At 56.3% G+C, this 229,027-nt stretch carries 216 protein-coding genes, 3 tRNA genes and 6 pseudogenes (2 of these 225 only partly in view); 92 read left to right on the top strand and 133 right to left on the bottom strand.

The genetic code is table 11. The features are described 5' to 3' along the window. The 3 genes in view from AO242_RS11880 to AO242_RS11870 are tightly spaced (at most 45 nt apart) and all read left to right on the top strand, a layout consistent with a single transcriptional unit that may run on beyond the window. Positions 1-1,411, top strand: the 3' portion of a protein-coding gene (locus tag AO242_RS11880) for a mannitol dehydrogenase family protein (RefSeq protein WP_099268815.1). It extends 74 nt beyond the left edge of the window; the window shows 1,411 of its 1,485 coding nt (coding positions 75-1,485); the start codon falls outside the window, past its left edge; the stop codon is at positions 1,409-1,411. Between the two features lie 7 nt (positions 1,412-1,418). Continuing rightward, on the top strand, positions 1,419-2,900 hold the full coding sequence (gene xylB / locus AO242_RS11875) for a xylulokinase (protein ID WP_099268814.1): 1,482 nt from the start codon (positions 1,419-1,421) through the stop codon (positions 2,898-2,900). Between the two features lie 45 nt (positions 2,901-2,945). Next, complete coding sequence (locus tag AO242_RS11870) at positions 2,946-3,884, top strand: carbohydrate kinase family protein (protein WP_099268813.1); 939 nt, start codon at positions 2,946-2,948, stop codon at positions 3,882-3,884. 219 nt (positions 3,885-4,103) lie between these two features. Here the strand turns inward: AO242_RS11870 and AO242_RS11865 are convergent, their stop codons facing one another. Both AO242_RS11865 and AO242_RS11860 read right to left on the bottom strand, forming a co-directional pair. Further along, positions 4,104-4,664 carry a hypothetical protein gene (locus AO242_RS11865; protein ID WP_099268812.1) on the bottom strand — a complete coding sequence of 187 codons (561 nt, stop codon included), beginning with the start codon at positions 4,662-4,664 and terminating at the stop codon, positions 4,104-4,106. A gap of 170 nt (positions 4,665-4,834) precedes the next feature. Continuing rightward, positions 4,835-7,720 carry a sensor domain-containing phosphodiesterase gene (locus AO242_RS11860; protein WP_176560610.1) on the bottom strand — a complete coding sequence of 962 codons (2,886 nt, stop codon included), beginning with the start codon at positions 7,718-7,720 and terminating at the stop codon, positions 4,835-4,837. On the opposite strand from AO242_RS11860, the gene AO242_RS29405 reads away from it, so the two are divergent. After that, positions 7,719-7,862 carry a hypothetical protein gene (locus tag AO242_RS29405; RefSeq protein ID WP_161628566.1) on the top strand — a complete coding sequence of 48 codons (144 nt, stop codon included), beginning with the start codon at positions 7,719-7,721 and terminating at the stop codon, positions 7,860-7,862. The genes AO242_RS11860 and AO242_RS29405 overlap by 2 nt on opposite strands. A 71-nt stretch (positions 7,863-7,933) precedes the next feature. Here the strand turns inward: AO242_RS29405 and AO242_RS11855 are convergent, their stop codons facing one another. Both AO242_RS11855 and AO242_RS11850 read right to left on the bottom strand, forming a co-directional pair. Beyond that, positions 7,934-8,170 carry a hypothetical protein gene (locus tag AO242_RS11855; protein WP_099268811.1) on the bottom strand — a complete coding sequence of 79 codons (237 nt, stop codon included), beginning with the start codon at positions 8,168-8,170 and terminating at the stop codon, positions 7,934-7,936. Between the two features lie 15 nt (positions 8,171-8,185). Next, entirely contained in the window at positions 8,186-8,392 is a 207-nt protein-coding gene (locus AO242_RS11850) for a hypothetical protein (protein ID WP_099268810.1), read from the bottom strand. Positions 8,393-8,919: 527 nt separating this feature from the next. Between AO242_RS11850 and AO242_RS11845 the strand changes: the two genes are divergently transcribed. Further along, positions 8,920-9,285 carry an NUDIX hydrolase gene (locus AO242_RS11845; protein WP_099268963.1) on the top strand — a complete coding sequence of 122 codons (366 nt, stop codon included), beginning with the start codon at positions 8,920-8,922 and terminating at the stop codon, positions 9,283-9,285. Positions 9,286-9,398: 113 nt separating this feature from the next. Here AO242_RS11845 and gvpU read toward each other — a convergent pair whose 3' ends face one another. Continuing rightward, the gene (gene gvpU / locus AO242_RS11840; protein WP_099268809.1) at positions 9,399-9,866 is read right to left on the bottom strand and encodes a gas vesicle accessory protein GvpU; all 468 of its coding nucleotides are present in this window, start codon (positions 9,864-9,866) and stop codon (positions 9,399-9,401) included. A 165-nt stretch (positions 9,867-10,031) separates the two neighbouring features. Between gvpU and AO242_RS11835 the strand changes: the two genes are divergently transcribed. From AO242_RS11835 to AO242_RS30135, 6 genes and pseudogenes are all read left to right on the top strand, one after another. Further along, on the top strand, positions 10,032-10,511 hold the full coding sequence (locus tag AO242_RS11835) for a hypothetical protein (RefSeq protein WP_141562211.1): 480 nt from the start codon (positions 10,032-10,034) through the stop codon (positions 10,509-10,511). Positions 10,512-10,614: 103 nt separating this feature from the next. Further along, complete coding sequence (locus tag AO242_RS11830) at positions 10,615-10,863, top strand: PLD nuclease N-terminal domain-containing protein (protein ID WP_231674661.1); 249 nt, start codon at positions 10,615-10,617, stop codon at positions 10,861-10,863. A gap of 256 nt (positions 10,864-11,119) precedes the next feature. Beyond that, positions 11,120-11,317 carry a hypothetical protein gene (locus AO242_RS11825; protein WP_099268807.1) on the top strand — a complete coding sequence of 66 codons (198 nt, stop codon included), beginning with the start codon at positions 11,120-11,122 and terminating at the stop codon, positions 11,315-11,317. Between the two features lie 117 nt (positions 11,318-11,434). Continuing rightward, positions 11,435-11,674 carry a hypothetical protein gene (locus AO242_RS11820; RefSeq protein WP_099268806.1) on the top strand — a complete coding sequence of 80 codons (240 nt, stop codon included), beginning with the start codon at positions 11,435-11,437 and terminating at the stop codon, positions 11,672-11,674. Positions 11,675-12,225: 551 nt separating this feature from the next. Further along, a pseudogene (locus tag AO242_RS30140) lies at positions 12,226-13,167 on the top strand (methyl-accepting chemotaxis protein); the annotation flags it as partial. Beyond that, positions 13,162-13,866 carry a methyl-accepting chemotaxis protein gene (locus AO242_RS30135; RefSeq protein WP_373562217.1) on the top strand — a complete coding sequence of 235 codons (705 nt, stop codon included), beginning with the start codon at positions 13,162-13,164 and terminating at the stop codon, positions 13,864-13,866. The pseudogene AO242_RS30140 and the gene AO242_RS30135, both read left to right, overlap by 6 nt. Before the next feature lie 248 nt (positions 13,867-14,114). Here AO242_RS30135 and AO242_RS11810 read toward each other — a convergent pair whose 3' ends face one another. Then, positions 14,115-14,354 carry a hypothetical protein gene (locus AO242_RS11810; protein WP_099268804.1) on the bottom strand — a complete coding sequence of 80 codons (240 nt, stop codon included), beginning with the start codon at positions 14,352-14,354 and terminating at the stop codon, positions 14,115-14,117. 193 nt (positions 14,355-14,547) lie between these two features. Here AO242_RS11810 and AO242_RS11805 point away from each other — a divergent pair, with 193 nt between their 5' ends. After that, the gene (locus AO242_RS11805; RefSeq protein WP_141562210.1) at positions 14,548-16,083 is read left to right on the top strand and encodes a hypothetical protein; all 1,536 of its coding nucleotides are present in this window, start codon (positions 14,548-14,550) and stop codon (positions 16,081-16,083) included. A gap of 215 nt (positions 16,084-16,298) precedes the next feature. Here AO242_RS11805 and AO242_RS11800 read toward each other — a convergent pair whose 3' ends face one another. Both AO242_RS11800 and AO242_RS29400 read right to left on the bottom strand, forming a co-directional pair. After that, positions 16,299-16,517, bottom strand: coding sequence for a hypothetical protein (locus tag AO242_RS11800; RefSeq protein WP_027899079.1), 219 nt, complete (start codon positions 16,515-16,517; stop codon positions 16,299-16,301). A gap of 11 nt (positions 16,518-16,528) precedes the next feature. Next, positions 16,529-16,987, bottom strand: a complete 459-nt coding sequence (locus AO242_RS29400) for a hypothetical protein (RefSeq protein ID WP_176560609.1) — start codon at positions 16,985-16,987, stop codon at positions 16,529-16,531. Positions 16,988-17,043: 56 nt separating this feature from the next. Between AO242_RS29400 and AO242_RS29685 the strand changes: the two are divergent. Next, positions 17,044-17,258 (top strand): annotated as a pseudogene (locus AO242_RS29685) (sel1 repeat family protein); the annotation flags it as partial. Between the two features lie 68 nt (positions 17,259-17,326). On the opposite strand, the gene AO242_RS11785 reads toward AO242_RS29685, so the two are convergent. Continuing rightward, entirely contained in the window at positions 17,327-18,379 is a 1,053-nt protein-coding gene (locus AO242_RS11785; RefSeq protein ID WP_141562209.1) for a hypothetical protein, read from the bottom strand. Between the two features lie 313 nt (positions 18,380-18,692). Here AO242_RS11785 and AO242_RS11780 point away from each other — a divergent pair, with 313 nt between their 5' ends. From AO242_RS11780 to AO242_RS11765, 3 genes and pseudogenes are all read left to right on the top strand, one after another. Further along, complete coding sequence (locus AO242_RS11780; protein WP_099268800.1) at positions 18,693-18,980, top strand: helix-turn-helix domain-containing protein; 288 nt, start codon at positions 18,693-18,695, stop codon at positions 18,978-18,980. 334 nt (positions 18,981-19,314) lie between these two features. After that, positions 19,315-19,443 (top strand): annotated as a pseudogene (locus AO242_RS11775) (transposase domain-containing protein); the annotation flags it as partial. A 295-nt stretch (positions 19,444-19,738) separates the two neighbouring features. Further along, positions 19,739-20,095: a tyrosine-type recombinase/integrase gene (locus tag AO242_RS11765; RefSeq protein ID WP_257153418.1), complete on the top strand. Its 357-nt coding sequence runs from the start codon at positions 19,739-19,741 to the stop codon at positions 20,093-20,095. 118 nt (positions 20,096-20,213) lie between these two features. Here AO242_RS11765 and AO242_RS11760 read toward each other — a convergent pair. Continuing rightward, positions 20,214-20,290: transfer RNA gene (locus AO242_RS11760), tRNA-Val, on the bottom strand. Positions 20,291-20,477: 187 nt separating this feature from the next. Here AO242_RS11760 and AO242_RS11755 point away from each other — a divergent pair. Next, positions 20,478-21,761, top strand: coding sequence for an NAD(P)/FAD-dependent oxidoreductase (locus tag AO242_RS11755; protein WP_099268799.1), 1,284 nt, complete (start codon positions 20,478-20,480; stop codon positions 21,759-21,761). Between the two features lie 39 nt (positions 21,762-21,800). On the opposite strand, the gene AO242_RS11750 is transcribed toward AO242_RS11755, so the two are convergent. Continuing rightward, the gene (locus AO242_RS11750) at positions 21,801-22,487 is read right to left on the bottom strand and encodes a peptidase C39 family protein (protein WP_099268798.1); all 687 of its coding nucleotides are present in this window, start codon (positions 22,485-22,487) and stop codon (positions 21,801-21,803) included. Between the two features lie 221 nt (positions 22,488-22,708). Between AO242_RS11750 and AO242_RS11745 the strand changes: the two genes are divergently transcribed. Next, entirely contained in the window at positions 22,709-22,891 is a 183-nt protein-coding gene (locus AO242_RS11745; RefSeq protein ID WP_099268797.1) for a hypothetical protein, read from the top strand. A gap of 80 nt (positions 22,892-22,971) precedes the next feature. Here the strand turns inward: AO242_RS11745 and AO242_RS11740 are convergent, their stop codons facing one another. Both AO242_RS11740 and AO242_RS11735 read right to left on the bottom strand, forming a co-directional pair. Next, entirely contained in the window at positions 22,972-23,733 is a 762-nt protein-coding gene (locus AO242_RS11740; RefSeq protein WP_027899075.1) for a TerC family protein, read from the bottom strand. A gap of 32 nt (positions 23,734-23,765) precedes the next feature. Further along, positions 23,766-24,002 carry a hypothetical protein gene (locus AO242_RS11735; RefSeq protein ID WP_027899074.1) on the bottom strand — a complete coding sequence of 79 codons (237 nt, stop codon included), beginning with the start codon at positions 24,000-24,002 and terminating at the stop codon, positions 23,766-23,768. A 130-nt stretch (positions 24,003-24,132) separates the two neighbouring features. On the opposite strand from AO242_RS11735, the gene nhaR reads away from it, so the two are divergent. Further along, on the top strand, positions 24,133-25,035 hold the full coding sequence (gene nhaR / locus AO242_RS11730) for a transcriptional activator NhaR (protein WP_099268796.1): 903 nt from the start codon (positions 24,133-24,135) through the stop codon (positions 25,033-25,035). Positions 25,036-25,046: 11 nt separating this feature from the next. On the opposite strand, the gene AO242_RS11725 is transcribed toward nhaR, so the two are convergent. Beyond that, the gene (locus tag AO242_RS11725) at positions 25,047-25,556 is read right to left on the bottom strand and encodes a DUF1993 domain-containing protein (protein ID WP_099268795.1); all 510 of its coding nucleotides are present in this window, start codon (positions 25,554-25,556) and stop codon (positions 25,047-25,049) included. Between the two features lie 154 nt (positions 25,557-25,710). Here AO242_RS11725 and AO242_RS11720 point away from each other — a divergent pair, with 154 nt between their 5' ends. Continuing rightward, positions 25,711-26,376: a YceH family protein gene (locus tag AO242_RS11720; protein ID WP_099268794.1), complete on the top strand. Its 666-nt coding sequence runs from the start codon at positions 25,711-25,713 to the stop codon at positions 26,374-26,376. A gap of 39 nt (positions 26,377-26,415) precedes the next feature. On the opposite strand, the pseudogene AO242_RS11715 reads toward AO242_RS11720, so the two are convergent. Further along, positions 26,416-27,230 (bottom strand): annotated as a pseudogene (locus AO242_RS11715) (shikimate 5-dehydrogenase). Positions 27,231-27,457: 227 nt separating this feature from the next. Here AO242_RS11715 and AO242_RS11710 point away from each other — a divergent pair. The 3 genes from AO242_RS11710 to AO242_RS11700 all read left to right on the top strand — a co-directional run bounded on the left by AO242_RS11710 (position 27,458) and on the right by AO242_RS11700 (position 28,512). Next, a complete protein-coding gene (locus AO242_RS11710) occupies positions 27,458-27,823 on the top strand; it encodes a hypothetical protein (protein ID WP_027899069.1) in 366 nt (121 codons plus the stop codon). 193 nt (positions 27,824-28,016) lie between these two features. Then, complete coding sequence (locus AO242_RS11705; RefSeq protein WP_099268793.1) at positions 28,017-28,211, top strand: hypothetical protein; 195 nt, start codon at positions 28,017-28,019, stop codon at positions 28,209-28,211. 118 nt (positions 28,212-28,329) lie between these two features. After that, entirely contained in the window at positions 28,330-28,512 is a 183-nt protein-coding gene (locus tag AO242_RS11700; RefSeq protein ID WP_027899067.1) for a hypothetical protein, read from the top strand. Positions 28,513-28,659: 147 nt separating this feature from the next. Here AO242_RS11700 and AO242_RS11695 read toward each other — a convergent pair whose 3' ends face one another. Further along, entirely contained in the window at positions 28,660-29,220 is a 561-nt protein-coding gene (locus AO242_RS11695) for a hypothetical protein (protein WP_027899066.1), read from the bottom strand. Between the two features lie 248 nt (positions 29,221-29,468). On the opposite strand from AO242_RS11695, the gene pbpG reads away from it, so the two are divergent. Continuing rightward, on the top strand, positions 29,469-30,404 hold the full coding sequence (gene pbpG, locus AO242_RS11690) for a D-alanyl-D-alanine endopeptidase (protein ID WP_099268792.1): 936 nt from the start codon (positions 29,469-29,471) through the stop codon (positions 30,402-30,404). 73 nt (positions 30,405-30,477) lie between these two features. Here the strand turns inward: pbpG and AO242_RS11685 are convergent, their stop codons facing one another. The 5 genes from AO242_RS11685 to AO242_RS11665 all read right to left on the bottom strand — a co-directional run bounded on the left by AO242_RS11685 (position 30,478) and on the right by AO242_RS11665 (position 38,186). Continuing rightward, positions 30,478-31,911, bottom strand: a complete 1,434-nt coding sequence (locus tag AO242_RS11685; protein WP_099268791.1) for an NAD-dependent succinate-semialdehyde dehydrogenase — start codon at positions 31,909-31,911, stop codon at positions 30,478-30,480. Between the two features lie 127 nt (positions 31,912-32,038). After that, positions 32,039-32,923, bottom strand: a complete 885-nt coding sequence (locus AO242_RS11680; protein ID WP_027899063.1) for a DMT family transporter — start codon at positions 32,921-32,923, stop codon at positions 32,039-32,041. Positions 32,924-33,094: 171 nt separating this feature from the next. Next, positions 33,095-33,637, bottom strand: coding sequence for a cupin domain-containing protein (locus AO242_RS11675; protein WP_373562213.1), 543 nt, complete (start codon positions 33,635-33,637; stop codon positions 33,095-33,097). Between the two features lie 33 nt (positions 33,638-33,670). Then, entirely contained in the window at positions 33,671-35,929 is a 2,259-nt protein-coding gene (locus AO242_RS11670) for an ATP-binding protein (protein WP_099268790.1), read from the bottom strand. A gap of 631 nt (positions 35,930-36,560) precedes the next feature. After that, a complete protein-coding gene (locus AO242_RS11665; protein WP_099268961.1) occupies positions 36,561-38,186 on the bottom strand; it encodes an NADP-dependent glyceraldehyde-3-phosphate dehydrogenase in 1,626 nt (541 codons plus the stop codon). 159 nt (positions 38,187-38,345) lie between these two features. Here AO242_RS11665 and AO242_RS11660 point away from each other — a divergent pair. From AO242_RS11660 to AO242_RS11645, 3 genes are all read left to right on the top strand, one after another. Beyond that, positions 38,346-38,421 (top strand) — tRNA-Asn (locus tag AO242_RS11660). Between the two features lie 441 nt (positions 38,422-38,862). Further along, a complete protein-coding gene (locus tag AO242_RS11655; protein WP_099268789.1) occupies positions 38,863-39,270 on the top strand; it encodes an antitoxin Xre/MbcA/ParS toxin-binding domain-containing protein in 408 nt (135 codons plus the stop codon). Between the two features lie 90 nt (positions 39,271-39,360). Further along, on the top strand, positions 39,361-39,852 hold the full coding sequence (locus AO242_RS11645; RefSeq protein ID WP_099268788.1) for a hypothetical protein: 492 nt from the start codon (positions 39,361-39,363) through the stop codon (positions 39,850-39,852). Positions 39,853-40,013: 161 nt separating this feature from the next. On the opposite strand, the gene AO242_RS11640 is transcribed toward AO242_RS11645, so the two are convergent. Both AO242_RS11640 and AO242_RS11635 read right to left on the bottom strand, forming a co-directional pair. Beyond that, the gene (locus AO242_RS11640; RefSeq protein ID WP_099268787.1) at positions 40,014-40,412 is read right to left on the bottom strand and encodes a hypothetical protein; all 399 of its coding nucleotides are present in this window, start codon (positions 40,410-40,412) and stop codon (positions 40,014-40,016) included. A gap of 42 nt (positions 40,413-40,454) precedes the next feature. Further along, the gene (locus AO242_RS11635; RefSeq protein WP_027899002.1) at positions 40,455-40,886 is read right to left on the bottom strand and encodes a LexA family protein; all 432 of its coding nucleotides are present in this window, start codon (positions 40,884-40,886) and stop codon (positions 40,455-40,457) included. A gap of 351 nt (positions 40,887-41,237) precedes the next feature. Between AO242_RS11635 and AO242_RS11630 the strand changes: the two genes are divergently transcribed. Then, positions 41,238-41,816 carry a hypothetical protein gene (locus AO242_RS11630; RefSeq protein ID WP_099268786.1) on the top strand — a complete coding sequence of 193 codons (579 nt, stop codon included), beginning with the start codon at positions 41,238-41,240 and terminating at the stop codon, positions 41,814-41,816. A gap of 766 nt (positions 41,817-42,582) precedes the next feature. Then, positions 42,583-43,056, top strand: coding sequence for a T6SS immunity protein Tdi1 domain-containing protein (locus tag AO242_RS11620; RefSeq protein WP_218927833.1), 474 nt, complete (start codon positions 42,583-42,585; stop codon positions 43,054-43,056). A 154-nt stretch (positions 43,057-43,210) separates the two neighbouring features. Here AO242_RS11620 and AO242_RS11615 read toward each other — a convergent pair whose 3' ends face one another. The 6 genes from AO242_RS11615 to AO242_RS11590 form a co-directional block, all read right to left on the bottom strand. Further along, positions 43,211-44,140 (bottom strand): DUF3829 domain-containing protein, encoded by a 930-nt coding sequence (locus AO242_RS11615; protein ID WP_099268785.1) that lies wholly within the window; start codon positions 44,138-44,140, stop codon positions 43,211-43,213. Between the two features lie 204 nt (positions 44,141-44,344). Further along, positions 44,345-44,875: a hypothetical protein gene (locus AO242_RS11610; protein WP_099268784.1), complete on the bottom strand. Its 531-nt coding sequence runs from the start codon at positions 44,873-44,875 to the stop codon at positions 44,345-44,347. A gap of 110 nt (positions 44,876-44,985) precedes the next feature. Further along, positions 44,986-45,960, bottom strand: a complete 975-nt coding sequence (locus tag AO242_RS11605; protein ID WP_099268783.1) for a hypothetical protein — start codon at positions 45,958-45,960, stop codon at positions 44,986-44,988. Positions 45,961-46,105: 145 nt separating this feature from the next. Further along, complete coding sequence (locus AO242_RS11600; protein ID WP_027898995.1) at positions 46,106-46,408, bottom strand: hypothetical protein; 303 nt, start codon at positions 46,406-46,408, stop codon at positions 46,106-46,108. 182 nt (positions 46,409-46,590) lie between these two features. Beyond that, the gene (locus AO242_RS11595; protein ID WP_099268782.1) at positions 46,591-46,893 is read right to left on the bottom strand and encodes a hypothetical protein; all 303 of its coding nucleotides are present in this window, start codon (positions 46,891-46,893) and stop codon (positions 46,591-46,593) included. A 395-nt stretch (positions 46,894-47,288) separates the two neighbouring features. Then, positions 47,289-48,281, bottom strand: coding sequence for a hypothetical protein (locus tag AO242_RS11590; protein ID WP_099268781.1), 993 nt, complete (start codon positions 48,279-48,281; stop codon positions 47,289-47,291). A gap of 232 nt (positions 48,282-48,513) precedes the next feature. Here AO242_RS11590 and AO242_RS11585 point away from each other — a divergent pair, with 232 nt between their 5' ends. From AO242_RS11585 to AO242_RS11560, 6 genes are all read left to right on the top strand, one after another. Then, a complete protein-coding gene (locus AO242_RS11585) occupies positions 48,514-50,466 on the top strand; it encodes a WD40 repeat domain-containing protein (protein ID WP_099268780.1) in 1,953 nt (650 codons plus the stop codon). A gap of 209 nt (positions 50,467-50,675) precedes the next feature. Then, positions 50,676-51,863, top strand: coding sequence for an MFS transporter (locus AO242_RS11580; RefSeq protein ID WP_099268779.1), 1,188 nt, complete (start codon positions 50,676-50,678; stop codon positions 51,861-51,863). A 33-nt stretch (positions 51,864-51,896) separates the two neighbouring features. Then, positions 51,897-52,460 (top strand): nucleotidyltransferase family protein, encoded by a 564-nt coding sequence (locus AO242_RS11575; protein WP_099268778.1) that lies wholly within the window; start codon positions 51,897-51,899, stop codon positions 52,458-52,460. A 228-nt stretch (positions 52,461-52,688) separates the two neighbouring features. Beyond that, on the top strand, positions 52,689-54,965 hold the full coding sequence (locus AO242_RS11570) for an ATP-binding protein (protein WP_099268777.1): 2,277 nt from the start codon (positions 52,689-52,691) through the stop codon (positions 54,963-54,965). Beyond that, positions 54,965-55,426, top strand: a complete 462-nt coding sequence (locus AO242_RS11565) for a response regulator (RefSeq protein WP_027898985.1) — start codon at positions 54,965-54,967, stop codon at positions 55,424-55,426. Before AO242_RS11570 ends, AO242_RS11565 begins: the two co-directional genes overlap by 1 nt. A gap of 30 nt (positions 55,427-55,456) precedes the next feature. Further along, entirely contained in the window at positions 55,457-57,838 is a 2,382-nt protein-coding gene (locus AO242_RS11560; RefSeq protein WP_099268776.1) for a hybrid sensor histidine kinase/response regulator, read from the top strand. Positions 57,839-57,858: 20 nt separating this feature from the next. Here the strand turns inward: AO242_RS11560 and AO242_RS11555 are convergent, their stop codons facing one another. Further along, positions 57,859-58,176 (bottom strand): hypothetical protein, encoded by a 318-nt coding sequence (locus tag AO242_RS11555; RefSeq protein ID WP_099268959.1) that lies wholly within the window; start codon positions 58,174-58,176, stop codon positions 57,859-57,861. Between the two features lie 609 nt (positions 58,177-58,785). On the opposite strand from AO242_RS11555, the gene AO242_RS11550 reads away from it, so the two are divergent. Then, positions 58,786-59,025: a hypothetical protein gene (locus AO242_RS11550; RefSeq protein ID WP_099268775.1), complete on the top strand. Its 240-nt coding sequence runs from the start codon at positions 58,786-58,788 to the stop codon at positions 59,023-59,025. Next, complete coding sequence (locus AO242_RS11545; protein WP_176560608.1) at positions 59,022-61,766, top strand: beta-glucosidase; 2,745 nt, start codon at positions 59,022-59,024, stop codon at positions 61,764-61,766. Before AO242_RS11550 ends, AO242_RS11545 begins: the two co-directional genes overlap by 4 nt. Before the next feature lie 16 nt (positions 61,767-61,782). Here the strand turns inward: AO242_RS11545 and AO242_RS11540 are convergent, their stop codons facing one another. The 3 genes from AO242_RS11540 to AO242_RS11530 all read right to left on the bottom strand — a co-directional run bounded on the left by AO242_RS11540 (position 61,783) and on the right by AO242_RS11530 (position 65,120). After that, positions 61,783-62,433, bottom strand: coding sequence for a TetR/AcrR family transcriptional regulator (locus AO242_RS11540; RefSeq protein WP_099268774.1), 651 nt, complete (start codon positions 62,431-62,433; stop codon positions 61,783-61,785). Positions 62,434-62,455: 22 nt separating this feature from the next. Beyond that, entirely contained in the window at positions 62,456-63,817 is a 1,362-nt protein-coding gene (locus AO242_RS11535; protein WP_099268773.1) for an MATE family efflux transporter, read from the bottom strand. Positions 63,818-63,962: 145 nt separating this feature from the next. Beyond that, a complete protein-coding gene (locus AO242_RS11530) occupies positions 63,963-65,120 on the bottom strand; it encodes an MFS transporter (protein WP_099268772.1) in 1,158 nt (385 codons plus the stop codon). 583 nt (positions 65,121-65,703) lie between these two features. Between AO242_RS11530 and AO242_RS11525 the strand changes: the two genes are divergently transcribed. Continuing rightward, entirely contained in the window at positions 65,704-66,594 is an 891-nt protein-coding gene (locus AO242_RS11525; RefSeq protein WP_099268771.1) for a DMT family transporter, read from the top strand. On the opposite strand, the gene AO242_RS11520 is transcribed toward AO242_RS11525, so the two are convergent. Then, a complete protein-coding gene (locus AO242_RS11520) occupies positions 66,595-67,845 on the bottom strand; it encodes an acyl-CoA thioesterase/bile acid-CoA:amino acid N-acyltransferase family protein (RefSeq protein ID WP_099268770.1) in 1,251 nt (416 codons plus the stop codon). A 289-nt stretch (positions 67,846-68,134) separates the two neighbouring features. Here AO242_RS11520 and AO242_RS11515 point away from each other — a divergent pair, with 289 nt between their 5' ends. From AO242_RS11515 to AO242_RS11485, 6 genes are all read left to right on the top strand, one after another. After that, entirely contained in the window at positions 68,135-68,773 is a 639-nt protein-coding gene (locus AO242_RS11515) for a hypothetical protein (RefSeq protein WP_027898975.1), read from the top strand. Positions 68,774-68,946: 173 nt separating this feature from the next. Further along, on the top strand, positions 68,947-69,885 hold the full coding sequence (locus AO242_RS11510) for a fatty acid desaturase (protein ID WP_099268957.1): 939 nt from the start codon (positions 68,947-68,949) through the stop codon (positions 69,883-69,885). Between the two features lie 289 nt (positions 69,886-70,174). Next, positions 70,175-70,798, top strand: coding sequence for a helix-turn-helix transcriptional regulator (locus AO242_RS11500; RefSeq protein ID WP_099268769.1), 624 nt, complete (start codon positions 70,175-70,177; stop codon positions 70,796-70,798). A 44-nt stretch (positions 70,799-70,842) separates the two neighbouring features. Beyond that, positions 70,843-71,232, top strand: coding sequence for a RidA family protein (locus AO242_RS11495; protein WP_099268768.1), 390 nt, complete (start codon positions 70,843-70,845; stop codon positions 71,230-71,232). Between the two features lie 44 nt (positions 71,233-71,276). Further along, positions 71,277-72,236, top strand: a complete 960-nt coding sequence (locus AO242_RS11490; RefSeq protein WP_218927835.1) for a threo-3-hydroxy-L-aspartate ammonia-lyase — start codon at positions 71,277-71,279, stop codon at positions 72,234-72,236. Between the two features lie 358 nt (positions 72,237-72,594). Next, a complete protein-coding gene (locus AO242_RS11485) occupies positions 72,595-72,882 on the top strand; it encodes a hypothetical protein (RefSeq protein ID WP_099268766.1) in 288 nt (95 codons plus the stop codon). 9 nt (positions 72,883-72,891) lie between these two features. Here AO242_RS11485 and AO242_RS11480 read toward each other — a convergent pair whose 3' ends face one another. Further along, positions 72,892-73,656 carry an SDR family oxidoreductase gene (locus AO242_RS11480; RefSeq protein WP_099268765.1) on the bottom strand — a complete coding sequence of 255 codons (765 nt, stop codon included), beginning with the start codon at positions 73,654-73,656 and terminating at the stop codon, positions 72,892-72,894. Between the two features lie 320 nt (positions 73,657-73,976). Here AO242_RS11480 and AO242_RS11475 point away from each other — a divergent pair, with 320 nt between their 5' ends. After that, positions 73,977-74,318 (top strand): FKBP-type peptidyl-prolyl cis-trans isomerase, encoded by a 342-nt coding sequence (locus tag AO242_RS11475; protein WP_027898968.1) that lies wholly within the window; start codon positions 73,977-73,979, stop codon positions 74,316-74,318. Positions 74,319-74,395: 77 nt separating this feature from the next. Here the strand turns inward: AO242_RS11475 and AO242_RS11470 are convergent, their stop codons facing one another. From AO242_RS11470 to tssI, 5 genes are read right to left on the bottom strand one after another with little or no spacing between them, the layout of a single operon-like run. Further along, on the bottom strand, positions 74,396-75,472 hold the full coding sequence (locus AO242_RS11470) for a hypothetical protein (RefSeq protein ID WP_257153417.1): 1,077 nt from the start codon (positions 75,470-75,472) through the stop codon (positions 74,396-74,398). 5 nt (positions 75,473-75,477) lie between these two features. Continuing rightward, on the bottom strand, positions 75,478-76,548 hold the full coding sequence (locus AO242_RS11465) for a hypothetical protein (protein WP_235664588.1): 1,071 nt from the start codon (positions 76,546-76,548) through the stop codon (positions 75,478-75,480). Beyond that, complete coding sequence (locus tag AO242_RS11460; protein ID WP_176560607.1) at positions 76,545-80,318, bottom strand: hypothetical protein; 3,774 nt, start codon at positions 80,316-80,318, stop codon at positions 76,545-76,547. The genes AO242_RS11465 and AO242_RS11460 overlap by 4 nt, the downstream gene beginning before the upstream one ends. Further along, on the bottom strand, positions 80,266-81,048 hold the full coding sequence (locus AO242_RS11455) for a DUF4123 domain-containing protein (protein WP_099268763.1): 783 nt from the start codon (positions 81,046-81,048) through the stop codon (positions 80,266-80,268). The genes AO242_RS11460 and AO242_RS11455 overlap by 53 nt, the downstream gene beginning before the upstream one ends. Next, positions 81,048-83,129, bottom strand: coding sequence for a type VI secretion system tip protein TssI/VgrG (tssI, locus tag AO242_RS11450; RefSeq protein WP_099268762.1), 2,082 nt, complete (start codon positions 83,127-83,129; stop codon positions 81,048-81,050). The genes AO242_RS11455 and tssI overlap by 1 nt, the downstream gene beginning before the upstream one ends. Before the next feature lie 240 nt (positions 83,130-83,369). Here tssI and AO242_RS11445 point away from each other — a divergent pair, with 240 nt between their 5' ends. The 3 genes from AO242_RS11445 to ppk2 all read left to right on the top strand — a co-directional run bounded on the left by AO242_RS11445 (position 83,370) and on the right by ppk2 (position 85,347). Beyond that, on the top strand, positions 83,370-83,597 hold the full coding sequence (locus AO242_RS11445; RefSeq protein ID WP_027900182.1) for a hypothetical protein: 228 nt from the start codon (positions 83,370-83,372) through the stop codon (positions 83,595-83,597). 52 nt (positions 83,598-83,649) lie between these two features. Next, positions 83,650-84,354, top strand: coding sequence for a YoaK family protein (locus tag AO242_RS11440; protein ID WP_099268761.1), 705 nt, complete (start codon positions 83,650-83,652; stop codon positions 84,352-84,354). A gap of 75 nt (positions 84,355-84,429) precedes the next feature. Beyond that, positions 84,430-85,347, top strand: a complete 918-nt coding sequence (gene ppk2 / locus AO242_RS11435; RefSeq protein ID WP_027900184.1) for a polyphosphate kinase 2 — start codon at positions 84,430-84,432, stop codon at positions 85,345-85,347. Positions 85,348-85,394: 47 nt separating this feature from the next. On the opposite strand, the gene AO242_RS11430 is transcribed toward ppk2, so the two are convergent. Continuing rightward, a complete protein-coding gene (locus tag AO242_RS11430) occupies positions 85,395-87,251 on the bottom strand; it encodes a pyruvate kinase (RefSeq protein WP_099268760.1) in 1,857 nt (618 codons plus the stop codon). A gap of 219 nt (positions 87,252-87,470) precedes the next feature. On the opposite strand from AO242_RS11430, the gene AO242_RS11425 reads away from it, so the two are divergent. The 4 genes from AO242_RS11425 (at position 87,471) to AO242_RS11410 (ending at position 92,637) form a co-directional block, all read left to right on the top strand. Then, positions 87,471-88,406 carry an AEC family transporter gene (locus AO242_RS11425; RefSeq protein WP_099268759.1) on the top strand — a complete coding sequence of 312 codons (936 nt, stop codon included), beginning with the start codon at positions 87,471-87,473 and terminating at the stop codon, positions 88,404-88,406. Positions 88,407-88,471: 65 nt separating this feature from the next. Then, positions 88,472-89,428, top strand: coding sequence for a class I SAM-dependent methyltransferase (locus tag AO242_RS11420; RefSeq protein WP_099268758.1), 957 nt, complete (start codon positions 88,472-88,474; stop codon positions 89,426-89,428). Between the two features lie 175 nt (positions 89,429-89,603). Next, entirely contained in the window at positions 89,604-91,328 is a 1,725-nt protein-coding gene (locus tag AO242_RS30390; protein WP_441343360.1) for a methyl-accepting chemotaxis protein, read from the top strand. Between the two features lie 76 nt (positions 91,329-91,404). Continuing rightward, positions 91,405-92,637: an HD-GYP domain-containing protein gene (locus AO242_RS11410; protein ID WP_099268756.1), complete on the top strand. Its 1,233-nt coding sequence runs from the start codon at positions 91,405-91,407 to the stop codon at positions 92,635-92,637. 178 nt (positions 92,638-92,815) lie between these two features. Here the strand turns inward: AO242_RS11410 and AO242_RS11400 are convergent, their stop codons facing one another. The 3 genes from AO242_RS11400 to AO242_RS11390 all read right to left on the bottom strand — a co-directional run bounded on the left by AO242_RS11400 (position 92,816) and on the right by AO242_RS11390 (position 96,330). Further along, positions 92,816-93,250 (bottom strand): nuclear transport factor 2 family protein, encoded by a 435-nt coding sequence (locus AO242_RS11400; RefSeq protein ID WP_049826922.1) that lies wholly within the window; start codon positions 93,248-93,250, stop codon positions 92,816-92,818. A gap of 297 nt (positions 93,251-93,547) precedes the next feature. Next, positions 93,548-95,200, bottom strand: a complete 1,653-nt coding sequence (gene mqo / locus AO242_RS11395; RefSeq protein WP_027900191.1) for a malate dehydrogenase (quinone) — start codon at positions 95,198-95,200, stop codon at positions 93,548-93,550. A 425-nt stretch (positions 95,201-95,625) separates the two neighbouring features. Continuing rightward, the gene (locus AO242_RS11390) at positions 95,626-96,330 is read right to left on the bottom strand and encodes a GNAT family N-acetyltransferase (RefSeq protein ID WP_099268755.1); all 705 of its coding nucleotides are present in this window, start codon (positions 96,328-96,330) and stop codon (positions 95,626-95,628) included. Positions 96,331-96,481: 151 nt separating this feature from the next. Here AO242_RS11390 and yghX point away from each other — a divergent pair, with 151 nt between their 5' ends. From yghX to AO242_RS11370, 4 genes are all read left to right on the top strand, one after another. Further along, positions 96,482-97,369, top strand: coding sequence for a YghX family hydrolase (gene yghX, locus AO242_RS11385; RefSeq protein WP_027900193.1), 888 nt, complete (start codon positions 96,482-96,484; stop codon positions 97,367-97,369). A gap of 301 nt (positions 97,370-97,670) precedes the next feature. Then, positions 97,671-98,444 (top strand): serine O-acetyltransferase EpsC, encoded by a 774-nt coding sequence (gene epsC / locus AO242_RS11380; RefSeq protein ID WP_099268754.1) that lies wholly within the window; start codon positions 97,671-97,673, stop codon positions 98,442-98,444. A 5-nt stretch (positions 98,445-98,449) separates the two neighbouring features. Beyond that, positions 98,450-99,340 (top strand): VOC family protein, encoded by an 891-nt coding sequence (locus AO242_RS11375; protein ID WP_099268954.1) that lies wholly within the window; start codon positions 98,450-98,452, stop codon positions 99,338-99,340. Positions 99,341-99,806: 466 nt separating this feature from the next. Beyond that, positions 99,807-100,469, top strand: coding sequence for a polysaccharide lyase family 7 protein (locus AO242_RS11370; protein WP_099268753.1), 663 nt, complete (start codon positions 99,807-99,809; stop codon positions 100,467-100,469). Between the two features lie 68 nt (positions 100,470-100,537). Here the strand turns inward: AO242_RS11370 and AO242_RS11365 are convergent, their stop codons facing one another. From AO242_RS11365 to AO242_RS11355, 3 genes and pseudogenes are all read right to left on the bottom strand, one after another. Then, positions 100,538-101,119, bottom strand: coding sequence for a flavin reductase family protein (locus tag AO242_RS11365; protein ID WP_099268752.1), 582 nt, complete (start codon positions 101,117-101,119; stop codon positions 100,538-100,540). A 23-nt stretch (positions 101,120-101,142) separates the two neighbouring features. Next, positions 101,143-102,309, bottom strand: a pseudogene (locus AO242_RS11360) (pyridoxal phosphate-dependent aminotransferase); the annotation flags it as partial. 212 nt (positions 102,310-102,521) lie between these two features. Continuing rightward, entirely contained in the window at positions 102,522-102,920 is a 399-nt protein-coding gene (locus AO242_RS11355) for a nuclear transport factor 2 family protein (protein ID WP_099268750.1), read from the bottom strand. Positions 102,921-103,106: 186 nt separating this feature from the next. Here AO242_RS11355 and AO242_RS11350 point away from each other — a divergent pair, with 186 nt between their 5' ends. The 4 genes from AO242_RS11350 (at position 103,107) to AO242_RS11335 (ending at position 108,921) form a co-directional block, all read left to right on the top strand. Further along, positions 103,107-104,294, top strand: coding sequence for an ABC transporter substrate-binding protein (locus AO242_RS11350; protein ID WP_099268749.1), 1,188 nt, complete (start codon positions 103,107-103,109; stop codon positions 104,292-104,294). Positions 104,295-104,303: 9 nt separating this feature from the next. Next, a complete protein-coding gene (locus tag AO242_RS11345; protein ID WP_027900977.1) occupies positions 104,304-105,173 on the top strand; it encodes a branched-chain amino acid ABC transporter permease in 870 nt (289 codons plus the stop codon). A gap of 62 nt (positions 105,174-105,235) precedes the next feature. Then, the gene (locus AO242_RS11340; protein WP_373562215.1) at positions 105,236-107,695 is read left to right on the top strand and encodes a branched-chain amino acid ABC transporter ATP-binding protein/permease; all 2,460 of its coding nucleotides are present in this window, start codon (positions 105,236-105,238) and stop codon (positions 107,693-107,695) included. Next, positions 107,692-108,921, top strand: coding sequence for an amidohydrolase family protein (locus AO242_RS11335; protein ID WP_099268747.1), 1,230 nt, complete (start codon positions 107,692-107,694; stop codon positions 108,919-108,921). The genes AO242_RS11340 and AO242_RS11335 overlap by 4 nt, the downstream gene beginning before the upstream one ends. Positions 108,922-109,207: 286 nt before the next feature. Here AO242_RS11335 and AO242_RS11325 read toward each other — a convergent pair whose 3' ends face one another. The 22 genes from AO242_RS11325 to AO242_RS11210 all read right to left on the bottom strand — a co-directional run bounded on the left by AO242_RS11325 (position 109,208) and on the right by AO242_RS11210 (position 131,971). Continuing rightward, the gene (locus tag AO242_RS11325; protein ID WP_099268746.1) at positions 109,208-109,900 is read right to left on the bottom strand and encodes a GntR family transcriptional regulator; all 693 of its coding nucleotides are present in this window, start codon (positions 109,898-109,900) and stop codon (positions 109,208-109,210) included. A gap of 122 nt (positions 109,901-110,022) precedes the next feature. Beyond that, the gene (locus AO242_RS11320; RefSeq protein WP_099268953.1) at positions 110,023-111,594 is read right to left on the bottom strand and encodes a gamma-glutamyltransferase family protein; all 1,572 of its coding nucleotides are present in this window, start codon (positions 111,592-111,594) and stop codon (positions 110,023-110,025) included. 216 nt (positions 111,595-111,810) lie between these two features. Beyond that, complete coding sequence (locus tag AO242_RS11310; RefSeq protein ID WP_099268745.1) at positions 111,811-112,998, bottom strand: MFS transporter; 1,188 nt, start codon at positions 112,996-112,998, stop codon at positions 111,811-111,813. Positions 112,999-113,447: 449 nt separating this feature from the next. Next, the gene (locus AO242_RS11305) at positions 113,448-113,969 is read right to left on the bottom strand and encodes a DUF3833 domain-containing protein (protein ID WP_027900971.1); all 522 of its coding nucleotides are present in this window, start codon (positions 113,967-113,969) and stop codon (positions 113,448-113,450) included. 26 nt (positions 113,970-113,995) lie between these two features. Further along, the gene (locus tag AO242_RS11300; protein WP_099268744.1) at positions 113,996-114,523 is read right to left on the bottom strand and encodes a chalcone isomerase family protein; all 528 of its coding nucleotides are present in this window, start codon (positions 114,521-114,523) and stop codon (positions 113,996-113,998) included. A gap of 186 nt (positions 114,524-114,709) precedes the next feature. Beyond that, positions 114,710-115,297: a peroxidase-related enzyme gene (locus AO242_RS11295; protein ID WP_099268743.1), complete on the bottom strand. Its 588-nt coding sequence runs from the start codon at positions 115,295-115,297 to the stop codon at positions 114,710-114,712. Then, positions 115,297-115,818, bottom strand: coding sequence for a CMD domain-containing protein (locus AO242_RS11290; RefSeq protein WP_373562212.1), 522 nt, complete (start codon positions 115,816-115,818; stop codon positions 115,297-115,299). Before AO242_RS11290 ends, AO242_RS11295 begins: the two co-directional genes overlap by 1 nt. A 67-nt stretch (positions 115,819-115,885) precedes the next feature. Beyond that, complete coding sequence (locus tag AO242_RS11285) at positions 115,886-117,451, bottom strand: ABC transporter substrate-binding protein (protein ID WP_099268741.1); 1,566 nt, start codon at positions 117,449-117,451, stop codon at positions 115,886-115,888. Between the two features lie 55 nt (positions 117,452-117,506). Continuing rightward, on the bottom strand, positions 117,507-118,520 hold the full coding sequence (locus tag AO242_RS11280) for an ABC transporter ATP-binding protein (RefSeq protein ID WP_027900966.1): 1,014 nt from the start codon (positions 118,518-118,520) through the stop codon (positions 117,507-117,509). Continuing rightward, positions 118,510-119,523 carry an ABC transporter ATP-binding protein gene (locus AO242_RS11275; RefSeq protein WP_099268740.1) on the bottom strand — a complete coding sequence of 338 codons (1,014 nt, stop codon included), beginning with the start codon at positions 119,521-119,523 and terminating at the stop codon, positions 118,510-118,512. Before AO242_RS11275 ends, AO242_RS11280 begins: the two co-directional genes overlap by 11 nt. After that, positions 119,520-120,425, bottom strand: coding sequence for an ABC transporter permease (locus AO242_RS11270; RefSeq protein WP_099268739.1), 906 nt, complete (start codon positions 120,423-120,425; stop codon positions 119,520-119,522). The genes AO242_RS11275 and AO242_RS11270 overlap by 4 nt, the downstream gene beginning before the upstream one ends. Beyond that, on the bottom strand, positions 120,422-121,396 hold the full coding sequence (locus tag AO242_RS11265; protein ID WP_027900963.1) for an ABC transporter permease: 975 nt from the start codon (positions 121,394-121,396) through the stop codon (positions 120,422-120,424). The genes AO242_RS11270 and AO242_RS11265 overlap by 4 nt, the downstream gene beginning before the upstream one ends. Then, entirely contained in the window at positions 121,393-122,853 is a 1,461-nt protein-coding gene (locus AO242_RS11260) for a SidA/IucD/PvdA family monooxygenase (RefSeq protein WP_099268738.1), read from the bottom strand. Before AO242_RS11260 ends, AO242_RS11265 begins: the two co-directional genes overlap by 4 nt. 306 nt (positions 122,854-123,159) lie before the next feature. Then, positions 123,160-124,110, bottom strand: a complete 951-nt coding sequence (locus tag AO242_RS11255; RefSeq protein WP_099268737.1) for a LysR family transcriptional regulator — start codon at positions 124,108-124,110, stop codon at positions 123,160-123,162. Positions 124,111-124,580: 470 nt separating this feature from the next. Further along, positions 124,581-124,898 carry a hypothetical protein gene (locus tag AO242_RS11250; protein ID WP_099268736.1) on the bottom strand — a complete coding sequence of 106 codons (318 nt, stop codon included), beginning with the start codon at positions 124,896-124,898 and terminating at the stop codon, positions 124,581-124,583. A 515-nt stretch (positions 124,899-125,413) separates the two neighbouring features. Next, positions 125,414-127,369 (bottom strand): response regulator, encoded by a 1,956-nt coding sequence (locus AO242_RS11240; RefSeq protein WP_099268735.1) that lies wholly within the window; start codon positions 127,367-127,369, stop codon positions 125,414-125,416. Next, positions 127,359-128,225, bottom strand: coding sequence for a sensor histidine kinase (locus tag AO242_RS11235; RefSeq protein ID WP_027900454.1), 867 nt, complete (start codon positions 128,223-128,225; stop codon positions 127,359-127,361). The genes AO242_RS11240 and AO242_RS11235 overlap by 11 nt, the downstream gene beginning before the upstream one ends. Then, the gene (locus tag AO242_RS11230) at positions 128,218-129,234 is read right to left on the bottom strand and encodes an ATP-binding protein (RefSeq protein WP_176560606.1); all 1,017 of its coding nucleotides are present in this window, start codon (positions 129,232-129,234) and stop codon (positions 128,218-128,220) included. The genes AO242_RS11235 and AO242_RS11230 overlap by 8 nt, the downstream gene beginning before the upstream one ends. Beyond that, positions 129,225-129,629 (bottom strand): anti-sigma regulatory factor, encoded by a 405-nt coding sequence (locus AO242_RS11225; RefSeq protein WP_099268734.1) that lies wholly within the window; start codon positions 129,627-129,629, stop codon positions 129,225-129,227. Before AO242_RS11225 ends, AO242_RS11230 begins: the two co-directional genes overlap by 10 nt. Continuing rightward, positions 129,626-129,988 (bottom strand): STAS domain-containing protein, encoded by a 363-nt coding sequence (locus AO242_RS11220; RefSeq protein ID WP_027900457.1) that lies wholly within the window; start codon positions 129,986-129,988, stop codon positions 129,626-129,628. Before AO242_RS11220 ends, AO242_RS11225 begins: the two co-directional genes overlap by 4 nt. Positions 129,989-129,992: 4 nt before the next feature. Beyond that, positions 129,993-130,844 (bottom strand): STAS domain-containing protein, encoded by an 852-nt coding sequence (locus AO242_RS11215; RefSeq protein WP_099268733.1) that lies wholly within the window; start codon positions 130,842-130,844, stop codon positions 129,993-129,995. A 254-nt stretch (positions 130,845-131,098) separates the two neighbouring features. Further along, a complete protein-coding gene (locus AO242_RS11210; protein ID WP_099268732.1) occupies positions 131,099-131,971 on the bottom strand; it encodes a LysR family transcriptional regulator in 873 nt (290 codons plus the stop codon). Positions 131,972-132,118: 147 nt separating this feature from the next. On the opposite strand from AO242_RS11210, the gene AO242_RS11205 reads away from it, so the two are divergent. After that, complete coding sequence (locus AO242_RS11205) at positions 132,119-133,327, top strand: YbfB/YjiJ family MFS transporter (protein ID WP_099268731.1); 1,209 nt, start codon at positions 132,119-132,121, stop codon at positions 133,325-133,327. Positions 133,328-133,460: 133 nt separating this feature from the next. Here AO242_RS11205 and AO242_RS11200 read toward each other — a convergent pair whose 3' ends face one another. The 6 genes from AO242_RS11200 to AO242_RS11175 all read right to left on the bottom strand — a co-directional run bounded on the left by AO242_RS11200 (position 133,461) and on the right by AO242_RS11175 (position 140,855). Next, on the bottom strand, positions 133,461-134,303 hold the full coding sequence (locus AO242_RS11200) for a fumarylacetoacetate hydrolase family protein (protein ID WP_099268730.1): 843 nt from the start codon (positions 134,301-134,303) through the stop codon (positions 133,461-133,463). Positions 134,304-135,659: 1,356 nt separating this feature from the next. Further along, on the bottom strand, positions 135,660-136,289 hold the full coding sequence (ycaC, locus tag AO242_RS11195) for an isochorismate family cysteine hydrolase YcaC (protein WP_027900462.1): 630 nt from the start codon (positions 136,287-136,289) through the stop codon (positions 135,660-135,662). 53 nt (positions 136,290-136,342) lie between these two features. Further along, on the bottom strand, positions 136,343-138,181 hold the full coding sequence (locus AO242_RS11190) for an amidohydrolase (protein WP_099268951.1): 1,839 nt from the start codon (positions 138,179-138,181) through the stop codon (positions 136,343-136,345). Between the two features lie 151 nt (positions 138,182-138,332). Continuing rightward, positions 138,333-138,962: an antibiotic biosynthesis monooxygenase gene (locus AO242_RS11185; protein WP_099268729.1), complete on the bottom strand. Its 630-nt coding sequence runs from the start codon at positions 138,960-138,962 to the stop codon at positions 138,333-138,335. Continuing rightward, positions 138,955-139,386, bottom strand: coding sequence for a DoxX family protein (locus tag AO242_RS11180; RefSeq protein WP_099268728.1), 432 nt, complete (start codon positions 139,384-139,386; stop codon positions 138,955-138,957). Before AO242_RS11180 ends, AO242_RS11185 begins: the two co-directional genes overlap by 8 nt. 551 nt (positions 139,387-139,937) lie before the next feature. Continuing rightward, positions 139,938-140,855 carry a LysR family transcriptional regulator gene (locus AO242_RS11175; protein ID WP_099268727.1) on the bottom strand — a complete coding sequence of 306 codons (918 nt, stop codon included), beginning with the start codon at positions 140,853-140,855 and terminating at the stop codon, positions 139,938-139,940. A 260-nt stretch (positions 140,856-141,115) separates the two neighbouring features. Here AO242_RS11175 and AO242_RS11170 point away from each other — a divergent pair, with 260 nt between their 5' ends. Continuing rightward, the gene (locus tag AO242_RS11170) at positions 141,116-142,435 is read left to right on the top strand and encodes an OprD family porin (RefSeq protein WP_099268726.1); all 1,320 of its coding nucleotides are present in this window, start codon (positions 141,116-141,118) and stop codon (positions 142,433-142,435) included. Here the strand turns inward: AO242_RS11170 and AO242_RS29675 are convergent, their stop codons facing one another. The 5 genes from AO242_RS29675 to AO242_RS11145 form a co-directional block, all read right to left on the bottom strand. Next, positions 142,436-143,125, bottom strand: coding sequence for a helix-turn-helix domain-containing protein (locus AO242_RS29675; RefSeq protein WP_257153416.1), 690 nt, complete (start codon positions 143,123-143,125; stop codon positions 142,436-142,438). A gap of 336 nt (positions 143,126-143,461) precedes the next feature. Next, positions 143,462-146,293: an ATP-binding protein gene (locus AO242_RS11160; RefSeq protein ID WP_099268725.1), complete on the bottom strand. Its 2,832-nt coding sequence runs from the start codon at positions 146,291-146,293 to the stop codon at positions 143,462-143,464. Between the two features lie 9 nt (positions 146,294-146,302). Then, entirely contained in the window at positions 146,303-146,665 is a 363-nt protein-coding gene (locus tag AO242_RS11155; protein ID WP_099268724.1) for a response regulator transcription factor, read from the bottom strand. A gap of 97 nt (positions 146,666-146,762) precedes the next feature. Further along, positions 146,763-147,353, bottom strand: a complete 591-nt coding sequence (locus tag AO242_RS11150; RefSeq protein WP_257153415.1) for a response regulator transcription factor — start codon at positions 147,351-147,353, stop codon at positions 146,763-146,765. Positions 147,354-147,401: 48 nt separating this feature from the next. After that, positions 147,402-148,967: an ATP-binding protein gene (locus tag AO242_RS11145; protein WP_099268722.1), complete on the bottom strand. Its 1,566-nt coding sequence runs from the start codon at positions 148,965-148,967 to the stop codon at positions 147,402-147,404. A 404-nt stretch (positions 148,968-149,371) separates the two neighbouring features. Between AO242_RS11145 and AO242_RS11140 the strand changes: the two genes are divergently transcribed. Then, positions 149,372-150,574: an MFS transporter gene (locus AO242_RS11140; protein ID WP_099268721.1), complete on the top strand. Its 1,203-nt coding sequence runs from the start codon at positions 149,372-149,374 to the stop codon at positions 150,572-150,574. A gap of 687 nt (positions 150,575-151,261) precedes the next feature. On the opposite strand, the gene AO242_RS11130 is transcribed toward AO242_RS11140, so the two are convergent. From AO242_RS11130 to AO242_RS11100, 7 genes are all read right to left on the bottom strand, one after another. Next, positions 151,262-152,590 carry an LLM class flavin-dependent oxidoreductase gene (locus AO242_RS11130; RefSeq protein ID WP_099268719.1) on the bottom strand — a complete coding sequence of 443 codons (1,329 nt, stop codon included), beginning with the start codon at positions 152,588-152,590 and terminating at the stop codon, positions 151,262-151,264. Between the two features lie 33 nt (positions 152,591-152,623). Continuing rightward, entirely contained in the window at positions 152,624-153,565 is a 942-nt protein-coding gene (locus tag AO242_RS11125) for an aliphatic sulfonate ABC transporter substrate-binding protein (protein WP_099268718.1), read from the bottom strand. Positions 153,566-153,725: 160 nt separating this feature from the next. Next, positions 153,726-155,024 (bottom strand): NAD(P)/FAD-dependent oxidoreductase, encoded by a 1,299-nt coding sequence (locus AO242_RS11120; protein ID WP_218927832.1) that lies wholly within the window; start codon positions 155,022-155,024, stop codon positions 153,726-153,728. Continuing rightward, the gene (locus AO242_RS11115) at positions 155,021-156,148 is read right to left on the bottom strand and encodes an enolase C-terminal domain-like protein (protein WP_027898704.1); all 1,128 of its coding nucleotides are present in this window, start codon (positions 156,146-156,148) and stop codon (positions 155,021-155,023) included. Before AO242_RS11115 ends, AO242_RS11120 begins: the two co-directional genes overlap by 4 nt. An 85-nt stretch (positions 156,149-156,233) precedes the next feature. Further along, the gene (locus AO242_RS11110) at positions 156,234-157,010 is read right to left on the bottom strand and encodes an amino acid ABC transporter ATP-binding protein (RefSeq protein ID WP_099268717.1); all 777 of its coding nucleotides are present in this window, start codon (positions 157,008-157,010) and stop codon (positions 156,234-156,236) included. Then, entirely contained in the window at positions 157,010-157,672 is a 663-nt protein-coding gene (locus AO242_RS11105) for an amino acid ABC transporter permease (protein ID WP_099268716.1), read from the bottom strand. The genes AO242_RS11110 and AO242_RS11105 overlap by 1 nt, the downstream gene beginning before the upstream one ends. Positions 157,673-157,727: 55 nt before the next feature. Further along, entirely contained in the window at positions 157,728-158,561 is an 834-nt protein-coding gene (locus AO242_RS11100; protein ID WP_027898701.1) for a transporter substrate-binding domain-containing protein, read from the bottom strand. 366 nt (positions 158,562-158,927) lie between these two features. Between AO242_RS11100 and AO242_RS11095 the strand changes: the two genes are divergently transcribed. Next, positions 158,928-159,824 carry a LysR substrate-binding domain-containing protein gene (locus AO242_RS11095; RefSeq protein ID WP_099268715.1) on the top strand — a complete coding sequence of 299 codons (897 nt, stop codon included), beginning with the start codon at positions 158,928-158,930 and terminating at the stop codon, positions 159,822-159,824. 9 nt (positions 159,825-159,833) lie between these two features. Here the strand turns inward: AO242_RS11095 and AO242_RS11090 are convergent, their stop codons facing one another. The 7 genes and pseudogenes from AO242_RS11090 to AO242_RS11055 form a co-directional block, all read right to left on the bottom strand. After that, a complete protein-coding gene (locus tag AO242_RS11090) occupies positions 159,834-160,913 on the bottom strand; it encodes a polyamine ABC transporter substrate-binding protein (protein ID WP_099268949.1) in 1,080 nt (359 codons plus the stop codon). A 537-nt stretch (positions 160,914-161,450) separates the two neighbouring features. Beyond that, a complete protein-coding gene (locus AO242_RS11080) occupies positions 161,451-162,701 on the bottom strand; it encodes a PrpF domain-containing protein (RefSeq protein ID WP_099268948.1) in 1,251 nt (416 codons plus the stop codon). A gap of 104 nt (positions 162,702-162,805) precedes the next feature. After that, on the bottom strand, positions 162,806-163,852 hold the full coding sequence (locus AO242_RS11075) for a GlxA family transcriptional regulator (RefSeq protein ID WP_099268713.1): 1,047 nt from the start codon (positions 163,850-163,852) through the stop codon (positions 162,806-162,808). Between the two features lie 25 nt (positions 163,853-163,877). Then, positions 163,878-165,233 carry an MmgE/PrpD family protein gene (locus AO242_RS11070; RefSeq protein ID WP_099268712.1) on the bottom strand — a complete coding sequence of 452 codons (1,356 nt, stop codon included), beginning with the start codon at positions 165,231-165,233 and terminating at the stop codon, positions 163,878-163,880. Positions 165,234-165,308: 75 nt separating this feature from the next. Further along, complete coding sequence (gene proX, locus AO242_RS11065) at positions 165,309-166,286, bottom strand: glycine betaine/L-proline ABC transporter substrate-binding protein ProX (RefSeq protein ID WP_099268711.1); 978 nt, start codon at positions 166,284-166,286, stop codon at positions 165,309-165,311. A 106-nt stretch (positions 166,287-166,392) separates the two neighbouring features. Beyond that, positions 166,393-167,361: pseudogene (gene proW, locus AO242_RS11060) on the bottom strand (glycine betaine/L-proline ABC transporter permease ProW); the annotation flags it as partial. A 45-nt stretch (positions 167,362-167,406) separates the two neighbouring features. Beyond that, positions 167,407-168,444 carry a quaternary amine ABC transporter ATP-binding protein gene (locus AO242_RS11055; protein ID WP_099268709.1) on the bottom strand — a complete coding sequence of 346 codons (1,038 nt, stop codon included), beginning with the start codon at positions 168,442-168,444 and terminating at the stop codon, positions 167,407-167,409. A gap of 431 nt (positions 168,445-168,875) precedes the next feature. On the opposite strand from AO242_RS11055, the gene AO242_RS11050 reads away from it, so the two are divergent. From AO242_RS11050 to AO242_RS11025, 5 genes are all read left to right on the top strand, one after another. Continuing rightward, positions 168,876-169,829: a LysR family transcriptional regulator gene (locus AO242_RS11050; RefSeq protein ID WP_099268708.1), complete on the top strand. Its 954-nt coding sequence runs from the start codon at positions 168,876-168,878 to the stop codon at positions 169,827-169,829. A 383-nt stretch (positions 169,830-170,212) separates the two neighbouring features. Next, a complete protein-coding gene (locus AO242_RS11040) occupies positions 170,213-171,463 on the top strand; it encodes an aromatic ring-hydroxylating oxygenase subunit alpha (protein ID WP_099268706.1) in 1,251 nt (416 codons plus the stop codon). Between the two features lie 213 nt (positions 171,464-171,676). Then, on the top strand, positions 171,677-172,588 hold the full coding sequence (locus tag AO242_RS11035; protein WP_099268705.1) for a dihydrodipicolinate synthase family protein: 912 nt from the start codon (positions 171,677-171,679) through the stop codon (positions 172,586-172,588). After that, positions 172,581-174,098, top strand: a complete 1,518-nt coding sequence (locus AO242_RS11030) for an aldehyde dehydrogenase (protein ID WP_099268704.1) — start codon at positions 172,581-172,583, stop codon at positions 174,096-174,098. Before AO242_RS11035 ends, AO242_RS11030 begins: the two co-directional genes overlap by 8 nt. Beyond that, the gene (locus AO242_RS11025) at positions 174,095-175,441 is read left to right on the top strand and encodes an NAD(P)/FAD-dependent oxidoreductase (protein ID WP_099268703.1); all 1,347 of its coding nucleotides are present in this window, start codon (positions 174,095-174,097) and stop codon (positions 175,439-175,441) included. The genes AO242_RS11030 and AO242_RS11025 overlap by 4 nt, the downstream gene beginning before the upstream one ends. A gap of 41 nt (positions 175,442-175,482) precedes the next feature. Here AO242_RS11025 and AO242_RS11020 read toward each other — a convergent pair whose 3' ends face one another. Beyond that, positions 175,483-175,704, bottom strand: a complete 222-nt coding sequence (locus tag AO242_RS11020; RefSeq protein WP_027898694.1) for a hypothetical protein — start codon at positions 175,702-175,704, stop codon at positions 175,483-175,485. A 652-nt stretch (positions 175,705-176,356) separates the two neighbouring features. Here AO242_RS11020 and AO242_RS11015 point away from each other — a divergent pair. Continuing rightward, complete coding sequence (locus AO242_RS11015) at positions 176,357-176,653, top strand: DUF2388 domain-containing protein (RefSeq protein WP_099268702.1); 297 nt, start codon at positions 176,357-176,359, stop codon at positions 176,651-176,653. Between the two features lie 176 nt (positions 176,654-176,829). Here the strand turns inward: AO242_RS11015 and AO242_RS11010 are convergent, their stop codons facing one another. The 12 genes from AO242_RS11010 to thrS all read right to left on the bottom strand — a co-directional run bounded on the left by AO242_RS11010 (position 176,830) and on the right by thrS (position 186,811). Next, positions 176,830-177,513 (bottom strand): SMI1/KNR4 family protein, encoded by a 684-nt coding sequence (locus AO242_RS11010; RefSeq protein WP_099268701.1) that lies wholly within the window; start codon positions 177,511-177,513, stop codon positions 176,830-176,832. Positions 177,514-178,057: 544 nt separating this feature from the next. Next, a complete protein-coding gene (locus AO242_RS11005; RefSeq protein WP_122704604.1) occupies positions 178,058-178,447 on the bottom strand; it encodes a hypothetical protein in 390 nt (129 codons plus the stop codon). 96 nt (positions 178,448-178,543) lie between these two features. Beyond that, positions 178,544-179,104 carry a GNAT family N-acetyltransferase gene (locus AO242_RS11000; RefSeq protein WP_099268699.1) on the bottom strand — a complete coding sequence of 187 codons (561 nt, stop codon included), beginning with the start codon at positions 179,102-179,104 and terminating at the stop codon, positions 178,544-178,546. A gap of 207 nt (positions 179,105-179,311) precedes the next feature. Further along, a tRNA-Pro gene (locus tag AO242_RS10995) sits at positions 179,312-179,388 on the bottom strand. An 86-nt stretch (positions 179,389-179,474) separates the two neighbouring features. Beyond that, the gene (locus AO242_RS10990; protein WP_027898690.1) at positions 179,475-179,831 is read right to left on the bottom strand and encodes a MerR family transcriptional regulator; all 357 of its coding nucleotides are present in this window, start codon (positions 179,829-179,831) and stop codon (positions 179,475-179,477) included. After that, positions 179,812-180,114 carry an integration host factor subunit alpha gene (ihfA, locus tag AO242_RS10985; protein WP_002553164.1) on the bottom strand — a complete coding sequence of 101 codons (303 nt, stop codon included), beginning with the start codon at positions 180,112-180,114 and terminating at the stop codon, positions 179,812-179,814. The genes AO242_RS10990 and ihfA overlap by 20 nt, the downstream gene beginning before the upstream one ends. A 3-nt stretch (positions 180,115-180,117) precedes the next feature. Then, positions 180,118-182,496: a phenylalanine--tRNA ligase subunit beta gene (gene pheT / locus AO242_RS10980; RefSeq protein WP_099268698.1), complete on the bottom strand. Its 2,379-nt coding sequence runs from the start codon at positions 182,494-182,496 to the stop codon at positions 180,118-180,120. Between the two features lie 78 nt (positions 182,497-182,574). After that, the gene (gene pheS / locus AO242_RS10975; RefSeq protein WP_027898688.1) at positions 182,575-183,591 is read right to left on the bottom strand and encodes a phenylalanine--tRNA ligase subunit alpha; all 1,017 of its coding nucleotides are present in this window, start codon (positions 183,589-183,591) and stop codon (positions 182,575-182,577) included. Between the two features lie 106 nt (positions 183,592-183,697). Continuing rightward, positions 183,698-184,054, bottom strand: coding sequence for a 50S ribosomal protein L20 (gene rplT, locus AO242_RS10970; RefSeq protein ID WP_007905879.1), 357 nt, complete (start codon positions 184,052-184,054; stop codon positions 183,698-183,700). Positions 184,055-184,082: 28 nt separating this feature from the next. Then, positions 184,083-184,277 (bottom strand): 50S ribosomal protein L35, encoded by a 195-nt coding sequence (rpmI, locus tag AO242_RS10965; RefSeq protein ID WP_002553160.1) that lies wholly within the window; start codon positions 184,275-184,277, stop codon positions 184,083-184,085. 60 nt (positions 184,278-184,337) lie between these two features. Continuing rightward, complete coding sequence (gene infC / locus AO242_RS10960) at positions 184,338-184,889, bottom strand: translation initiation factor IF-3 (RefSeq protein WP_176469887.1); 552 nt, start codon at positions 184,887-184,889, stop codon at positions 184,338-184,340. Continuing rightward, positions 184,889-186,811 carry a threonine--tRNA ligase gene (gene thrS, locus AO242_RS10955; protein WP_099268697.1) on the bottom strand — a complete coding sequence of 641 codons (1,923 nt, stop codon included), beginning with the start codon at positions 186,809-186,811 and terminating at the stop codon, positions 184,889-184,891. Before thrS ends, infC begins: the two co-directional genes overlap by 1 nt. 365 nt (positions 186,812-187,176) lie before the next feature. Between thrS and AO242_RS10950 the strand changes: the two genes are divergently transcribed. After that, positions 187,177-187,482 (top strand): hypothetical protein, encoded by a 306-nt coding sequence (locus AO242_RS10950; RefSeq protein WP_099268696.1) that lies wholly within the window; start codon positions 187,177-187,179, stop codon positions 187,480-187,482. Between the two features lie 295 nt (positions 187,483-187,777). Further along, the gene (locus tag AO242_RS10945; protein WP_007905882.1) at positions 187,778-187,990 is read left to right on the top strand and encodes a cold-shock protein; all 213 of its coding nucleotides are present in this window, start codon (positions 187,778-187,780) and stop codon (positions 187,988-187,990) included. A 65-nt stretch (positions 187,991-188,055) separates the two neighbouring features. On the opposite strand, the gene AO242_RS10940 is transcribed toward AO242_RS10945, so the two are convergent. After that, positions 188,056-188,370, bottom strand: coding sequence for an I78 family peptidase inhibitor (locus AO242_RS10940; protein ID WP_027898684.1), 315 nt, complete (start codon positions 188,368-188,370; stop codon positions 188,056-188,058). Positions 188,371-188,681: 311 nt separating this feature from the next. Here AO242_RS10940 and AO242_RS10935 point away from each other — a divergent pair, with 311 nt between their 5' ends. Continuing rightward, the gene (locus tag AO242_RS10935; protein WP_027898683.1) at positions 188,682-188,876 is read left to right on the top strand and encodes a hypothetical protein; all 195 of its coding nucleotides are present in this window, start codon (positions 188,682-188,684) and stop codon (positions 188,874-188,876) included. Between the two features lie 29 nt (positions 188,877-188,905). Here the strand turns inward: AO242_RS10935 and AO242_RS10930 are convergent, their stop codons facing one another. The 8 genes from AO242_RS10930 to AO242_RS10895 form a co-directional block, all read right to left on the bottom strand. Further along, the gene (locus AO242_RS10930; RefSeq protein WP_027898682.1) at positions 188,906-189,931 is read right to left on the bottom strand and encodes a nucleoside hydrolase; all 1,026 of its coding nucleotides are present in this window, start codon (positions 189,929-189,931) and stop codon (positions 188,906-188,908) included. A gap of 39 nt (positions 189,932-189,970) precedes the next feature. After that, positions 189,971-190,375: a D-ribose pyranase gene (gene rbsD / locus AO242_RS10925; RefSeq protein ID WP_027898681.1), complete on the bottom strand. Its 405-nt coding sequence runs from the start codon at positions 190,373-190,375 to the stop codon at positions 189,971-189,973. Beyond that, on the bottom strand, positions 190,372-191,319 hold the full coding sequence (gene rbsK, locus AO242_RS10920) for a ribokinase (protein ID WP_257153412.1): 948 nt from the start codon (positions 191,317-191,319) through the stop codon (positions 190,372-190,374). Before rbsK ends, rbsD begins: the two co-directional genes overlap by 4 nt. 34 nt (positions 191,320-191,353) lie before the next feature. Further along, positions 191,354-192,358, bottom strand: coding sequence for a LacI family DNA-binding transcriptional regulator (locus AO242_RS10915; protein ID WP_099268695.1), 1,005 nt, complete (start codon positions 192,356-192,358; stop codon positions 191,354-191,356). Position 192,359: 1 nt separating this feature from the next. Continuing rightward, positions 192,360-193,355: an ABC transporter permease gene (locus tag AO242_RS10910; protein WP_027898678.1), complete on the bottom strand. Its 996-nt coding sequence runs from the start codon at positions 193,353-193,355 to the stop codon at positions 192,360-192,362. Beyond that, a complete protein-coding gene (locus tag AO242_RS10905) occupies positions 193,355-194,905 on the bottom strand; it encodes a sugar ABC transporter ATP-binding protein (protein WP_099268694.1) in 1,551 nt (516 codons plus the stop codon). Before AO242_RS10905 ends, AO242_RS10910 begins: the two co-directional genes overlap by 1 nt. 55 nt (positions 194,906-194,960) lie before the next feature. Continuing rightward, positions 194,961-195,923: a sugar ABC transporter substrate-binding protein gene (locus AO242_RS10900; protein WP_027898676.1), complete on the bottom strand. Its 963-nt coding sequence runs from the start codon at positions 195,921-195,923 to the stop codon at positions 194,961-194,963. A gap of 157 nt (positions 195,924-196,080) precedes the next feature. Continuing rightward, the gene (locus tag AO242_RS10895; RefSeq protein WP_099268693.1) at positions 196,081-196,467 is read right to left on the bottom strand and encodes a hypothetical protein; all 387 of its coding nucleotides are present in this window, start codon (positions 196,465-196,467) and stop codon (positions 196,081-196,083) included. Positions 196,468-196,645: 178 nt separating this feature from the next. On the opposite strand from AO242_RS10895, the gene AO242_RS10890 reads away from it, so the two are divergent. From AO242_RS10890 to AO242_RS10875, 4 genes are all read left to right on the top strand, one after another. After that, on the top strand, positions 196,646-196,897 hold the full coding sequence (locus tag AO242_RS10890) for a DUF1654 domain-containing protein (protein ID WP_027898675.1): 252 nt from the start codon (positions 196,646-196,648) through the stop codon (positions 196,895-196,897). 4 nt (positions 196,898-196,901) lie between these two features. Next, positions 196,902-197,624, top strand: coding sequence for an endonuclease (locus tag AO242_RS10885; protein ID WP_099268692.1), 723 nt, complete (start codon positions 196,902-196,904; stop codon positions 197,622-197,624). A gap of 355 nt (positions 197,625-197,979) precedes the next feature. Then, the gene (locus AO242_RS29665) at positions 197,980-198,222 is read left to right on the top strand and encodes a DUF6555 family protein (protein WP_099268946.1); all 243 of its coding nucleotides are present in this window, start codon (positions 197,980-197,982) and stop codon (positions 198,220-198,222) included. A 66-nt stretch (positions 198,223-198,288) separates the two neighbouring features. Then, positions 198,289-198,549 (top strand): hypothetical protein, encoded by a 261-nt coding sequence (locus tag AO242_RS10875; protein ID WP_099268691.1) that lies wholly within the window; start codon positions 198,289-198,291, stop codon positions 198,547-198,549. 42 nt (positions 198,550-198,591) lie between these two features. Here the strand turns inward: AO242_RS10875 and map are convergent, their stop codons facing one another. From map to AO242_RS10850, 5 genes are all read right to left on the bottom strand, one after another. Continuing rightward, on the bottom strand, positions 198,592-199,383 hold the full coding sequence (map, locus tag AO242_RS10870; protein ID WP_099268690.1) for a type I methionyl aminopeptidase: 792 nt from the start codon (positions 199,381-199,383) through the stop codon (positions 198,592-198,594). Then, the gene (locus AO242_RS10865) at positions 199,380-199,634 is read right to left on the bottom strand and encodes a ParD-like family protein (RefSeq protein ID WP_027898671.1); all 255 of its coding nucleotides are present in this window, start codon (positions 199,632-199,634) and stop codon (positions 199,380-199,382) included. Before AO242_RS10865 ends, map begins: the two co-directional genes overlap by 4 nt. A 290-nt stretch (positions 199,635-199,924) precedes the next feature. Next, positions 199,925-200,122 (bottom strand): hypothetical protein, encoded by a 198-nt coding sequence (locus AO242_RS10860; RefSeq protein WP_027898670.1) that lies wholly within the window; start codon positions 200,120-200,122, stop codon positions 199,925-199,927. 88 nt (positions 200,123-200,210) lie between these two features. Continuing rightward, a complete protein-coding gene (locus AO242_RS10855) occupies positions 200,211-201,248 on the bottom strand; it encodes an Ldh family oxidoreductase (RefSeq protein ID WP_099268689.1) in 1,038 nt (345 codons plus the stop codon). Positions 201,249-201,330: 82 nt separating this feature from the next. Then, complete coding sequence (locus tag AO242_RS10850) at positions 201,331-201,774, bottom strand: GNAT family N-acetyltransferase (protein ID WP_099268688.1); 444 nt, start codon at positions 201,772-201,774, stop codon at positions 201,331-201,333. Positions 201,775-201,969: 195 nt separating this feature from the next. Between AO242_RS10850 and AO242_RS10845 the strand changes: the two genes are divergently transcribed. After that, entirely contained in the window at positions 201,970-203,004 is a 1,035-nt protein-coding gene (locus AO242_RS10845) for a FecR family protein (protein ID WP_099268687.1), read from the top strand. A gap of 178 nt (positions 203,005-203,182) precedes the next feature. Here AO242_RS10845 and pvdQ read toward each other — a convergent pair whose 3' ends face one another. After that, positions 203,183-205,525 carry a bifunctional acylase PvdQ gene (gene pvdQ / locus AO242_RS10840; protein WP_099268686.1) on the bottom strand — a complete coding sequence of 781 codons (2,343 nt, stop codon included), beginning with the start codon at positions 205,523-205,525 and terminating at the stop codon, positions 203,183-203,185. 223 nt (positions 205,526-205,748) lie between these two features. Here pvdQ and AO242_RS10835 point away from each other — a divergent pair, with 223 nt between their 5' ends. Then, on the top strand, positions 205,749-206,135 hold the full coding sequence (locus AO242_RS10835) for a Fe2+/Zn2+ uptake regulation protein (protein WP_099268685.1): 387 nt from the start codon (positions 205,749-205,751) through the stop codon (positions 206,133-206,135). 38 nt (positions 206,136-206,173) lie between these two features. On the opposite strand, the gene AO242_RS10830 is transcribed toward AO242_RS10835, so the two are convergent. Further along, on the bottom strand, positions 206,174-206,362 hold the full coding sequence (locus tag AO242_RS10830; protein WP_027898664.1) for a hypothetical protein: 189 nt from the start codon (positions 206,360-206,362) through the stop codon (positions 206,174-206,176). 244 nt (positions 206,363-206,606) lie between these two features. Here AO242_RS10830 and AO242_RS10825 point away from each other — a divergent pair, with 244 nt between their 5' ends. Next, positions 206,607-208,415 (top strand): monovalent cation:proton antiporter-2 (CPA2) family protein, encoded by a 1,809-nt coding sequence (locus AO242_RS10825; RefSeq protein ID WP_099268684.1) that lies wholly within the window; start codon positions 206,607-206,609, stop codon positions 208,413-208,415. 198 nt (positions 208,416-208,613) lie between these two features. Here the strand turns inward: AO242_RS10825 and AO242_RS10820 are convergent, their stop codons facing one another. The 3 genes from AO242_RS10820 to moaB all read right to left on the bottom strand — a co-directional run bounded on the left by AO242_RS10820 (position 208,614) and on the right by moaB (position 211,390). Beyond that, complete coding sequence (locus tag AO242_RS10820) at positions 208,614-209,540, bottom strand: glycosyltransferase (protein ID WP_027898185.1); 927 nt, start codon at positions 209,538-209,540, stop codon at positions 208,614-208,616. A 100-nt stretch (positions 209,541-209,640) separates the two neighbouring features. After that, positions 209,641-210,843, bottom strand: a complete 1,203-nt coding sequence (locus AO242_RS10815) for a molybdopterin molybdotransferase MoeA (RefSeq protein ID WP_099268945.1) — start codon at positions 210,841-210,843, stop codon at positions 209,641-209,643. A gap of 7 nt (positions 210,844-210,850) precedes the next feature. Further along, a complete protein-coding gene (gene moaB, locus AO242_RS10810; protein WP_027898187.1) occupies positions 210,851-211,390 on the bottom strand; it encodes a molybdenum cofactor biosynthesis protein B in 540 nt (179 codons plus the stop codon). Positions 211,391-211,467: 77 nt separating this feature from the next. On the opposite strand from moaB, the gene mobA reads away from it, so the two are divergent. Both mobA and AO242_RS10800 read left to right on the top strand, forming a co-directional pair. Next, positions 211,468-212,061 carry a molybdenum cofactor guanylyltransferase MobA gene (gene mobA / locus AO242_RS10805; protein ID WP_099268683.1) on the top strand — a complete coding sequence of 198 codons (594 nt, stop codon included), beginning with the start codon at positions 211,468-211,470 and terminating at the stop codon, positions 212,059-212,061. A 95-nt stretch (positions 212,062-212,156) separates the two neighbouring features. Further along, a complete protein-coding gene (locus AO242_RS10800; RefSeq protein ID WP_027898189.1) occupies positions 212,157-212,381 on the top strand; it encodes a YgdI/YgdR family lipoprotein in 225 nt (74 codons plus the stop codon). 73 nt (positions 212,382-212,454) lie between these two features. Here the strand turns inward: AO242_RS10800 and AO242_RS10795 are convergent, their stop codons facing one another. The 5 genes from AO242_RS10795 to AO242_RS10770 all read right to left on the bottom strand — a co-directional run bounded on the left by AO242_RS10795 (position 212,455) and on the right by AO242_RS10770 (position 216,824). Then, entirely contained in the window at positions 212,455-213,345 is an 891-nt protein-coding gene (locus AO242_RS10795; RefSeq protein ID WP_099268682.1) for a pseudouridine synthase, read from the bottom strand. Between the two features lie 82 nt (positions 213,346-213,427). Continuing rightward, on the bottom strand, positions 213,428-213,949 hold the full coding sequence (sodC, locus tag AO242_RS10790) for a superoxide dismutase family protein (protein WP_027898191.1): 522 nt from the start codon (positions 213,947-213,949) through the stop codon (positions 213,428-213,430). Positions 213,950-214,756: 807 nt separating this feature from the next. Continuing rightward, complete coding sequence (locus AO242_RS10780; protein WP_027898737.1) at positions 214,757-214,993, bottom strand: glutaredoxin family protein; 237 nt, start codon at positions 214,991-214,993, stop codon at positions 214,757-214,759. Between the two features lie 79 nt (positions 214,994-215,072). Beyond that, positions 215,073-215,699 (bottom strand): hypothetical protein, encoded by a 627-nt coding sequence (locus tag AO242_RS10775; RefSeq protein WP_306475049.1) that lies wholly within the window; start codon positions 215,697-215,699, stop codon positions 215,073-215,075. A gap of 33 nt (positions 215,700-215,732) precedes the next feature. Further along, entirely contained in the window at positions 215,733-216,824 is a 1,092-nt protein-coding gene (locus AO242_RS10770) for an acyltransferase family protein (RefSeq protein WP_099268680.1), read from the bottom strand. 461 nt (positions 216,825-217,285) lie between these two features. On the opposite strand from AO242_RS10770, the gene AO242_RS10765 reads away from it, so the two are divergent. The 8 genes from AO242_RS10765 to AO242_RS10730 all read left to right on the top strand — a co-directional run bounded on the left by AO242_RS10765 (position 217,286) and on the right by AO242_RS10730 (position 226,406). After that, the gene (locus AO242_RS10765) at positions 217,286-217,600 is read left to right on the top strand and encodes a DUF883 family protein (RefSeq protein ID WP_027898740.1); all 315 of its coding nucleotides are present in this window, start codon (positions 217,286-217,288) and stop codon (positions 217,598-217,600) included. A gap of 5 nt (positions 217,601-217,605) precedes the next feature. Next, a complete protein-coding gene (locus tag AO242_RS10760; protein WP_027898741.1) occupies positions 217,606-217,998 on the top strand; it encodes a phage holin family protein in 393 nt (130 codons plus the stop codon). Next, positions 217,995-218,333, top strand: coding sequence for a hypothetical protein (locus tag AO242_RS10755; protein WP_099268679.1), 339 nt, complete (start codon positions 217,995-217,997; stop codon positions 218,331-218,333). The genes AO242_RS10760 and AO242_RS10755 overlap by 4 nt, the downstream gene beginning before the upstream one ends. A 176-nt stretch (positions 218,334-218,509) precedes the next feature. Continuing rightward, the gene (locus AO242_RS10750) at positions 218,510-219,667 is read left to right on the top strand and encodes an EAL domain-containing protein (RefSeq protein ID WP_099268678.1); all 1,158 of its coding nucleotides are present in this window, start codon (positions 218,510-218,512) and stop codon (positions 219,665-219,667) included. Between the two features lie 62 nt (positions 219,668-219,729). Beyond that, positions 219,730-221,061: a deoxyguanosinetriphosphate triphosphohydrolase gene (locus AO242_RS10745; RefSeq protein ID WP_027898744.1), complete on the top strand. Its 1,332-nt coding sequence runs from the start codon at positions 219,730-219,732 to the stop codon at positions 221,059-221,061. Between the two features lie 324 nt (positions 221,062-221,385). Continuing rightward, positions 221,386-221,784: a response regulator gene (locus tag AO242_RS10740; protein WP_099268677.1), complete on the top strand. Its 399-nt coding sequence runs from the start codon at positions 221,386-221,388 to the stop codon at positions 221,782-221,784. A gap of 336 nt (positions 221,785-222,120) precedes the next feature. Then, entirely contained in the window at positions 222,121-222,747 is a 627-nt protein-coding gene (locus tag AO242_RS10735) for a response regulator transcription factor (protein ID WP_027898746.1), read from the top strand. An 8-nt stretch (positions 222,748-222,755) separates the two neighbouring features. Then, on the top strand, positions 222,756-226,406 hold the full coding sequence (locus tag AO242_RS10730) for a transporter substrate-binding domain-containing protein (RefSeq protein ID WP_099268676.1): 3,651 nt from the start codon (positions 222,756-222,758) through the stop codon (positions 226,404-226,406). Between the two features lie 43 nt (positions 226,407-226,449). Here the strand turns inward: AO242_RS10730 and AO242_RS10725 are convergent, their stop codons facing one another. After that, positions 226,450-226,794: a YggL family protein gene (locus AO242_RS10725; RefSeq protein ID WP_027898748.1), complete on the bottom strand. Its 345-nt coding sequence runs from the start codon at positions 226,792-226,794 to the stop codon at positions 226,450-226,452. Here AO242_RS10725 and AO242_RS29295 point away from each other — a divergent pair. Both AO242_RS29295 and dacB read left to right on the top strand, forming a co-directional pair. Then, the gene (locus tag AO242_RS29295; protein WP_141562206.1) at positions 226,787-227,026 is read left to right on the top strand and encodes a hypothetical protein; all 240 of its coding nucleotides are present in this window, start codon (positions 226,787-226,789) and stop codon (positions 227,024-227,026) included. The two genes, AO242_RS10725 and AO242_RS29295, sit on opposite strands and share 8 nt — an antisense overlap. Positions 227,027-227,114: 88 nt before the next feature. Further along, the gene (gene dacB, locus AO242_RS10720) at positions 227,115-228,581 is read left to right on the top strand and encodes a D-alanyl-D-alanine carboxypeptidase/D-alanyl-D-alanine endopeptidase (RefSeq protein WP_099268675.1); all 1,467 of its coding nucleotides are present in this window, start codon (positions 227,115-227,117) and stop codon (positions 228,579-228,581) included. Between the two features lie 169 nt (positions 228,582-228,750). On the opposite strand, the gene AO242_RS10715 is transcribed toward dacB, so the two are convergent. Beyond that, on the bottom strand, positions 228,751-229,027 hold the end of the coding sequence (locus AO242_RS10715; RefSeq protein ID WP_099268943.1) for a sensor domain-containing diguanylate cyclase. Its footprint extends 2,135 nt past the window's final position; the window shows 277 of its 2,412 coding nt (coding positions 2,136-2,412); its start codon lies off the right edge, out of view; the stop codon is at positions 228,751-228,753.

Below are 229,027 nucleotides of genomic sequence, written 5' to 3'. Positions count from 1 at the left end.
TACACAAGGTATTGCTCACATTGGCGTGGGTGGCTTCCATCGTGCGCATCAGGCGTTTTACACCGACGCGCTGATGAGCAGCGGCGAGGGCCTGGACTGGAGCATTTGCGGTATCGGTTTGCGCCCGGAGGACCGTGGCGTGCGTGATGCCCTCGCGGGTCAGGATTACCTCTACACCCTCTATGAACTGGGCGATACACCCGACACCGAAACCCGGATCATCGCGTCCATCAGCGGCATGCTGCTGGCAGAAGACGATATCCAGACCGTCATAGACAAGCTGGCCAGCCCGCAGATTCGCATTGTTTCGCTGACCATTACCGAGGGCGGTTACTGCATTGATGACAGCAACGGCCAGTTCATGACTCACCTGCCGCAGATCCAGCATGATCTGGCGTATCCAGACGCACCACGCACTGTCTTCGGATTGCTATGCGCAGCTTTGGCAAAACGTCGCGCCGCTGGCACGCCGGCTTTTACCGTGATGTCCTGCGATAACCTGCCGCACAACGGCGCCGTCGCGCGTAAAGCGCTGCTGGCGTTCGCTGCCCAGGGCAACCCGGATCTGCATGACTGGATCGCCGAACAGGTCAGCTTTCCCAACGCCATGGTCGACCGCATCACGCCGATGACCAGCACATCCCATCGCCTGAAGCTTGCCGACGAAAAAGGCATTGATGATGCCTGGCCGGTAGTCTGCGAGCCTTTTGTGCAATGGGTGCTGGAGGACAAATTTGTCGATGGTCGTCCGGCCTGGGAAAAAGTCGGCGTGCAATTCACCGACGACGTCACGCCCTACGAAGAGATGAAGATCAAGCTGCTCAATGGCAGCCACCTGGCGCTGACCTATCTGGGCGCACTCAGGGGCTATCGCTTCGTTCACGAGACCATGAATGATCCATTGTTCGTTGCCTATATCCGCGCGTACATGGATCTGGATGTCACACCGCAACTGGCTTCTGTGCCGGGCATCGATCTGGAAGGCTACAAGGACACGCTGATCGAGCGGTTTTCCAATCAGGCGATTGCGGATCAGCTGGAGCGCGTGTGCTCGGACGGGTCGTCGAAGTTTCCCAAATTCACCGTCCCCACCATCAATCAGTTAATTCTTGATCATGGCAACCTGGAGCGCGCCTCGTTAGTGGTGGCGGCCTGGGCGTTGTACCTGCAAGGCAGCGAAGGCGAAAACGGCGTGGCCTACAAGATCGTCGACCCTCGTGCGGATTTCTGTAAGGCGCTGGTGGCCGACGATGTCCTGATCGTGCAACGGTTGCTGGACGTCGAGGAGATATTCGGCACCGCCATTCCACAGTCAGCTGAATTTGTCGCTGCCTTTGAAAAGAACCTGAACAGCCTCAAGCAATTGGGCGTCAGCAAAACTCTGGAAAACCTGTTGGCCAAAACAGCCTGAGGTGCCTATGTTTCTCGGAATCGATTGCGGCACCCAAGGCACCAAGGCCATCGTACTCGACGCCCGCACCGGTCAGGTGCTGGGCCAGGGGTCTGCGCCGCACAGCATGATCAGTGGCCATAACGGTCGCCGTGAACAGGATGTGCAGCAATGGCTGACGGCCTTCGAAAAGGCGACTGCCGGAGCGCTGCTTGAAGCGGGCATTTCCGGACAGCAGATACTCGGCATCGGCGTCTCGGGCCAGCAACACGGCCTTGTACTCCTGGATGCCAACGGCCAGGTGCTACGCCCGGCCAAGCTGTGGTGCGACACCGAAAGCACCCCGCAAAATGACCAGTTGCTGGAGTATCTCGGTGGCGAAAAGGGCTCGCTGCAGCGTCTTGGCATTGCCATTGCGCCGGGCTACACCGTATCCAAACTGCTCTGGACCAAGGAGCAGCACCCCGAACTCTTTGCCCGTATCGACAAGATTCTGCTGCCCCATGATTACCTCAATTACTGGCTGACCGGTCGTTGTGCCAGCGAGTATGGCGATGCATCGGGCACCGGGTATTTCAATGTGCGCACCCGGCAGTGGGATATGGCGATCCTTGAGCACATAGATCCCAGCGGCAACCTGAGCCGGGCACTGCCCGAACTGCTGGAAGCGCACGAGCCGGTTGGCACTGTCTTGCCGGAGATTGCCCAACGTCTGGGCATCAACCCCGCCGCGGTGATTTCCAGTGGCGGCGGCGACAACATGATGGGGGCCATCGGCACAGGCAATATTCATTCCGGTGCAATCACCATGAGCCTCGGTTCGTCGGGCACCGTCTATGCCTTTGCCGATCAGGCACGCGTGAGTGAACAGGCTTCGGTGGCGACGTTCTGCTCATCCTCCGGCGGCTGGCTGCCCTTGATCTGCACCATGAACCTGACCAATGCCACAGGCGTTATTCGTGAGCTGCTGGGGCTGGATATCGCAGCCTTCAACAACGCCGTCGGTCAGGCCCCGATTGGTGCCGAGGGCGTGTCGATGCTGCCGTTTCTCAATGGCGAACGCGTGCCTGCCCTGCCCCATGCCACAGGCAGCATTCTGGGTCTGGATGCTACCAATCTGACCCAGGCCAACCTGTGTCGGGCGGTAGTAGAGGGCACCACGTTCGGTTTGCGTTACGGCCTGGATCTGTTGCGCGCCAGCGGCATCAAAAGCGCTAACATTCGGCTGATCGGCGGCGGTGCCAAGAGCGCCATCTGGCGGCAGATAGTCGCCGATATCATGGATACGCCGGTGATCTGCACCGAGCAGGCCGAAGCGGCGGCGCTGGGCGCTGCCATTCAAGCCGCCTGGTGTCACGCCAATCGGCAAGAGACAGGCGAAACGCTGGATATTCTATGTGCCCGCTGCGTGAGCCTTGATAACAGCAGTGAAACCCGTCCCGTCCCGCAGAACGTCGCCGACTATCAGCAGGTCTATGAGCGGTATCGCAATCAGTTGCAGGCGCTGTGAGCTCGCGTTCCTCGCCCGACTGACGTATTTATTTCAGGAGCACCTATGTTTCTCGTTTGTGGCGAAGCACTGTTCGACTTTTTCAGCCAGCCCGACAACAGCGGGCAGCTCAACAAACTGGGCTTTCAGGCAATTGCGGGCGGTTCACCTTTCAACGTAGCCGTGGGCCTTCGCCGCCTTGGCATCGATGCGGGACTGTTTGCCGGGCTGTCCAGTGACTATCTGGGTCAGCGCTTGCGCAGCGTGCTGGATAAAGAAGGCGTCAGGCCCGACTACCTGATCGACTTCGACGCCCCGACGACCCTTGCCATGGTGGCAGTCGGGGCAGACGGTTCACCGCACTACAGCTTTCGTGGCGAAGGCTGCGCGGATCGACAACTGCGCCTTGAACACCTGCCGGAGCTGGATGAACAGGTACGCGGGATTCATGTCGGCTCGTTCTCACTGGTGGTCCAGCCCATCGCCGACACGCTGCTGGCTTTGGTGGCGAGAGAAAGCGGCAAACGGCTGATCACCCTGGATCCGAATGTACGCCTCAACCCGGCACCGGATATCAACCGCTGGCGCGAGCAGATCAGCGCCTTTGCCGAGCACGCGCACATTATCAAGGTCAGCGACGAAGACTTGAGCCTGCTCTACCCGGACAAAGACCCACAGGTCGTCGCCCAGAGCTGGCTGAGCAAGCGTTGTCAGTTGGTTGTGTTGACTCAGGGTACTGAGGGAGCAACGGTCTTTACTCGCCAGCACGGAAGCTGGTCAGTTGCTGCGCAAAAGGTCGTGACTGCCGACACGGTTGGCGCAGGCGACACTTTCCAGGCCGCGTTGATTACCTTCCTGACCGAGCGCCATCTGGATGACCCGCTCAGCTTGCCAACCCTGCGCAAGGAAACGGTGGATGAAATGCTCGGGTTCGCCGTAAAGGCAGCAGCGCTGACCTGCACCAAGGTCGGACCGGATTTGCCGTATCGGAATCAGTTGGGGTGAAGGCTATCTAAAGCCCAGCCCTTTTGAAGGGAAACGCGGAACTGTGTGGGAGCTGAGCTTGCTCGCGATAAGGCTAGACGCATTCACTTTTGAACGCTTCCAGCTTTATCGCGAGCAAGCCCGGCTCCCACAGGTTCGATATCGCATCAGCTTACTGGCAAATCCGGGCCTGACTCCGGCCCCTTGAAATCAGACTATACGGTCTAGCAAAGTTCAGCCTTAAACCAGCGCCAACCGGGCCGCCAGGATTTTGCTGTTTACATCAGCGGTAGTCTGTTGCTGCTGCTCTTTCAGGGCTGCCTGAAGTTTAGTGTCGACGTCCAGCTTCTGTTCAGGCGACATGGAATCGTATTCCTCCTTGCTGACACCAGTCAGTTGCTCGCGCATCTTCTCCGCTGGCGTCAAGTTCATGTAATCCGAGAACTCCTGCTGAGCAGAGGTGAACTTCGATGCCGCGTCGGCCACATCAGCTTCGCTGGTTACCGCAGAATCGCGGGCTGCAATGCTGTTGTCACTGGCGGCAGATACAAATGAAGGTGCAGCCTCATTGTCAGTATTTTGCGTAGCCGTCTTCAGGCTGAGGAGCATTTTGGCAAACGCTTCGTCATAGGCCTCATTCTGCTGACTGCCACTGTTTTGCGCGACGGGATCCACGGCCGGGACCGGGCTGGTAGCACCGGTTGGGACGGAGAACGCATCGGTTGCCACATCGTCTTGAGTCTTGCGAGCCACCGCCTGAGAAACCAGGTGATGGAGCGCACTGATACTAGCGGTAATCATGCTTACCTCCTGCTGCCTATTGTGATGCACAACCTGAGTAGCAAGACTGATGCCATTTGACTCGTTGCTCTGGAGCGCTCGGAACGCCTGATGTCCAGACGTGCACCTCGAAGGTCGCGAGAAGAGGTACGGCAATCGGCGGCCAATTGTGGCCGAGGATTGCCGGTCAACTACCTGTCACTCAACAGCAGTTTGTCCTCGGGCAGCGGCACAGCAAAGAAGTAGCCCTGGGCCTGACCCGCACCGATCTCCCGTAACAGGTCAAGGGTGGCCTGATCTTCTACGCCCTCCGCTACAACGGTCAGATCAAGAGACTCGGCCATCCTTACAATTGCACGCACGATCGCCCGGCTGCGGGCGCTGGTGGTCAGTTCAAGGGTGAACGACTTGTCGATCTTCAGACCGCTGAAGTGATATTGATGGACGTAGCTGAGGGACGAGAAACCCGCGCCAAAATCATCCAGCACCACTGACATGCCATGGTCAGCGAGCTGCTTCATCGATTGCCGGGCCAATTCCGGCTCCGCAACCAATGCGCCTTCAGTAAGCTCCAGACAAATTCGTGAAGGCGCCATTTCGTAATTTGCCAGCAGTGTCAGCACTTCACCGGCAAACTCAGGGCGGGTAATGCTGTAGCTGGAGCAGTTCACATGCACCGTAGGCCAATGCTCGTTGCCCGGCCGTGCAAGTATCTCCACGACACGCCGCAACATGTACAAGTCCAGCCGCCCTATCAGACGCAAGCCTTCCAGCGCGGGCAGGAACTGACCGGGAGCCAGAATCCTGCCATCGGGTTGGCGCCAGCGGATCAACGCCTCCAAAGCCAACAGCTTGCCGCTGTTCACATCGATGATCGGCTGAAAATACGGAATCAGCTCGTCCTTGCGCTTGAGGGCATTACGCAATGCCCCCTCGCGCTCAACCTGGTCCGACACCTCGCGGCGCAACTCTTGGTTGAACACCGCATAACTGTCCCGGCCACCGTTCTTGACCCTATACATGGCCATATCAGCATCACGCAGCAAATCAGCAGGCATCTCATGAAACTGACTGTCAGCCCCGACTACGCCAATGCTGCAGGACGAAAACACCGCATGGCCGTCAATGAAGAACGGCAGATCAAAGGCTGCGAGTATGCGTTCGGCAATCCCGATGGCCATATCCAGCGAAGCGCCAGCGGCCAGTACAGCAAACTCATCGCCACCCAGTCGTGCCAGTAGATCAGAATCGCGCATGCAGCCACGCAAGCGATCAGCAGCCTGAGTCAGCAACTGATCACCAAAATGATGACCCAGACTGTCGTTGACCAGCTTGAAGCGATCCAGGTCGATGAACATCACACCCAGATCACGACCGGTGGTGCGAAACTCGAGCCATTCCGCATGCAGGCGCTGCTGCAAATGGCTGCGGTTTGGCAAGCCGGTGAGCGAGTCATGCGAGTTCTCGTGCTGAAGTTTGGCGTTGGCGTAATCCAGCTCTCGGGTCCGGTCCTGAACACGCGCTTCGAGCCGCAGGTTGGCGGTGTGTACCGCTTCGGCAGCGCTGCGCCGGGACAGCGCGGTGTCGATGTGCCTGGAGACGAAGGTCAGCAACTCCTGGTCGCGTAACGAGTAACGCACCAGCGGCGAGTAACTCTGGACGGCAAGCACACCCCGCACATCATTGCCGTCGAACAGCGGAATCCCCAGCCATGACGAGGAACGGATCCCCTCCCTCACCACATCAATCTCGCCGCTGGCTTCAAGCCTGAGGGTTTCATCCTGGTCGATAAGGCAGGCACGACGCTGACGAATCACATACTCGGTCAGGCCACGCTGACCACGCCTGGCCTGCGGACGAGTAGCCTGGCGCTCATCGACGTAGTAAGGAAAGGTCACTTCTCCCGTGGAATTGTCAAACAGTGCAATGTAGAAGTTCAGGGCGACCAGCAACTCACCTACGATCAGATGCAGGCTGTGAAACAGCTCAGCCATGTCACCAGGCTGACTGGACAATTCGGCTATCTGAAACAGCGCACTTTGCAGATGCTCGGCACGCTCACGTTCGGCCACTTCCTGACGCAGGGCGTTATTGAGGGCCGAGAGCTCCTGGGTGCGCAACATGACGGTTCGTTCGAGATCGGCGCGATGCAGGATACGATCCAGTGCCATAGCCACATGGCGAACCACAACCAGAAACAAGGCTCGGTCCTCGGCACTGTAAACCCGGGAAACGTCGTATACCTGCATGGCCAGCATGCCGAATACTTCGTCCGAAGCATTCTTCAGCGGTGCGCCCATCCAGAACTCCGGGCGATGACCTACGCAATAGAACCGCTTTTGCAGCTGAGCCCGTTCGATACCTGCCGCGTCGACAAACAGCGGTTGTGCGCTATTCAAGACATAGCCGGTCATCGACAGCCGTGAGCGATCCAGATATTCGGACGCGTCCGACTCCAGCGCGTCGAGATCTGTGATGTCGACGTAATACGGGTAGGTAATCTTGTCGGTGTCAGAATCGTAAAGCGCGAGATACAGGTTCTCCGCATCAATCAGCGAGGCAAGCTGATGATGCACCCCCTCCAGAAAAGCGCCACGATCCCGGGTAGAACTGGCCAGATAGGTGATTTCATACAGCACCCGCTGGGTAATCTGGGCCCGAGCCAGGGCATCGGTCTGCAAGCGGTGACCCAGACGTAATGCCAGCCCGGGTAGATCTGTATCGCAGGCCTCGTTTTGCGGCGCGACCAGCCACGCCAGCACGCCCTCGCCTTTACCGGCAGCCCAACGCTGTAACCTGTATTCGCGACAGAAATCATCAAAACGGTCGTTGGCAACGCTCACAGACCAGCGCATCGGGCTTTCGCCATGCCCCAACAGATGCATAGGGTCACCGACGGCATACACCGCCCACGGCACATCCCCCATCCGATCCTTGATCGCGGCAAGTACCACTTCGATGGGTTCACCCCCGAAGTTCGCTACAGCACCCGGCGCTGCGTCGGCCAGGTATCTGCTGGCAGGATCATCGGCAACACTTGATTGAGCTCGGTCAGAGGCCAAGGGAGGAACACTCATGAAAGCTCCAAAACCAGAGACAGCAGGCGCTTATATTCGGGGCGCGTGCAAAACCGTGCAAGTGGCATATTCATATCAGGCGCAAGAAAGCCGCCAGAAGTATCGGCATGCGAATTCCAGCCTTGAATACAAACAGGTTTGAATCTCGGGAAAACTCTTTGGACGCGGCAGGATAATGTTAATCAAGCAGCCAGAAAGGTGATTGGGTAACGTTCAGGTAATAAGACGGGAGGTCACATCGGTAATACCTAGCAGCTGAGCCTGATCCAGCACCGATGCAGGGGGTGCATCGGCCGTGGGCATGATCAGGCTGTTCTCTGCATCGCCGAAGTGCAACTGCAGCAAATGCAGAGCGGCGATGTGAGCAGGCAGCGACGATTGCTCAAGCTCAAGCAAATGTTCGCGCATTTGCTCTTTGAACCGGTAGGAAATGCAGTAACGATAAGTCATGCCCATTTGCCTGTGTCAGCTCAACGCATGGCCGTACATTTCGGATTTCTTGATGAAGGCGCTCCAACGACCAAAAGACAGACTTTGACGCGCAGTGGCAGCGACCCACACAGGACCTGTGGTCTGGTGTGTACCAACCATTCCCATCATGGCTGTGGTTGCGTCGTTCAATTCAAACATCAGTACGTTTGCTTGAGTGCTGAAATCGATGTGCATAGTCATGGGTTAAGCCTTTTTAGCGATGGAGGCGTTTGGACAAACACCTCCTTGCACGTCATAGGACACTGCATACGCGTATATAGCGGTGAGCTTCCGATGAGCGGTCCTTAATAAACGTTTTCTATTTTACGGGTCGCAGCCGATGTTCGAGTGCAGACCCGGCCTGCAATGCTGCTTGCACCTTTTGAGGGCGCCAGACCGTCATTCAGCCAAAGCATATATATGTACCGACCTGACGATGGAAAAGGCCTGCAAACTGCTCCCCTCGTGGACAGCAATACTTTACTGGCCGAGGCCATGAATCGCCTTATCCAGCCCGAAACCAGGATTCGACCCTCAAGTTTTTTGCAGCTCATACCGAAACAAGTAAGCAAGGGATGCCAGAAATGGCATCAATCCTGCTTAAGTCATATTTATGAAGGTTTTGTGACATTATGATTACCGCATCAGACATCTTAATCACCTTCGCAATTTTGAAGTAATGCGTCCGCCTGCTGTTTTGCGGCGATTACATACGAGGTGAGTACATGATGAAAGAACGGGCAACAGTGATTTGCAAACGCGACGGCAGGATACTGTACGTGCGCAAGCCAAAGTCAAAATGGGCTCTGCCGGGCGGCAAAATTGAAGTCGGTGAGACGCCAGAGCAGGCAGCAGTTCGTGAGCTGAACGAAGAAACAGGACTGGAAAATCTCGATCTGGTCTATCTGGCTGAGTACGAGAAAGATAACGTCACGCACTACATCTTCATGGCTGTACTTTCATCATCGGCCAAACCCGCGCCGCAGAATGAGATTGCCGAGTGCAAATGGTCGCACGTCAAAAACGTCAGCGACCTTAATGCCAGTGCGGCAACCAAATCCATCGTTAAATCGTTTGCCAAACAAGCGGTTTAACCCCCGCCCCTATTTGCCAGCGTTGGCACGGTTGTGTGAAGCGTTATCAGGTCAGTGGATTACAGAGCTAAAAAACCCCGGCAAGTGCCAGGGCCTGATCAAGCATGGACGCTTCAGGTTCTGACCAGCAGTCCCATGGTGAAACCGTCCACCGAGGCAATCTTGCCACGCCACAGCACGCCCTCTGAGCAAATAGGGCTCTGGTCGCTCGAATAGGTTTTGCAGTCTTTCAAATGGATGAAATGAAATGCAGTGGTTTCGTCCGCTGACTCACCAGGAGTGAAGGACAAAATAATCTGCTTCATGGACTCGTCAACGCCACCATCGAATTGAGCCAGTGGAGCTGCCATGTCCTCGGCAAGCTGCTTGAAGTATGTGTCGTGCGAAATCAACTGACCCGAGACCAGATTGCCGCCGACAGAAAGGGTTATGCCGATTTCTACCGGTGTGGTGACGACAAACTTGACCAGAAACTGCAATAACCAGTCGATTTGCTTGCCTTGATCCTTCAGATGCGCGATCAGCTCATCATATTTCACGTCTTGGGACGTGGCTTTGAGGCTCTGCTCTACTTCCGACATCGACTGCTCCTTGCCTTACAAGATAATGAGCTTTAGCTATAGCCCAGATTTGTGAAAAACGAAACCTGAGTGTGAGCCAGCATGTCGGATGTGGCTTCCCGCAACTCGCGATCCTTCCTGAAAATTGGGTTCCAGCGCTGACATAACCATCCAAACGAATAGCAGGTGCCTGTTTCCACCTACATTCCTCAATTAATGAGCTGTTTATTAACAACCTTGGAAGCTGGCACTATAACAGCACACCAGCTGGAGTTATTTGAGTGGGGGATTATGAACAGAAGGAAATACATCATCGTTCCCGCCCCACTGCTTGAAAGCCTGACCGCGAGAACCACCCCTCATGCAGACGGGAGTCTCTTTGCAATACTTGAACTTCAAGAGCTGCTCGCCAGGCCGACAGAGCTTTCGTTGACAGCTGATCTGCGCTTTATCCTGAGCAGACCAAGCTTCGGCTGCCAATCTACCGCACAGGTGCTCAGAAGAATGGGCCACACAATTGCGGAGAGGGCCGAGGACGAACAGGCAGCAACCATCCACTGGCTGCTGAATCATTACCTGCGAGATCCTCACAACTGGCGCAACAACTCGCTGGCAGAGTTCAACGCCGCCGCAGCGATGCTCAACAATGCAGATGGCTATCTCTAGCCAAGCCTTAGGCGGACCTGAATCGCGGCCTCGAAAATCAGAGCAATTGAACCCTTGCATCGTCGTCGTGACTAAACAGTAACGACCAAGGGAGTGTATGACGATGGGTAACTCAGAGAGTTGGAACGTATTAGCATCAATCATGAATATGCCGGTGCTGTGGATCGTATTCGCAACCATTCTGGTGGTGATCGAATTCCTGGTAGTGATGCGAATCGTCAAAAGCGAAGGCAGCCGCGAGAGCAAATGCCTTTGGATTCTGGCACTGGTGTTCGTTCCTGTTTTGGGACTGATCGCCTGGGTGGTCGCAGGACCCAAGACCAAGACAGCCCGCTCGGAATCTCGTGGTTAAGCAAGCCAGAGCGGTCAAGGACTTACCTGCTTGTCGCCTCACAACCGCTTGCCAGATTCATTTGATTGCTACCGCACCGTTATCCGATGGACGGATGCATTTATAGCCCCCATGACGGCACAGGAGACCGCTGACTGGCGTAGCGTTTGCTACAGACGCTAGTAGCGGCACTGAAAAGACTTAATGTTGACGCGACAAACCATTCACTCAAGCTCAAGGACGCAGCGATGCGCCGGATATAACCAGGAGACGTACCGTGTCAACTCTCAGTGAAATCGCAGCGAACCATGCGAAAGCAATTAAAACACTGGATGCAGAGTCGGCCATGTTGAAGGCACTGTGCTCCCCGACGCAACCCGCTGGCGAAGCGGCGACTGATAAAGCGCAGCAAGTGCCGCCTCATACCATTTCGGCAATAAATAACAGCATCTCAGCGCATGCGATGAGTATTTGAGCGGATGGAGGCGCACGACTGCAGTCGGTGACCTTAGGGCGTCGAACGGGACGCTTCGGCTGATCGTGTTGCATACTTGCTGTATGCAGCACGTATTAACCTATATCTGGACCTCACATGACACCCAATGCAGAACTCTATAACCCCTCCACCGAATACGCCGACAAGTTGATTTCACGCATCGGACAAACCCCGTCCTGGATCGCAAAACGCATTGGTGTAACGGACAAGCGGATTCGCTACATTCTTGAGGGTGAAAGAACCGTCAAGGGAGAAACCACGCCAATTCAGATGACGTACACGGAACAGTTTGCTCTTGAGTGCCTTGCCGCAGAAGCGAGCGCAAAAAGACAATAGTTTTCGCGGCGTGGCGCTTAGGGCCTGACGCGCGCAGCGCGTCAGGCCCCCATCAAATCCCCCTTACCCAAAAACTCAATCATGGCCGCCTGCATTATGTGACAGGTTTAGCGATTCGCAGAAGCTTGCGCGGGGGCATGAGCTCGCAGCACACGTTGCGGCAGATATTCTGGTTTACGCCTGGACGGGCCGCGATGTAAGGCAATCGGTAAGAGCAAAGCGGTCACCCGCTGGACCGGCCAGCGCTAAAATCAAAGGTATCACCACGATCGTCGCGTCCGGCGAAGGCTGCCTATCCCTATCGCAAAGCTTGAACGAGGCAGCTCCAGGAATGTGCCAAGGGCAAGCGCTAATGCGAGCAGTACCTGACCGAGTCAGGTGATTAGCTTGACAGCCCTATAAAGACAACAGCGCTGAACCACTTTGCGACCTGGGTTGGTATCAGCCTACACCGCTTGTCGCCACCTACTGCGGGAACGACAGTCCCTGGCCGATAAAGAGCGCATTACCCTTCTGGTTCGGATAGGGAAAACAAGGAAGGCCACAATACGATGAATCTTTTACGCGGTACCCTGCTCTCAACACGTCTGATTTCTGCGTTTGTAGCATGCGCAGTTATCACCCTAGGTGTTGGCTTGGTTGGCTACACAGGAATCACGGGGCTGAAGAACAGCGTAGATGGAATCGTAAGCAACAATCTTGTCTCTGTGTACAACACGAGTAACGCCCGCTCAAATGCGATAGCACATTATCGCGACTTACACCGTGCACTGCTGTTTAAATTTGCAAAGGCAGACCAGGCCAAATATGACGATGTTTTGAAGTCCTTGGCAGACAACCAAAGAGAGGTAGAGCAACTTTTTAATAAATATCGGCAAACGCCTCTGGAAGATGATGAAAGAGTCGCAGGGGACCAATTTGAAAAATCCTGGCCAGCGTATATCAATGCCTCCTCTCACGTGATCGAGTTAGCGGAGAAAGGAGACCTTGAAGGCGCGACGAGGCTATTCGAACAAGAAGTGGATCCTGAATACAAAAAAGCAAACGATGAGCTCAAGATAATGGTCGCTTCCAATAAGCGCCAGAGTGAAGACGTGGCGGTAGACGCCGCGAAAACTTCAAGCGCCGCCTACTGGTCATTAGCGGTAGGCGTGGTTGTCGCATTTATTGCCGCAATCATTTTGGGACTGTTGGTAACACGCTCCATAACGCGGCCGCTTTCGACAGCGCTACGGACCGCAAAACAGGTGGCTGAGGGCGACCTTTCTCAAAAAATCGATGTAACCGGAAGGGACGAGATTAGCACCCTTCAAACTGCGCTCAGCACGATGCAAATCAATCTGAGAGGTACGATCAAAGAAATCGCGAATGCGGCTGATCAGCTTGCCTCTGCGTCCGAAGAGTTAAATGCAGTTACGGAAGAAAGCTCTAGAGCACTGATACGCCAAAACGACGAAATCCAGCAAGCCGCTACGGCGGTCAACGAGATGACGGCAGCGGTAGAGGAAGTCGCGCGCAATGCGTCAGGGGCGTCTGAGTCCTCTGAAGAAACCAGCCGCAGTGCGATTCAAGGGCGTGACCAGGTAAAGAGTGCCGTTGGGTCGGTTAATACAATGGCAGAGCAGATTTCGCAATCGACCGAAAAGGTTACGGTACTCGCCTCTAGAGTCAACGAGATAACCGGGGTTCTCGCGGTCATTCAGTCCATCGCTCAGCAAACCAACCTCTTGGCATTGAATGCCGCAATTGAAGCAGCCAGAGCTGGCGAGCAGGGTCGTGGCTTCGCGGTGGTCGCCGATGAAGTACGTGCACTTGCGCACCGAACTCAGGCATCGACTGCAGATATCGAAGCCATGATGGCTCAAGTGCGCGTAGGTGCGGACGAGGCCGTGATCGCTATGAATAACAGTAGAAGCCTTGCGGGAGAAACCCGGGATCAAGCCATTGAAGCAGGCCACGCGTTAGACAGAATCACCGAAGGTGTTTCTATAATTAACGAGAAGAATCTCGTCATCGCCAGTGCTGCTGAAGAACAAGCTCATGTAGCTCGTGAAGTTGACCGAAACTTGATTAACATTCAAGACATCTCCACGCAAACGGCAACGGGCGCACATCAAACTAATGCTTCAAGTGCCGAGCTGTCTCGACTGGCCGCCTCATTTGGCGTGCTGGTTAACAAATTTAAAACCTGAAGAATAGCTGATCAGAATGCGCGTAGATCTTATACGCGCTTCTGAATAGATCATGCTGTGTGCATGATCGCTATCAACGCTTATATGTCAGGCAATTCGAGGATTAGTTTCGATCTGGGCACCCCAACGGCCAGTCTGTTGTGGGCGCGAAGAGTGAAGAAGCCATCACCTCATCCAGAGAGCGCCCACCCTGCCCTGCGCAACAATGGCAGTCATCCTGGCAGGCAGGAGATGCCGTCAGTAGCCTGTTAGCCCTTGGATGCCTGTCCTGCATCAAGCAGCAATGTTTTTGATCTGCTCTGAAATACAGGATCTTTTCTGATGTAGAGGAGCCAGTTTGCAAATGCAGATTGCTGGCGGCGATGCGCTGTTTGCCACTGCTCGCCCCCAAACACAGCACTGCTCATCGACATCAGTTCCTCTGTAGCCTGGTTAAGCTCATTCAACAGGTACTCGCTGTCTTCTGAGTCCATCTCTGAGGCAAGCATATTTTTGCTCGTTACTAAGGGATAGATGTGACCCCGTCATTGCTGCTTTATTCCAATTCGCCATAAAGGCCTGACCAGCGGTAACCATTCGTCGCCCTTAAGCGACCGATCCAGCACCCATCTATTGAGAGGCCTGCAAGGCCTGAAGCCTGCCCTCATGCTAGATTACGGTCCTACCGACATGAGGTGAACTTTGAAAGGACAGTCTGTGGCGCCAGGCATTGGAGATATCTATAGCGTTTATTCGCCAAAACTGCGGCAGTATGTTGCCTGTCAGGTGACGGAGCTCAAGGAGAACAGCGAGCGCAAGGGCCAGCAGATGGCGGCTGTGCTTGAGCTAGACTGGAGTGGCGACGCCTTGCCGCAGACGAGCGAAATCGAGGCCATGCGCCCGCTAGTGGCCGATTTCTTTTTCCGGCGTGACAAGCATGAACACGTTTATGTCAGCGCAGAGGTGCCCGCCGCTTACACCCTGGTGGGCAATATCGCGCCGCTGGTGCTTGACGACACCACCACATATGGCCACTGGAATACCGGCGAAACCTTGTACCACCAGCAGCAATGGGAGCAAATCGATGTCGCCCGGCGCCAGCGTTTCAAGGCTGCTTCGGGCGACGTCGAGGTGACGATTGGCGGTCATGTGCTGCGCCAGGATACCAATCGCATCGAAGACAACGTCTTGCGGTCAGTCACTGATCTTGCTGAACTCGATCAACTGCCATGCCTGACCAAAATTCACACTGAGCATGGTTCACAGGCCCTGCTCAACTATGTGAATCAGCATCCCTTTATCACTGAGCTGCTGTGGCGTTCGCCGCAGGTGACAGAGCTTGATCTGCGCGACAGCCGCCTGAGACGCCTGAGCATTGATGTGACCGGCGTGAGCAAGGTGCACCTTAATGACGATTTGATGCATCTGATACTGCGTGGCGAGCCATCGCCACAGTTGCAACTGCACTGCAGCGACGAAGGACGCGCGTTGTATCTGACCTGTAAGGGCGACGTGAAACCCTTCGGTGGCCTCGATCATCTGGGCGGCCTCACGCTCTATGCGGCCAAAGAGATCGACCTGGAGACGGTGGTAGCGCGTTTCCCTGATCTGTGGTTTCTGGATCTGAGAGGCAAGCCGGGCATAGTGTCAAACCTGTCTGCCATCGCTGCGCTGGCGCAGTTGCAAATGCTGAGTTTGCACGACCTGTTTGGCTACACGGCAGAACAGTTTCCGGCGCCGCAGCAACTGCCTCGCCTGTCGACCTTGTGGCTCAGCAGTGTGCCGTTTGACGTGGCGCAGACCGTCAAGAAGGGCTATAAACAAGCCGCTGCGCTGGGCCTGGACCTTTCGGTGACCCAGCCGCGCAAGAGCGAATGGCTGGCCGAAAACCTGGACAACCCGTTTCGTGACTGGGATGGCCGCGAGGAGATTACTCCCGCCAAGGCAAAAAAGGCGACCACCGCCTACAAAGCGTTGCTGTCCACCACGCGCAGCGTCAACGCCAGCATGACAGCCGATGCCATGCAGCTCGCCTTGTCCGACATGGTCACCGCCTATGTAGCGACCTTCAACCAGATCGACCAGCGCGGCAGCGTCATAGGCACGATCGAATGCGAAGAGATCCATGAAGCACTGGCAGGGTGCCTGAACGCACTGGTGGTGCAAATGGGCGAGCATGGGGCGCTGGTCGACATGGACGGCCTACTGGACTTGTTTGACGAGTTGCGTGATTTTTGAGGCTCTAGCTCAGATGGGGATGTGCCGGCCATATGGCGGGTTCAGACGAAGGTAAGTCTGTAAAAAGTCTGCAGCCAAAGCTTTCGAGGAATTGTGGGATTCGATAAAGAGCGTCGATGCCTGGAATTCCAGTCCATGGTTCTGGGTCGTCGAGCTCAAACCGATGATGCCATGTCAGCCTGGCGAGCACTATGACAGTGCGTCCATCAACGACCTCAGCCTATGCTAAGCAACCGCGCTGGCGGCTTCTCTTCAGCCTTCCGGTAGAGATATTCACGCCATACCCGAAAAGCGCTCTGCTGACGCGAGCATGCATCCCTCCACTGCTCACCACCAACCTGCCCGACGTGCAGCGCCATCATTATTTCAGTGGCTTTGTCGAGCTCGCACACCAGATCATGTGCATTGGTTGTGTCGAAATAATTGGCGTTCATAAAAATCCCTTTTAATTATTGGCATTCAATCGACTAGCCATCTCCTTGATAGTGCTCGGGTTCTGACGAACGGTAAAAATATAAAATCCGGCTCGAAATGTTAAGCACCTCCACTGCCCCACCAATTTATTCACAGCCTGTCGGCGATCGGCGAGTGAGGATTCGTTATGCCTACGAAAAAAAGACGCCCAACTGCTATTGAGCAACTGAGAAAATGACTGCGCGCTATCTTGAAGAGCTGGATACATCAGTCCTACATGCTTTGTGGTCAGATCGCCGAAGTCCAGCGCATGCTTGATCTCAGCAGAGAGCACGTCGCAACACTTGTTGAGATGCACGCCGAGGTTTCCCGCGAACGAGATACGTTGCGGGTACAGTTGAACGCAGCGAATACGCGAATATCCGATTGCCTCCGCCAGGCGGGAGAGGATTGGGCAAAGATCAACACCCTTCAGCGCATTTCCGCCCAAAACGACTATCTCAGGCAGGAATGCGACGAGCTCCGCCGTCAGATTTCAGAATAACCAACATCAACCTACAGAACGGTGCCATGCGTGGTCAGTTCAAGCTGAGTGGTGACCAGCGATTGCGCCTCAGCCAGCAACTTATCGATGCAAAGGTGGCGGCGGGTTGCTAAATCATCGCAGCCTACCTTGAACACGGTGCGGCTGGTCTGCAGCAGGATGAAAGCATGTCTCAGCGTACTTCCGCAAAGCAGCGAATGAAGGCAGTGCAGACGCCCATGTTGTGACAACCGTTGGATGTGCGTCTACTAGATCAAGCGCTTTGAAAACCATCGTCAAGGCGTGTTAGCGCTCGCCAACGAGCCCTGCTTCCACCTGCAATAACAATAGCAACTCAGCGTCGCTCGGATAAAAAATCAGATCACCTGAAGGACGCAGCCTCGACTCGGGAAGCTCCGTTACTTGATATAGAAAATTATCTGAATAGAATTTTTTTAGTTGCTCAAGTTCTGGAATTTGCATCTGAATATCCTGAAAATTCAGATACTGCAATTCCTCTCTATACTTTTCAGCACTGGACGGATCCGCCAACTGTAATTTTTCAAGCAACTGCCTCTTAGCCTCTAGCTTCGCAGGAGTATTGGCGCGTGCTAGCTTGATCATTTCCATTTTCGCAATACATTTTTCGCATCCTTCATTGACGCCTTTTGCCCATAAACGATAAGCATCCAGTCGGCGGCCCTCCATATCCGCCAGCGTCCCAAGCCCATCATAAGCTTCTGTATGCCCTTGGCTGGCAGCACACTCCAGCATAGCCTTTGCGAGCGGACGCAACTCATTGGAGCGAACGAGAATGTTACCGCTCACGTAGGTCATTGCATGAGGACTGCCCCGGTCAATCGCCGCATCCATAAGGTAGTACATGTCGCTGTTCTGGTAAGGCCAGAGAGACTTACCGTATCGATACATGGCCATGGGTACCGTGGCTGCCAAATGGCGCACCCGTTCGGAGAGTTCCGCAAGCACTTCAGGCTTTCTTTCAAACTTTGATGACCAAAGGGCATCGACATAGTCACCCCGCCAACTACCCGCCTTGACAGCGGCTTCGAGCAACTTTACCCGGAGCTGACGATGAGCAATCTCTGACCAGAAATTCTCGTCCTTCTCCCCGATCAGGGAGTACGTCATGAATTCATCAAAGGCACGAGCAGCCATCTCGTTTTCTTGCGGAGTATGATCTTCGACCTTAGTACAGATGAACTTTTTGCCTGTGAAGCGACTGGTCAAATCAGGATCATCACTATGGATGGTCTGGTTCCAGGGTGGCATATGATTGAAGTCCTCCAGCGAGCTCGACAAGTCCATTGCTGAAAGCTCACCTGAAAAAACCACAAGCATTAATACCGTCCACACTCTCATATAAAACACTCTCTCGCGTGAAGGATAAATTCACATTCCTTAACGGAAATATAGGCGATTGCAAGAGCAGAGTTTAGCACGCACTGAGGTATGGAAAGAGTTTATGATGCATTGAGCGTAACCATCCGGCCAAGTCATCTACTCAGCCCCGCAAAGCCAAGACATGGTGTGCAGTTAAATTGATCTGCCCCCAAATGTTGGACATCAACATAAGGGGGTATGAGAATACACAGAGCAGGCGAAGCTCGCGGCAGTATATGACTGTTGCTCCGGCAACGGGGGGCTGAGAGATGTGGCGCGTCGTCATATCGTAAATTTTTCATCGCTTCGCCAATGGGTTTTGGGTTACCAGACGCCAGGTATCACGTGCATCACGGCTAAGAAGAAGATCCATAACAGCGCTGCGTTCAAGTTGAGTGTTTTGCAACGCATGCGCGAAGACAAACTGTCCTATCGCCAAGCCGCTGCCCTGTTTAATATCCCGAGATTCGATATTCTTGGCCAGTGCAAACGTCGGTATGATGAAGGCGGTTTGGAGGCCTTGTCCCGGCAGCCAGGAAGCGGACTTCATAAAAAATGACTAAACCCGTGCCATCCATTCCGCTTGAATCTTCGGGTGACGAAGCCGTATGCGAGATGATTTGCTGAGTGATTTAAACGAGTTTCGGATGGAGATAGCTTATTTAAAAAAGCTCGATGCCGTGGTTCAAGCGAAGTAACGTGCAGCGCAGCGAAGAAAGCATAAATCGTGATCGAACTGAAGCGGGAGCACCCTCTGGAACGCCTTCTGAAAGTGGCGGGCCTGGCCCGAAGCACGTTTTACTATCAACAAAAAGTGCAGCAATCCATTGATAAGTACGCGGTACTGAAGACCAGAATTTGCTCAATCTTCGACCAGCACAAAGGCCGATATGGCTAAAGCCAACGGCCATGAGCCCTATGCATGGCTGCTCCACGCATTAGAACGGCTGCCACTGGCGACGTCGGTTGAAGATCACGAAGCCTTGCTGTCGTGGAACTGCACGCCTCAATTGTATTCGTAAACGCGCCACCCATCTTTGGCTAGGTGGGGTTCATGGAGCGCTTACAGAATAACCACCTGAAGTCTCTGTCATAGCTGTTCGGCTGTCACTTCGTGTGTATTCCGAAATAATCGCCCTTGCCCGTCGATTGTAAGCGCTACATGAACCCCACATTCAAAGCCGCCCTCTGATCCCTGATGCTGTGCTCCCTATTTCCTCAGGAGCCAGCTCGCCATGATGCGACCCGATGCCAAAGTCGAAAAAGTGTATTTGTACCCCAAGCCCGCTGACTTCCGAAAGTCCATTCGGGGAGTGTTTGCGGTCGCCGATAGCCTCGCCATACCTGATCCACTACAAGCCACGGTCCCGCAGGCGCGAGCAGATTGAAGCAAAGGACCACTGGACATCGGTAACGCCTGACTACCTGACCAAGGAATTCAGCAAGGCCAGCGACGCTGCGCACGCTTACGACCATGTCGCGGCTGGTGAGCGCCCCACTTTTCACGAGATCCGCGCTTTGGGTGCCTGGCTATACGAGCAGCAGAAATTCCCGCAAGAGTACATTCAGGCACTGCTGGGGCATGCAGACGAGAAGATGACGCGACATTATCAGGAGGGGCATGACGAGAAGAAAATCGAGTACGTCGAGGTGGGTGCCGAATTGGCATTCTGAGTGGGGGTTTTGCAAAAGTTTTGCAAAAGTTTTGCAAATCGATTTTTGAAACGGGCAACAAAAAAGGGCCCACCTCTCGGTGGACCCTTCTGTACCGGCAGCAGGACCGGATTTTGTTTGGTAGGCGCGACTGGACTCGAACCAGCGACCCCCACCATGTCAAGGTGGTGCTCTAACCAACTGAGCTACGCGCCTGCTGTGGGTCGGCATTCTACGGATATTCAAATGTGTGTCAACACCTTTTTTCGCGCTAACTCCATGAATATGCAAATTTTTTTGCCTTCCCTGTTTTCCCTTCTTTGTTTGGCCGCTGGCTGGTGGAGATATTTGATCTCGGGTAGGATCGGGCCATTCGTAAAAAATATTAAACGGAGGTTGTAGGATGGCGAACACTCCTTATCCGCAGTCCTATTACGCGGCTTCGGCGAATCCAGTTCCGGAACGCCCGCAGTTGCAGGGTGATGTGGAAACTGACGTTTGTATCATTGGTGCAGGCTATACAGGCCTGTCCAGCGCCATGTTTCTGCTTGAGCACGGCTTCAAGGTGACAGTGCTGGAAGCCGCAAAAGTCGGCTTTGGGGCTTCAGGGCGTAATGGCGGGCAGATCGTCAACAGCTATAGCCGCGATATTGATGTCATCGAACGCACTGTCGACCCTCGGCAGGCCCAGTTGCTTGGGCAAATGGCGTTCGAGGGCGGTGCCATTATCCGCGAGCGTATCGCTAAATATCAGATCCAGTGCGACCTGAAGGACGGCGGAGTATTTGCCGCCATCACCGACAAGCAGATGGGTCATCTGGAAGCCCAGAAACGTCTATGGGAACGCTATGGTCACACCCAGCTTGAGTTGCTGGACAAGCGTCGTATGGGCGAAGTGGTTGCTTCTGATCAGTACATTGGCGGCATGCTCGACATGAGCGGCGGCCATATCCACCCGCTTAATCTGGCATTGGGCGAAGCGGCTGCCGTGGAATCGCTGGGTGGCGTTATCTATGAACAGTCTGCTGCCGTACGGATTGATCGTGGGGCCAATCCGGTTGTTCATACTGAATCAGGCAGGGTCAAAGCACGCTTTGTGATCGTCGCCGGGAATGCCTATCTGGGCAACCTGGTGCCGGAGCTGGCCGCCAAGTCGATGCCTTGCGGCACTCAGGTGATTACCACCGAGCCGCTGAATGAAGAGCTGGCCAGAACGCTGCTACCTCAGGATTACTGCGTCGAAGACTGTAACTACTTGCTGGACTACTACCGACTGTCTGCGGACAAACGCCTGATCTTCGGCGGCGGCGTGGTATATGGCGCCCGCGATCCGGCGAACATCGAAGCAATCATTCGTCCGAAAATGCTCAAGGCGTTCCCGCAACTCAAGAACGTGAAGATTGATTACGCATGGACAGGCAATTTTCTGCTGACCCTGTCGCGACTGCCGCAGGTCGGACGCTTGGGTGACAACATCTATTACTCCCAAGGCTGCAGCGGCCACGGTGTGACGTACACCCATCTCGCGGGCAAAGTGCTCGCTGAGGCTTTACGTGGACAAGCCGAGCGTTTTGACGCTTTTGCCGGACTGCCGCACTACCCCTTCCCCGGCGGACAACTGCTACGCACGCCGCTCACCGCGTTGGGTGCCTGGTACTACAGCCTCAGAGACAAATTCGGCTTTTGATTGCAAGGGCGGCGCCAGACGAGGCGCCGCTCTGCAGACTCAACGGGCTTTGAGTGTCTTCAGCGCTTCACCAGCCGCTTGCTCCTGCCCCGCCTGAGCCAGATCATTGGCTGCCTTCGACCAGCGTTGCTCATCCAGATTGGCGGGCAATTGACGCGGACTTTGAATCAGCACAGCCCAACTCCCCGCCTTTTCCCAGGCCGACGTAAAACTGCTGAAACTCATCAGTAAGTGTCGATTCATGCCCGCGTGAAGCAGGACTGTTTGCTTGATTCGGTTGTAGCCCACCAGCACGCCGTAACGGGGCTCGGTAAACACCGCGCCTTCTGCGAAACGCACCATGACCGGGTAGCCTGCTGACACCTGAGTCAGTAGCGACGCAAGACCCGAGTCCAGCGGGTAAACCAGAAAGCCGTACTGTCGCGCGGCTTGCTGCATGTTCTGCTCAAGTCGGGCTTCGCCACCGGGCAACCGCAACGATTTATCCAGTAAGCCAGGGGTTATCTGCACGCGTTGGTAGGACAGCATGCTCGCCAGTGCACCGGGCCCACTTTGATAGGCATTACCGCGGAAGAACGGCACATTATTGAGTTCTACGCGGTCCGGCAGGCGTTTGATTTCAGGCGCTAGAGCCGAGGCACAACCGCCAAGAGTCAATACAACGGCAACGAGTATTCCGAGACGCTTAAGGCCAGCTGTACGAAAAAAAAGAGAAACCGGCGACATTTTCACTCACTTCAACAAGCGCCGGACAACCCACGGTCCGGCTCGGACCAGATAATAGGACGCGCCGGGGTCGGGGTATAGCCTCAATGCACAATGCAAAGACGTGCATAGATCAAATTAGTCATGAAGTTCGACCACTGGTCAACTAACGGAAACATGCCACGGACTAGACTGTCGATTATCAGGACCGTAGATGAAAAAGCAGGGTCCGTGGAGGACGTATGAGCCTGGAAATGACAATCGTGATGCTGATCTCCGCATGGCTGGCCGTGGCCACTGCCATGCTGTGGGGTGTGATGCGGATTGCCCGTCGTCACCATCAACGCAGCGCACCGAACGCACCAGCCGTGTTAACAAAACCGCTGAAGTCGATCAAGGGCCGCCCACACGCACCGGCCCACTGAGCATGCAAAAAAAACGGCCGGTATGAATAGTCTTCATACCGGCCGTTTGCTTTTCAGCTATCAGGTGTCGCCAACGGCTATCAGGCTTTTGATGCCTGAGCGGCCGCCTCTTTCTTGAGCTTCGACTTGCGGGACATCATGTTCAGGATTTCGATGAAGGCAGAGAACGCCATTGCCGCGTAGATGTAACCTTTAGGCACATGAGCACCGAAGCCTTCTGCGATCAACGTCATACCGATCATGATCAGGAAGCCCAGCGCCAGCATCACGACGCTCGGGTTGTCGTTGATGAACTTGGCCAAAGGCTCAGCGGCCACCAACATCACGATCACGGCAGATACCACAGCGATGATCATGATCGGCAAGTGTTCGGTCATGCCGACAGCGGTGATGATACTGTCGATGGAGAACACCAGGTCCAGGATCAGAATCTGACTGATCGCGGCACCCATACTGAGGGTAATAGTGGTGTCCAGCTTCTTCTCTTCTTCAGTCTTGATATCGACACTATGGTGAATCTCGGTCGTGGCTTTCCAGACCAGAAACAGACCACCTGCAATCAGGATCATGTCTTTCCAGGAGAACACCTGCCCCAGAATTTCAATCACCGGCTCGGTGAGCTGCACAATCCACGCGACGGTGCTGAGCAAGCCCAGACGCAGGAACAGCGCCATACCGATACCCAGGCGACGCGCCTTCAGCTGCTGGTGAGCGGGAAGCTTGTTGGTCAGAATGGAGATGAAAATCAGGTTATCGATGCCCAGTACGACTTCCATGACAACCAGAGTGGCCAAGGCAATCCATGCAGCGGGGCTTGAAGCGAGTTCTAACAGGTATTCCATATGTATTGCCCTGATTCAGTCAGTGATAAAGGTCAGATTTCTTTCTTGCTTTCTTCGTCTTTCTGCTCTGCCTTGGGCTCAGCCATGGACAAGTCCTGCTTGGCATCATCCAGAGCTTTTGTTGCGGCTTTGTGAGTATCGTCGATGGCCTGTTTGGCTGAATCAGTTGCAGTGTTCAGCAGTTGTTTACTGGAACTTTCAATCTGGTCACAGCCCGCCAACACTAACAACGGTACAGCCAGTAATGCAGCATAGAGAGGTTTAATCATCTGAAGCCTCGAAAATTTAACCGGTTTTTACTGCTCCGGCGATAGGCCAGCATTCTAGAGAGATCGAACCATCAGGAAAATTCGTATTTTTAAGCGGTATACTTCGGCAATACCGAACTGAGAAATTTCAATGCTCAACTACCGACAGCTGCATTATTTCTGGGTGGTCGCTAAAACCGGCAGCATCGTGCGCGCCTGCGACCAGTTAAACCTCACGGCCCAAACTATCAGCGGTCAGATCAGCCTGTTGGAGCAGTCCTTGGGCGTTGACCTGTTTCAGCGTGTAGGTCGACAGCTGGAGCTCACCGAAGCCGGTCGTCTCACCCTGCCCTATGCCGAACAGATGTTTCAGCTTGGTAACGAGCTGGAGTCTATCTTGCGAGCGCAGCCGGATGAGCCGCAGATATTGTTCCGTGTTGGCGTCGCCGACGTTGTACCCAAGTCCATTGTCTACAGGCTGATCGCACCGACCATGGAGCTGAGCGAACCGATGCGCATCACCTGCCGGGAAGACAAACTAGAGCGGTTGTTGGCAGACCTGGCGATTCAACGACTGGACCTGGTGATCTCCGACAGTCCGATGCCTCCTCATCTGGACATCAAAGGCTACAGCCAGAAGCTGGGTGAATGCGGGATCAGCTTCTTCGCCACTGCAGAGCTTTTTGAGCGCTATGGACAAGACTTCCCCTTCGGCATGCAGGGTGCACCGCTGCTGATTCCCGGGCAGGAAACCGTAGTGCGCAGTCGACTCATGCGTTGGTTTGCAGAGTTGAAGGTTCAGCCGAGAATAGTTGGAGAGTTCGACGACAGCGCACTGATGAAAGCCTTCGGCAAATCCGGCAGCGGGATATTCGTCGCCCCGAGCGTCATTGCCGATGAAGTGCAGGCGCAGTATGGCGTGCAGCTACTCGGCCAGACAGATGCCGTGACCGAGTCGTTTTATGCCATTTCGGTGGAGCGAAAGGTCAAGCACCCCGGCATCGTTGCGATTACCGAGGGCGCCCGACAGAAGCTGTTCACCGACGCGGTCTAGGACGTAAAGACTTAAACAGTGCCCATGAAATCGCGCTTGCCGATTTCAATGCCATTGTGGCGCAGCAGGTCGTAGGCGGTGGTCACGTGGAAGAAGAACTGCGGCAGGCTGTAGCTCAACAGGTAAGTCTGGCCGGTAAAGCGCTTCTCTTTAGGGGTGCCCGGGCGAAGAACGATTTCAATTTCTTCGTTACCGTCGATCTGCTCTGGCTTGATGCTGCCGATGAAGTCCAGAGTCTTCGCCAGTAGCGCCTGAAGCTCAGCGAAGCTGGTTTCAGTGTCGTCGTACTTGGGCATTTCGACCTGAGCCAGACGTGCCGATGCGCCTTTGGCGAAATCCACAGCGATCTGAATCTGACGAGTGAAGTTCAGCATGTCTGGATACAGACGTGCCTGCAGCAGCGCTTCAGGCTGGATATTTTTCTGCGTGGCGTGCGCTTCGGCTTTAGTCAGGATCTGGCTCAAAGCGTTAAGCATCTGCTGGAAAACCGGGACAGAAGCGGAGTACAGAGAAATAGTCATGACAGTTCCTTATAAGAAAGTGCCTGATTATAGGCATGTGTGGCCAAGCGCGCTGTGGCTGTTTTCAACTGACATCCGCCGACTGATCGTTGCGCTGGAAATAATCCCCCGCACACCCTAGGCTGTCTTCCCGCCATCGCCTACGGAAAGAGCCATGTCCACAGAACAGTCCTCGAACAGTCCTGCCGAACAACCCGATGCGCTAAATCTGAGCAGCACCGAGGTGCGCATTCTGGGCTGTCTGATCGAAAAGCAGGCTACCAGCCCGGAGACCTATCCGCTTACCCTCAACGCGCTGGTCACTGCCTGCAACCAGAAAACCAGCCGCGATCCTGTAATGAACCTTAACCCCGGCCCGGTTGGCCAAAGCCTGCGCGCACTGGAAGGCCGCGGCCTGGTTCGGCTGGTCATGGGCAGTCGTGCCGATCGCTGGGAACAGCGCGTCGATAAAACCCTGGAGTTGGTCCCCGCCCAAGTGATTCTGACCGGGCTTTTGCTGTTGCGCGGCCCACAGACGGTCAACGAACTGCTGACCCGTAGCAACCGGATGCATGACTTCGAAGACAGCGAGCAAGTCGTCCATCAATTGGAACGACTGATTGCCAGAGGGCTGGCGATTCTGCTGCCACGCCAGTCAGGACAGCGCGAAGACCGTTACATGCATACGCTGGGCAATGCTGATGATCTGCAGGAAATCCTCGCAGCCCGGCAAAGCCAGCCAGAACGCGCCTCTTCAGCTAGCAACGCTAGCACCGAGCGCCTGGATGAACTTGAGGCGCGCGTTGCGGCACTCGAAGAGCGTCTGGCTAAGCTCGAATAACCCCTCCCCGCCAGGCCCCACCCGGGCAGGATATTACCCTCATCCCGCCCGGGCGAACGCGGCAGCTTGCTGAAACAACTCGTCACCTGGACGCACCCCGGTGTACAGCACAAATTGCTCCAGCGCCTGAATCGCCGCCACTTCATCGCCGCTGATGACTCGCTTTTTTCTGGCGCGCGCAGCTTCGACTAGCGGTGTATTCACCGGGTTGGCCACGACGTCGAACACCGTATCTGCCGCGTCGATGGCGTCAAGGCTGAACGCAAGCTCATCGGCCTGAGCACCGATCATGCCTAACGGCGTGACATTGACCAGTAATGGCGGCCGCTCATCCCCCAGAGCTGCCTGCCAACGCAGGCCGCAGGATTGCGCCAACGCCCGACCGGCTTCTTCGTTGCGGGCAATAATGACGCCATCAGTAAGCCCGATTCACGCATGGCGAACGCTACAGCTTTGGCCATCCCGCCACTGCCACGCAAGGCGAACGCAGCGCGTGGGACGGCTCGGCTGTCCATCAATTGAGCAACGGCAATATAGTCAGTGTTGTAGGCCTTCAAATGGCCCGCGGTATTAACAATGGTATTGACCGATGCAATGGCAGCCGCAGAGGGATCCATTTCGTCAATCAACGGGATGCTTGCTTCCTTGAACGGCATAGAGACAGCGCAGCCGCGAATTCCCAGTGAGCGCATTCCTGCGATTGCGGCCGGCAGGTCCGAAGGGCTGAAAGCCTTGTAATAGAAATTCAGACCCAACTGCTGATAAAGGTAGTTATGAAAACGAACGCCGAAGTTGCCTGGTCTTGCGGCGAGGGACATACACAGAACAGTTTCCTTGTCAGGGATGACAGGCATGCTTTTCTCCTGAACGGTATTAGTAAAAGCCTCGCGGGAAGGCGTAATATCTGCACCGTAACGCGACGCGATGAAAGTCGCCCGGTTCTTTATACAAAAGTACCTTACACAAAATTTACTCAGCGGCTTCGCAGTTTTTCCGCAAAGCGCTGTCTTAAGAGTTATCCCGTGGCAGTGCTTGAGAGTGACGCAGGCTCGCGACAACGGGTTGAAAGTGAGGAACAGTCATGATTCGTCAAATCCCCAAGGTTGCCTTGTTGTTAGCTGCTCTGGCCATGGCCGGCCAGGCGAATGCCCATGGCGGCGGCCGTGGCTGGGCGGGCCCGGCAGTTGTGGGTGCAATCGTAGGTGGCGTGGTCGGCGCTGCGGTATCGTCCGGTCGCGACAGAACGGTCTATGTCGAGCAGCAGCCGGTCTATGTTCAACAACCCGTGTATGTTCAGGCTCCGCCGCAGCCAGTCTATTATCAGCCGGCCTATCAGGTTGTAGCGCCACCACCAGTGCGCGTATATGGTCCACCGCCTGGCTATTACGGCCCTCCACCCGTTTATTACGGCCCACCGCGCGGCTATTACGACCGCGGCCGCTGGTAATCATTGATAAACAGCCCCGCCCTCACCCGGCGGGGCTTTTTTTCGCCAGTGGAAAGGTAACGACTTCAGTAAAACTCAAGTTTGGTTGATCAAAGACGATAGCCTGCTAACAGTCCATTCTCTAACCACGAGCCAGCGTATAACTCTTCACCGACCTCACCGCTCAGTTCGTCATAACAATAAGGAATTCAATATGCCGACACAGAACCCACACCGAACATTCGGACTCTGTACGTCGAACAAGGTCTACAGCGCTTTGACTGAACTCAAGAGCCTGGAAGGCCACCGCACCGCGAAGTTTGTTGCGCTGATGGCGCAGAATCTGGTTGAAAAAGGCATGCTGTCTGAAGAAGAAGTGATCGCCATGCTGGATCAGGTCGTCGACTGAACCGTATTGGCAAACATTGCGTCGGCCTTCTGTTCATCAATGTCCACTATCGAGAGCGTTGATTTCTGCTGTGTCCAGTGACCCCGTAGAGTAGCGCCATAGATTGTTGGAGGCACTTATGAGCACACTCAAAATCATGTCCGTGGTAGGCAGCGCAGTTCCCCAGGCGCTTAGAGCCCAAGGTCTGCTGGCCTGTTGGTATCTGGTGCACAACGGTGAGCCCGTCAGCGGCCCGTTTGCATCGTTGAATGCTGCTCAGGCACGCTCTGAACTGTTCGAAGACCGCCAGCTAAACAGCTAACAGACATCCTCATCACAGCCCGGCCCGGCGCCAGGCTGGTAGTTCGACCGGCTGAAACTCTCTGAATTGTGCGTTGCTCCGCACACCCTCTTGCCCGCATTGGTCCCCTGATGCGGGCTTTTTTTACGTCTCTATATCCTGCCGATATCAGAGACGCTCAGCCATTGCAGCATTGACCTGACAACGGTGGGCCAGTTTCTGCAGGCGCTTTTCCATACTCATGAACACCACCCGATCCGAACGACCACTTTCCAGCTCGTCGATAAGGTCACTCGCGACCTGACGCAACTCGTAGGCAATCACCACGCGGTCGTCATTGAGGTCATGCTTGTGGGACTCGAACAGGCGGTGCAGATAGTTCTCCAGAACATACTTCATGCGATGCCGGTCGGTAGCACGCAGGTGATTCAGGCTCAGATTGATTTTGCCCAGCAACTCGCTGAGCTCTCCACACAGATACTGCATGCGTCTGGCGTACCCAATCTGCCCGTCGCGCATGGCTTTGCGCTGCACTGCAGCTTCCTGACTACGCTGGATGCCAGGAACGGCAACGGCGACCATCATGCCAATAATCAAGCCTGTTGCCTGGACCCAGCCCACCCAGTCTGCGGGCCGCGAGAAGAAACCTGCACCCATCAACAGAACCGCTATTGCACCGGCAACTATCACTAAAACAACGTAATCCTTGCTGATAAACCCTTTGGGCATTACGCGACTCCTTCGGCCTGTATTGGCAGCTATCGATGGCATGGAATGCTAATCGGTGCGGGCGCTGGATACCATGACTATTGTTACCGAGGACGATTTTTCAACCGCTGGGGCAAAACTTAAATCTTACATTTATTAGTGAAACTCCCTACAACAACCATCGACAGTGGTCAGGCCTACTCATAAAATGCCGAGCAGTTTCTCTACCCCGTGTGAATGCCACACTCCACTCTTAGTGAGCCTCGCTCTTGAAAATTCGTCTTCATATTTTGGGCCTTTTATTTGCACTTGCAGGCCCGGCACTTTCTACCAGTGTCTCCGCGAACGACCCTGCCCCACTTAATCGTGATCCTTCTCTACTTCATCTGGCATCCGGCAGCGCAATGCTCGTTGACCTGCAGACCGATAAAGTTTTGTATTCCAGCAATCCAGACGTCATCGTACCCATCGCCTCTGTGACCAAGCTCATGACGGCAATGGTTGTACTGGACGCCAAACAGTCCATGGATGAAGTCATCCCGGTCAATATCTCGCAAACGCCAGAAATGAAAGGCGTGTTCTCGCGAGTCAAACTGGGCAGCGAACTACCCCGCCGTGAAATGCTACTGATCACCTTGATGTCTTCCGAGAACCGCGCGGCTGCAAGTCTGGCCCATAGTTATCCGGGCGGCTATGCAGCGTTTATTCTGGCAATGAATGCCAAAGCCAAGGCACTGGGGATGAAACATACGGTGTATGTCGAGCCGACCGGTCTCTCGATCTACAACGTTTCTACTGCGCGCGACCTGACCAAACTGCTGCTCGCTTCGCGTAAATATCCGGCCCTCAGCGAGCTGAGCACCACGCCGGAAAAAACCGTCACGTTCCGCAAGCCAACCTACAGCCTGGGCTTCAGTAACACTGACCACCTGGTTCGTAAATCCAACTGGGATATCAAGCTGACCAAGACCGGCTTTACCAATCAGGCTGGGCACTGCCTGGTCCTGCTGACCAGCATGGCCAATCGTCCTGTCGCGATGGTGATCCTTGATGCATTCGGCAAATACACTCACTTTGCAGATGCAAGTCGCATACGCCAATGGATGGAGACAGGCAAAAGCAATCCGCCGCCCGCCGTCGCGTTGCAGTACAAGAAAGAAAAGAATCTGGTGATGAAGCAGCAAGGGCTACAAGCTACCGAGTGACCCGTCGAAATCACACGTAAAAAGGCCGCCAGCTCCTCATGGAACTGGCGGCCTTTTTGTTGTAGCCAAGCGCTTAGAGGTTGAACTGAGTCACCAGCTTGGTGTTCAGGTAAGCCTCGATTGCCTCGGTACCACCCTCAGAGCCGTAGCCTGAATCCTTGATGCCACCGAACGGGACTTCCGGCAAGCCGATGCCCTGATGGTTGATTGAAAGCATGCCCGCTTCAATGCCAGTGCTCAGCGCGTGAGCAGTCTTCATCGATGTGGTAAAGGCATACGAAGCCAGACCAAATGGCACTCGATTGGATTCGGCAATCGCCTCCTCCACGGTATCGAACGGCACCACCAGGGCAACAGGACCAAACGGCTCTTCGTTCATGATGCGCATTTCAGGGGTCAGACCACTGAGCACAGTCGGTTCGAAGAAGTAGCCAGGCCCCTCGATAGCTTTCCCGCCTGCGTTAAGCGTTGCACCTGAAGCTTTAGCGTCATCGACCAATGCAACCAGCGCCGGAATACGACGATCATTGGCGACCGGCCCCATGGTTACCGTCGAATCGAGGCCGTTACCGACCTTGATTTCCCGGGTCAGCCCAACGAATTTCTCGATAAACGCTTCGTATACACCGCGCTGAACCAGAATCCGGGTCGGCGACACACAGACCTGACCGGCGTTGCGGAACTTGGCAGTTGCCAGCACGCGCGCGGCGAGGTCGACATCCGCATCGTCAAAAACCAGCGCCGGTGCATGACCGCCCAACTCCATCGTTGCGCGCTTCATGTGCTGCCCGGCAAGCGCGGCGAGCTGCTTGCCAACCGGAGTCGAGCCGGTGAATGTCACTTTGCGAATGACCGGGTGAGCAATCAGGTATGAGGAAATTTCTGCGGGGTTTCCGTACACCAGACCAATGACACCGGCTGGCACGCCGGCATCTGCGAAAGCGCGGATCAATTCAGCAGGTGATGCCGGGGTTTCTTCCGGAGCCTTGATGATGATCGAGCAGCCTGCCGCCAGCGCGGAAGACAATTTGCGCACGATCTGGTTGATCGGGAAATTCCACGGCGTGAACGCCGCGACTGGTCCTACAGGTTCTTTGACGACTTTCTGCTCGACGTCTGCGCCGCGGGAAGGAACCAGACGGCCATAACTGCGACGCCCCTCCTCGGCCAGCCACTCGATTACGTCCGCACCCGACAGTACTTCAGCGCGGGCTTCGGCCAACGGTTTACCCTGCTCCTGCGTCATGATCCGGGCAATGGAATCTGCGCGCTCACGCAATAAATGCGCGGCTTTTTGCATCGTTTTGTAGCGATCGTAGGCGGAGGTCTTGCGCCATGTCGCGAAACCACGCTCGGTGGCCGCCAGTGCTTCATCGAGGTCAGCAATGCTGGCGTGTGCAACAGTGCCCAGTTGCTGGCCGGTAGCGGGATCAATGACTGGCTGGGTGCGACCATCCTGGCCTGCACGCCATTGACCGTCGATAAAGAGCTGAACATCAGGATACATAGCGATTCTCCAGTTGCATTCGCAAGACAAGAAATGTGCTTTTCAAAAGCGCTACGAGTTCAATGGGGGCGCGATGGTGTATATCAAGGCATTTCACCCCATCGCTTTTCGGAAGAGTCCGAATCCATCAAGCCCTGGTTCGTTGCTGCCAGGCCGCAGCAAGCCCACTCAGGCAGATGACGGCGATGCCCAGTTGCGCAGTCAGCGAGGGCGCATGACCAAACACCAGGTAACCCAACAAACCTGCAAACACGATCTGGCAGTAGCTGAACGGCGCCAGCATCGCGGGCGCGGCATAACGAAAAGCCTGAGTCAGCAGCAAGTGAGCAACCATCCCGCACGCTCCCAGCGCCAGCATGAACGGCAGATGCTTGAGTTCCGGCGCAGTCCAGAAAAACGGCAGGAGTGCGGTCATGACCAGGCTGTTGAACAACCCTGCAAAGAAATTGCTGGTGGTCGGGCTGTCATGCGCGCTGACCATTCGGGTGAGCAGTTGATAGGAAGCAAATAACGTCGCAGATCCCAGAGGTAGCAGGCTGGCTGGAGTAAACAGCTCTCCGCCGGGGTGCACAATGATCAGCACGCCAACAAAGCCCACGAGCACTGCTGCCCATTGTTTACGCGTGACATGCTCTCCCAGCAGCGGCACTGACAGGGCGGTAATCAACAGTGGTGCAAGAAAGTTGACGGCGGTTGCCTCAGCCAGCGGGATGTACATCAATCCGGTGGTGAACAACAAACTGGTGCCCAACAGGCACAGCGCACGCATTATTTGCAGCTTCAAGCGCTTGGTACGCAGCACCCGCAGGCCTGCCGAAGGCATGAAAATCCCGGCCATCAGTAGCGTATGCACTACATAGCGGACCCAAACGACCATGAAGATCGGATAAAACCCGGACAGGTATTTGGAAATGGTGTCGTGACTTGAAAACAGAAATGTGGCCAGAACAATGAGCGCGATGCCCTTGAGTGGCTGGTTGACGCCGGATAGTGGCGTGCTGACGGTACTCATCTAGTTTCCTTGGCATGGCAGAAAACAGTCGCCTATTCAGATGCCGAACGACAGCGCATCCGATATCCCTGAATAGCGTATGAAGGAAAGAATATAGAAGCCGCCCCGGTAATCCAAACAATGCCGCGGCTAATAACGAAATTAACTGACTGGCCGGTCCGATCGGGACACTCAAGTCCAGATCCGTAACAAGGCGCCTCTCGCTCCGGAAAGCGGATCGGCCGCAGGCAAAGGAACCTCGGAAATACGCTGCCGGGATGCACTCAATGCAGCGTGGTCGGCGCGCTGGATGTCGTACTGGCTCTGATTGGACGGGTAGCCGCCCACTACCAGAAAATCGTCACTTCGCTCTAGGCAACAGTGACCGGTGCCAGCAGGCAATACCAGAACATCTCCTGACGCTATCGTGACTTCCTGCCCGCGCTTGCCACCAAGCATCACCCGCGCCGCGCCGCTGGCAACCCCGAGGACTTCATGGGCTGTGGAATGATAGTGGTGATAATCAAAAATCACGTCACGCCATAACGCTGGCCAATGATTATGGGTAAAGAGACGTTCGAACCCGGCAGCCGTGTCGGGGCTTTCAAACGATATTCCCCGGTACACCAACACCGGCAATCGACTGTTAGGGACCTCTCGGTCCTCTTCAAAAAACAGCTGCTCGGGTGCGCGTGAAACCATGATGGCTACTCCTTGCCGGATGGGATAATCCATGTCGACTCCTGCCGATCACCGATATTGCCAGAGTCAGACAAGCGGACATGTTTGAGAGGCAACCAATGGCACCGTGAAGCTGAACTCGCTTCCCTGGCCCAACTGGCTGCTAACCCATAGATCGCCACCATGGGCCTTGATGATGCCCATCGAGATGTACAGCCCCAAGCCAGTACCACTCGGATTGCCTTGCCTGGTTCGCCAATAACGCTCAAAGACATGAGGCAGGTGCTCCTGAGCAATACCCGCCCCCGTATCAGCGACGCAGAACCTGACGTACCCCCCCTCTTTTACGGCGCTGACCCCGACGCGGCCTTCCCTTGGGGTGAACTTGATGGCATTGCCAACCAGATTGGACAACACCTGAAATAACCGTTCCGGATCGGCAGAAATCTGCAGGTCTGGCTCAGAGACAAAGCTCAGCTCGATAAACTTGTTCAGCGCCAACGGCGCGAGAAGTGAATATCCCTCTTCGAGTATCTGGCTGACATCCATCGGCTGAGACGCGATGGAGTAGCGACCCGCTTCGATCTTCGACGTATCCAGCAAGTCCTCCAACAAATTCGTCATCCGCGTCGTCGCCCGCTGCATGGTATCGATAGCAGAGTTGACACGCTTTGATGAGGGGCCACTATCGGCGCCTATCAATCGCTGCATCATGCCGCACTGCATGACAATGACCGTCATTGGGCTGCGCAGGTCATGAGAGACCACCGCAACCAGCTCGTCCCGCGCGCGAACCGCGTCCTGCTCTCGCAACACTTGACGAGCCAGGTCCGTTTCCAGCGCTGAGCGCCGCAAATCGGCTGCGGCGAACAGGTCGCCAGCGCTCCATCGATGCGCCTTGCCATTGACCTGTTCTTTCCAGATTTCAAACGACTTGCGCGGCTGGAGTCGGTTGCCGCCTTCGGTTTGCGAAAGCTCCATAGGCTTGCTGGGGTCACCGCTCCAGTTGACACTTTCCTTGACCTCGGGACGAAACCAAAGCACCGCATTGTCCACCGGCTTGGGTAAAGTGAAACTCAGCAACCCACTCGCGACATCCTGATATTCATGCGCATCGGGAAAGTCTGCACTCAGGCTGGCTGACTCATAAATGCCGACAGGCTGCTGTTTAACCCAAGCGTAAAGCGTCTGGATTTGTTCATCGCCCGGGCACGCCCCCCAGGTATGCAAGCGATCTTCAACCAGTACCGCAATGCCTGATGCGCCGGTCAGCGCCATCAACCGCTCAGGATTTTGCGCCAACGCCTCCAACACATCCTGCTGCGGTGCCAGGCGCATGGTTTGTACAAGCTCAGCGAGCATGACCTCTTTCTTCTGCCGCTGCTGGGCAATTCCGGCTTCCTCAAGCGCGCTGATCTGCATCGACAGTACCTGACCAATACTCTGGCAAGCTGCACGCAGGCCGTGCGGCACCAGCAGGGGCGTACGATTTCCGCAACTGATCAAGCCCCACAGGCGATCGTCCTTGAGCAGCGAAATACTCATTGAGGACTGCACGCCCATGTTCTTCATGTATTGGCAATGAATCGGCGAAACACTGCGCAGCAACGAATGAGTCATGTCCAGTGGCAGTAATGTGTCCGGGCGCAGTAACGGGACCAGTGGCACGGGCATATATTGAGCGTCAGGAATGATGCGTAGCCAGTTGAGACGGTATAACTCCCGGGCCTGGCTCGGAATGTCGGACGCCGGAAAAAACAGACCGTTGTAGGTGTCCATTCCCGGACTTGAAGCTTCGGCAATGACCTGACCGTGCCCTTCCTCCTCGAAACGATAAATCAGCACCCGCTCATAGCCGGTCATCGCCTGAATCTCGCGGACACTTATTTCGTAAAGTTCTGCGAGAGACTTTGCGCCTTGCAAACGACGCAAGGTCCTGCCCAGGCCGCGATCCAGATGTTGCATGCTGGCCGAGGTGAGTTCGCCGGGATTTTCAATCTCCAGCATCAACACCCCATCGTGACGATGCATGGTGCAATCCACCCACTTTCCGCCATAGGCCAGAGAGAGTGGGTTCACCTCATCCAGCGAGCTGGCAGCCGCTGCACTGCGTATTTCCTGCGCCTGCTCATTGCCCAATACGACGTCGAGTTCCTGACCGGCCAGTTCCGATGCGGCACGACCGAAAAGCACATCAGCATTTGCACTGATTTGCTGCACAATCCAGGTGCTCTCATTGACAGCCAGCAACACACCGTGAGGCTGAATAGCCCCCGGAATCTGGATAGGCTCATGATCACAGTTGGCCAGCAACCGATCAAAGACATCACCGTCGTCAACAATCATCACAAAATCTCCGCCCGCCTCACACGCAAGCAACATGAACAAAGGTAGCAAATACGGCGTTATCGGCCCGCCTGATCTTAATATGAACGTCGTGTAGAAATTAGCTTTTCGCTCTTGATGCCGACCGGTAATTAATCAGACCCGACAAGCCACACCTGCCAACATTCATCACTGGATCCACTTTTCATGCTCGATGAATGTTTTTCCACTGACGTGTAATTACTGCAATACGGACGGCTGTAATTTTTACAGAGCCTCGATGACATGTTCAAAAACCTTAGCGTTGGAGTGGACGCTAATGTGGACCGCCCCTGCGCTGAGCCAGAAAAGTCTGCGAAATGCCCGCACATGAGGGTGTTGATTGCCGTATGGAGAGATTTTCTTCGAACAAAAATCAGCGCTCGTCACCATGGCACACGAACGAGTTCGACGCACCGTTATATTTCCCGGTGCCGGACAAGCATGTTCGCTCTATCAAAACGCCGGACACTTTACAGCATCGAACTGACGCAGCGAATCATATCAAGTCAATTTTTTGGTGTAGCGATTAAAGCTGCACTTAATTAGTCACTCACCATGAGCTCGTCAGGCCGTTACGTTTATCGCTCCCGACGAGCTCACTAACAACCCGTCAGAAAATATAGTCAGTGGTGAGAAAACTGGACTCGCGATTGCGGATGATGTCGCTGATCAGCGCTTTGTTCGTGTCCTGAAATTTGGTCGCGACCAGCGTGCGGATCGAGAAAACACGAAGTGCGTCGTGAACCGACAAGGTACCTTCAGCCGAATTTTTGCGACCATTGAAAGGGAATTGATCCGGTCCGCGCTGACACTGTGCGTTGATGTTGATGCGCCCTACCTGATTGGCAAAAGCATCGACCAGCCGCCCAACCTGAGCAGAGTCATTCCCAAAGATGCTCAGTTGCTGACCGAAATCCGAGTCCAGTACGTAATCAATGACCGACTCAATATCCCGATACGGCACAACAGGAACCACCGGACCGAACTGTTCTTCGTGGTAAACCCGCATTGCCGACGTCACGGGATACAGCACTGCCGGATAGAAGAACGTTTCATTGACCTCCCCGCCACCCTCATTGACGACGCGAGCGCCCTTGCTTACCGCATCGTCAAGCAAACCTTTCAAGTAATCGGTCTTGCCCGGCTCAGGTAATGGAGTCAGCGATACACCTGGCTCCCATGGCATACCAGCTTTCAGTTGAGCAAGTTTCTGCTGGAACTTCTCCAGGAAGCTATCGACCAGGCTCTCATGCACAAACAGAATCTTCAGCGCCGTGCAGCGCTGCCCGTTGAAGGAAAGCGATCCGGTGATCGACTCATTTACAGCGTTATCCAGATCCACATCCGGCAACACGATGCCCGGATTCTTCGCATCCAGACCCAGCGCAGCACGCAAGCGATGTGGCTTGGGGTGCAGCTTCTTGAGATCACTGGCTGCCTTATTGGTCCCGATAAACGCAAACACATCTATCTTGCCACTGGCCATCAAGGCGCTGACCGTTTCTCGACCGCTGCCGTAGATCACATTGATGACGCCCGGCGGGAAACTGTCCCGGAACGCCTCCAGCAATGGCCGAATCAGCAACACACCAAACTTGGCGGGTTTGAAGACGACGGTGTTACCCATGATCAGAGCCGGGATGAGCGTGGTGAAGGTTTCGTTCAGCGGATAATTGTAAGGTCCCATGCACAGCGTTACGCCTAAAGGCACGCGTCGAATCTGACCGAGTGTGTCCTGCTCCAGCTCAAAACGACTGGAGCGACGATCCAGTTCCTTGAGGGCATTGATGGTGTCGACGATGTAATCGCAGGTACGGTCAAACTCTTTCTCGGAATCCTTGAGGTTCTTGCCAATCTCCCACATCAGCAAATTGACCACCGCCTCACGCTGCTCTCGCATGCGCTTGAGAAATGCCTCGACGTGCTGAATGCGCTCGGCCACCCGCATCGTCGGCCATGCACCCTGCCCTCGGTCATAAGCCTGAACAGCCGCCTCCAGTGCAGTCATCGCGGTTGCCGAGTCGAGCAACGGCGTACTGCCAAGAATCACCGACTGGATACCATCAGCAGCGCTGAGACACACCGGACTGCGCACCGGCGCGAGCGGCCCCTGCCAGAGCTGCAGCGTACCGTTGACCAGATACTCCCGCTGCTCGATGGCCTTCTCGGGACGATACTGCTCAGGGATTTGCTCAAGGGTGGGAAACAATGTTTCAAGGCGTTTGCTGGCAGTCACTTCTTTCACCTCACTGGAAGTCAGTCATAAGGAGCATGCCAACTACACTACGCCAAAGCCCCCCACCTTTGGAAACCCACCTCTCCAAGCTACTGAATAGTAAAAATATTTTCGGCACACGCTTGACTAATCCAATTGAAACAGTAACATAGCGCTCATTCCGCGATAGCTCAGTTGGTAGAGCAAGTGACTGTTAATCACTGGGTCCCTGGTTCGAGTCCAGGTCGTGGAGCCATATAGATACAAGCAATTGGGCGTTTTTTGTAGGGTTTTGTGAATTCAATGATTTAGTCATTGAAGTGCAGGACTCTGGAAAAACCGCCCTTTTTCTTGCCTGCTGAACTTTGAAGCGCAGCCTTTATAGCTCGTTGCGCAGTCTAAGTGCTGCCTCTAGAGTCAAGCATGATGAAAATTCCCTCCTCCGTTCAGCCCAAGGGCGGCCTTCGCGAGACTGCAGCAATCACAGATTTCTGATCATTGCCCAGTGCCCTCTCCCCCTATATCGACATCTATCTTCGCATTCCTGTTTTTGTCGCCTGACGGCATTCAACGTCGAACTGGCTCGGTAGCTCGCAATAACGGAACGACAGCATGATTCCAGTGGAATCATCCATTTCCCCACGCCCGACATCTTGCCCTATCATCACAGCCAAATCGCCGAATAGTGGAGACAGGCATGATCACCCATCTGGACTTTCAGGTACTGGAGCTCATGGCGGGCATTCCCGGGCAACCGATGGATTTGCTCATTCGCAGCGGCGTATCGCTGGAAGCAATCGACAATCTGTCGCAACATGGTGTCAACGCAGTGAGCGTCGGTATCATCGACGCACGCACCCTCCTTCACCGTCGAACCAAGGGCGAACGACTCTCCCCCGAAGAAGGCGATCGCCTGTATCGCGTGAGCAAACTGGTGGTACTTGCCGAGCAAGTGTTCGGCGACAAGGACAAGGCAACCCACTGGCTGAACAAAGCTCAAAATGCATTCGGAGGCCTGACCGCGCTGGAGGCGGCCGGCACAACACCTGGTTATGTGGCTACTGAAGAAACACTGGACCGCATTAACCACGGACTTTTTGCATGACCGAACGTGCTCTATAGCGCATATCGAATTACAAAAACTTGAGCGGAGTTGGCGGCACCAAAGTATCGGGCCGCTGGCGAGAGATGTTTGATGAATAAATTCTTTTTAATGAGTTGTGCGGCCCTGCTCGCTGGCTGCGTTGGTCACTACCCGCAACCGGCGCTGACAGCACCTCACGCCACCCTTGATGCCAAGTGGGGCAACAACAACCTTATGTCCGGTGGCTTCCAGGCATACTGGGCTTATCACGACGGCCATTGCCAGGACACAAAAAATACCGGTGTGTTGGGCCGTGTTTCACAGTCAGAGAGCGAAAAGAATCAATTTTTGGTAGAGCCTGACAGGCGTATCTACCTCAACGCTCTCAGTAGCGGTACCAAGCAGCGCGAAGCTACCGACCCGTCGCTTATTCAAAGGAGTTGCATGAACATCAGTAGCTTCATCCCTGAAGCTGGAGCGACCTATCAGATTACCCACTCGGCGCCCAAGTCTGGATGCTATTTGGAAGTGGTAGACATCAAGACCGGAAAGGCGCCTGCTTCTCTCGTCATAGAGCCTGTTACCAAGGAGTGCGGGCTGTAAGGAATCGAGTTAGTAACCGGCCTCACATCCTTCGTCGGGTAAGGCAACTCAAACAGCGCGGCCACGCCCAAGAATGCCCAATAGTGAACTGCAGTGGCTGGCCGATGGATATTCGCCTAAGCAAAAAAGGTAGGTCGTACACCAAGTGATTTGAAGGCAGCCTATTTGAGGCTCACTGCAAAATAGCGATTTATTAGCAGAACATCTTCTTCCGTCCATCCAAGGTCAGGATTGGTCGCGGCTCGATGCAGGCGATCCTCAAAGTTCCGGCGAACCGTACTGGCTCGCAGAGACGCGGGCTTTACTTCCATAAAATATAACGCAGCAGAACGGATAGTTGATGTCAGTGCGTCACAGAGGCTGATCAACAGAACCGCATCGGCGCTGCCTTCTAACGCCTCAACAATCGAATCGCCTAGTCGTCCCAGGCCCGAGACAACATACAAATCCTGACGATCCCCAGCCACGATTATTTGAGTTACATCAATAGAATCAGGCCAGTGAGAGAGCACGCGGTCGAGCAATACGTCAAATTTCAGATCAGACTCTGCTTCACTCATTTTCTAATCCTTCCGTGAGCATTCGATCAGCGAAACACAGGCTCACAATTTGCCATGAACGCGCACGCTGTGCTTCACCACCCCCCAGATCACCAGGTCGTCGCATTCCATCACGTGCCGTGGTGGATATTTGCTGTTTTCCGAGGTGAGCATGCATGTGTTCTCACGCATGTGCAGCCGCTTGCACACGGGTTCAGCATTGAGGGCTGCGATCACGATGTCGCCATGTTCCGCGTAAAGACTGCGATCTACGATCAGAAGATCTCCGGAGAAAATCCCCACCCCCTGCATGCTGTCCTCCTCAATTTTCACCATGTACAGATCGGGTGTCGGGATGTCGAACAATTCATCCAGCGAGATGTGCTTTTCGATGTGATCGGCAGCCAGCGACGGCAAGCCTGCAGATGCCTGAAAGGAATAAAGCGGGAGCTTTTCGCCCCCGGCTGATATCGGACCAAGGATAGTAATACTCATGAGACTGACCCTGCGAAGAATGACTGTACATGCATACAGTTAACGATCTTGGCGACGTGCAGTCAATCTCATGTGCAGGAAATTGCGACGGGTGACACCATGAGTGGAGGCTACTCGGTCTGCGACTCCCTGGATCATTACCTCAGGAAGCCTGCACCACAGCAGGTTATGATCAATGAATGCGATCTCCGGGTGATTGCGCCCAACCACGCCCCCACCACAACCAGGCTCCAAATCATCTGACCGGTGGACTCAGCGTAGAAAAGGTTAGATGAGGGCAATGAGAGAAACGGACTCGCCAATACCTGGCAAATTTTTCATTTCGCGCTGTGACGTTAAGGATACCTGCACATGCAATATATGTTTTCCGAAGTTCTCAATGACCTGATTGACTACTTCCTGCTGAGTGACTTGCAACTGCTCAAACGTTTCAAGCAAGAGCATCAACTTCCCGATGACCTGGCCAGCGAGTTTGTTTCCAATGAAAGCGGCGACAAGGCCGTTCTTGAAGGCGTCCTCATCCCGCTCATCGGAGTGGAAAACCATCCTTATACGATTGTCTTCACGCTGGCAGGTACCGAACCAGAAATGCCCCGGTACGAAGACCGCATCCAGCATCGGCGCCGCGGTTATTCATTGCGTGTGGAGCACGGCCGCATCCATCTGTATACGTGGCGCATTCTGCAGGCGTTCACGGAGGACAACCTCCATGAGTTGCTCGAGCGTTATCAGCAACCCAACAGACCGACGATTGAAGTCGAGAATGGCTGGTATGAAGTGGAGATACTGGCGGGTGAAATCCTGCGCGATGGATACTTCGAGCCAGCCTTCGAGTTTGTGCTGACCAAGACCGAGCTGCCGGTAGATGCCAGTAAGGTGGATGTCAACTATCGCTTTGAGGTGGAATGGCGCCAGGGCACGGCTGAATAATTGTCTTAAACTGCCGGAGCACCGCACGTGGCTGTACTAGTCAGAGAGACAGGTCTGCACGATTTGCATGGGGCTGCTACCCCATGCTGGCGGAGGGAGTGCGGGATAGTTTCAGGAGGATGGAAAGGGACTGCAAATCCGCCTATCTATCAGGCGGGCATACCGATCACCAATAAACACCAACCACAACCGCAAGCAATACAACAGTCATTGCGGCTTCTTTCCTGGAACAGCTCACATAAATCAAAAACTGAGTGAATAAGGCAATTGCCACCGCTAGAAATCTTATAGGCCCCCTGTCATTCGAATTATCCTCTATAACGTAATCGGGCCCCATCCAGTCATACTCTGACCCTTGCATAAACGTATAGGTGAGTAGGCAAAAGACAAAAATTCCATACAGAAAAACTCGTATCAACACCCTGACTGCCTTCATGCACACCTCATCAGCCTACTGAAAGAACTCCACCCTCTCATCATTGGGTAGGGGCCGCGACCGTATTCAACACGTCACCACACATTGATTCCACTGCCCTACACACTATGGTAACTTCGTCTGGCATATACTTGGTATAGGCGGTCAGCATATTAAGGACTGTCTTTTATCATTGAACGGTTCCGGCTCCGACTGGAACGGTGTGAAAGTCATCACGCGAGACATGAGATCTGAAGTAATCCGCTAAATCGAGTGTGGCTCTCAATAGTGACGACCACAAAAATTCACAGGCGCGTTCTTGAGATGATCCGCCCGACTTGAGGTTTCCACTTGGGACTTTTCTCTAAAATATTCGGAAAGCCATCCGAACCAGTTCTCTACACACTCTTTTCGGCTCGCCCCTCAAGCGATCTGAGTGCATGGGCACCCAGCTTCCCGGACCACACTGAGGTTGTCGGTTACTCAAGCCTCGGTCATTTCTTCCTTCGCAGCCCGGACGACCAGGACTATATCGTCCTGCACCCTTTCAAGCGCGCAGCAAAGTCGTATGGAAGTTTTGAGTCAGTCGAAGAGTTTGAAACCGAGATACTGAAAGAACCGGGGTTCGATCTGCACGTCCTGAGGTCGGATCACGTCGCCGAATTATTTCAGCATCTGGGCCCCCTTGCTGAAGATCAGGTCTACATCCCGAAGCCCTACCCGTTTCTCGGCGGCAGCGAAGCGCTGGAGACCTACGAAAAAGGAGATGCCTGGGTCTTTATGCAGGTGGTTGCCCATATGCATGGCCTCGACGGCAGCGCTTGAAGCGCACGAACTGGCTGAGCGCGCTGAAGAGACTCTTCAGCGCAGTTCTACTATGAGAATACCGCCGCTGAGTTGAGCGTACTCCGCCCGGCGACTCTCCCAGAAGAGACACGCCAAACATCAAAGCGCGCGCTTCTGCTGCCGTGGACTGGAACTATCGCAGATTGTTTGCTGCACCCACTGCTGCGTTGTAGGAGTCCATCATCGCTTTGATAGAAGAGTCATGTTTAAGCTCTTTGTATTGCCGCATGAAACCGATGGAGTTGGTCAACGCACTTTGCACAATGCTCATACTGCTCTTGGCCACAGGATCCTTGTAGTCGATCAGCGACTTGCGCAATTCTTCCAGTGAAGCCTCCAGGTTCGGCACGATGGTGTCGGCCTTCGCCACGTCCTTCTGGCTCATGGCATTTACCATATCGGTCCCGAGCATCAGGCTATTGAGCGTATAGTAAGCCGGCATGTTGCCTTCTTTGCGAAGAACTTCAGCCTCTTCTGCCTGGACTCGCCGTTGATGAGTCGACAGTGCTTGATCCATCTGCCCCAGGCTGTCCATGGCGTCCTGGAACGCTGCTCGAGTCGCCGGGTCCTGGGCTCTGCCCTTCGCCAGCTTATCCTCTCGATAGGCGCCACCGTTAAAGTAAGGCGCGATCTCATCGATGCGTGTAACGACAACAGGCAAGGTTTTCAGTAAAGCATCAGCGGCCGCGTCCGCATCTTCCGAGCCTGCGGCAGATAGCGCACGGCCCTGCTTCAGCGCATTGATGGCATCCGTGTAATGGCTGTTGGACGTCGGAGCATGGAACATGTCAGTCGGTTTGGCTCGATCAAGTTCCATCTCGCCGTATAACCTGATGGTTCCAAGCAGCCCAAAAGTGTCGTCCAGCAAGCGGTTGTAAGCCTTCACATACAAGTTGAATTTTTGCTGCTCTACGGCTTGAGCGGATTCCGCCTCAGTGGTGGCAGGAGCCTGGGAGTTGCCGGACGAATTAGAATTATCACAACCTGGTAACGCCATTATTGTGCCAAGCAGAACACATACAGCTGCAAGTTTATTGAGGCGATCAAAAGCTGAGAAAGGCATAACGGTGGTCGTCCTTGAAGTCGGAGAATTACGAATCACGCATACAGACTGGAATATATCGGCCAGGTTCAACCGGGGAATTACAAAAAGCCATCACTGCTAGCTGATCACCGAGCGGCATCCACTTTCGCACCATGTTGGCATGATGCGATGAATGAAGACGATACTCCAGATGGTCATTCCCCGTAGGCAGATGGAGTTGCATCAATAATAATCATCCCAGCCCCTAAGCGGCGGCGTGGTTGTGGAGCAAGGTAGAGAGCCTACGTAGTATCCCTTTGCAGGATCCCAATCACCGTCCATGATGAATACTCGCTGCGTTGAAAGGTCACTCCATTTGATATGCCGGGTGAAGTACCTGCGATTTCCTTTGGGGTCGGAGCAAGGAAGGGCCACCTGGACGGTCAGACTGGTCGCGTACTTTATTGGAAAGGTCTCCTCACCATCAGGGCCGACCTCCCCTTTGAAAACGTGCATGTTCCAGAACGTCGCGCAGCTTCCACCATAAAAGTTAATACAGAACAGTTTCTCTCCCACGTTGAGGGGCTGTATGGCGAGTGCGACCGTATCGGGAATGGGCTGACCATTTTCATCGAGTACCCGAATGGTGATCTGCAACGGAAGATCGAGCGCCTGCTGCCTGGCACTGATGAGCTCTGACACGCAGCCTGAAAGAAGCGCTGCAACAGCAGCGAACACGGCAAAACGGCACACTGATTTAAATATGATTGTCATAGTCTGTATTACGCCAATTTAGACATCAGTAAGGTTGGGCTGGGGTTATTTGCAGCGCATTGATTCCGGTGCAGACAGCATGTTTCTGCACCCGACAATGGGTAATCAGTTCACTGCTGAGCACGTTGCTCTAATTCCAGCAACTTAAGGAGTTCTTTGTCATCCAGATGAAAGGCGAGTTCTTTAGGAAGCGGGCGCTCGAAGTCACTGAGCCCACTCAGTTCGTAGAAGAGATTGTGCTCGTAGAATGCGTTAATTACTGCGAGCTCCGGAACCAAATCCAGCATCGGCGTTGCATACGTATAGCCCGGTCGCACCCGTCCAATGTACTCAAGTCTCTCGCTGCAATCCGCACATCCTTCATTAACGCCCTTTTCCCACAAGCGGTAGGCATCCAGACGACGCCCTTCCATCCAGGCCAACTGCCCCAGACTCGCGTAGGCCGGGGCATAACCCTGTTTTACCGCGCACTCAAGCATCTGTTTGCCAACAGGATGAAGCTCTTTCGCCTGCGGGACGATATTTCCCCCGACCGATGCCATCGCCTGCGGGCTGCCGCGATCAACGGCGTCAGAAAGCAGCTTGTACATGGCGTCGTAGTCCCGGCCATAAAGGGAGGCTCCATAGGCAGAGACTACAATTGGTACACCCTGTTGAACAAATTCGTTGATTGTATCTGACGCTGCGGCAGCTTTTTCGGGGCTGGCCGGATAACGCAGCGACCAGACACTGTCGAGATATTTGGCTTTCCAACTCCCCTCCTTTATGGCGACAGCGAGCAAATCCTCACGCTTTTTTTTATGCTCTTTGTCCCTCCAGAAGTTTTCGGTTTGGTCCCCTTGCGAGGCGTACTCCACGAGTTGCCTGAAAGCCTGCGCAGCTGCGGTGGACTCTTTCGGCAAAAAATCCGTCTCACTACGGCAAACAAAATTCTTATCTTTAAACTCCGCCAGTAACTGTTTATTAACTGACAACTGGTCTGAACTGCCATACAAGGCAGGAAGGTGGTTAAAGTCTTCTAATTTTTTGTCACAGCCTGAAAGGATCGCCACCATAACCAGCGTAAAAACCGATAAAAATTTCATATTTTCTCTGATGACTTTCTGATTATCGTGAAGCGTATTCTTTAGCGACGTGATCCCTGGATCAGAAATTTTTCATCAATATCTATCCCCGTCGCACGACGCTGTGTTTCTTGACTGCTAATCGCCCGAGCCGGAGTGAAACCGGTCAGCCGAATAAATAATTCGGATACCTCAGTGCAAGAAACCCGGCTACCGTTAGCCCTGCTTGAATCAGCAGCGTCACCGAGAGCCCTTTCGGCCCTCGGCGGACAAACCAGTAAATAGCGTTCATCGCCATTGAAATCAGGTTGGTGAGCCACATGACGGCGAACGAGAAGAGAGACGACGGGACGAAGGCAGAGCTAGGCAATTGCAGTACATAGAGTGCGAATATCGTACCCAGAATCACAGTAGTGATCGAGAGGCAGGCAATCCAGCGGGTAAAACGTAAAACGCCGTGGGATATCATACCGATGTATATCCTTTCCAATTAGCTTTGCCCAAACAACGAATCATCGCTGCGGCGTGGCTCACGCCACTAAAGTCAATTGCCGCAAGAGATAAAGCTTTCACTTGCAGCAACCTGGATGTTCATAGCCTTTGCGTTCATGGCAGTGTGACTGCTACTTACCCGTTCCGGATTGCAACCGCTCAGCCGAAGAAATACCCCCCGAAGAGGGATACAACAAAAGTGGCTAAACACATCCCTGCTTGAATCAGCAGCGTGACCGAAAGCCATTTCGGCCCTCGGCGGACAGACCAGTAAATAACGTTCAGCATCATTGAAACCAGGTTGGTAAACCACATCACGGCGAACGAGAGCAAATACGATGGGACGAAGGAGGAGCTAGGCTTTTGCAGCAAATAGAGTGCAAATATCGAACCCAGAATCACAGTAGTGATCGAGAGGCAGGGCATCCAGCGGGTAACACGTAAAGCTTGGTCGGGCATCATACTGGTGGACTTCCTTTCAGCACTTTGCCCGAATGGGTGAGCTATCGCTGATCGCAATGGCTTGCTTGAGTAGGTGATAGATCCTTATTGGATCCAAAAACGCAATCTTACTGAATTCGCCTGAAAAGCCAAGCGCCAATGTTTTTTGGCGCCAGCCACTCTCAGTCTGGTTGACCTCGCCCGGAAGCTTTAACCGATGTTCCTTCCCGCCAGTCCCGACAATTGATTGTTTTAAAACACCCTGCCGCCATCAAGGCACAGCCCGGTATCCATAAGCCGGGATTTCCAGTGCCCAAACCTACTGCGAATAGCACATTCCTGTCGCGAACATTATGCGTTTTCCATAACCGATCCGAACTTGATAGAACCTTCGACGGCCATGCCCCCCCCCTGAATCAAGGAACCACAATCTCATCATAAAACCACACACCCACTTCGCCATTCGGGCGCACATCCAGAACCTTCCCATCAGCACTCTGCATAACAGAATGATCAGACTCGATGGGCTTTCCCGTGCGCCGATCCAGGGCCTGCGCCTCAGGTGGCGGGCTGAAGAGCAGGTAGCCTTGAAAACTGCTGACTTGAGCGCCTACAGGATAGTGAACAGGGCCGAAATCGGCTGCACTGTTCAATTCACCGCTCCACTTGAGCACCTCACCGTCAGGCTTGTTCAGGAGCATGCTCAGCCATCTCAGTTCCAGTCCCAGCAGGCGCGTCGGCGTGTCCGTCCTCAGCTCCCAGCTATCGCCCGAGTCGGAAGAGACCGTCAACGATCCCGGCCAGACAATGCCTCCCTGCTTGCTGCCTGGCGCCAGCGTGCAGCGGTTCAAACGCCATTCGGAGAACTTGAAATGAGCGCCGGATGGGAAGCGGAACTCGACCTTGCCCGGCTCACACCTCCAGCCTTGCAAGTCGGTAGCCGCCAATATTTCCACCGTCGCCGAACCATGGTCCTGCCACAGCTCGAGCCAATGCACAGGTATGCCCATGATGTTACCGGGCTTGCGTTCGAAGTCGGCGTGCTTGAGGCTCTGCATGCCGTAAGGCCGCGGAGTACCGCTCAGGTCGTTAAAGGGTTTGACGTCTTCCAGTTGGACCTGCGTGCCAGTCGGCAGCACCAGATCGCCCAGCACCTCTTCACGCTCCAGACGCGGGTTATGTGCGCGCCAGTCAAGCCATTGGGTAACCCCGATATTGACGTAGGGCACGCTGGCGGCCGCCAGCACTACGAACGTCAAGCCGAACAGCCAGGGCCGCGCCAGCATGGAGCGTCTGTAACGAGGGATAAGAAAAGCCAGCAGGCCGGCTATTAGCAGCCAGAGAAAAACCTGGGAAAAGATGAAGATCATGGAACCGATCATCATGGCCAGCGGATTAATCGGGATCATGGACGTCCTTGTAAACTCATTTCAAATCGCGAAGGATAATCCAGACTGCGGCACTTTCCCACGTACCGACAAACTAAGTCCTGGCCAATCAAGGAAGTCACTCTGCATGATGCCTGACAGCGCTTGCCGTATTGACTGCCGATTTTTCTGCTCACGAACCCGAATATATTTTTAACTGAATAGCAGTGTCCGAAGCTGGCAACAACGCCGGAATACCAGGGAAGTACAACACATGAAATGCGCAGGATTCTGGAAGTATGCGTTATGGGCTGCGGCGATCGGTTATAGCGGTATGAATAATGCCGCAGCGTTACCCCATGGCTGGCAAATCCAGCCAAGCGCTGCCGAGGACGTCGACAAAGGGCTTCCATCGGCGTTGCAATCGTCGGAGCTGGCGAAAGATGGGCGCAGGCTTGCTGAGGTGCACATCGTCGTTGCCCTGCCCTTCAACCAGGTACTGCCGCAAGTCATCTCTGCGTTGCGACCCCTGGGGCGCCTGGACGAGCGGTCCGGTGTCGAGCCGTTGTCCAAACTGGAGGATGAATGGGGCAATGTGCTGTTGACGCGCCGTCCTGATCTTGTACGGGAACTGGTCCGACAGTTCGATCTACCCAAGCTGCAACAAGACGTACGCGACGGCGCTCTGGCTGAATCAGAGATACCCGAGCGTATTGCCCTTATTGAACGGACTATACGCTTTCAATCAGGCAGCAAGCGCATGGCCCCGCTGACCGAACAGTATAAATCCTGGGTCGGCAGCGCTGAGCATAAGTATGGAGCAACAGGCCGCAGCAGCGGTCGTGTCATTGCCCGCGTGATGCAGCTTGACCCTGTTTTGGGTCGCCCCGCAACCGTGGTCTATTTGACGCGAAATGATGAGTATCCGAATCCCGACGCCGGGTTCTTCGGCCGGATGCGCGAGCTGGCCGAGCTCGACATTTTTCACCCCTCCGCGCCCAAAACCCTGCATCGCAGCATCGTGCCAGGTGAGGTGTTCAGCCCGGTATTCGATGCGTTGAGCAAGCTGCCCAACGCTAACGTGGAACTGGGTGCAAGCCCGGACCAATGGCGCGCGCCCTCCAGGCCAATCTCTTTTGTAACCGAGCCGAAGCTCACCCTGCCGGACACCAAAGCGAAGGTACTCGAGGCGAAAGCGGTCATGTCCATTAAGTCCCCGGACAACTTCATCGTCTTGGGCGATGGCAGTGTTCTGATCATCCGTAGCTACCCGCGCGCATTGATGCGCTGGTCGCCTGACGCCGGCGGTGAGCTGCGGGAACTATGGACCTCGACGGAGGAAAAGTCGCACCAGTGGCAGCTGTCGCGCGATGCGACTGGGCAATCGGGGTATCTGACGACGGGCGGGCTCATTGTGCGCTTTGACGCTAAGACCGGTTCTCTGTTCAAGCACCCCATGGCCTTCGAAAAAACGACCAAACCGGACGACTACATAAAGTATTTCCACGATGGAAACGGCGTGCCGTTACCCTATGACCACAGCCTTAGCGGGGGGCGCGACACGCTCAATGTCTGGCAAGCCAACGCGCAACCCGCTGGCGACGGTACGCCCTGGAATTACACGTTGCGCTTTGCCTCCCCGCGCCAGGACATGATGAAAGGTTCCCTGCGCGGCAATAGCCTGATCAAGCCTGTAAGCTGGGACGGCTTCATGCCCAACACATGGGTCGAAGACGTTTACGGCCTTGCCGAACTCGATGGTAAAACCGGCAAGGTGTTGCGCGTGGTGAAGTTGCCGCGCCGATTGGGCGATGTGGACCGCAACGATGACACTGGCATGGCACCCTGGGACCCTGCGCCTTTTGGTTCCGTCAAAGGTGGATGGATCGCGGTCGGCTTTGTATTGGATGAAGGGAAGCAGGTCAATCCCGGTATGCACGTTGTCGACATTGCCAGTGGCAAGGTGCGCTATTCACTGACCTTGCCCGGACGGGACTCGCTCAAAACTGCGGTGGGTTCGCCCAACGGCCGCCTGCTGGCCCTCGGCAGCGGTGGCAAAAACTCTGCAGTGCTATGGAACCTGGAAAACGGTCGCTCAATCACACTGGGAACTGAAGCCTCAGGATGCAATGAGTTTGAGCAACTGCAATGGAGCCCATCCGGGGAGCGCCTGTGGGGACGTTGTAATAACGGCCTGGTCGCCTGGGATGTGCCTTCGAGCTGGTGAGTTGGCCTGCCGACGGCGGCAGATATTTTCTGCGACGGATTTGTTGTAACTACACGCATGGCTGGGAAAAACAGCCATGCGTAAAGTGTGGCTGCGGCAATGCCGAGATCAGCTGAACTCTACCGTCAATAAGCGCTCTAGACCCTCTCGCTGATATTTACCTGGAATCAGCGATGCAACTCCTGTCACCTTTTGAGATTTGAACACGCATGTCTATTCAGCAACCATCCGGGCAAGTGCTGCCCGCGCGCTCCGCAGCCAAAATGGAAGCCGCCATGGCTGTTGGCGCCTTTGCTATCGGTACTGGCGAGTTCGCGATCATGGGGCTGATGCCCGATATCGCCAACAACCTGCAATTGAGCGAACCGCAAGTGGGCCACGCCATCAGTGCCTATGCGCTAGGGGTGATGGTTGGAGCGCCGTTGCTGGCGATTCTGGGCGCCAAACTGCTCCGTAAACATCTGCTGTTATTGCTAATGGCGCTGTACGCTCTGGGCAACCTGGCGACTGCGTTTACTCCTACATTTGGCAGCCTGATTGCCTTTCGTTTTATCAGCGGCCTGCCCCATGGCGCCTATTTCGGCATTGCTGCGGTGGTGGCTTCGAGCATGGTGCCCTCCAATAAACGTGCGGGCGCGGTAGCAAGGGTGATGATGGGCCTGACCCTGGCGATGTTGCTGGGTAACCCGATCGCTACTTTTCTCGGTCAATTCTTCGGCTGGCGATCTGCATTTGCCCTGGTAGGGGCTATCGCGCTTTGCACGATTGGGTTGGTCTGGCGCTTCGTGCCTGATCGCCGCGATGAACCGCGCAGCGATCCTCGCAAGGAGCTCCTCGCGTTCAAGAAACCGCAGGTCTGGATGGCCCTTGCGATTGGGGCGATTGGTTTTGCCGGAATGTTCTGCGTGTTCAGCTATCTGGCACCGACGATGCTGGAGGTGACCCGGGTTACGCCGCAGTGGATTCCATTTGGTCTGGCAGCGTTCGGGGTTGGCGGCATCATTGGCAACATCGTCGGCGGCAAGCTGTTCGACCGCATGCAATTTCGCGCGGTGGGTCTGCTACTTGTATGGTCAATGGCAGTCCTGCTGTTTTTCCCGTTTGCAGCGGGCTCTTTGTGGGGCGTCATGCTGGGTATCGGCCTTGTCGGAACGATGGTCGCACTGGCGGCACCACTTCAGATCCGCTTGATGGACATTGCCCACGAAGCACCCAGCCTGGCGGCAGCGTCCAACCATGCCGCGTTCAACCTTGCCAATGCGCTGGGCCCATGGTTTGGCGGGATGGCTATCACCGCCGGGCTGGGCTGGACGAGCACCGGGTATATCGGAGCTGCAACGGCCCTGGCCGGCCTGGGGGTCTACCTGATTGCCCGACGCATGAAGGGCGGTGATTGATTAACATCGCTGTGATTGAGAATAAGGAATCCCATGACACTGACCGCAAACCGACTGATCGACATCGCGATGTCCAACCCGCTCAATGCCGAAATAATCACCCGGCTGCCTGCATTGGGCCTCAGCCAATGCATGCTCACCGCGGGATGCATTTTTCAGGCGGTATGGAATCAACAAGCCGGTCAGCCGCCTGCCTGGGGTGTGAATGATTACGACGTGTTTTACTTTGATGAAGATTTGTCGTGGGAGGCAGAAAACGAAGTCATCAAGGCAGCAGCGCAACTGTTTCAGGATCTGGGTGTAAACGTCGAGCTCAGGAATCAGGCGCGCGTGCATCTCTGGTTCAGTGAGCGATTTGGCTATCCTTATTCACAACTCCACTCAGCCAGACAGGGGATTGACCGATTTCTTGTTGCTGCGACGTGTATTGGTCTGGATATCGAAACGCATGAAGTCTATGCCTCGCATGGCCTTGCCGAACTGGAGCAAGGCATTCTGCGAATCAACCCGAATTACGCTCATCCCGAAATGTTTTTGAAAAAGGCGGCCAGCTATCAATGTCGCTGGCCTTGGCTGAAGATAATTGCCCCTCAATAACTCAGCCTACCGGGCTAAACACGGTAAACCAAAAGCTCAACCTGAAAACTGAGCAATCAAATGTAAATTTCCCCTCCAATTATCCGACAACGTGTCAACGGCCACAGTGTGGCCATCAATAATTTGATACTGTGTCATCGGATTTTCGGGACGAATGCTATTCGGCCTTCTTCAGCTCATCACCTGAGCCTGTGCCTACCGTCTCAAAAGCCTTCAAAGGGGAAAGTTTTGACCGCGATCGACACTCATGCATCTCTGCAGGCTGCCATTGATAACTGCGCGCGCGAACCCATTCGCACGCCGGGTAGCATTCAGCCTCAAGGGTTCCTCATCGTTATTGATGAACCCGGGATGACGATCGTTCAGATCAGCGAAAACATTGCCCAGTGGCTGAATCTCGATCATGACGTGTTGCTGGGCAGCCACCTTGATTCCCTGGTCAAAGATGGCTCGGCATTCGTCGGGCAGTTGGGTGAGCTGGATGAAGATGAGGCGCAGCCTTACCACGTGGGTGACGTCACCTTTCTCAAGGGTGATCGTGCCGGTCAACACGTAGCCATGATGTTGCACCGTCACGAAGGCGTGCTGATTGCCGAGTTCGAACCGGCCGGCGACACCGTAACGGCGCATGGCAAGTTGTATCCACTGGTGCGTGCGTTCATCAGCCAGATGCGTGAAGAAGAAAGCGTCGACGAGCTGTGTGAACGCTCGGTCCGTTTTATCAAGCGCATCACCGGCTTCGGACGTGTTAACTCTTACCGTTTCGATGAGGCCGGTAACGGTGTGGTCAATGCCGAGCTGGCTGACGCGGACATGCCCAGCTATCTGGGCCTGTGTTTCCCGGCGTCGGATATTCCGGCTCAGGCACGTGAACTGTATTGCCTCAACCGCATCCGGATTATTGCCGATTCGAACTACACCCCGTCAGCGATCATTCCCGGCACCAACCCGAAGACACAGCGCCCTCTCGACCTGAGTTACGCGACATTGCGCAGCGTCTCCCCGGTCCACTTGCAGTACATGCGCAATATGGGCACTGGCGCCTCCATGTCCATCTCGATTGTGGTTGATGGTGAATTGTGGGGCCTGATTTCCTGCCACAACCCCACGCCGCACCCTGTCAGTTTCCAGACACGCTCAGCCTGCGAGCTGCTTGGCCGGGTCTTGTCGTTGCAAGTGGAAACCAAAGAGGCTCACCTGCGTAGCCATCGCATGCTGAGCCTGCGCAAGGACATCGTTCACATGCTGGCGGCAATGGCCGACCACGACAGCGTGTTCAAGGGCCTGCAATCCCTGTCAGACACATTCATCAGGTTCGTGGGTGCTTGCGGCGCAGCCGTGGTTTCCGAGGAAGAGTGCCACTTGTTCGGTCAGACGCCTGCAGAGCGCCATGTTCAGGCACTTGCCGAGTGGCTGGCCGAACGTGGCGGACCCAATGTCTTTCACACCAACAACGTCAGCCTCGATATAGCACCAATCCCGGGCCTGGCCAAGTCAGTGAGTGGCGTGCTGGCAGTGTCGATTTCCGAACTGCATTCAAACTACCTGATCTGGTTCAAACCAGAACAGGCCCGGGTTGTTCACTGGGCAGGAAAACCCGAGAAAGCCGTGGATAAAAACGGAGCACTGAGCCCCCGCCTGAGCTTCGAGCTGTGGAAGCAGAATGTCGAAGGATATTCGTCTCCCTGGGAAGACGCCGAGCTGGAAGGAGTGGCGGAACTGCGTCTTGCCGTTCTTGGCATCGTGTTACGCAAAGCCGAAGAAATGGCGCAACTGGCCATGGAGCTCAAGCGCAGCAATAAAGAACTAGAAGCATTTTCCTACAGCGTTTCCCACGACTTGCGGGCGCCTCTTCGGCATATCGCAGGTTATGCCGAACTACTCAAGGACATGGAAGAGGTCAACCTCTCCCACCGCGGCCAGCGCTTCCTCGACACCATCGGTGAATCAGCCAAGTTTGCCGGTACGCTGGTGGACAATCTGCTGAGTTTCTCGCAGATGGGCCGCTCCGCCATGCGCCAGTCAGAGGTCAACCTGACGGCCATGGTCGAATCGATCCAGCGAGAAATGCAGCCCGATTACGAAGGCCGGACCATCGAGTGGCGGGTGGGCAATTTGCCGATCATCATTGCCGACCCGGCCTTTTTACACCTGGCGATGCGCAACCTGCTCGCCAACGCAATCAAATACACCCGCAATGAAACCATTGCTGTCATTGAAATAACTGCGGTTCAGGAGTCTCAAGGTGTTGTCGTCAGCGTTCGTGATAACGGCGTGGGCTTCGATATGCAATACGCCGACAAATTGTTTGGGGTCTTCCAGCGCTTGCACCGGATGGAAGAGTTCGAAGGCACCGGCATTGGCCTGGCCAATGTCCGACGAATCATCGAGCGCCATGGCGGCACCGTTCACGCGCAAGGCGTTCTGGGCGAAGGAGCAACGTTCTCTTTCACCCTTCCTTACAAAACACCTGAACCCAGTCGTCTGAGTACGAAGGAAAAATAATGCTCAAGCCAATTCTGCTGGTTGAAGACAACCCCAACGATCTGGAACTGACCCTGGTTGCGCTCGAACGCAGCCAACTGGCCAACGAAGTGATCGTTCTGCGCGACGGCGCGGAAGCCCTTGACTACCTGTTCCGCCGCAATGCTTACGCCGATCGCGTGGACGGTAATCCGGCGGTCCTGCTTCTGGACCTGAAACTGCCCAAGGTCGACGGGTTGCAGGTACTGGACGCCATTCGCCATTCCGATGATTTGCGCAGCATTCCGGTAGTCATGCTCACCTCCTCCCGCGAGGAAATGGACCTTTCACGCGCCTATGAACTGGGTGTCAACGCATACGTGGTCAAGCCTGTCGAATTCAAGGAGTTCGTCAGTGCCATCTCCGATCTGGGTATTTTCTGGGCCGTTCTGAACGAACCACCACCAGGTTCTGTCAGAGCTCAGCGTCGTACCAGTTCCTGACCCTAAATTGATTAAGCGCAGTCAGACTTAATGCCACTGAACGAATTAAAGATCCTCCTCATCGAAGACAGTCCGCAGGATGCGGAATTGACCCTTTTGTCCCTGGAGGCCAGTGGTATCAAAGTTGACTCGACCCTGGTGCACAATCACCAGGGTGCCTCCCAGGCGCTGGGCCAGGAGGTATTTGATGTGGTGCTGTGTGACTTCCTGCTGCCGGGTTCTTCCGGCGCAGAAGTCCTGAAAATTGCCCAGCAACTAGCGCCAGAAACCCCCTTCATTTTTCTCTCAGGCATTTTCGGCGAGCAACAGGCCGTGGAAATGATGCGCCTGGGTGCGGTCGATTACGTCCTTAAGCAAAACTTCAAGATGCTGCCCAAGGCCGTCAGGCGAGCGGTATCGGAAGTACGCGAAAGGACTCAGCGCCGTGCAGCGGAAACCGCCCTTCAGGACGTCGAAGTGCGGGCCAGACTCGCCATCGAAGCAGCAATGATGGGCGTCTGGGAAATTCAGCCATCCACCGGCCGTATGCTTTGGGATGAGCGCTGTAACGCCTTGTATGAAATCCTGCCCAACACCGTGGTCAACCTGCCTTTTCTTCTGGAGCGCTGCCATCCGGATGATCGCGCGCTCCTGGACTCAAAGATCAGTGCGGCCATCGCCAGGGAGTCCGACTACCAGATCGAATACCGCGCGCTGATGCCGGGTGGCCGATCACGCTGGCTGTTCTCCAGTGGTCGCTCCGTGTTTGAAGACGGCCAATGTGTGCGTATCACTGGCGTCATGCAAGACATCACCGAGCGCAAGCAGGCGACCCGGGAGCTCGTTGAACTGAACGAAGTGCTGGGCGCCCGTATTGAGCAGCGTACCCGTGAGCGGGATCGAATCTGGGAGTTGTCCAGAGAGCTGCTGGCCGTGCTGCAACTGGACATGACCCCTATATCGTTCAACCCGGCCTGGGAAGCGACATTAGGCTGGTCTCATGAGCAAATCAGCCAGATGCGCTTGTGGGAGTTGATCCATCCGGAAGACTTCGACACCACTCTCCACGAGCTGGAAAGCATTGCTCAGGGCAATGTATCGACACGTTTCGTCAACCGGATGAAGCATAAGTCAGGTGATTACCGCTGGCTGTCCTGGACCATCGTGCCCGAGGACGGCTTGATGTATGCCGCCGTTCGCGACATCACTGAAGAGCGTGCGGTCATTGATGAGCTGGCAGCAGCCAACCAGCGCCTGCGCTCACAGATAAGCGAGCGGGAACGCATCGAAGCCGATCTGCAACAAATGCAGCGTCTCGAAGTGGTGGGCCAATTGACTGCCGGTGTGGCGCATGACTTCAACAACCTGCTGACCGTGATTCTGACCAGTACCACTTTCGCGATCCGGGATATCGAACGCGGCACGCTGGACAAGACCGTCAAGCGCTTGCAGAACGTCAAGGATGCTGGCGAGCGCGGTGCCAGACTCACTGCCCAATTGCTGTCGTTCTCTCGACGCCAACGCTTGCAACCCACAGCGATCAATCTCAACGACACTATTCGCGGCATGGGCACCCTTCTCGGTCGCGCACTGGGCGGCAGCATCTGGATCGAGACCGATCTGGCCAGTGATCTGTGGTACGCCATGGGCGATCCGACCCAGACCGAGATGATTATTCTCAATCTCGCGATCAATGCGCGAGACGCCATGTCCATGGGTGGGTCGCTGTGCTTTTCCACGTTCAACGCGGAAATCACTCAACCTGCGGTCCGTCCCGAGGACCCGGAGCCCGGCAAATATGTGGTGCTGGCCATCCGCGACTCGGGCAGCGGCATGAGCCCCGAAACCTTGCTGCGCGCGTTCGAGCCGTTCTACACCACCAAAGACGTCGGCAAAGGTTCAGGTCTTGGCCTGGCTCAGGTGTTTGGTTTCGCCAAGCAGTCTGGCGGCGGCGTGATGATTGAAAGCGAACTGGGCGTCGGCACCCGAGTTCTGGTCTATCTGCCCAGCGTGGATAAACCTGCTGTCCTGCCGGAAGAAAAGAACCCGAATCAGGCTCCGGCGCGGGTGGGTGGTTCACACACGATTTTGCTGGTAGATGATGACCCTGAGGTTCGGGCCGTGACCGTACAGATGCTCGAGTCCATGGAGTACAAGGTCAAACAGGCCAAGGACGGTGCGATGGCGCTGTCGATGCTGGACCCGAGCGTTGATCTGGTGCTGACTGATTTCGCAATGCCGGGCATGACCGGCGGCGAGCTGGCCAGCCTGATCCATAAGAAGTATCCCGCCCTGCCCGTGCTGTTTGTCACTGGCTATGCCGATACCGACGTGTTGGGCCTCACTGGCTCCGCGGTGGTACAAAAGCCGTTTAACGAGATCGATCTGAGAAACAAACTACACGACGTCTTGAGCAACGCTGGCCGTCGCTGACACTCTTTTGTTGACCTCTCCTAAATCAGCAGGGCTGCGCTAATCTCGGTCAGCCCACTGATGATGTGCTGTGTGTACGGAAACGCCGGATCCTCATCCAGCACCCGCTCCGACACCAGCAGCCCCTCCTTTACCAATAAATCCACAGCCACTACGCACTCCGTGATCGTTGGAACGCGTGCCTGGGAGCGAATCAGTCGGGTGTAAATCTGGCCGAACGTGAGCTTTCTTGAGCCTGCAAGATTCAGCGCCCGGACGGCAGTCAGTACCGCGAGGTCAACCCTGTATCGGTCATCTACGGCTATCAGTCGGGGGGATTCAGCAAGGGGGGACGGCATAAGCGAAGGCATCTGAAGAATAAGTCGAAGAAAAGATGCTCTTCTGCCACAAACAAAAATCTTAATGCGCAGACTTTTACATCGCATGCGCACGATCACATGCCCGCGTGGCAAACCGAGACTTTAGATATTAATTATCGCAGCTGGACAAAAAACTCTTTAATTCACAAAGCGCCTGAAAACAGCGATAACCTTTTATAAAAAAAATTAAACAGAAGAAGTTCACCAATAAAAACACCAACTATCCACAGTGATCAAAGCTTACCAGAACGCTAAACCTAACTGCAATTAGGTTTACTAAATAGCAATTTTTAACTGATTTACCACCATAAAAATGAATTTAAAATCAATTAAATCTATTTTTGTTAGCATTTTTCACCAAGAAATCACGTTAAAACCTTTATTAACAGCCGACAAAAGCTCGGAAAAACAGGAAAAAACAGCGGTTAAGGCCAAGTGCCACCATTTAATAAAAACATTTAGACAAATATTCTATTCGTCAGTGAACTTTTAATCCTGGCGCTGGACTTAACGTTCGGCTGATCGCCGCAACCGCGTTTGTTTATTTTCCTCAAACCATTAATCGAGATTTAATCGATGACCAGACCCATGCTGTCTGTTTTCAGCGCAGTGCTGCTCTGCGCCCATAGTTTGTCTGCCTTGGCGGACTCTGGTTCTGCAACCAACACTGCAACTTCCACAGAACAGGTTCGCGTGCAGGTCGAGGCCAAGCGCGACCAACTGACTGGCGTTGCCAATGTCAGCACAGCAACGGCAAAAGGCCCTTCTGCCGTGCTCGACGCACCGGTGGTCACCGATGACGCTCCAGCGCAGGCGCAACGTCCATGACCCCTTCCAACTATCAGTCGATTGCCTCCACAAAAAGGACGCCCGCCTTGTCAGCCTTCAAACACACCCTCGGCCTGAGCCTGCTGACTTTCGGCATTCTGCAAGCCAACATGGCACTCGCAGCGGTGACGCCAGCCACCGGCAACGAGGTTGAAGCCCGTGTCAGCTCGATCCTCGACAACATGAACCAGTCCGAGAAGATCAACTTCACTCGCGTCAACGACGGGCACATGATTCCGCCGCTGCTCAAGTGGGGCATCAAGGGCACCACGGCGTATGACTCGTCCATGGGCGTGCACGTCAACAACGCCACTTTTGGTGCGCAGTACCCGTCACAGTCTGCCCTCGCGGCGACCTGGAGCATCAACCGCGCCAAAGAGTTCGGCCTGGCCATCGCCTACGAAACCCGCATCTCGGGCGGCCAGCAAATGCTGTCACCGGGCGTCAACCTGTACCGCACGCCCTACAACGGTCGTTCTGCCGAGTACATGAGCGGTGAAGATCCATTCCTCGGTGCGGTTCTGGCTCCGGCGGTGGTCAACGCCATTCAGGCGCAAGGCATCCAGGCCAGCGGCAAGCACTACCTGGCCAACGAACAGGAAGCCAATCGTCAGGCGGTCAACGTCATCGCTGACGAACGCACCCTGCGCGAGCTGTATCTGCCAGGCTTCGAGTCGATGGTGAAAAACTCGAACGTCGCCTCGATCATGTGCGGATTCAACAAAATCAACGGTGACTACGCCTGCGAAAACCACCACCTGATCACTGAAGTGCTCAAGGGCGAATGGGGCTATCAGGGCACTGTAATCAGTGACTTCAACGCCATTCACGATGCGTTCAAGGGAGCCTGGGCAGGGACCGATATCGACATGCCGTCGGGTCTGCAATTTACCGAAGCCAACCTGCTGCCGTATCTCTGGAGCGGTCAGCTGACCCAGAACGTCATCGATGACAAGGTCAAGCGCAACCTTCGCGCCATCGTCAGCTACGACTTCCAGGAAAACCTCAACACTGCGAAGACGCTGGACCATCCGGAGTACGGCGCACGCGCAGCATTGAACACCGCGCGTGAATCCATCGTGCTGTTGCGCAACGAAAACACCACGGAAGGCAAACCGCTGCTGCCACTGGCCAAGACTGCCAAAATCGCAGTGATCGGCGACTGGGCACACGAAGCACCGGCATCGCCATTCGGCACGGCCAACTCGCCGCCCAACAGCTACGTCACCGAGCTAAGCGGTTTGCAGCAACTGGCGTCGAGCAGCTCGAATGTCACTTATCTGTCCGAGCTGAGCCTTAACCCGAAATCCGCAGCCTGGTATCAGCCTGCCACGGGTAGCAACGGTGTGAACAACTCTGGCGTGAAAGCCGAGTACTTTTCCAACACCAGCTTTTCGGGCAGCCCGAGCGTGACCCGCGTCGAGCCGGGTGTGAACCTCAACTGGACCACCGGCACCAACGAAACCAACGCAGGCACCACCGCTGTATCCGGTTTCAGCCCTTCAGCGGGTGCGTTCTCGGCTCGTTTTACGGCGAACATCAAGCCGACGGTTTCCGGCGCTCACGTGTTCAAAGTGCGTGCAGACGGTCCTTACAAACTGTGGGTCAACGATGAGCTGGTGTTGCAGAGCGACGGCGTGCCGTACTCCGCCGACGTCGTGAACGCCATGACCACCTCTGGCAAAACCCCTGCGCTAGTGGCAGGCAAGTCGTACTCCGTGAAGCTTGAATACCAGCGCGTGCAGGGCAACTTCATCCCGGCACTGGGCGGTGTTACTGGCGTACAGATGAGCTGGGCATCCCTGCGCCCACCCAAGGATCTGTCGAAATACGACGCGGTAGTCGTCGCCACTGGCTCCAACTACGAGCATGAAGGCGAAGGTTCCGACCACGGTTTCGAACTGCCCGACCAACAGGCTGAGCTGATCAGCTTTGTGACCCGCGCCAACCCCAACACCATCGTGGTGATGCACGGCGGCGGAGTTGCAGACATGCAGCCTTGGGCAAGCAAAGTCGGCGCTACCCTGCAAGCCTGGTTCCCGGGTCAGCAAGGCGGTCAGGCACTGGCCGAGATCCTGTATGGCAAGGTCAACCCATCGGGCAAACTGCCGATCACCATCGACAAAAAAATCGAAGATAACCCGAGCTATGCGTCCTATCCGGACCCGGCTGCTTACCGTGGCAACAATGCCCTGACCGAGATGACCTACAGCGAAGGCCTGTACATGGGCTATCGCGGTTATGACAAGAAACACGCAAAACCGCTCTACCCGTTTGGCTACGGTCTGTCGTACACCACGTTCGGTTATAGCGATCTGAAACTGTCGACCAACGTGCTGAGTCCTGGCGCTACCATCGACGTGAAGTTCACGCTGACCAACACCGGCGACAAGGCTGGCTTCGAAGTGGCGCAGCTGTATGTGCAACCGGTGAAACCTGCGGTTGATCGTCCGGAGAAAGAACTCAAAGGCTTCACCAAGGTGTACCTGCAACCGGGCGAGAGCAAGACCGTAAGCATCCCGATTGACTCGCGCTCCCTGGCCTACTACGTCGACAAGACCGCGAGCTGGGATGTGGATGCAGGCAAGTTCAAGATTCTCGTGGGTTCCGACTCAGAGAACCTGACCCTGAACCGCACTTTGACCACGCTGTTCCCGGAACACCTGACCACCCGCGACAGCAACCCACTGCCAGTGCCGCTGCGCAAGGCCGTGCAGGTTAACGCCGCACAGACCTACTAAGCGTCAGCATTCAGGCTCAGGGATGAGCCTGAATGTCCTTCCCCAAGCGCCGCAAATAGATGTCGAACACCGCCATCACGTCCACCTCTTCAGGGCTTCTCAGCCACTGAATCTGCAAGCCATCCATGACCGAGAAAATCTCCTGGGCCATGGCCTTGATGTCAATGTCCGCGCGAATTTCCCCAGCCTCTATCAACGCCGTCAAATGACCGCGAGCATGATCGTGGGTGAGATGAAAGCGTTCCTTGTGCCAGGCACACGCCGGGTGTGCGTCAGACAGGCTTTCGGTGTTCATCACCATAGACGCCTGACATTCGGCAGCGTCCTCGATACTGAACCCCATGCTCAACCTCAAGAACTTGAGAAAGCCGGTCAGTGTCAGTTCGGTCGTGAGATCGCGAAACCTCGAAGTCACCCGTTGATCACGGCGCTCCAGCAGTGCAGCCAGCAACGCCTCTTTATTCGGGAAGTGATGCAGCAGGCCTACAGTGGTGATACCGGCAAGCGACGCAACATCGCGCATCGACGCGCTGCTGTAGCCGTCCCGGGCGAAAATAACCGTGGCCGCGTCCAGCAACGCAGTTCTGCGCATCTCCCCTTTGGGGGCCCGGCGACGCTTCGGCGAAAGCTCTTCGCCTGATTCATTCCCTGATTCGTCAACTGACATAAAAATCCGATAACAACTGCATTCAAATTTTCCCGACGCTCGCTGGCTGGGCCCGACGTATAAAGAATCGCCTGGCGGTGATGGACGCGACCCAGGTCGACGTCAATGCGATCAACGCGTTACCGGTAAACGTACCCGGCATCAACCCGCTGCTTCCGAACAGGTGCGTGCCCGCGAATATGAACGGCACTGTACCGATCGTTGACCGAAGCCAGGCAAACACAGCGACCAGCCATGGCCGCTGCATCGTCACGAACACCGCAATCGAGACGAAATCCAGGCCAATGAGCACCCACAAACCACCGCCAAACTGGCAGAACGCAAGAAACAGCACTCGGCCTTCACCTTCCAGGTCGTAGAAGTCCGCAACAGGCCGGCTTGCCAACAGCAACAATCCCCAGACAACCAGGCCATAGACAATGACCAGTTTGCGGGTAAAGGCAATTGCCGAATGGGTCCGCTGATCCAGATGAGCACCGATATTCTGTCCCAGCACCGGTGCCAATGCACTCGGCAAGGCAAAAAAAGCGCAGTAGGAAAACTGCAAGACCCGATCAAGGACCGCCATTGCCGCCAGGGCCGAGGTACCGAAAGTAGCCACGCTCGAGACAAGATACGCCACCCCCACCGGGGTCGCCAAATTGCCCACCATCGCAGGCAAGGCAACCCTGAACGTGCGCCTGACATGCATGCGCAGCAGTTTGAGCTTGATGGACATCGTCAGCCCGACATGGCGACGTACCCAATACAGCCCCAGGCAGGCAGACATTAACGCAGACAAGGCATAGGAAAGGCCTGCGCCTTCCAGCCCCAGACCAAAGACGAAAATCAGCAATGGATCAGCAATAGCCAGTGTGGCAGCACCCGACAGCACCACCCACAGCGCCCGACGACTATCCCCGGCCGTGCGCAGGATTTGCGCCGTCATCTGCATCAACGACTGCAGCACACTGAACGGCAACGTCAGCCAGATAAACACCCGTGCTGCTTCATAAGTCGCAGCATCCGCACCTAACAGATGAGTCACCGGAACGATCAACGCCAGTTGCAAGGCAGCTGATAGACCGCACACGACAAGCACCATCAACATAAGGCTGGCGGTGAAGCGCGAGACAGCCTTGGTCGCACGATGCCCGATACGCTCGGACAACACCGTCGCCGCCGCGATAATCAAACCGTTGGCCAAAGCACTGTTGAGAAAGATCAATACCTTGGCGATGCCGACCGCAGCCAGCAGCAAGGGCTGGTGCAGCATGGAGACATAGACCAGCGTCAGGATGTCTACCAGAAACACTGCGAACAGGCTCAGGGCGCCAGTGCTGGTCATCACCAGGATATGGCGTGCTATAAGCCCTTCAGTAAACTTCGCGCGGGCTACCGCCATCACATTCCCCAAACAGGCAATACTTCGCCAGCAGCAGTGGCGAAGCTCATTCAGGCGGCGATTCTAGCGGTGAGCAGGTTCGGTTGCTATCGCCGTTGCGCGATATCTACTGAGGGCCGACCAAGGGTGTGGAGGCCTTTGCGATTTACTCCGGCAGCGGCTGTGAAACCGGCCGCCCCATCAACAGAACAGCGAGCAGAATGGAAAGCCCGACAAAGCCTGCGGCGGCGTAGCCAAGACTCTGCAGGCCGAACGAATCAATCATTCGGCCGCCCACTATCGCACCCAGGCCGATGCCCAGATTGGCACCCGAAATGTTCAGTGACGCGCCAAAAGCCGTCGCGCCCTCAGCGGCTTTCATGACCCGCACATGGCTGACCAGGAACAACGCCGCCTGAGTAATCCCCCAGGTCGCCAACGCCATCGCCAGAAAAACCGGCGAATGAATGCTCGGGATCAAAGCGACCATGCCCGCCACCATGAACGCGCAGAACACAATCGAGGCCATCAGCGGATGCTTGTCCACCGCTCGCCCGCCCAATGAGTTGCCGATCAGGCCCACGGCGCCAAACGCCATGAGGCACCAACCCACTACGGTGCCGTTGAAACCGGCCAGCCGTTCGAGGATGTCGGCCAGGTAGGTGTAGGCCGTGAACATCCCGGAGAACACTAATACGGACAGCAACACGTGGCCTTGCAGGACCGGGCTGCGCAGAACTTTCATTTGCTCGCGCAACGAAACGTCCTGCCGGTTGACGTGAATGGTCGGCAGGTAAACAAACAGCAGCAACGCTTTGGCCAGCGCCAGCACCGCGAGCATGCCGAACGCCATACGCCAGCCCACGGCATCGGCGACCAGCGTGCCCACCGGGATGCCAAACACCGTGGCGCAGACGATCCCAAACGTGATTTTTGCCATGGCCCGCCCCGCGTGCTCGGGTCCAACCAGATCGACCGCAGTCTCGCTGGCCAACGCCCAGAACACTGGCAACCCGAGTGCAGGTATAAGTCGCGCAATCCCCATTACAGCGATATTGGGACTCAGCGCCGCAAGGGTATTGGCAAGCGCAAACAACACCATCATGGTGACGAAGAGCTTCTTGCGTTCAAAGCGCGCGAAATACGCCGTCAGAAATGGACCGAAACAGGCCACCGTAAAGGCGAACAACGTCACCAGCAACCCGGCTTGCGGGATGCTCACCTCAAGGTCCCGGGCGATCCCCGGCAGCAAGCCAACAATGACAAATTCGGTCGTCAGCACAGTAAAGCCTGCGGCCGACAGCAGCAGAATGGGTAACAGCATTCGAACTCCAATAGCGAAGCGCCAGACGGATGAACACCGATCTGGTTTTTAAAAGGTATGGTCAAGCTGATATGACTTGGCGCTGATCGCTCGTCGACCGGGCAATCAAAGCGGGAAGGAATTGTTATAGGCAAACAGCGGCCGACATTATGTCGATGCACCTTGATGAGGTCTACTGCAATAAGCGTCGTGTATCCATCGCTGCATGCCTGCCTGCAGCTTCAGCGCCCTGAAATTGTACTGCCGCCTGGGGCCGCAGGGTTTGCCCGATCAGCGCTGTTCGTTGCACGATCCTGCGAAGCTGGACTGAATAGTAAATCGCGGTTCCTGTTGGAGCGAGGCTTGCCCGCGAAGAGGATAACGCGGAGTACATGACTAACCTCATCGACTGATTCGCGGGCAAGCCTCGCTCCAACAGAGATTACGACCTGCCAGAGGAGCTCAAAGAGCACCTTCGTGACCTGCTCAAATAAAAACAGCCAGAGGACAAAGTGTACTGCCCACTCTGTCGCTCTCTGTAGCGCAGGGATATTTCGCCTCTATGGCTAAATACCGGCCCACACTCTCTGACGATGAGCCGTTTATGACTTCCCGCGATAACACCGGCATGGCCCTCGGTTTGCTCGGCGTTATAATTTTCAGCCTGACCCTGCCCATGACCCGCATTGTGGTCGAGGAAATTCACCCGCTGCTCAACGGCCTCGGTCGTGCACTTGTCGCGGCAATTCCGGCGGCAGCACTGTTGCTCTGGCGTCGGGAACGCTGGCCTACCCGGCAACAATTCAAAGGCCTGTGCTTCGTCATCCTCGGAGTGATTGTCGGCTTCCCGGTTCTTTCATCGTGGGCCATGCAAACCCTGCCCTCTTCCCATGGCGCGTTGGTTAACGGCCTGCAACCGCTGATAGTCGCCATGTACGCGGCGTGGCTGCACCGTGAACGGCCTTCCAAAGCATTCTGGGCATGCGCTGCACTGGGCAGTGCGCTGGTGCTGACTTACGCGATGATTCAAGGCGCTGGCAGTATCAGCAGTGGCGATCTGTTGATGCTGGCGGCCATCGCACTGGGCGGTCTGGGTTATGCCGAGGGTGGACGTCTGGCCAGGGAAATGGGCGGATGGCAAGTCATCTGCTGGGCATTGGTGCTGGCCTTCCCTTTGCTGCTGGGGCCGGTGCTTTACCTGGCATCACAGCATCAAGGAGCAATCAGCGCCCCGACGTTATGGGCCTTCGGCTACGTCACGCTGTTTTCGCAATTCATCGGCTTCTTCGCCTGGTATGCCGGGCTGGCCATGGGCGGCATTGCACGCGTCGGGCAAGTTCAGCTGCTGCAGATTTTCTTCACCATCGCCTTCTCCGCGCTGTGGTTCGGTGAGCACATCGACCCGTTGACCTGGGTATTTGCTGCCGGAGTCGTAGGCACTGTGGTACTCGGGCGCCGGACCACGGTCAAGGCGCCACAACCCATCAAGATCTGATCAAGCCCCTTCTGCAGCAGGAGCGTTGACCGCATCGTCGAGAAACGCCTTCACCGCCAGCCACGATTGTTCATTGGCTTCAGCGTTAGCCGCAGGGGTGCCGTCAACGCTGTTAGTGGACGGTATGTTCGGCAACAGAATCGTATGGCCAGCGTGTTCAAAACTCAGGTGTTGCACGGGCCATGGATGTCCCGCCTCTTTCAGCCGCGAGTATGCCATTCTGGAAAAAAGCGCTGAAGGCCAGGCCGCGTCATCGCCCGCAGACAGCAACAGAACGGGCCCGCGAATTTTCTCTACCTCGATGGCAACCCGGCGCACAGCATCGTGATCCTGCAGCGCCGTGCTGATGGATTCGGCATTACGCAAACCGGCATCCCTGGCCGCCCATGAAGCGGTTTTATTGTCGTTCCAGAGGTGCACCAGTGGCTGTCCCTGATAGAGCCATGCCGGTCCGTCCCGGCCTACTGCCGGATCAGCCGCCGCTTGCCCACCATGCACCAGGGCGCTTGGCACATAACCGATGACCGCCGACACCGCCTCAGGAAACATACTGCCCAGCAGCAGCACCAACTCACCACCTCGAGACTGACCGCTCAGCGCAACGAAATCATGGGCAGGCCGGACCTCACGTCTCACCCAGGCCAAGCCCGCGACGAAGTATTCCAGAGGCGTATTTGAGATGTACGGCGACAAGCCTGGTGCTTTGAAATAGCCCAAAGCCAGCGCTGCGTAACCTCGCGAAGCATAAAGCGCGGCACGAGGTTCGTTGATCCCGCCCCCGGAACCGTTCAGCACAATCACAGCGGGATGCGGCCCGACGCCAGGCGGCGTGAACAGGGTTCCGACCAGACCGTTCTCGCGAACCTCACGGCGAGTCACGCCTTCAGATGCAAGTCGCTGAATCAAGGTGACGGATGTCTCACTCCCCTCAAGGGATATTTGAGTCACCAAGGGTTGCAGCACGTCATCTGGAAACACATCAGCAGCACCAGACACTTCTGGCCGCTGACTCCAGAGCAGGCCTGACGCAGATACGCCTGCATAGCTGCCGGATACAGGCGCGTCGCGTTCCAGATCAACCTGCCCGGATGCATCGGCAATATACGTCGCAGCGCTGACCCAATACTGCCCATTGCCACGCAAGGTGCGCGTGGAAAGCTCAACCTTTTGCGAGGGCTGCAGACCTTTTACGAAGATGCGTCGCGGTTCGTCCAGCAGACCATCTTCGGGTGTCACGGAGAGTGTTGTCATGTGTTTCGCCTTATCACGCGCTGCGTGCTACCGGACCTTCAAATTCGTCGTGTGCGCACAATGTGAACAAGACAATGAAAAAAGCCAAATTCCTCTGCGGCATAACCTTAGGTCTTTTGCCGTTTTATCTATTGGCTGGAGTGATTTCGTATAGGTCGAGGCATTCCACAAAATCAACAGATGCCATTAGATACCCGGAAACTTCCGCCCCGTTCACAGGTCTTGATTGGGTTCAGATTAATGACGTATTTCATTGGCTGAAACTTCCCCCCGTAATCAAGGACGCAACATGAAAGACAGGAAGATTTTATCGCTGGCCGTTTTGCTCACCGTGCTCGCGGGCTGCTCCGACCCGAAAAAGGCCAGTGAAGAAAATTTCGAAAAAGCTGCACAAGCTTACCTCGACACTCTGTATCCGAGATGTCTGGTGGCCGCTAACTTTCCTACCGAGAGTCAGGAATTCGACTACAGCGGTACAGACAAGGTCTTGCATACCTTGGCTCAAGTGGGAGTAGTTAAAGAAACCGAGCTATCTCGTAAAGAGATCCCGAAGAGCTTTGCTCAACCTGCTCGTACCGATATCCGCTATGCCTTCGACCTTACCGATGAAGGTCGAAAGTTCTACAAGAATGACGCCCGGAAACTAATGAACGGGACCACTGTTGGCGCCCTGTGTGTTGGCAAAGCCAAAATCGTCAGCGTCGACCAGTTCAGTGAGCCTGGCGACATGATGGGCCAAAAGGTTTCACGCGTGACGTACAGCTACAAGACCAGCGACTTGCCGAAATGGGCGTACGAAGAGTCCGTGCAGGCTGCCATCCGGGATTTGCCTGCAATAGTCGCCGCTGAAAAAACGCCGATCAAAGAAACCCGCGGCATGATCCTGACCAATAACGGCTGGGTACATGAGCGGTTATTCGGCAAGTAACTGAACAATCAGGTAACTGAAGAATGGGGGCCTGGGTTGCCCCCATTTTTGCACCCACGCTTAGTCCAATAGATTATATAAGCACTGCTAAATGTGATTATTCACGCATAACCGGAATTGCTAAGGTGCAGCTTCAGGCCACTTGCCTTAATGCCTATCTGCCGGTGATGCGCATGCCCAACTACCTCGACGCCACGCACCAACAGCGCATCGCCCAACTGCGCAAAACCTGGACCGCCCGCACCGACTGGCCAACCTGGTTGTTGCTGATCGGGACTTACGCAACCTGGTTCAGCCTGATCCAATACTCCGCACTACTGGGTAGCGGATTGACCTTGATGTTGCTGGTGCCGGTCATCACGTTCTGGATGTCGGTGCAGCACGAATTACTCCACGGCCATCCGACCCGCTGGCGGTCAGTGAACAAACTATTGGGCTACGCGCCGCTTGCGATCTGGTATCCCTACACGCTGTATCGCGACAGCCATCTGCTGCATCACCGCGACGAAGAGTTAACCCTGCCACATCATGATCCCGAGAGCCGCTACCTGAGCGAACAGCATTGGCAACGCAATAGCATCCTGTCGCGCAGCCTGCACTGGTTGAACAAAACTCTTTATGGCCGATTACTGGTCGGCCCGGCGATTGCGCTGATTGGCCTGCTGTCAGTGGAACTGCGACGGCTGCGGCAAGGCGTGTTGCAAGCCTGGCTGATGTGGCTGACTCACGGTACCTGCGTAGCAGCAGTGTTGTGGTTTGTTCAGGTACAGGGCGGAATCGGCATCTTCGAATATCTGCTGGCCAGCGTACTGGCTCTGGCGTTATCCATGGTCCGCTCGTTTTATGAGCACCGCCCTGCTGCATCGCCGCAACATCGCTCGGTCATCAATGAAGCGGGCTGGCCGTGGCGCTGGTTGTTTCTGAACCTGAACCTGCATCTGATTCATCACGATCTTCCGGGCTTGCCCTGGTATTACCTGCCCCGGGTTTACGCAGAGCGTCGTGAAGACTGGCTGCAGCGCAGTGGCCAGTTTCTGGTGGACGGGTACGGCGCATTATTCAGGCAACATGGCGTACGGCCGATTGATAGTCCGCAGCATCCCTGGCGTTGAGCTCATACCGGGATACATGCAAATTTCCTGTAGAGACGGCCCGGAGTTTTTGACACAGCGCTGTTTGCGGCAAACACGTCTGTAGGAGCGAGGCTTGCCCGCGAAGAGCGATAATGCGGTTCGTCTGGCCTACCGAGTTGTCTGGTTCGCGGGCAAGCCTCGCTCCTACAGATCGGTGTTATCAGGGGCACTTCGGCAGCTCTCGCAAAGGTCAGAAGCACCATCGATCTTTACTAACCGTCAATTACTGGATAGTTTGTCTTAAATATTTATACAGATACCCCTCTACATGTCCGACTTTTCTGCAGAAACCCGCAACCTGCTCGAACAACTCAAACACGTTGCTCAAGGCCTGGGCGAGACCTTCGGGCCGTTTTGCGAAGTGGTGGTGCATGACCTTCAATCTCCCGATCACGCCATTTACGCCATCCACAACAATCTGTCAGGTCGCTCTGTTGGTGACCCAGCCACCGAGCTGGGCCTCGCGCGAATCGACGACCCGGCCTATCCGCAAGTCATCGCCAATTACGCCAACCGGTTCCCCGATGGACGTCAGGCCAAAAGCACCTCGATCGGTATCCGCAACGTCGATGGGCAATACGTCGCGGCGCTGTGCATGAACGTTGATCTGACTCTTTTCCAGGGCGTACAGACGGCCATGGCTCAATTCACCCGAGTGGATTGCGCGGTGGATGAGTCACTGGAAGTGGATAGCGCACACAGTATTCGCAAACGGATTGATGAGTTCGCGGGTCGCTCGGCAAGCACGCCCCGCTCGCTCAAGGCCGATGAACGCCGCATCTTGCTTCGAGAGCTGAAAGCATCGGGCGCACTGGAAGTGCGCAAATCCATGGACGTGGTCGCGCAACACCTGGGGGTCTCCCGGGCTGCCGCTTACAGCTACCTGAAGTAGGCCCACTGCCACTTCTGAAATTTGAATTTCAACGAGAGAACCCCATGCCCGACCCCATTCTCTGCAAGAACAGCACAACCATCAGTCCACCTGCCGGGCACTACTCGCACCTGTCCATCGCCAATGGCTTCGTGATGATCAGCGGCCAGTTACCCATCACTGCCGACGGTGCACATCTGGCCAATGCTTCGTTTGAAGATCAGACCCGACAAGTGCTGCTCAATCTGGACAGCTGTCTTCAGACTGCTGGCATCAGCAGAGAGCAGTTGGTGCAGGTGCGGGTGTATGTCACTGACATTGGGCAGTGGCCGCTATTCAATCAACTCTACAGCCAATGGCTGGGGGATCACCGTCCCGCAAGAGCCGTCGCGGGCGTCGCACAATTGCACTACGGCTGCGCCGTGGAAGTTGAAGCCATGGCCGTAGCGGCCTGATATTTTCAGTTGAGAAGGTGACTATCATCGTGAACACGAACACTCTGACACTCCCCACCTATCAAGACGTGGAAGCCGCTGCCCAGCGTCTTGTAGGCCAAGCCAATCGCACGCCGGTAATCACCTCGCGCACCGTCGACAGCCTGTTCGACGCCCAGGTATTTTTCAAATGCGAGAACCTGCAGCGGGTCGGTGCATTCAAGTTTCGCGGTGCCTTCAACGCCCTGGCGAAATTTGACGAGCAGCAGCGTAAACATGGCGTGGTGGCATTCTCTTCAGGGAATCATGCGCAGGGTATCGCCCTCGCCGCCCGTCTCCTGGGCATCCCCGCTACCATCGTCATGCCTCACGACGCGCCACCTGCGAAGATTGCGGCGACACGCGAATATGGCGCAAACGTGGTGATCTACAACCGTCAGACCGAAGATCGCGAAGCCATCGGCCGCGAACATTCCGAGCGCCTGGGCATGACCCTGATTCCTCCCTACGACCACCCCGACGTGATAGCCGGACAAGGCACGGCCGCCAAAGAACTGTTCGAAGAAGTCGGACCGCTGGATACATTGCTGGTCTGCCTGGGCGGCGGTGGCTTGCTTGCGGGCTCAGCACTTTCAACCCGTGCCCTGTCGCCCGCTTGCAAGCTGTATGGCGTCGAACCTGAAGCGGGCAACGATGGGCAGCGCTCCTTTCGCTCGGGCGAAATCGTCCGTATCGCTGTTCCGCACACCATCGCTGATGGCGCACAAACCCAGTACCTGGGTAACCACACCTTCCCGATCATTCGCCGTGACGTGGACGACATTCTCACCGTGTCTGACGCGCAACTCATCGACGCCATGCGCTTCTATGCCGAACGAATGAAGATGGTCGTCGAGCCCACCGGCTGCCTGAGCTTCGCCGCCGCGCTGCAGATCAAGGACCAGCTCAAAGGACAGAAAGTCGGGATCCTGATCAGTGGCGGCAACGTGGATTTGCAGCGTTACGCGGAGTTGTTGGCTAAATAGTTCGTAATCGATGCAGGACAGCCATTTGCCTTTCAATGCCCGACTGCGCGACAAAATGCCACATCAGAAATTCAACCAGTTGTCTGACAACCGCCGAACGGCCCTAGATGGAGAAAACCAATTGTTCTAAAATGTTTCAATACCGGCAAGCGGACGCGGACTCTAACCTCAACGACATAAGCAGTCGTCGACTTGGAAGCCCGGCGACTTGACCAGATTTATAAAAAGAAAAGCCCGTCATAGACGGGCTTTTTTCGTTTTCGGCATTTGTGGCCGAGCGCGCCCTGAGCGCAAACGACGATTTCGGGTCAGCCCACTGGGCGCCCTACTGCACACTTTTAAACTTGAGGCTAATCCCATGCTGCGACTCGTCATCATCTACCTGCTCCAATGGTTCAAACGCCTGGCGTCCAATGCCGTATCACGTAACGGTAACGACACCTACACCGAGAACTTCTCGTCCCGTGAAGAGAGTGACGGCGGCCGCTGGACGTTCGTGACCATTTTCATCGTGTTCACCCTGAGCCTTTATTCGCTGGCTGGCCTGGGCTACTACGCCAAGGTCCACGTCTGGGACGGTTTCACCGAAGCCGAAAAAAACAACATCGCCCAGGCCATGGTTGTTGCCAGCCAGAACATGAACTAAACCTTTGATCTAGCCGCGACCAACGAACGGCATGTTAGTGGCCATAACGGTCATGTTCAGCACGTTGGTCGACAGCGGCAGGCTCGCCATGTAACGCACCGCATCGGCGACTTCCTTGACGTCCATCATCGGCTCTACCGCGGTCTGCCCATTGGCCTGCCGAACCCCGGTGGTCATGCGTGCCGCGAGCTCGGTCAAAGCATTGCCGATATCAATCTGACCGCAGGCAATGTTGAACTCACGCCCGTCCAGGGCAAACGTCTTGGTCAACCCAAGCACGGCATGCTTGCTCGCGGTATAAGGCGAACTGAACGGCCGTGGCGTGTGGGCGGAAATCGACCCGTTGTTGATGATCCGTCCACCCTGCGGCATCTGCCTGCGCATCAGCCCAAACGCGGCGCGAGCACAGAGAAACACCCCAGTCACATTCGTGTTGATCACGTTCAGCCACTTCTCGACGTCCAGTTCATCCACCGGAACGGCCGGAGCACCAACACCGGCGTTATTGAACAGAACATCCAGACGACCATAAGCGTCTTCAATCCTCGCAAACAGCGCATCGACACTCGCCGGATCGCGAACATCGGTGGACACCGCAATGGCCTCGCCACCCGCCTCGCCAATAACCGCCGCCAACTCATCCAGCGGCTCCTGACGACGTCCCGCCAGCACCAGGCTGTAGCCATCCACCAGCAATCCCAACGCAACAGCACGACCAATGCCACTGCCTGCACCCGTGACAAGTGCGACTTTTAATGCGGTGTTATTGGTCATTCTGTTGCTCCTTTCTGATTCGGAAAAGTACGGAATAGCACAGGAGATTACCCGGCCTTGCCAACTCCGCGCCATCAAGTTGCAAACACAGGACTTGTAGGAGCTGCCGAAGGCTGCGATCGCGGTGTGTCAGGATAAATGCTTCGCAGCCTTCGGCAGCTCCTACAGAAAATGCATTTCATTCAGTAATTTGCATTTTGATTGTAAGAGCGCTTTAGCGTGGGGTGGCATTCAAAGTCGATCGACTCATCAAAGTCCTTGCGCCACCGACGCTTTCCTGAGAAAAAGCCACCTTTGTCGCCTTACTCAGAGAAAGCACCATGAGCAACGAATTGCTGGTCACAGACATCCGCACCGGTGACGGCAAGGAAGTCGTCAAAGGCGCGCTGATTACCACCCAGTACACCGGCAAACTAGAAGACGGCACCGTGTTCGATTCCTCCCATGAGCGCGGCAAGCCCTTCCAGTGCGTGATCGGCACCGGGCGCGTGATCAAGGGCTGGGATCAGGGCCTTATGGGCATGAAAGTCGGCGGCATCCGCACCCTGTTCGTGCCGGCACATCTGGCCTACGGCGACCGACAGATGGGCCCGCATATCAAGCCGGGGTCTGATTTGCATTTTGAGATCGAATTGCTGGAAGTTTTGACTCGGGATGATTGAGGGCGATCAATAGCGGGACCTTGAAGGCAAAGCACGCGCGTAATAAGTTATTTCCCTGCGACTCAGCGTCCTCCGCTTCAATCCACATACCGCACATACCGCTCCATTAGATTTGGCCGTTGGAAAGTATCGATTGCGTCGATGTTGTCCAGTAAATGGTCCAGATGCTGTTTGTAAGTTGTCTCATCCATGTCGATCCAGAAACGCAGCGGGCGACCGGTTTGCTGGTCGTAGGCGGCTGTGGTTGGGTCGAGGTGGCGGAATTCTTCGTAACGCGGTAACTCCGGCAGCGGACCACTGGTGTCCATGTAGTTCTGAAGGAAATCCCATAGCGCGCAGGGCATTTGCCAGCGGTTATCTAGGTTTACCAAGGCGGAGAAGTCGATCACGATGTCGCGGTAACGATGGGCGAGAAACAGTACGTGGTTCATCGAGCCCTGCCGCTCTGCTACAGAAACGATGTAAGCATCGAACTCATAAAACGGAGCTGTCAGTTCGCCGATGGTGCCGTTCTTTTTGTATTCACCGTTATTCTTGTAGTCGAATAGGGTTACCAGGCCGGTACGGCGGTTCAACTCCCAGATGGGGCCACGTGAGGGTTTGACCCAGAGCTTGGGGAATTTGTGGATGACGAGGGATCCTATGGCCCAGCAGAGGAGAGGAATTCCCAAAAGCCATGAGAATAAATGTCCGACCATGTCTGTCGCTACTTCAATCCAGGGGTCACTCAAGTAAAAAGCTGCAGTTCCTAAGGTCATCAGCGCAGGAATAATGCCGACTAGGAAAAAACCTTTGCCGAATATCAAAATATACAACCAAAACTGCGATCTGGTGGACCAAAGTGAAAACCTGAATCGCTCGTGATCATGTCGATCATGAAAGTCCACGTGTTCATAAGGAGCTGGCACATAGGTTCCTGCCGCCATCTTTTCATCACGCTCTTTGAACATCTGTTCCTGAAACCGCAATTTATCCGGCGAGCGCTCCCGCAAGAAATCATCAGGGGCAATGTCTAGCGTGTACCCCCATGGCAAGCGGCGTTTGCCGAAGCGTTTTAACCAGGACCGCTCTGCTGAAGGCAATTGATCGGGAATATTGTCCGACCGGTAGGCTGTCGGGGCGTAGTAAGGTATTTCACTACAGTTAGTCGTCATCGGTTTCAATCTACATACCGCACATACTGCGCCATCAGGTTTGGGCGTTGAAAAGTGTCGATGTCATCAATGCTGTCCAGCAAATGGTCCAGATGCTGTTTATACGTTGCGTCATCCATATCGATCCAGAAACGTGGCGGACGCCCGGTTTGCTGGTCGTAGGCGGCGGTGGTGGGATCGAGGTGGCGAAACTCCTCGTAACGCGGCAACTCCGGCAGCGGACCACTGGTGTCCATGTAGTTCTGAATGAAATCCCACAGCGCGCAGGGCATTTGCCAGCGGTTATCGAGGTTAACCAAGGCAGAGAAGTCGATCACGATGTCGCGGTAACGATGGGCGAGAAACAGTACGTGGTTCATCGAGCCCTGCCGCTCTACTGCGGAGACGATGTAAGCATCGAACTCATAAAATGGGGCTGTCAGTTCGCCGATGGTGCCGTTCTTTTTGTATTCGCCGTTATTGTTGTAGTCGAATACCGTTACGAGACCGGTGCGACGATTCAACTCCCAGATGGGTCCACGTGAGGGTTTAACCCAGAGCTTTGGAAATTTGTGGATGACGAGAGACCCTATGGCCCAGCAGAGTAGAGGCACTCCTAGAAACCAAGAGAAAAAGCCTTTCATCAAATCGAATGTAACAACTATCCATGGTTCTGGATCTAGATATCCTACTGAAATGAGAGCAAACAGTGATGGCACAATCCCAACTAGAAACAACCCTTTACCAAACATCAAAAGATATAGCCAAAACTGCGATTTTTTAGACCACAACGAAAACCTGAACCGCTGATGATCATGTCGATCATGAAAGTCTACGTGCTCGTATGGGGCGGGCACATAGGCTCCTACGGCTTTCTTGACTCCTCGCTCTTTATCCATCTGTTCGCGGAATCGCAAGTTACTAGGCGAACGCTTGCGTATGAAATTATCAGGGGCAATATCCAGCGTCTCTCCCCATGGCAAGCGTCGTTTACCAAAGCGTTTCAACCAGGATCGCCCTTCCGAAGGCAATTGATCGGGGATCTTGTCCGAGCGATAGGCTGTCGGGGCGTAGTAGGAAGTCTGATCCGTCATCATTGTCCAGTCTTCGCTCTGTGTTCGGTTTCATCCGCCCAGAACAGACGCGCGGTATTTTCAAAGTCAGGCTGTGTGTAAGGCGGGCCGAAAGGTGTCGGGTCTTTGGGCGGTGGTGCTGGGAAGACCCAGGTATGTGGCCCATCATTAACCGAGAACTGCGCCCGAACGCGCCAGACGTGATAGAGGGCGGGAAGGTTCGCCTGCGGCTCTGCCGGGTAGGAGTTGGGAGTACTAACGAAAATCTCTAGAGCATCCGGCCATAGGCGATGACACGTAGGCTGAGTGACAGAGTATGAACTGTTCTGGACAGTGTGCCCGCCATAACCATCGTAAAAGCTCTCGACTCGCTCTAGGGCGCAAAAAGCCGCGATTCCCGGTTGACCTAACCCACTCATGAGACCAGAAAGATTGCTTTCAATGCGGATCCGAGTATTGGCGCTGCGCACCTCAAACGGTACCGAATCCCGGAAATCAAGTTTGGCGTTGGGCTTGAAGTCAGGGTTACGGTCGATGCTGATTCGGATGTTGGCCAGCAGGCTGACCAGATAATGAAAGGCCCTCTGTGGATCACTCAGGTGCTCGGCTATGTTGTGTGGATCCGTGCCAAATGGACCTTTTTTTAGCCAGTCCTTGAGGGAACTACTGCTGAGCAGGTAGACCACCAAAACGCCAACAACAATTAGAAAAAGGCTAATCCATCCCGCTGGCGACAGACCGAGAAATAAACTGCTTCCGACGATAAAGTTACTCGCAGTACCAACAAAACCACCCGTTGCCATGAGCAGATAGCCGATATAACCATTGTCGTCCCATCGGTAGGAATACCAGGCTTCATGGAGGCTAATGCCAGAAAAAATAAGCCCGGCACCGATCTGCGCAAATAGACGAGCACTGAACTCTTTGACAAGGTATTCACTTAACGGCCCCAGAAGCCGCTCGGCCGTCGCTTCAGAAATGGTAAGCAATGTCTTACGTCCTGCTGCCAAGACAGACTTGCTACCCGATAGCCTCACTGTCAGTGCCTCCATAGCAATGATGAGATCAAATCCTGCGCCAACGATTCCAGCGGCCGCCCTGTACTTGCCTTTTTCTCGGCTAGTTTGTGAATAAGCCTCCAACTCATTCCTCAAATTCCAAAGCTCCAGCGCCACCACAGCCCCCGCAAACGGAACCGAATTCAACACTTTGAAAAACCCGTTATTGTGCAGCCCATCAAGCTGCTTCGCCGCCTTTTCTATAGCGCTAGCCCTTTCCGCCTGATCCGCTGCGCTATCCATCAATTCTTTCTGCCACGCCTCATTGAAACGCCGATTCGCGCCACGCACCGATATTGAGGTGGGATGTTGCCCCGGCATGCCCAGCACCTTTCGGTCGGGCGAGAGTATTACGGGCTGCTCGACGTAGCCGTGTCGCTCAGCTGGACTTTTCATTACCCCGTGTTGGTTACGATAAACCCCGTAAGTCTGTGCAGAACGGTTGGACTGCTCAGGCAGGTCGTCCAGACCGAAAACGTAGTAGTCCTTGTGATAGGCCTCGGCCCGGCTGAGGAAATGCAGGTCGCCAAAGGTGGCAGGCAGCATGCTGCGCAGCTGTGCAATGCCCCGCCTTTGTATCGCAGTACTTGCACGCCAAGGTGTGGAGGATTGCCGGGTGCCCGCCTGCTTCGCTTTATGCAAAGCCTGCTCGGCAGCTTCGACAGCTCCCTGCAAGTTTTCGTGGACAGCAATGAGTGCCCCAGCGGCACCTTTGGCAGCTGTCGTGAGCGTGGAGTTGAGATTGCCGCTTTTAAGCAACGTCGCCAGGAACAGGCTGTTGATATCGCCTGGGCTTGTAGGCGGAAAAAAGTTGCTCCGCTCGATTTTCGCCAGCTCAGTGGCGCGAAACTGTCCGTCACCCTGATTAACTTCAGGCGCACTGGGCGGCTGATAAGGAGCATTAAGGTCCTGCTGCTCGACATCCGGCCAAAGCATCAGGTGCAGCGGATGCTCTAGATCGTTGACGACTTTAGCGAGCCAGCGCTGACCGGCGCTCTCTTTCGGACTGTAAAGACTGAGCAGGGTTACGGCATCAGTAATGTCACCACTGACCGCCAATGGATCGTAAGCCGCTGGGCGCAGCGCCAACGTGACGAACATCTGGCTGATGAAGTAGAGAGATGCAGCATATTTGAACCCGTCCTGGCTCGCGTAATCGGCGAGGCTCTGCTCGGCATGCGGCAACTGCAAACACTCGCAGAGCAGCGACTGGCTCATTTCCAGACTACGCCACAACTGTGTGCGCTCGCCGGTAGCGGTAAAGCGGTTAATGTCCAGTCGACCTTGCTCTTTGAGATGGTCCAGCTGTTGATGCATCGGGTTTTTCTGGCCGCCAATGGACGCGGGCACGATCAACTGCTGGACCAGCAGAGCGCTGCCATGATGGCCGTACTGTTGCGCCCGTGCGCCACACAATTCCAGTAGCTGCTGTTGTTCCTGAATTCGGGTGTTCAGATGACGCATCCGGTAATGCGTGTCCACGAGCATTACGCCGTAGAGATGGCGGGAGCGTGCATGCGATAAAACGTCCTCTGCGGGCGGATGAGCCTCCCATATTCCACGGTTGTGTTCGGCCGTCGGCTCAACGATTTGCTCCAGATTCTGCGCCCAGGCTCCGGTTTCAATTCGTTGCGGACGATAAGCGGCCTTCCCTTCTTCACACGTTTGAACGTGCTGCCGTGCTGCCTTGAAAGCGCTCGCCAGAAACTGCCCACTCAGGTCACACAAATACCGGGCCGGTTGATCGAGCATCCATTCAAAACCAGTCTGCCGCGCCCGTTGCGGGGCTGGAACCGACACGGGAAAGGCATGCTGCCTGAGGTTTAACCACGTGGTATGAGCGGCACCCGCTTCTGACTGCTTGATGACGTCAAACGCATCGACGGCGCTGAACGCTTCGAGCATGGCCGCCCCATCGGGCTTGTTCTGAAAGCGCCTGTCGGAGGCTTCCTTGACTACCCTGAGGTCGGGTCGCTCGCAGCGTTGTTTACGTAACGCCGGGTTCTGCTCCAAACGTTCAAGCCGCGCATGACTGAGCTGTACTTCGCTAAAACATAACTCGGCTTCAACGCGCCTGTTGTTCCAGTTGGCGGGCAGCCAGATGTCGTCCAGTCCTTTGCCCGTGGCCAGCCGGGCATCATCGGCGTAACCGCCTTCAATGCGGAATCTGTCCAGATCGATGTCGTGATAGGTCGTGCCTTCGTCCGTGACCTGGACTTCCAGTTCGCGCCACAGGCGATTACCGAGGAACACATAAATATAACCAGCACGACATAGCACCGGCGTGCCATGATCGTTAGCGCTATCGATTCCGGGCAGCGCCACGAACGGCAATATCGGGACGATCTGGTTGTGCTGCTGGTCCAGTTGCCTGACGGTGATGCCTACGTCAGGCAGCGGTAATAGAATCGGTGGGCCGTACTCTGATTCAACCTCAAGCATCATCCGATGTCGGGGTTCACCACTCCAGTCCCAGACATGCAACGTGCTCGGCGCACACATAAACGCGGTAATGGTTTCCGGACAATCCTGAGCGGTAATTGCATCCAGGCGCTTATCGCTTTCGCGTTCATAAATAGCCAGGCGCTGAGTCGCAGGATGATACTTGCCGGCCACCTGAACGATGAGTTTATTGATTTCACAGCAAGGGCCCCGACTCAGATCGCCGACGTTATGTGCCATCTCAGTTTTCCTGTCCGGTGGAAATTTTTTGCAGATGCTGCAGCAAGTAGGCAAAACGGGTTTCGTCGGAGCCTTTCGGCAACTCTTGAGGCACCTCAGGTGATGGATGGTCCCGACGCACGTCCAGGTAACGCTCAAGACTGTGAGCCTTTGTAAATCCGTAACGCAGCCCCTCGCCCAGCCACTGCTGGCCATGCGAATAACAAAGGTCACTTTGTTTGAGCCACCACCGGTACAGAAAGTGATCCTGTTGCTGGCATCGAAGGGCCTGTTGTTGATGGCTATCGAGCGCGAATTCAAAGGCCAAGGGTTCCCGGTTTTCGCCTTCAGGGCTTTCAAGACTTCGCCAGGAACGTGCGTTCAAGGCTCGGTCTCCCCATGTTCCGCCGTACCAACTCAAGCGGCTGATAGGTCCAAGCCAGTATTTGAGTGAGTCGGACTGACAAGCCGGGAAAAAATAGCTCGCGGTGACAGGGTTGGAATACCGCAAAACACCTCTGCCTAGAGCTTCGAAGCGGACAAGCAAAATTTGACGCAGATGAGCCAGTACCACGACTGTCGGCTGCTCACTCTGGATGATCAAACCAGGCCAATCTTCAGGAGTTTGTTGCACCGCATTGAGCAAGTCCGAGCTTTCATCTGTAGTTACCAGAATCGGGCTTTGCTCGGTGTAGGCTGCTAACTCAGTGGTGTCGAAAAGCATCGAGAGCTGGGGAGCACCTATCTTTCGATATAGCTGTGGCAGGACTGAATTCGTACGTTCAAGCAGTAACCAGGTGTTCATCACTGCCCCCCTTCGCGCAATTTTCTTGCACAAGGGCAATGCGCCAATGGGCATTCCATCGGCGTTTTGCCTTCAGGCTTCTGGCAAAGCTCGACAATCGGGGTGTCGCCCACCAGTAGCTCAGGAAGCGCCAGACTTGAATGATCTGCCGCGGACTTGGGCGCAGTGATTGCCGCTTGCTTGTCCAGCGACATCGGCAGTGAGGGAACCGCAGGCATACCCGGCACCGGAACTCCACCCAACAGAATCGGTACGCTGGTAAAAATCCCCGCGGGAGTAATCGATATCCAGTGACCGCCCGCCTTGATCGTCGTACTCAGCGTGGCGTCGATAATCATGTTCTGTCCGGCGGCCAGATGTATTTCCTGAGCCGCGCTAACTAAACGATTGGCCGCGCTGATGTGCTGATTACCGACCACCGTCAACGAGTCATCGGCCAGCACCTGGGTTTTGCGTGCCCCATGCGTAAGGTGGTGTTCTTCGCCATGCAGCTCGTGGCTGGACAGCCCGGTGACCTTGACCTTGCGCTGGTTATCGACCTGGATCGACTGATCGTTCAGTACGTGCTCAGACCAGTTGCGTTGGGCGCGAATGGAAATGGACTCGGCACCTTTGCGGTCTTCAATGCGCAGTTCGTTGAAGCCTGCGCCGCCTGGGCTGCTTTGGGTTTTGAGCACGGTCTGGGTGTTCTGCATAGGCAGGTTCAGCGGCGCTCGGGTACCGGCATTGGGCAGGCAGGCCTGCACGTAAGGCTGGTCCGGATCGGCTTCGAAGTAACCCACGATCACTTCCATGCCGACTCGCGGAATCATCGCCGTGCCGTACTGCTCATGGGCCCAACCAGTGGCGACTCGCAGCCAGCAGCTGGAATGCTCGTTACGCTTGCCTTCGCGATCCCAGAAGAACTTGACCTTGACCCGGCCGTATTCGTCGCAATAAATTTCTTCGCCCTGCGGGCCAGTAACCACCGCGTGCTGGCTGCCTAAAACCCTTGATTTGCGGTGCCTGATCGGTGGACGAAACGGCACCTTCCCGGGGATGGCTTCAAAACGGTTGCGATAACCTTGAGTAAACGCTCCCGATGCCCGGGGCATCGACTCCTCCAGCACCTGCGGCTGTTTGCCCTCATGGAACACCGACGTCAGCAGCCATTGCTGGCTCCACTCCGGATTAGGATGCGTCAGTTCAAACAAGTGGCCACTGACCAGCGCACTTTGGTCACTCGAACCACTGGCTAACCGGACATCACTGCGGTTTCGCTCAAGTGCCCTTTGCGCCTGACGCGTACCGACGCTGAGATCCGTGAACGGCGCCGGATACTGATAATCCTCCAGCTCCTTACGACCATCGCCGCCCGCACTGCTGAGCAGGTCAACCTGAGGCAACTGAAAGTGATAGGTCTGATGGCTGGCCTTGCCCGAGCGCGTGGCGAGTCGCACGTTGAATCTGTTGATAACCGAAGCGTCTGCAACCTGACCGCTGCTCTGCACATACGCGACCGCAGCCTTGAGTACCGGCAATTGAATAGGGTCGTCTGCAAACACCAGCAAATGTTCATCGGGGCTGTGCTGGAAGTGAAAGTGGATGCCCTCCTCTTCACACAGCCTGCGCACAAAATGCAGATCGGTTTCCTGATACTGGGTGCAGTAATCGCGAGGCTTGCAGGGTTCGCGCAACCTGAACGCAAACCCATTGCTGAAGATGGCGTGATCCTTGAGGACCAGCGCAATGATTTCCGGAACCGTCTTGCCCTGAAAGATCCGATGATTGCTGCGGTATTCCAGACGCTTGAGGCTGGGCACCAGTTGAATGAAATAGTGGGTGAAGCGTTTGCCGGAATCACCCTGAGCGATTTCGCCGATCTGCCCGTGAAGGCCATTACCGTCGGCATCTAACCTCAGAAACGCCAGGCGGTGCAGCAGGTCTTCCAGTTTGAGATTGGTGCGTTCGCTGACCAGCTCGATGCGCACACTGAACGGACGGCTGATGGATTCCTTTGCGGTAAAGGCCAGCACTCGAAAGTCATGCTCAAGCCCGGCAATTTCCAGCGTGAACGAGGCGCGATTGGCGGTGTTGAGCATGGGCAAGTCCTTGGCCTGAATAAAAGGCGGGACTTTGCCAACAGTTGCTCGATACGTCAGTCAGCCGATACAGAGCAGGTTTGTAGGAAGCTTCCGAAGCACCGGAAGTCTCAGTCATCGTATTACATCCCGCCAAGACGTCTCTTAGGCATACGGAGGCAGCCAACACATTGCTTGTTCCCCCAGAAAAAGCGATGCTCCACCGCATAGAAATCGCGGTACTTATAAGAAGGAAACATCATGGCCCTCAACAAGCCGACCCAGGAACTCAAGCGTCACCTCAAGGGAACTGCCGAGAACCTTGAAAGCACTGCCAATGAAATACTCAAGCTCGCCGAACAAATGACTGATGTCGACGTCACGGCTATTCTGCAGTTGGTCAACCGGCTGTATGGCGATGCCGACCAGCTCAAAGCCTACGCTGACGAGATCAAGGCCAAACGGATCGTTCGCGCCAAGGCTCTTTAATCAAGCGTTGCAATGTTCGCGTCTGAATCAGTGATCAATGCAAGGACCTGCGATGCTGCCTTCCACCGCCAATGCCAGCGCTAGTTTGAAGCATCTGCACATGCAGAAATTGCGCGGGCGTGTGGGTATGGGGTTGGCGGCAAGTCTTTCGGTTCTGGCAGGCATGACCGATGCCATCGGCTTCATGGCGACGGGCGACTTCGTTTCCTTCATGAGCGGCAACACCACCCGTCTGGCGGTGGCGATCAGCGATGGTGACCTGAACACCACCTCTCGCCTGCTGTTGGCAATCATCACTTTTGTGATCGGTAATGCGCTGGGGGTGATCGTTGCCCGGGTAAGCGGCCGACGCGCCCTGCCCTTGTTATTAAGTATCGGTATGCTGCTGTGCGCTGCCGCAGCCTGGCCAATGGCTTCGCAGATTATTACCGTCGTGGCGGCGATTCTGGCCATGGGCATGCTCAATGCCGCCGTTGAACAGGTCAACGGCCTGCCGGTGGGGCTGACGTATGTCACGGGCGCACTTTCGCGATTCGGACGTGGCCTCGGACGCTGGATGCTTGGCGAGCGCCGTGATGGCTGGCGCATACAGCTGGTCCCTTGGATTGGCATGTTCGTGGGGGCAATTATTGGCGCACTGCTGGAAAACCGGCTGGGGCCCAATGCGCTATTGATCAGCGGCGCATTCGCCGCAATCCTTGGATTACTGACCCTGTTTATCCCCTATCGCTGGCAGCGTCGCTACATACCTCGCTGAGCCTTCAAACTGTCACCTTTGCGTCATATGGGCTGATTACTATCTGAGGACTTTTCCTACAGATGAGTGCCCGAAATGTCTCCTGAGCACGAAAATATCGCGCGGCGTATTCATCGCGAGCTGCTTGATCATAATGATGAAGAGCTGGAGCTCGAGCTGGCAGAAGACGAGTACAGCCTCGACAAACTGTTTGAAAACGATATCAGCGACAGCGATGAAAAACAGGCTCGCCGACTGTATTTCAGCGAACTGTTCCGCCTTCAGGGCGAGCTCGTCAAACTGCAAAGCTGGGTGGTGAAAACCGGGCATAAGGTCGTGATCCTTTTCGAGGGTCGCGATGCAGCCGGTAAAGGCGGTGTGATCAAGCGTATTACTCAACGCCTCAACCCGCGGGTCTGCCGCGTTGCCGCGCTGCCTGCGCCCAACGACCGTGAACGCACTCAATGGTATTTCCAGCGCTACGTTTCGCACCTGCCCGCGGCCGGTGAGATCGTCCTGTTCGACCGCAGTTGGTATAACCGCGCGGGCGTGGAAAAGGTCATGGGCTTTTGCGACGACGATCAGTACGAAGAGTTTTTCCGTACCGTGCCCGAGTTCGAGCGCATGCTCGCCCGCTCTGGCATTCAGTTAATCAAGTACTGGTTTTCGATCTCCGATCAGGAACAGCACTTGCGCTTTCTCAGCCGCATCCATGATCCGCTCAAGCAATGGAAGCTTAGCCCGATGGATCTGGAATCCCGTCGTCGCTGGGAGGACTACACCAAGGCCAAGGAAATCATGCTGGAGCGAACTCACATCGCCGAAGCGCCGTGGTGGGTGGTGCAGGCGGACGACAAGAAGACCGCTCGACTGAACTGCATCCACCACTTGCTGGGCCAGATGCCCTACGAAGAAGTCGAGCAACCGGCGATTGAACTGCCAGAGCGTCAGCGCCGTGAGGATTACAGCCGCGTGCCGACGCCGAGTGACCTGATCATCCCGCAAATTTATTAACACAGCCCGACGAGCGCCTGGAATCAGAGTCCAGGCGCTCGGGCGGCTCAGGCGTTCAACCCAGCGACACTCAACTTGCGCAACAGGTCGCGCTTTTTGCTGCGATGCCCCTGCATACGCACCAACAAGTCATCCAGCGTCCCCATGGCCTCCAGGATATGCGGACCTTTGTTGAGCATCACACATTCAGCTCGCACGCCCATCGCTGCGTCGGTAATTTCGGCACGGGTTGCAGCGCCAGTCTTGGCCAGCGTATCCAGCACTTGAGTCGCCCAGATCACAGGGACATGGGCCGCCTCGCAAATACACAGGATCTCCTCCTGCAACTCTGCGGTTCGTTCGAAACCGTTTTCTACCGCCAGATCGCCCCGGGCAATCATCACACCCAGTCGCGGATTCTGCATGCCCGCCAGCAGTAACGCCGCCAGGCTCTCGAATCCGCGTCGTGTCTCGATTTTCAACACGACGCCAAGATGCTCGGCGTTGAGGCGCTTCAAATGCGCCAGAAGTGATTTGACATCCTCAGGACTGTTAACGAACGACAACTCCACCACATCCGCATGCTGGGCGGCGAATGCAAGTGCCTCCAGGTCCTCGGGCGACAGCGCGTCGAGTTGCAACTCGCTGTCGGGTAAATTGATGCCCTTGTCGCTTTTCAGCTTAGCCCCGCCCGGCGCATGGGTAATACGGACGGTAACGGCGTCGGTCTGAACTGACTGGATACGCCCACCGATTTTCCCATCGTCAAACCATACCGGTTCGTTGGCCCGCAGGTCCCTGAACACCTCAGGCAACGTGCACCCGATACGCGCCGGGGTCAGGACCTTGCCGTTGCTATCCTTCACGGCAGGATGGCCATGACTGTCATCAGCACTCAGCAGTAAAACATCCCCCTCGTTGAGGACAATGCTTTGCTCCCTGGGCGGCACGCCGGTGATGCGTTCTGATTTCGGGCGACCCCGATGCTTTTTCAAATGCAGTTCTATACCGGGAATCATATAGGCCGTCTTGCGCAACTCCGCCCGACAGCCTTGTTCAGTGACTTCAACGATCGACAGTGAGCGACTTGAATCTCTTGCGTCCCTGAACGCAAGCTCATCACCGACCTGCAACTGCTTTAACCATTTTCCCGGCATCTGCAAACAATAGTCATCGTCTGAAAAGGCCTCCGGCTCTTCGGCAAGCCATACTTGAGCGGCGGTCACGATGCGTCCGAAATCATCGCGGTGCGGGCGGATTTTCAACACTGCCGGGCCCGGCTGTATCTGCCCCGTGCGCAACTTCGGCCCCGCAAGGTCCATCATCACCTGGCAGGTTCTGCCGACCTTGGTAGCGGCGCTGCGACCATGCTCAATCATTTTCAGCCAGGTCGCCGGGTCATCGTGAGCGCAGTTGATGCGTTGACAATCCATGCCTGCCTGCACCAGTTCACGGACCATGGAAGGATTGCTCGCGGCCTCTTGAGGCATGGTCACCATGATGCGTACGCCGCGCTCTGGCGCTGACCCGCCAAACAACTGGTCTGCATGCAGTTTCAGGAGATTCTCCCCGGTCCGGTTCACCAGGCTGCCGGAACTTTCTTCCAGCTCAGCGCCGGGAAGCAAGCGCTTCAGGACATCAATGACCCTGTCGACCGATGCGAGCGCATTGGCTTCACAGCGTCCCAGGGAAGAAAGGCCAAGCCCGGACAACTGCTGTTGCAGAGGGCGAATATCATGGCGGCGCAACGCGAGGTAGCCCAGCAAGTTGCGGGCACTGTCCAGATAATCGGGGTGCACTTGCATGCTTTCGATGGGCGTCCGGGCAGCAGCCTCCATCTTGACTCGCAAAAAAGACAGACGCTTGAGCGCAGCTCGTATTTGCTGCTCATCCAATACGTTGAAGTCGGTTTCTATAATTGTCATGGCGGGCACTCGCTTCGAATGGAGACCATTGCGGTCCGTCAGACAAGCACCTGGACCAGCGCAATGTGCGGACTTAAAGGCTAAAGCCCGATTGTGACGATCTGCTTACTGCGGACAGCGAGCAGATGGACGGCCCGGGCACGCAGGAAAATAGATTGGACGCTAACGATTTTCGTGCTTAACCTTGCCCGCCTGTTTGCGCGCAACGGACGGGCCTGAATGTTTGCTGTTCTCAATATATTGCTACCGATTTTCGCCCTGATCCTGCTGGGGTTCATCTGCCGCCGCACGAACCGCCTTGGTCCGAACGCTGCGTCGGAAATCAACCTGATGGTGGTCTGGCTGTGTCTACCGGCACTGCTCTTCAGCGTTACGGCAACATCGACCTGGGAGCAGATCTGGCATCCGGGCTTCGTCATCGGCTTTACGTTGAGCACCCTGTCGGTGTTCGTCATCACCCTCCTGCTGCGCTGGAAGAAAGGCACCCATCTGGCCGATGCGAGCATCGACGCACTCGGCGGCTCCTATGCCAATGCGGGCTATATCGGTATCCCGCTGTGCGTGATGGTGCTCGGCCAGGAAGGACTGCAACCGGCGCTGGTCGGGGCACTTCTGGTGGTCTGCGTGTTATTTGGCCTGGCGCTGGTCTGTGTGGAAGTCGGGCTGCAAACCGAGCGCAAGCCGCACCGCATTGCCTTGAAAGTGTTTCTGGCGCTGGCGAAAAACCCTCTTGTGGTGTCTCCGATCCTCGGCGCGTTATGGGCCAGCAGCGGCGCGCCCTTACCCGGGGCACTGGAAAAACTGCTCAGCCTCCTGGGTGCGGCGACCAGCCCCTGCGCACTGGTCGCGCTTGGTTTGTTCCTCGCCGAAAAACAGCAAGGCACACGTGAAGGAACGTCGCTGCTGGTCCTGATCAAGCTGATCGGCCACCCGCTGCTGACCTGGGTGCTGGTGTTTCATGTATTCGATGTGCCGCTGCTATGGGCCAATGCCGCCCTGCTGCTCAGCGCACTGCCCACCGGCACCGGCCCGTTCATGCTGGCTGAGTACTACAAGCGCGAAGCGTCACTGGTATCGAGCACGATTCTGGTGTCGACCCTGGGTTCGCTCGTGACGCTGTCGATCTGCCTGTACGTGATCAGTCATCCGGGGTGACGTCGCTGCCCGTCCGGCGTCGATAACGTTTAACATGTCGCGCCCTTTCGCCACTGATTGCCGTCATGACCCCAGAAGCACTCGCCATCCTCAACCAGCACCTGCTGGATGCCCTGCAAGCCGCGCCCGATGAGACCCGCCGTCTGTTTCATGGCCGAGGCCGCGTCTGGCCGGGACTTGAGCAGGTGACGGTCGACTGGATGCAAGGCGTGGTGCTGGTCTCACTGTTCCGCGAGCCCGCAAAGACCGAGCTTGAAGCGCTGACCCGTCTGCTGCTGGAACTGACCCGCACCCCGCAATGGATGAACAGCCAGGCACATACCTTATTGCTGCAACACCGCTACTTGCCGGAAAGCACCACCGAGTGGCTGCTGGGTGAGCGGGTGGAAGAATGGCAGATCACTGAAAGCGGCCTGCACTTCAAAGTGGATCTGGGCAGGAAGCAGAACTGCGGCCTGTTTCTGGACATGCGTTACGGGCGCGACTGGGTGCGTGCCAACGCGCAGGGCAAACGGATACTGAATCTGTTTGCCTACACCTGTGGCTTTTCCGTCGCGGCCATCGCAGGCGGTGCCGAACAAGTGGTCAATCTCGACATGTCCCGGGCCGCACTCACCCGCGGTCGTGAGAACCACCGCCTCAATCAACACGACTTGCGCAAAGTCAGCTTTCTGGATCACGAACTGTTCAAGTCATGGGGCAAGGTGAAAAAGTCCGGCCCTTATGACCTCGTTATTATTGACCCGCCCTCCTTCCAGCGCGGCAGCTTCCTGCTCGACAAGGATTACCAGAAAGTGCTGCGGCGCATGCCCGAGCTGCTGGTGCCGGGCGGCCAAGTGCTGGCCTGCATGAATGAACCGAGCCTGGGCTCCAGCTTCCTGATCGACCACACCGCCATTGAAGCGCCAAACCTGCGTTTCGAACAACGTCTAAACAATCCACCGGAGTTCCCTGACGCTGAGGTCGAAGGTGGATTGAAGGCGCTGCTCTTTAAGGACATGTCTGAAACTGCAGAGATATAATATAACTTTTTATTAATTAGTTAGCTTTACAACGTTAAGCGCAGCAAAAAGGATTCAGTCGATGTTTAATGGCGTCAAATAACCACCTGTTTACGCCCTTAAAGTTTCAGTTTTAAACGCCGATGGACTTGAATAACCAGACCTGTGTAAACAACAAAACTTTTCTACACAGGTGATGGTTTTTTCACACATTGGCGCCTACAGTGATGTCAAGTCGCCAGCAGATAGATCAGTTGAATCTCAGCTATCGCAGCGTGGCGATTCGAGGTATCTCGGTATGAAAACAAGAAATATAAAACTGACCACCAGAGCCCTGTTCAGCTTCGGCATCATCTGTCTTCTCTTGATCGGCCTTGGCGCCGCCTCGCTGTTAAAGATGGATGACATTCACGACTCCGCCTCCGACCTCCAGAAAAACTGGCTGCCCAGCGTCAGACAGGCCGGTCGGATCGAGACTGCGATGCTCCTCTATCGTCTGGACGCCAGACGTTTTGTCATGGACGACGCACGCCTGGGCGACGCGTCGATCAAGAAAATCAATCTACTTAAAGCCAACTTGAGCAAAGCCACGCAAGACTATGCGCCGATGGTCGGCGACGCCGCCGAGCGAGAACTGTTCAATAAGGTCTCGGCCAACGTCAGTGCCTATCAGGGCAAAATCGACGAACTGATGGAGTTAAGTAAAACCCGCACCTATCAGGAAATGGCGGTATTCATCCAGGACACTTCCAAGCCTCAGGCAGTGGCGCTGCAAAGCGCTATTGAAGAGCTGATTAGCGTTAACGAAAAAGGGGCGGAGCAATCCGGATCAATCGCGGATGAAAGTTTTATCAGCGGCCGTTATATCTCAATGATATTCATTGTTATCGCCGTTATCGTTACTGTACTTGTAGCCGTGGCCTTTACCCGAAGTATTACCCAGCCTATTCAAACCCTGCTGATCACCACCCGGAAAATTGCCGACGGCGATCTACGCACCACGGTCGAAATCAGCGGCGCGGATGAAATGACCGAGTTGCAAACCGCTACTGCGACCATGCTGGCGAATCTCAAAGGGACGATTCAGCATATCTCCGACTCATCGGGACAACTCGCCTCGGCGGCGGAAGAAATGAGCTCGATCACCAAAGAGTCCAATGCCGGTATCCAACGGCAAAGCATGGAAACCGAGCAGGCGGCCACCGCGGTCAATCAGATGACTGCCGCAGTCGAGGAAGTCGCCCGCAATGCGGTCGCTGCCTCTCAGTCAACCCAGGCATCAGAGCGCTCGGCACAGACCGGACAGGAGCGCGTCAGCCAGACCATCGCCTCGCTGGAAAAACTCAGCACTACAGTCGAACGTACCGGCCTTGAAGTCGAAGGCCTGGCGAACCAGGCACAGCACATCGCCAAAGTACTGGACGTGATTGGCTCCATTGCCGAACAGACCAACCTGCTGGCTTTGAACGCCGCTATCGAGGCCGCCCGGGCAGGCGAGCAAGGCCGAGGGTTTGCCGTGGTGGCGGATGAAGTCCGCGCACTGGCCCACAGAACGCAAACGTCCACCCGGGAAATCGAGCAGATGATCCAGGGCATTCAAAAAGACTCGACCCTGGCAGTGCAGTCCATGAAACAGAGCACGCTTGAGGCCGGCTCGACCCTGCAGATTGCCCATGAGGCCGGTGTCGCAATCAAAGAAATCACCGCAGCAATTTCCCACATCAATGAGAGGAATATGCTGATTGCCACCGCGTCAGAACAGCAGGCGCAAGTCGCCCGTTCGGTTGACCAGAACCTGGTGAGTATTCGCGACCTTTCCTCACAAAGCTCATCCGCAGCCAGTCAGACCTCACTGGCCAGCAATGAGCTGTCGCAACTGGCCGTAGGCCTTAATCGTCTGGTAGCGAGGTTTTCGGTATAGCAACTGCGGAAAAAGCGCGATCAGTTCCGAATGCCTGATTGCGAACTTCAGCCATAACAAAAAGCGAGTCATTATCGTGCTGAAACATATCTCTGTGACCGAGCTACGCCTCGGCATGTACGTACACGAATTCTGTGGTTCAGGGATAGAGCAGTCATTCTGGAAAAACGGATTCATGCTTTCGAATGAGCATGATCTGCAACGCATCCTCGACGCAAAAGTCGCAGAGCTCTGGATCGATGACAGCCGCGGTGTCAGCCCTGTACCCGCCGCGCCTGTTCAATCAGATCCAGCACTGCCGACCTGCCTGCAAAACATCGCCAACAAACCTATTCCTCATCGTGTTGCACTGAATCAGGAAATTGCCCGATCCCTCAAGCTGTGCGCTCATTCCAGAGCCGCGGTCGAGAAGATGTTCAGCGATTTACGCATGGGTCAGGTCATTGAAATGGAGAAGGTCAGCGAACTGGTCGAGGAAATCTCCGACTCGCTGTCCCGGCATCCCGATGCCTTGATCAGCCTTGCGCGACTGAAGACCTGTGATGAATACACCTACATGCATTCGGTCGCAGTCTGCGCACTGATGGTCGCCCTCGCCCGCCAGCTTGGACTTCCGCCTGCTCTGGTTCACGAAGCGGGTGTCGCAGGCCTGATGCATGATGTCGGTAAAGTCGTGATCCCGCTGACCATCCTCAACAAGCCGGGTGCGCTCAGCGATGAGGAGTTCGCAACCATGCGCCGCCACTCGCAGTCCGGGGCCGATATGTTGCGGCAGAGCAACCATTTCAGCCCCAGGGTCATGGACGTTTGCCTGCATCACCATGAAAAAATCGACGGCACCGGCTATCCCCACAGGCTGGCGGGTAGTCAGATCAGTCTTTTCGCCCGGATGGGCGCGGTGTGTGACGTCTATGACGCGGTAACTTCCGACCGCCCCTATAAAGAAGCCTGGGGCCCGGCTGAAGCCATCCACCGCATGGCCCAGTGGCAGGGACATTTTGACGAAAAAGTCTTTCAGGCCTTCGTCAAATGCGTAGGCATTTACCCGGTCGGCGCACTGGTCCGCCTGCAAAGCGGACGGATTGGTGTAGTGATCGAACAGCATGAAAAATCGTTGCTCACGCCCAAGGTCCGGGTGTTTTTCTGCGCCAACAGCAATCAGCACATAACGCACACCACCCTCAACCTCGCCGCACTGGTGGGCCAGGATCGCATCGTGGGTCGTGAGTCAGCGAAGGAATGGGGATTCAGTAACCTGGATGAGCTGTGGGCTGAGTCCAGTGTGGGGAGCAAGTCGAATTGTGGCTAGCACGCAAACGTTATAGAAGTTGCCGCAGGCTACGAAGCCAATTGCCCTNCCCTGTTGGAGCGGGGCTTGCCCGCGAAGCGTTCGATGAGGTCTGTCAGGCAGATCGCGTCATCGTTCTTCGCGGGCAAGCCTCGCTCCAACGGACAGTGCAGTCATGAGAGCGGTGCTTACCCTCACATCAGAACTTGAACGCCTGACGCCCGATCAGCAGCCACTTGCCGTCCTGCTTCTGCCAGATCTGGAAGTTTTCGATTTCAGTCGGGACAACCTTGCCGCTGTTCACTGCCTCGGCGGAAAAGTGGTTGCGAACCAGCGCGGTATCACCCGACAGAGTGATCTGCTGCTTCTGCATTTCAAGCCTGTTGAACGCGCTTTTGCCCGTTTCGATATCCGCGATAAAGGCTTTCTTGTCCTGAATGTTACCGCTGGAGTGCCCGTAAGTAAGGTTGTCGGCAGTCAATGCCTGCAGTTGCGCAATATCCTTGTGCCACATGGCTTGAGTCAGCTTGTCGACAGCCTTTTCAACATCGGCTTGATCGGAGGCATGAGCCGTAGCCGTGTAACCGCCGAACAGGCAGAGAAACGCAACGAGCAGCTTGAAACGCTTGTTCATGTTTATTCCTTGTTATTGTTTATTGGTAATGGAGAAAAACGCGCAAAAGACCGAGTTGTCTTATACGACGTCTTACAACATAGCTTATTTATCAAAACAGGCAAACGAGATTTTCAAGCCAGCGGTATTAACTCCTTAAACCTATAAATAATAGTGGCTTTAGCACTCGCCTATAAATATTCACCGACCTGAAACGCAGAAACCCGGCACTGCGTTTAAGCAGGGCCGGGTTTCTTGTTCGGGTTTCAAGTGGTCATTATTGACCACATGAGCCCCGTGCGTCTGACGATAAGCGTGTTACAGAGCCATATCCGAAGCAGGATTGCTTGGCTGTGGCTTCGCAGGCTTGGCCGGTGCAGCGCTGGCAGCCGGGTAAGCTGCAGGGTCGATTACCGGTGGCTTGGTCAGTTGCAGGACTTCAGCGGTGTAATCCCACGACTGCTGAACGCGCTCAGGAGAACCGTTGAGCTTGGTGCCATAGCTCGGAACGATCTGGCGCATCTTGGCTTGCCACTCTGGAGTAGCAACCTTGTCCTTGAAGGCTTTTTCCAGCACGTCGATCATGATCGGAGGTGCAGTCGAGGCACCCGGGGACGCGCCCAGCAGGCCAGCGATAGAACGGTCCTGAGAGAAAACAACCTCAGTACCCAGCTTCAATACACCGCCTTTCTCGGCATCGCGCTTGATGATCTGAACGCGCTGACCGGCTTGCCACAAGCGCCAGTCTTCTTTCTTGGCGTGCGGGAAGTACTCTTTCAGCGCGTTGAAGCGGTCGTCATCCGACATCATCAATTGGCCTGCCAGGTACTCGATCAGCGGATACTGCTCGACGCCAACCTTGGTCATCGGCCACACGTTATGGGTCGTGGTGGTCGACAGCAGGTCAAGGTACGAACCTTCCTTCAGGAACTTGGTGGAGAAGGTAGCGAACGGGCCAAACAGAATCATGCGCTTGCCGTCCAGAACACGGGTGTCCAGGTGCGGTACGGACATGGGTGGCGCGCCAGTCGACGCGATACCGTAGGCCTTGGCCATGTGCTGCATGGCCAGATCCTGGTTTTCAGTTACCAGGAACGAGCCGCCAACCGGGAAGCCGCCGTATTCGCGAGCCTCAGGGATGTCAGCGATTTGCAGCAGCTTCAAAGCACCGCCGCCAGCGCCGACAAACACGAACTTCGCGTCGGTGCCGTGAGTAGTACCGTCTTTCAGGTTTTTGTACTCGACGTGCCAGCTGCCGTCCTTGTTGCGAGTGATCTCGTTGACTTCGCTCGACAACTTCAGGTCAAAGACAGGCTTGGTCTGCAGGTTGGCAACGTATTGGCGAGTGACTTCACCCCAGTTCGCATCGGTACCCAGTGGCGTCCAGGTAGCAGCGATTTTCTGGTTTGGATCACGCCCTTCCATCATCAGTGGAACCCACTGCTTGATCTGAGCCTGATCTTCGCTGTACTGCATGCCAGCGAACAACGGGCTGGTTTTCAGCGCTTCGTAGCGGGCCTTCAGGAACTTGACGTTATCGTCGCCCCACATGAAGCTCATGTGTGGAGTCGAGTTGATGAACGAATGCGGGTTTTTCAGGACGCCATTCTTGACCTGCCACGCCATGAACTGGCGGGTGACCTGAAACGCTTCGTTGATTTCGATTGCCTTGGCAATCTCGATCTTGCCGTCTTTGCCGTACGGGGTGTAGTTGGACTCGGCCAGGGCAGAGTGACCGGTACCGGCGTTGTTCCAGCCGTTGGAGCTTTCTTCGGCAACTTTGTCGAGACGCTCGACCATTTCCATGGTCCAGGTCGGCTCAAGCTCGTTCAGCCACGTGCCAAGGGTAGCGCTCATGATGCCGCCACCGATCAGCAACACATCGACTTTCTTGGTTTCTTCTGCATGCAAAGGCGTCAGTCCCATCGACAGCGCCAGGCCCAGGAGGGCTGTGTTCACTTTTTTTAACATACTGTGATTTTTCCAGGATAGAACGTCATCCCTCCGTCAATCTACGCATCTGATGACCGGTTCCACGCATGCTTGCAGGCATATCGTGAACAGCGGCAATCGGCAGGACCGACGGCTGGACATTCAAGGCTGATGCACTGCTATCAACCTCACTCTCTTGTCTCTCCTGAGCTGACTTCTTGTTTGCCATTGTTTTCAGCTGCTGAGTGACATTGAATCTCTTGGTACATCGTCAGAACAAAACGGCTCCGACAACCTCGTTACAACCAGCACCCAGGTCTTTCACGGAACAACATCTGCTACTTGCTTAACAAAAAGTCATGCGTGGTAAAGCATCTATGTACACGTGTATCGGGAACCGCAAACGGTAATTGTAATCGGATACAGGTTGCGGAGCGAACTTTTACCGATATTAGCGTGTGCGCTTAGTCGATAGTCTCGTTCGACGCGGGCCTCTGGCGCGCATCAACCAGTGCTTTGGCTTGCCGGGTTAATTGATCCAGATGCCGATCACGCTGCTTCTCGGCTTCTATCATCGGCCGCTTTCCGTGCTGCTGAAGTAAATAAGCATGAATTTGCCGAATCTCCAGCGAATTGTAGATCGGCGCTACATCCAGTACTGCCACCAGACCGTCAATGCCGTGATCCCGCGTATTCATCAATACCTGCGGACCGCGAGCGGCCAACACCTGAAAACCCATTGCTTCGAAACGCGGAACCGCGGCGGCGCGACAGGCCAGTTCGGCATGTGGGTAGCGTTCGGTCATCTGCGCCAGCATTGCGCGCGCCACGCCTTTGCGACGTTTGCTGGCCTGCACGGCCATAAACGCCACCGCGCAGGCTTCGGGATCGTCCTTGACCGTCAAATACAGCAAGAAGCCGATCACAGTGTCCGGTTCGTCAGCATCCAGCGCGACAATCAATTCAACGGGGATCCCTTTTGATCCATCCATGGCCTCGATGTAGAGATGAACTTCGAAACCGACGCCATATTGATAAAGGCTGTAGAGCGGATTACTGGGCGCAATATTGACCATGCTGATATCGGTGACGTAATCGACCACCATCTGCATGATCTGGCTTTTGATCAACTCGGGGGGCGGGCTTTCGAAACGGGTGACGGTGAACATCGAGATGGTAGCTCCAGACTTTAAGGCATCCCCGGACCGGCATGCTCGGTACGAAGGGGCGCCATCATACCCCAGACATACAGCGAGGCCCATTTGCCTCGATGGCAAAGACTGCTTTAATCAGCCAACTCACCGAAGAAGGAGTGAACAGATGGAACGTCTCACCGCGAAAGATTTTTCCCCTGAACTGCTTGAGCTGTACGACTACTACGCCCACGGCAAGATCAACAGGCGCGAATTTCTTGACCGCGCGGCAGCTTTCACCGTCTTTGGCCTGACCGCCAGTGCCGTCCTTGCTTCGCTGAGCCCCAACTACGCGATGGCACAGCAAGTGGAGTTCACTGACCCGGATATCGTCGCCGAGTACGTCAACTATCCCTCGCCCAAAGGCCACGGCCAGGTACGCGGCTATCTGGTACGCCCGGCAAAAGCCACCGGCAAGTTGCCCGCCGTGGTTGTGGCGCATGAGAATCGCGGGCTTAACCCTTATATCGAAGACGTTGCCCGCCGAGTGGCAAAAGCCGGTTTCATCGCCCTCGCCCCCGACGGTCTGACGTCAGTCGGTGGCTATCCCGGCAACGACGACAAAGGCCGCGAACTGCAACAGACCGTCGACCCGGAAAAGCTCATGAACGACTTCTTCGCCGCCATCGAGTGGATGATGAAGCACGACGCAACGACCGGAAAAGTCGGTATCACCGGCTTCTGTTACGGCGGTGGTGTCGCCAACGCCGCAGCGGTTGCCTATCCGGAACTGGCCGCCGCCGTGCCCTTCTACGGACGTCAGGCCAAAGCCGAAGATGTGCCAAGAATCAAGGCACCGCTGTTGATCCACTATGGCGAACTGGACACCCGCATCAACGAAGGGGCAGCCGCCTACGAACAGGCATTGAAGGCCGCAGGCAAAACCTATCAGGCATATGTCTATCCCGGTGCCAACCACGGCTTTCACAACGACTCCACCCCGCGCTACGACGAAGCGGCGGCGAAGCTCGCATGGGACAGGACCCTGGAGTGGTTCAACAAGTATCTGGTCTGATGCCCGGCAGAAATCTCACCACTCAAACGGCTGGACCTGGCAGTTCATCCTGTAGGACTGGCTTTAGCCGGGAGAGCGTCAACACAGTCGCATGATTTGCTTCGGCAAACAGACCGCTCTCCCGGCTAAAGCCGGCCGTACGTGGTTAAACAGCGCAACAGCAAGCTTGCGGACAATTAGCAGCACCGCAAGCAACCGCCCTCCTGCGTTGCGAAAAAAGCAACAAAGCTGCCTTCCTGCAAGGATTGATAGCGCCCCCTTTGCCTGCCCATACTCGACCCACCCCAAAAAGGAGCAGGTCATGGATTCCCTTTGGCAGCGTCTGCAAGAACAAGCTCATCAGCTCGCAGAGCGTAACCCCGTAATGAGTCATTACGTGCAGTCCGGAATTCTGTCGCAGCCCTCCTTCGCCGCCGCCCTGGCAGCAAACCTGGCCCGGCAACTCAAAGAGCAGGCTGGGCCCACCGATCTGACTGGCTGGTTTACGGACATCCTCCGCGCTAACCCTGACATCGCCTCCAGCGCCGCGGCTGACATAAACCACCTGGTGATCGTCAACCCGGCTTGTCCCGATCACCTCACCGCTTTTCTTACATTCCGAGGTATTCAGGTCGTTCAGGCTTACCGCATTGGCCACGCCTTGTGGAACGATGGCGATATTCAGAGCGCAGTGCTGTTGCAGAACTGGGCAGCCAACACCTGGAGCATCGATATCCACCCGGCAGCGCGACTGGGCAAAGCACTGTTTGTTGATCACGGGATTGGCCTGGTGATTGGCGAAACCGCCGTCGTAGAAGATGAAGTCAGCCTTTGGCACGGCGTGACGCTGGGTAGCACTCTGGCTGAAGTCGGTGACCGTCATCCGAAGATTCGCCGCGGCGCATTGATCTGCGCAGGTGCCAGCGTACTGGGCAACATCGAAGTCGGTGCCAAAGCCATCGTGGCGGCCAACGCAGTGGTGCTCAAACCCGTACCGGCGGGCGCTGTCGTTGCAGGCACTCCGGCAAAAATTGTCGGTAGCGCACCTCAGTCACTGGCCACACTGACCTCGAAAACCCTTACCCAACGGGAGTAATGACCATGGCCGCAGCCGCCCAATCCACTCAAGGTATTGACCACCCCCTGGTAACCGTACGCGACCATCCGCAGACACTGGCTCTGTATCGAAAAATGGGCTTTGAACCCTCGCCGATCAGTTATCACCCGTGGGGCACGGTCACGACGCTGGTGATGTTCCCGAGCAATTTCATCGAAATCATCGCAGTGGATGATGCCTCGAAGTTTGGCACTAACTCGGTCGATGGCTTCTGTTTCGGCCGTCAGTTGGGCACATTTCTTGATCGCGGCGAAGAAGGCATCTCGCTGGTGGCATTGCACAGCAAAGACGCAGACGCGGACTATGCACGCCTGACAAACGCCGGGCTGGCCAGCCAGGGCCGTATTGATTTCCGGCGCAAAATGACCCTGCCCGATGGCAGTCCGGACGAAGCCGTCGTGTCGTTGGGGCTGTTCATGGATGAGGAGCACCCGGACGTTTCCAACTTCATTTGCCATCAGCACCGCCCGGAATTGATCTGGGTGCCAGGATGGCAAAACCACCCAAACGGTGCCGACGGTATCCTCGCGATAACTTACCTGGCGGACCCAGCCCAGCTCGAAACCCGGTGGAAAGCGCTGTACGGCGATGCAGTTCGCTACCACGGCGATGTGCTTGAAGCTGATACTGGCTGCGGGTTGCTACGCGCCATGTCCCTGACCACCGCGCAAACCGAGTTTGCCGGAGTCAACTTGCCTGAGGCGGCCAGTCAACGCCCCCATGCAATAGCGCTGCGCATCAACACTAAAAACCTGGAGGCGGCGCGAGCCATTATCGAAAGCAACAAAGTGCCGCATCTAGCGGGTTCACAGCGCCTGCTGGTCGAGCCGCAAGCGGCCGGGAATGTGATCCTGGAGCTGGTGCAGACCCGCTGAGAGTCCTTTGCCCCACATGCCTGTCTGCATGGATGTAATTCTGTGGGAGTCGCCCCGGTGTCCCTGACACCACGCTGTCGCGCAGCAAACACGGACCCTGTAGGAGTGACCGGGGTGGCGATCCACATTGCTCGCGATTCGGCCTGTCAGTCGATGAATTTATTGCCTGTACTGGAGCTATCGCGAGCAAGCTCACTCCTACAATAAAAAGCATTCCAAATCAGATAGTTATATTTTGTTTGATAGGAGCTGGGCTTGCCCGCGATAAAGGCGACTCGGTCAACCTGTAACACCGCTTTCCTGAATAAATTCGGCTCCATGAATTACATGGGGCCTACGGGACATTTGCCGTCTGTCGCCTGCCTACTCGCCGGCAGCCAGACGGCTCTCAACCAAATGCCTGGCTTGCCGTTAAAGCACTCAGCGTCCCGGGACTGGTCGGGCGCATCCCCCGTGCGAGAGCCCCATGATCGACCTCAGTGTCTGGAACCTTACCCTGCCCATTGAAACGCCAGCCGTCACCGTGGCGACTGCACGTGTCAGCAGCCTCAACAGTCCTTACTTCAAAGTCAGCAGCAACGGCATTGTGATGTGGGCTCCCGTAACCGGCTCGCACTCTGGCACCAGTGACTACCCTCGCACGGAGTTACGCGAAACCCTCTCCAATGGCAACGCCATGAACTGGTTGTATAACAGCGGCACCAACACCATGATCGGTGCGCTGATGGTCAATCAGGTACCGTCGACGGGCAAAATTGTGGTGGCGCAAATCCACGCCAAAAATGCGCCGACGCCTTTGCTGAAGATGGTGTACCGCTATACCGCCAAAGGCGGCTTCATAGACCTCGAATATCGCGTGAAGCCAGCCGACGCTAAAAGCCCGGTGATGTACAGCACCCCCATGGCCCTGAACAAGCCCTTCACCTATTCGATTCAGATGGCACCCACCGGCAAACTCACCGTGATGATCAATAACGTGGCGGCGCAGACCACTCTCAACCCTGCCTGGTATGGCTACGCCTTTTACTTCAAGGCCGGGGTGTACACCCTGGACAACGTCGGCTACCCCACTGAAGGCGGGAAGGTCACCTACACCAGTCTTTCCACCAGCCACGTCGTGAAGAAGTAACAACCGGCAGTCGCTGTGGACCGTTGTAAATCACGCCATTCGTTTTTCAGAATGGCGTGACGCCCGCATCACTTTTCGTCGCCAGCATCCAGCGCTTCACCAATCGCATAAAAGTGTCCACCCGCGATGTAGTGCAAGCTGCGCCACGCCGGGTCGGCCGTCTCAAAGTTCCAGTGCCCGTCCTTGAACACTCGCGTATCAGCCCAGGCACCAATGACTTCGCCGATGAACAGATCATAGGTCGACTGATTGTGCGGCTCGGGTATCAGGCGACACGCCAGCCAGGCGGAGCAACCGGCCACGAACGGCAGATCATGATCGGGGATGCGGAACAACTTCACGCCTGAACGCTGCAGTTTGTCCGCTTCGTTGAACAGACTGCGCGTGCCCACCTCGTGGGTGAGTTGCAGCTGCGCTGCGGTTGGCACCTGAATCACGAACACTCCGCTTTGCTCAACCAGCTCACGGGTCTTGGCGATTTTGTCGAGCACCACAGTGAGTTTGGCAGGCATGAAATCCAGCGCGCAGGCCCAAGCAGCGGCCATGACATTGTCGACCCCGTCGTGCCGGGCCGAAACCAGAACTGTCGGACCGTGGTTGAGCAAGCGATAGGCCTTGGCGGGGTCCACCGGGGCAATAAATTCGTTCACAAAAATACCTCTCGAGACGTGGCGAGCGTGCTGACGAACGACTTGATTCGCACACATGCTCGCGCCAGTTGCTCATCGCTTACGGTAAATGAAAGCCGCACAAAACCCAGGGCAGGCTCACCGAAGGCTGCTGCGTCGAGCACCGATACACCCGCTTCCCGAAACAGTCGCCAGGCGAAGTCCAGCGAGCTCAATCCGGTGCCGCGCACGTCGAGCAGGACGAACATCCCTGCATCCGGGCTGCGCACTTCAATGCCCGGACAGTCACTCAATCCAGACACCACGAGATCGCGTCTGCGTTGATAGATATCGAGCACGCCCAACGTCACTTCATCATGAGCAAGCACCGCCGCCATCGCGCCCGCCATGACGAAGCCGGGCAATCCGTAAAGCATGCTCAACGACAGGTTTTCTGCGTGCCTGACCAACTGCGCATCGGCAATGATCCAGCCGACCCGCCAACCGGTCATGGCGTGGGATTTGGACAAACTGCCGACGATCACGCAACGCTCGGCCATGCCCGGCAAGCTGGCCAGACTGACGTGCTCCCGTTGGTAGCAAAGGCTTTCGTAAACCTCATCGACGACCACCCACAGATCATGGGCGATGGCCAGTTCGGCAATCCCTTGCAGCTCCTTGGCACTGAGCACTACGCCAGTCGGGTTGTTCGGGTTGGAGAGGAAAATGGCCCGGGTGCGCGGGGTAATGGCGGCGCTGATACGGGCAATGTCAGGACGAAAACCGGCATCGGCGTCGCAACTTACGCGCACCAGCGTCGCGCCGCTTGCCCTGAGCGTAGCCTCATAAGTCACATACATCGGGTCCAGAGCCAGGACCTCATCACCGGCTTGCAACAGGCAAAGGGCGCTCGCGAACAAAGCATTCTGCGCACCGGCCAGGGTGATCACATTGGCGGCCGCTACCGGCCGCCCCAGACGCCTGGCGTAACGCTCGGCGATAGCTTCCCTTAGCGCAGGCCTTCCGGGAATTTCGGTGTAATGGGTATCCCCTGCTCTCAGTGCGCCGACCGCCGCTTCAGTGATGAAATCCGGGGTAGCGAAATCGGGATCGCCAATGCTGAGGATAATGACATCTTCCCCTTGGCAATGAGCCTGCCAGGCGGCGAAGTGAATGTCCCAGGCGGCAGCGCCCTGCCCGGCTATCCGTTCAACAAACGGGGAAAAACGCATACCACGGCCTCTCGAATACCAGTAAAAAACGCCACGATACCGCGACGTTCTTCTGAAAGGCCAGTTTGAGCTCTACGCCACATTGATAATGGGGCAACAAGATATCTGTAGGAGCTGCCGAAGGCTGCGATCGCGGTACATCAGGAAAAATGCGTTCGCAGCCTTCGGCAGCTCCTACATAAGGCGTTCATACCGCTGCCCTTTCCAGCCAATCAAGCCTTGGCAATCTCCGGCGCCAGCAACCACTCGGCGCTGTCATTCCAGACGTCCATATGAGTGATCTTGCCGTCGCGCACTTCAAAGCGGTCCAGATAACGATTGCCGGAAAAGCTGCTGCCATCCGGCCATTCGCCGTAGAGCGTGCCGTTGGAATACACCACAGTGTGGTCACCGCGATCCATCCAGTCGAAATTGCCCAAGGCCTTCTTGACCCACGCATAACGCGAGCCGTTGAACGCGGTAATGGCCTGCGGAGTGGGCATGGCACGCCCGCCGGTGAAGGTAATCTTTACGTCGTCACTCATGAAGGTCGCTGCCCGAACCGGATCCGGGGCCATTGAAGCCTCAAGAAAATTGCTAACAATCTGTACGTCTTTATTGATTTCCGACATTACTGAGTCTCCTGACTCTCGGGTTAAGTAAATAGCCTGAACGCCTCGACATGGTGCAGCTCGCCTTAATTTGGCGCGTAAATACTGGGCATTTCAAATAAAAACCGACGTTATGACGGCCGCTATGACTGGCATCCTACTTGCTAGCAATAAATATGCAACTGCTAGCAATCAGGAGAACACACTATGGCCATCCGGCTTCCAAACCTGCAACGTCTGCTGTTTCCCGTGGCTGCGGCAGTCACACTCAATATGGCTATGTTCGGTGGCGCGCAAGCCGCTGAACCGCCGATCAAGGTTGGCCTGGTGGCAGCCCTGTCCGGGCAGTCAGCCAAATCCGGCGAAGCCTTGACCCGTGGCCTGACCATGGCGATCAATGAAGTAAACGCCAAGGGCGGCGTATTGGGTCGTCAACTGGAGTTGGTGCGCCGCGACGACGAAAGCAACCCATCGAAAGGCATGCTGGCGGCACGTGAGCTGGTCCAGCGGGAAAAAGTCACCGTACTGTTTGGTGGCCTCGATACGCCGGTGTCTCTGGCAATCGTGCCACTGGCCAACCAGATGAAAGTGCCGTTCATGGGCATCTGGGCAGCCGGTACGAAAATCACCGAAAACGGCGCTGCTGATAACTACGTGTTCCGGGTTTCGGCAGTTGACGAACTGGTAGACGAAGCACTGGTGAAATACGGCGTCGATAACGGCATGAAAAAGCCAGGCATGATCCTCATCAACAATCCGTGGGGCGAGTCCAACGAGGCAGGCTTCAAGCGCGCTCTGGAAAAACGCGGCATGGCCAACGCCGGTGTTGAACGCATTCAGGACAGCGATCTGGACGTAGTACCGCAACTGACCCGCCTGAAAAACGCCGGTGCCGACACCTTGTTGATGGTCGGTAACGTTGGCCCATCGGCGCAAGTGGTCAAATCGCTGGATCGTATGGGTTGGGACGTGCCGGTGGTTTCCCACTGGGGTCCGGCCGGTGGTCGTTTCGGAGAACTGGCTGGCCCAAATGCCTCCCGCGTGCATTTCATCCAGACCTATGTCTTTACCGAGAACAACAGTCCAAAGGGCGATGCACTGCTCACCGCATTGAAAGCCGCGTACCCACAAATCAAAACCCTGGCTGACGTGACGCCTGCGGTGGGCATCGCCAATGCCTATGACGCGCTGCATCTGGCTGCGCTGGCCATCGAAAAAGCAGGCAACACCGATGGCAAAGCCGTGCGCGATGGCTTTTACGCCATTAGCGAATACGACGGCCTGATCAAGCATTACAAGCAGCCGTTCACAGTGCAGAAACACGACGCACTGGGGCCGGACGACTATCTGTTCACGCACTTCGTCAACGACCAGATCGTACCGTTGAAGCCTTAAGGAGTCGCCATGTTCACCGCCGCCATTGTCACCGGCCTCGGCCTGGGCAGCATGTACGCGCTACTGGCGTTAGGTTTTCACCTGACCTACGTCGTATCGCGCACCGTCAACTTTGCCCAGGGCAGCGCCATGATGGTCGGCGCGGTGCTGGGTTACACCTTCTGCATCACCTGGGGCTGGTCGTTGTGGCTGGCCCTGCCTCTGACGCTGATTCTCTGTGCGCTGTATGGCCTGGTGATCGAGCGCTGGCTGGTGCGGCCGTTCCACAGCCGTGGCTCACAGGCCTGGCTGATGGCGACGGTGGCAGGCGGCATTCTGGTGGACAACCTGGCGCTGTTTACCTTCGGCAAAGAGCCTCGTCAGTTCGAGAGCAGTCTGGTCAACCTCAACGTCGAACTGTTCGGCAGCAGCGTCGGTGCGTTGCAGCTACTGATTCCTCTGGCGGGGGCAGCAATTGCCCTTGCTCTCTATCTGGTGCGGCGCTACACCCGACTGGGCAAGGTACTGGAAGCCTGCGTGCAAAACCCGCGGGCAGCGATGTTGATGGGCATCAATGTCAATCGGGTGGTGGCGATCGCGTTTGCTGTTTCTACCGTATTCGCCGCGGTAGCAGGTTTGTTGATTGCGCCGCTGTTCAGCGTCAACGCCGAGATGGGCATGCTGTTCGGACTGAAAGCTTTTGCGGTGGCGATTCTGGGCGGCATCGGAAGCGCCGGTGGTGTGTTTGCAGCCGGTCTGCTGTTCGGTCTGGCTGAAGCCTTGATCACCCTGTATTTCGGCTCCGCCTTCACCCAGATATTCACGTTCGCGCTGGTCATTGTTGCCCTGGCGATTCGTCCCAACGGCCTGTTCGGCAGCAAGGCTCTGGTGAAAGTATGAGAGATATCAAAACCCTCGCAGCTCCGGTTTTCATCGGGCTACTCGCGGTCGTATGTGGCGTTATGGCGTTCACACTGGACAGCTATTCCCTGCTGGTCTTTACCCTCTGCGCTCTGGCGGCCGTAGTGGGTGTCGGCCTGAATATTCTGATTGGCCTGAGCGGGCAAATTTCATTCGGCCACATCGCGTTCTATGCCATTGGCGCGTACGTGTCGGCATTGCTGACCATGGCCGGTTGGCCGCTATGGCTGGCGTTGCCGCTGGCGGGCATCGTGGCAGGCTTGATTGGCGCCCTGTTGGCGATCCCGGCACTGCGGGTCAGTGGTCCCTATCTGGCGATGATCACCATTGCCTTTGCGTTCGTGGTGCATCACAGCCTGATCGAATGGCGTGACGTGACCGGTGGTTCGAATGGTCTGATGGGTATTCCGCTGCCGGAATTTGCCGGTCTCGATCCAGCGATACTGCTCGCGCTGTTGGCTGGGGCGTTGATGATCGGCGCATTGCTGTTCTACCAGCGCCTGAGTCACAGCACCTGGGGCAAGGCCATGCGCGCCGTGAAGGCGTCTGAAATTGCCGCGCGCTCGCTGGGTTTCAATCCGGTTCTGAGCAAAACCCTGGCCTTCGCCGTGTCCGCCGCGTTGACCGGTTTGGCAGGTGGCCTGCTTGCGCCCCTGCTGATGTTCATCAACCCGGAATCCTTTCCGTTTTCGCAGTCGATCCTGTTTGTTCTGGCGGTGATCGTCGGTGGCAGCGGCATGCTGTTTGGCCCATTGATTGGTGCTTTGCTGATCGTGCTGGTGCCGGAGTTACTGTCGGACTTCGCCGAATACCGCCTGCTGATTTTCTCGGTGCTGTTGCTGCTGGTGCTGTGGGTCGCGCCAAACGGCTTGCTGGGCGCCCTCGCCCGTCGCTGGATCAAGCCGACCCGTCTGGTCCCGCCCACCACGATCAACACCCAACGCATTGCCGCGCATTTGCAAAGCCGTGGTCCGTCAACCGGTTTGCGGGTGACCGATATCGGCATTCGCTTCGGCGGTGTACAGGCGGCGCAACACGTCAGCCTGCATGCGCCTGCCGGAAGCATCACCAGCATCATTGGCCCCAATGGCGCGGGTAAAACCACGGTGCTGAACATGATCAGCGGGTTCTATGCCCCGGACAGCGGCCAGATCGAACTGCAACAACCACTAGCCGGCCTGCCCGCTTGGAAAAGCGCCCGAGCCGGTATCGCCCGCACCTATCAGACCACCCTGCTATTTGGCGAGATGTCGGTGCTGGATAACCTCTTGGTGGCGATGCAGAAAGGTCGCCTCGGTCTGCCCTTCAACCTGTCGACCTCCGAGCAACGCAGCCTCGCGCTGGACCTGCTGGCGCTGGTGGGTTATCGCGGCGAAGTGAACATTGCTGCCGAGGACTTGCCCCACGTCGACCGTCGTCTGGTAGAAATCGCCCGGGCACTGGCGACCGCGCCTGCGGTGCTGTTGCTGGACGAACCGGCTGCGGGTCTGAGCCGCCGCGACACCGACGACCTGGCCGTGCTGCTGCGCAAGCTGGCGGACTTTGGCCTGACGGTAATCCTCGTCGAGCACGACATGTCGCTGGTGATGTCAGTGTCCGAACACTTATTGGTGCTGGATGCGGGCAAGCCCATCGCATCCGGGCCTCCTGCTGAAATTCGTCAGAACCAGCAGGTGATCGCCGCGTATCTGGGCGGCACCGATTATCAGGCAACACCACGGGATCATGCTTGGGATGGCAGTCGCGATGCGCGGCTGTATGTCAAGGATCTGGCCATCGACTACGGCGCTGCGGCAGTGGTCAACAAAGTCAATTTACTGGTCAACCCCGGCGAGCTTGTGGCGATTCTGGGTGCCAACGGTGCGGGCAAATCCAGCATCCTGCAATGTCTGGCGGGCCTGCATCGGGCGACCGAGGGCAGCATTTTGCTGGACAACGAAAGCATCGAACAGGCCAGCGCCAGCAGCATCGCTGGCAAAGGTCTGGCCTTGGTGCCGGAAGGTCGTCAGGTGTTCCCGTACCTGAGCGTGCGCGACAACCTGTTGCTAGGCGGTTACTCCCGACGAGAAGCGTTTGATGCCGAAGCTGAAATCGAAGCGATCCTCAAACGCTTCCCGCGTTTGCGCGACCGTATCGATAACCCGGCGGGCATGCTGTCCGGTGGCGAACAACAGATGGTCGCCGTGGGACGCGGGCTGATGGCCAAACCGAAAATCCTGCTGCTGGACGAGCCGTCTCTGGGCTTGTCACCGGCCATGATCGGCGAGCTGTACGACGCACTCGCCGCTCTGCGCGATGAAGGCGTCACTATCCTGCTGGTGGATCAAATGGCCAACCTCGCGCTGCAGGTTGCTGACCGCGCTTACGTGCTTGAAACCGGCTGCATCATAAAATCCGCCAGCGCCGCCGAGTTGCGTGACGACGAGGAGCTGGCTGCGGCCTATCTGGGTGAAAGTGCTGATAGCACCAGTGCCAATAGCATTCGAGGAGTGAGTGTATGACCGCACTGAAGATTATCAATGTGCGGCTGGGTGAAGCCGACACTGATACCGTGCTCTACGTGGAGAACGGCCATTACGTTGAGGCATTCGGCCCGTCAATCATCGACTGGGAGACACTCGATTTACAGGGTCGCCTGCTGATGCCAGGCCTGATCGAAACCCATATCCACCTGGACAAAGCCTGCATCATGCAGCGCTGCCATTTGCATGAAGGCACCCTTGCCGAGGCAGTGGCGCAAACCCGTGCCGCCAAGGCGGAATTCACTGAAGAAGACGTGTACCAACGCGGTGCGCAGGTGCTGGATAAGGCGATCCTGCAAGGCACCACTCACATGCGCACCCATGTGGAGCTTGATCCGCAAATCGGCCTGACCGGTTTTAGAGCCATTCGCCGCCTGCAGACTGATTACGCGTGGGCGATCAGCCTGGAAATCTGTGTGTTTCCTCAAGAAGGCTTGCTGAATAATCCAGGCACGGAAGCATTGTTGTGCGAGGCGCTGGAGAATGGCGCGACGGTGCTCGGCGGCTGCCCCTACATGGACAGCGATCCGGACGGGCAGATCCAGCGTCTGTTTGAACTGGCAGTGAAATACAACTGCGATCTGGACCTGCACCTGGATTTCGATCTGAATCCGGAAGGCATGACAGTCATGGAAGTCGCGCGCTGCACGCAACTGCATGGCTGGGCAGGACGCGTGACCATCGGCCACGTGACCAAGCTGTCGACACTCCCCAAAGAGCAAATGACCGTGCTGGGCCTGCACCTGGCCAAGGTCGGCGTGCAAGTAACCTGTCTGCCGTCCACCGATCTTTTTCTGATGGGCCGTGAGTCGTTTCACAACAAACCTCGCGGGCTCGCGCCGCTGGAGCATCTGCACGCCTGCGGCGTTACGTGCTCGGTGTCCACCAACAACATTGGCAATCCGTTTACGCCCTATGGCGACGCCTCGCTGATCCGTCAGGCCAATCTGTTCGCCAACGTCAGCCAGATGGGCACCGTACCGCAATTGCTGCAATGCCTGGCGTGGGTGTCCAGCGAATCAGCACGCATGCTGCGTTTGACCGATTACGGTTTGCTACCCGGATGCCGAGCCGACTTCATCGTCTTCGACGCCCCCTCGCCTGCGGCAGTGGTTGCCGAGATCAGCGCGCCGTTGATGGGCTTCAAGGGTGGGCGACGGACGTTTAGTCGGCCGGTTGGGAAGCTGTTGAAACCGGATGCATAACATCTGCTGCAAACGGGGTATGTGAAAGATTCTATGTTTGCCCACAAGCTCAAGGATCGACGGCGTTTGGTTGGAGCGAGGCTTGCCCGCGAATAACGATAACGCGGTGTGTCTGACATGCCGCGTCGACTGATTCGCGGGCAAGCCTCGCTCCAACCATGTGCCACGCGGATCGTAGGACCGGCTTTAGCCGGGAGGACGTCCGGATAGTCGCTAAATTTTCTTCTGCAGAAACACTGCTCTCCCGGCTAAAGCCGGTCCTACGGATTTATGGGTTGCTACCCTTTCAATCACTCAACGCCTGCCGCAGGTTGAATTCCTCCGGCGCGCTTTCCTCCAGAGCAAGCTGCCCTTCCAGCTCGTCCAGGTGTTCAAGCATGACCGCCACAGCGCGTTCGTTATTGCCGTTTTCCAGCGCGGTGATGATTTCCTGATGCTCGTCCGACGCGCAGGACGGCACGTCATTACGCTGATAAAGCGCCACGATCAGTGAGCTGCGCACCATCAGGTTGGCGAGGATGTCACTCAGCACGGTGTTGCCGCTGATCTCGCCGAGCATCAAGTGAAACTCGCTCAACTCCCGCACGATAGCCCGACGGTCCGTCTCGTTGGTGGCCTTGCGTTCATTGTTCATGTGCGTCGCAATCCGCTGACGCTGCTTGCGCATGATTGCTGGAGTGATGCCCTCCACAATCGCACGTTCAATGGCGCGACGCGCACTGAAAATATCCCGGGCTTCCTTGGCAGTAGGCTGGGCAACCATGGCGCCACGGTTGGCCTCGATGGTCACCACCTTCTGCATTGCCAGACGCTGCAGCGCCACCTGCACATGGTTGCGGTTGGCTTGCAGGGTCTCGACGATTTGCGCTTCGATCAGTCGCGTGCCGGGTGGCAGACGATGTTGGGCGATAGCCTTGAACAACGCATCGACGATACGTTGCACCTCAAGCTGTTTGGCAGTGACAGTGCTCAGGCCCATCCTTTCCTCTATTTTCAAACCGCTTGGCGCCATCGCAGCAGGTCTGCCAGTGGCGGGCAATCGGCGGCATTATCCGCCAGCCGCACGACACCGGCAAACCCCGTGTGCAACGGGTCGGGCGATCAGTTGGGCTGCCCCAGCGCGAGGCCTTCGCCACGCGGATCATGCATGGCGCTGCGACGTCCCGTTTCATCAATCGCGATGATCCCGGCGTGACCGGTCATGGGGCTGCGCGGCGGGATGATTTCCACTTCATGGCCCTGCGCGGCAAGCCCCTCGACCGTCGCGGTACTCATGTCGCCTTCCAGCTTCAGATTGTCAGTGCTGTCGAAAAAGCTGCGCCCCAACAGGAAGCGCGGCGTCTCCAGCGCCAGATCAATCGGTTGCTGATAGTCGACCAATTGCGTGGCCAGAACCATTTGCGTCTGCGGCTGACCGTCGCCGCCTTGGGTGCCGAAGAACCAGCGGCGACCGTCATCGGCCAGATAGCAGGACGGGTTCAAAGTGTGCGCCGGACGCTTGCCCGGTGCCCAGCCGTTGACATGGTTGGCATCAGCGTCGAAACCGGCAGCGCGGTTCTGCCACAGCACGCCGGTATCACCGAGGATGCAGCCCGAACCGAAATCGTGAAACAGGCTCTGGATCAGGCATGCGGTTCGCCCCTGAGCGTCGGTGGCAGCCATCCAGATGGTATCGGCAGGTCGACCCGGTTCATTCCAGGGTGCCGCTCGCTGATCGTCGATGGCTTCCGCGTAAGCCTTGATTTGCGCGTCCTCCAGACTGGAGGCGTAATCCCACGCGGTGCTCAATGGATCGCACAGCTGTGCATTACGCCGCAGCAACCCCTGCTTAATGGCTTCCACCAGATAGTGGTAATACTGCGCGCTGCCGTTTTCCACATCCGCCAATGGCTTGTGTTGCAGTGCGGCCATCGCCTGCAAGGTGTAGAGCCCCTGACACGGCGGCGCCACGTTATAGAGTCGACCCTGACGATAACGCACCGAAATCGGCGCAACTTCAGGCGCCCGGGTGGCCGCCAGATCCGCCGCCGTCAGGCCACAACCAAGCCGGTCAAACGCCGTACCGAATGCCTCGGCCAACTCCCCTCGATAGAAGTCCTCGACGCCATGCCTGGCCAGGTGACGCAGGGTATTGGCCAGTTCCGGCTGGCGCAGGGTGTCGCCCTCGCCCATCCAGCGGCCATCGGTCTTGCACAGGCGATGCAGGTCCGGTAGCTGCTCGATGAGGGGTTGACGCAAGGTCTGCCAGAACAATTGTGACTGTGAAACAAGCGTGCCTTGATCCGCCATCGTGGCAGCGTCTCCGAGCAAGTCACCCCAACCCAGCGTCGACCCCCATTCATGGCGACTGATGTTCGCTGCGGTCTGCCAACTGGCCAGGGCGCCCGCAGTGCTCGCTACCGAGGACGGGCCGCGCACAGTGATCTTCCCGCCCTGAGGCATATGTTGACCGGCCCGACCGATCCCCACGATGGTGCGCACCTTGCTGTCGTGGATCATCCATAGCGCATCGCCGCCCAGCCCGGTCATGTGCGGAAACACCGCTGCAAGCATCGCGCTGGCGGCCAGCATCGCATCGATGGCCGTGCCCCCGGCATCGAGAATGCGCAGCCCGGCGGCGCTGGCTTCGGCGTGAGGCGTACAGATGACGGCGCGAGTTGAGGTGGCGATCATGATCAAAGGCTCTCTTTTTTTGCTAGCTATCAATAGTTTTATTGTTAGCAAAGCAAGAAATGTGCCTTGGGTATTGCGGGTCGCTCATCGATCGCGTTGGAGCGAGGCTTGCCCGCGAAGAACGATAACGCGGTGTGTCTGGCTTACCGAGTCGACTGGTTCGCGGGCAAGCCTCGCTCCAACGCAACTGGAATCAATTGGCTCAATCTCGCCACCTCAAACCAACGCAGCCTGTGCCCTTCTCATGCTCCACATCGCAACCACAGCGATCAACGCAACAATAGCGCTGAATAACTCACCCACATGACGCAGACCAAACACCGGCACGCTGACCCCCACCGCGATCACCGGCAATGACATGGACAGGTACAACACCACAAACAGCGCTGACGCGACCGCCGCTTTCTGATGCGCAGGACTGGCGGCAGTCACAGCGCCCATACCGGCGCGGAACACCATGCCCTGGCCGATACCTGCGGTGATGCCCGCAACGATCAGCAACAGCATCTGCTCGGTCGCGATACTCAGGCCCAGGGTCAGCATGCCGAGAATCAGCGCAACGCAACCCAGGGTCATGTGCTGGCGGGACGGCAACCATTGCAACAGCGCCTGACCGACTACCGATGCCGCGAAGAACGAGCCGACCACAGCACCGATCACGATGCCGTTGGATTGCTCCATGACCTGACGCATGATCGACGGCACCATGCTGGTGAACAGCCCGGCAACGCTAAAGCCTGCCAGCCCGGCGATGGCTGCCGGAATGAACAGGCCGCGCACTTCGGCGGGAATCGAAGGCCGCATGACCCGCAAGCGTGGCACCTCCGGACGCTTGACCGTTTCCCGGGCAACCATAACGCCCACCAGGGCAATCGCCAGAAACCCCAGGTGCAGCCAGAACACCAGTTGCAGTGGATGCGGTAAATGCTGAGACGTCAGACCCGCCAGCATAGGCCCCAGCCCGAGACCAAACATGTTGGCAGCCGTCGCCACCAGCGTGGAGCGCCTGCTCCAGGACTTCGGGGCCAGCTCGATGACAGCCACCGTGGCGGTGCCGGTCATGATCCCGGCGGAAAACCCGGAAAACAGTCGGCCCAGCAACAGGCCACCAATGGAATCGCAATACAGGAAAATCACCGCACTGATCGCCCCCATGACCAGACCGGCACACAGCATAGGACGACGCCCGACCTGATCAGACCAACTGCCCACCGCCAGTAAAGCGGCGATGACTCCAGCGGCATAGATCGAGAAAATCAGCGTCACCCAGGTTTCACCAAAGCCCATCTGCTGCTGGTAATAGATATACAGCGGGGTTGGCAATGTCGTGCCAACCATGACGATCAGCAATGCGCAGGCCACCAGAATGAAATCTCTGCTGGAAGATGAAACAGGCTTGGTCATGCAGGTCGTCCGGTGAGGAATATCGTGGTCATGCGTCCGGTATCAAAAACCGGGGCAGCCATAGTACAGAGGGGTGGGCAGGATATGCAGCGAAGGTTTCAAGAAATTCCAGACAGGCAGATGAAATGACGCGGCGACTCTATTCATGAGACGGCACTATTCGGTAGGAGCGAACTTGTTCGCGAGGCGTCAGCTCTGAATCACCGCGTAAAACCTTCTCGCCAACAAGTTGCCTCCTACCTGATCTGCGTCTTTCGCCCAAATTGTTCCAAACGTAGCCAGCCCCCACCAACGACACAACGGCGACCACCAGTAAGCCATTATTAATCGAATTGGAATACGATCCCCCGGTAGGAGCGAACTTGTTCGCGAGGCGTCAGCTCTGAATCACCGCGTCAAACCTTCTCGCCAACAAGTTGCCTCCTACCTGATCGGCATCTTTCGTCCGATTACTCCTTACGAAAGAAAAACGTCACTTGCCCCAACTCCACACCCAGCTTGCTCATGTACGAGCGATTGGCCAGGGTCTTTTCGTCCAGCAGGTACATCCAGTCATCGAAGTGCACTTTGTACGTGGTGCCGTCTACCGGAAGATTCAGCACGTAACGCCAGTGAAAGGCATTGCCGGACACCTCACCGAAAGCCTTGCCGTCGACATCCCCTGCTGTGCCCGTCCAGCGGCCTGGCCCATCGGGAAGAAGCGTCCATACACGGGTTTCTTTTTTACCGTCGCTGTAGGTGAAGTCTTCGTGCAGGATCAACGCGTCGCCTTCGCTGCGACCATTGATCACCACATCCATGCGTTTGGTGACTTCCCCGGAACGCTTCTGGAAGATGCCCTGAGCCACTACGCGGCCGTTGAAATACTCTCGCAGATCCAGCTTCGGGGTTTCCTGACTGTACTGCTTCACGTCCACGCCGCTGCAGGCAGTCAAACCGATACATGCAGCGATGATCATGGCCTTCAACATAGTCCAGCTCCCAGCAGAGAAATGAGTTATTTACGTGCCCCACCCATCAGTTGCTCACGCAGCTCGGGGTTGCGGGTTTTCGGGCTTAGCCAGATATCAAAGAATGCTTTTGCAAACTGCGGATCCTGTACAACATGCTGCAGCTTGTCACCGACGTAAAAGCGCGCTTCGCGGCCAGGGAAATACACCCCGGTGATTTTCATGCCCTCTTCAACATCGACAAACGCCTGGGCCATTTGCTCACGCCAGGCGACCAACTGCTTCTCGGGGATCGGCTTCGGTGAGGTACGCTTGATCTCGACAATGCTGGCCTCAACCAGATCATCCCGGGAAATCGTCCGGTGATAAGTCAGCTCCAGTGCAAACGGCTGATCAGCCTTCAGAGGCTTGCCAGCACTCAGCAATCGCGCAGTGTAGACACGGAAGCCGAACACGCGCAGATCGCCCCCGCCGATAACCTGCGCATTGGGCAACGCTTCCTGCCAGGACGCGCTCGCCAACTGGCTGAACACCTGACTGAACAGCAGAAAAAACACCAGCCAAAGTCGTGCCATACAATGCCTCTCGTCTGGGTCTTCAGGGCAAGACCAAAAAAGGGTCAGCAACCCGGTGCAAGGTCAAAGACCACAACAACACCGGGAAGCTGACCCTTCAGACTTAAAAGCTATACGACGAACATCACTTTGTACAATTTTTAGTGAAGTTTTTATTCAAACGCCTGATTGCTGAGCGCGCCCTGTTCACGCCTCCTTGTAAACCGGCTCGCCCAGATTGAGCATCAAACGATTGGCCCAGGCGAAAATCGAAATCGCGTGGATCAGGTCCAGAATCTGCGCATCATCCAGACCTTGCGCACGCAACGGCTGGATATGTTCAGCACCCAGCGCAGCCGGATCAAGGGTCAGGTCGATAGAAAAACGCACGATGGCCTTTTCCCGCTCTGTCGTCCCGGCCGTTTCAGGATCCGTGAATATCTCGGCAATCACGTCGTTGCGCTTGGCCAGTTGCTCAAAGCGCTGGGCATGCACGGAGGCGCAGTACACGCACTGATTGATACGGGAAACCACGGTGCTCGCCAGTTCACGCTCGGCGCGCGACAAACCACCGGGGGCGTACATGATGGCGTTGAAAGCCAGAGAACGCTGGCGCAGCACTTCGGGCTGATGCGCCAGGGTCAGGTAATAATCGGAGACCTTGGCCTGCGGATGACTCTCCTCCAGCACAGCCACTTGCTCGGGTGTTGCGCTGTCCAGCTTGATGGTCGGCAGCCAGGCTTTCCAGCCCAGTACTTCGCTTGTGAAACCGTTGATACGGATAGGCTCACTCATCACGCAGCTCCTGCGGCTGACAACGCGGCAAGGCCTGCCGCCAGGCGAATCTGGTACGACAGATAAGCAATCAACTGTGCGAGCACCACGATTTCTGAGGTGGACAATCCGGCTTGCTGCAGCACATGCAACGCCTGCTGATCACCTTCCACCGGGCGCTCGATCAGGGTGCGGGTGAAACCAAGAATGGCCTTCAAGCGAGGGTCCGTCAGGCGCTCAAGGGCCGCAAAATCTAATGCGCCGATCAGCAATGGATCGACGCTCAACGCCCGCAACTGCTCCTTGTAGTAATCAGCCAACAACGGGCTGGGCGTCAGACGGCTGGCGAAATAGGCCACCAGCAGGCGCTCATTCAGGGACAGATTATTCTCAAGATGCGGGTCAAAAAACTGCGCGTGGCTGCCCTGAGTAGCGGCCAGCACTTTGTCACGGGCATGACGAACCTGATGCAGATGCGTGCCGGGCGTCAGGCCCAGCAAATCATCCAGCACATCCGGCGATTGAGCGGTGGAATTCATCACAAATCCTCTGATTGCATCGGGCTGATGCCTGTCGCCCGCAAGGCGTCAGGCTCAGGGTTTCAAGACTTCAAGGCAGTTTGGTAACCATACTGGCGGCGGTACGGTCGCTGACCAGAGGCTCAACTTTCAGGTCTTTACGCGCAGCCCAGATGTTCTGGTAGTGGAACAGCGGGATGATGCCGACATCGTCAGTCACGACCTTCGCAGACTCTTCCAGAATGGTCCGGCGCTTGGCTTCGTCGAACTCGGCGGTGGCTTTGGTCAATGCCTGATCCACCAACGGGTTGCTGTAGTGGCCCCAGTTGGAAGCGCCCAGGCCCTTGGTGCTGTCGACGGTGGTCAGGATGTTGGTCAGCGCATAAGCCGCTTCGCCAGTGCCGTTACCCCAGCCAATCACACTGATTGCCAGTTCGTTCTTGTTGGCCTTACCGGCGTAAACCGCCCAGGGCAGCACCTCCAGCTGCACCTTGACGCCGATCCGCGACCAGAACTGCGCCACGGCCTGCATGGTTTCCGGGGCTTGCGGGTAACGGTCGCCCGGTACATGCACGGTCAACTGGAAGCCGTCCGGGAAGCCAGCTTCCTTGAGCAGCTCCTTGGCCTGTTTCGGGTCGTACGGGATGTTTTTCAGGTCTGCGTTGTAGCCAAAGGTATTGGCTGGCATCCACTGGTTGGCCTCGGTCACGGTGCCTTGCATGATGCGCTCGACAATTGCCTGACGATTGATCGCCAGCGACAACGCCTTGCGTACCTTCACATCGCGCAGCGGGTTTTGCTCAAGAGGTTTGCCCGCGTTGTCACGGATAAACTCGTTCGGGCCTTCGCGGAAGCTCGGTTGAACAATCAGCGCACGCAGACCGGAGTAAGCGTAAACCTTCACATTCGGGCTTTGGCGCAGGCGCGCCACGTCAGTTGGCGAAACCTTGTCGATCACGTCCACATCACCCGCCAGCAAGGCTGCGGTGCGGCTCGCGGCATTGGCGATGTAACGATAATCAACGCTGTCCCACAGCGGCTTCTCGCCCCAGTACTCGTTGTTTCGCTCGAAAATCGTGCGGTCGCCCGGCACGAAGGACACGAAACGATAAGGCCCGGTGCCAACCATCGCTTTGCCGGAGTTGTAATCGGCGCTCGCAGCACCCGCCCCGACGTGGCGACTGACGATGTAGATCGAATCGACGTCCGGCAGCAGGTTGGCGTTAGGTGAACGGGTCTTGATGATGAGGGTGTGAGCATCCTTGGCCTGGATTGACTCGACAGTCCGCATGGCGCCCGCATAGGACGCGACGGAGCCGGGAACGGCGCGGGCACGCTCGAAGGAGAACACGAAATCATCGGCGGTCAGCGGTTTGCCGTCCTGCCATTTGACGTCGTCGCGCAGGCTGAACTCCCAGGTCTTGTCGTCCAGCACCTTCCAGCTTTTGGCCAGGCCCGGCAGGGTCTTGTCATCGTGACGATTGACCAGCGATTCGAAGGCATGCAGCGCTACCGAACGATCCCCGGCGTAGTTGTTCAGTTGCGGATCGAGAGACGAGACCGGGTCGGCGTAACCGATACGCAAGGCTTCAGCCGAGGCACTGCCGCCAGCCAGAATCAGGGCCGAGGCCAACAGTGAACGAACAAGAGGTTTCATGTGTTGTTTCCTTGTACGCAATGGCAATAAGAAAGACGGACGATCAAGCGTCCGTTCAGGCTGTTTCGTTGAGGTGGCAAGCGCTCAGGTGGTTCGGCGAAACCTCCCTGAGCGGTGGAACTTCCACGCGACAGCGCGCCATGGCGTGCGGGCAACGAGGATGGAAATGACACCCGGCAGGCGGGTTCAGCGGGCTGGGGATTTCCCCTTTGATCGCGTCATAACGGGCACTGCGAATATCGAAACGCGGGATCTGCGCCAGCAAGGCCTGGGTGTAAGGATGATTGGCACGACTGAACAGATCGTCGACATCGGCGCTCTCCACGACCCGGCCCAGGTACATGACCACCACGCGATCGCACAGATGCTCGACCACGCCAAGGTCATGGCTGATGAACAGATAGGTCAGACCCAGCTCGTCGCGCAGGTCCATGAACAGGTTGAGAATCTGCGCCTGAATCGACACGTCCAGTGCCGCCACTGATTCATCACAGACCAGCAGTTCAGGCTGCACCGCCAACGCACGAGCAATACCGATTCGCTGCCGCTGGCCGCCACTGAACTGATGCGGATAGCGCTGACGCAACTGCGGGCTGAGCCCGGCACGTTGCAGTTGGGCACTGACGTAATCGTCGAATCCGGCCTTGTCGGTCAGGCCGTGCAGCAACGCGCCCTCCCCGACGATCCGGTCCACGCGAAGGCGCGGGTTGAGGCTGGCGGACGGGTCCTGAAAGATCATCTGAATTTTCAGCCGTGCCGCCTGACGCTCTTCGCTGGTGAAGTCTTCAATGGACTTACCGTCGATGGAAGCCGTACCGGAAGACACCGGCAGCAAGCCCGCGACCATTCGGCCAAGGGTCGACTTGCCACAGCCCGACTCCCCCACCAAGCCGACCACTTCGCCACGCACAATGCGCAGATCAACCCTGTCGACAGCGTGAGTCACCGAGGTCGGCCGAGTCAGTTGCAGGCGCTGCATGAGATGTTGCAGTCCGGTGTCCGGACTGGCTTTGCCGAAAGTCTTGCTGACATCGCGCAGCTCGATGATTGGCGTCGATTCATTGCTCATCGGCGGCTCCCGGATGAAAACAGCGGACCAGTCGGCCCGGCTCTATCGCTTGACTGGGCGGATCCTGCTCGCACACCGAAGTGGCTCGATTGCAACGCGCAGCGAAGGCACAACCCGAGGGCATCGACAGCAGATCCGGCGCCATGCCCGGAATCTGCCGCAGGCGCTGACCGCGCTTGTTACGGCTCGGCAAGCTGTCGATCAGACCTTGGGTATAGGGGTGTTGTGGACGATCCAGTACTGCAGCCACCGTGCCTTGCTCAACGATGCGCCCGGCGTACATCACCGCAATATCGTCGGCCAGACCGGCGACTACCGACAGGTCGTGAGTAATCCAGATCAGGGAAGTGCCCTGCTGGCGAACCAGTTTCTGCACTTCACTGAGGATCTGCGCCTGAATGGTCACGTCCAGCGCGGTGGTGGGCTCATCGGCAATGATCAGGTCCGGCGAATGCAGCAGCGCAATGGCAATCGCCACCCGCTGACGCATGCCGCCAGACAGCTGGTGCGGATAGGCGCGCAGACGCTCATCAGGACTGGCGATGCCCAGCAGCGCCAAGGTGCGGCTGGCATGCTCCCGAGCCTCGGCACGGCTCAGCGGCTGATGGGCTTGCACCGCCTCGATCATTTGCGTGTCGACTCGCAGCACCGGATTGAGGGTCATCATCGGGTCCTGAAAGATCATCGCGATGCGATTGCCTTGCAGATGGCGCAAATCCCTGGCAGACAAGCGGGTCAGGTCGCGGCCTTGAAACAGCACTTCACCGCCGCTGATCCGCCCGGGCTCATCCACCAGACCGAGAATCGAGAAACCGGTTACCGACTTGCCGGAACCCGACTCGCCTACAAGACCCAGAATCCGCCCGGGCTGAATGGTCAGAGACACATCACGCACTGCAGGCAGCACCCCGGCGCGGGTATAAAACGACGTACACAGGCCGCGCACATCCAAAGTCGGCTGTACGTTTGCCAAAGGCTCGGCAGAGAGTTTTGGCAGCCTCATCGTTGCAACCTCGGGTTCAACACATCACGCAAACGGTCACCCACCAGATTGATGGCGACAATGGTTATCAGCAACGCCAGACCCGGATAGAAACTGATCCAGTACTCGTCGCTGAGCATGTACTGAAAGCCGTTAGCGATCAGCAGCCCCAGCGAAGGCTCGGTGATCGGCACGCCCAATCCCAGGAACGACAGCGTCGCTTCCAGGGTGATGGCCCGGGCGATCTGCAACGCGCCGATAACGATCAACGGTGGCAGGCAGTTGGGCAGAATGTGCCCGACCACGATGCGCCACGAACCGATACCCTGCCCCCGCGCTGCATCGACGTACTCGCGGCGGCTCTCGGTCAGTGCCTGACCACGGGCGGTACGGGCGTAGTAGGCCCACTCCAGTACCACCAGCGTGAGCATCACATTGCCGACGCCTTTGCCCAGCCAGGCGAGAATCATCAGCGCCATGAGGATCACCGGGAACGACAACAGCAAATCCACCAGACGCATCAACAACGCATCGACCCAACCGCCTGCATATGCCGACAACAAGCCAAGCATGGTGCCGAGTACTGCGGCGATGAGCGCGGAACCAATGCCGACCCAGAGACTGATGCGCAAGCCGTAAATAATCGCCGAGAGCAAATCGCGCCCCTGGCCGTCAGTGCCCAGCCAATAGGTGTAGCCGCCGTCGACGTTCTCCGTGCCTGGCGGCAGGCGCGCATCAAGCACGTTGAGCTGCATCAGATCATAAGGGTTCTGATAGACAATCCAGGGTGCCAGCGCCGCGACCCCGACGATAAAAATCAACACCAGCAAACCGAGCATTGCCGTCGGAGAGGTCTTGAATTCCGACACGCCGCGCCGCCATGGCGACTGCGCCTTGAAGGTCGCTACAGGAACCTGACTCATCGTTTGGCCTCCACACGCACACGCGGGTCGAGGAAGTAATACAACGCATCGACAATCAGATTAAGCACCACAAAAATCACCACAACCACCATCAGATAAGCCACCACCACCGGGCGGTCGAGCATATTGATACTGTCCAGAATCAACTTGCCTGCGCCGGGCCAGGCAAAGATGCTTTCGGTCACCACGGCATACGCGATGGTCGACCCCAGCTCCATGGCCAGCACCGTGACCAGCGGGATCATGGTGTTGCGCATCACATGCATGCACATCACTCGCACCGGTGACAGGCCTTTGGCCCGGGCAAACTTCACGTACTCCTGCGGCAGCACTTCACGCACGCCAGCACGGGTCAGACGCAGCACCAGCGAGATCTTGAACAACGCCAGATTGAGTGCAGGCAAAATCAGGTGCTGCAAGCCGTCCAGGGTCAGGAAGGACCACTGGATACCGAACAGCTCGCGAGTCTCGCCGCGGCCACTGGCGGGCAGCCAGCCGAGTTTGATGGAGAACAGCATGATCATCATCAGCGCCACCCAGAATGCGGGCAGCGAAAAACCGACGATGCTGGAGGCCATCAACATGCGCGACAACGGGTGATCGGGATAGCTGCCCGCGAACATGCCCAATGGCACGCCAAGCACAACGGCAAGAAACATCGCGCTGAAGGCCAGTTCAAATGTCGCGGGCAGGCGCTGCACGATCAGGCGCATGGCGTCTTCGTGGTAAACAAAGCTCTGGCCGAGATTGCCTTGCACCGCCCCCTTGAGGAACAGCAGATATTGCTGCCACAACGGCTTGTCCAGGCCCAGATGGGCGATGGCCGCGAGTCGTTCGGCCTGATTGAGGTCTTCGCCGACCAGAATATCCATCGGGTTGCCAATGGCGTTCAGACCAATGAAAACCACCAGGGTCATCAGCAATACCACCAGCAGCGACTGGCTCAGGCGACGCAGCAGCCAGCCGATCATCCGCGTAACTCTTGAGCCGTTGGCTCGCTGGCAACCCATTCATCACCGAGCAACTCAGGCTCGGCGTAATTCTGCATGGCCGTAAAATGCAGCTCGATGTCTTCGTTGAACAACTGCCCTGCCAGACCTTGAGCGAGACGCTTGGCGCCTTCGCTGATGGCCGGAATATCACCCGACACCGCGCCATAGCTCAGGGCTGCCGGGTAGTTGAAGCAATGAATCAGACCTATGCCCGGGCAAACGCCGGGGGTCTTTTCCTGAAACTCGAAGCACAGGCCCAAGTCTGGCAGGTCCTCCAGCTCGTTATCCGGCTCGCCCCCTGGCGGTGTGAAGCTGTCGCTCCAGGCGCGGACATGCTGGGCGAAACTGGCGAACTCGGGACGCAACTGGAAGTTGGTGCGAAAGCCAGTCGCAAATACCAGAAAATCCACCTCGATCCGCGCCTTGGGCGTATCCAGCCACAGGCCGCCGGCCGGGTTTTGCTGAACGGCAACCACCGGGCTGTTCAAGAGGAAGCGTGAGTTGGGTGAGCGGGAAACCCGCTGGGTACTGCCACGTGGCGGCGGGACTTGCTGGGTGTTCAGGTATTTGCGGATCCGCCATTTCCAGGCATCCGGCAACCGCCAGTAACCATGGGTCATGCCCGGATTACCTGCGCCCTTGCCTTTGTTGACCCGTGGCAGCTCGGCCCGGCGAATCAGCAGATCGACCCGTTTCGCACCAGCTTCCAGCGCTGTAGCCGCGCTGTCCATGGCCGACGCACCACCACCGATCACGGCAACCCGCTTGCCGACAAACCATTCATCCTGCAATCCATCAGACGAATGCGCCCAGAAATGTCGTGGTAAATCGTTGGCAAAATCAGGCACCCAAGGACCGCCCAGACCGTCGCGACCGGTGGCCAACACTACGTGGCGCGCGACAATGGTCTGAAGCTGCCCGGCATGCTGGATATCCAGTTCAACCAGACCATCAGCCCGAGGCTGCACACGGCTCACGCGATGCTCGTTGCGCACGTCCAGTTTGAGTGCCTTGCGATACCAGCGCAGGTAATCAGCCCATTGCAGACGCGGGATCTTGTCCAGCGCGTTCCACGCCTCCAGACCAAACTGGGCCTCGAACCAGGCTCTGAACGTCAGCGCAGGCAGGCCCAATGCGGGGCCGGTCAGTTGCTTGGGGGAGCGCAAGGTTTCCATACGCGCAGTGGTCGCCCACGGGCCTTCGAAACCGGCTGGCGACTGATCGTAAATGCGCGCGATCACGCCCATGTTGCGCAGCTCGGCAGCCAGCGCCAGGCCAGCCATACCACCACCGATAATGGCCACATCCAACACCGCCTGCCCGTTATTGACCCGTGGTTTTACCCAAGGCGCAGCAGGCAGATCCAGCCATTGCAAATCCTGCTGCAAGCGAGCTTCCAGCGCGGCGAGACCGCTGGCGGTGTTCAGATCGGACATTTTCAATACTCGGCATTCGAGAAAAGGTGGTCACTTGCTATACAAGAAACATTCCACACTCATACATTTTCAAATTCATAAGGCTTATGAATTCGGATAACGAATAGTAGAAGCCGCGGAATATTCCTTCAACGATGATTATTGAATATTGATATTCCAGAAAGGTATTAAGAATATGGAAGCAGTCGCGCAGTCCTGTTGGAGCGAGGCTTGCCCGCGAAGCAGCCGACGCGCTGTATCAGGAATGCCATGTCATCGTTCTTCGCGGGCAAGCCTCGCTCCAACATAAAAGCTCAGAACCTGCGGCTAACCCGCATAAATGCTCTGCAGCAAAGCGTCGTGCTCGCTCGGGTCATGCATGATCATTGATGGCAACAATGCCTGGGCGGATCTGGCGAGTTCTTCGACCAGCGCCACCGACACATCGGATAACGGGCTGGCGAAGGCAGAAATCAGACCGAAGAAGAACGGGATGTTGCACTCGATAGGTCGCACTACAACGCCATTGATCGGGACGCCCAATGCCGTGAACGGGTCAACCAGTGCGATTCCCAGGCCGACGCGTGCCATCTGCATGGCAACCAGCGAGGTGTTGGTGTCGAGCATATGCGGCGCCTTGCCACCGGCATCCTGAAACGCCTTGTCGATGCGGCGACGGAAACGGAACGGGTTGGACATGGTGATCAATGGATGTGCGGCCAGAACCTCCATGGACAGAACATCGTAACGAGCCAGTTCCGAGTCTGCGGGCAGCACGGCCACGCACGGCGACTCGCCGATCCAGTGGATGTCCAGACCACGATGTTCCAGCGGCAGGCTTACGGCTCCCAGGTCCATGGTCTTGGAAAGCACGGCCTGAACAACGTTTTCCGGAGACATGCTGTGCAGTTGAATGTGCTGTGGTTGCAGCGACTGTGGCAGCCGGGACAAGGCCAGCGGCAGCAAACCTGCCGCCAGCGCCGGGATGGCCACGAGCTTGATCTGGCGATTCTCGTCCTGAGCGATGTGTAAGGCGCGCTGGCGAATGTTGCGGATGCCGAGCAAGGCACTTTCAACCTCGGCGTACATCATGAAGGCTTTCTGGGTGGGCGTGACCTTCGGACCGCTACGCTCGAACAACGCAAAGCCGAGCTCTTGCTCCAGCTCCTGAATCACCCGGGTGACCGAGGGTTGTGAACGACCGAGCATTTTACCCGCTGCCGTGACACTGCCAGCCGACATAACCGCCGCGAACGCTTCCAGTTGCCGCAAATCCATAAACACGCCTTGTCATGAACGATGAAGATCAGATAATGCCCGGCGCTCATCCGCAACCGGAAACGGCCAAGCCTAACCTATCGAACAGAACAAGCCTACTTGGGGGTTGTAGGGACTATCTATGTAGATGACATGGTGTCGCACTTTCTCGCGACATATGAACTGTAAGAGTGAGCTTGCTCGCGATTCAATATTTATCACAACAACCTGTCGTCTGATCTGATGCTATCGCGAGCAAGCTCACTCCTACAGGGATGCGGTTCAACTCTGTTAGTTGTATCTATTAAGCAAAAGTGAACGCGCTCGCGAAACAATTCCCCTGACACACCGCCTCGCCAACAAGTTGGCGCCTACAAAGACGATGCACCACATACATCCCCTGCAGGAGCGAACTTGTTCACGAAGCAATGCGACTGACACTATGCTTCGCGAATGAATTCGCTCCCACAAAGAACTGCAGCGACATCACATTAATACGAACGCTCAGCAATCCGCGCTTCAGGCTGACTCCACACATCCTGCAGCGTCTGCAGCACATCGCTCATGAACTGCTTGTCTGCGGCGGCCTTTTTGCCGACCCAGCCATGACCGCGGCGGTACATCGAGAGACGAGCGCGCAAGTTTGGGCGGCTGGCAATGAACTGCTCTTCCGGCACACCCGAGGCAAGAGGTTCAATACGCACTTCACCTTCTTCGCATACCCAAAGGATATGGTTATCGAGTGTGTCCTTGCGCGCAGCAAACAACTCGGAAAGTTCCTGGACAGTGGGTTGGTTATTCAAGTTCATGTGTAACTCCTTGACCGCTTGTCATCAGATTAATTAGTGAGCTCGAACACATCATCAAATCGGCCAATTAATTCGTATCACTGCTGATGAACGAAACATGACACATCGTTCACTCGCCCGCAGAACCGGCCCCTGACTAGATGCATGTAGCCTTGATGAAAAGCTGCTACGCGGCAGGACAAACAACAGGAAGAAGTAGCGAAACATCGGAAACCAGCGGCAATCTGAACTGCAGTCAGCCACAAGCCTCATGAGGACGTATCGCCAGCATCAACTCGCCCTGAGACGACCATGCCAGGTCAGCTTCATCAATCTGCCTTGTGGGCAGCACACATCCGGGAACATCACGACGGCTCGTCGTGCATGTCAAGAACACCCTTTCCAACTCTCCCGATCAGGGAGACAGCTGCATAATGCAAGTCGAAAAGGCATGCGTCAATGATTATGTAGTGAATATTTTAGAGCACTACATATTTCTGATTCTGACCGGCCGGTCACGGCAACGCGGCGGCCGATCAGGTTTCGCGGGGAGTTGCCTCCAGCATGGCGTTGACTTTCTCAAGCAACGCGCCCAGCTGGAACGGCTTGATGATCATGTCCATGCCCTCGCCCAGAAAGCTCTGCCGGTCCACCGCGTTTTCGGCGTAACCGGTCATGAACAATACCGGCAAGTGAGGACGCCAGAGACGGGCCCGGTCCGCCAGCTCACGCCCATTCATGTGAGGCAAACCGACGTCGCTGAGCAACAGGTCAATCGACGTGTCGTTTTCAAGTAACGACAATGCCGTAGCGACGTCCCCTACCTGAGTGCAGCGGTAGCCGGTATCGATCAGCAGCTCGTTGACGAACATCCGCACTGATGCCGTGTCTTCCACGATCAGAATGTGCTGCCCCGCCCCCTCTCGCGGAGCAACAGGCGGCGCCTCCTCGACCGGCACGGACTCAATTCCGGCTGGCAGCATCAAGGTGACTTCTGTGCCGTGGCCCACTACGCTGCGAATGACTACATCGCCTTGCGACTGCCGCGCGAAGCCGTAGATAGTCGATAGCCCCAGCCCGGTGCCCTTGCCAATGGGTTTGGTGGTGAAGAACGGATCAAACACCTTGTCGATGACACTGTGCTCGATGCCGATGCCGTCATCCTTTACCGACAGCGCCAGGTAAGCGCCATCTGCCAGCCTGGCATCGCCTTTGGAATGCGCAGCAAAGGTCGTGACCCGAATCGTTCCGCCGTTCGGCAGCGCATCCCGGGCGTTGATCACCAGATTGAGCAACGCACTTTCCAGCTGACTGCTATCCACCAGTGCAATGGCCGACTGCGAGGTGAGGTCCAGCGTCAACGCGATGCGCTTACCGATGGTGCGGCGCATCAGGTCTTCCAGCGAGCGGATATGTTTGTTGATGTCGATTGGCCGAGCGTCCAGCGGTTGCTGACGAGCGAATGCCAGCAATCGGTGGGTGAGCGCCGCCGCACTGGAGGCCGAAGCGAGTGCCGCCTCTGCGTAGCGCATGATTTTCTCGGGACGATTTTCCTGGGTCCGCCTCTTGATCAACTCGATACCGGTAATGATCCCGGTCAGCAAGTTGTTGAAGTCATGGGCAATACCGCCGGTCAACTTCCCGATTGCATCCATTTTCTGCGCTTGCAGCAACTGAGCTTCAGTTCGGGCGCGCTCGGCCACTTCGTGGGCAAGCTTGGTATTGACGCTGTCGAGTTGCTTGAGATGTGACTGCTCCCGCTGCCGGTGCTCGGTCACATCTTCAACGAACACGAGACTCAGCCCGGGTGTGCGGTAAGGTGAAATCTGCCACTCGGTCTCGCGTAATTCACCCCTTACCAACATGCGCAACGTGCCTTGCCAGCGCTCACCCGCCAGCAACCCCGCGCGCAGCTCCTGAATAACTTCATCCTGATCGCCAGCCAGAGAGCCCAGCATGGTTTCATCGGCCAGGCTTTGATGGGTCAGCAGCGTAAACGCGTGGTTGCACTCGTAGACCTTGAGCTGAGCGTCCATGACCGCAATGGGCGCGGAAATGTTGACGAAAATCTCCCTGAAGCGCGCCTCACTTTCACGCAATGCGTATTCGGTGTCTCGTACCCGGAGCAATGTCCGCAAGGTCGCCAGCAATACATCCGGATCTACCGGGTGCACCAGATAGGCATCAGCGCCCGCCTCAAGGCCGGTGACAATGTCGGTGGTATGAATCGACGCCGCCGAGACATGCACCACAGGCAGCAACGCGGTGCGTGGCTCGGCACGCAACAGACGAACGATGTCGAAGCCACTCATGTCCGGCAGGTTCACATCCAGAATCAGCGCATCCGGGAGTTGTGCTGCGATCTGCTCAAGCCCCTCGGTGCCCGTACCTGCTTCGCTGACGATAAAGTCGTGGCGCTCCATGCGTCGCCGCAACGCATAGCGTGTCGCTGCGTTGTCATCAACGATGAGCAGCCGGAGTTCACGCTTCATCAACAGGCCCTGCGGCGATGGCCAGTGGAATGATTACGAAAAATGTCGAGCCCAGTCCGGGTTCACTCTCCAGTCCGACTCGCCCGCCCAGTAGCTCGGCGAAGCGTTTGCACAGTGACAGGCCAAGCCCGGTCCCGCGCAATCGCTTTTGCAGAGGGGAGTCGATCTGCGAAAAGTCTTCGAACAAGGCGCCGTGCATTTCCTGAGGAATGCCTACACCGGTATCGGAGACCGCAAAGCGGATTTCGTTATCGCTTTCCAGACGTGCAGATACTCGAACCTCACCGCGTTGGGTGAATTTAAGGGAGTTGGAAATGAAATTGCGCAGGATCTGCGCGAGCTTCTTGTCGTCGGTGTACAGACGCGGCAAGCCTGACGGCTCCTCAAAAATGAGGTCCACGGACGACGCGTTGACGATCGGCCGGAACATACCGCGCAGTGCCGAGAACAAGTCGAACATGTCGAACCAGGCAGGGGAAATGCTGATCCTTCCGGCTTCAATCTTGGCCAGATCGAGCAGGTCATCGACCATGTCGCTCAGCTCACGGGCTGCACCACTGACAAAGCCGACCTGCTTGTGCTGTTCTTCGCTCAACGGACCGTCGATTTCGTCCTTTAGCAGGCTGGTGATGCTCAGAATGGAGCCCAGCGGCGTGCGGAATTCGTGGCTCATGTAAGACAGGAAGCGACTCTTCAAATCAGACGCCTCACGCAGTTCATCGGCCTGGTTGTCGAGTTCGGCATACAGCGCCAGTACGCCCTGATTGGTTTCGTCCAGCTCGGCACGCAGCGCGTCCACTTCATCGCGCAACTTTTGCAACTCGATGGACTGATCAGCAACGATCGGTTCAGGCATTGAAAGCCTCCAGGGTAATGACCAACACGGTGACGTCATCTCGGCCGCGGCAAAAATCGCGGTGCAGGACGGCAGCGATAACCGCCGGATGACGATAAATCAGACCCGGATAATCACGCAGGTTCCAACGAGATTGCAGGCCATCGCTGTACATCACCAGCAACTGGCCGGTCACTTGCGAATGCTCGAATGCCTGAGCCTTTCTGAACTGAAGGCCGACAATGCCAGGATGCGATACCAGTCCCCGAACTTTGTCTTCACCAATCAGCGTGGCGCCGATATTGCCAATCCCGACAAAGCGCAACGTATCCAGGCCAGCATCAAAGTTGGCCACCGCTACGGCACCGCCACGCGTTCCCTTCATGGAATGGTGCATGTCCTCGAGCACACGCTCGGCAGAATCAAAAGGCCGCTGCTGGAATTCGACCTCACCGGCACGCGCGGCGACTTCAGCATCCTCACCATGACCCAGCCCGTCGATGATCAACGCACTAATCCGCTGCCCCTCCACTGCCAGTGACCAGACATCGCCACAGGCGGGATCATCATGCAGTGAATGCTGACTGATACCGACACGCAGGTCCCGGGTCTTGTTTTTACGGGGGTAGAAACGGGCCATGACCACCGCACCGCGAGCATCCGCGTGGGCATCAAAGACATCCGCCTGGCGCTCGATAGAGCCAAGGCCAATGCCTTGGGTTCCTCGGGTTGAGAAGCCATCGGGCATGCAATCAGTCAGGTCGAAACCTTCACCACGATCCACGGCAATGATTTCGATGCCGGACAACCCCGGCGAATCGAAAACCCGCAGGTGCAATTCGCCGCGAATCGCGTGTTTGAGAATGTTGCTGGTCAACTCGGTAGCGACCAGCGCGACACGTCCGGCGTCCACTTCATCGAACGCGAGACTCTCCGCCAACTGCTGAGCGGTGCGTCTTGCGTGGCCTACCTGGCTGCTGTCCTCAATCAACAAAACCTGCGTCAGGGTACTGCGCAGGATCACGTCCATCGGGTAATCGTTATGCGGGTTCCGGCACCGGGAGCAGTGTCCAGTTCGAACTCTTCCACCAGACGCTTGGCGCCGGTCAGGCCAAGGCCCATGCCATTACCGGAAGTCCAGCCATCGGTCATCGCCAGCTTGAGGTCAGGAATGCCCGGACCTTCATCGCGGAAGGTGATCCGCAAACCTGTGCGCATATCCTCTTCGAGGATTTGCCAGTCCATATCTCCGCCACCACCATAGACCATGGTGTTACGTGCCAGCTCGCTGACAGCGGTGACCATTTTGGTCAGATCAATCAGGCGCATGCCGCACTCCTGGGCCAGCTTGCGCGCGGTCTGGCGCGCAAGTACGACGTCCTGTTCGATCAGCACGGGTTGCGAACCGCTGCTGCGTACGGTCATTGCGCTTGCACTCGCTCATGCAGCAGTTTCATGCCGCGCTCAACGTTCAACGCAGTGCTGACGCCCGGCAAGGTCATGCCCAGCTCAACCAGCGTAATCGCTACTGCGGGCTGCATGCCGACCAGTACGGTCTCGGCATCCATGATCCGCGACAAGCCGGAAATAGTGCCGATCATGCGACCCACGAACGAATCGACGATGTCCAGCGCCGAGATGTCGATCAGGACACCCCGCGCAGAAGTTTTGCTGATCCGCTCGGACAGATCGTCCTGCAGGGTCAGCGCAAGCTGATCGTGCATGTCGACCTGGATCGTGACGAGCAGATAGGCGCCCATCTGCAGAATAGGAATACGTTCCATGAACTTATACCGCCTTGGTGACGGTCAGCCCCAGACGCTTCAGCGACAGAGCCAGCGCGTCGGCGAGATTGGCTTTGGTGACGACGCCTTGCAGATCGAGGCCCAGATGGACAATGGTCTGAGCAATTTGCGGACGTACACCGCTGATGATGCAATCAGCACCCATCAAGCGAATGGCGGTGACCGTTTTCAGCAAGTGCTGCGCAACCAGTGTGTCCACGGTTGGCACGCCGGTGATGTCAATGATGGCGATTTCCGAACCCGTGTCGACGATGCGCTGCAACAGCGACTCCATCACCACTTGGGTACGCTGGGAGTCAAGGGTGCCGATCATCGGCAAGGCAAGCACGCCGTCCCACAGCTTGACCACTGGAGTCGACAGCTCCAGCAATTCTTCCTGCTGGCGCTTGATCACGTTTTCACGGGATTTCTGGAACGTGCGGATGGTGTGCATGGCCAACGCATCCAGCAACTCGGACAGCTCCAGCAACTGCTCGGCGTACAGCGTCGGATCAGCCTGATATTCACGCTGGATCAAGGCAAACAACGGGCCTTTGAGCGCAAAGACAAAACTTGCAGTCTGCTGCGAATCCTGGCCCACCGAAGCACGGCTCTGGGAAAGCTTTTCGAGGAATTGACGAATCTCGTCCCAGTCACTGCCAGCCAGAGATTGATGACGCCCCTTCTCCGCGACTGAAACCACGAGACTCAGGAACTCCGCCATCTGTTGTTTCAGATCATCGATCTTGAGGTTGCGAGTGGCACCGTTAGCTTCCAGCGCCGCCAGCCATTCAGCTGACAGTTCTGGCTGGGAGGTCTTGATTGCGTCAACGGTTTTTTGCTGCACTGCTGCCATCTTGTTTGAACTCCTGAACAATGCCGGCAAACCTGATTATCCAGGAATGCAATAACGAGTATGAATATGGGCCGACTGGCCTCTTTATGCGGCGATTCTCTACCATTCACCTTTAAATGCAAGCAGCCTCTGCTGGCACATTGCTAATAGCTTTTCGTCAAGCGTTATAGCGGCCAGTTTTTTCATCAAAACCACTCTGAATGCGACTTTTTCGACGGGCGTTACACCCATTCGACCTGATTAATGCTGCATGCCTAACCGACTGACTCAAAGACGCTGACGATGTGATCGATGACAGCCCTCACCCGTGCGGTATGTCGCAAGTCTTCATGAGTCACCAACCAGACGTCGTACGTTTGCTGCCGCTGCCGATCCGGCCAAAGCCGGGTCAGCCCGTCACGCTCGCCCAGACACACCGGGATTTCGCCAATGCCGATCCCGGCAGCAATCGAGCGACGCATCATCAGTCCGGAATTAACCGTCGCCACCAGACGCCCTTCACCGACCGGCTCGGAAACGATAGTCGCTTCACGGCTACTGTCCAGATAGGGCTGAAACATGATCAGGTCATGACCGGCAAATGCCGAACCCGGTTCAGGCTCGCCATGGCGTTGCGCATACTCCGCCGACGCATACAGCCCTACCGGCCAACGGGCAATACAGCGAGCGATCAAATCCGGATTTTCTGGTTTGACGTTTCTGACGGCTATATCGGCTTCACGCCGGGAAAGACTAAGCATTTGTATGGATGCATCGAGCCGGACTTTCACGTCCGGGTGTGTTTGATGCAGATGAGCGATGGCAGGAATCAGAAAATCGACGGCCAGCGAATCGGTGGAGGTGATGCGCACCTCTCCTTTGAGTCGATCATCCAGCCCTTGAATCTGCCGTTGCAGGTCCAGCGCCGAGCGCTCCATCTTTTCCGCCGACTTGAACGCAGCCTCCCCTGCAACCGTCAGCACGTAGCCCTCGGAGGTGCGTAGAAACACCTTGGTGCCCAAGGCATTTTCAAGGGCCGCGATCCGGCGACCTACCGTTGCCTGATCTACATTCAGCAATCGCGCCGCACCGCGCAATGTGGACTTTCGACAGACCGCCAGAAAAATTCGCGTGTCATCCCAGTTCAACGGCCACCCACCTGATGCATTTATGCATCTCACCAAAGACAATTAACTGCAAGATTGCATCAATCATCGTCGCTACCATGGACCCATGCCAAGCACTTTGTAGTGCTCACTTTGATTCCGTGATTCTGTGGGGAAGGACATTCCGCCATGCACACCACTACTGACACCTTTGCACCCCGGCGCAACAACGTCTGGCTGCACATACTTGCAGGCCTCAGCGCGAGCCTTGTGAGCATCGGCCTCGCGCGATTCGCCTATACGCCACTAATTCCATCACTGATCGAGGCGCACTGGTTTTCTGCGTCGGATGTGATTTACCTGAGCGCGGCAAACCTGATCGGCTATCTGATTGGCGCCCTCACCGGCCGCCCCATCGCGGCCCGACTGTCCAACGCGCACTCGCTGCGTTTGATGATGCTGATCGCCACCGCGTCGTTTTTTGCCTGTGCCTGGCCGTTGTCGGTCGCCTGGTTTTTCAGTTGGCGTCTGCTGTCCGGTATCGCAGGGGGCGCGATCATTGTCGTGGTGGCTGCAACCGTGATTCCTCACGTACCGGTCGCCCGTAGAGGGCTGGCCAGTGGTGCAATCTTTATCGGGGTGGGCTTGGGCATAGCAGGTTCAGGGACGCTGGTGCCGTTCCTGCTGTCGCTAGGCTTGCGAGATGCCTGGATTGGCCTGGGTCTGGCCTCCCTCGTGCTCACCGCAGCGAGCTGGTTTTGCTGGCCATCGGCAAGCGCTACTGCCGCCGTGTCTGCCTCTGCCGAAGCAACTCATCAGCCACTTAACAGCCGCATGAACCCAGGCATATACCTGCTGTTTGGCCAATACGCATTGATGGCGATCGGTCTGGTGCCGACGATGGTGTTTCTGGTGGATTACGTGACCCGCGGCCTTGGCCTGAGCGCCCATGCGGGTGCCGTGATCTGGGTCATGTACGGGGTCGGCGCAATTCTGGGCCCGGTGATGTACGGCTTTCTGGCTGACCGCCTGGGTGCCCGTACCTCGATCCGCCTGGTGCTCGCGGTACAAGCCGTGACTGTAGCGTTGCTGTGCACCACCAGTAACTTCGCGCTGCTGGCCTTGCTGGCAATCATCATCGGCTCGTTTCCACCGGGTATTGTCCCGCTGGCTCTGGGCAGGATTCACGAACTGGTCCCTCGCCACGAACAGCAGCAAGTGGCCTGGAGCCGTGCCACGGTTTCCTTCGCGACGTTTCAGGCGTTGAGCGGTTATGGGTACTCAGTGATCTTCAACGCCAATGGCGGGCATCACGTGATGCTGTTTGTGATAGCTGCGCTGGCGATTGCTGTGGCGTTGGTGGCTGATTTTATTGCTGCGTTGATCATTCGAAAGTAAATACCGCCCCTGTTGGAGCGAGGCTTGCCCGCGAAGAATGAATGCACAGTGTATCTGATACACCGTGGCAACCTATTCGCGGGCAAGCCTCGCTCCAACGGTTAAGAGTATTTAAATTAAAGAGTTGTGGCCTTCAAAACGCTTTTATCGCCTGCCGCTGCTCCCCAAGCCCTTCCACGCCCAGAGTTACCACATCCCCCGGTTTAAGAAACAATGGCTCAGGTTTATGACCCAATCCCACGCCTGCCGGGGTGCCAGTGCTAATCAAGTCGCCAGGTTCCAGCTCGATGAACTGCGACACGTAGCTGACGACCGTCGCCACATCAAATACCTGATTGGCCGTGTTGCCGTCTTGCTGGCGTTTGCCATTGACCTCCAGCCACAACGCCAGCTTGCCAGGATCAGCCACTTCGTCAGCCGTCACCAGCCATGGGCCAACGGGGGCAAACCCCGGAAAACTCTTGCCTTTGGTCCACTGCCCGCCACGCTCCAGCTGGTAACTGCGCTCGGATAAGTCATTGACTACGCAATAACCCGCGACATGCTTCAAGGCATCGGCCTTGTCGATGTACAGCCCCTGGGTGCCGATCACGATGCCCAGTTCAACTTCCCAATCAGTCTTCACCGAGCCAATCGGCAAGCGAATGTCGTCGTTGGGACCAGTGGGATGGCAAGCCTTGAGGAACATCACCGGTTCGGCAGGAATCGGCAGATTGGTTTCGGCGGCATGGTCGGTGTAATTAAGGCCGATGCAGATCACCCGCCCGCCTTTACTGATCGGTGGCCCCATACGCACATCACCCGCAACCAGCGGCAGCGTCGAGCAATCGATGGCACTCAGACGCGACAGGCTCTCGATGGAAAGCGCATTGCTGTTGATGTCATCAACATGCGCCGACAGATCACGAATGCCACCGTTGGAGTCAATGACGCCAGGCTTTTCAGCACCGGGTAGACCGTAGCGAACCAGCTTCATGGGGTTATTCCTTGTCAGTAAATGAGCGGGGGCATCATGGCATAACCTCGGCAATCTATTGAAATATCGCTCTCCCGGCTAAAGCCGCTTTTACTGGTCTCTATGTTGGTCAGCAAACACTGTTCCAGTGGGAGCGAACTCATTCGCGAAGAGGCCGGTACATCCACAGCCTATGCGTAACCTGAAATACCGCCTTCCCGAATGAATTCGGTCCTACCGGGTTATGCGTCTTGCCCAGGTCACCGGTAGGAGCGAACTTGTTCGCGAAGGGGCCGGGACATCCACAGCCTATGCGTAACCTGAAATACCGCCTTCCCGAATGAATTCGGTCCTACCGGGTTCTGCGTCTTGCCCAGGTCACCGGTAGGAGCGAATTTATTCGCGAAGGGGCCGGTACATTCACAGCCGATGTGCTGCCTGAAACACCGCCTTCCCGAATAAATTCGGTCCTACCGGGTTATGCGTCTTGCCCAGGTCGCCGGTAGGAGCGAACTTGTTCGCGAAGAGGCCGGTACATCCACAGCCTATGCGCACCTGAAATACCGCCCTCCCGAATGAATTCGGTCCTACCGGGTTCTGCGTCTTGCCCAGGTCACCGGTAGGAGCGAATTTATTCGCGAAGGGGGCGGTACATTCACAGCCGATGTGCTGCCTGAAACACCGCCTTCCCGAATAAATTCGGTCCTACCGGGTTCTGCGTCTTGCCCAGGTCACCGGTAGGAGCGAACTTGTTCGCGAAGAGGCCGGTACATTCACAGCCGATGTGCTGCCTGAAACACCGCCTTTCCGAATGAATTCGGTCCTACCGGGTTCTACGTCTTGCCCAGGTCACCGGTAGGAGCGAACTTGTTCGCGAAGAGGCCGGGACATCCACAGCCTATGCGTAAACTGAAATGCCGCCTTCCCGAATGAATTCGGTCCTACCGGGTTATGCGTCTTGCCCAGGTCGCCGGTAGGAGCGAACTTGTTCGCGAAGGGGCCGGGACATCCACAGCCTATGCGTAAACTGAAATGCCGCCTTCCCGAATGAATTCGGTCCTACCGGGTTTTGCATCTTGCCCAGGTCACCGGCAGGAGCGAACTTGTTCGCGAAGGGGCCGGGACACCCACAGCCTATACGTAACCTGAAATACCGCCCTCCCGAATGAATTCGGTCCTACCGGGTTATGCGTCTTGCTCAGGTCACCGGTAGGAGCGAACTTGTTCGCGAAGAGGCCGGTACATCCACAGCCTATGCGTAACCTGAAACACCGCCTTACCGAATGAATTCGGTCCCACAGAATCGAGGCGACCTGAAGGTATAAGCAAAAACGGCGCCCTACTCAAGGCAGGGCGCCGTTCTTTGAGTCTCAGAACTTACTTCGCAGTCAGTGCCGAGTAGCTGTTCATCAGGTTGCGGTAGTTGGGAATGCGTGGCGAGAGCAGATTGGCCAGGCCTTCCATATCGTTACGCCAGTCAACCTGAAGCTCGCACGCCACGGAGAACCAGTTGACCAGTTGCGCACCGGCAGCGGTCATGCGGGCCCAGGCGGCCTGTTGCACGGTTTCGTTGAAGGTGCCCGATGCGTCGGTCACGACGAACACTTCAAACCCTTCAGCCAGTGCAGACAACGTCGGGAATGCGACGCACACGTCAGTCACGACACCAGCGATGATCAGTTGCTTACGGCCGGTTGCCTTGACCGCTTTGACGAAGTCTTCATTGTCCCAGGCATTGATCTGGCCGGGACGCGGGATGTATGGCGCGTCCGGGAACAGCTCCTTCAGCTCGGGCACCATCGGGCCGTTCGGACCGTTTTCGAAGCTGGTGGTCAGAATCGTCGGCAGTTTGAAGAACTTCGCCAGATCCGCCAGCGCCAGCACGTTGTTCTTGAACTCGTTAGGCTGAAAATCCTGCACCAGCGAAATCAGACCGGTCTGGTGATCCACCAGCAGCACAACCGCGTCGTCTTTGTTCAAGCGTTTCCAGGGGGTAGCAGTACTCATGGGGTAACTCCTTCAGGTTTTCAGAGTAACGTCATCGCCGTGATGGCAGATGATCAGAATGCGAAACATGAACAGCCGAACGCGCCCCAGAAACCCTGGAAATCGCTGACCGGTACGCTGGACATACGTGCGCGCTCATGGCTGTGGGAATGCACGACGCAAGGGCCGCTGCACTGGTGAATCTGAGCCACTAACGGCGAATTCGGACGCCAGTGACCCGGCACCTTGACCACCGGCGACCAGTCCGGCAGCACCGGCACCTGCGGTGGCGCGAGCTTCTCGAAATCACCGCTGCCGTACACCACCTTGCCGTCCACCACGGTCAGCACCGACTCGATCCACTTGATCGACTCTTCATCGACGCTGAAGTAGTCCGCGGACAGGGCCACCAAGTCAGCCAGTTGGCCGACTTTGATCATGCCCTTCTTGCCCTGCTCGGATGAGAACCAGGCGCTGCCGTGGGTGAACAACTCCAGCGCGGTGTCACGAGACAATCCTTCCGGGTACAACTCGAGACCACCCACCGTGCGACCGCTGACCATCCAGTACAGCGAAGTCCACGGGTTGTAGCTGGAAACCCGGGTCGCATCGGTCCCGGCGCCCACCGGCACACCCTCGGCCAGCATGCGTTTGATCGGCGGCGTGTATTCGGCAGCCTTTGCGCCGTAGCGCTCGACGAAGTATTCGCCTTGAAAGGCCATACGGTCCTGAATCGCGATGCCGCCATTCAAGGCGCGAACCCGCTCGATGTTTTTCGGGCTGATGGTTTCGCAGTGGTCGAAGAACCACGGCAGGTTGTTGAACGGAATCTCGCGATTGACTTTCTCGAACACGTCGAGCATTCGCGAGATGGACTCGTCATAAGTCGCGTGCAACCGGAACGGCCAGCGATGTTCGACCAGGTGGCGCACCACCGGCTCCAGATCCTGCTCCATGCCTGCGGGCAAGTCTGGACGCGGTTCGAGGAAGTCCTCGAAGTCCGCCGCGGAAAAAGCGAGCATTTCACCCGCGCCGTTGTGGCGCAGGAAGTCATCGCCCTGATGCAACTTGACCGAACTGGTCCAGTTCTTGAAATCGGCCAGCTCTTCTTTCGGCTTCTGGGTGAACAGGTTGTAGGCGATACGCACGGTGAGGTGCTTCTCACGGGCCAACTGCTCAATCACCGCGTAGTCATCCGGGTAGTTCTGGAAACCACCGCCCGCGTCGATGGCACTGGTCACACCCAGCCGGTTCAGTTCTCGCATGAACTGACGCGTCGAGTTGACCTGATACTCCAGCGGCAGCTTCGGCCCCTTGGCCAGCGTCGAGTAGAGAATCATCGCGTTGGGCTTGGCCACCAGCATGCCGGTCGGATCGCCATTGGAATCGCGGACAATTTCGCCACCGGGCGGGTTCGGCGTGTTGCGGGTGTACCCGGCGACACGCAGCGCGGCGCGGTTGAGCAAGGCACGGTCGTACAAGTGCAGAACGAACACCGGGGTATCCGGAGCCGCCTGATTGAGTTCTTCCAACGTCGGCATGCGTTTTTCAGCGAACTGGAATTCGTTCCAGCCACCTACGACCCTCACCCACTGCGGCGTCGGAGTGCGATCGGCCTGGTCCTTGAGCATGCGTAATGCATCAGCCAGTGACGGCACGCCTTCCCAGCGCAGTTCGAGGTTGTAGTTCAGGCCGCCACGAATCAAGTGCAGGTGAGAGTCGTTGAGACCCGGGATCACCGTGCGCTTTTGCAGGTCGATGACCTGGGTCGCACTGCCACGCAGCGCCATGACTTCTGCATCGGTGCCCACTGCCACAAAGCGTCCGCCGCTGATGGCGACCGCGCTGGCCTTTGGTTTTTCACGGTCGACAGTATGCAGTTGGCCGTTGTAGAGAATCAGTTCGACGTTCATCGCGGTTCCTTCGACAGATTTTTGAGAGGCACCGGCATAGCCAGCGAAGGGAAAAGACGGAAGGATGGCCGCCGCGGCACTGAGCAACGTGCCTTTGGCCAAAAAGCGGCGGCGTTCCTGATCGGTGTCCTTGTCGTCATTGCTCATGGCGTCACTCCACGGAGGGCTGTTTCTGCGCGGCATTCAGCCAGGGCGAGAAGAGCCGGGTTGCGGCAGGCATCATCACGTAACAGACCAGCAGGACGATGGTGACCGTGACCAAAGCGGTACTCACCACGTAGTTGGCGAGCAGCGGACTCAAGGCGAACACCGGCCCCCAGAGCAGAGGAATGAGCAGTGTCAGCGGGCAAATGACCAGAAACGTCACACACGCCTGCTTCCAGCGCGGCGGCTGCGGTGCGGAAGCCTCGGAGGCAGGCGTGAACCAGAATTCGTTATGGGGATTAACTTCGGTCTGGTCGCCGTCGGCGAGCATTGGGCGGGCCTCCTCAACCAACTGGCTGCGCTGCTCCGAATCCAGCCAGCGCTGCATGGCGTCAGTAGAGTGAAAGCGCAGAACACAGGTGAACAGATGCAGCCCACCCGACTTGCTGCGGATCACATCCACGCCCAAGTGCCCCGGATAGCTGCCCGCAATACCTACGATGCGCCTTAGCCAGGCTTCGTAATCCGCTTCCATACCGGCGCGGATGCGGTGCTTGATCACCAGCGTCACAACTTCATTGAATGGCGGCTGGTTGACCACCACCGCTTCGTCGATCAAGGGGTTTGAATCAGACATAACGCACCGCTCCGTTGAAACGTGTGTTGAGCGCGAGCCTTCCCGGCCCTGCAATCAAAACAGTTGTAAAAATGATCAACAGCAACCAGCCAAACTGGCCCTGCTCCAGCGTCCATTCCGGGTGAACGGCAAGCAGTGCGACCAGCAACAGAAACAGAATGGGCAGGCATGCAAGGCGCACGAAGATCCCTGCAGCAATCAGAAGCGGGCACAGGACTTCAGCAAAGATTGCAAGGGTCAGTGTCAACTGCGCGCCCAGGTGAAACGGGTCTTCGATGAGCGTCAGTTGATGGTTGAAATCGAGGAGTTTTGGCAGGCCATGAACGACCAGAAGAAAAGCCGCGGCGCTTAGCCTGAGGAACAGCAGACCGAGATCGCGGACCCGGTCTTCAAGGGATAGGTTTTCAACTGTCGAATGATTCATCACGCACCCACGAAATTGGGAATGGCCAGGACAGGGAATCTCCGTGTACTGGTCAACTCTGGATTCGATAGTGCAGCGTTGAAGCGACGGGTAATTGAATGCTTGTGCTTTCATGGATCAGCCGTGCGCAAAAGCACAGCTGGTTTTTTTCGACAGCCGTAAACCCAGGACTAGCGCCGCACCTTGTGCGACCAGACCAAGCTCGGCTTCATCACACAAATGCAAATTAATGGGTTGAAATGCATTTTTCTGTAGGAGCTGCCGAAGGCTGCGAAGCATTTCTCCTGATACACCGCGATCGCAGCCTTCGGCAGCTCCTACAGGTCTAATGTTTGCTTCGCGACAGCGCGGTGTCAGAGCACAGAGCTATCTCCTATCAAACTAAATGTATGCACTGAATTGAAATCCATTCTGTAGGAGCGCACGAGCACCGCGATGCAGCGATGGCGGTCTGTCTGATGCACCGCCATCGCGGCCTCGCGGTGCTCGTGCGCTCCTACAGGTCCACCGTTTGGCGCGAGACAGTGCGGTGTGATGGACACTGGGACACCTCAAATCACTTCAGGCGTCTTGGCCATGTGCTGACTGATGCGCGAACGGAGCCAGCGCTCGGCGGGGTCGTTGTCATGCACCCCGCTCCAGACCATCGACAACTCGGCAGCAACAATCGGAAACGGCGGATCATCTGCGCGCAGCGTGCAACCTTCCACCAGCGCACAGGCCGCGTAATCAGGCACGGTTGCGATCAATTCAGTACCCGCCAGCAACGCCCGCAGGCCATTGAATTGCGGTACACCGAGCACGACTTTGCGGGTCCGCCCGACTTTGGCCAAATCCAGATCGATATTGCCGGACAAGTCGCCAGAGAACGACACCATCGCATGCGGCCGCGCGCAATAATCATCAAGGGTTAACGCGCCCGGGCGAGAATCGCCACGCAACACCTTGCAGTGAATATCACGCAGCTTTTTGCGTTTGGCGTTGGCCGGTAGATCGGTGGTGTAGCTGACACCTACCGAGATTTCACCTGAAGCCAGCAGCGCTGGCATCAATAGATAGTTGGCGCGGCGAACCACCACGATGATGCCCGGCGCCTCTTCCCGCAATTGATGAAGCAAAGGGGGCAACAGGCCAAACTCGGCGTCATCAGACAGGCCTATACGGAACACATCGCAGCTGGTGGCGGGGTCGAAATCCTTGGCCCGGCTGACCGCGCCAGAGATGGTATCCAGCGCAGGCTGAATTTCCTTGAGGATGTCCAGCGCCCTTGCCGTCGGCTCCATACCGCGACCGCTGCGCAGCAGCAATGGATCGTCGAACAGGTCGCGCAATCGCGACAGAGCAGCGCTGACGGCAGGCTGACCCATGAACAGTTTTTCAGCGACCCGGGTCAGGTTGCGCTCGAACATCAGCGCCTCAAAGATCACCAGCAAGTTGAGGTCGACTCGGCGCAGATCATTGCGATTCATGGGGAAGGTCCGACAATAAAGGAATGAAAAGGCCGCGAGGCTCGTCTGCGGGTCAAGTAAGCACTGTTCTTGATGGGCTGCCTTGTATTTTTGTGCGGTTGATTGCCTCTCATAGCAAACATCGGACCCTGCAGGTGTGCACGAGCACCGCCAGGTCCCGAGTTTGCCGCAAGACAGCGCGATAGTTTGCGCACGCCTGATCAATCCCGTACCGCCCTCACCTGTCAGCCTGACTGCCTAACTGACAAAAGGGCCAACTCATGCAAAACCGTCTTACGCTGGCTGCCGCTCTGGCACTTGTCGGTGCCTCGCAAGCGATGAAAGCCAGCGCAGAAGATCAGGGTTTTCTGGAAGACACGACCCTGAACCTGCTGTCGCGCAATTTCTTCCTGCATAACGACTACCGCACCGGCCACAACGGACAAAGCTATCGCCAGGAATGGGCACAGGGGTTTATCGCCAACCTGAAATCAGGCTTTACTCAGGGAGACCTCGGCATCGGTATAGATGCTCACGCTTTTTATGGCCTGAAACTGGATGGTGGACGCCGCCATGCAGGCGCCGGCCTGCTGCCGCTGGACAGCCAAGGCCGCGCCGATAATGAGTACTCCAGCGCAGGCGCTGCGCTCAAGCTGCGCTATTCGAAAACCGTCCTCAAATTCGGCGAAATGGAAGTTGAAACACCGGTTTTCGATACCGCCGACAAGCGCCTGCAACCGGAATACGCCAGCGGATTTTTTCTCGACAATCAGGAAATCGAAGGCGTTCGACTGGTAGCCGGACACTTCACCGCATTCAAGAACCAGAACGCCTCCAGCAGCCATGACGATTTCGATGGCTACGGTGCAAGCACCCGTAACGCCAGCATCAGCCTGGCGGGTATCGAGCTTTCCGGCGACGGGCCGTTAGGGGGGTCGGTTTATGCATCGCAGCTGTCCGACACCTGGCATCAGTACTACGGCAATCTGCATCTGAACCAGCAGCTTTCAGCTGACAGCTCTCTGCTGCTCGACAGCAATCTGTATCGAACCCTGGACTACGGCAGCGCCAAGGCCGGCTCGATTAAAAACACAGCCTTCAGCCTGTCCGCGAAATACCGCCTCGGCAGCCAGGCGTTTACGCTCTCCTGGCAGAAAATCGACGGCGACACGCCTTTCGACTTCGTCGGCGGTGACTCCATTTACCTGGCCAACTCCATAAAGTACGCAGACTTCAACGGCGCTCAGGAGCAATCCTGGCAAGCGCGATATGACTTTGACTTCAATACAATGGGACTCCCCGGGCTGAAGCTCATGGCCCGATACGTCACCGGCGACCGGATTGATGGCACTCACGCTGTTCAAGGCGGGGCATACAACCCGTTCGACAGCGATACAGGACGCTATCAGCCCATTCAGGGTAAAGATGGTCGGCACTGGGAGCGCGACATTGACCTCAAATACATTGTGCAATCAGGTCCCGCCAAAGACCTGTCACTGAACGTGTCGCATGTTTCTCATCGAGGTAATACCGCGCAGGCTGGCGACGATATCGACCGGTTGTATCTGGTCGTCGAATACCCGCTGGATCTTCTCAAGTAGTCAACCTGCACGACGAGCTTCGGTAGACAGAGAACGTCTCCAGCTGAACGGCGTTTGCCCTACAACCCGGGTAAACACCCGGGTGAAATGCGACTGATCGGCAAAACCGCAATCGAGGCTGATGCGCGAAATCGAAATGCTGGTCTCGGTCAGCAACCCCTTGGCCTTGTCCAGGCGAACCTGCAGGAACCAGTCACGGGGCGAAAAGCCGGTGTTCTTCTTGAACGCCCGAGAGAAATGGCTGCGTGACAACGAGCATTCGGTGGCGATCTGGGCAATGGACAGCCCGCGATCCATATGGCTGGACATCATCTCTTTGGCGCGACGCTCCTGCCACGGCGACAACGCGACTTTCTCGCAACGCTTGGGCACCACGGCTTCAGGTGTTTCAAAGCGGGTAGACAAATGCGAGCAGAGCACCAGCATCGCGCGCTCTACCGAATCGTCATGATCAGTCTGACGATCACGCAAGGCAGGCAACAGCGAGCAAATCAACCGGTAAGCCAAAGGGTCAATGCCCGGTGTTGTAACGCTGCGCTCCAGCAATTGCAGATTCGCTTCACGTGTGTCGCCAACCGATGCGGACTTCATCAGTTCTTCTACAGCGGACGACAAGGTGTCGAAAGATGGAACCTGAGTGACGCCGGCTTGATCGACATCAAGCGTGGACAAAGGGCTGAACGCATTCATTACAGACTCTCCTGCTCAGAGGTGTATGGCAGGCATTGAGTCTGGTGATGGTGGTCCTTAAAGTCCTTTGCAAAACATTAAACGTTCTGAAGCGCAGGTTAATCAGCGCAGCAGTCAACATCCGGTTCTCAGGCAGGTTAAAGACGTTTCAGGTAACGCCGAGGAGTTGAACAAGGATCTTCTGGAGTTCGACAGGGGTTGATCGCCCGTCTTTGTTGGAGCGAGGCTTGCCCGCGAAGAACGAATACGCGGTTAAGCAGGTACACCGAGTATTCGTTCTTCGCGGGCAAGCCTCGCTCCAACAAGGAATGCCACCCGCCAAGGTCTGCCTTGTAATTACTTCGCTGTTAAACCCGCTGCAACCACTGGCAACGTGAACACAAACACCGCCCCGCTCGACCGTCCGGAAAACGCCTGCAGCATCCCCCCATGAGCATCAATGATCGATCTGCAGATCGCCAGGCCCATTCCCATGCCCTTTTCCTTGGTCGTGAAAAACGCATCGAAGACCCGTTCAACATGTTCAGGATCAATCCCGTAACCATTGTCCTGAACACTGACCACCACATACTCATCAGCCACCGTATTGCACGTGATCGCCAGACGACGCGGCCGGTCATGAAGGTCGCTCATGGCGTCCACGGCATTCATGATCAGATTCAGAATCACCTGCTGCAACTGCACAGCATCTCCTTCCACGGTCAGTTGTGGCTCGCTGACTTCCCTGTAGAGCAATACATGGCGCTGCTCGATCTCACTGGCGGTCAGCAACACCACCTGCTGAATCACATCCGTGATGTACAACGGTTCACGGTTGAGCGGCGTCTGTCTGGCCAGCGATTGAAGTGCGCGCACGATGTCGGCAGCGCGCTTGCCGTCGTTGACGATATCCCTAAGCCCGGCGAGCGCCTCCTCGACTACCGGCACATCACGGTTGAGCCAGCGCAAACTGGCACTGGCGTTGGAGACAATCGAAGCCAGCGGCTGGTTGATTTCATGCGCAATGGACGCCGCCAGCTCGCCCATGGTGGTTGCCTGAGAAACCCTCCCCAGCTCGGCACGGGCAGTGCGCAAGGACGTTTCAGTGGTTTTGCGCTCGGTCACATCACTGACCACACCCACGAAAAACTGCTCGCCGTCCGGCTCTCCCAGCAGTTCGATATAACGAAGCGTCCCGTCGGGCCTGAAGATACGGAAGGTGTGTTCAAAGGCACTGGAATGTCGCAGAGCCCGGGACAGCATTGATGAAAAGGCTTGCAGATCTTCCGGGTGAATCATCTTTTCCAGCACCGGCAGTGAAGGTGCAACCGCCGTCACCGGCAGGCCCCAGACCGCAAACAGCTCGTCGGACCATTGCGCCTCATCGGTGCCCGGATCCCAGCGAAAACTCCCCGACTGGCTGATACGTTGCCCCAATGCCAGCGTCGCCTTGCTGGTGCGCAGCGCCGCTTCGATCTCTTTGCGACGCGTGTTCTCTTCCGTCAATTCAGCATACAGACGAGCGTTTTCCAGCGAGATCGCGGCCTGACCGGCGAGCAGTTCAAGCACCGCCGTGCGCCTGAAAGTAAACACCCCAGGCGCCAGATTGTTTTCCAGGTAAAGCACGCCCACTACCTGGCCTTGTTTGATAAGGGGCAAACACAGTATTGAGCGCACCTGATGCTCATTGAAGTACTCATCTGCGGCAAAGACATGTGAATGCATGGCGTCGTCCAGCACGATCAGTTGCCGCGTTCTTATGACCGTGTACAACATCGACAAGGGCAAATGCCGCGCGGTGGGTGTTGTCTCCGAGAGCTCGGTGGCGATGCCGGACTCGTGCGCCTGCCCGCGGGCACGGACCTGCGGTACTTCGTCTTTGATCAGCAGTAACAGGGCATGCTGGGCACCGGCGTGAACGATCGTATTGGTCAGCAGAATACCGATCAGTCGCTCCAGCACGATCTCTTCGGACAGCGCCTGAGAGGCCTTCATGACCGACACCAGATCCAGCGCTTCCTGCCCCATGGAAATACTGATCGAGGGCCTCGACAGCGAGGCCTGCGCGCGCAGAATTCCGCTCCGCGCTTCCAGCCCGGCGACCTGGCCCAGGCACCCACATGGCTGGTAGCAATCACAGCCACTGAGAAAATGGCCATGCGCGGAGGTATAAATCCCTTCAGTGACCCGCTTGAATGCAGCACCCCGAGCCTGATACTCCGCCCGCCTCGTCAGCAAGAATTCCGGCTCAACGCCCCGGCATCGACGATCTTTTACGGTCTCGTCAAAAGCGGACAAGTGCTGGAACTGACTCCACTCGTTCAGGCACTTGCGCAAGTCAGCCTCCAGGCGACAAGCCGTCTGATAGCGATCTTCGGGATTCTTGGCAATCAGTTGCAGAATCATTTGAGCCAACGGTACGGGAATCGAGTCCCGAAAATGCCGCGGTGACAAAGGCTGGCGGGCCACGTGGCAATACACCCATTCAACTGCATCGTCTGCCTCGAAGGGCAATCTGCCGGTCAGCAGCTCATAGAACGTCATGCCCAAAGCATAAAGATCGCTGCGCTGGTCGGACTGCAGCCCGCCCCGTCCCGCCTGTTCAGGAGACATATAAGCCAGCGTGCCGCAGATGGAATCGCCAATGTTCGTGGGCATGCAGGATCCGGTCTCGACACTGACGCCAAACCCCGTCAGACGAACAGTGCCTTGAGCATCCTGAAGCAGATTGCTCGGTTTGATATCCCGATGCAGCAGACCCTTGCCATGAGCCAGCCCAAGGGAGCGCGCTGCGCCTGACGCAAGGCGCAGGAAGCGATCAATGGAAATTTTCCCGTCAGCCAGTTCATGCAGCGTCTGGCCACCAGGATCGTCGCATACCCACAGCGGACCTTCCGCCGTCTGCAACAGAGCCTGGGGAACCAGTGCCCAGGACGGCTCAAGGCGGGAGGCTAGCGCGTATTCATGCTCGATACGACGCCTGCTGCTCTCCACCTTGCGCACTGACGAACGGAAAACCAGCCACTGTCGGTAGCAGCCCTGCACATGAACCCGGTAACGATCAATCTCGCCATCGACGAACAGCAGGTCCCATGACAGAAGCGCCAGCCATTCAGGCGTGCAGCCTTCGGCCTGATGCTCAGCCCTTGCCTGAAGACCGGAGATCAGCTCTGCCTGGATGCTGCTCATAAAGGCCCCTTACGGGCGTTCCAGTGCCCGCTTTATCGAATCGAGCAACGCCTCCTCGGAGAACGGTTTGCGCAAAAAACCCAGTGCACCAGCGTCGAGTGTTCGGCGGATGGTTCCCTCGTCATCCTGAGCGGACATGCAGAAAACGGCGACCGGTTTGCCCGCAGCTTTCAACTGCCGAAGAACTTCCAGCCCCTGCATGCCTTTCATGATCAAGTCGAGAAATACGCAATCCGCGTCATCACTTGCCGAAGAAGCCAGAAACGCTTCACCCGAAGCAAAGCCCACGCAAGCATAGCCCAAAGACTTGAGAAGATTGCCAAGACCATTACGTACGGAAGCGTCGTCATCAACAACGCAAATGAGGATCATAAGCTCAACTTCATGGCAGTGAAAGTAATAGAAACAGACTTTACGCCCTCCCACAAAAGAGCGCGCCTGACGCTATGTATAAATGTGCTGTTTTATATCAACTGACCGGAGTTGATTGTTCATGCATCTTGACCAGATCAATCAAAGTTCGTGCTTTCATTTTTGTCATAATGTGCCGTTTATGAACTTTCACCGTTATTTCACTGGTCCCCAGATCCCCGGCAATCTGTTTATTCATTTTGCCCGTCACCAACAACGTCATGACTTCACGCTCACGGGGCGTCAGGGTTTCGAACCGGCGCCTGACGCTTTCGACATGCAGCCGACCCGCCAGCTCGCTTTCATCGTGTTCAAGGGCTTGGCGCACCACCATCAGTAAATGATCCGGCTCAAAGGGCTTGGTCAAAAACTCGTGGGCGCCGGCTTTGATAGCCTTGACCGACATCGGGATGGTGCCAAAGCCGGTCATGAATATGATCGGGAAGCGATGGCCGCGACGCAGCAACTCCTCCTGCACATCAAAACCACTGGAGGCCGCAAGATTGACGTCCAGCAGCAGGCATGTTGGTTGATCTTCAAAAGACTGCTCAAGAAACGCCTGGGCGCTGGCAAAGCATTCGGTGTCGATGTCCGCAGAATGCAGCAGGCGAGCCAACGACGTGCGGATCGTGCACTCATCATCGACCACATAAACCTTGGGTGTAGCGCTCATATACCGATTTTCCGAAGCTTCGTGCTACTGGCTTGTCGCCAGAATTCGTTGGTGGTTGAGGTGAAAATAATCGGAGTCGTGCAGGCCGCCCCCTACTGCTCGCAACGTCGCGACAGACGCCATGGATGCCGGGCGCACAGAATGCTGATTGTGCTGGCGAATGCCCTGCGTTGAACCGTTATCACCCGCCAGCTCACTGATTGCCTCCACCAGCCAGCTCCGGGTTGTCCTCAATAACCGGTAAAACCGGAAAGGCCCTTCGGCGGTAATCAGCAACAGAGACTTTTGCGCCAGACTGACGATGCAGTCCATGACCCTGCCTTGAGGCAGCGCCAGGTACTGCGCCCTTTCACAGGCCTGAGCGAGGGTAAAACGGTCTTCGAAACGACCCAGACGTTTCAGTACGTTGCGCTCGTCCGGGCTCAGCAAACCATAGCTCCACTCTACCGATGCCACCAGCGACTGATGACGATCAGGGGCACTACGCAGACCGCCGGACAAGAGGTGCGGTCCATGTTGCAGGCTTTGCAGCAATTCGAACAGTCCCAGCGTGGCAGCGCGGGCGGCCGCCATCTCCAGCGCCAGCGGGATGCCATCCAGATGACGGCAGACCTGTGCGATCAACTCCACACTTTGTTCGTCCAGACTTTCCATGTTTTCTGCCGGGAAATAAGGGTCCAGCGCCCGCAAGCGTGTCATGAACAATTGTGCTGAACTGCTTTGCAGCACTTGTTGACGATCGGCATCCTGCTCCGGGATGTCCAACGGAGCGACGTTGAGCATTCGTTCGCCGCCAATGCGCAGTGGTTCGCGACTGGTGATCAGAATCCGCAGCGACGGACAACGGCGCATTAGATGCTCACTGACCGCCGCTATTGCATCGATCAGGTGCTCACAGTTATCCAGGATGACCAGACGATTCTGCTGATCAAGGCATTCGACAATCGCCTCAATCGGCGACCTTCCCGGTAACACGACCAGATCCAGGGCAGATGCCAGAGACTCGACAATGTTTTCAGGGCAGGTAATGTGCGCCAGCGGTACGAAGCAGACATGCAGGCTATCGGTCAGGGACAGATAGTGGGCAGCAGCGACTGCCAGGGACGTCTTGCCTATCCCCCCTGATCCCACGAGGCTCACCAGCGCATCGCTCAGCAACGCTTCGCAGACGTCTTCCAGTGCGGCTTGCCGCCCAATCGACGGGACGTTATGGGGAAGATCGTGTTTGCGTGGCATCGCGCTCCCGGAGGAGCCGACTGTCAGCGGGTTGTCATAATCAGCGACTGCCAGAGCAGATTCGCCCTCGCCCCCCACCAGCATGTAGCCGCGCCCCGGAATGGTCCGGATCAGATCGCGATCTTCACCCAGTGCCTTGCGCAATGCAGAGACATGCACCTGCAGATTATTTTCTTCAACGACGGTATCGGGCCAGACGCGCCGCAGAATCTCGTCCTTGCTGACCAGACGTCCCGGACAGGTAATCAACAGTTCCAGAATATCGAACGCCCGCGTGCCCACCCGCAGCGGCACGCCACATCTGAAGACTTCTCTGAGTTCAAGAGAGACACTGGCTTGACCGAGACTGATCATCGTTATTCACACTGTCCGTCGTATGTCGGTAAGTATCTGGCCCGGGGATAGATCGTGATCAATTTCATGATTTATCGCGGGAGTCTCAGGATATCTAAGCAGCTAATTAGTTCCACCGATACTATCTATAGGGATAGGCAGGAGATTCACCCGATAAACTTCGGGCGGCGACTAAGCACAATCATGCAAGTAAATGACATGAACATTTACTTCAATCGCTATCATAGTAACCAATCGCTATAAGTATGGCTGTAGCATTTACCGTGAAACGTGTTCTTCGGTGCGCTTATGATGTTGTCGATCTTCATAGAATTGAACATCATCAGGCCTGTCGTGCAGACCTTCGCTCCATACGCCCGCCGTGACGGGCCGATATTCTTCAGACTGAACATGAGCCAAAGATTATGACCTCCTCCACAGCTTCCCCCGCTCAAGCACCGCAAAACACCCTGACCCGCGGCCTGGTGCTGTTGTTTGCGTTTTGCTGTGGCGCCATCGTCGCCAACATCTACTATGCCCAGCCCATCGTCGAGCTGATTGCTCCTGAAATAGGGTTGTCGGCCCACAGCGCCAGCCTGATCGTATCGCTGACCCAGATCGGTTATGCCCTTGGCCTGTTATTTCTCGTACCGCTGGCTGACTTGCTGGAAAACCGCAAGCTGATGATCGGCACTGCCATCGTGGCGACGGCCAGCCTGCTGGCTGCGGCGTTCAGCGAACACGCCAACGGCTTTCTGATGATCTCCCTGCTGATCGGCTTCAGTTCGGTGTCGGTGCAAATGCTGATACCGCTGGCGGCGCACCTGGCGCCGGAAGAAACCCGTGGTCAGGTCGTCGGCAATATCATGGGCGGCCTGCTGCTGGGCATTTTGCTGGCCCGGCCGCTGTCGAGCCTGATAGCCGACCACTTCGGCTGGCGTGCGGTGTTCATGACCGCGTCGGTGATGATGCTGGCGATCATTCTGGTACTGGCTCTTACCATTCCAAAACGCACGCCTGATCACAAGGCGTCATACAGGCAACTGCTCGGTTCGTTGTTCACATTGCTGCGCAGGTATTCGGTGTTGCGTCAGCGGGCGTTCTATCAGGGCCTGCTGTTTGCTGCGTTCAGTCTGTTCTGGACAGCTGCGCCGATCGAACTGTCGCGTACGTTCGGACTGTCGCAGACCCAGATCGCGCTGTTTGCACTGGTGGGTGCCATAGGTGCGGTTGCCGCACCTGTCGCCGGGCGTCTGGCCGATGCCGGGCATACCCGGCGCGCATCCTTGATCGCGATGATCATGGCGCCAGTTGCGTTTCTGGTGGGTCTGAGTCAACCGGGTTACAGCGTGATTGGCCTGGCGGTCACCGGAGTACTGCTCGACTTTGCAGTGCAGATGAACATGGTGCTGGGACAACGCGCGATCTACGCTCTGGACCCGGCCAGCCGTGGTCGGTTGAACGCGCTGTACATGACCAGCATCTTCATCGGCGGTGCTATTGGCTCAGCGCTGGCCAGCAGCCTGTATGAGCAGGGTGGCTGGCACGGGGTCGTGTGGCTGGGAGCCGGTCTGCCGCTGGTTGCGCTGGTAGTTTTCTTGTTGGCCGGGCGTGTTGGTCGAAGCTAGTCAGTATGGACGCGGTTCACTTCGGACCGCGTCGCTCTTATCGCGGGCAAGCCTCGCTCCCACGTAGATCTGCGTAATCCTGTGGAAGCCGGGCTGCCCGCGAAGAACGATAACGCGGTGTGCCTGACGGACCGAAGCGCCCGTATCGCGGGCAAGCCTCGCACGGATTTGTGTACGACTTCAGGTTCATGAAGAGCCTGTGGGACCGACCGGGGTGGCGCTCCACTTCATTCGGGAAGGCGGCATTTCAAGCGATACATCAGTTGCGGATGTACCGGCCCCTTCGCGAATGAATTCGCACGGATTTGTGTTTGCAGGCCAACATAGAATCTCCCAGATAGATCTGCGTAATCCTGTGGGAGCCGGGCTTGCCCGCGAAGAACGATAACGCGGTGTACCTGGCGGACCGAAGCGCCCGTATCGCGGGCAAGCCTCGCTCCCAAGTTGGTAACATCTCAAGCTCATGCAGGACCGGTGGGACCGAATTCATTCGGGAAGGCGGTATTTTTGTCGATAAAAAGGCTGCGCATTCACCGGCCTCTTCGCGAATGAATTCGCTCCCACCGGGATCAACGCTTGCAGGCGAACATAGAATCTCCCACAGAGACCGAGCTGTTCCATAGGACGGCTCTAGCACGGGGGGCGTTCGGGTATTAGCCATATCTCTTTCAACAGAGTAAAAAGCGCTCAACTCTCTGGTATTGCTTCAAGGCCAAGATGCTCCCTTAACGTCGAACCTTCATACGCCCTGCGGAACAACCCTTTGCGCTGCAGATGCGGGATTACACTTTCGACGAATTCGCTGAACGAACCCGGCAGATAGGCAGGGGAAATGACAAACCCGTCGCTACCGCCCGCCAGGAAAATATCCGCGAGTTGCTCCGCTATCTGCGCACCGGTGCCCACCAGTTGCGGCACACGAACGCTGCTGGCGAAGATCCGCCCGAGCTCTTCCAGCGTCGTATCAGCGCCCTGCATCAGCAGCTTCTCGGCAGCCGCCGGATGAATCAGCGGCGAGCGGGCAATGTCTGCCAGGGTCGCTGACAACGGGAATGGCGACAGGTCCACATTCAGTTGCGAGGCCAGCGTCACCAGGCCCAGTTCAGGGCGAGCCAATGCATTGTGTTTGTCGCGCTTGGCCCGGGCCTCGGCTTCGCTGCCACCAATGAACGGCATCACTGCCGTCAACACTTTGCAGCTGTCTGCCGGACGCCCTTGTTGCACCACTTGCGCCCGCACGTCTTCACGAAACGCCTGCATGGCTTTCAGGTGCGGGTGAATGGTGAAGATCGCTTCGGCCCAGCGCGCACCGAAACGCCGGCCACGCCCCGAAGAACCGGCCTGGATCAGTACCGGCCGACCCTGCGGGGTGCGGGGAATGTTCAACGGCCCCTCGACCTTGAACCAGTCGCCGTGATGTTGCACCGGATGAATCTTCGATGGATCAGCCAGCACTCCGGTTTCGCGGTCCAGCTTCAGCGCGTCCCGCTCCCAACTGCGCCAGAGCTTGAGCGCCACTTCGACGAACTCATCGGCGCGATCGTAACGCAGGTCGTGTTCGAGGTGTTTGTCCTTGCCGAACAGACGCCCTTCACTGTCGTTCATCGAGGTGACGATGTTCCAGGCGGCGCGACCTTTGGACAGGTGATCCAGCGTCGCAAACTCACGGGCGATATGCGCTGGCTCGTAGTATGTGGTCGAACGTGTCGCGCCCAACCCCAGTTTGCGAGTCTGACCGACCAGATAAGAGAGGATCGGCAACGGGTCCAGACGCGTCGCGTCCTGAGCCCCGTAACGCAACGCCACGTCCCGGGATCCGCCCATTTGATCACCGACCGCGAGGCGGTCAGCGAAAAACAGAAAATCGAACAACCCCTCCTCTACCACGCGCGCCGTGCGGGCGTAATACTCAGGGTCGAGGTAGCTCCCGACCGTCTCCGGATGTCGCCAGACGGCATGACTGTGAATGACCGGTCCGGTCAGCAGAAACGCGGACAGGTGAATTTGACGGCTCATGTGCAACTCCAGTCGAAGGGGTCGGGCCTGAGGTTATTTGCTTTCAGGTGCCCAGACAGTGATGCCGGAAATCTTCAGCGGCTTGGGGATCAGCTTTGCGCCGTAATAGGTGTCAGCAATGCGCTGTTGTTCGGCCAGCTCATCCAGTTTGACGGGGACGATGTCGTAGCTGCGGCGGCTGTTGGCCAGCTCTACGGTTTCGACCGGGATGTTGCCCCACACCGGCGCAAGGATCTTCGCTGCATCCTGCGGATGGGATTTAACCCACTTGCCGGACTCGCGCAGGGTATCGATCACCACCTGCAAGACCTCGGGGTGCGCCTTGGCAAAGCTGGTGTTGGCCAGATAGAAACGGTTGTAATTGGCCAGCCCCTGACTGCCGTCAGCGATGATGCGCACCTGATGCTCGCGTTGCTGGGTGGCCAGGAACGGGTCCCAGATGGCCCAGGCATCAACCTTGCCACTGGCAAACGCGGCGACGTCATCCGGCGCTTCCAGATAGCGCGGCGTGATGTCGTTGAGGCTCAGCCCGGCCTGTTTAAGCGCAGAGATCAGCAGGAAGTGACTGCCCGAACCCTTGGAAACCGCCACGGTTTTACCCTTGAGGTCTGCCACGCTTTTGATCGGCGAATCCTTCGCGACGATAATTGCCTGCGCGCTCGGCGAGGCCGCTTCACGTGCGTAATAGGTCAACGGCGCATCCGCTGCCTGGGTAAACAGCGCAAAGGCATCAGCCACATCAGCGTGCAAATCCACCGCGCCAGCGTTCAATGCACTGAGCAGACCGCTGCTGAATTCATGCCAGTTGACGTTGAAACCCAAAGGCTTGAGGCGCTCCTCCAGTTGGCCATTTTCCTTGAGCAGGATCCACAACGTGGAAGAACGCTGGTAGCCGATATTGATAGTCTGTTCGGCATGCGCGGTGACCGCCGCAAGCATCAAGCCTGCTGCGAGGATGAGTTTTCGTAGGGTCATGGAATCCTTCGCCTTTGGAGGAGGCGTCGCTCATTTCAGAAAGCATGAGCGACGCTTTTTAAATTCCATTTAATTATAATAATTTACGAAAACTATTGAAGAACCGTATAAACATAAGCTTATGCCGTGTGCCTCCAGCGGCATCTACGCACTCCTCGAATCAGAAGCGCGAGGCCGAGAACGGCGTGATATCGATGGGCGTAGACTCACCGGCAAAAAGACTGGCGACGATTTCAGCCGTCATGGGCGCCGAAGCAAGGCCGACATGGCCATGACCGAAGGCATGCACGACGTCAGGCGTGGCCTTCGCTTTAGTGATGACAGGAAGCCCATCGGGCGTTGAGGGACGATTGCCCTGCCAGCGGGAAATGTTCAATTGCGAGGGATCATCGCCAAGCTCGGGGTAAGTCTTCAGCAAGTGGTGCAACAGGATGTCTGCACGTTTCCAGTCTGGCGGGTATCCGACACCGGCCAATTCCACCTGACCAGAAGCACGCAACCCACTGCTGGTCATGGTGTTGGCCATCTTGCCGTCAGACGGCATGACCGGAATGCGCGGGCCGCTGGCAGGCTGAGCGATTTGCACGTGGTAACCGCGCTCGCTTTCCAGAGAAACCCGGTCGCCCACACCCTTTGCAAGCGCTTTGGAATGAATACCGGCGGTGATCACAGCTCCATCGCAGACGACAGATCCCTTGTCGGTAACCACGCTTTGCAGTCGAGCGTTGCTGATGTTGAATCCCTCGGCCCGCACCTGGATCAGCTCGCCGCCCTGAGACATGAAACTGTCCACCAGGCCGCGCACATAAGCCCCCGGATCGAGGCAATGCCCGCCACTTTCGAGCAACACGCCGAAGGTATAGCGGCGACTCAGGGCAGGCTCGAACTCATGCAGGGCATCGGCGTCCAGTTCCCACCACTGAATGCCATTGTCGCGCCTTAGCTGCCACGAGAATGCTTCCAGAAGAAAGGCATCACGATCCGGGTAAACGTAGAGCAAACCGTCCTGACGAATGAGCTCAGGCACGCCGCATGCCGTGGCAAGCGCCAGATGCCGAGCGGGCGCATCAGACAACAAGGTAGAAAGAATACCGGCAGTCCGGGCGGCCTTTGCAGGCGTTGCGCCCGCCTTGACGAAGCGAATCAACCAGGGCGCGAGCTTCAACAGGTACTGCCAGCGAATCGTGAACGGGCCCAGCGGATCGAGCAGAAAACCGGGGACCTTTTTCCAGAGCCCAGGCATCGACATCGGAATGATCGACGCCGGGCTGATAAACGCACCATTGCCATAACTCGCAGCGTGCTCGCCACCCGGATCATTGGGCTCCAGAATCGTCACGCGATGCCCATCCTTCAGCAGCGCCAGCGCGGTACACGCACCGACGATGCCACCGCCAATCACGACGATGTGCCGGGGCGTTGTTGCGGTGTCCTGTTTCATGCCGGATACGCTACTCATCGTTCCGCCAGAATGCGCGCATTGCCGCGCAGCGATGCTTCCGTGACCGAAATACCCAGCCCCGGTCCGGTCGGAACGATCACGGCTCCGTCACGGTTGGGTATGCGCTCTTCCAGTACATCTTCGGTCAGCACGTGATGCGGCATGTAGAACTCACAGCCCAACGACATGCCTGGCGTCGCCGCGATGAACTGAGTGCCTGCGGCCAGGGCAATACCGCCCTCCCACAAGGTGCCGCCATAGGCCGGGATATGCACGGTATCGGCGATGGCCATGATGCCTTGCGCCTTGAGAATCCCCCCGGCTTTCATCAGTTTGACCGAGATCGCATCGGCCGCGCCGAGACGAATAATTTCCATCAGATCGCGCGCGTCAAAACAGCTCTCATCGGCCAGAATCGGCGTGTCCAGGGCATCGGCAAAGGACGCCATTGCAGCAAGGCAATTACGGGGGACCGGCTGTTCAATGAACGTCGGACGGAATTGGTCAACATCACGCAGGATGCTGATCGCACCAAAGGGTGCCAGCGCCTGGTTGTAGTCGAGGCGCAGATCAATCGAATTGCCGAATTCGTTGCGCATGGCCTCCAGATGGGCCATGTCTTCAGCATGGGATTTGACTCCGGTCTTGACCTTGAAGATGCGATTGCCGGCCGGAACCATCGCCCGCATGCGCTCCATGTCGGCATCAAAGTCAGGGTCGGCAATCGAGAACGACAGTGGAATGCTGTCGCGCACCCTGCCGCCCAGCAGGTCAGCAATGGACAAACCGCAGGACTTGCCGAGGATGTCGAACATCGCGGTTTCAATGGCGAGTTTGGCTTCGCCGTGGCCCACCAGCGCAGTATCCATTGCCAGCGTGGTAGCCCGAATCGAGCGGATATTTGCGCCAATCACCAACGGCCGAAGATAGGTGTCGATGGCGGCGAACGCGCCTTCTGCGGTACCGGTAAATACCTCCCAGGGCGCAGCCTCTCCCCAGCCGACGATGCCGGAGGTCGAGGTCAGCTCCACCAGCACCCGTTTCACGCTGCCTTTGACATTGCCCACGCCCTGAAGCCGCGCCATTTTGATCGGGCTTTCAATCAAGAAGACCCGAAGTCGTTGAATACTTTCGTTTGTCATGGTCATGACTCCTCCGCCCGCCGCGCAGCCTGAACAATCAGAGACTGGGCACGATTAATGTCTGTTGAAATCGGTCAGGCCCGGTTCAACGGGCGCCGCTACCTTTATGGAAATGGTTGAGGAAGTTACGCGTGGCGTCTTCACGCGGGTTGTCGATGGTCTCCCGCGCAGGACCTTCCTCGATCACATAGCCGTCACGCATGAACACCACACGATCAGCCACTTCACGGGCAAAGGCGATCTCATGAGTGACGATCACCATGGTCATGCCATCCGCCGCCAACTGCTGAATGGTGCTCAGCACCTCGCCTACCAATTCAGGGTCCAGCGCCGAAGTGGCTTCATCGAACAGCATCACTTCAGGTTCCATCGCCAACGCTCGTGCAATGGCCACGCGCTGCATCTGGCCGCCGGACAATGTTTTGGGCATTTGCTGAGCACGGTCAGCCAGACCGACTTTCTCCAGCTGCGCCATGGCCAGATCCCGGGCCACGCTCTTGCTCAGCCGACGCACGTGGACCGGCGCTTCCATCACGTTTTCCAGCACGCTCATGTGCGGAAACAGGTTGAAGTTCTGGAAGACCATGCCGGTTCTCGCCCGAAAAGCCGCGAGTTCTTTAGTGCCGGGCGGGCGGCGGCCCTGACCGAAAAGGAACGTGGTATCCCCCACACGGATTTCGCCCGCATCAGGCTCAACCAGCAGATTGATGGAGCGAAGGAGCGTCGACTTGCCGGAACCGGAAGGACCTATCAGCGAGACAACGCCCCCCTCTTCAACCTTGAAGTTGATGTTCTTCAACACTTCCAGCGCCCCGAAACTCTTGCGCAGCGAGGTGATTTCGATCTTCGGTTTCGCGGACATTATTGAAGGGCTCCGTGTTTCTTCTCGCGATAGCGCACGATCAGGGTGAGCGGAAACAGGATGACAAAGTAGGCCACGGCCACCGCCGAATAGGTCTCAAGCGGGCGAAAACTGTCATGGGCAATCATCTGCCCCTGGTACACAAGGTCGGGTACGGCCAGCACCGACACCAGCGAGGTGTTTTTGAATTGCATGATCGACTGGTTCATCAATGCAGGCACCATGCGCCTGATGGCCTGGGGCAGAATGATCCGCCGCATGGTCAGCATCGGCGTCATGCCCAACGCACCGCCCGCCTCGCGCTGACCAGCCTCAATGGAAACGATACCGCCACGAATGATCTCGGCGTAGAACGCACCGCCATAACAGGACAAGGCCAGCAACGAAGCGGTGATCGGCGTCATCTCGACACCCGCCAGAATCGGCAGCGCGTAATAGAACCAGATCAGTTGCACCAGCACCGGCGTGCAGCGAAAGACTTCTGTGAACATCAGTGCAAAAGCCCGCACCAGCGCAAAACGAGACAGCAGCCCCATCGCCGCCAGCAGCCCGATAACCAGTCCGCCCACAACGATGGCAGCGGTAAAGGACACTGTCAGGCCAAGGCCTTCAAGCAGCAGCCAGCGATATTCCCAGAGTGCGGAAAAATCCCACTCGTACATGTCAAAACCCCACGTCACATAAACCGTTTAAGCCGCCATCAGCAATCAAGAGTGATCAGATTTCGAAGCCTTCCGGGAAGTCTTTCGGGGTGACTTTGACCAGTTCCATGTTGCGCATGATCGCGTCCTTGATGAAGCCATTGGCACGATGCTCGGTGATCCAGGCATCAACAAATTCGCGCCAGGAAGTATCTTCCTCACGACGGAAGCCTGCATTGGAGGTGGTTGAGTTCACCGGGGTCGGCACAATCAATTGACCGATCGCAGGATTCTTCGCGCGCAAGGCAAGCGCCAGAACCATCACCAGACACTGCGCATCCACTCGGCCGGATTGCAGCGCGGCCGTGGCATCACTGGCGGTCTTGAGGCGAGACACCGCAGCGTTCGGCGCGAGGCGGGTCACGGCGCTGTCATGAGAAGAACCTGCATCGACGCTGATGCGCATATCGGCAGTGTTGAAGTCATCCCAGGTCTTGGCCGTGACTGACTTTTTGGCAATGAAGGTGAACGAGTTCTTGAACACCGGACCGGAAAAGTCGATGACTTTTTGTCGCTCTGGCGTGGGATTCAGGCCGAAGAACACATCGATTTTACTGGCCTGCAGATCCAGCACCGAGTTCCCCCAGGTGGTCTCCAGAATCGAGAGTTTTACGCCCAGGTCATCCGCAAGCTTTTGACAGATATCGATGTAAAAGCCGCGCCATGGGCCGCCGGTCAAGCTTTTCTGATAGTAAGGCGCGCCATCGGCAATGGAGCCAATACGCAAGACGCCTGAAGATTTAATGCGCTCAAGTGAGCTGTCTGCTTTGGCACTCAGTGAAACCAGTCCCGTCGACGCGCTAATGACGGTCGCCCCGAAAAGCTTGGTGAATCTTCTGCGCGTAATCATGCAAGGCGTTCCTTTTTCTGGGCCATTTGTGATGTTGTGAATTCATCATCTCGCGAAAATCTGACTGGCAGTCGAAAAAAGACAGGTGACGCAGTTGTCGATTGGACGGCGCGTTTGACGAAGTCTCGGCGCTGTTCGACTTATTGTTGGCAGATGACTTCTGCTCAGTGCTACGTATTCATTCTGTATCCCTGCACGCCCTGCATACATGCGCGCAATGCTCCGGGAATGGTGCATGACAGAGTGTTTAAACCTGGGACAGATTTGTACGACATATTGATGACATAAAGCGTTTTACAACTGAAGCCTTGAAAAATGGGGTCGCCATGACTAAAAATCATGCCACCTTCACTCAGGATCAACGTTATGCGCCGATTTTTACCCTCGCTCTCCGCGCTTCAGGCGTTCGAGGCCTCGGCACGGCACCTGAACTTCACCCGGGCGGCTGAAGATCTTTCAGTGACACAAAGCGGGATCAGCCGCCAGATCACCAACCTGGAACAGTTTCTCGGTATGCGGCTTTTCGAGCGCTCGGGCTCCCGGCTGATCCTCACGGACGCGGGCAGCAAGTACGTTCAGGACGTGGTGCCGATGCTTAACCGGCTCGAAGAAGTCTCCATTGACCTGGTACGCGGCCGCAAAGCGGATGCCTCGTTGATGATCGGCGCGAATCCCACCTTTGTGTCCCGCTGGCTCGCGCCACGGCTTGAAGACTTTGTACGCCAGGCACCGGAGATCCCCGTCGAGGTCAACCCGATCGAGGCCAACGTGGACTTCAAGACCTGCCGTTTCGATATCGCGATCATGCGCGGCACAGGTGCCTGGAAAGAGGCCAGAGCGCTAGAGTTGTTTGCCGAGGAACTGGTGGTCGTGGCGTCGCCCAGGCTGATTGCTCCGGGTGAACGGCATGACCAACTGGACTTTTCCAAAGTACCAACGCTACAAAACGCAAGTCGGCCCAGTCTGTGGCTGCAATGGCTAAGAGCGTCGGGATGTGTGGGGACGGGATTGATTCAGGGCGTCCGGTTTTCTCAGAGCGAGATGCTCATCAGTGCCGCCGTCAGCGGCCTGGGGCTTGCGGTGGTGCCCATCCACTACGTTGAACGGGAATTGCAATGCGGCGAACTTCATATGCCGTTTGGCGACCCCGTACGCTCGGGGGAATCGTATTGGGTAGTCAGCCCCGAGCGTAAATCCCAGAAGCAGCATGCACTGCTTTTTCGGGACTGGTTGATGCAACAGGTGCGGCTGAACAGACACTGATCTGATTGATCACTGACCTGCTTTAACTTGCGCCCACACGCTCACCCTTAGCGCTTCGATATCTGGAGGTATTGCCTGCAGGGGGAACAGCGTGCTGAGCGTATCTGCATCGGGATAGATGGCGATGTCGTTGTGCACGGAGGCCTCGACCAGAGCCTCGGACTTCTCGTTACCGTTCGCGTAATGCAAATAGTTTGAAATGCCGCTGATCACCTTGGGGTCGAGTATGTAATTCATGAAGGCATAGGCGGCTTTCTGGTTCGGTGCGTCTGCAGGGATGGCCATCATGTCAAACCACATCGGCGAGCCTTCCCTGGGAAGCATGTAGCGGATGCCAACGCCTTTACCTGCCTCTTGCGCCTGTTGCTGCGCGAGCATGACGTCCCCGGAGTACCCCACTGCCACACAAATCTTGCCGCTGGCCAGATCAGCTATGTAATCGGTGGAGTTGAAGTAGCGCACATAAGGCCTGATCGCAAGCAACGCCGCTTTGGCTTTCGGGTAATCCGCAGCATTTGCACTGTCGGGTGCTTCTCCCAGATAGTTGAGTGCGATCGGCAATACACTGGCCGCACTGTCGACGAATGCAACGCCGCATTGAGCCAGCTTCTTCATGTTCTCGGGCTTGAAGATCAAATCCCAGGAGTTCAAGGGCATGTCTTTGCCCAATACCGCTTCGACCTGGGCGGCGTTATAGCCAATTCCCGTCGTGCCCCACAAATAGGGGAACGCATAAGCATTACCTGGATCAACGCCAGCCAGGGTTTGCAGCAGAACCGGATTGAGGTTTTTCCAGTTGGGCAATTGGCTCTTGTCCAGCTTGTGCAGGTCGCCACGCTGAATCTGCCGAGCCAGGAAATGACTCGACGGCACCACGATGTCGTAACCGGAATGTCCTGCCTTCAGTGTTTCGTCCAGCTTCTCGTTACGCTCGTAAGTGTCATAAGTGGCAGCAATACCGGTTTCTTTCTGAAAGTTTTTCAACGTGTCCGGTGCGAAATAATCCGTCCAGTTGAAAATCTTCACGGTCGGCGCGGCCTGACTCATCGAAGCTATCAACATCAGCGGGACGAAGGCTTTGATGGACATCTTGTAGTCCTGTTCAATGTGAGAATCACATTCCATGTGGTTGTCGTGATGCTAACCCATTGGTCTGTTGCCCAATGACATTATTTTAACTATAGGTCCGGTGAGAATTAGCAAATCCAGACGGTACTGTTGACGGTGTAGAATCTGCGCCAGGCTAAAGCTGGAACGGACTGAATAGATGACTCAATGGGAACCCAGAGAATTTACGAAAAAGACCCGGAATCGGGCGCTACTGGCTTGCCTGATAATAGTCAGCTTTTTCGTGGATGTATCCTGGCTTGGGGATGGCTCATCAAACCGCAAGCGTGTGTTCAGCGCAGGGTTCGTGAGCCTGTGCATTATCGTGGCGGTGCTTGAGCTGGTGATTTTGAATGGTATCTACGGCCAGGGTCGGTGACGCCTGAACGCGCGCGAATGTGAAAAAATCTGCACGAAACGTTCACGCTTTTTTCACGCCCTGCCTCGTATTGTTATCCCAGCTCCTTCATGACTTTAAGCCCGTTGATCCCCATCGCGGGCTTTTCTTTTGCCTGCGATTTATTGCCTCTGGCTTTGAGCGTCCCCGCCCAATGCTTCGACCAATTCAGCAGAAGCCCTATATAGCGGTGCATATCCGCGCATCAGGATTTGCGTACTTCGGCGATATGCAGCGGCCTTGACGTCGATATGACTGCCTTCGGTTCTTGCACTGACCGTCGTATCAAGCTTGCCAGCCGGGTTCTCGATACTCACTTCGATGTCTGAAAACTCAGCGCCAGGCTGAGCAATCCCCACTGCGACTTTATAGGCAACTGTTCCGGGAAGCAGACAGGCAGCGGCAAGGCAGCAACCTCCGGATACCGCCATCGACGCATGGCCCGTCTGAGGCGTGAAGTAACGCACGGCGATGTTGCCGCCATGACGCGGCGCGCCGACGATGCACACCTTGGGAATGGTCTCGCTTCGCTCAAGATCTGCAAGGCTCATGAGCTCACCGTCGCGGCGACGAAGTTTCATCTTGAGCCCCGCTTCAATCCAGACTTGCCTTAGCTGTGCCATGAACGTCAGGTCAGCTTCGAGCTCCGAGACGGGTTCATGACCGGTCTTGCCAAAACTCGCCGCGTCGGCAATCACCATTGGCACCGCGACATCGACACAGGAAACGTCGTGTCCGTTGATTGTATCCAGCACATTACCCGTCGGCAGAAACGCACCGGTCTTGTTGCCTACGGGAGACTGGAGAAACAGATCGACACTGGGAAAGGCACCGTGGACGCCCGGAATTTCAGCATTGATAAAACGGCCCTGATCGTCGCGATACATCCGCGCCAGCGTAACCACGCCGGTATTGGTGTTCTTGATTTCAATCTCGAAGACGCCGCAGGCAGGCGCTTTTATCAGCCCGCTATCGATTGCCCAGAGCGGCAACGCAGACGACATGTTGCCGCAATTCACACTCCAGTCGATGCCGCTGTGATCACTGGCCAGCTGCGCCAGGGTGCTGACTATCTGAGGCCCCTTCGGTGTTTCTTCGATCCTCGCCAGGAACACCTTATTACTGGTGGCAGGCCCGCGGCCGAGGCCGGTGATCTGGCGATTACCAGGCTGATTTCCAGATTGTGGGACGCCCATCAAATGCCGCAGCAACTCCGCCCGCAGCCCTTCATCGCGGGGTAACAATGGCTCCCAGATGACGACACCCGTCGACGTACCGCCGCGCATGTAATGCAATGGCAGTTCGATTACGCCGTTTTGAAGTCGGTTACGGAGCGAGGTTTGACTGGAGGACTCGGGGCTGGATGCGTGCATGTTGGTTTCCATAGCCTTCGGAAGAATGAGCTTTTAACGCATCCTACAGACTTATAGACCCAGAAATCGATCCGCCCCCAACGACCAAAACACCTGCCCGCGTATCAAACAAGTGCTCGCTTGCGCAGCTCATACGTCGCCCGGTAACTGCCCGGTGCGGCGTCAAAGAAATCTCGAAAACGCTTGTGGAAATGCGGCATGCTCACAAAACCGGTGGCCATGGCGATATCGGTGATGGAACGATTGGTCTGCAGGACAAGCTGCCGGGCTCGAGTCAATCGCAGTTCCAGGTAATACCGACCGGGGGCGGCACCGACAAAGCGAAAGAACCGGCGCTCAAGCTGGCGTTTCGAGATTCCGGCACAGGCAGCCAGATGATCAAGGCTTAGCGGCTCTTCTATGTTCTTGTGCATCAATTCCAGCGCCAGCTTCAGGGATTGCGGCAGTGTCGGATCAGAGTCCACCGACACAGTAGATACACCGCAGACATACTCATGCTCGTCACACCCGAGAATTTCCTGCACTGCCCGGGTCAAGGAACTGCCGTGGGTGCCACGCATGTACTCCAGCATCATTCGCAGTGCACTGCTCGCGCCTGCGCACGTCATCCGGTCGGAATCAACCACATGACTCCGGTCACAGATACGCAGATTGGGAAAAGTATCCGCCATCATTGCGCGGCCATCAGGGTGGAAGGCACAGAGATATCCGTCCATTACCCGGGCATCTGCTAGAAAGTAAGCGCCATTCCACAACCCTCCCATGCTCGTGCCACAAGCTGCTGCGGCAATCAGCTTGCGTCGCAGACACGGATTGCTTTTCAACTCGACACGCAAGCCGCCGACCACAACAAGCAAATCATGGCGACTACGCAGTTCCGAAAGCTCCAGGTCAACGGGAACCGCGACCCCCAGATCACTCAAGACTGCATCGCCTTTGAGGCTGATTTTCTGGATCTCGAAAATCGGTGAATCGCTCATCAGGTTAGCAGTCACCAGTGCGTCCATGGCGCCGCTGAAAGACATCAGGGAAAAATTATCCAGCAGGATAAAGGCAACGCGCACTGCCGACTGCGGCTTTGACCGGTTTTTTGCAGAGGACGAATAACGCAGGTTCTGATCCCTGAGCACGCTTTCAAAAACGTAGGTCATCGGTTTCCCCCCTTTGGCCAGGCGCTCACTTGTACGCAGCTTCAGTGCAGGGGGACAACAGAAGATTAAGCAGACCCTCGCAATCAGGCTTTTCTGCCAGGCAGGCGACTGCCTGCTCAAGCAAACGACTGCGAGAAACCCCAAGGCTTTGCTCTGAAAACAACCGATACTTTTCGATGAACTCGGCGGCAGACATTGGGTTGGACGGGTCGCCCTTGGCCGATGTCGTCGGGCTGGAAATACACCTGCCGTCTTTAAGTTGAACCGTGACCCGAGACAGGATTTCTTCCGGGAAGCGCGCCGATAAATCAGGCGCTTCAGCGATGTTGATTATCTTGCTGATGGCAAGAATGTCCGGGGCATCGATAGCTGTGCCTGTCACTTCGCTCGCGGTGACCTGGCCACGCGCGACTAAGGCTGCAACCGGAAATGCCAATGCATACTGGGCTTCGTCGGCATTTTTTGGAAAATGCCCCTGCAAACGCACTGACTCATGAAAGGTCTCAATCTGGATCGTTTCGATATTTTCAGGAGCGATCTCTGGGTGCTCGCTCACCAGTTGCGTCATGGCAGTCAATGCTGGCTGGGCCCAGCGACAGACCGGCCAGGGTTTGAAGTATTGCTCGTCGATTTCCCAGCTTTCGCCCAAGCCCTGCCAGTAAGGGAGCCCTCCCAGCAATTCGACGGTTTCAGCGGGCGCACCAGTGACTCCAGCCTGGGCCATGAGCAGTGCACTTATGCCCGCATGAGCGCCGGCGCCGTGCGCATCACGCAGCATCGACGGGTAATCCACCACGCGCATCATTGGGCAGCGCGGGCCAAAATATTCCGCAATACCGAGGGCGTGCCTAAAGGTTTGCTCGTCCAGCTTGAGCAGGCGGGCGCCAGCACACACCACTCCAATCCCGGCGAAAGCTCCCGAAGCATGATATTGCGCAGCGGTCGCCATCAAGGCCCGTCCGGCTCTTAGCGCCGTCTCGTAGCCAATGGTCAATACACAGAGCATCTCTTCGCCGCTGATATTTTTGCCACTGGCGCAAAAGGCATCGATCAGCGCGATGATTGCCGGAACCACGGTAGCCCCCGCGTGACCTTTGGACGTGAAGTGTCCTTCATGAGCGTCCAGGCTATCGACACTGAAGCCGCCCGCATAGGCTGCGCCCAAGGGGTGGACCGGTCTGCCATCAAACCAGAGGCGGCTGGAAAGTGTGGCCGCCGGGTAATGGGCAACCGCAAACTCCTGCAGGACATGGCTGGTATGGTTGTCACGCGCGGCGGCGGCGACGCCGATAATATCGAGCAAACAGGTTTCAATCCGCTTGCGGGTTTCAAGCGGTGCGTCGGCAAGTTCGAATTGCTGAATGAACGAATAAAGGGACATACACCCCTCCTTATTTAAACGGGGTATAAAAAAGGCCGCCCGAACACGGACAGCCTGAGGCTTTATCGGTAAGGCTTACTTCTTCGCGGCGGCTCGCGCATCTGCCAGCCAGCCATCGTAGGCAGCCCGGTGCGCCGCAATCCACTCAGCGGCATGGCGCTTGATATCCGCAGCAGAGTTCTCGCCGTTGTGCATTTTCAGGTTCTGAGCGCTTTCATCATCCGTGGTGATTTGCATCTCGGACAGAAACTTGACCGCTACCGGATTCTTCTCGGCAAAGTCCTTGTTCAGCACCGCGCGAATGTTGTCCACAGCAAAGCCCAGATTTTTACCTTTGTAAGTGGTGTTGACGTCGTTTTTCCCGCCTGGAAGGTCGGTCTTCGGAACGCTTAGCCAGACCACATCCCTGCCCTCGACCAGTACGGTGGAGATCCACTGTGGAACCCAGGTGAAGTAGAGGATTGGCTTACCCTCTTTATAGCGGGCAATGGTGTCGGCCATCAGAGCGAAGTAAGAGCCTCGGTTGTCGGTGACCGTCTTTTCAAGGCCGTAGGCCTGCATATGGTATTCGACGACAACCTCACAGCCCCAGCCGGGGTTGCACCCTGTCATGTCGGCTTTACCGTCGCCATTGCTGTCAAACAGCTTGGCAATTTCCGGTTTCTTGAGATCTTCGACTGAAGTGATTTTGTATTGATCAGCGGTTTTCTTGTCGATCATGTACCCCTGTAATACACCGGGCATGATGTTGCCGACTTTCACCATGGTGTCATCCCCGCCCGCCTTGGCGTAGAACGACGCGTGCAACTGCTCCCAGGCATGCACGGTAAAGTCCGCATCACCATAAGACAGCGCGAGCATCATTGCCGGATAGTCGGTTTCCTTGGGCTGCTGCACGCTGTAGCCCAGATCCTTGAGCCCGGCCATGGCAATCTCACCACGGAATCGCTCTTCGGCAATGGTTGGAAAAATCGGTGTGATGGATACGCCCTTGCCAGGTTCCTGAGCAGCAGTAGCAAAAGCCGGTGTTATGGCGATAGCCAGAGCGGCCATACAACGAATCATTTTTGTTTTTACACTGTGTTTTTCAGCATTCATCGTCATCTACCTTGCAGGGGGATAAGGGGCAGGCGTACAGCGATCAATTAACGTCCGGCACTTAGTTGTCTTTTAAAGGTGCGCCGGTCTGTTTTGCTTCAGTCTTTTTTCCAAGTTTGAACAGCATTCCAACGGGCCCTGTCTGGTACCAGCGTTCACCCTTGACTGCGCTGTTACTGCGCTCACCCATGGCTTGGGTTAACCGGTCAAGGAAGATTGCCAATAACACCAGCCCCACACCGCCCACGGTGGCAAGCCCCATGTCCAGTCGGCCAATACCGCGAAGTACCATCAACCCAAGGCCGCCAACAGAAATCATGGAGGCGATGACCACCATGGACAGCGAGAGCATCAGTGCCTGGTTCAAACCGGCCATGATCGTTGGGGCAGCCAGGGGCAATTGCACCTTGAGTAGCATCTGCCGCGGCGTACAGCCGAACGCCCGGGCGGCTTCGACCTTGTCTTCGGGTACCTGGCGGATGCCCAGATTGGTCAGGCGCACCAACGGCGCAACCGAGAAGATAATGGTGACCAGAACGCCTGGTACGTTGCCGATCCCGAACAGCATCACTACCGGCACCAGATAAACGAACGCCGGTAATGTCTGCATCGCATCAAGCCCTGGCCTGAGTATTCTTTCCAGGCGATCACTCCGGGCGCAGAGAACACCGAGAGGCACACCAATCACCACGCAGAACACCAGAGACGTGAGGACTAACGCCAGGGTCGTCATCGCGTCATTCCAGACGCCAATCAGCCCCAGAAGCGTGAGTGTGACGAAACAGAGGGCTCCCACTTTTTTACCGCCCACCTGCCAACCGAGCAGCGTGGCAAAGATGATGAAGATCGTCGGTGGGATCGATAGCAATCCACTTTGAATACCGTTCAATATTTGATCCACGGGCCATCGTATGGATCGAAACACTTCACGGAAGTTATGCACCAGATAGTTGAGCACTACCTCGACCCACTGGCCCAAGGGGATAGTGATGCTTTGGAACGGATCAAGAACGCTGAAATCGGACATGCTGGATACCTGAGTAGCTGAGCCTGATGTTTCGCCCGGTTGACACTGTCAGTGACGACTCATTGTCTGCAGCAGAAGGCTCTTGGAAATAGTGCCTTTGAACACGCCCTGCCCATCCAGAACGGCGACGGGGTGCACGGCATTGGCGACGATGTGAAAGATGTCTTGCAGCGGAATATCAGCATGCAGCGTAGGCCGCGATATGTCTGCGTCGTACGGATGTTCTGCGCTGAGGGTCGCAACGTCGCCAGCCCGAAGAATCTTCGATGCATCAAAGCCCTTGAAAAAGGCCCTGACGTAATCGTTCACCGGGTTGCAAAGCAGCTCTTGGGGTGAGCCGATCTGTACAATGCGCCCGCCTTCCATGATCGCGATGCGATGGCCGATACGAATGGCCTCCTCGATGTCATGGGAGATAAAAATAATGGTCCGGTGCTGCTCAGCCTGCAGGCGGATAAGCTCGCCCTGCATCTCATGGCGGATGAGCGGATCCAGCGCTGAAAATGCCTCGTCCATGAGCAGGATCGCCGGGTCATTGGCCAAGGCGCGAGCCAGGCCGACTCGCTGCTGCATACCGCCAGACAATTGGTGCGGATAGCTGTATTCATGCCCGGTCAGCCCCACCTGCTCCAGCGCTTTACGGGCGCGGTCGTGGCGCTCTTTTTCATCGATGCCGGACACTTCAAGACCGAACGCAGCATTGTCGATCACGCTCATGTGCGGCATGAGCGCGAACGACTGGAAGACCATGCTCATTTCCTTGCGACGCACATTCAGAAGCGCCGCATCGGACAGCCCCGTGATTTCCTTGCCGTTGAGATGGATAGTGCCTGACGTGGGTTCGATCAAACGATTGAACAAACGAACCATGGTCGACTTGCCGGAACCCGACAAGCCCATGATGACAAAAATCTCGCCACGCTTAACCGAAAACGTTGCGTCGAATACACCAACGACTTGCCCGGTCTTATTGAAGATTTCATTTTTATCCGCACCGCCCTTTAGCATATCCATTGCTACTTTTGGCTGGGTACCAAAGACTTTATAAATATGCTTGACCGAGAGTATTTCGTCACCATGACTCATAATCCCTTCCTTCCGCGAGTGCTTTAAAAGGCTCGGCGAATAGCCCGGGCTATCACCGATCAGAATGAACTTGTTATGGCAGCAGAAGAACGTTTGAACGAGAGAAATGAGACATTTTTGAATCCTCTTATTATTATTTAGTTGTCAGTGGCTTCTGAGTGAGACGAGAGCCTTGATGACAAAGTTATTACCTTAGCCCTGTAACGTCTAACAACATTTCGTCCAGTCAATCAATAACGTCAGGTTATTGATCGTCGCTTATCCAAAAACGACATGCTCGACGGTCCCTTGTGGACAGCGCCTGTCTACGCCTGTCATAAGGCTAAGGAGCGGCGGTTATCAGCGGTGCAGGCTTCTGCGAGCCACTGGCCGCCAGCCTCGCGGCACGAGCCCTCTACACCTGTTTTCCAGAAAAATGGATACCTTAGGTTATGGTTAAGCACATCGACCCCGACAACACGTTATTAAAGATGCCGTCGCTCAAAGCAGTGAAGTCTTTCGTAGCAGCCGCGAAATACCAGAGCTTCACCCGAGCGGCTGAAGCGCTTTGCGTCACTCAGGCAGCTATCAGCAGGCAGATTCGCGAGCTGGAAGCGTATCTGGGCGTTGAGCTGTTCAGAAGGGTCGGCAGAGCCGTCGAGCTGACCGAGGCCGGTTCTGCGTTTTTCGATGCAGCGCAGTTGTCCTTCGTCAACATCTCTCAGGCCGCCAAACGGGTCGGCGCTTACAGGGCCGGTAAGTCAGAGCTGACCCTGTGTTGCTCTGCGGCGTTTGCTGCGCTGTGGCTTTCACCGAAACTGCCGGGCTTCTTCAGTCAGAACCAGGACATCGACCTCAATCTGATTAGCACACAAAATTTTCTTTCGATGGAGCCTGGCGTCACGCCCGATATCTTCATCACCAAATTCGCCAGCGTGCAGAGCGGTTACCGCAACTACCCGCTGTTTCACGACGTGATATTCCCCGTGTGCACGCCGCAGTATCGCGATGAGCATCCGGAACTCGCGACTCTTGAAGGCTTGCGCGACAGTGCGCTGCTCAACTTGAGCCCCTACGGGCGTTCGCAAGTGGCTGAACATGTCGATTGGGGCGTCTGGCTTGCCTTTCACGATACCGATATAGAAAAACGCCCGCACGACCGGCCTCACGTCTTTAGTGCCAATGACTACAACGTGGTGATCAATATGGCGCTGGCCAATCAGGGCGTCGCGCTTGGCTGGAGCCATCTGGTAGCCGAATCGATTGAAAGCGGCGCACTGGTTCGCCCTATCCAGAAAGAAGTGGTCCACAAGGATTCGCAACACTACCTCGCGTTCAGGGAAGACCGGGCCAATGACCGGGCGTGCTGCAAATTGCGCGACTGGCTGCTCGCCTATTTCACGTAACAAACCTTTTAATCAGCCCGTCACCCTCCGTGATAAAGCCAATCACCCCTGACGTCTCACGGTCAGGGCGTTGAAATATGCCTGCGACACTCTGCGCTTCGCACACTTCCCCTGCCCTGTTTTCCCGTCCTCCTCTCGCAATTGATAACATTTGTTTATGCATTGCCTGACCTAAAAGTTTCTTGTTGAACGTCGATTTGTACACGTAACCTTCACAAAAGCCGGGAGAACTAACGGTTGGCCGTTTACAGATGCTTGTCAGGATCATCGCGTCATCATTGAAAACTTCAAGTGACGGTCAATACAGAGGTTCGAACCCATAATGATCGGCAGCTGCTTTCTTACCGGACAGCAGCGCCTGAAGCGAATGGAGTGCGTGGGACGTGAATATCAGATCAGCCGTTTCTCAGCTTATTGCACAACGCAAACCCCGACACGCACTTCCAGGGGCGCTTTACAGCGATCCGGATGTCTATCAACAAGACCTTGAACAGCTGTGGCACAAGGACTGGATTTTCGCAGGCCACACCTTTGAACTGGAAAAATCCGGGCAGTATCTTTCACTGCAGGTTGGCCAGTATCCGGTTGCAGTGGTACGTGGTGCGGATGGAGAGATTCGCGCGTTCCACAACGCCTGTCGGCACCGGGGTTCAAAGGTTTGTCCCGAGGCGAAAGGCAAAGTCGCCAAGCTGGTGTGCCCTTACCACAAGTGGACTTTTGAGCTGGACGGTCGGCTGCTGTTCGCAGGCAATATGGGTGACGATTTCGACAAGTCTCAGTACAACCTCAAGCCAGTGCATTGTGAAATCGTCAACACCTACATCTATGTCTGTGTAGCTGATCTCGCCCCTGATTTCTCCACATTCCGGGAAGCAGTGACCCCCTTCCTCGCACCTCATCTGCTGGAAGACTGCAAGGTCGCTTTCGAATCGAACCTGATTGAAAAAGGCAACTGGAAGCTGGTCTTCGAAAACAATCGCGAATGCTATCACTGCGACGGCACCCACCCCGAACTGATGAATTCCTTCGTGGAAAACCTGTCGGTAGCAGGCGTCGGCGGCAGTGATGACCCGGAGCTAAAAGCTCATTGGGACCGCTGCGAAGCCGCAGGCATGCCCAGCCAACTGGTCATGGATAAGGACGGGCGCTTCCGCATTACCCGAATCCCTCTGTCATCCGGTGCAGTCAGCTACACCATGGATGGCAAACCAGCAGTCGCTGGCAGGCTGGACAACAGTGGCGAAGCAGACATAGGTGCGCTGCTGTATTTCAACTATCCGTCCACCTGGAATCATTTCCTGGGCGATCACGCGCTGAGTTTCCGCGTCCTGCCAATTGGCCCAAACGAAACACTGGTGACCACTAAATGGATCGTCAAGAAGACCGCTCAGGAAGGCGTCGACTACGACCTTGAGCGCCTGACCAAAGTCTGGCTTGCCACCAATGATCAGGACCGCACGCTGGTTGAAGGCGCACAAGTAGGTGTTAACTCCCCGGCTTATGAACCCGGCCCCTTTTCTTCGAAGGCCGAAAATGGCGTCTGTCAGTTTGACGACTGGTACTGCGACATCATGCTCGACAGACTTAAAGATGACAGCGGCACCGCTCCCCTAAAACTGAAGTCGGTGGGATAACAGTATGGCGGTGATTAAGACAGTCGCCGCCAGCCTTGTCCGAAAGACTGACAATAATAAATAACTACTCAGGATGACCTTATATTCAGAGGGCATTATTGAGTCACCTCTTAACTCTGCGCCATTACAACAATCTGGAACTTTAACGCGTCAGCAGTAATACAACGCGCGCGTTTATTGCTCTTCCGGCCATGACTATTCGGAGTAATCCTCTTGAGATTCGAAGGTATTTATACGCCTGCGGTAACACCGCACACAGCCGATGGCGAAATTGACTGGGCTGTTTTTCCGGAAGTTCTGGAGTCGCTTATCGAAGCCAGAGTGCATGGCATTATTATTGGCGGCTCGACAGGCGAATATTATGCGCAGACCGCCGAGGAACGTCTGAAACTTGCGGCCCGCGCCAAAGAAGTTATTGGTTCCCGTGTTCAGTTGATTATTGGTACAGGTGCCATTCGTACCGAAGATGCCGTGCTGTTTGCCAAGGACGCCAAAGCAATCAAGGCCGACGCGATTCTGGTCACCACTCCCCCCTACGCATTGCCGACCGATCAGGAAAACGCCATTCACGCGTTGACCATCGATCGGGCCGCCAACATGCCGATCATGTTGTACAACTACCCGGGGCGCATGTGCGTACAGATGAACGAGGACTACCTGGCTCGCGTGGGCAAATCAAAAAACGTGGTGGCCATCAAGGAAAGTTCGGGGGACATGAGCCGGGTGCATTTACTCGCCCGTGAATTCCCGCATATCGCACTGTCCTGCGGCTGGGATGATCAGGCACTGGAATTTTTCGCCTGGGGCGCAAGAAGTTGGGTATGCGCCGGTTCAAACTTTCTGCCCCGGGAGCATGTGGCGCTGTATGAAGCCTGCGTGGTCGAGAAGAACTTCGACAAGGGTCGGCAGATCATGTCGGCCATGATACCGCTGATGAATGCGCTGGATGGCGGCAAGTTCGTGCAATGCATCAAATTTGGTTGTGAATTGAACGGCCTGAAAGTCGGAGATGTTCGCGCGCCTTTGCGGCCTCTGAATGGCGAAGACAAACGTAGCCTCCAAACCGTTATCGCCAACGTGAAGCGTACCGTTGCACACATCACATCAGGAGCCAGCCATGCGTGACCTTCTTACCGCGGATGAATATGCCGCTATCGCACAATCGATTTCATTTCCATCGAACGCGTTCATCAACGGTGCATTCAAGCCTTCCGTTTCTGGCAACACGCTGGCGACGACCAACCCGGCAACGGGCGAGTTTCTCACCGATCTGGCGGCCTGCACGGCTGAGGATGTGGACATTGCGGTCAGCAAAGCCAAAGAAGCATTCGATGATGGACGCTGGAGGCTGCTTGCGCCCGGCGACCGGAAAGCCGTGTTGTTGAAGTTCGCGCGTCTGCTCGAAAACAATCGCCACGAACTGGCCGTACTGGAAAGCCTGGACAGCGGCAAGCCGGTACGTGAATGCCAACTGGTGGATGTGCCCGACACCATTCATACCTTGCGCTGGCACGCCGAATTGATCGACAAGCTGTATGACAACACGGCCCCGGTGGGCAACGACGCGCTGACCATGGTGGTGCGCGAGCCTATCGGTGTGGTGGGCTGCGTGCTGCCGTGGAACTTCCCGCTGTTGATGCTCGCCTGGAAGATCGGCCCGGCACTGGCCGCCGGTTGCTCGGTGATCGTAAAGCCCGCCGAACAGACCAGCCTGACCACTTTGCGCGTGGCCGAACTGGCATTCGAAGCGGGTGTGCCTGCAGGCGTGCTCAATATCGTGACAGGCACCGGCAAAGACGTCGGTGAGCCTATCGGCCTGCACAAAGATGTCGATATGGTCAGCTTCACCGGCTCCACCGCGACCGGTCGGCGCTTCCTGCATTACTCGGCCGATTCAAACCTCAAACGCGTGGTGCTTGAGTGCGGCGGCAAGAACCCTGCGGTCGTCATGGACGATGCTGAAGACCTGGACCTGGTGGCCGAACAGGTGGTCAATGGTGCGTTCTGGAACATGGGCGAAAACTGCTCGGCGACGTCACGACTGCTGGTTCACGCCTCGGTCAAAGACCAATTGCTAGAACGTATGGGTGCCTACATACGCGAGTGGAAAATGGGTGACCCCCTGGATCCTCAAAACCGGGTTGGGGCATTGGTCAGCAGCGACCATTTCGACAAGGTGAAGTCTTACCTGGACTACGCCAGCGCTGCCAATCTGGACATCGTCTACGGCGGTGATACTCAGGATGGCGCGTTCGTCCAGTTGACTGTGGTAGACGGCGTGGAACGGGACAGCCGACTGTTTCAGGAGGAAATTTTCGGGCCGGTGTTGTCAGTCACTACCTTCAATACGATCTCTGAAGCGATTGCTCTGGCTAACGACACGGTATACGGCCTGGCGGCCTCGGTTTACACCGGTAGCTTGCGCAAGGCGATAAAGCTTTCCCGTGAAATCCGTGCAGGTATTGTCACCGTCAACTGCTTCGGTGAGGGCGATGCCTCTACCCCGTTTGGCGGCTACAAAGAGTCAGGCTTCGGTGGTCGCGACAAATCGGTTTTCGCCCACGACCAGTACACCGAAATCAAAACCATCTGGATCGATGTGTCTGATCGGTCGGTTGATGAGACCGTAAAATGAGCACACATTCCATCAAACGCTTGCCGGTAGATACCGGTGTTTCGGGTTGGGAGGCTATTTCCAGGCGGGCTACTCCTGTGCAAGTGCTTGATGGGAGCGTGACGGCAGACTGGCTGATCATCGGGGCCGGTTTCGCCGGTCTCTCCGCGGCACGTCGGCTAACCCAGCTACGACCCAAGGATCGCATCGTGGTCGTCGACGCTCACGAGATTGCCACTGGACCAGCTGGGCGAAACTCCGGGTTCATGATCGATGTGCCCCACAGCCTTTCCTCCGGGGAGTACTCGGTGGCTGGCGAATCGGCAACGGCACGGGAAATTTCCCAAAACCGCTTCGCCATCGATTTTGCCGCGCAGGCTGCCCGCGACTACGGCATGGCCAGCGAAACCTTTGATCCCTCGGGCAAGATCAACGCCGCCGCCACAGAACGCGGCGGAAGGCTGAACGCCAATTACGCCGCATCGCTCAAAGGCATTGGCGAGCACTACGAGCTGCTCGATGCCGCGCAAATGCGCGACATCACCGGCTCCAGCTACTATCACGGCGGGCTTTATACACCCGGCGCAGTGATGATCCAGCCGGCGCAGTACATCCGGGATCTGGCAGCCGGACTGGCTGAAAACATCAGCCTGTACGAACGCTCCCCTATCGTCGAACTGTCCCGATCAGGGAATGACTGGATGGCGCGCTCTCATGGGGGGGTGGTGACGGCGCCCAAGGTCATTCTTGCCGTCAACGGGCACATCGAAGACTTCGGACATTTTCAGGGACGCTTGCTGCATGTGTTCACGTATGCCTCGATGACCGCGGGTTACCACCATGATCAATTCAAGAGACCGGTGACAGGGCGCGAATGCTGGGCTCTTCTACCGGCCGACCCAATGGGCGCTACGGTTCGCAAGATCACGGTGGATGGACTTTCACGGATCGTGATCCGAACCAAATTTACCTATGACCCGAGCATTCAAGTGACGCCTCAGCGCGTAGCAGACGTCGCCCGGGAACAACGACACTCCCTGGACGCGCGCTTCCCGGAATTGAAGTCAACACCGCTGGAATTCAGTTGGGCGGGCCGTCTTTGCTTGAGCCGCAACAGCGCGCCGGCATTCGGGGAAATAGAAGAAAACCTGTATTCAGCATGTTGCGAAAACGGCCTCGGAACGGTTAAAAGCACGCTGGCTGGCGTCATGGCGGCTGAGTTGGCGACCGGCATGAAGTCCAGATTCCTGGATGACTTCAGCAACACGCCCGGCCCCAGCAAGCTGCCCCCCAAAATTCTCACACGGCTTGGGGTGAGTTCGGTCATCAGTTGGCAGGCCCTTCGCGCTGGCAAGGAAGGCTAAAGCCCGCTCGGCCCATCGAAGTTAGCCGACTTCAGCGGCCTTCAGCCCGGAGAGAACAGCGACCTGATCATGTGAAGTTCTGCCGCATGAGTCATGGCCTCCAGGTCATCAAGACTCATTGAATGACCGCACCCTGCACATTGCTCGCCCACCAGATCCTCAATCCCGAACAGGCCGCTGGTAGTGCCATCTTTGGGATCAAAAGGGTTGCCGTTGCAGGCGATGCACCGGAAATCCTCGAAATACTGCTCGTCCAGTCTCATTGTCTGACAATCCTGAAAATTCGACCGCATGAAACAACATCTTTATCTTACTTGCTAGCCAGACCCGACGGCAGACATGCCGTTGAGTCTTTTTGACGCACGTGTGTTCTGTCATGCCCTTCTTTACCAAGGAGCAAGTATGCAATCTGCATCCCCGGAAAGGTACCTGATCAGCGACCGGTGACCTTTAGTTCGATGTAACGAAGGATGACAGTTTGTAAGATCATCCAGCCTACAAAAAGCCATGTACCGGTTTCGTGACTGACGGGCAACTCATATATGACGGTGGCGCCGAGCATGAACCCGCCTAGCGTAAGGATCGCGGATAAAATAAGCCCCACTTTTACAGCTCCATGTCTGATTGCAGCGTGTTTTTAGTATAAGCATTTTCATGCTGCCTCTCCCTGGGAAATCCCGCCGAAAAACACACCGCTGGCCGGGACTCAGCAGTGATGCGATCCGTTTGGGGGATGCCCTGATGCAGTTGAACGAGACTGAGCAGTCCAGTCACGACTTTTACAAAATTCTGAGCGGAAAAAAGGGTGGAACCTGTAAGTAAAAAGAACCGGGCCAAGTGCCATGCTTTTCGTATCTGACGAGTACCCGCCCATGCTATTGTGCCGCCCCCAAACAGGCATGGATGTACTGAAGAATGAACTCATGGAAAGCTGTGGTGATGGCACTGGCAACCTTGATCGTCGCTAAGGTAGAAGCGGCTGAATACGTCTACATGAGTTCGTACGCGACGGTTTTGGGGAGTGAAATCTCGTCCAAAAAAATTGCTGACTTGTTCACACCAGCTCGAGAAGATGCCCTCGCTTTCATTGGATCAGATGGCGATATCCGTGGCGCGCGCTTTGAGCAGGCCGTCCAGCGCTACCGCTCGACTGCTAACCAACCCCAGATGTCTGACCTTCAACTGGCTCAAGCTATTGCTGCAAGGGACTGACCGGCTCACCGGTGGGCTTTTCGTATCTGCCCTACCCCCGTCATTCCAGGTGCTGATTAACTGCGCGCTCAATGAATATTGACGTTAGTTCTATCTCCCGCAGCACTCAGGAAAACCAGGCCCCTCTGAAGAAGGTCTGAGTAAATAGAGCAACTAAAATAGGCCAGGAGCTGATCTTAATATTTGAGGACATCATTGCGCAGCAAGGTGTCTTCGAGAAAAATTGAAATCCATGCATCCATAACGCCGAAGACGTCCATTCCTGTTTCTGGTTCCATGGGTTGTTCATGCCACCAAATAATCCCGTTACTATCAGTCAGATTCTTCAGATCTATAGCAAGGTAATCTCCGCCCCCATTTGATAGTATCGTTAACCATTTTGCCGCAAAGTCTGTGCTCTCTTCGTCAATCAGTTCAGAGATGTAGGTACAATCGGAAATTTTTTGTGGCCCCATAGAGCGCGCTGGGTAGAAGGTAAATCCATTGTGAACTCCTTTATAAAACTCCGACAATCTAGTGCCAAAAGCAGAGGGAGTATCAGAGTTGGCTAGAGGCTCACCCCCTATGTAGTAATACAGCCCATTGGCGTCATGAAATATATATAATAATTCAGTTGGCGACCCCGCTAAAATAGCGGTGCCAAGCAAGCACCTATCCAGTAGCGATGTTAGCCAAGGTAACTCAGCACTGAATGCCCGCCAAGCAAGAGGAAATGAAGGCTTTTCAGAAAAGGCAATCCCAAAATTCTGCCATTCAGCAGGAATCTCGAGGTCTGGTGGCAGTTGAGCAAGCGAGAAATAAACATCTCTTTCTGCAAAAGCAGCCTTCGTGGCTTCAATGATTTCAATGGCATTTATCATGCGATACCCCTTTCTGACCTGGACATTTTACTGACGCTTGAATTCTTCATTCGCAGCAAACAGATTTGAACCGCAACTGATTTTGCACCTGCCTTATACCCTATAACTTCGCTCACCATTAGAATGAGAAAGAGTCGGGAAGATCGGCAAACAGCCGCTCAGCCAAATTGTGCTCGCCAAACTCAATTACAGCTGCCCAATGGCATCAGTGTATTCACGCTCGCAGCTCTCTGATGCAATCACGCTCAGTGCCCTTTTAACAACTTGGCGCATAGCAACTCCCACACTTTAATGAGACCCATGCTAACAGCCTCGGCGTTACTGACTAAACAATCAGCGCCACGCCAACCCGATACTCTCAGTGCGCGCGCAGCGGCCTGCAATCTCGCCAGAACGTGAATACCAGTTACCCGGCAGCTTGTCACAGGGCAGCCAATAGGGCGGGCGGAGGTTCGCCCTCTGACATGCATCACCGATGCGGATAAGTACACACCGAGAAACCGGCCCCCTGTGTCAATCATTCATTAGCTCAGAATGAAATTGATCATTTCGCGCCGTAGTTCTTGCACAGGTCTTTGGCGACATAAGCTCCCATCGGGGAGTGAATCAAGTTTTCAGCGGTGCTGCTCACTTTAGATTTATAGGCAGGGTCGGATTTGATTTTTCTCACTTCCGTCTTTGTCGCCTCGTCAATGGTGGGATCCGATGCCATCGCGTTCTCGACATCGCTGTTCATGCCAGGGTTCGCGTTATTGCAGACCTGCTCCATCGCAACCAAGACTACAAGGCCCTGCTGCTTTTCATCCTCCGAGCTCGCCAAAGTGCTGCCGGTATAGCCCAGTATGGCCAGACAAAGCGACAAAACAGGCATCCTGATCGGCGACATTACAAACTCCCTATCAATAGAAAAATTCGCCAGCACGTTGCCAGCCATAGCGACCCGCACTTTATATCACCACCCGAATCCACCCGTCAGTCTTGTCCTCATTTACTCTTAGGGGCTGGTGGCGGAGATAGAGCTTTAATGCTGCTAATCACAGTAATCCAGGGCAGCTGAGTCAGAGCGCAGCAGGCTGTACTGATGCAGGCTCAAGAACTCACCGTCTTTAAGCTCGACGTCCCGTAGAGTTCCGTCCAGGTGAAATCCGAGCTTGCGAAGCAAGGCGCAGCTCGCCGCGTTGGCGGGCTCAACATCAGCGTGGATTCGATGAACACCCATAGCATTGAACGCATAGCGAAACACAGAAGGCAGAACCTCGGTCAATAGCCCTTGGCGCCAGTAGGCAGGCATGAGCCAATACCCGAGATCTACACGGCGATGCTCATGGCTCCAATCATTGAAACCGCAGGCACCTATCATTGAGTCGTTTTTAAACTCCGCGATAGCCCACCAAGCCCCCGCTTGCTCGGCAACTATTTTCTCAAACCAGCGCATCTGCGCCTCGGTCGCCTCAAGGCTGGAGTACGAAACTCCATAGTGAGCGATGACTTGAGGATCGGATAAGCCAGCATAGACCGCTGGCAAATCCTCACGCCGTACAGGCCTCAATCTCACCCTCTCAAGCGCGAACTCTGGAAGATTCTCAGACAATTGTGGTTCTCACTTTTTGAGTGCCGAGATCATGCCAGTGTTTGGGACATTACTTCAACGAGGCACCGACGTGGTCTCAGCAACCGACTCAAGAGGTTCGGTGCTGACAATTGAAGAGCAGGAAGGATGAGCATCGAGAAGGCTCGAAAATCTCGCAGACATGAAAAAGCCCAACTCGTGAAAGCTGGGCTTTTTCATTGAATTAAATGGTCGGGACGGAGTGATTCGAACACTCGACCCCTTGCACCCCATGCAAGTGCGCTACCGGGCTGCGCTACGCCCCGACTAGGCGTGTATCAGTTTCCCATGCTGCGAAAACTTCGAGGAATATAACCTAAGCTTTTGAATTATGGAAGTATCCGGGCAATTTCTACTTGCCCAATACCACCAGAACGTCTTCCAGCTCGACGATCATCTGCCGGAGCAGTTTCTTGTAATCCTGAGTTTCATCCTTGGGTTCACCAGCGGTCATACGCAGCCGCGCACCACCAATGGTGAAGCCTTGCTCGTAGAGCAAGCCACGGATCTGACGGATCATCAGCACATCTTCGCGCTGATAATACCGGCGGTTGCCGCGTCGTTTGACGGGGTTGAGCTGAGGAAATTCCTGTTCCCAATAGCGCAAAACGTGCGGTTTCACCGCGCAGAGCTCGCTGACCTCACCAATGGTGAAGTAGCGTTTGCCTGGTATCGGCGGTAACTCGTCGTTATGACTTGGTTCCAGCATAAGCCTCAACTCGGGCCTTCAACTTCTGCCCTGGACGGAACGTGACAACACGGCGAGCCGTGATAGGAATTTCTTCCCCGGTCTTCGGGTTTCTACCAGGCCGCTGGCGCTTATCTCGCAGGTCAAAATTGCCGAAACCGGACAATTTGACCTGTTCGTTATCTTCCAGAGCGTGCCTGATTTCCTCGAAGAACAGCTCAACCAATTCCTTGGCTTCTCGTTTATTCAGGCCCAGCTCTTCATACAGACGTTCGGCCATCTCAGCTTTCGTCAGAGCCCCCATACGCTACTTCCTTAACGTGGCGTTTAACCTTTCCTCGAGTGAGGTGAGGATTTTATGCGTCGCCGCATTGACCTCATCGTCGTTAAGAGTGCGCGATGGATGCTGCCAGGTCAAGCCAACTGCAAGGCTTTTTCTATGCGGATCAATGCCTTTACCCTGATAAACATCAAATAGCCTGAGGTCTGTGAGCCATTCGCCTGCATTTTCTCGAATAACGTCAAGAACTGCAGTGGCTGCAACGCCTTCATCAGCCAGTAGCGCCAGGTCACGTCTTACTTCAGGAAAGCGCGACAACTCCTGGAATTTCGGCATTTTACCCAGCGCGACTTCAGCCAGAATCAGCTCGAAAACGAATACCGGACGATCCAGCCCCAGGGTTTTCGACAACTCAGGGTGAATGGCACCAACGTAACCCACTTCACGACCATCACGTTCGATGCGCGCTGTCTGGCCCGGGTGCAAAGCCGGATGTTTACCAGGCACGAATTTGAAAGCATCCAGCGCACCGGCGAAGCCGAGAACGGCTTCAACATCAGCCTTGACGTCGAAGAAGTCGATCACCTCCCGGCCCTGTGCCCAGCCTTCCGGCAAACGGCTGCCACAGACCACACCGGCCAGCATTGGCTCTTGTTTCAGACCGTCCAGTTGACCGACGAAGCGCAGGCCGCTTTCGAACAGACGTACACGATCCTGCTGACGATTGAGGTTGTGCTGCAAAGACTTGACCAGACCAGGCCACAACGAGGCGCGCATTGCAGCCATGTCATTGGAGATCGGATTTGCCAGCAGCAACGGCTCAGCGCCAGGGCTGAATAGCTCAAATTGCTTGGGATCGATGAAGCTGTAGGTGATCGCTTCCTGATAGCCGCGAGCGACCAACAGGCGGCGCAGCTCAGGGAGATCGCTACGCGCTTCAGCTTTGGCTTGCGGCGCGAGACGCGCCTGCGGATAACGAACCGGCAAACGGTTGTAGCCGTAAAGACGGGCCAGCTCTTCGATCAGGTCCACTTCAAGGCTGATATCGAAACGATGACTTGGCACTTCTACACGCCACTGCCCTGCGGCTTCAGCAGAAACGGTCAAGCCCAGGCCAGTCAACAATCCTTCGATTTCGACAGGGTCCATTTTCAGGCCCAGCATCTGCTCAATGCGCTCGGCGCGCAAAGTGACCGGCGCGATCGAAGGCAGGTCTTTCTCGCTGACAGCTTCAATAACAGGACCAGCTTCGCCACCAGTGATTTCCAGCAGCAGGCCTGTGGCTCGCTCCATGGCCTTGCGTGCCAACTGCCAGTCAACACCACGCTCGTAACGGTGCGAGGCATCAGTGTGCAGGCCATACGAACGGGCCTTGCCCGCGACGGCGATCTGGTCGAAGAACGCGCTTTCGAGGAATACGTCACGAGTCGTGCTGGAAACACCGCTGTGTTCCCCACCCATCACGCCGGCGATGGCCAGAGCGCGCTGGTGGTCAGCGATAACCAGCGTGTCGGCTCGCAGGCTGACTTCCTGGCCGTCCAGCAGAACGAGCTTCTCGCCCTCTTCTGCCATACGGACACGAATGCCACCGTTGATTTCAGCCAGATCAAACGCGTGCAATGGCTGACCCAGTTCGATCATCACGTAGTTAGTGATGTCGACCACGGCATCAATACTGCGAATGTCGGAGCGACGCAGACGCTCAACCATCCACAACGGGGTTGGACGCGACAGGTCGACATTGCGAATCACACGGCCGAGATAACGCGGGCAAGCGCTGGTCGCCAACACGTCAACCGGACGTACTTCATCGTGCGTCACGGGAACAGCGGCAACGGCCGGCACAGCCACAGGGATGGCATAAAGCGCGCCGACTTCACGAGCCAGACCGGTCAGCGACAGGCAGTCGCCCCGGTTTGGCGTCAGGTCCACTTCGATGCTGGCGTCATCCAGCTCAAGGTACACACGGAAGTCTTCACCCACCGGCGCATCGGCTGGCAGCTCCATCAAACCGTCATTGCCCTCGCCCACTTGCAACTCGGACTGGGAGCACAGCATGCCGTTGGATTCAACGCCACGCAGCTTGGCTTTCTTGATCTTGAAATCGCCCGGCAACTCGGCACCGATCATGGCGAATGGAATTTTCAGACCCGGGCGCACGTTTGGCGCGCCGCAGACGACCTGAAAGGTTTCCGAACCGCTGCTGACCTGGCATACGCGCAGTTTGTCGGCATCGGGGTGTTGCTCGGTGCTCAGTACTTCGCCGACGATCACGCCGCTGAATACACCAGCGGCCGGGGTGACGCTATCAACTTCAAGACCGGCCATCGACAAGCGGGCAACCAGCTCGTCGCGGGATACTTGCGGGCTTACCCAGCCGCGCAACCATTGTTCACTGAATTTCATCCTGCTCTCCAAAAAAATGCGTTACGGGCGACTCCGGTGCTCTGCGACAGCGGCCATTGGCGGCTGCCGCGAAGCGCCTCAGCGAAATTGCGCGAGGAACCGCAAGTCGTTGTCGAAGAACAGACGCAAGTCGTTGACGCCGTAACGCAGCATGGCCAGACGCTCTACACCCATGCCGAAGGCAAAGCCTGAGAACTCTTCAGGGTCGATGCCGGACATGCGCAGCACGTTCGGGTGAACCATGCCGCAGCCCATGACTTCCAGCCAGCCAGTCTGCTTGCAGACACGGCAGCCTTTACCGCTGCACATCACGCACTCCATGTCGACTTCGGCGGACGGCTCGGTGAACGGGAAGTAAGACGGGCGGAAACGCACGGCCAGTTCTTTTTCGAAGAACACCCGCAGGAACTCTTCGATTGTGCCTTTGAGGTCGGCGAAGTTGATGTCGCGATCAACCAGCAGGCCTTCGACCTGGTGGAACATCGGCGAGTGGGTAATATCGGAGTCGCTGCGGTACACACGGCCTGGGCAGACAATGCGGATCGGCGGACGCTGCGATTCCATGGTGCGGACCTGTACCGGTGAGGTATGGGTGCGCAACAGCATGTTCGCATTGAAATAGAAGGTGTCATGCATCGACCGGGCCGGGTGATGGCCTGGGATGTTGAGCGCTTCGAAATTGTGGTAATCGTCTTCCACCTCAGGGCCTTCGGCGATGCCGTAGCCAATGTGGGTGAAGAATTGTTCGATGCGTTCCAGAGTACGGGTAACGGGGTGCAGACCGCCTGAGGTCTGGCCGCGGCCAGGCAGGGTCACGTCAATGGACTCGGCGGCGAGTTTAGCGGCAAGATCCGCTTCCTCGAACTGCGCCTTGCGGGCATTGAGAACCTCTGTGACACGCTCCTTGGCGACGTTGATCAGGGCGCCGACTTGCGGACGCTCTTCTGCAGGCAAATTCCCCAGGGTCTTCATCACCTGAGTCAACTCACCTTTCTTGCCAAGGTATTGAACCCGGATTTGCTCCAGGGCATTGATATCTTCAGCGCTCTGCACAGCCTCAAGAGCTTGCGAGACCAGCGCGTCCAGGTTTTCCATTTACAGACTCCAGATACGAAATAGGGGAAGAGCTTTTAGGCTCTTCCCCTATTTATGACGTTTAACACCGAACCTCAGAAACTGAGGCCCGGTGATTGTCGGGGACTTAGGCCAAGGTGGCTTTAGCTTTCTCGACAATCGCAGCAAACGCCGCTTTTTCGTTCACTGCCAGATCAGCCAGAACCTTACGGTCGATCTCGATGGACGCTTTTTTCAGGCCGGCGATGAAACGGCTGTAGGACAGACCGTTGATACGAGCACCAGCGTTGATACGAGCGATCCACAAAGCGCGGAACTGACGTTTTTTCTGACGACGGTCACGGTAGGCGTATTGGCCTGCCTTGATTACCGCTTGCTTGGCAACACGGAATACGCGTGAACGCGCGCCGTAGTAGCCTTTAGCAAGTTTCAGAATTTTTTTGTGACGCTTACGGGCAATGACGCCACGCTTTACACGAGCCATGAGTTACTTCCTCTATTCTTGATCAAAATTAACGAAGGCGCAGCATGCGCTCGACTTTTGCCACGTCAGACGGATGCAGCAAGCTGCTACCGCGCAGTTGACGCTTACGCTTGGTCGACATTTTGGTCAGAATGTGGCTCTTGAAAGCGTGTTTGTGCTTGATGCCGTTAGCAGTTTTCAAAAACCGCTTAGCTGCACCACTTTTAGTCTTCATCTTTGGCATGTTCGGATACTCCGCATTCAGTTGATAAACATAACCGCAAGGCCTGCCGTGCCCTGGTGGTTATTTCTTCTTTTTCGGGGCGATGACCATAATCAGCTGGCGTCCTTCCATCTTAGGATGCTGCTCAACGGAACCGTATTCAAGAAGGTCACCTTCAACCCGCTTCAACAGTTCCATGCCCAGCTCCTGGTGGGCCATCTCACGACCGCGGAATCTTAACGATACCTTGGCCCTGTCCCCGTCACTCAGGAAACGTACCAGGTTGCGTAGTTTTACCTGGTAATCCCCTTCCTCCGTCCCTGGACGAAACTTGATTTCTTTAACCTGGATCTGCTTCTGATTTTTCTTGGCAGCGGCAACCTGTTTCTTCTTTTCGAAGATCGATTTGCCGTAGTCCATCAGCTTACAGACAGGGGGTACTGCATCGGCGGAAATTTCCACCAGATCCAGCTTGGCCTCTTCAGCCTTAAGCAGCGCGTCTTCAATTGACACAATCCCAAGCTGCTCACCTTCAGCTCCAATTAACCGAACCTCGCGTGCCGAGATATTCTCGTTGATCGGGGCTTTCGGTGCAGCTCGTTTATCTTGTCTCATTTCACGCTTAATAGTAATTACTCCGAATCTTGGCGACCACGCCGGGAAACCGCTTGTGCGAGAAATTCAGCGAACTGGGCGACCGGCATCGAGCCGAGGTCTGCACCTTCGCGTGTACGCACAGCGACAGTTTGCATTTCAACTTCCCGATCTCCAATCACGAGGAGATAAGGGACCTTGAGCAAAGTATGCTCACGGATTTTAAAGCCGATCTTTTCATTTCTCAAGTCGGACTTGGCACGAAACCCGCTTTCGGCGAGAATTTTTTCTACTTCAAGGGCAAAATCTGCCTGTTTATCAGTGATATTCATGATCACTGCCTGAGTAGGCGCCAGCCAGGCCGGGAATGCACCTTCGTAGTGCTCGATCAGAATCCCGATGAAACGTTCGAAAGAACCGAGGATCGCCCGGTGCAACATGACCGGATGTTTACGGCTGTTGTCTTCGGAGACGTATTCGGCGCTCAAACGGATCGGCAAGTTAAAGTCGAGTTGCAGGGTACCACACTGCCAGACACGACCGAGGCAGTCTTTCAACGAGAACTCGATCTTCGGACCGTAGAACGCGCCCTCACCCGGCTGCAGGTCATAAGGCAGGCCCGCGCTATCGAGCGCCGATGCCAGCGCGCTTTCAGCGCGATCCCACAATTCATCGGAACCCACACGCTTTTCAGGACGAGTCGACAGCTTCAGCTCGATGTCCTTGAAGCCGAAGTCGGCATAGACATCCAGGGTCAGCTTGATGAACGCCGCGGATTCCGCCTGCATCTGATCTTCAGTACAGAAGATGTGCGCGTCATCCTGAGTGAAGCCACGAACGCGCATGATCCCGTGCAACGCACCGGACGGCTCGTTACGGTGGCAAGCACCAAACTCGGCCAGACGCATCGGCAGCTCACGGTAGCTTTTCAGGCCCTGATTGAACACCTGCACGTGGCATGGGCAGTTCATCGGCTTGATTGCGTAGTCGCGGCTCTCGGACTCGGTGGTGAACATGTTATCGGCGTAGTTCGCCCAGTGACCTGACTTCTCCCACAGGGAGCGATCAACCACCTGCGGCGTCTTGATCTCCAGATAACCATTCTCGCGCTGCACTTTGCGCATGTACTGCTCAAGCACCTGATACAGAGTCCAGCCCTGTGGATGCCAGAACACCATGCCCGGCGCTTCTTCCTGGGTGTGGAACAACCCAAGACGCTTGCCGATTTTACGGTGATCGCGCTTTTCAGCTTCTTCGATGCGCTGGATATAAGCAGCCAGTTGCTTCTTGTCGGCCCAGGCGGTGCCATAGACCCGTTGCAGCTGCTCGTTTTTGGCATCGCCGCGCCAGTAAGCACCGGACAGCTTGGTCAGCTTGAAGGACTTGAGGAAGCGAGTGTTCGGCACGTGCGGGCCGCGACACATGTCGACGTATTCTTCGTGGTAGTACAGACCCATGGTCTGCTGCTCTGGCATGTCTTCAACCAGACGCAGCTTGTAATCTTCGTGACGCGCAGTGAACACGTCGATCACTTCGGCGCGCGGAGTGACCTTCTTGATGACGTCGTAATCTTTTTCGATCAGCTGCTGCATGCGCTGCTCGATCGCCGCCATGTCGTCAGGCGTGAACGGGCGCTCATAAGCGATATCGTAATAAAAGCCGTCATCGATGACTGGCCCGATGACCATCTTTGCAGTTGGATACAGCTGCTTGACCGCATGACCTACCAGGTGGGCGCACGAGTGGCGGATGATCTCCAGCCCTTCCTGATCTTTGGGGGTAATGATCTGCAGGGTGGCGTCTTTCTCGATCAGATCGCTGGCGTCGACCAGCTGACCGTCGACTTTACCGGCAACGGTGGCCTTGGCCAGACCTGCACCAATGGAAAGCGCGACCTCGGCTACGGAAACCGGATGATCGAATGAACGTTGACTGCCGTCGGGAAGAGTAATGGTGGGCATGGCGCCTCCTCTCCTAGTGGTGACCCCTACCAAAGGTCACGTGGGTTGGGATGAGCCAGTACGTGATCCGGTGGTATGCCTGCCTCACAGTGGCAGGAGCCTCGCGGCCAACCTTGAACCGAACCAGATGACTGGTTTGAAATAAAAACTGCACAACGACGGCGAAAAGAACACCAGCCAGACGCAGGCAGATATAAAGGACGCGCATCCTATCACAGCTCAACCCATTCACATGCACGCAGGATCAATCAATTGCAGCATCCGCGTTCGCCTCGTAATTTTCAAACTGAACTGGCGTCCACACTCATCGTCAGATAGCTGTGCAACCTGCAGCAAATACGTTGAACCCTATAAAGGAAAACGCCATGAAGCTTATACGTTTACTCGCCCTGCTCGCCCCAATCGCCCTGGCAATGCCACTCAGCGCTCAAGCAGCGATGAGCGGTCCAACCAAAGCCAAGTTCATCCAGGATTGCGTGGCCACCGCGGGACAAAAGCTTGATGCAGCCTCAGCGAAATCCCATTGCGAGTGTGGCGCTGAGCAAGTGAGCAAAAACTTCAGCAGTGCGGAAATTGAAAAAATGAGTAATGCCAATCCGCCACCAACCCCTGAGCAAACTAAAAAAATGAGTGATCTGGTCGCCAAAAACTGCACTCAGCCAAAAAAATAATTCATCTACATGACTTCACGAAGTAAGGCGGGGCATGTTTTCAGGATGACTGTGAGCGAACTCTGAAGGCCTTGAAATACGCGCCTTTCAGCCCCGTCTACTTACGACTCAATGTGACTTTGAGCGTCAGAAACAGGGTGACTTAGAGAAGTTATTCCGGGTTTACCTACGGTTAATGCTCAAAGTTCTTACTGAAAAAGTTCTACATTCCCACATTTCGACTATGATAGGCCGGTGTGCCCAGTTGGCCTGAGCAACACGTACACTGAAAAAATTATGTTCTTGGAGATTCACCATGTCTAATCGCCAAACCGGCACCGTAAAATGGTTCAACGACGAAAAAGGCTTCGGCTTTATCACCCCACAGGGTGGCGGTGACGACCTGTTCGTACACTTCAAAGCTATCGAAAGCGACGGTTTCAAAAGCCTGAAAGAAGGCCAGACCGTTTCGTTCGTGGCTGAGAAAGGCCAAAAGGGCATGCAAGCTGCTCAGGTTCGCGCGGAGTAATCCAGGCGATCTAAAAAAACCCCGTCACTGACGGGGTTTTTTTATGGGTACAGGAAAGGCTCGGCTCAGCCGCAGTTGACCCGCACGACCTTGCCATTGGCATCGGTGTTGAGATTGACGCGATTGGAGCGGTATTCCAGGGTGACCATATCGTTGGCACCAATGAACCGGGCATCTTGCGCCCCTGCTTTGGCTCGGGCCTGGGCGAGCAACGCAGCCGATGCTTGCTGACCTACGGCGAACTGAGCACCTGCGGCGTCGCAGCGCCCACTGGCAACCGGAGCATTCGGTTCTTGAGCTGTTGACTCAGACGTACTGCTGCACCCTGCCAGCAACGACAACGCAACAGCAAACCCGACTGAAGAGATTTTCCACGGCATACAGACTCCTTGACCGATAAACATAAGCTGAATCCTTGCGACAGCGCCGCAACCCATTCGTTGCAACACATGGCCAGTTCCAGGCCATCAGTACAGACCGCTGCGCAGTCTGCCCGAGCTTGATGCGCCACGTCTCAGCAAATCGTCACAAAACATGAGTACGTATGCACCGGGTTCTGACTCGTCACTGAGTTACCGCCGTAGGTTGCAGTGTCAAACAGCGGCTGAAATGCTTTACTGGAACTGGCGTTCGGCCGCCCAGGCCGCACTCTGTAAAGGATCTCCCTTTCAGACGACGAGACGAGGCAGCAATGGCAGTCGTATCCATCGATGCAGACATCAAGGCGAAATGGCACCAGGGACATTCATCACACAGCCCTGGCAACCCGGAAGAGCTGGCGATCATTGCTGTGGACTTGCTGGTAAAGGAGTTGGGCACAGAGGGCGCGCTGGCATTCATCACGCAAGTACTTGCTCGTTACCCGAACGAGACCGGCAAGGCGTAACAAGCGCCTGCCGGTTTCTCAGAGAGGCTTTATTTAAGGCGTGACAGGCGACTGGTCAGCAGATCAAAGAAGCCCTGCGCGTCGCCACTTTCGACCCAGAAGACGTTCTTGTCCCGGCCGAGCGTGTCGTACCAGTCGGCAACGGTCTGCCCAAAACCTATGCCTTCACGGCTATCGACAGCCACGTTGATCTGCCTGCCGCTGAACAACTCAGGCTTGAGCAACCAGGCAATGACACTGGCGTCATGCACCGGCCCGCCGGGCAGACCATAGTGAGTCATGTCCAGCTTCACGTACTCATTGAGAATACTGCCGACCAGTTTGCCCGCCTGATTATTCAATGCGGCGATCTGCGCAAGACGCTGCTCGCTGGTGAGTATTTTGTGAGTGACGTCCAGCGGCAGGTAGGTCAGTTTGACGCCGCTGGCCAGAACCACTTGAGCAGCATGAGGGTCGGCGAACAGGTTGAACTCGGCAACCGGCGTGATATTCCCGCCATTGAAGTGCGCTCCGCCCATCACGACGACTTCCTTGATGCCCTGAGTGATTTCCGGATCCTGTACCAGTGCCAGAGCCAGGTTGGTTTGCGGCCCCAGCATGGCGATGGTGATGCTGTGCGGTTTGGCCTTGCGCAAGGTGTCAATCAGGTACTGCACCGCATTACCCTGGGCAAGCCCCTGCTTGGGTTCATGCACGGGCACCCCAGGCAAACCTTCCTGACCGTGGACATTCTCCGCATAGATCGGCGTACGCACCAAAGGCTTGGACGCACCGGCGTATACCGGCACTTCTTCGCGCCCCGCCCACTCGCGGGCCAGTCGTGCATTGCGAGAGGTTTTGTCCAGACGCACATTGCCCGCCACGGTCGTAATCCCCAGAACGTTCAACTCCTCGGGGGATGCCAGTGCAAGCAGCAACGCCACCACGTCATCGGCTCCCGGATCGGTATCGATGATCAAGTCGCGTTTTTCTGCGGCCTGGGCCACGCTTGCACTGAGAATGGACAAAAGCAGCAGGCTCCGGAATAACTGTTTGATGATTGGCAATGCTTGCATAGCGAACTCCCTGTTCAGATTAAATGACTTTACGGACAATCAGAAAACCACACCGGCGACCAGCGCAATGTTGCTGTATGGCTCGCACTCACCGGTACGCACGATCGCTTTGGCACTTTTGCTCAGGGCCTTGAGCGCCTCATGACTGAGCAGCCGCTGCTCACCCAGATCGCCATCCAGATTAAGGCCCTCGATAACGCTCAGGGCGGGAGGCTTCTTGAACATGATTTCTTCGGCCAGCACATGGCTTTCGACCTGCATTTCACTCAGTACGGTATCCAGTGCACTGGCGAAGTCGACCATCCCACGGGTCAACGCCAGATCAATCAACTCCACGCCTGCCGGAATCGGCATGCCAGCGTCAACAATCATCACGATATCGCCGTGCCCCAGGGACGCGATGACGCGGGAAAGAGCGATATTCAGCAAGGGTGTTTTTTTCATGTAGGGTCAAACCTTAGTACTTCAGCACGATCAGGGATGGAAGGTTGCGCACCCGCTCGGGTTACCGACAACGCCGCAGCCTTTTGCGCGAAACGAATCGCCTCGGCTTCAGTGCGACCTTCAGCCAGCGCCGCGGCGAAACCGCCGACAAATGTATCACCCGCAGCCGTGCTGTCGACCACAGTCACGCGCGGCGCAGGAAACTGCTCCATGCCCTGCCCCGATGCCAATAACGCGCCCTGCTCTCCCAGAGTAATGATCACCTTGCCTGCGCCCGCGTCCAGAAGGGACCGCGCTGCGCGCTCTGCAGACGACAGCGAGTCCACCGCAATACCGCTCAGAATCGCTGCCTCGGTTTCATTGGGGATCAGATAATCAATCAACGAATACCACTGATCGGGCAACGCAGCAGATGCTGGCGCAGGGTTGAGAATGACCGTCTTGCCCAGTTCACGCGCTCGACGCAACACATGAGCAACGGTGGGCAATGGCACTTCAAGCTGACAGATCACCACCTGCGCAGCACCGAGCAGCGCATCAAAACGGTCAGTGATATCCGGCGTCAGCTGGCCATTGCCCCCGGCAACAATAATGATCGCGTTCTGGCCATTGGCATCGACCACAATCGAAGCGATTCCGGTGGACACACCCACCACGGTAGTGAGCCCCTGACAATCGATCTGCTCGGCCAGTAAAGCGGCACGCAGTTGCTCACCATAGGCGTCATCCCCTACGCAACCGATCATCGCCACGCGCGCGCCCAGCCGCGCCGCTGCGACAGCCTGATTGGCGCCTTTGCCGCCGGATACCGTGGCAAACGAATCCCCACTCATGGTTTCCCCCGGACCCGGCAGGCGTTGCGCTCGCGTAACCAGATCCATATTCAAACTGCCGACCACCACTACCTGGGCGTGCGACATCTCTGCATTGTTTTTCACGTTCATCGTTCTTACTCGAGGTAGTTTTTACTCAACGTCATTATGTGGCTGGCGGCGCCGTGGATTCACGCAACACAATGCTTGGGGACACGACACGCTGCTCGGTCACGCCGTCGAAGGGCCCGGTGATGCGCCTCAACAGCATCTGCGCGGCACTCTCGCCCAGCTCGACAATCGACTGACCCACGGTCGTCAGCGCAGGATAGACATAGCGGCTCATTTCGATGTCATCGAACCCCACCACTGACAAGTCTTTTGGAACGCGTAAATTACGCTCGGCCGCAGCGCGCAACACGCCAATCCCGATCATGTCATTACCCGCAAAAATGGCGGTTGGCGGGTTGTCCTCCAGCAGGCTGACAGCCGCCTGATAGCCTCCCGGACTGGTGTAATCGCTTTCGATCACCCAATGCGCCTCAACCTTGATGCCTGCTTCTGCCATGGCTCGCTCGTAACCACGCAGCCTTAGTCGCGCCACACTGGTTTGCGCCGGTCCATGAATGCAGGCGATGTGTCGATGCCCCAACCCCAGCAGATGATGGGTTGCCAGATAACCGCCCAGTTCATGATCAATACGCACCAGGTCGGCATCAATACCCTCCAGCTCCCTGTCAACCACTACCATCGGCGTGCGTACACCGGCGAGGCCGCCATCCAGACCAGGATCGCCGCCCACCGAGGACACGATCAGCCCATCGACGCGCTTCTCCAACAGCACGCGCAGATAGCCCCGCTGTTTATCCGCATTGTCATCGCAATTACACAGAATCACGCAGAAACCGTTGCGCTCGCAGTAGTCTTCGATGCCTCGTGCCAACTCGGCAAAATAGGGGTTCACGCCATTGGGGATCAGCAGCCCGATAGTCGACGTGGTTTTGGCTTTAAGAGAACGCGCTACGGCACTGGGCACATAATCCAGTTGCTTGATGGCTGCTTCGACCTTGATCCTGACCTCATCGCTCACGGGCCTGGATTTGTTCAGGACATGAGAAACCGTGGTGTAGGAAATACCGGCCAATGCCGCTACATCTTTGATCGTTGCCATATTAGACCTGGCGCTTGGCGCGATGGCTGCGATAGGTGTCGAGCACTACCGCGATAACAATCACTGCGCCGGTAATAATCCGCTTGGTCGGCTCCGTGGCACCAATTTGCGCCAGTCCGGCCGCCAGCACGGAGATGATCAGGACACCGAAGAAGGTACTGATGATCGAACCGCGCCCGCCCATCAGGCTGGTACCGCCGATCACCACTGCGGCAATAACTTGCAGCTCCAGGCCCGAGCCTGCGTTAGGGTCAGCCGCCTCCAGGCGGGAAATCTGGAACAGCGCAGCCACGCCCGCCAGCAGGCCCATCAACGAGAACACCAGAATCTTGTAAGGCTTGGGATTGATGCCCGCCAGCCGCACGGCCTCTTCGTTGGTGCCAATGCCAATCAGGTAGCGCCCGAATACGGTACGGGTAAGCAACGCCTGAGCGACAATAATGACCAGCAAGGCAATCACAAAAGAAGGCGAGATGCCGAAGGCAAAAGGGTCCGATAACCAGGCATACGAGTCGCCAATGTACGCCGTGCGCGAGTCGGTCATCTGGTACGCGACCCCCCGGGCCATTTCCAGCACGCCCAGCGACACGATGAATGATGGAATCCGCCAGGCAACAGTGATCGACCCGGTAATCGTCCCGGCGAGTGCGGCGCATGCCATGCCAAACAATGCAGCCGGGATAATGCTCCAGCCCCAGCCAAGAATGGCCACACTGACGGCTGAAGCCGCCAGTGCCAGCACCGAACCCACCGACAGGTCAATGCCGCCGATAATCAGCACAAAGGTCATGCCGACTGCCAACACCATCAAGTCAGGGATCTGGTTGGCGATGGTGCTGAAGGTGTTGTACGAAAGGAAGTGGTCACTGAGCAGCGAGAACAGCACGATCATCGCCAGCAGAGCGCCCGCCAGGCCCAGATAAGTCCCCAGGCCGAAATAGGTGCCGCTACGTTTGGCGGGTGAAGGCAAAGCCGGTGAAGGGGTGGAGGTTTTCATCAAGCAGTCCTCGGCGCGGCTTCACTGAGCAGCGCGTCGCGTTTTTGATAGCCGGCAAATGCGGCAGCGAGCAGTTCGTCCTGGGTCCAGCTGTCGCGCTCGAAGGTTTCGATCAGGCGTCCGGCAGACAGCACGCCGATGCGATCACAGATCAGCATCAGCTCGCGCAAATCACTGGAGACCACGACCAGCGCCCTGCCCTGACGGGTCAGCTCACCAAACAACCCGTAGATATCGAATTTGGCACCAACATCGATGCCCCGGGTTGGTTCATCGAACAGCATGATCGGACAGTCACGCTCCAGCCATCGACCAATCACCACCTTCTGCTGATTGCCACCGGAAAGCTCGGAAACCAACTGCGCCGGACCGGAACTGCGGATGTGCATGGCATCGATCTGCCGTTGCGCCAGGCTCGTCTCATCTTGAACCTTGACCAGTCCGCCAGCCGAGACTGCATCCATGTTGCCCAGGGCGATATTGGCGCTGATGGAATGGGTCAGCAAAAGCCCCTCGCCCTTGCGGTCTTCAGTGATCAACGCGATACCCTGGCGAACGGCGTCGGCAGGTGAACGAATCGAAACGCTGCGCAGCGGACTACCCAGCTCGATGGTGCCGCTGTCGGCCAGATCGGCACCGTAGATCAGGCGCATAAGCTCGGTACGACCCGCACCGATCAATCCGGAGATACCGAAGATTTCGCCTTTGCGAACCTGAAACGAGACATCCCGAACCTTGTCACCCCGACTCAGGCCTTTGATGCTCAGTGCGACTTCCCCAATCTGGCGCGCCCCCAGATCGATCTTGTCACCCAGTTCGCGACCGACCATCAACGTCACCAACTGCTCGCTGCTGTAATTGGCGATAGCGTCGACGCACACCAGCTTGCCATCGCGCAGCACAGCGATACGTTGCGCGACACGCTGCAATTCCTCAAGGCGGTGAGAGATGTAAATGATCGACACGCCGCGTGCCTGCAGGCGGGTGATCTGCTCGAACAACATCTCGACTTCCCGAGCCGTCAACATGGCGGTCGGCTCATCAAGAATCAGCACGCGACAGTCACCGATGAGATTGCGGGCGATCTCCACCATCTGCTGATGACCGATGCCCAGTTCACCGACCAATGTATCCGGGTCGATTGCATCCAGCCCTACTTGAGCCATGGCCTGCGTCGCATCTTCACGCAGACGCTTGCGGTTGATCCAGCCGGCACGTCGCGGCAGGTTGTCGAGAAACAGGTTTTCGGCGACGGACAGCGTGGGCAGCAGGTTGAGTTCCTGCATCACCATACGTACCCCCAGCTTTTCTGCCTGGGTTCGACTGGCCGGCTGATAGCTTTCGCCCTGGAACTGCATCTGCCCGGTGGTGGGCGCTTCCAGGCCGCCGATAATTTTCGAAAGAGTACTTTTACCTGCGCCATTTTCCCCCGTGAGGGCCAGCACTTCGCCGCGCATCAACGTCAGGTCGATATCGCCAAGTACGGGTTGCGCGTAGGTTTTGCCTATACCGCTGACAGAAAGCACAGCAGTTTGAGCTGAAACGGACATAAATCTCTCCGTGCACCTGCCCAGGACGGGCAGATGCAGTCATTCGACGAAGGAGTTACAGTTTGGATTGAGTGACCAGCGTGACCGGCGTTTCGATGACCCCATTCACTGTCTCGACTTTTTCGCCCTTGAGAATTTTCAAGGCCGCGTCGATACCGAACATGGCTTGCCTGGCGGCGAACTGATCAGCCGTCGCCAGCACTCGACCGTCTTTGATCATGGGCTGGATAGCCTTGATGTTGTCGTAGCCCACTACTTTGACCTGATCCTTTTTGCCTGCCGCTCGCACGGCAGAAACAGCGCCCAGCGCCATGCTGTCGTTACCGGCCAGCAGTGCTTTCAGGTTCGGGTGGGCATTGAGCATTTGCGAAGCAACGGCGTTGCCTTTGTCGATTTCCCAGTTACCAGACTGAACCGAGACAATCTTCATCTGTTTGGCTTCCATGGCGTCCTTGAAACCCGCCGTGCGCTGCTGAGCGTTGGTGGTCGTAGAAACGCCTTCAATGATGCCTACTTCATCACCCGGATTCAGGTCACGAGCCAGGTACTCACCTACCAGCCTGGCACCTTTACGGTTATCGGGTCCTACGAAAGGCACGCTGATGCCCTTGCTTTTCAGCACCTCAGGGTCCAGTTGATTGTCGATGTTCACGACCGTGATCCCGGCGTCCATCGCCTTCTTGATGACCGGCACCAACGCCTTGGAGTCTGCAGGGGCGATGACCAGTGCGTTGACCTTGGAAACGATCATCTGCTCGACAATGCGGATCTGGCTGGAGGTGTCTGATTCGTCCTTGATGCCGTTGGAGATCAGATCAAACTTGTCAGCGTTTTCTTTCTGGTAAGCCTTGGCACCGTCTTCCATGGTGCGGAAGAACTCGTTGGCAAGGGATTTCATCACCAGCGCGACTTTGGGCTTTTCCGCGGAGTCAGCGGATAAAGCAGGGAGGGAGGTTGTTGCGGCAACAGCAGCGAGCATAGCGACGGCAAGAACGCGTCCAGCAAATGGCAGCTTCATGGGTACACTCCGATCTTATGATTATTGTGTCGGGCAAAGTATCGCACCCCTGATCGACGATCATGGCGCAAACGTTTGCGAGAAACGAACTATGAGAAACGGCGCGACGATTGTCAACGCCCGGAACGGAGCGCGGCGCTAAATAATCGAGTAACGATTACACCGTAATGTCCATGCCACCACTTCTGTCGAGTTCTTTGAACAACGAAGCGGACATCAACATGATCGATCCGGTGACCGCGGTTATCTGACTTTGAAAGCTGGACACCACCGAGTTTTTGGCCGCGAGATTCGAATAGGCAGCGTTTTCTGCGGACTGCATCCTCGCCCTCAAGTCACGTAACTGCTCCTGCAATTCGGCCAGACGCTTGAGCAGCCGTTTGGAAGAGACACTCAGATGATCGGAAATGTCGCCGCTGATTTTTTTCTCTTCCGACGTCGTATCGAGCTTCTTCTCGTCTTCAGTAACAGCATCTGTGCTGGGGGTCGTTCCCGCACTGATACTGAACGCAGGCGCTGAAAAACCGACGGTGAAAATAGTCATGACTGTCATCCTGAATTAATGGAGTCCTGACACAGCAATCGGCTACGCCGTTTTTTTCTTTAACGCTGAGTGCCAGACGGTGATGCCTACAGGTCCGTTCTGTTTTCCTACAGAGAAGTTGCGAAATAGCCCACAGTGAAATACTGTATGCCCGTACAGCAACCCAGGAACCTTTTCCGTGGCGAAATCCAGCGCAGCAACTCAGTCCCTACCCAGCTCCTACGAACGTTTGGGCGTAAGAGTACAAAAGATCATCAATTCACCTACGGCACAGAAAGCCAAGGCGGCCTTGATATTCCGTCTGCCAGATGAAATCGAAGACGAGTGGAATCAGTTGCTTGAAGAGATCGCTGAAAACGACAACGTAACCCTCGCCTATCGGGATGATGGCGGTATACACATTTTCTGGACAGTGCCGAAGGAAGACTGACGGCATGATGGTGCGAATCCTTACCCTGTTTTGTACAACCCTGCTCCTCACCGCTCCATTCAACGTTCACGCAGAAGCGCCACATACCTTCAGCCAGGCGAAAAAAATTGCCTGGGGCCTCTACTCCGCCCAGTCAACGGAGTTTTACTGCGGCTGTAAATACAGTGGCAACAAGGTTGATATCGCCGGTTGCGGCTATGTCCCACGCAAGAACGCCACGCGCGCCAAGCGCATTGAATGGGAGCACATCGTTCCGGCATGGCAAATCGGTCATTTGCGTCAATGCTGGCAAAACGGCGGACGCAAAAACTGTACGAAGAATGACAAGATTTTCCAGCAAGCCGAAGCCGACCTGCACAACCTTGTGCCCAGCATTGGCGAGGTCAACGGCGATCGAAACAATTTCAGCTTTGGCTGGCTTCCGGCCCAAACGGGCCAGTACGGATCGTGCCTGACCCAGGTTGATTTCAAGGCCAAAAAGGTCATGCCACGGCCTTCCATTCGCGGCATGATTGCGCGCACGTATTTCTATATGAGCAAGCAGTACAACTTGCGTCTGTCGCGTCAGGACCAGCAGCTTTATCAGGCCTGGAACAAGACGTATCCCGTGGAAAGCTGGGAGCGCCAGCGTAATCAGAAGATTGCCTGTGTGATGGGACGAGCCAACGAGTTCGTAGGCCCGGCAGATCTGAAAAGCTGCGAAAAAACCGTCTCAAAGGCCCGTTAGCGGCCTACCAGAATCGGGCAACCTGAGGGACAGGTTGCCCGGTCGGCGATGCTCTCCTCTGCCTGAGGCGCAGCCCCCCCCCGACTCCATAAAGCACATCGCCACTCATCGGAGTTTTGTACAACTATGTTTAATTCGGTGTAAATCTCCGTATCTCTTTTCGGGACAAAACATCAGAAAAGCGATAGCTGGAGCAGCAGTACGATTCAAGGCCGCTTGAAGTCTTTTGCAAGCCTGTATCGATCTCTAAATGATTGGGTAGCACGTCGGACACAATCCCGGCTCAAGCTCTCAGGTACCCAGGAAGTACACATTTTCAGAGACGCATCCCTAGACAACACAGGCAGGGGCAATGATGAAAGATCAGACGGATTTTGAAATTCATTACCAGTTTCGCGGTGAACCTCGACACTTTTGCCATCAGGCATTACAGCTATGCGAAAGCGACGCGCTGCACATTGCCACACTGCACGCGGGGGTTTGGCAGGTAGGCGACAATGTTGCGACAGGGCCTATTCGAGTCGCGCTCAAGCAGGCAGAGGGACGGGGCGTAACCCAGGTGCATTGGAAAAAGACACCCAGGAACGAGAAACTCTAAACGAACCCATTTTGAGACGGTCCCAATTACCAAGCAGCGCTCATCAACCAGCAACGCGAGGTAAGCATGACAATCGATAAAGACCTTGAAAAAGAAGTCCTCACCCGACTCCTGAAAGCCCACCCGGCAGGTTTGGGTAAAGAAGTACTCGACAACTATAGGGGGGAGAACGCAGTCGCGGACACCCTGGAGTACTTGCAACAAGGCGGCCTGATTCACCACGGCAGCGTCGATTCAGCAGGCGAGCCGGGGCGTTCGCTCAATTACCCGATCAAGCTTAGTTCGGCAGGTGTAGTTGCTGCCAAAGCCTTTGAAGTCCAGGGCTAGAACGTAAAAAGCCCGACCTGTTTCAGGTCGGGCTTTTTCATGTCAGATCTCCGGATATTCGCCAGTACCCTCTGGCCATGGCGTGAGCAGCTCGAAGCCGGTCTCCGTGACCGCGACCATGTGCTCCCACTGGGCAGACAAAGACAAGTCTCTGGTTAGCACTGTCCAGCCATCAGGCAATGTCTTGGTGCCCGGCTTGCCCGCATTGATCATCGGCTCAATGGTAAAGACCATGCCGGGCTTGAGGCGCATGCCCTTTCCTTGTGCACCGTAGTGCAACACCTGAGGATCTTCGTGGTAGTTACGACCGATCCCGTGGCCACAATATTCACGAACAACGCTGAACCCTTCACGGTGCGCCACCGTCTGGATTGCATGGCCGATATCGCCCAGCGTAGCTCCGGGACGTACCGCGTGAATACCGGCACGAGTGGCTTCGTAGGTGGTGTGCACCAGACGCTTTGCCAACGGACTGACTTCACCGACGAAGTACATGCGGCTGGTATCGCCGTACCAACCATCGTTGATGACGGCCACGTCGATATTGATGATATCGCCATCCTTGAGGATGTCCGACGCCGACGGTATACCGTGACACACCACCGCATTGGGTGAGATGCAGGTGGTCTTGGTAAAGCCGTGATAACCGACATTGGCCGGGATGACTTTCAGCTCTTTGACGATGTATTCATTGCAGATATCGTCCAGTGCCTCGGTGCTGACGCCCGCCTTTACATGCGGGGTGATCATGGCCAGAACATCGGCAGCCAACCTGCCGGCAATTCGCAGTTGAACCAGATCCGCTTCACTTTTGATGCTGACCGGGCCGCTCATCGAGAAGCCACCTTCGGCTGCGATTCAACAGGCGAGATATCGTAGGTCTGCGCACTGAGTACGACGCCATCGGCGTTTTCAGTACGGATCAGCATCTGGCAGATATCACTGTAATTCAGTCCGGGGTGCAACTCGCTCAACATACCAACCCGCATCCAGTGCTCCGCCTGCGCATTGATCGATCGACTGAGTGCCGCACTCGCTGCACGGATATTGGCGTGCATATGTTCAGAAATTTTGACCAGCCCCATGATTCACCTCGTATGGAATATACGAAGCATATACGTTTCATATATAGCCGATCAAGGCAGGCTTGCGTCGATTCTGTCTGGCTACCTGATTATCAGTTGCTGAGAGTGGTATAAATCCCTGCAGCCGTAATCTGGAGAATCAAGGGTGGTGAACTTTCTGCTGGGCTGGTTCGTGGTCTCGCTGCTCGGCACATTGGTGGCGCTTCGCTTGATACGCAATGGCAAACGCCGACCTGCACGCTCCACTGCAACGACTGAAAGCGTGACCAGAGCGCACGCTGAAAACGAAGTCAGTCTGCAGCAAGGCGAACCTGGTAATCACCCGCGTTCTGGGCGTTAACGATGGCCATCGACACCAGCGGCTCATAGGCATTGAACTGACGAAGCGCGGCCGCCAGTGCCAGGAAGTCTTCGCGCTGCATTTCATTCATGCCGGCAATGATGGATGCGTGATCAGTGGTAGTGCTTGCAACGTTTTCAAGGGACATGGCAACCGCCTCTTTTCAATTTACTGTTTAAACATACAGTATTTGTATAAGGCGGAGAACGCAAGCCAGCGAGCGACGAACGGCTCTGTCAGCGATCAGTTGCAACCGCAAGGGCTTGCAGATTTGCCCATTCAGCTTGCGAAATGTCGATACCGTTCGAGAGTGATTTCGCTCGTTCCTGATAACGCCGATCCCCAGGCATGCGCTCCTGTCCGACGCCATGCATCTGCCTGACCAACTCCTCGCTGCGCTCTGCGAAGTGCTGACCACTGCCTTTGTCAGGATCAATGACGATCAGCAATTGCCCGGTCCAGGGCGTCTGGGCGCCCGGATGCCTGGACCAGTCGAATTCAAACGAGAAATTGCCCCCGGTGAGACCCGCCGCCAGTAGTTCGACCATCATCGACAGCGCAGACCCTTTGTAGCCGCCAAACGGCAGCAGCGCCCCGCCATCGAGAATGGCTTTGGGTTCCTGTGTCGGCTGACCGGCGCTATCAACGCCCATGCCGGCTGGCAAAGTGCGTCCGGCACGGGCGGCGATTTGCACGTCGCCATTGGCGATCGCACTGGTGGCAAGATCAAACACAATAGGCTGTCCGCCGGCACGCGGTGCAGCGAACGCGATGGGGTTGGTACCAAATAGCGGCTTTTGCGCGCCATGTGGCACAACGCACGTCATGCTGTTGACCACGCTCAACGCGACAAGACCCTGTTCGGCGAATGGCTCGACATCTGGCCACAACGCCGCAAAGTGATGGGAACTGCGAATGGCAAGAATCGCGATACCCGCACTTTTAACTTTCTCTATCAGCAAAGGCGTCGCCGCCGCCAACGCAGGCTGTGCGAAGCCATTGGCCGCGTCGACCCGAATAAATGCAGCGCCGACATCCTCCACCACCGGCACGGCTTGCCCATTGACCCAGCCACTGGCCAACGACGACAAATAGCCCGGAATACGAAAAATTCCGTGACTGTGGGAGCCATCTCGCTGTGCACTCGCACAGTTTTGCGAAAGGACTTCGGCTACCTCTTCCGACGTTCCGTGGCGCACGAATATCTGTCGCAGCACCTGAGCCAGCTCATTGAAACTGAGATTATGGGTTTCGATATCGCGAGGTACAGACATTTGAAACTCCGGCGTCAGGTTAAACACGTTATCCAGCGATGAAGTATTGCGTCACGCGCCTGCGCACATTACTGCGCAAACATCACGCGGGTAAATCGACGTTATCGAGGCGCTTCTGGAAGAAGTAACGGGTGTGCCCGGGTGGATAATCGTTGATCTGACCGCACTCGCTATAACCAAGACCGCGATAGAAGTCCGGTGCCTGGAAATCGAATGTATCGAGCCATATGCCCACGCAATTTTTCTCCCGCGCCAGATCTTCCGCCATCGTCATTAAACGCGAACCAAGCCCCTGACCACGGGCCTGCTCCGGCACCGCCAGCAACTCGATGAACATCCATCGATAAAAGATGCTGCCATTCAATCCGCCTAACACTTCATTGCTTTGTTCATCCCGAACCAGTAATGCAAACTTCTCCGCTCCGGACTCTCCCGCCTGAGCAACGTTATAGGCACGCAATGGTGTAAGGATTGCTGACACTTGTTCGTCGGTGGGGTTTGAGGTTTGTTCAATACGCACGTTCATCCACGGCTCCACGGGGTTAACTGGAAGAACGGCAGTCTAATACTGCTCTGCACTCAATAGGGTGCTAAAACAATGCGTTAACGCGAATTGACCTCTATTACCCAAAAAATGACCTGCTGTGTTGATATTCAATAGCCATAGCTGTTCTCCCCCACTCCTGCGCAGATGTAGAATGCTCCTACAGCCGGAGTGCCAATGACCGACCCAATTCTCAGCGAAGCCGAATACGACGCCGTCACCGATGCCGCAGCACATTGGTGCATGCGCATGCACGCCAGCGATTGCACCGCTGAAGAGCGCAGGGCATTCGAGCAGTGGCTTGATGCTCATCCGCTGCATACCGTCGAGTATCAGGCGATGCTTGAAATCTGGGAAATTTCCGAGCAAGTTGTACCGGTCAATCCTCTGCCCGCTAACCACGAAAACGTCGCGGAGTTGCGCACTGGCGCAGTACCAAAAACTTCCGGTAAAAACTGGCGCAGTTATGCCGCAGCGGCTGCGGTCATCGCCTTGGCATTGCCGGTTGCAGGCTACATTGGCTGGAACCAGGGCTGGCTGCCCAATGCCTATGACACCTATGAAGCCGACGGCAGTACCCGCTTGATTACCATGGCTGACGGCAGTCGGGTGGAGTTGAATCTGGGAACCCGCCTGACCTTCGCCAACTACAAGGATCGGCGCAGCGTAGTGCTGGACAAGGGCGAAGCGTTCTTCGAGGTCAGCCACGATGCTCAACATCCGTTTGTGGTGAAGGCCGGCCAAGGCAGCGTCAAGGTCACCGGTACAAAATTCAACGTCTGGATGTATCAGGATCAGGTTCGGGTGATGCTGCTCGAAGGCTCGGTCCAGGTGGTCAGTGACACGTCTCAACCCGGTAGCGGTTATCGCCTTGAGCCCGGCATGCAGGCCAGTTACAAAAGCGGCGATTTCCAGCCACAGATCAGCGAGACCTACGCCAACGACAACAGCCTGGCGTGGCGCAATGGCAAGCTGGTGATCAACAATCTGCCGCTGGCGCAAGCGCTACCGCTGATCAATCGCTACCTGCCGCAACCCATACTGCTGGCCGACAACGCCACCGGCGCAATCCGCATCGGCGGTAGTTACAACACGCAGGAAATGGCGAGTCTGGTGGCTTCACTGCCCAAGGTCCTGCCCGTGACGGTGACCCGTAACAGTGAAGGCAATCAGGTCATCAATAGACGTCCGAGTGCTGCGCCGAAAGGTTAGTTAGATGATCCCCAGACAGGAGCAGGCCGATGTGTGGGCCGAGCTTGGTCTGGGCGACATTCCGACAATAAGACTGGGCACGACCTAAAGGAAATCGAGTCCAGCCTTATCGCGGGCAAGCACCGCTCCCACAGGGATCTCTTTCCAATTCAGATTGATCGAATATTCCTCCTGGAGATTACTTCTGCCCCTCCTTGATAACCTGCAACCGATAAGCCGGATCCGCCTGGATCTGCTGCTCGGTGAACGGCAATACAGCCCATTGTTTTTTGGAGAACGCCTCAGTCTGGTCCCGGCGGTGCGGCGACTCCGGACTGGTTGATTCAGAGGGGGCCAGCAATCCTTGAGCATGGGGGCCGCGCTCATCGAAACTCACTACCTGCAAATAGCTGCTGCCACTGACCACTTCCCGCTTGCCATCACCACGCGGAACACTCTGTATCGCATTGTATATGCCCAAGATGCCCGGGCCGCCATGGATCGGCGTCTGCTGAGTGCCCGCGGTTGAAACCTGAATATTTCCCCAACGACTGTCTGCTTTCAGACCCGCATTGCTCATTTGTTCCGCCGATTCCAGCATCGCCGCATGCAGCGCTTCGGTTACACCCGCCTGTTGAATATTCAGCCCGCGAGGCGTGTGGATCGGATTGGCCGGATCAAATGCAATACGCCAGGCATTCGGCACACTTTGCAGCGCTTTGGTGATGTTCTGAAAATGCACGAAGCCTATACCAGCCTCCAGGTTGGCGCTGCGGTCCCACTGACTCATGCTCGTGCAAACACTTTTGATCGTCGCAACATCCGCCCCGGAATACCCTGCGCAGTATTGCAGCAGATCATCCAGCAGCCCGCCCGCCTCGGCCAGATAAACCCGGTTATCCATGACCATTGCCTGCAAGTCGGCAAGGGTAACTTTGCCAGCCTGTTGCAGGCTGGTCAGTCGATCTACTGCAAAGCGCGTGCGGGGACCCAGCGGCTGGGCATCACGGCTGATCAGCGGCGAAAAACCGGTCAAAGGCTGCGCCGGATTGGTCATCCACGCCGAGTCATTGGAATTCTGCAAATAATCGCTACGGCTTAATGTTGGCAACGCCGAACCCGGAAAAATACCCGCCTGTGCCGCTGTCGGGTCGTTATCCCAAGCGCAGGCACTGCGCGAGCCGTCCAGCACAATCATCTCCAGCCCCGCAGCAGGATCGCTGCATTGAGCGAGCTTCTGCTGGCTGACATTCGGCACAACTGAATAGTTGGTGTAGAGCGTCTGCCCCTGATCATCGACCGCGAGGGTGTTGACCCAGGGGGTGCCCTGGATTTTCTGCAACGCCCCTTTCAGCTCAGCGAGACTTTGAGCGCGGTTCATCGCGTACCACTGTTGAATGACCCGGTCATTGCCGAGGTTCGCATCACGCAGGCTGTAGGCATATTCGTGATTCCAGTCCAGCTTGCCCGGCCATTGCACCACCGGACCGAACTCGGACTGATAGATCTCACGGGATTGCTGTTGGGGCTTGCCGTCCTTGTCAGTCAGAGTAACGGTGACTGTGGCTTTTTTCAGCGGTCGGGACTGACCGTCAACGATATAACGAGTGGCATCCTTGGGATCGAGCTTGAGGCGGTACAACGTAAAGTGTTTCGAGGTATCCACCGTATGGGTCCAGGCCAGATGCTGGCTGAAACCGATATTGATCAGCGGAAAACCGGGCAGAGCAGCGCCCATCACGTCGAGTTTGCCGGGGATGGTCAAATGCATCTGATAAAAACGCATGCCGCCAACCCACGGAAAATGCGGGTTGGCCAACAGCATGCCGCGCCCGTTCTCCGACCGGTCACGCCCGATTGCCACCGCATTGCTGCCGCGCTCGAGCGCAAAGTTCTTGTCGTGGTCAGCGGCGCTGGCGAATGACATTGAATCTATTGACCGGCTGGCGGTATTGGCACCGGCGGCGGCAGGCGGTGTCGCGGCGGCCAGCGCCTCGGCAAAGCGCCCCACACCGCCTTCTACCAGCAAACGACGCGTGAGCTTGACCTGATCCTCGACAGTGATCGGGCGCAGCCATTGCGCATTAAGGCATTCAACCTGAGTACCGGCCGCTTGTGTTTCCGCGAGGAGCCGGTTGTAACCCGCCACGTATCCTTCAACCAATTGGCGGACCTGGGGCGTCTGGGCCTTCCAGAATGCTGCAACGGCCGTGGGCGTATTCAACCAGTTGAAGAACACATCGCTGGCCATGTTGTTGCGCTTCTCGAAGGTCTGATTCTCAGGACCGAAGTAACGTGAGCGCTCGCCATTAACCGTGACCACTTCGTTTGCCAGCAGGCAAAGATTGTCCTGCGCGTAGGCATAGCCGATGCCATAACCAAGGCCACGCTCGTTCTGTGCGCGAATATGCGGCACGCCAAAGGTGGTCCTGCGAACTTCCGCGCTGGCCTGTTGCGCGGGCAACTGCGCATGGGCGCTGACACTCAGGCCGAACAACAGTCCGGAAATACACAACGTCGGCACTCGCTTGAAAATGATCACTCTTACTCCTGATGGCTGGCTTACAGACAGACACAGCCGGGACGGGCTGCAGCTCACTAAAAGGACGAAGAACGACGAGTAAATTTAGTGCGCGGCGCTCAGCCGGAGAGCAGTTGAGGCGATGGCCGGTAAAGTTTTTTCAAAAAATGATTGAGGATTTGCAGCGCTCATACGTCTTACTAAGTGAGGCAAGCATTTTTAGAGCCTGAAAAGGAATTTGCGCATGTTGAATCGTCAAGCCACCACAACCCGAACGATGCTGCGCCAGTCAGCCATTGCCGCGCAGGCACAGGCGCCTGCCGCTGATACAGAACGCCAGGGCAACGAACCTATCCGCAAGTTGCTCAAAAGCTTCGGGCTGCGGACCAGCCTGGTCCGGTTGAAAGTTCTGGATGCACTGCTGCAGGCAACCAGCGAGGGTCAGCCTCTGGGCGTACGTGGTGTGCACAGTCAAATGCTCAAGCTGGATATTCCGCTGTCCTTCCTGAGCGTGCGGGAAGTACTTAAACGCCTCTGCGATGAAGGCGTCATTTTTCTCAATCCGGACAAAAGCTATAGCTTGCACCCTCAGGCCATGGAACTACTCAACGAACCGGGCAAGTCGGCTTAATGAAATGACCGCCCGGCTCTGATCCGGAACGCAAGCCCTCAGCGCTTGACCTTGCGACGAATCACGCCGTTGATGACCACGACCAGAACGGCAACGGCGATAGCGATGTACTGGAAAGTCTTCTCGCTGATGACACCGCTGGCTTGCAGGTGTGAAAGACCCAGCATGATCGCCAGTACCGCGAGGGCGATCAGCAGCGAATAGATCAAACGTTGTTTATTGGTCATTGCAAGGTTCCTGAAATCTTCGTGGACAGCATTCATTACGCTCAAATGCGCGCCTATCTTACGCTGATGTGCCAGGCCTGACAGCGGCATCCTCAAACCAGCCTCCTCGTAATGCCTTCCCTGCAATTGCTCTCCAGCCCATGCCAGAGCACATCCGGACAACGCCGGTTACAATTCGCGTGGTTTAATAGCGCCCTCTCAAGGCCGTCCAATCGGCCTTTTCGTGTTTAGCAAGGAGTCAACCATGCCCCATGAAGGCAGCCTGTTGCAGGCCGCAGTCGTGTTCCTGTTCGCCGCGGTTTTGACCGTTCCACTGGCCAAGCGGCTGCAACTGGGTGCGGTGATCGGTTACCTGTTCGCCGGTGTGATCATCGGTCCGTCGGTGCTGGGGTTGATCGGCAATCCCGAAAGCGTCAGCCATATCTCCGAACTGGGTGTTGTGTTGTTGCTGTTTATCATCGGCCTCGAACTGTCACCCAAGCGTTTATGGGTGATGCGCAAAGCGGTGTTTGGCGTCGGTATGGCGCAGGTCCTGTTGACGGGGCTGGTCATCGGCATGATTGCCCTGCTCGCCTTCGGCCAGCCACTGAATACTGCCGTTGTTCTGGGATTAGGACTGGCGCTGTCGTCCACGGCCTTTGGTCTGCAGAGTCTCGCCGAGCGCAAGGAACTGAACAGCCCTCACGGCCGACTGGCATTTGCCATTCTGTTGTTTCAGGACATCGCCGCGATCCCGTTGATTGCCATGGTGCCGCTGCTCGCCGGTACAGACGACAAGCTCAGTGCCAGCGATGGCCTGACTCATGGCCTGGAGGTACTGGGCGTCATTGCGATTGTGGTGGTAGGTGGTCGCTACTTGCTGCGTCCGGTATTCCGCATTGTGGCCAAGACAAAAATCCAGGAAGTGTCCACGGCGACCGCTTTGCTGGTGGTTATCGGCACGGCATGGCTGATGGATCTGGTGGGCGTGTCCATGGCACTGGGAGCCTTCCTTGCCGGTCTGCTGCTGGCTGACTCGGAGTACCGTCACGAACTGGAGTCGCAAATCGAGCCGTTCAAGGGCCTGTTGCTCGGTTTGTTTTTCATGAGCGTGGGCATGGGCGCCAATCTCGGATTGTTGCTCAGCGAACCTTTGGTCGTACTGGGCCTGACACTGCTACTGATTTTCATCAAATTGCCGCTGCTGTTTATTGTCGGGCGACTGGCGGGCGGGTTGGGCAAGCAAAGCGCGCTACGACTGGGCATCGTGCTCGCTGCGGGTGGTGAGTTCGCTTTTGTGGTGTTCAAGATTGGCAGCGATCAAGGCCTGTTTGACGCTCAGTTATACGACACGCTGGTACTTACCATCACACTGTCCATGGCATTGACTCCACTGTTATTACTGGGCATAGCCCGCTGGCTCAAACCCAAGCCGGTCGTGGTGGAAGTCCCGGACGAGTACCGGGATATCAACACCGACGCGCCGCGGGTGGTGATCGCAGGCATGGGCCGTATGGGCCAGATCGTTGCGCGGATTCTGCGCGCGCAGAACATCCCTTTTGTTGCCCTTGATACTGCCGTGGAGTCCATCGAGTTTTCACGCAGCTTCGGTAATGTGCCAGTGTTCTACGGCGATCCGTTGCGCCCTGAAATCCTTCGCGCAGCAAAGGTTGAGCAGGCGGAGTTTTTCATCATTGCGACGGATGATCCTGATATCAACATCAAGACTGCCGAGCTGGTTAACAAGCTGTACCCGAACATCAAGATCATCGCCCGCGCTCGCAACCGGCAGCATGTGCATCGTCTGATCGATGTCGGCGCTCAGGCCGTCAGGGAAACGTTCTATTCCAGCCTGGAAATGAGTCGGCGGACACTGATCGGCCTGGGCCTGACCCAGACGCAGGCGGACGCGCGTATCAGCCGCTTCAAACGCCACGATGAACAGGTTCTGGCAGCACAGCATCTGGTCTATGACGACGCGGCCAAGGTTCTGCAAACCGCCCGGGAAGCCAGGAAAGAACTGTCTCAGCTGTTCGAGGCGGACAGGCAGGAAGAGGAAGCCGGAAAGGATTGATAGGGCCGAACAGGCTGCAAGACCTGATTGAATGTTAAATAGTCATCGCGGGCAAGCGCGCTCCTACCGTCTGAATGCGATCAAGCGGTAGGAGCGCGCTTGCCCGCGATGACGATGTAATGCACGAATAAAACTTTATTGATTCACGGCGAACATTCGATTCAAACCCGTCGAACTGAGGCTGGATGCATTTCCCTTCTACCCATACGGCCCATCCCAATAACGACCATGCATACCGAGCTTTTTCTTCAGACGTTTAGGCAGGTGTTTTTCCTGCTTGCTGAGCTTGTAAGCCACCAGCTTTGCTGCGTTGCGAATGAACGACAGCGGCCAGAGCAGGAAGCGCCGAGGCCCGAGGAATCTGAGCTCTGATTTGACGTAACGCATCCCCTCCCCGCCAACGCCGCCGAAGGTGTCGTAGATCCAGGCTTCGCGGGACTGAAACACACCGATATCGAAGTAACGCCGAAACTCTTCCCAAATGGTGTAGTTGTGAGAATGACGACACACCGCTGAGCCTTCATACGCCACTTTCCAGTCCCGCATCAGCATCTTCGCCGTGACGTACATGTCTTCGGACAAGATCACATGCCGGGGAAAGCCCCCGATATCCAGCAAGGCTTCACGGCGGTAGGCCGCAAACGAGTTGGACATGAAGGGGGTCTTGATGCCCAATACCGGCGCATCGTCCAGCGTCTTTATCTGTGACACGGGCGGGTAATTGAACAAACGGGCGTGCTGGGCCAGCAGGCTGGCGTCTTTATGGGGTAACTGGCGCCCGCACACGGCCCCTACTTTGGGATCGGCGAAAGGCAGCAGTATATTGGCGATGGCCTGCACATCCTCGACGTACGCGTCCTGCGTCATATAGACATAGACGTCGTAATCAGGGTTGAACTCAACCATCATCTGCCGCGTGCCGCCGTGGTTGAAGTCCTTGCTGTCAATGCGCGTTACATTTGCGCAGCGCGAACGAGCCAACTCAAGCGTTCCATCGCTGGAGCTTGAGTCAACGATCAGTGTGTCGAAAACAGCGGTCTGGGTGGCCAGAGAATCCAGTAACCGCTCCAGGTCCTTTCGCCCGTTATAAGTCGGGATGACACAAGCCACTCTCAAAGACGGCATAACAAAACTCCAGGGCCAAAACCGAAATGCCCAACTTGTCAGCGTTTTTGAGGGTAGCTCATGCCTCGCGGATAGACCATACGGACCGGTAAAAACCCAATCAGCCGAGCACTTCACTCAAGGGGATGAAGTTGACCTGGTCACCCTCAGCAACGGTGCTGCCTTCGCGAACCTCGATCAAACCGTCAGCCCAGGCCGCGCTGCGCAACACGCCAGAACTCTGGTTCTTGTAAAACACCGCACGGCCCTGCTCCAGCCTGCCACGCAAATACTCTCGGCGGTTGCCGGGTTTGGTCCAGGCGAAACCTGCGGGTACCGGAAACTGTAGCGGCGTGACGTCGGCCACTCCCTGACGACGCAGCAGGTAAGGACGGGCCAGCAAGGCGAAGGTCACCAGCGTCGATGCAGGATTACCTGGCAAACCGATCACCGGCACACCGCGAAAATGCCCGAACGTCAGCGGCTTGCCAGGCTTGATTGCCAGCTTCCAAAGCGACAATTCGCCCTCCTCGCGCAGTGCGTGCCCAAGGAAGTCAGCTTCACCCACGGAAACGCCGCCGGTAGACAGGATCAGGTCCACGTCGTTGAGCGCACCCAATGCCGTACGGGTCTTCTCCAGATCATCGGGCAGAATTCCGGCATCGATCACATCGCACTCCAGCCTTTTCAGCCAACTGCACAACAACACGCGGTTGCTGTTGTAGATCTGCCCCGGCCCCAGTGGCTGACCGGGTTCGATCAGCTCATCGCCGGTCGAGAGCACAGCAACCCGTACACGCCTGATCACTTGCAGCTCCGCCAGCCCCAACGAAGCGGCCAGCCCCAGCTCTATAGGCCCAAGACGCGTGCCAGCAGCAAGGACCTTGTCACCCGTCCGGGTTTCCTGCCCCTGGGGGCGGATGTTCTGGCCGATCTGCAGAGGCTCGCTGAACCCTACACGCTGATCGGAGAAGACTTCGGCGTTTTCCTGCATTTCGATACAGTCGGCACCCGCCGGAACCGGTGCGCCAGTGAAAATCCGCGCGCACGTACCGGGCGCCAAGGGCTCCGGTGCCTGACCGGCAAAAATCCGCTGACTGACGACCAGCGGTTCGTCTTTCCAGTCAGCCAGACGCAAGACATAACCGTCCATGGCGCTGTTGGGCCAGGGTGGCAGGTCGAGCGTTGCAATCATGTCCTGAGCCAGCACCCGGCCTTGACCCTGCGCCAACAGCACTGTTTCTGACTCAGTGACGGGCGCTGCTTCAGCCATTTCCAGCAAACGCGCCAGGGCCTGTTCGACCGGCATCAACGGCTTGTTCATCGGCGCGTTACCCACGTGTTGCGCAAGGCTCGGCTTGCTTCAAATGCGGCACGAAGTTGCACGGGCGAAAACGGTTGTCCAGCTGCTGAGCGAGGATGCCGTCCCAACCGGTGCGCACTGCGTTGGTCGAACCGGGCAGGCAGCAAACCAGCGTGCCGTTGGCCAGACCCGCAAGGGCTCTGGACTGAATAGTCGAGGTGCCGATATCGGGAACGGATATCTGGCGGAATAACTCACCGAAGCCATCAACCTGTTTATCCAGCAGGCAAGCAACCGCTTCCGGTGTGCTGTCACGGCCAGTGAAACCCGTGCCACCGGTAATCAGCACGACTTGCACTTCATCATCGGCAATCCAGCCAGCGACCTTCGCGCGGATCTTGTACAAGTCATCCTTGAGCAGCACGCGCTCGATCAGGCTGTGACCGGCTTCAGTGAGACGATCGACAAACATTTGGCCAGACGTATCAGTTTCGCGAGTACGGGTGTCACTCACCGTCAAAACAGCAATATTCAGCGGTACAAAGGGGGTGTCAGCCTTGGCTTTCATCACTCTATCCAGTTGTAGAGAAAACAGGCCGGTGTTATATCACAGCACCCCATTCCACTGCTTCGGTCGAGTCGTTCATGCCAGATGCCATCACCCTTCCCGCCTGCTCCATCCTGCTGCTGGCCGGTGGTCAGGGTCAGCGTATGGGTGGCCGGGACAAAGGTTTGATTCTCTGGAACGGTGAGCCGCTGATCCAGCACCTGCATCGCCTGACCCGCCCGCTGACGGATGACTTGCTCATTTCGTGCAATCGCAACCTGGATCAATACGCAGCTTATGCCGATCGACTGGTGCAGGACGGCAACGATGAGTTTCACGGACCGTTCGCCGGTATTCGCGCTGCTCTGCCCCTGGCGCGCCATACGCATCTTCTGATCCTGCCCTGCGACGTGCCCTTGATTGACCATGCACTGCTGCAGGAACTGCGGGAAACAGCCCTCAGGCATCCTCGACAGCCGGTGATGGTGCGTAGCGGCGAGCATTGGCAACCCTTGCTCTGCGTGATCCCGACGTGCCATTTACAGGCTTTCGAAGCCGCATGGCAAAGCGGAGAACGCAGCCCGCGCAAGGTGATGGAGAGACTGGATGCTGTCGCTGTACAGTGTGAAACCGATGACCCCCGTCTCGCCAACCTCAACACCCCGGACCTGCTGAACCAGACCACAGGCTAGGGCCAGCCTTGGCTGCAATTAATATTGTTTGAACTTGCTGCAAGCAGATACGTCTTAAACGTCAGTTAACCAAGAATCGATCAGGAGACACCGTAATGAAACAACGGACCCTTCCCGCTGCCTTTTTGCTCGCACTGGGCCTGGCATCCCTCGCAGGCTGTGCATCGCCGACAGTGATCACCCTGACCGATGGCCGGGAAATCCAGGCTGTCGACACCCCGAAATACGATGAAGATTCGGGCTTCTACGAGTTCAAGCAACTCGACGGTAAAGAAACCCGCGTCAACAAAGATCAGGTGCGTACTGTCAAGGATCTGTAACTCAGAGCCTGATGCAGCAAACGTAAAAAACCCGCCAAGTGCGGGTTTTTTATGTCTTACAGAAAATGCAGCGCTACCAGTCCAGATGGATTTCACTCTGAAACTGCCGCTGCTGGCCAGTGACCGGATCGATAAAGCGCAGGCTTTGGGCGAGTAATTTCAGTGGCCTCGCGTAATCGTCCACTGCATCCTTGAGCACGTTCGGGTAGAACGGATCATTGCAGATGCCAGCCCCCAAAGCGGCCATGTGCACGCGCAACTGGTGCTTCTTGCCGGTGACCGGATACAGCGCGTAGCGCCAAAGATCACCGTTGCGCTCACAGACCTCCATGGCGGTTTCTGTATTGCTGATGCCCTCGCCTTCCTGCATGCGAAAGAACGGCTCGCCATCGATCAATCGACTTTTATGCACTCGAGGAAACTCGACACCTGGCAATGCCGGCGCAATGGCCTCATAGCGCTTGTCGATCTGTCGGGTCGGGAACAATGATTGATACGCCGAGCGCGTCTGCTTGTTGGCCGAGAACAACACAAGCCCGGCTGTGTGACGGTCAATACGATGCAAAGGCACCAGATCGGGATTATCCAGGCGACGGATCAAACGGCGCAAAAGCGTCTCTTCGACGTATTCCCCAGCAGGGGTGACCGGCAGGAAGTGTGGTTTGTCGGCAACCACCAGATGCTCGTCGGCATAGAGAATCGACTCCTGCACCGGGATTGGCGTTTCATTGGGTACTTCACGAAAGTAGTGAATCCGCAGCCCTTCCCGATAGGCCAGATCCACATCGACAGGTTTGCCGTCGGCATCCAGCACCCGTCCACGGGCAATACGGTCAAGCCACTGCTCACGGCTGATGGCACTGAAATGCGCGCACAGACAATCAAGCACAGTGAGCCACTTCCCGGGCGGTAAATAGAGGGTACTGGCCTGACTCTTGGCAGCGGAAAAAGCAGACTCGGACATACGTGGGCTCGTGGGTGACTCTTGAGTGAACAGCGCCGCATTATCACCCAAGAGCCTTACTACGGCTAATCAGCTGAAAGTGTCAGATCACACCACATGCTGCACGATCACCGCCACCACCCAAAGGCTTGGGCATGTCGGAATGGTTATCCGCACCTGCGTGAACCATCAACGCATGACCTTTGACGTCCTTGAGTTTTTTCAAACGCGGTGCCAGTACCGGGTAGTTGGCCATGCCGTCTTCGGTGACGTAAATGGCCGGGAGGTCACCCAGGTGGCCGTTCGCATAAGGACCCAGATGTTTGCCGGTTTTTTTCGGGTCCCAGTGACCACCTGCGGCCTGAGCGGCAACTTTTACGCCGTCTTTCTCGGCGGTTTCACAGCTTGGGTTTTCGTGGATGTGGAAGCCATGAACACCGGCTGGCAACGATGTGAGGTTGGGAGTGAACAGAAGGCCGTATTCAGTTTCGGTGATGATGACCTCGCCAATCGGCTTCGCCGCCTCCGTTGCACTCACGAGATTCATCGGTACAGACACCGATTCGGCGAATGCGGTGTTCAGAGAAAAAGCGCCAATCAGGCCAAGCCAGAGATAAGATTTCATCATTCGTCCATTTGCTGAGAAAAAGTGCAAGGCAGCCCGGAAAAGCCTGCCGGGATGGAGGTGGTACATAATCTTGTACCAGCTTGACGGCGAATTAGTTCCGCGGAATATGTGTGTGGGTGTTTGATTGGGGCTTGATTGGGGCTTGATTGGGGGTATATCCGTTATCTCGGCAACGGCTGATATTGGTTGCGCTTTTACAGCGCCTCACTTTTGAACATCCGGAAGCCGGCCCAGACAAAAGTAAGCAAAACGCTCTTGCCCCACCACTCGGTCCCTCGCCTAGGCTCGGGATGCCCGCCCACAGATCAAAATCAAAAGCGCGGCGGCCTGACAGCCGACCTGATGTGTGAACTTTGCGGGCTTCTGTAGGAGCTGCCGAAGGCTGCGATGCGGTTTGTCAGACGTCGAATGCGTTGGTCGTAGTGACGTCTCGCGAACAAGTTCGCTCCTACCGGTCGAGGCGATCCCGCCGTTTTCGCTCTGCTTTTGATCTGCTTTTGATTTTGATGTCAGGCGCCCCGTTAAACCACGCCGGCCGGAATTCGATATTGCTGCGTGGGGCAAACCGGCAGGGATGCCGGTTTTGCCGCCTCAGGCCATGGATGGCCGGTGGCGGCGGCCCCACGCAGCAATGTCGGATTACGGGCATGCCGAGCGACAGCGAGGCACCAAGTGGTGGGGCAAGAGCCTTTTGGTTACTTTTGGGCTCTTTTCAAAAGTGACGCGCTGTAAAAGCGCAACCAATATCAGCCCTGACCACGCCAACGGATATACACACAAAAATCACGTACCACATTCTAAAACCTACAACAGAAAACTGACCACCCGTTCGGTACTAAAGGGCCAGTCCAGTTCCGCGCCAGTATCGACACGACGCAACACCGGAATACGCAAACCATAGGTTTCAAACAACCGCTCGCTGTCGCCGATATCCACCAGTTCCACCAATAGGCCGTGCTCCACCAATGGCATTAACTCGGCTTCAGCAACCTCACACAGATGACACCCCAACGTGCCAAACAACTGACATTCAGGAGGCATACGCATGACCCTCGGCACAGAAAAAGTGAGCCTTTATTTTAGGCCTGCCTGTGATAGTCGTCGAGGATGAACCAGCACATCAAAGCGTCTCCCCGGGGCCCCGCCACTCTGGCGCTTTGTAGACTTGCCCTGCACCTGAAATCCGCATTGAAATACGATCCAGAATCGACTCCGCCGTGTATTTGGGCGTCGTCGCATTGAACGCGATAAACAACAAGCCAATCACCAAAGCTGCAGAAGGAATCCGGCCTGGCTGGAAATTTTCCAGACCCAGCAGAAAAAGGCCTGCCGCCAGAGAGCCCAGCAACGCACCGGCAATCGCTTCAGGCAACGGATGAATGAACGGTGAGACGCAGTAAATACTGAACAGCCAGCCCACTACCATGCCAAACGCTGCAGCAGGCCAACTCAACATCGGATGCACCTGCCGGGCGAGCAGACTCAAACCCACCGTGAGCACCAGACACGTATTCATCGCATGACCGCTCAGCACATAAATACCGAGACTTTCCAGCGCCACGCCCCAGCCTTTAAAGAGGATTTTACTGACGGCTACGATCGAGTAGACCGCAAAAACAGTGGCAACCCACAGCAGCGCCGAGCGACGCGAGCGGGTCATCCAGAGCCAGCCGGTGATGACGATTGCAGCCGGCAGCATGACCGTAATGCCGCCATACGGGGTAAGTGAAGCGAGGGTTATATCCAACGGTGACTCCAACACGTAGCACGCCGCCAAATCTTACTGCGCACGCTCCAGGCCAGATGAGCGCGCTCGAAAGTGTTTACGGGCAAAAGCATTGGCCCGATCCAGCACCGGCTTCTCGAAACAGCGATAACCGACCCAGCCGTAACATAGCACCGCACTCATCATCAGTGCTGTGAAGAAAATATTGTCCGCCAGCGTCTCGGGCCAACCGCCCAGCAACTGCCAGATACGTCCGATAACCCCTAGCACCAGCAAATGGGACAAGTAGACTGTGTAAGACATGTCGCCGATCAACACCAGTCCCTTGGGCATGGCCACGTGCTCACGACGTTCCAGCAATGCCAGCGTGAACACCAGCAGGCCAAACACCAGGCCGACCACCAGCATCCGTGTCAGACCATGACCTTCAAATAACCCATACAGGCCGATGACCGGAATACCCAGCAGCAATGCCCCGGTCAACAATCCCCAGACCGCAGCATCGGGGATGCGAACGTGATGTCGGCTGTAAAACAAAAGAGCCATTAACGCTCCGGCGATGAATTCAAGCGCATAAGGATGCAGAACCACTGCCAGCACAGGTGAGTACGCCTGCCAGTCCTCCAATGTGTTGAACACCAGTAAAACCAATGCCCAGACTGCCAGCAGCCATGGCAAATAGCGCTCCTTGAAAAACAGCAGGACGCTGAACACCAGATAGAACCACAGCTCAAATACCAGCGACCACGCCACCATCACCAGAAGGACCTTTTCACTGGGCAACAACAGAAAAGACAGCCACAGGTTTGACTCCCCGTGACCACTGTTGACCATTCCGGGCTGCAGCAGATAAACCGCCAGCGTGATGAAAAAATAAAGCCAGTAGGTTGGATAGATACGCGACACGCGATTGAACAGGAACCGCTGGCTTTCAACGCCACTCTGAAAACGTCCGCGACTGACGATGACCATCACAAAGCCGCTTATGACGAAAAACAGATCGACCCCTAATTGAAAGAAATCCAGCCAGCCAGGCAGCAGCCTGTCACCTCCCGAATACTTCAATTCAACAGCCGTCATATGGAAAAGCACTACGCCCAGCACCGCCAGGCCCCTTAGCCCTTGAAGGGAATACAGCCGCTCCATGTCACCCTCCAGCCCATGCCCGAGCGCCAATCGTGGCGTCAGTACTTCCATGAATTACCGAGGCACTAAACTCCCCAGACCAGCAGTCCTTGATACGTGCGAGCCATCAGATGGCGACCCGACAGCAACACACGATTCAGCATCGGGTGACAGCATAGCCAAGTCTCGCGTGATTGAGGCCAGTACCTCGCATCTAAATGCAGTACCCAAACGAAGCGCCTGCCAGTATTCCCATCAAGACAGAGCCGGAAAAATCATGGAAACTTCGGACCCAGCGCTACAACTGTAGAGGCAAACCAATACCGGCGACCTGCGCTCCTGATGAGCGCACAGCGAAAGGCAGCGCACCAACACACCGCAAAATGCCGTGCAGGTCCGCCGAACGATTTCATGCAGCATTGAAGTGAACCTTCAGCAACGCCCTGTACTCGAAACCCCATACGTACTTAATGGAGAGAAAAATGGCACGCCAAACAGCACAGAACGCCCAGGAAATTTTGATGGCTGACTTTCAGGTACTGGTTGCCGACACGGAGAAGCTCCTGGAACACACCGCGTCACTGGCAGGTGCTCAGGCTGACGAACTGCGCAGCCAGATCAATGAAAGCCTCGTGCGAGCCCGCGAAACCCTGAAGCTCACTGAAGAATCCCTCCGCGAACGCGGCAAGGCAGCCGTTGTGGCGACCGAAGATTATGTACAGACAAACCCATGGCAATCAGTCGGCATCGCTGCTGGCGTTGGCTTCCTGATCGGTCTGCTGGCTACAAGGCGCTAACGAATATGGCTCTGGGAACTGAATCCGGTCCGGCATCAGACCAGACCTCATCTTCGCCACGGCGACTGGGTGCGGCGGTCCTTGGGCTGCTGCACAGCCACGTCGAACTGTTCGGCATCGAACTGCAGGAACAAAAAGCACGTACGTTGAGCCTGCTGCTGTTCGCAGGCCTCGCGTTAGTGTTTGCCTTGCTTCTGCTGACCGGCTTGTCTGCATTGCTGCTCATCGTGCTATGGGACAGTTATCGTCTGGCTGGCATTATTGGTCTGTGTGTGTTCTATACGCTGTGCGCGCTGTTCTGCGCCCTGCGCCTCAAAGCTGCCATTTTCGACGAGTCGTCGCCGTTCAATGCGACCCTCGAAGAGCTGGCCAATGACCGTGAGCGACTGATGCGATGAGCTTGCCTGAATCCCACCAGAAACATTCCCGCCGGGAACTTCGCAAGGCACTGGTGCGCCTGCGCATGGAAATGCACCGCCAGGAAATACGGCAAGAGTCGACGAACCTGATGCAACCGTTGCGTCGGGTTCGCGGCATGACTACCGACTGGCAAGGTACATTGGGCATCAAGCATGCTCCCTTGTGGGGTATGGGCGTGGTCTCGCTTCTCGGATTTCTGGGCGGCAAGGGCGCGAAAGGCAAACGTCCCGGCGGACTCACTCGCATCGTCAAACTCGGTGTAAGTCTGTTGCCGATTATTCGACTGGCTCTGGGTTCCTCCCGAAAACACTAGTGGCAATTGGCTGCGTTCTTGCAGGCAACACTCCCCCATCAGGTTGAATCGACGGCTTCGGGTCCTACTGAAGCCGTCGATTTCGTTGTGGGATACTTTCTTGAAAGCCGTTTCACCAGCCCTTTTTGACCGCCGTTTCTATTGCCGTTAACTGCCGAGTTTACTGAGGAGGCCATGTGATTGATGGGCAACCCCTTGCCTGCTTTCAGCCGTTCATTGATACCGCTACTGGCCGTATTGCTGGTGTTGAAGCATTGGGCCGTGTTCTTCAGGATGACGGCCAACTCAAATCTGTCGGGCCATTGTTCGCTGATCCGCGAGTACCTGCTGCTGCATTGCGTCGCCTGGATCGTATTATCCGGGACGACGCACTGAGTCGACTTCACCAGGCTCCTGATGACTGGTTTCTGAGCCTGAATATTTCACCACGCTGGATCTCTCGTCTGCGCCCTGGCCAGCCGCTGCCCAGCCTCAAGCAGTTGCAACGAAATGGTGTAGATCCACGCCGTATCGTTTTTGAAATCACTGAACTGGAAGGCAACAGCCAGCGTCTTGCGGAAGTCGTGAGCCGCTATCGCGACGCAGGCGCCCGAATTGCCATTGATGATTTCGGCGCGGGCTACTCCCAACTGGATCGGGTGCTTGCACTGCAACCTGACATTCTCAAGCTGGACATGCGCTTGTTTCAGGCCGCCGCGAAAGGCGGCCCCAGCAGCGACATCGTCAAGGCTCTGGCCCAGATGGCAGAGAAAACCGGTTGCTGGATTATTGCTGAAGGTGTCGAAACCGAGGCAGAACTGCATTTCGCTCTCGAATGCGGTGCGCGGTATGTACAGGGCTTTCTGTTTGCCAGAGGCGAGCAGGCTTTTTTCGATCAGGATGCGTTTGTCGAACAATTCGCCCGACTGCGCGACTGCTATGTACAGAAAAAGCTGGCAGAACGGGCACGGGTGATGGATCTTCGCCAGCAACTGACTTCGTTGATGGCCGCTCTGCAGCATTGGGATCAGCGATCCCTCGACCAACTGCCGCAACTGCACGATTACCCCTGGTTGCTACGCTTCTACCAATGCGACCGGCATGGCACCCAGCTCACGCCCAATCTGGAGTGGCGCAACGGCGAATGGCATTCCGATGCGGCTTACATAGGCCATAACTGGTCATGGCGTCCCTATTTCTATCATTTGCTTGCAGAAGGCTGGCATGAACGCCGCCTGATTCTGTCCAACACCTATCGCGACGCCACGACCAATCAGTACTGCCTGACCGCCGGGCAGTTTTTCGACAACGACCAACGCATACTCCTGATCGATGTCGATGCGATTGGCTTTTAAAGCCTTGCAGCCGGGTCACCGAATCAGGAAGCTAGGCAGTCTTTACCGACGGAGTGAACGCCTTGGATTGGCAAACCCTGCTCAACCGCGAACGACTTGGCAAAACCCTGCACAGCCCTGAAGAACTGGGACGCAGTCCTTTTCACAAGGACCACGACCGGATCATTTTTTCCGGGGCTTTTCGACGCCTCGGGCGCAAGACACAAGTACACCCGGTTTCGAGCAATGACCACATCCATACGCGCCTGACCCACTCACTGGAAGTCAGCTGCGTGGGCCGTTCATTGGGCATGCGTGTCGGTGAAACCCTGCGCAGCGCCCTCCCCGACTGGTGCGATCCCAGTGATCTGGGCATGGTCGTGCAATCAGCCTGCCTGGCCCACGACATTGGCAATCCGCCTTTCGGTCACTCTGGCGAAGACGCGATTCGCAACTGGTTCAATCAGGCTGCAGGCCGTGGCTGGCTGGATGCAATGAGCGAGGTCGAACGTAATGACTTCCTCAATTTCGAAGGCAATGCCCAAGGCTTTCGCGTTCTGACTCAACTGGAATATCACCAGTTCGACGGCGGTACACGGCTGACCTATGCAACCCTTGGCACTTATCTTAAATATCCTTGGACGGCGCGCCACGCCGACTCTCTGGGCTACAAGAAACACAAATTTGGCTGCTATCAGAGCGAGCTACCGATTCTGGAGCAAATCGCCCAGAAACTGGGCTTGCCGCAACTTGAAGAGCAACGCTGGGCTCGGCATCCATTGGTGTACCTGATGGAAGCTGCGGACGACATCTGCTACGCGCTGATCGATCTGGAAGATGGCCTGGAAATGGAGCTGCTGGAGTATGCGGAGGTCGAAGCGCTGCTTCTGGGGCTGGTCGGCGATGATTTGCCTGATACCTACCGCCAACTTGGGCCTGATGACTCGCGTCGACGCAAACTGGCAATCCTGCGTGGCAAAGCCATCGAGCATTTGACCAACGCGGCGGCGCGGGCCTTCGTCGAACAACAGGACGCATTGCTGGCTGGCACCCTGAGTGGTGACCTGGTCGAGCATATGCATGGCCCGGCCAAGCGCTGCGTGCTGAGCGCCAAAGACATGGCGCGCAAGAAAATATTCCAGGACAAGCGCAAGACGCTGCATGAAATCGGCGCCTACACAACACTTGAAATACTGCTTAATGCGTTCTGTGGTGCTGCTCTGGAGCAGTTCGGCGGACGTACGCCGTCTTTCAAGCATCGTCGTATTCTGGACCTGCTCGGCAACAGCGCTCCGGATCCCAAGGCACCTCTGCACGCTTCCTTCCTGCGCATGATCGACTTCATCGCCGGTATGACCGACAGCTACGCGAGTGAAATGGCGCGGGAGATGACCGGCCGCTCCAGCCCGATGTAAAGGTCAACAGTTGCCGTCGCTCGCCTGCAAGGGAGCAGACGGCAGCACTGCTGTGTGCCCGTCATCGCCGCAGCGGTGCCGACGGTGCTGATTTACTACGATGGATCTACCTGATACGACTTAAAGCTTCGGACGTCTCCTACAGCCTTTTAGGAATCGTCTTATCGTAAGCGCTCAATACCTGCCAGATACTCCCGCCCCTTTAGCCGCCATCGCTGGCGCCTCTACATTACCCGCCCACGAGGCCTTGTCGATGCTGCCCGTCGTCGCAGCCTTGCGTCGGCTCAGCATCCGGGCCGCCAACAACTCTTGCCGGATTTCCTGATGTTTAAACATAAATTACGCATTCTGCTGGTGGAAGATCATCCCTTCCAACTGATTGCCACACAGATCATTCTGAACAATCAGGGCTACTTTTTACTGACCCCTGCCCTGACTGCTACCGAGGCCATGCAAGCCATAGAACGATCCGCCGAGCCTTATGACCTGCTGATTTGCGACCAGCGCCTGCCAGATGGCGCAGGACTCGACATCATAGAGCAGGCGTTTCAGCAAGGCATGGCCCGTTACGCCATCGTCCTCAGCGGGCTGGATAACGCCCAACTGCGTGCCATCGAACACCTGGCGGTTCAGCGCGGGCTGCCTCTGCTGGGTTGTCTTGGCAAACCCCTGCACGGTGCTGACCTTGCCCAACTGCTGGAGCCCTGCTTTCCGGCAAGCTGAACCGCTGAAGCATGGCGGGATGAAAGCCATTACCCGTCTACGCAGACTCTAACGCTGTAGTGAACTACGCTAGTACAACTACCGAAAGCGTATAAACAACGTGTAGGGTAATTCCCGCGCGAAATAAACAACATACACATCGCCCTCCGTTCATCAGAGTAATCCACCGCTGAATTAAACATCACGCATCAGAAAAACAGGCTCCTACGTGCTCCAATACTCTAATTACTGTAGGAACTTTCCTATATATCACCTATAGCAGGGTCTCTTCATGTGCCTGCCCGAACATCTGAGCTAAGGTGCGCCCTTTCCTCGCATCTTGTTATGGATAGAATTATGAACTCAGTTTTTATCATCGACGACCATCCGGTTATTCGCCTTGCCGTTAGAATGCTTCTGGAAAATGAAAACTACGAAGTCGTAGGCGAAACCGATAACGGTGTGGATGCGATGCAAATGGTCCGCGAATGCATGCCGGACCTGATCATCCTCGACATCAGCATCCCCAAGCTGGATGGCCTGGAGGTACTGGCCCGCTTCAACTCGATGGGGCTTGATTCGAAAATTCTGGTCCTGACCTCTCAGACACCGAGTCTTTTTGCGATTCGCTGCATGCAGTCAGGCGCGGCGGGATATGTGTGTAAACAGGAAGATCTCAGCGAATTACTCAGTTCGGTGAAAGCGGTATTATCCGGCTACAATTACTTCCCAAGCCAGGCACTCACTCCACCCAGTGGAGAAAACGGTCAACCCAGCGAAATAGAGCTGTTCAAGTTAGTCAATGATCGCGAATTGATGGTACTGCAATTATTTGCCCAAGGTAGAACGAACAAGGAAATTGCCAAGGGCATGTTTCTCAGCAACAAGACAGTCAGTACTTACAAAACACGCCTGATGCAGAAACTCAGGGTCAAAACCCTGGTAGAACTAATCGAAATGGCAAAACGCAACGCGCTAGTGTGAGGAACAGGATGTCCAGGCGCTTTAAGTACTATTTGATCCTGACCATGAGCTTTTGCCTGAGTCTGGGGTGTCAGGCCGCTTTCGCTGCAGCCGAACTCTACACCCTGCTGGGCCGCTCCAGCATCGGGCATATGGAGCTGCAACTGGACAAGACCCAATGGCAGTGGATACGCAATAAGCGTGAGCTGATTCTGGGGACTTCGGCTCCCGACTATCCGCCATTTGACATGACGCTGACCGGGCGCGACTACGAAGGGTTCACCGCCGACTACGCAAACATCATTTCCAGAGCGCTGGATCTGCCGGTCAAGGTGCTTCGCTTTGAATCCAGGCAGGCGGCCATCGCTGCCCTTGGCACCGGGCAGATCGACTTGCTGGGCAGCGCCAACGGGTTCGAAGCGATAGACCAGAAGATCAAGCTCTCTACCCCCTACGCGGTGGATCAGCCGGTGCTGGTCACCCGCACCGGTGAAACCCGCTCGCTCACCGATGGCCTGGCAGAAATGCGCCTGAGCATGGTCTACCACTACCTGCCACCGGAGGAAATCCAGAAGCTTTATCCCAACGCAGCGCTGAAAACCTATCCGTCATTTCAAAGCGCGATCAATGCCGTTGCCTTCAATCAGGCAGACGTCTTTCTTGGAGACACTATTTCTACCCAATACATGATCAACAAGGGGTACCTCAACAACATCCAGATGGCCAATTTCGGCAGACACGAACCCGACGGCTTCAGTTTTGCGGTCGATGGTGAAAACAATCAGTTGCTGGATATCATCAACCGCACGCTCAAGGCCATTCCGGTTGAAGAGCGCATCGCGATTTCCAGGCGCTGGGGAGCCAGCGACCTGATGCTGACTGACCAGAAGCTGCAATTGACTCACCGGGAGGAGCGCTGGATCGAACAGCACCCGAACGTCAGAGTCGTGATCAACGAATCATACGCGCCGCTGACGTTCTTTGATGCCAGCGGCAACTTTCGTGGAATAACCGCCGACTTGCTTGAACTGGTGCGCCTGCGCACCGGTTTGCGTTTCGAGATTACCCGGGCGCCCACCATGGCCGATATGATGAGTCAGGTCAGTCAGGGCCAGGCGGACCTGATCAGCGCCCTGATTCCCAGTGAAGAACGCGAAGATCAATTCAGTTTCAGTCGGCCTTACCTGGACAACTCATTCGTACTGATCACGCGCAAATGGCCTGAGAATTCGATCAATCTTGAGCAATTGAGTGGCAAGCGGGTCGCAATCACTTTGGGCAGCCCTATCCTGCCTTTCCTGCGGCGGGAGTTCCCCACGGTAGTCCCCATCGAAGTCGATAACCCCTTTCAGACTCTGGAAATGCTTGCCCAAGGCAGGGTCGAAGCGGCGATCACCTCCCTGGTGAGCGCCAACTATTTCCTGAGCTCAGGAATATTTGAAAACCGGTTACAAATAACCACGACAGTTGGCGACAAACCTGCGCTGATCGCTATGGCCACTTCCCGAAAAGCCACGGAGTTGATCAGTATTCTCGACAAGGCGCTGTCCAGCATCGCACCGCAGGAACTCGCAGCGATTAACAACCGCTGGCGCTCCTTCACTCCTTCTGGCGGCAACTGGCAGGATTACCAGCGGCAGATTTATCAGATCGTACTGGGGGCTGGCCTGTTATTACTCGGTTCGCTGGCCTGGAACGCTTACATGCGCCGCCAGATCAAACAACGCGAGCAGGCCGAGCGGGCTTTGAACGATCAGTTCGAATTCATGAGAGCACTGGTCAATGGCAGCCCGCACCCTATCTACGTGCGTGACCGTGAAGGCCTTCTGCGCATGTGCAATGACAGCTACCTGAAGGCATTTGACGCGCAACGTGAAGATGTACTCGACAAAGGGGTTACTGAGGGCGTTCTAAGTAATGTTTTCGAGGCCAGGGAATTCGCCAGCGACTATCAACTGGTCATGGCGACAAACAACCCCATGATTCTTGACCGCACGTTGCAGATCGGAGAGCGGCAACTGACGATCTATCACTGGATTTTGCCTTTTCGGGACTCACTGGGAGAAGTAAAGGGCATTATTGGCGGCTGGATCGATATCAGTGAACGCCGACAACTGATCGAAGACCTGCGCTCGGCCAAGGATCAGGCCGATAACGCCAACCGTGCGAAAAGCACCTTCCTGGCCACCATGAGTCACGAAATACGCACGCCGATGAATGCTGTGATTGGCATGCTCGAACTGGCGCTCAAACGTGCCGATCAAGGCCACATGGACCGCCCTGCCGTTGAGGTTGCCTACAGCTCGGCCAAGGATTTGCTTGAACTGATTGGCGATATTCTCGACATCGCACGCATTGAATCCGGTCGGCTGACCTTGAGCCCGGAACGCGCCAACCTGCGCCAACTGGTCGAGTCCGTTGTACGAGTATTCGACGGACTGGCCCGGCAAAAAAGCCTCAGCCTGTTGCTCGATCTGGACAGTGGCATCAACGCCGACGTGCTGATTGATCCGTTACGCTTCAAGCAAATCCTTTCGAACCTGATCAGTAATGCAATCAAGTTCACGGAAAAGGGCCAGATCAGAATCACCTTGCAGACCGAGACCGACACAGATCCGCGACAGTTGCAGCTGCACGTCAGTATTCAGGACACAGGCATAGGTATCAGCGAGAAGGATCTGCAACGCTTGTTCGAACCTTTTGCGCAGGCTGACGACAATGGTCAACAGGCGCGCACCGGAGCAGGTCTGGGGCTGGTGATCTGCCGCAGCCTGTGCGAAATGATGGGCGGCACACTTGAGTTGAACAGTGAGCAGGGTAAAGGCACGCAGGTTCACATGACTTTCAACCTGACCACGCTGGAGCCTTTGGCGACGCTGAGCGAGCAACCTGATAACCCTGTCATGGCAAACGCCACGCTGAATATTCTGGTGGTGGATGATCATCCGGCCAACTCCTTGTTGCTTTGCCAGCAACTGGAATTTCTCGGGCATCGCTGTGCAGTGGCAGAACAGGGCGAGCAAGGGCTACAGCTTTGGCTGGAGGGTTACTTCGATGTGGTCGTGACCGACTGCAATATGCCCATCATGAATGGTTACGACCTGACGCGGGCCATCCGCCTCCAGGAGCATGAAACCGGTCAACAGCGTTGTGCGATATGGGGCTTCACCGCCAATGCACAACCGGAAGAAACACAACGCTGTCGTGAAGCGGGTATGGACGATTGTCTGTTCAAACCGATTAGCCTCACATCCCTGAGCGAACGGCTTGGCAGCGTTCATCCACGGGGAGACGCATTGACCGAGAGCGAGCAGACTTCACCCGTTAAACCGCAACCGCCATTCAACATGGCCAGTATCAGTGCCCTTACCGGTGAACGCCCGGAAATGATTCAGCGTCTGCTCAAACAACTCCTGCGCAGCACCGAGGAGGATCGTCATCAGTTGACGGCTTTACAAGCGACCGAAGATCAATACGAGTTGTGCCAGCTTGCGCACAGGATCAAAGGTGCGGCGCGAATCATTCGGGCAACCAGAGTGATTGAAACGTGTGAGGCATTAGAGGATGCATGCCAGGAGACATCGGCAGAGGAGGAAATCAGGGATGTTCAACAAGCAATGGAGGTTGCCATGCTCGATCTGGAGCAGGCTTTGCGAGACGCTCTGAACAGAGCAGTGTGACGAGGGAAATAAAGCGGCGGGCCGGAAGCCCGCCGCGGGAACATCAAGCTACCGAATTGATCGGTGTTTCCGGGTGCCAGGCATCCATCAACGGGCTGACTTCAACCTTGGTCAGTTCGCTGCGGCCCTTGAGCCATGCTTCAACGACTGCGCGCTGCTCTTCATTGACGGAACCACGTTTTGCCAGGCAAACCAGACCGAAGTCATCACCGCCAACGTAGTCAAGACCGTTGGCGTCCATGGCTTCAGTCAGAAAAGCGTTGAGGAATGCGTCGATCGCCTCTTCATCCAGGTCTTCCTTGAAGTCCAGGTTCAGCTCAAAACCCAACTCCTGGAATTCATCCACGCAGAGTTTTTTGCGCAGACGACGGGAACGATTAGTGGCCATTGGAACAATCCTCTTGAGTAATATCGGGGCGCACTTTATCAGTTTGGAAAGGCAAATGCCCATAAAACCGGCACAGCGCGATAATGCCTGCGACATCAATAGCGGGCTGATTATGCATCGCGATGACAAAAATACTTTATTCAGAGGCCTGGGCGGGACCCAAGTCGCCCACGATTGGGGCATAATGCCGCTCAATTCAGACGTATTACATATTGTTAGCGAAACTGTTTGAAGCCACTGGTATTCACGTCATCTTTATTTTTGTTGAGGGAATCCATCTATGCCCTCTCGTGTCCCGTCTTTGTTGTAGGGGTTACTGAATGATCAAATCATTGCGTCCACTGTTTTTTGCCACCCTTCTATTGCCACTGGCCTTGCCGGCTCACGCCGCGCCCGTCAACACTTCGCTCCCCCCAAAGGTTCAGCAAGCACTCAAAGCCAGCAAACTGGGCAATGACGCATTGTCGCTGGTAATGCTACCCCTCAACGGTCAAGGCACCCCGACCGTATTCAATGCCGACGTCTCCGTAAACCCGGCATCGACCATGAAGCTGGTCACGACGTACGCAGCGCTGGAAATACTGGGCCCAACCCACCAGTGGAAAACCGAATTCTTTACCGATGGCACGCTCAATAATGGCGTACTGCGCGGCAACCTTTACCTCAAGGGCGGCGGCGACCCCAAACTGAACATGGAGAAGCTCTGGCTGTTGATGCGCGACCTGCGGGCCAATGGCGTACAACAGGTAACCGGTGACCTGGTACTGGATCGCAGCCACTTTGTACAACCGCAATTGCCGGTGTTCGATGATGACGGCAACGACAGAAACAAGCCGTTTCTGGTCAAACCCGACTCGCTGATGGTCAACCTCAAGGCGCTACGCTTCATCACGCGTAACGACGGCGGCAAGGTCATGGTTTCGGTGGAACCGCCGATTGCGACCATTCGCGTCGATAATCAGGTCAAAGCCATCGCGTCCAAACAGTGCGGTGACGTTCGTTACAACCCGGTCACGCAGCCAGATGGCACCGTCAATGTGACCGTTACGGGCCAACTCGGTGACGGCTGCAATTCGCAGACTTACCTGTCGCTGCTCGACCACCCGACTTACGCAGCAGGCGCAGTGCGCGCTATCTGGCAGGAACTGGGCGGCACCATCCAGGGCAAAGACCGGGTAGACGTCGTACCGGGCAGCGCCAAGCTGCTGGCAAGGGCTTTTTCGCCAGATCTGGTTGAAGTCATTCGTGATATCAACAAATTCAGTAACAACACCATGGCCCAGCAGTTATTCCTGAGCCTCGGTTCAGAGTTCCGCAATGATGCAGACGGTGACGATGCCAAGGCAGCACAGCGGGTCATTCGCCAGTGGCTGGCCAAGAAAGGCATCACCGCACCGCATCTGGTGATGGAGAACGGCTCGGGGTTGTCCAGGGATGAGAGGGTCAGCGCCCGTGAAATGGCCATCCTTCTGCAGGCGGCCTGGAAAAGCCCCTACGCTGCAGAGTTCATGAGTTCAATGCCACTGGCAGGCATGGACGGCACGATGCGCAAACGCCTCAAACGCACCCCGCTACTGGGTGAAGCACATATCAAGACCGGCACTCTGAACAACGTCCGCGCCATTGCCGGTTTCAGTCGCGACAGCAACGGCAACACCTGGGCTGTGGTCGCCATCCTCAACGATCCACGCCCATGGGGCGCGTCTTCGGTGCTCGATGAAGTACTGGTCGAGTTGTATCGCCAGCCAAAGCTGGGTGATAACACCGTATCGATACGGCAGCAGTGAAGAATTGCAGTAAATGACTTTGTAGGAGCGCACGAGCACCACGAGGCCGCGATGGCGGTGCATCAGGCAGATCGCTATCGCTGCCTCGCGGTGTTCGTGAGCTCCTACAGGGAAATGCATTTCAGCTCAGATATCGATGTACTGGCATCTGTAAGCCCGCCACCGCCACTCACACACTCGCCTCCCCCTGCTTTTCACCCTCCACTCGATCCCGCCCCGCCTGTTTGGCTGCATAAACGCAGGAGTCGGCACGTAGCAACAGCGCATCGGCATCCTCACCTTCACGCCAGCTCGCCACGCCAAAACTGGCTGTGACAAGACCGACGCCATCCACCGGCTGGCTGCGCAGAACGTTCCAGAGCTGGATCGCCAGTTCATGCGCCGCAAATGCAGTGCTCCCAGGGCAAAGCACCATGAACTCTTCACCACCCAGACGGCAGAACACG

It is taken from the genome of Pseudomonas sp. ICMP 561, from assembly GCF_002699985.1.
Lineage (GTDB): Bacteria > Pseudomonadota > Gammaproteobacteria > Pseudomonadales > Pseudomonadaceae > Aquipseudomonas > Aquipseudomonas quasicaspiana.
The sequence above is the reverse complement of the archived record's forward strand: the minus strand, read 5'-3'. Positions and strand labels throughout refer to the sequence as shown.

Excerpts from the sequence above, each read along its gene's own strand:
- xylB (WP_099268814.1), top strand. The coding sequence starts at position 1,419 with ATGTTTCTCGGAATCGATTGCGGCACCCAAGGCACCAAGGCCATCGTA.
- AO242_RS11870 (WP_099268813.1), top strand. The coding sequence starts at position 2,946 with ATGTTTCTCGTTTGTGGCGAAGCACTGTTCGACTTTTTCAGCCAGCCC.
- AO242_RS11865 (WP_099268812.1), bottom strand. The coding sequence starts at position 4,664 with ATGATTACCGCTAGTATCAGTGCGCTCCATCACCTGGTTTCTCAGGCG.
- AO242_RS29405 (WP_161628566.1), top strand. The coding sequence starts at position 7,719 with ATGAAAGCTCCAAAACCAGAGACAGCAGGCGCTTATATTCGGGGCGCG.
- AO242_RS11860 (WP_176560610.1), bottom strand. The coding sequence starts at position 7,720 with ATGAGTGTTCCTCCCTTGGCCTCTGACCGAGCTCAATCAAGTGTTGCC.
- AO242_RS11855 (WP_099268811.1), bottom strand. The coding sequence starts at position 8,170 with ATGACTTATCGTTACTGCATTTCCTACCGGTTCAAAGAGCAAATGCGC.
- AO242_RS11850 (WP_099268810.1), bottom strand. The coding sequence starts at position 8,392 with ATGACTATGCACATCGATTTCAGCACTCAAGCAAACGTACTGATGTTT.
- AO242_RS11845 (WP_099268963.1), top strand. The coding sequence starts at position 8,920 with ATGAAAGAACGGGCAACAGTGATTTGCAAACGCGACGGCAGGATACTG.
- gvpU (WP_099268809.1), bottom strand. The coding sequence starts at position 9,866 with ATGTCGGAAGTAGAGCAGAGCCTCAAAGCCACGTCCCAAGACGTGAAA.
- AO242_RS11830 (WP_231674661.1), top strand. The coding sequence starts at position 10,615 with ATGGGTAACTCAGAGAGTTGGAACGTATTAGCATCAATCATGAATATG.
- AO242_RS11820 (WP_099268806.1), top strand. The coding sequence starts at position 11,435 with ATGACACCCAATGCAGAACTCTATAACCCCTCCACCGAATACGCCGAC.
- AO242_RS30135 (WP_373562217.1), top strand. The coding sequence starts at position 13,162 with ATGACGGCAGCGGTAGAGGAAGTCGCGCGCAATGCGTCAGGGGCGTCT.
- AO242_RS11810 (WP_099268804.1), bottom strand. The coding sequence starts at position 14,354 with ATGCTTGCCTCAGAGATGGACTCAGAAGACAGCGAGTACCTGTTGAAT.
- AO242_RS11800 (WP_027899079.1), bottom strand. The coding sequence starts at position 16,517 with ATGAACGCCAATTATTTCGACACAACCAATGCACATGATCTGGTGTGC.
- AO242_RS11785 (WP_141562209.1), bottom strand. The coding sequence starts at position 18,379 with ATGCTTGTGGTTTTTTCAGGTGAGCTTTCAGCAATGGACTTGTCGAGC.
- AO242_RS11755 (WP_099268799.1), top strand. The coding sequence starts at position 20,478 with ATGGCGAACACTCCTTATCCGCAGTCCTATTACGCGGCTTCGGCGAAT.
- AO242_RS11750 (WP_099268798.1), bottom strand. The coding sequence starts at position 22,487 with ATGTCGCCGGTTTCTCTTTTTTTTCGTACAGCTGGCCTTAAGCGTCTC.
- AO242_RS11745 (WP_099268797.1), top strand. The coding sequence starts at position 22,709 with ATGAGCCTGGAAATGACAATCGTGATGCTGATCTCCGCATGGCTGGCC.
- AO242_RS11740 (WP_027899075.1), bottom strand. The coding sequence starts at position 23,733 with ATGGAATACCTGTTAGAACTCGCTTCAAGCCCCGCTGCATGGATTGCC.
- AO242_RS11735 (WP_027899074.1), bottom strand. The coding sequence starts at position 24,002 with ATGATTAAACCTCTCTATGCTGCATTACTGGCTGTACCGTTGTTAGTG.
- nhaR (WP_099268796.1), top strand. The coding sequence starts at position 24,133 with ATGCTCAACTACCGACAGCTGCATTATTTCTGGGTGGTCGCTAAAACC.
- AO242_RS11725 (WP_099268795.1), bottom strand. The coding sequence starts at position 25,556 with ATGACTATTTCTCTGTACTCCGCTTCTGTCCCGGTTTTCCAGCAGATG.
- AO242_RS11720 (WP_099268794.1), top strand. The coding sequence starts at position 25,711 with ATGTCCACAGAACAGTCCTCGAACAGTCCTGCCGAACAACCCGATGCG.
- AO242_RS11710 (WP_027899069.1), top strand. The coding sequence starts at position 27,458 with ATGATTCGTCAAATCCCCAAGGTTGCCTTGTTGTTAGCTGCTCTGGCC.
- AO242_RS11705 (WP_099268793.1), top strand. The coding sequence starts at position 28,017 with ATGCCGACACAGAACCCACACCGAACATTCGGACTCTGTACGTCGAAC.
- AO242_RS11700 (WP_027899067.1), top strand. The coding sequence starts at position 28,330 with ATGAGCACACTCAAAATCATGTCCGTGGTAGGCAGCGCAGTTCCCCAG.
- AO242_RS11695 (WP_027899066.1), bottom strand. The coding sequence starts at position 29,220 with ATGCCCAAAGGGTTTATCAGCAAGGATTACGTTGTTTTAGTGATAGTT.
- AO242_RS11685 (WP_099268791.1), bottom strand. The coding sequence starts at position 31,911 with ATGTATCCTGATGTTCAGCTCTTTATCGACGGTCAATGGCGTGCAGGC.
- AO242_RS11680 (WP_027899063.1), bottom strand. The coding sequence starts at position 32,923 with ATGAGTACCGTCAGCACGCCACTATCCGGCGTCAACCAGCCACTCAAG.
- AO242_RS11675 (WP_373562213.1), bottom strand. The coding sequence starts at position 33,637 with ATGGATTATCCCATCCGGCAAGGAGTAGCCATCATGGTTTCACGCGCA.
- AO242_RS11670 (WP_099268790.1), bottom strand. The coding sequence starts at position 35,929 with ATGATTGTTGACGACGGTGATGTCTTTGATCGGTTGCTGGCCAACTGT.
- AO242_RS11655 (WP_099268789.1), top strand. The coding sequence starts at position 38,863 with ATGATCACCCATCTGGACTTTCAGGTACTGGAGCTCATGGCGGGCATT.
- AO242_RS11645 (WP_099268788.1), top strand. The coding sequence starts at position 39,361 with ATGAATAAATTCTTTTTAATGAGTTGTGCGGCCCTGCTCGCTGGCTGC.
- AO242_RS11640 (WP_099268787.1), bottom strand. The coding sequence starts at position 40,412 with ATGAGTGAAGCAGAGTCTGATCTGAAATTTGACGTATTGCTCGACCGC.
- AO242_RS11635 (WP_027899002.1), bottom strand. The coding sequence starts at position 40,886 with ATGAGTATTACTATCCTTGGTCCGATATCAGCCGGGGGCGAAAAGCTC.
- AO242_RS11630 (WP_099268786.1), top strand. The coding sequence starts at position 41,238 with ATGCAATATATGTTTTCCGAAGTTCTCAATGACCTGATTGACTACTTC.
- AO242_RS11615 (WP_099268785.1), bottom strand. The coding sequence starts at position 44,140 with ATGCCTTTCTCAGCTTTTGATCGCCTCAATAAACTTGCAGCTGTATGT.
- AO242_RS11610 (WP_099268784.1), bottom strand. The coding sequence starts at position 44,875 with ATGACAATCATATTTAAATCAGTGTGCCGTTTTGCCGTGTTCGCTGCT.
- AO242_RS11605 (WP_099268783.1), bottom strand. The coding sequence starts at position 45,960 with ATGAAATTTTTATCGGTTTTTACGCTGGTTATGGTGGCGATCCTTTCA.
- AO242_RS11600 (WP_027898995.1), bottom strand. The coding sequence starts at position 46,408 with ATGATATCCCACGGCGTTTTACGTTTTACCCGCTGGATTGCCTGCCTC.
- AO242_RS11595 (WP_099268782.1), bottom strand. The coding sequence starts at position 46,893 with ATGATGCCCGACCAAGCTTTACGTGTTACCCGCTGGATGCCCTGCCTC.
- AO242_RS11590 (WP_099268781.1), bottom strand. The coding sequence starts at position 48,281 with ATGATCCCGATTAATCCGCTGGCCATGATGATCGGTTCCATGATCTTC.
- AO242_RS11585 (WP_099268780.1), top strand. The coding sequence starts at position 48,514 with ATGAAATGCGCAGGATTCTGGAAGTATGCGTTATGGGCTGCGGCGATC.
- AO242_RS11580 (WP_099268779.1), top strand. The coding sequence starts at position 50,676 with ATGTCTATTCAGCAACCATCCGGGCAAGTGCTGCCCGCGCGCTCCGCA.
- AO242_RS11575 (WP_099268778.1), top strand. The coding sequence starts at position 51,897 with ATGACACTGACCGCAAACCGACTGATCGACATCGCGATGTCCAACCCG.
- AO242_RS11565 (WP_027898985.1), top strand. The coding sequence starts at position 54,965 with ATGCTCAAGCCAATTCTGCTGGTTGAAGACAACCCCAACGATCTGGAA.
- AO242_RS11560 (WP_099268776.1), top strand. The coding sequence starts at position 55,457 with ATGCCACTGAACGAATTAAAGATCCTCCTCATCGAAGACAGTCCGCAG.
- AO242_RS11555 (WP_099268959.1), bottom strand. The coding sequence starts at position 58,176 with ATGCCGTCCCCCCTTGCTGAATCCCCCCGACTGATAGCCGTAGATGAC.
- AO242_RS11550 (WP_099268775.1), top strand. The coding sequence starts at position 58,786 with ATGCTGTCTGTTTTCAGCGCAGTGCTGCTCTGCGCCCATAGTTTGTCT.
- AO242_RS11545 (WP_176560608.1), top strand. The coding sequence starts at position 59,022 with ATGACCCCTTCCAACTATCAGTCGATTGCCTCCACAAAAAGGACGCCC.
- AO242_RS11540 (WP_099268774.1), bottom strand. The coding sequence starts at position 62,433 with ATGTCAGTTGACGAATCAGGGAATGAATCAGGCGAAGAGCTTTCGCCG.
- AO242_RS11535 (WP_099268773.1), bottom strand. The coding sequence starts at position 63,817 with ATGGCGGTAGCCCGCGCGAAGTTTACTGAAGGGCTTATAGCACGCCAT.
- AO242_RS11530 (WP_099268772.1), bottom strand. The coding sequence starts at position 65,120 with ATGCTGTTACCCATTCTGCTGCTGTCGGCCGCAGGCTTTACTGTGCTG.
- AO242_RS11525 (WP_099268771.1), top strand. The coding sequence starts at position 65,704 with ATGACTTCCCGCGATAACACCGGCATGGCCCTCGGTTTGCTCGGCGTT.
- AO242_RS11520 (WP_099268770.1), bottom strand. The coding sequence starts at position 67,845 with ATGACAACACTCTCCGTGACACCCGAAGATGGTCTGCTGGACGAACCG.
- AO242_RS11515 (WP_027898975.1), top strand. The coding sequence starts at position 68,135 with ATGAAAGACAGGAAGATTTTATCGCTGGCCGTTTTGCTCACCGTGCTC.
- AO242_RS11510 (WP_099268957.1), top strand. The coding sequence starts at position 68,947 with ATGCCCAACTACCTCGACGCCACGCACCAACAGCGCATCGCCCAACTG.
- AO242_RS11500 (WP_099268769.1), top strand. The coding sequence starts at position 70,175 with ATGTCCGACTTTTCTGCAGAAACCCGCAACCTGCTCGAACAACTCAAA.
- AO242_RS11495 (WP_099268768.1), top strand. The coding sequence starts at position 70,843 with ATGCCCGACCCCATTCTCTGCAAGAACAGCACAACCATCAGTCCACCT.
- AO242_RS11485 (WP_099268766.1), top strand. The coding sequence starts at position 72,595 with ATGCTGCGACTCGTCATCATCTACCTGCTCCAATGGTTCAAACGCCTG.
- AO242_RS11480 (WP_099268765.1), bottom strand. The coding sequence starts at position 73,656 with ATGACCAATAACACCGCATTAAAAGTCGCACTTGTCACGGGTGCAGGC.
- AO242_RS11475 (WP_027898968.1), top strand. The coding sequence starts at position 73,977 with ATGAGCAACGAATTGCTGGTCACAGACATCCGCACCGGTGACGGCAAG.
- AO242_RS11470 (WP_257153417.1), bottom strand. The coding sequence starts at position 75,472 with ATGACGACTAACTGTAGTGAAATACCTTACTACGCCCCGACAGCCTAC.
- AO242_RS11465 (WP_235664588.1), bottom strand. The coding sequence starts at position 76,548 with ATGATGACGGATCAGACTTCCTACTACGCCCCGACAGCCTATCGCTCG.
- AO242_RS11455 (WP_099268763.1), bottom strand. The coding sequence starts at position 81,048 with ATGAACACCTGGTTACTGCTTGAACGTACGAATTCAGTCCTGCCACAG.
- tssI (WP_099268762.1), bottom strand. The coding sequence starts at position 83,129 with ATGCTCAACACCGCCAATCGCGCCTCGTTCACGCTGGAAATTGCCGGG.
- AO242_RS11445 (WP_027900182.1), top strand. The coding sequence starts at position 83,370 with ATGGCCCTCAACAAGCCGACCCAGGAACTCAAGCGTCACCTCAAGGGA.
- AO242_RS11440 (WP_099268761.1), top strand. The coding sequence starts at position 83,650 with ATGCTGCCTTCCACCGCCAATGCCAGCGCTAGTTTGAAGCATCTGCAC.
- ppk2 (WP_027900184.1), top strand. The coding sequence starts at position 84,430 with ATGTCTCCTGAGCACGAAAATATCGCGCGGCGTATTCATCGCGAGCTG.
- AO242_RS11430 (WP_099268760.1), bottom strand. The coding sequence starts at position 87,251 with ATGACAATTATAGAAACCGACTTCAACGTATTGGATGAGCAGCAAATA.
- AO242_RS11425 (WP_099268759.1), top strand. The coding sequence starts at position 87,471 with ATGTTTGCTGTTCTCAATATATTGCTACCGATTTTCGCCCTGATCCTG.
- AO242_RS11420 (WP_099268758.1), top strand. The coding sequence starts at position 88,472 with ATGACCCCAGAAGCACTCGCCATCCTCAACCAGCACCTGCTGGATGCC.
- AO242_RS30390 (WP_441343360.1), top strand. The coding sequence starts at position 89,604 with ATGGTTTTTTCACACATTGGCGCCTACAGTGATGTCAAGTCGCCAGCA.
- AO242_RS11400 (WP_049826922.1), bottom strand. The coding sequence starts at position 93,250 with ATGAACAAGCGTTTCAAGCTGCTCGTTGCGTTTCTCTGCCTGTTCGGC.
- mqo (WP_027900191.1), bottom strand. The coding sequence starts at position 95,200 with ATGTTAAAAAAAGTGAACACAGCCCTCCTGGGCCTGGCGCTGTCGATG.
- AO242_RS11390 (WP_099268755.1), bottom strand. The coding sequence starts at position 96,330 with ATGTTCACCGTCACCCGTTTCGAAAGCCCGCCCCCCGAGTTGATCAAA.
- yghX (WP_027900193.1), top strand. The coding sequence starts at position 96,482 with ATGGAACGTCTCACCGCGAAAGATTTTTCCCCTGAACTGCTTGAGCTG.
- epsC (WP_099268754.1), top strand. The coding sequence starts at position 97,671 with ATGGATTCCCTTTGGCAGCGTCTGCAAGAACAAGCTCATCAGCTCGCA.
- AO242_RS11375 (WP_099268954.1), top strand. The coding sequence starts at position 98,450 with ATGGCCGCAGCCGCCCAATCCACTCAAGGTATTGACCACCCCCTGGTA.
- AO242_RS11370 (WP_099268753.1), top strand. The coding sequence starts at position 99,807 with ATGATCGACCTCAGTGTCTGGAACCTTACCCTGCCCATTGAAACGCCA.
- AO242_RS11355 (WP_099268750.1), bottom strand. The coding sequence starts at position 102,920 with ATGTCGGAAATCAATAAAGACGTACAGATTGTTAGCAATTTTCTTGAG.
- AO242_RS11350 (WP_099268749.1), top strand. The coding sequence starts at position 103,107 with ATGGCCATCCGGCTTCCAAACCTGCAACGTCTGCTGTTTCCCGTGGCT.
- AO242_RS11345 (WP_027900977.1), top strand. The coding sequence starts at position 104,304 with ATGTTCACCGCCGCCATTGTCACCGGCCTCGGCCTGGGCAGCATGTAC.
- AO242_RS11340 (WP_373562215.1), top strand. The coding sequence starts at position 105,236 with ATGGCGTTCACACTGGACAGCTATTCCCTGCTGGTCTTTACCCTCTGC.
- AO242_RS11335 (WP_099268747.1), top strand. The coding sequence starts at position 107,692 with ATGACCGCACTGAAGATTATCAATGTGCGGCTGGGTGAAGCCGACACT.
- AO242_RS11325 (WP_099268746.1), bottom strand. The coding sequence starts at position 109,900 with ATGGGCCTGAGCACTGTCACTGCCAAACAGCTTGAGGTGCAACGTATC.
- AO242_RS11320 (WP_099268953.1), bottom strand. The coding sequence starts at position 111,594 with ATGATCGCCACCTCAACTCGCGCCGTCATCTGTACGCCTCACGCCGAA.
- AO242_RS11310 (WP_099268745.1), bottom strand. The coding sequence starts at position 112,998 with ATGACCAAGCCTGTTTCATCTTCCAGCAGAGATTTCATTCTGGTGGCC.
- AO242_RS11305 (WP_027900971.1), bottom strand. The coding sequence starts at position 113,969 with ATGTTGAAGGCCATGATCATCGCTGCATGTATCGGTTTGACTGCCTGC.
- AO242_RS11300 (WP_099268744.1), bottom strand. The coding sequence starts at position 114,523 with ATGGCACGACTTTGGCTGGTGTTTTTTCTGCTGTTCAGTCAGGTGTTC.
- AO242_RS11295 (WP_099268743.1), bottom strand. The coding sequence starts at position 115,297 with ATGAGTGAGCCTATCCGTATCAACGGTTTCACAAGCGAAGTACTGGGC.
- AO242_RS11285 (WP_099268741.1), bottom strand. The coding sequence starts at position 117,451 with ATGAAACCTCTTGTTCGTTCACTGTTGGCCTCGGCCCTGATTCTGGCT.
- AO242_RS11280 (WP_027900966.1), bottom strand. The coding sequence starts at position 118,520 with ATGAGCAATGAATCGACGCCAATCATCGAGCTGCGCGATGTCAGCAAG.
- AO242_RS11275 (WP_099268740.1), bottom strand. The coding sequence starts at position 119,523 with ATGAGGCTGCCAAAACTCTCTGCCGAGCCTTTGGCAAACGTACAGCCG.
- AO242_RS11270 (WP_099268739.1), bottom strand. The coding sequence starts at position 120,425 with ATGAGTCAGGTTCCTGTAGCGACCTTCAAGGCGCAGTCGCCATGGCGG.
- AO242_RS11265 (WP_027900963.1), bottom strand. The coding sequence starts at position 121,396 with ATGATCGGCTGGCTGCTGCGTCGCCTGAGCCAGTCGCTGCTGGTGGTA.
- AO242_RS11260 (WP_099268738.1), bottom strand. The coding sequence starts at position 122,853 with ATGTCCGATCTGAACACCGCCAGCGGTCTCGCCGCGCTGGAAGCTCGC.
- AO242_RS11255 (WP_099268737.1), bottom strand. The coding sequence starts at position 124,110 with ATGGATTTGCGGCAACTGGAAGCGTTCGCGGCGGTTATGTCGGCTGGC.
- AO242_RS11250 (WP_099268736.1), bottom strand. The coding sequence starts at position 124,898 with ATGAACTTGAATAACCAACCCACTGTCCAGGAACTTTCCGAGTTGTTT.
- AO242_RS11240 (WP_099268735.1), bottom strand. The coding sequence starts at position 127,369 with ATGAAGCGTGAACTCCGGCTGCTCATCGTTGATGACAACGCAGCGACA.
- AO242_RS11235 (WP_027900454.1), bottom strand. The coding sequence starts at position 128,225 with ATGCCTGAACCGATCGTTGCTGATCAGTCCATCGAGTTGCAAAAGTTG.
- AO242_RS11230 (WP_176560606.1), bottom strand. The coding sequence starts at position 129,234 with ATGGACGTGATCCTGCGCAGTACCCTGACGCAGGTTTTGTTGATTGAG.
- AO242_RS11225 (WP_099268734.1), bottom strand. The coding sequence starts at position 129,629 with ATGACCGTACGCAGCAGCGGTTCGCAACCCGTGCTGATCGAACAGGAC.
- AO242_RS11220 (WP_027900457.1), bottom strand. The coding sequence starts at position 129,988 with ATGGAACGTATTCCTATTCTGCAGATGGGCGCCTATCTGCTCGTCACG.
- AO242_RS11215 (WP_099268733.1), bottom strand. The coding sequence starts at position 130,844 with ATGGCAGCAGTGCAGCAAAAAACCGTTGACGCAATCAAGACCTCCCAG.
- AO242_RS11205 (WP_099268731.1), top strand. The coding sequence starts at position 132,119 with ATGCACACCACTACTGACACCTTTGCACCCCGGCGCAACAACGTCTGG.
- AO242_RS11200 (WP_099268730.1), bottom strand. The coding sequence starts at position 134,303 with ATGAAGCTGGTTCGCTACGGTCTACCCGGTGCTGAAAAGCCTGGCGTC.
- ycaC (WP_027900462.1), bottom strand. The coding sequence starts at position 136,289 with ATGAGTACTGCTACCCCCTGGAAACGCTTGAACAAAGACGACGCGGTT.
- AO242_RS11190 (WP_099268951.1), bottom strand. The coding sequence starts at position 138,181 with ATGAACGTCGAACTGATTCTCTACAACGGCCAACTGCATACTGTCGAC.
- AO242_RS11185 (WP_099268729.1), bottom strand. The coding sequence starts at position 138,962 with ATGTCTGATTCAAACCCCTTGATCGACGAAGCGGTGGTGGTCAACCAG.
- AO242_RS11180 (WP_099268728.1), bottom strand. The coding sequence starts at position 139,386 with ATGAATCATTCGACAGTTGAAAACCTATCCCTTGAAGACCGGGTCCGC.
- AO242_RS11175 (WP_099268727.1), bottom strand. The coding sequence starts at position 140,855 with ATGAATCGCAATGATCTGCGCCGAGTCGACCTCAACTTGCTGGTGATC.
- AO242_RS11170 (WP_099268726.1), top strand. The coding sequence starts at position 141,116 with ATGCAAAACCGTCTTACGCTGGCTGCCGCTCTGGCACTTGTCGGTGCC.
- AO242_RS29675 (WP_257153416.1), bottom strand. The coding sequence starts at position 143,125 with ATGAATGCGTTCAGCCCTTTGTCCACGCTTGATGTCGATCAAGCCGGC.
- AO242_RS11160 (WP_099268725.1), bottom strand. The coding sequence starts at position 146,293 with ATGAGCAGCATCCAGGCAGAGCTGATCTCCGGTCTTCAGGCAAGGGCT.
- AO242_RS11155 (WP_099268724.1), bottom strand. The coding sequence starts at position 146,665 with ATGATCCTCATTTGCGTTGTTGATGACGACGCTTCCGTACGTAATGGT.
- AO242_RS11145 (WP_099268722.1), bottom strand. The coding sequence starts at position 148,967 with ATGATCAGTCTCGGTCAAGCCAGTGTCTCTCTTGAACTCAGAGAAGTC.
- AO242_RS11140 (WP_099268721.1), top strand. The coding sequence starts at position 149,372 with ATGACCTCCTCCACAGCTTCCCCCGCTCAAGCACCGCAAAACACCCTG.
- AO242_RS11130 (WP_099268719.1), bottom strand. The coding sequence starts at position 152,590 with ATGAGCCGTCAAATTCACCTGTCCGCGTTTCTGCTGACCGGACCGGTC.
- AO242_RS11125 (WP_099268718.1), bottom strand. The coding sequence starts at position 153,565 with ATGACCCTACGAAAACTCATCCTCGCAGCAGGCTTGATGCTTGCGGCG.
- AO242_RS11120 (WP_218927832.1), bottom strand. The coding sequence starts at position 155,024 with ATGAGTAGCGTATCCGGCATGAAACAGGACACCGCAACAACGCCCCGG.
- AO242_RS11115 (WP_027898704.1), bottom strand. The coding sequence starts at position 156,148 with ATGACAAACGAAAGTATTCAACGACTTCGGGTCTTCTTGATTGAAAGC.
- AO242_RS11110 (WP_099268717.1), bottom strand. The coding sequence starts at position 157,010 with ATGTCCGCGAAACCGAAGATCGAAATCACCTCGCTGCGCAAGAGTTTC.
- AO242_RS11105 (WP_099268716.1), bottom strand. The coding sequence starts at position 157,672 with ATGTACGAGTGGGATTTTTCCGCACTCTGGGAATATCGCTGGCTGCTG.
- AO242_RS11100 (WP_027898701.1), bottom strand. The coding sequence starts at position 158,561 with ATGATTACGCGCAGAAGATTCACCAAGCTTTTCGGGGCGACCGTCATT.
- AO242_RS11095 (WP_099268715.1), top strand. The coding sequence starts at position 158,928 with ATGCGCCGATTTTTACCCTCGCTCTCCGCGCTTCAGGCGTTCGAGGCC.
- AO242_RS11090 (WP_099268949.1), bottom strand. The coding sequence starts at position 160,913 with ATGTCCATCAAAGCCTTCGTCCCGCTGATGTTGATAGCTTCGATGAGT.
- AO242_RS11080 (WP_099268948.1), bottom strand. The coding sequence starts at position 162,701 with ATGCACGCATCCAGCCCCGAGTCCTCCAGTCAAACCTCGCTCCGTAAC.
- AO242_RS11075 (WP_099268713.1), bottom strand. The coding sequence starts at position 163,852 with ATGACCTACGTTTTTGAAAGCGTGCTCAGGGATCAGAACCTGCGTTAT.
- AO242_RS11070 (WP_099268712.1), bottom strand. The coding sequence starts at position 165,233 with ATGTCCCTTTATTCGTTCATTCAGCAATTCGAACTTGCCGACGCACCG.
- proX (WP_099268711.1), bottom strand. The coding sequence starts at position 166,286 with ATGGCCGCTCTGGCTATCGCCATAACACCGGCTTTTGCTACTGCTGCT.
- AO242_RS11055 (WP_099268709.1), bottom strand. The coding sequence starts at position 168,444 with ATGAGTCATGGTGACGAAATACTCTCGGTCAAGCATATTTATAAAGTC.
- AO242_RS11050 (WP_099268708.1), top strand. The coding sequence starts at position 168,876 with ATGGTTAAGCACATCGACCCCGACAACACGTTATTAAAGATGCCGTCG.
- AO242_RS11030 (WP_099268704.1), top strand. The coding sequence starts at position 172,581 with ATGCGTGACCTTCTTACCGCGGATGAATATGCCGCTATCGCACAATCG.
- AO242_RS11025 (WP_099268703.1), top strand. The coding sequence starts at position 174,095 with ATGAGCACACATTCCATCAAACGCTTGCCGGTAGATACCGGTGTTTCG.
- AO242_RS11020 (WP_027898694.1), bottom strand. The coding sequence starts at position 175,704 with ATGAGACTGGACGAGCAGTATTTCGAGGATTTCCGGTGCATCGCCTGC.
- AO242_RS11015 (WP_099268702.1), top strand. The coding sequence starts at position 176,357 with ATGAACTCATGGAAAGCTGTGGTGATGGCACTGGCAACCTTGATCGTC.
- AO242_RS11010 (WP_099268701.1), bottom strand. The coding sequence starts at position 177,513 with ATGATAAATGCCATTGAAATCATTGAAGCCACGAAGGCTGCTTTTGCA.
- AO242_RS11005 (WP_122704604.1), bottom strand. The coding sequence starts at position 178,447 with ATGGCTGGCAACGTGCTGGCGAATTTTTCTATTGATAGGGAGTTTGTA.
- AO242_RS10990 (WP_027898690.1), bottom strand. The coding sequence starts at position 179,831 with ATGCTGGAACCAAGTCATAACGACGAGTTACCGCCGATACCAGGCAAA.
- ihfA (WP_002553164.1), bottom strand. The coding sequence starts at position 180,114 with ATGGGGGCTCTGACGAAAGCTGAGATGGCCGAACGTCTGTATGAAGAG.
- pheT (WP_099268698.1), bottom strand. The coding sequence starts at position 182,496 with ATGAAATTCAGTGAACAATGGTTGCGCGGCTGGGTAAGCCCGCAAGTA.
- pheS (WP_027898688.1), bottom strand. The coding sequence starts at position 183,591 with ATGGAAAACCTGGACGCGCTGGTCTCGCAAGCTCTTGAGGCTGTGCAG.
- rplT (WP_007905879.1), bottom strand. The coding sequence starts at position 184,054 with ATGGCTCGTGTAAAGCGTGGCGTCATTGCCCGTAAGCGTCACAAAAAA.
- rpmI (WP_002553160.1), bottom strand. The coding sequence starts at position 184,277 with ATGCCAAAGATGAAGACTAAAAGTGGTGCAGCTAAGCGGTTTTTGAAA.
- thrS (WP_099268697.1), bottom strand. The coding sequence starts at position 186,811 with ATGCCCACCATTACTCTTCCCGACGGCAGTCAACGTTCATTCGATCAT.
- AO242_RS10950 (WP_099268696.1), top strand. The coding sequence starts at position 187,177 with ATGAAGCTTATACGTTTACTCGCCCTGCTCGCCCCAATCGCCCTGGCA.
- AO242_RS10945 (WP_007905882.1), top strand. The coding sequence starts at position 187,778 with ATGTCTAATCGCCAAACCGGCACCGTAAAATGGTTCAACGACGAAAAA.
- AO242_RS10940 (WP_027898684.1), bottom strand. The coding sequence starts at position 188,370 with ATGCCGTGGAAAATCTCTTCAGTCGGGTTTGCTGTTGCGTTGTCGTTG.
- AO242_RS10935 (WP_027898683.1), top strand. The coding sequence starts at position 188,682 with ATGGCAGTCGTATCCATCGATGCAGACATCAAGGCGAAATGGCACCAG.
- AO242_RS10930 (WP_027898682.1), bottom strand. The coding sequence starts at position 189,931 with ATGCAAGCATTGCCAATCATCAAACAGTTATTCCGGAGCCTGCTGCTT.
- rbsD (WP_027898681.1), bottom strand. The coding sequence starts at position 190,375 with ATGAAAAAAACACCCTTGCTGAATATCGCTCTTTCCCGCGTCATCGCG.
- rbsK (WP_257153412.1), bottom strand. The coding sequence starts at position 191,319 with ATGAACGTGAAAAACAATGCAGAGATGTCGCACGCCCAGGTAGTGGTG.
- AO242_RS10915 (WP_099268695.1), bottom strand. The coding sequence starts at position 192,358 with ATGGCAACGATCAAAGATGTAGCGGCATTGGCCGGTATTTCCTACACC.
- AO242_RS10910 (WP_027898678.1), bottom strand. The coding sequence starts at position 193,355 with ATGAAAACCTCCACCCCTTCACCGGCTTTGCCTTCACCCGCCAAACGT.
- AO242_RS10905 (WP_099268694.1), bottom strand. The coding sequence starts at position 194,905 with ATGTCCGTTTCAGCTCAAACTGCTGTGCTTTCTGTCAGCGGTATAGGC.
- AO242_RS10900 (WP_027898676.1), bottom strand. The coding sequence starts at position 195,923 with ATGAAGCTGCCATTTGCTGGACGCGTTCTTGCCGTCGCTATGCTCGCT.
- AO242_RS10895 (WP_099268693.1), bottom strand. The coding sequence starts at position 196,467 with ATGACTATTTTCACCGTCGGTTTTTCAGCGCCTGCGTTCAGTATCAGT.
- AO242_RS10885 (WP_099268692.1), top strand. The coding sequence starts at position 196,902 with ATGATGGTGCGAATCCTTACCCTGTTTTGTACAACCCTGCTCCTCACC.
- AO242_RS29665 (WP_099268946.1), top strand. The coding sequence starts at position 197,980 with ATGAAAGATCAGACGGATTTTGAAATTCATTACCAGTTTCGCGGTGAA.
- AO242_RS10875 (WP_099268691.1), top strand. The coding sequence starts at position 198,289 with ATGACAATCGATAAAGACCTTGAAAAAGAAGTCCTCACCCGACTCCTG.
- map (WP_099268690.1), bottom strand. The coding sequence starts at position 199,383 with ATGAGCGGCCCGGTCAGCATCAAAAGTGAAGCGGATCTGGTTCAACTG.
- AO242_RS10865 (WP_027898671.1), bottom strand. The coding sequence starts at position 199,634 with ATGGGGCTGGTCAAAATTTCTGAACATATGCACGCCAATATCCGTGCA.
- AO242_RS10860 (WP_027898670.1), bottom strand. The coding sequence starts at position 200,122 with ATGTCCCTTGAAAACGTTGCAAGCACTACCACTGATCACGCATCCATC.
- AO242_RS10855 (WP_099268689.1), bottom strand. The coding sequence starts at position 201,248 with ATGTCTGTACCTCGCGATATCGAAACCCATAATCTCAGTTTCAATGAG.
- AO242_RS10850 (WP_099268688.1), bottom strand. The coding sequence starts at position 201,774 with ATGAACGTGCGTATTGAACAAACCTCAAACCCCACCGACGAACAAGTG.
- AO242_RS10845 (WP_099268687.1), top strand. The coding sequence starts at position 201,970 with ATGACCGACCCAATTCTCAGCGAAGCCGAATACGACGCCGTCACCGAT.
- AO242_RS10835 (WP_099268685.1), top strand. The coding sequence starts at position 205,749 with ATGTTGAATCGTCAAGCCACCACAACCCGAACGATGCTGCGCCAGTCA.
- AO242_RS10830 (WP_027898664.1), bottom strand. The coding sequence starts at position 206,362 with ATGACCAATAAACAACGTTTGATCTATTCGCTGCTGATCGCCCTCGCG.
- AO242_RS10825 (WP_099268684.1), top strand. The coding sequence starts at position 206,607 with ATGCCCCATGAAGGCAGCCTGTTGCAGGCCGCAGTCGTGTTCCTGTTC.
- AO242_RS10820 (WP_027898185.1), bottom strand. The coding sequence starts at position 209,540 with ATGCCGTCTTTGAGAGTGGCTTGTGTCATCCCGACTTATAACGGGCGA.
- AO242_RS10815 (WP_099268945.1), bottom strand. The coding sequence starts at position 210,843 with ATGAACAAGCCGTTGATGCCGGTCGAACAGGCCCTGGCGCGTTTGCTG.
- moaB (WP_027898187.1), bottom strand. The coding sequence starts at position 211,390 with ATGAAAGCCAAGGCTGACACCCCCTTTGTACCGCTGAATATTGCTGTT.
- mobA (WP_099268683.1), top strand. The coding sequence starts at position 211,468 with ATGCCAGATGCCATCACCCTTCCCGCCTGCTCCATCCTGCTGCTGGCC.
- AO242_RS10800 (WP_027898189.1), top strand. The coding sequence starts at position 212,157 with ATGAAACAACGGACCCTTCCCGCTGCCTTTTTGCTCGCACTGGGCCTG.
- AO242_RS10795 (WP_099268682.1), bottom strand. The coding sequence starts at position 213,345 with ATGTCCGAGTCTGCTTTTTCCGCTGCCAAGAGTCAGGCCAGTACCCTC.
- sodC (WP_027898191.1), bottom strand. The coding sequence starts at position 213,949 with ATGAAATCTTATCTCTGGCTTGGCCTGATTGGCGCTTTTTCTCTGAAC.
- AO242_RS10780 (WP_027898737.1), bottom strand. The coding sequence starts at position 214,993 with ATGCCTCCTGAATGTCAGTTGTTTGGCACGTTGGGGTGTCATCTGTGT.
- AO242_RS10770 (WP_099268680.1), bottom strand. The coding sequence starts at position 216,824 with ATGGAGCGGCTGTATTCCCTTCAAGGGCTAAGGGGCCTGGCGGTGCTG.
- AO242_RS10765 (WP_027898740.1), top strand. The coding sequence starts at position 217,286 with ATGGCACGCCAAACAGCACAGAACGCCCAGGAAATTTTGATGGCTGAC.
- AO242_RS10760 (WP_027898741.1), top strand. The coding sequence starts at position 217,606 with ATGGCTCTGGGAACTGAATCCGGTCCGGCATCAGACCAGACCTCATCT.
- AO242_RS10755 (WP_099268679.1), top strand. The coding sequence starts at position 217,995 with ATGAGCTTGCCTGAATCCCACCAGAAACATTCCCGCCGGGAACTTCGC.
- AO242_RS10740 (WP_099268677.1), top strand. The coding sequence starts at position 221,386 with ATGTTTAAACATAAATTACGCATTCTGCTGGTGGAAGATCATCCCTTC.
- AO242_RS10735 (WP_027898746.1), top strand. The coding sequence starts at position 222,121 with ATGAACTCAGTTTTTATCATCGACGACCATCCGGTTATTCGCCTTGCC.
- AO242_RS10730 (WP_099268676.1), top strand. The coding sequence starts at position 222,756 with ATGTCCAGGCGCTTTAAGTACTATTTGATCCTGACCATGAGCTTTTGC.
- AO242_RS10725 (WP_027898748.1), bottom strand. The coding sequence starts at position 226,794 with ATGGCCACTAATCGTTCCCGTCGTCTGCGCAAAAAACTCTGCGTGGAT.
- dacB (WP_099268675.1), top strand. The coding sequence starts at position 227,115 with ATGATCAAATCATTGCGTCCACTGTTTTTTGCCACCCTTCTATTGCCA.